The sequence below is a fragment of the Amycolatopsis suaedae genome (assembly GCF_004214935.1).
Taxonomy (GTDB): domain Bacteria; phylum Actinomycetota; class Actinomycetes; order Mycobacteriales; family Pseudonocardiaceae; genus Amycolatopsis; species Amycolatopsis suaedae.
On record NZ_SFCC01000002.1, the window covers coordinates 340,542 to 563,836 of the forward strand.

Consider the following 223,295-nt stretch of genomic DNA (forward strand, 5'->3'; position numbering starts at 1 on the left):
AAGAACGGCTTGGCCTGCTCGACCGGCAGCCGCTGGAGGAACGACGAATCCTCCATGATGTTGCCTGCCCCGGCGACCGCTCCCGGCGGAATGCCCGCGTCGGTGAACGCCTTGGCGATGTTGTCGCCCAGCGTGCTGAACAGGATCGAGAGGAACACCGCGACACCGGTGGTGCCACCGATCTGCCGGAAGAACGTCGCCGACGCCGTGGACACCCCCATGTCCCTGCGTGGACCCGCGTTCTGCACCGCGATCATCAGCGTCTGCATCGACAGACCGAGGCCGAAGCCGATGATGAACATGTACGTCAGCGGCTGCCACAACTCGGCGTCCCAGGCGATCCTGGCGAACAGCAGCGTGCCGACGGCCATCAGGCCGGTACCGATGATCGGGAAGATCTTGTACCGCCCGGTGCGGGAGGTGATCTGCCCGGAAATGATCGACGCGCTCATGATGCCGAGCATCAGCGGCAGGCTCAGCAGACCCGCCTCGGTCGGCGAGTAGCCCTGGACGATCTGCAGGTACTGCGGGACCAGCGTGATCGAACCGAACATCGCGATACCGACGATGAACCCGCCGAGGATGGCGACGCTGAACGTCGAGTTCCTGAACAGGCGCAGCGGCAGCAGCGCCTCGTCACCCATGACGTACTCGGCGAACAGGAACGCGATCAGGCCGACCGCACCGGTGGCGTAGCAGATCACGGCGTCGGTGGAGCCCCAGCCCCACTCGCGGCCCTGCTCGGCGACCAGCAGCAGCGGCACCAGGCCGAGCGTCAGGAAGCCGGCGCCGAACCAGTCGATGCGGTGGTCGTGCCGCTCGTGCGGGACGTTGAGCACCTTGGCGACGACGAACAGCGCGATGATGCCGATCGGGACGTTCACCAGGAACACCCAGCGCCAGCCCTCGAGCCCGGCGAACGAGTCCAGCCCGGCGAAGAAGCCGCCGAGGACCGGGCCGAGCACCGTCGAGATGCCGAACACCGCCAGGAAGTAACCCTGGTACTTCGCCCGCCGTCGCGGCGGGACGATGTCCCCGACGATCGTCATGGCCAGCGACATCAGACCGCCCGCACCGAGACCCTGCACCGCGCGGAACGCCGCGAGCTGGTACATCGAGTTGGCGAACGACGACGCGGCCGAACCGATCAGGAACAGCACGATGGCGACGATGTAGAACGGCTTGCGCCCGTAGATGTCGGACAGCTTGCCGTAGATCGGCGTCACGATCGTCGAGGTGATCAGGTACGCCGTGGTGATCCACGCCTGCATCGACAACCCGTGCAGGTCGTCGGCGATGGTGCGGATCGAGGTACCGACGATCGTCTGGTCCAGTGCGGCCAGGAACATCCCCGTCATCAGTCCGATGAGGATGGTCACGATCTGCCGGTGGGAGAGGCCGTCCGCCTCCGTTTCCTTGACTTCTGTTGCTGCGTGGGTCATGCGTTGTCCCCCTTTGCCCGGGCGGTGGCTGCGCCGAGCTGTGGATTCAAGTGCTCGATGCCGTCGTTGAGGCGTCCGAGCAGGGTGTTCAGGGTCTTGCGGTCGGCGTCGTCCCAGTCCCCGATCATCTGGGCGAGCCACCGGTTTCGTTGCTTCCGGTTCTCCTCGAAGATCCGGTACCCCTCCTGGGTCGGCTGGAGCAGGCAGGCCCGTCCGTCGCCAGGGTCAGCCGTTCGCTCCACCAGGCCGTGCGACACGAGTGCGCTGATCTGCCTGCTGATCGTCGAGATCTCCAGGTGCATGGTCTCGGCGAGCTGGCTGGTGCGCTGCGGGCCGTCGTGCACCAGGTTGAACAGCAGGGCGTACGCGGCGTGCTCGATGCCGTCGGTGCTCTGCTTCGCCACCTGGCTCTTGACCTTGTGCATGAGGCGCATGAACCGGACCATCTGGCGGCCCAGTTCCTCGACGTCGTCGGAAGGAGTCATCGGAGTCTTCTTAGTTGGTAGATGCAACTAGTTGTTCTCCACAAGCATGCTCCTGAGGGCATGCGGATGACAAATCCATTTCCGGTGATCTACGTCATGCCTCGTTGACGAGGTGGGGAAAAGTCCGATATTGGCGCTTTGTGTCAGCCCTTCAGGCGACGCAGCACCTCGTCGAAGTCCAGGTCCGCGGCGGGCTCGGTGCGACCGTCGTCGATGGCGGCCCGCAGGTACAGGCCGTCGCCGACCAGTGTGATCAACTCGGCCGTCAGTGGGTCGGTGACGGACTCCGCGATCAGGGCGTGCCAGTCCTCGGTGCACTCGCGCAGGGTGGCCGAGACCTTGGGCTCGATCGACGACATGCGGATGACCGCGAGCAGGGTGCGGAATGCGGGGTTGTCCGGTTTCGCGTCGGAGATCGACGTCCGCAGGTAGTACCGCACCGGCCCGTCCGGCGCCTTCCTGGCGAGTTCGACGTCCTCGGCGTGCAGCGTGCGTACGCGCTCCAGCAGCCCGTCGAGCAGGGCGTCCTTGGAGCCGAAGTGGTACAGCAGGCCGCCCTTCGACACCTCGGCTCTCGCCGCGACCGCCTCCAGCGTCACGGCGACTGGGCCGTGTTCGATCAGGATCTCCCGGTACGCGTCGAGGATCTGCTCGCGAGCTGAAGGGCGGGGCATGCCTTGACTGTACCGTCTGGACGGTTTACATTCAAACTGTACCGTCCAGACTGTTGAGAAAGGGACACCCATGCCTCGGGCAAGCCGTCGTGACTGGGTCGCGCTCGGCGTACTCGTCCTCCCCGTGCTGCTGATCAGCGTCGACATGACCGTCCTCGGGTTCGCGCTGCCGTACCTCAGCGAGGACCTCGCGCCCACCGGCGCGCAGCAGCTGTGGATCGTCGACATCTACTCGTTCGTACTCGCCGGCCTGCTCGTGCTGATGGGCTCGCTCGGAGACCGCATCGGCAGGCGCAAGCTGCTGCTGGCCGGCGCGTTCGCGTTCGGTGCGGCGTCCGTCCTCGCGGCGTTCGCCGACAGCGCCGAACTGCTGATCGTCGCCCGCGCGCTGCTCGGACTGGGTGGCGCGACGCTGATGCCGTCGACGCTGTCCCTGCTGCGATCCATCTTCACCGACGCGGACCAGCGGCGCGTCGCCATCGGCGTGTGGAGCGCGGGCTTCTCCGGCGGTATGGCACTCGGCCCGGTCATCGGCGGCTGGCTGCTCGAGCACTTCCACTGGGGCTCGGTGTTCCTGATCAACGTCCCGGTGATGGTGCTGCTGCTCGTGCTCGGCCCGATACTGCTGCCCGAGGCAGCCGACCCGAACCCCGGCCGCTTCGACCCGCTGTCGGCCGTCCTGTCGCTGGCGACCACGCTTCCGGTCGTCTACGGCATCAAGACCATGGCCAAGGAGGGCATCGAACCCACCGGCGTCGCCGCGGTGCTGGCTGGCCTCGCGTTCGGCGCCTGGTTCGTCCGCAGGCAGACCGTGCTGGCCGATCCGATGATCGACCTCTCGCTGTTCCGGCGGCGTGCGTTCGGCGCCTCGGTGCTGACCAACCTGCTGTCGGTGCTGGCGTTCACCGGCCTGATGTTGCTGACCCCGCAGTACCTGCAGCTCGTGCTCGGCCTGCGGCCGTTCGAGGCGGCGCTGTGGATGCTGCCGGCGACCGCGGCGGGTGTCCTCGGCGCGGTGGCCGCGGCCCAGGCGCCGAGGTGGTTCGCGCCGCCGAAGGTGATCTGCACGGGTCTGCTGCTGGCCGCCGCCGGGCTGCTGGCGTTGCTCGGCACCGGTGTCGTGGGCGGACTTCCGGTCCTGGTCGCCTCGTTCGTCCTGATGGGCGCCGGGGTGTCGCTGGCCGACACGCTGACCAACGACCTGATCATCTCGACCGCGCCGCCGGAGCGCGCGGGGGCCGCGTCGGCCATTTCGGAGACGGCGTTCGAACTGGGCGGCGCCATGGGCGTCGCGGTGATCGGCACCGTGGCCGGCACGGTGTACAGCGCGGGACTTCCCGAGCAGGCCGACCCGGTCGCGCGGGAAACGCTCGGCGGCGCCGTGGCCGTCGCGCAGACCCTACCCGCGGAGCAGGGCGCGGCACTGCTGGACGCCGCGAGGACCGCGTTCGTCGACGGCATGCACATCGCCGCGGCGGTGGGTGCCGCGCTGCTGGTCTACGCCGGTACGCAGGCGGCGATCCTCCTGCGGAACTCAGCCCGCGCCAAGGCAGAGGAACGGGCGGCGTAACGGGTCGGCCGCGGTGGCCTCGGCAAGGGCCACCGCGGGCGCCGTGCCCGCCGCCAGCCTGCGGTGCAGGTCGGTCATCGCCTCGGCCGCCGCCTGGTCGCCGACCCTGGCGATCGCACCGATGACCGACCGTGACCCGCGGGCCAGCAACGTCCCGGCGAAGCCCAGTGCCTCCTCGCCGGGACGGATGTGGCTCATCGCCAGCGAGCAGGCCGCCAGCACGACCCGTTCCGGCGGGTGTCCCAGCCGCGTGGTCTCGTGGGCGAACAGCGGGCCGTCCACCAGTTCCAGCCGGGAGAACAGGGCGTTGGCGGGCTCGTGAGCCCCGTGTGCCACCAGATGTGCCAGCCCCGCACCGTCCACAGCGGACAGTACGGCCGCGCTCGTCGCCTTCGGGCCGTCGACCAGCTCGGCGCCCGGGTACACCGACCGCAGGTGTGAGACCTCACCGAGCGACCCGGGCACCCCGGGCCCGCCGACCAGGACGACCGGCCCGCTGCCGACCGCACCGGGACGTCCCGACGCGCTCACCCACGCCGTTCCCGACGGTGCCACCGAAATCGGGCGGCCACGCAGCGACGGCAGCGCCGCCCACGGCAACGCGTACAGCGAGCCGAGCGGGACGATCACCAGCTCCCGGTCGCCGATCTCGGCGGCGAGCGGTGCGATCAGCAGCCGGTCCAGCCGCTGCGCCCGGGTCCGCGCCGACGCCGACACCGCGTCCGCCAGCGGAGCGGGCAGGTGATCCGGTGCCAGCGCGTCCAGGTCGGCGTGCAGCTGCTTGGCGGTTTCCATGACCTCCGCCAGGGCACCCAGCCGGTGCAGGGTGAACCGCCCGTCGGTGACGACGACCGCCGCGAGCTTGTCGCCGTGTGCCGCCAGGCTGACCAGTGCGCGGCCGTTCAGTTCCGCGGCCACCTCGTCCGGCCCGGAAACCGGGCGCGGCCTTCCCCACGGGCTGGTGTACCAGCCCAGCCTGCTGGCCTCGCGCTGCAGCCAGGCGTAGCGCGACTCCAGCCCGCCGACCGGCTTGCCCTCCAGCCTGCGTTGCTGCGCCGTGCGCTGGACGTGCCGCATCTCGGCGATGTGCCGCGCCAGCACGGGATCCTCGATCGCCGGCAGTGGCTCGTAGCGGTAGACCTGCGCGCGGGTGCGTTCCTGCCAGGCCAGCACGCGCCGGGCACCGGCCTGCCCGCGGGCGCCGTCGAGCACCAGCCGGACGGCCAGGCTGCCCAGCGCCCTGCCGTGCACCGCCGTGCCGCACACCAGGTCCAGCCCGCCCATCTTGTCCCTCGCCCAGCCGAGTTCGCTGAGCCCGGCGCGGGCCTGCGCGAGTGCCGCGCGGGTCCGCCCGGTCGCGACGGCGAGTTCGGCGCGGCACAGGTGCAGCAGCATCCGGTGGTCGATCGGCGTGGTCCGGCGTGGCCGGGGAACCTCGGCCAGCAGCTCGGCCGCCGCCTGGTGGGCGCCCCGCCGCAGGTACAGCCGCACCGCCAGCAGCCGGGCGACCGCGGCCTCGTCCCGCAAGCCGAGGTCGCTCAGCCGGTCGCCGAGGTGCCGCAGGCCGGCGGGCAGGTGCGAGCCGCGCCGCGGCCGGGTCTCGTCGAGGGCGTCCGCGCGCATCCGGGTCAGCGCCGCGATCTCGGCCCAGCGGGTGTTGCCGCGCCGGAGGAACCGGCGGCGGGCGTTGTCGGCCAGCCGCCGGGCCAGCGCGAAGTCCTCTTCCAGGATCGCCGCACCGGACCTGGCGACCTCGGCTTCGGCCCGTTCCTGGACGACGCCGTTGCGCCGTAACTCGGGCAGTGCCTCGTCGAGCAGCTTCGCGGCCTCCTCGCCGAGCCCCGCGGTCAGCAGCGCCTTGGCCTGGTCGATGCGGACCAGCGGCAGCGAGCCGGGGCCGGCGGACTCGAAGATCCGTGCGGCCTCCTCGTAGTGGTGCAGGGCGCCGGGAACGTCGCCGACCAGCTGGGCGCGGTCGCCCAGGTTGTGCCGGACCTTCGCCTCCAGCCGGGCGTGACCATGTTCGATCGTCAGCTCAAGACTGCGTTTGAGATCGAAGAGAGCTGCCTCCGGATTGCTCATCTGCAGGTGAACGTAGGCCCGGTTCATCAGGTTGAGTGGAACCGCTACGCCGTGTGCCTTGTTGGACAACCGGGGCAGGTTGCTGTCGAACAGCCGGAGGGCTTCGTCGAACCGGCCACCGGTTCGGAACAGCATGATGGCACGCTGGAGATTGACGATCGGCTCGAGCGTGCGTCGGGTTTCCGCGACGCTGATCCGGCTCACCGAGGACTCGGCCTCGTGTAGTCGGCCCAGGCCGGCGGCCAGCGAGGTCGTCTCGGTCTCCGCGGAGGCCAGGCTGATCAGGATCCGGGAGCGCAGCTCCAATGAGCGGTCGTCGACCTGGTCGACGGAATCCAGCCGTTTCAGCGCACGTTGGAAGAGCCGGGCAGCTTCAGCCGGGCCGTGATTCGCCGCGGCGGCACGGGCTCGCTGGTCGAGTCCGGCGGCGGCGTCGACGGCGCGGCTGAAGGGGTCGGGCACACGCCCAATAGGAGCACACCCAGGGGCCCTCCGGTCAACCGCATGTGCTCAGAGAACGACCGTCGGTGTGACGATCGTCCGCCGGGCATCGTCCGATCCAATGTGGACAACGATCTGCGTGGTCCCCGCCGGGACGTCCTCCAGCACGAACCGGCCGCCGTCGTCGGCCGTGGTCCCCACCGAGCCGTGGTCGGCGACCCTGACCTCCACCCGATGTGGTCCGGCCGGTACCAGCCAGCCGTCGATCCGGTGCTGTCTGCCGATCTTCGTCAGGTTGACCATCACGGTCAGGTCGCTGACGGTGAAGGTGATGGTGCCCTGATCCACGGTGCTGCGCACCCCGGTCAGGGCGTCGGCCCGCTCCCACCGCGCCACCTCCACATCGAGGTCGTCCAGCGCCAGTGCGAACTGCACCCGGTCCACCAGGCCGGGTGGTGGTGCGTCGATCCGGTCCATATAGCGTCCGACGCCGGCCAGCAGGGCGGCGTCGTCGAGGAACCCCGAGTTGTCGGTCATTGTCAGCTGCCCCCTTCAGCGGCAAGCAAGTCGCGCAAGGTGTTCAGGCAGCGTCCCCTGGTGGGACCGATGCTCCCGCGGGGCATCCGCAGGGCCTCGGCCACCAGTTGGTACTCGGCCCTCCCGGCGAGCACGGTAAGTCGGATCAGCTCCTGGCACTTGTCCGTGAGCTGTGCGAAAGCGGTCCAGATCCGGCGGTCCCGGTCCGCTTTCACGGCGGCGGCCTCGGGCGTCGGCAGGCTGCTCGGCACCGTCTCGGCAAGCTCGTCGCTGAGCGGCAGCGGCTGCGTCCTGCGCCCGTGTGGACGGGCGGCTTCGCGCCGCGTGGTGGTGATCAGCCAGCCCGCCAGCGCGCGTGGTTCGCGCAACTGGTCGAGGTGCCGGAACAACGACAGCCAGACCGTCTGCACGACGTCCTCGGCCGTGTGCTGGTCCAGCCGGTAGCTGCGGGCGACGTGCCACACCAGCGGCAACAGCTCGGCGACCAGCCGGTTGAGCGCCCTGCGGTCACCGGCCTGGGCCGCTCGCAGGCAGGCGGCGTGCAGCTCGGCACCCTCCAAGCCCTCCCAGGCGGGGACCTTGGTCGTCGTTCGGGCGTCGGTCACCGTGTTGACCCCCCATCGGGTGGCTCGATCTCCTCAAGTCGGCGCAGGAAGTATCTCCGGCTTGGCAGCCTGTGCGAACCGCATGGTCTGTGCTGGGGACATATGTCACTTACTTGGCGTAGTCGCGGACGGTGGTCAACACGAAGCTGAGTGACCGGCGCGGCTCGCCCTCCCACGGCCGCGCCAGGTCGGCTTCGAGGAGATGCCGGCCGGCGCCCGTGATCTCGAGCGCCAGCCGGCGTACTCCACCCATTCCAGGAGGCCCCGCCCCCGAAGCCTCCCGACCCCCTTGCGGGTGGTCCTCCTCGGCAGAGAAGGGAGCGATGTGCTCGTCAGCGACCAGCCGGACCCCCTCTGGCAACCGCCAGCGCCACCGGTACCCGGTCGTCGGCGTCTCCGGGAGCCGCAGCTCCACGGTGTCCCCGACACGCAGTTCCGTCGCCGCCCCTGCGTCGGACTGCGCTAGCTGAACGAACACGTCGTCCCTCCTCTGCCTGGCGGCGGATTCCGGCGGCCCCCTCGGCTGCCGGACTCCGCCCTACCCAGGGCTCAGACGACCAGCTGGTCGATCTGCCCCTGAGAGTCCTCGTGGTAATCCACCGGGAGCCGGTGGTTCTTGGCGATGGCCGCGAGCATCGTCAGATGGCTGTGCCCCGAGTCGGAGGCCGGCGACAGCCGCTTCCAGCCGGCGCCCTGCACGTACACCCACACGCCGGGAGCGGCGTTGTACGAGTACAGGTGTGTGATCGCCCGGTTACGAACCCAGCCGTCCGGGTTCTGCGGGACCGGAGCGACCTGGACCGGCGGGCTGTTCGGCTCCCAGTTGCCGGTGGGAATTGGCGCCGGACCCGGTGCGGGCGGGCTGTTGGGCTCCCAGTTGCCCATCGGGGCCAGGGCTGGGCGACCTCCGGTGCCATTGGGCTCCCAGTTGCCTGTCGGCCCCACTGGCCGGCCGCCGTTGGGCTCCCAGTTGCCGTCCGGGTCCGGCGGGGTCGGCGGCGGAGTCGTCGGGTCCTCCACCGTCTCGACGGCTTCCTCGCGCTTCGTGTTCTCCACGGTCATGCTCTTCTCCCCTCGCAGGTCATCCAGCGACCTGGATCATGCTGAGCTCGCCGTTGTCGATGAACGCGGCGACCGGCTGGCCGTGGGCCCGCGCGTAGGTCAGCAGGGCAAGCTTGTTGGTCGTGCTGAGTGGGCCGCCGGACAAACGTGTCCACCCCAGGTTTTCCAGGTAGGCCCAGCCGTTGGCGTCGTGTGCGGAGGCGAACAGTCGCAGCGCCCGCTGCGCGGGCAGCCACGCCCGGAGGTTGACGCCCGTACAGCCGAGGGTCGTCGGCCGCGGGTCGGGGTAGTCCTCGATGTACGCCTCGCCGTACCCGATCCGGAAGAAGCCCTGCTCCCCCCAGTCGTCCCCCCAGGAGTTCTTGGCGATCCAGCATCGGGCGAAGTCGTCCCAGCCGACCAGCGCGACGCAGTGGCCGCCGCTGGATTCCTCGGTGGTCCGCCGGTAGACGCCGCCCGTGTAGTGGAACAGGTCGTTGTAGACCACCAGGCAGGTGGTCACCGGGCCGTAGCCGTAGATGTGGTGCTTGATCGCGGCCGGGTTCCCGGTCAGGTTGACGATGTCCTCGACCTTCGCCAGCCGGTTGGGCCAGTCCGGGTTGAGGGTGCCGGAGCCGTCCTCTGTGTACGGGTAGTAGTCCTCGAAGGTGACCCCGGTGGACATGCTGTCGTCGAACAGCTCGTCCGGCCACGAACCGGTCTGGTTCGTGTACCCGCGAGCCGCGCCGTGTCCGAAGAACAGGTGCGCCTCGGACAGGTCCAGGCTCATTCCTGGGACGCCCCGCGTGTAGGCCGCGGTTCCCTCCATCGCGGCCACGGTGCCGAAGGCACTGCACGAGCCGGACTCGCCCTGGTCGCGGGCGGGCGAGACGAAGCTGCGGCCACGCACGTCGCGCAGGTCGAACCGGACCGGCAGGCTGCCGGTCGGCGCCCGCTGCGCGATGACCTGCTCGCCTGCCGCCCGCAGTGCCCTGGCGGACATCTCGCGGGCTTGCTCGGCGCGCTTGGCCACCTCGGACGCGGTCGGGGAGGGCACGCCCAGCCGGAGGACACGCGACTCCTGGTTCATCACGCTCAGCCGGGTCTGGCCGGCGTGCCAGGGGTCACCCATTGCGCTCAGTGAGTCACGGACCGCCGCGATCTCGGCCACACACGGGTGCTCCTCGGTCATGCTCGCCTCCCTCCGCGAACTCGTTGTTGCCCCATATGACGCAGCGAGAGGCTCCGTGGATACACCTTGAGTGAAACTTTTTTGACGAGTTTCCGGACGGTTACCGTTGGGGAATGAACGACAGCGTGGTCGCCCGACTCGTGCAGGAGCTCGGCAAGGACGCCGTGCTCACCGATCCCGACGTCACAGCCGCCTACTCGCGCGACATGATGCCGCTCGCGCCGTACGGCAGTCCGGTGGCGGTGGTGCTGCCCACCGACGTCGCCGGAGTGCAGGCCACCGTCCGCGCGTGTGCCGACGCGGGCGTCCCGATCGTTCCGAGAGGTGCGGGCAGCGGCCTGTCCGGCGCGGCCAACGCGGTCGACGGCTGTGTGGTGCTGGTACTCACCAAACTGGACCGGATTGTCGAGATCGACGCGGGCAACCGGATCGCCGTCGTCCAGCCGGGCGTGGTGAACCTGGACTTCCGTAACGCCGTGGAGAAGGACGGCCTGTTCTATCCACCGGACCCGTCGAGCTACGACTGGTGCACGATCGGCGGCAACCTGTCCACCAACGCGGGCGGGCTGTGCTGCGTCAAGTACGGCGTCACCACGGATTCGGTGCTGGGACTGGAAGTCGTGCTGGCCGATGGCTCGGTCCTGCGGACCGGTCGGCGCACGGTGAAGGGGGTGGCCGGGTACGACCTGGCGAAGCTGTTTGTCGGCAGCGAGGGCACGCTCGGCGTGATCACCGAGGCCACGGTGGCGCTCAAGCCGTTGCCGCAGGCGCCCGCGACGCTGGTGGCGGGATTCCCCGCCACCGCCGCGGCCGGCGACGCCGTCGCCAGGGTCGTGCGGGAGGGCCTGGTGCCGTCGCTGCTGGAGATCATGGACTCGACGTCGATCAAGGCGGCGGAAAACCACCTGAAGACCGACCTCGGCACGGGCTCGAACTGTCAGGCGCTGCTGCTGGCGCAGTCCGACACCGGCGGCGAGGCGGCCCGCCGCGAACTGGCCGTGCTGGAGCAGATCTGCACCGACTCCGGCGCCGACATGGTCTACGCCACCGACGACCTTGCCGAGGGCCGGATGCTGCTGCAGGCACGGCGGGTCGTGCTGACCGCGCTGGAGCACTACGGCGTGTGGCTCACCGACGACGTGTGTGTGCCCCGGACGCGGATCGCCGAGCTGATCTCGGGCTGCCAGCAGATCGGTGAGGACGTCGGGCTGCGCATCGCGGTCGTCGGGCACGCCGGCGACGGCAACATGCATCCGACGATCGTCTACTCGCCCGACTCGGAGGACGAGTTCGCCAGGGCGCGGGTGGCGTTCGACCGGATCCTGGAGGTCGGGCTGTCGCTCGGCGGCACGGTCACCGGCGAGCACGGCGTCGGCAAGATCAAGCGGGAGTGGCTGGAACGCGAGATCGGCCCGGTCGGCATGCGGGTGCACCGGGAGATCAAGCGGGCGCTCGACCCCGGCAACCTGTTCAACCCCGGTTCGATGTTCTCGCTGTGAGACTCGTCCGCACCGAGGGGCCTTGGGGCAGCTGGGAAATCGCCTACGGCGAGCCGCACTCGTCGCTGCGGCCCCACGTGGCGCGCTACGTCGGGTACGTGGAGCGGTCCGGCCCGGGGCGGCGGCACGAGGTGCCGGGGACGGTGTTCCCGCTCATCGTGAACCTGGGCGAGCCGCTCCGGATGATGGCCGGGGTGTTCCCCGACGGGTTCGTCGCCGGCCTGTACGACACTCCGGCACTCGTCGACTCGGGCGGCGAGCAGACCGGGATCCAGGTGAACCTGGGTCCGCTGGGCGCGCAGCTGCTGCTGGGGTTCCCGCCGGGTGAACTGGCACGTACGGCGGTGGGCTGGCCGGACCTGTTCGGCGGCGACGTCGTCGACCGGATGCGGGACACGGCGTCCTGGGCCGAGCGGTTCACGCTGCTGGACGACTTCCTGCGGCGCCGCTTCGCGCGGGCGCCTGCCGTGCCGCCGGGTCTGGCCTACGCCTGGCGGCGGCTCGCCGGAACCGGTGGCGTGCTGGGTGTCGGCACGCTGGCGGCCGAGGTCGGCTGCAGCAGGCAGCACCTGAACCGGCGGTTCGGCCGGTATCTCGGACTGCCGCCGAAGACCGTCGGCAAGATCCTGCGGTTCCAGCGGGTGCTCGGTGAGCTGGGCGGGTCGGCGAGCCTGGCCGAGCTGGCCGTCGCCAACGGCTACGCCGACCAGGCGCACCTGACCAGGGACTTCCGCACGCTGGCCGGTGTCACGCCCGCCGAGTACCGCAGGCAGCGGCAGACCGATCTGTCCATCGAGTGGTGACATTCGTTCAAGCCGTGGCGCCGCGCCGGGCCTACCTTGATCGGCATGACCGTTCCGAGCCTGAACCCGTTCCTGATCTGTGCCGACGTCGAGGCCAGCCTCGATTTCGTGGTGTCGGCGTTCGGCCTGCGCCGTGGCGAGATCGACGGTGGCCACGGCACCGCGTACCTCGGCGACTTCGTGGTCTACCTGGCCCCCGCTCAGGAAGGGCTGGTGCCCGCGCGGACGTTGCCTGCCAGCCATTCGCTGCTGCTGGCCTACGTCGAGGACGTCGACGCGGTCTTCGCCCGCGCCCGGCAGGCCGGCGCCGAGGTCGCCTACGAGCCCACCGACATGCCCTACGGGCAGCGCGAGTGCGGCCTGCGTGACCTGGACGGCAACCTCTGGAGCTTCGCCACCCCGACCCGCTGACCCGCTGCCGAACGCTCCCAATGTGGCATTGGGGTACTTGAAGTTCCCCAATGCCACATTGCGGAACTTTGCTGGGTCTCTTTCGTGGTGGCGGTTGGGTCTGCTGGGTCGGATGTGACTGGTGAGGCTGCGACCGCGGGATGTCCCTGGCAAGCACGCCGTGAAGGGGGCCCTCACGGCATCAGACGCCGTGAAGGCCCCCTTCACGGCAAAGTCCAGGGTGCGGCGGGGCCAGGTGGGTGGTTCCGAGCGCGGAACTCGCGGTCCGGAATGCAGAACTCGCGTGCGCGAGCGCAGAACTCATTATGTGGACCGGGTTCTCACGTGGTGCCGGTCGCCCGCGTGGACGGCCCGTTCGCGCGAGTCCTCCGTTCCCGACCCGCGAGTTGCACGTTCGGTCAGCCGTCGACGCGGGGGATGCGCTGGGTGACCTCGGCCGGGTCCTCCACCGGGCCCTCGGCCGCGGCGCGCTTCTTCTCCCTGCGCGACTTCAGGTACTCGAACACGATGGGCAGCACCGAGACCAGCACGATCAGGATGAAGATCGCGTCGACGTTGTTCTTGATGAACGGGATGTTGCCCAGCAGCGAGCCGAGAACGATCAGCCCGGCGGCCCACAGGATGCCGCCCAGGACCGTGTAGGTGAAGTACTTCTTCGGCGACATCTTGCCCGCGCCGGCGATCCAGGTGATGAACGTCCGCACGAACGGTACGAACCGGGCCAGCACGACCGCCTTCGGCCCGTGCTTCTCCAGGAACGCGTGGGTGTTCTCGACGTATTCGGGCTTGAAGAACTTCGAGTCCGGCTTGAACAGCTTCGGCCCGACCTTCCAGCCGATGCCGTAGCCGAGGACGTTGCCGATGATCGCGGCGAGCGTCGCCAGCACGCAGACCAGCCACAGCGGCGCGTCGATCTGACCGCCCGCGATGAACAGCCCCGCCGTGAACAGCAGCGAGTCGCCGGGCAGGACAGGGAAGATGCTGCTCTCCGCGAACAGGATCAGGCACAGGATGGCGACGACCGTCGGCGTCAACCCGGACAGCAGGACTTCCGGGTTGAGCCAGTCGGGCATCAGGCTCATCTTTTCCGTGGTCTGCGCGAGAATCACGCGCTCAACGGTACAGGGTGACCCTGCGCACACTCTCAGAGCAGAGTCAGCAGCCCGACGACCGTGCCCGAGGCCAGCCCGAGCAGGACCGCGAGCAACAGCACCCAGTGCGCGGGCAACGGCCGGGCCGGAGTGATTTGCCTGGTCGTCGCGCCCGGCTGGGCGTCGGCACGCACCGTCGGCGGCTCGGTCTCCTCCAGCTGGGCGCGGGCCCGCTCCAGCGAGTCCGCGCCCGTTCCCGACAGCAGTCCGTAACCGACCGGTGGCGGGGCGGAAGGTTGCTCACCCGGCGGCGCGCTGCGGGCCTGGGCACGCAGCGCCTCGGCGAGCAGCCGTTCCGGGTCCTCCGCCTGGTTCACGACGTCGAGCGTAGCCGCCCGACACCCTCGACCCACTCACCGTGCCGCAGCACGCGAACCGGCCGCAGGTCGTCGTCCAGCACGACGAGGTCCGCCGCGAGCCCCGGCCGCAGCGCACCGGTCCGGTCGTCGATGCCCAGCAGCTGAGCGGGCCTGGTCGCGGTGGCGTGCACGGCGTCGGCGACGCTCAGCTTCGCCCCGTGCACCAGGTTGCGGAACGCCGCGTCCATGGTCAGCGTGCTGCCTGCCAGCGATCCGTTGCCTGCCAGCGTCGCCACCCCGTCGGTGACGTCGACGTCCAGCTTGCCCAGCCGGTAGCTGCCGTCAGCCGCGTCGGTGGCCGACATGGCGTCGGTGATCAGCACGGTCCGCCCGGTACCGGCGTGCCGGGCAGCCAGCCGGAGCACGGTCGGGTGGACGTGCACAAGGTCGCAGATCAGCTCGACGGTGATCCGCTCGTCGTCGAGCAGCGCCCCGATCGGCCCGGGCTCCCGGTGGTGCAGCGGCCGCATGCCGTTGAACAGGTGCGTCGCGACGCTCGCGCCGGCGTCGACGGCAGGCAGGATCTGCTCCTCGACGCCGTCGGTGTGCCCGATCGCCGCGATCACGCCGCTCTCCACGAGCTGACGCACCGCCTCGACGCCGCCGTGCAGCTCGGGCGCGAGGGTCACCATCCGGACGTGGCCGTGCCCCGCGGACAGCAGCTTGTCGACGACCGCCGTCTCCGGCTCGCGCAACGCGGCCGGGTCGTGCGCTCCGCAGCGGGCCTTCGAGATGAACGGCCCCTCCAGGTGGATGCCCGCGATCAGGCCGTCCTGCGCGAGCTCGGTCAGCGCCGCCATCTGCTCGACCAGCGTGTGCACCGGATCGGACACCAGGCTGGCCAGCATCGTCGTAGTCCCGTGCCGCCGATGCGCGGCCACCGCCCGCGCGAGGTCCTCGGGGTCGGTCCCGGAGAAGGAGCCACCGCCACCACCGTGACAGTGGGTGTCGATGAAGCCGGGCACGATCAGTGCCCCCGCCACATCGACCCGCTGGCCGTCCGGCGGATCGCCGGTACCGATCTCGCTGATCAGACCACCCGACACGGCAAGCCAGTCACCGCTCTGGCCGGCCAGTCTGCCGCCGGTGATCACGAAGTCCATCGCACCCGTCACCAGTCCAGCATATTGGTCTAAACCAGATTGCGGGTCACGGCCCGCGAACCTTCCTTCTACCGGCGGGCCAAGCTGGGCTAGTTGGGTGCCTGCATGACCCGCTGTAGTGCCTCCAGGGCCCTGCTCGCCGTCGACTTCACGGTGCCCTTGGAAATGCCGGCGGCCTCCGAGATCTCCGCCTCGGACAGGCCGCCGTAGTACCGCAGCACCAGCACCTCGCGCTGCCGGGGCGGCAGTTTGCCCAGTGCGTTCACGACGGCCTGGTGCTCGGTGGACAGCATCGCCAGGCTCTCCGCGGACCGCGCGTTGACCGCGTGCGGCGGGACGTACTCGCGGGCCGTCTTGCGCCGCCTCAGCACGCTGCGTGACCCGTTGACGACCGCCGTGCGCAGGTACCCGACGGCCGCGGCCGCGTCCCGCAGCCGTCCCCAGTTGCGGTGCAGGCCGGTGAACGCCTCCTGGACGACGTCCTCCGCCGTGGCGGGCTCGTCGACGAGCAGGATGGCCAGCCGGACCAGCCGCATCCGGTGGGTGCGATACAGGTCCTCCAGGGTCAGCGGCCCCTGCGGGCCCTGCGGTGCGACGGCCGGCGCCGGTCCGTCCATGGTGCGGAGGTGTCCGAGCGTGCGCTCGACGCTGCGCTCCGCGCTGGCCTCCTGCATCGGTGTCCGTCCGTCCTGTCCTGTTTGCACGGTGTATCCCGCGGGTGAGCTCACGTGACGAGTCACGTCGCTCAAGCCTAACGGGTTGGCTGCCCGGGAGGCAGTGCTCATATTGTGGGAGTCTCCGCTCACCCACTGGACCGTAAGGAAGCCCATGGCCTGGTTTCTAGTAGAAATCCGCTACGACCAAGACCGCTACGGCGCGGTCCGTCCGCGGCACCGCGAGTTCCTCACCGGGCTGGCGGAGCAGGGCGTCGTCGCGGTCGCCGGCCCGCTCGGCGACGGCTCCGGCGGCATCACCCTGTACCAGGCCGAGGACCGCGAGGCCCTGCAGGCGATCATCGACCGCGACCCGTACTTCGTCGAGGGGGCCGTGGCCGATCACACCGTCCGGGAGTTCCAGCCGCTGATCGGCGCCTGGGTGCCCGGTCAGTAGGTGCCGGCCAGCTTGGCGTGATCCCAGCTGACGATCTTCGTCGGTGTGAACACCAGCCCCACCCGCTTGGCGGCCTGCGCCCGGAGGAAGCCGTCCACCTCCGGGCCGGTCGCGCCGCCGGTGAGGTCGTACCGGGCCGACATCGCCGAGCCGATCTCGAAGACCCGCTCGGTGTCGGTGACGATCTCGACGTCGGCCTCGAACGACACGCCGCGCAGCTCCTCGTAGGCATGCCCGGACTCGATCTGCACGGTGGCCTGCGGCAGCCGCCTGAGGTTGGCGACCTTCTGCGATTTGCCGTAGGTCCAGGTGGCGACGCCGTCGCCGTGTGGAACGTAGAACAGCGGTGCCAGGTGCGGCCTGCCGTTCGGGCTCATGGTTGCCACGCTGATCACCCGCTGCTCGTCGAGGTAGGCCCGCACCTCGTCGGGGGTCATCCGGATCTGTGCTCGTCGGGACATCGTCACCTCGTCGCTGCCCGGCCACCGTGGCCGGTTACGGACGACTCCTTGGCTCCGCGCCGCTCGATGTCGGCCAGTGCGGCGCGGTCGGCGTCGGGCACCCGGGACCGGGCGCCGAACTCGATTATCCGGGGTAGCACCGTCCGGATGTTCTTGAGCGCGCCGACCCAGCGCGGCACGTGGATGACCCGCGCCCGGCGCAGGACGCCCGCCTCGATCTGGTCGAGCGCCGTCTTCAGCGGGTAGGTCTTGCCGATCAGGCCGGGCATGCCTGCCCGCAGCTTGCCGAAGACCGGGTGCGCGTCGGCGCTGGACACCAGGTCGGTGCGGATCCACGTGGGGTGGGCGACGCCGACGGTGACGCCGAGGTGGGCGACCTCGGGACGCATGCTGTTGACGAACGCCTCGACGCCTGCCTTCGCGGCGGCGTAGTTGGCCATGCCGGGGGCGTGCGCGATGGCGGCCAGCGAGGAGATGGCGAGCAGGTAGCCCCGGCTCTCGATGACATGCGGCAGCGTGACCCGGAACGTGCGCCAGACGCCGAGCAGATCGACCTCGATGACCTTCTCGAAGGCCGCCGGGTCGACCGAGCGGACGAAGCCCGTCGTGGCGATCCCGGCGTTGGCGATCACGATGTCGATCCGGCCGAAGAGCTCGATGACCTCGGCCGTCGCGCGTTCGAGGTCGGCCCAGCTGGTGACGTCGACCTCCCAGGACCGCGCGGCGTCGCCGATCCCCTCGGCCACCTTGCGCTGTTCCTCGGCTTCCAGGCCGAGCAGGGCCACCTCCGCGCCTCTGGCGGCGAACCGCTCGGCGAGCCCGGCACCGATTCCGCGAGCCGCGCCTGTGATCAGCACCACTTTGCCGTTGAGGTCCTTCGGAGTGGCCACGTTGCCTCCCTTGCTCGGCTGACCAGCACGGTACCTCAACCTACTGCGAGTAGGCTACTGTCGAGTAGCTCACGGTGCGGGGAATGAATCCGTCGCCGGGCGCCGTTGACCGGGCCATGACCGTTGATGTGGGCAGGTTCGGAATCTGGCGGCGTTCGTGGGACGTGACCACCGAGGAGGTCGCGCTGGTCGAGGAACTGGGCTTCGGCGCCCTCTGGATCGGCGGTTCGCCCCCTGCTGACCTCGAACTCGCCGAACGGCTGCTGGGCGCGACCGGCTCGCTCGTGGTGGCCACCGGCATCGTGAACATGTGGGCCAGTGATCCGACGGAGCTGGCGCGGTCCTATCACCGCATCGCCGCCCGGTATCCCGGCCGGTTCCTGCTCGGCGTCGGCATCGGGCACCGGGAGCACACCCAGGAGTACCGCTCGCCGTACGACACCATCGTGTCCTATTTGGACACACTGGATGCCGAGGGTGTCCCGAGGGAGCATGTGGTGCTGGCCGCGCTCGGCCCGAAGGTGCTGAAGCTGTCCGCCGAGCGGACCGCGGGCGCGCACCCGTACCTCACCACCCCGGAACACACCCGCAGGGCCAGGGAGATCCTCGGCGACGGCGTGCTGCTCGCGCCCGAGCACAAGGTCCTGCTGGAGACCGACCCGGCGCGGGCGAGGGAGATCGGCCGTCCCGCGGTGCGGGATCCGTACCTGTCGCTGAGCAACTACGTCAGCAACCTCAAGCGGCTCGGCTACACCGACGCCGACGTCTCCGACGGCGGATCCGACCGGCTGGTCGACGCGCTCGCGCTGCACGGTGACGCCGCCCAGATTGCCGCCGGCCTGCGGGAGCACCTCGACGCCGGTGCGGACCACGTGGCGGTGCAGGTACTGGGTGACCGGCCGCTGGAGGACTACCGGACGCTCGCGGGTGAGCTAGTGCACTGAACGTGCGGTTTTGCGTGGGCGATGGGCTCGTAAGATGCCGCTTGAACGGCGACCAAGCCCCCTAGGAGGACTTACGATGCCCATCGCCACCCCCGAGGTCTACGCGGAGATGCTGGACCGGGCCAAGGCGAACGAGTTCGCTTACCCCGCCATCAACGTGACTTCCTCGGAAACCCTGAACGCGGCCATCCGGGGCTTTGCCGAGGCGGAGAGCGACGGGATCATCCAGTTCTCCACCGGCGGGTCGGAGTTCGCCTCGGGCCAGAAGGTCAAGGACATGGTGACCGGCGCGACGGCGCTGGCCGAGTTCGCGCACGTCGTGGCCGCCAAGTACCCGGTCAACGTCGCGCTGCACACCGACCACTGCCCCAAGGACAAGCTGGACGGCTTCGTCCGCCCGCTGATCGACATCTCCACTGAGCGGGTCAAGCGCGGTGAGAACCCGCTGTTCCAGTCGCACATGTGGGACGGCTCGGCCATCGACCTGGACGAGAACCTGGAGATCGCCGCGGAGCTGCTGCCGAAGGCCGCCGCCGCGAAGATCATCCTGGAGGTCGAGATCGGCGTCGTCGGCGGCGAGGAGGACGGCGTCGCGCACGACATCAACGACAAGCTGTACACCGCCGAGGGCGACTTCGTGAAGACGATCGAGGTGCTCGGCTCGGGCGACAAGGGCCGCTACTTGCTCGCCGCGACGTTCGGCAACGTGCACGGCGTGTACAAGCCGGGCAACGTGAAGCTGCGCCCGGACGTGCTCAAGCGTGGCCAGCAGGTCGCCGCCGAGAAGCTCGGCCTGCCCGAGGGCTCCAAGCCGTTCGAGCTGGTGTTCCACGGTGGTTCCGGCTCGCTGCTGGAGGAGATCCACGAGTCGCTGTCCTACGGCGTGGTGAAGATGAACGTCGACACCGACACCCAGTACGCGTTCTCGCGGCCGATCGCCGACCACTTCTTCAAGAACTACGACGGCGTCCTGAAGATCGACGGCGAGGTCGGCAACAAGAAGGTCTACGACCCGCGTAGCTACCTCAAGGTCGCCGAGGGCGCGATGGCCGCCCGCGTCGTCGAGGCCGCCCAGAACCTGAAGTCGGCAGGCCAGAAGCTCTGACCCGTCGCTCCCGGGCTGGGATGCGGGGCCGGATGCCGAGTGTCGTGTTCGGGAACGCGAATGACGTGTTCAGGAACGTGAAACTCGTGCTCCGGCCCGTTAGGGCCGCGCGAGCGGCCCGTTCGGCCAGACGAGGACGGGGCCTGGGGCGCCCGATCTGGACCCGGCGTGCCAGGCAGTGGGACCAGTGGGCGGGAACGTGCGACTCGTGGGTCCGGAACGGTCGACTCGCGGGTCGGGAACGGAGGACTCGCGCGACCGGACCGGTCGCGCGAGTGATCGGCACCAGGTGAGAACCGGCGTCCACATGGTGAGTTCTGCGCTCACGCACGCGAGTTCTGCTTTCCGGAACGCGAGTTCTACGTTCCGGTACTTGCCGGGGCATGAGGCGCCGTGAGGGCCCCCTTCACGGCATCACCTCGGCCCTCAGCCGCAGGACTTTGCCGGGTCTGACGCTGACCCGTCAGACCACCGCGTCGGGCAGATGATGCGGCTGGGGGCGGCGGGAGTTCCACCAACGGGCCAGTGGCCCGCCCGCCGCCCACAGCAGCGCCACCCCGGCCAGCACGACCGGCACGGTCCAGTAGGCGATCGGCGGCGCCGACGCGGTGTGCGCGTCGGGCAGCAGCCAGTCGCTGAACTGCGCCTGCGTCCACAGCGCGCCGTAGCCGAACGCGGTGACCAGCAGCCCGCCCACGCCGGCCGTCAGCAGCGCGTGGCTCCGCCCGATCCGGAACGCCAGGTCCACCGCCAGCCCGACGAACAGCAGATAGAACGGCACCGTCGAGGTCGGGAACTCCGCGGCCAGCAGCAGCGGCCAGATCACGCCCCGGTAGCCGACGTACAGCGTGGCCACCACGGTCGCCGCCCACGCCTTGCCGATGGTGTGCCTGGCCAGCGCCAGAATCAGCGCCATCACGCCGATGCCCCACACCGGGTACACCCACTCGGCGATCGGCAGCGTGAAGTTCAGTACCGCCACCCGGTCCACCGGCCTGCCGATCTGCTCGGCGGCGAAGGACAGCAGCTCGTGCTCGGCCTCCGGCGTGCCGCGCTCCCAGGACAGCAGCCCGAGCACGCCGTACTCCTGCTGGCCGTTGGGGAAGAACGTGTTCTCCAGGAAGAACGCCCACAGCCCGGTCAGCACCAGCGCCCGCGTCCGGCCCGGCGTCGAGAACTTCAGCCAGCCGTCGATGACGCCGAGCAGCATGATGCCGGTGCCGATGTAGAGCATCATGTGCGACGGGCTCCACGCGGTGAGGTCGAGCCCGTTGATCCGGTGGTTGATGACGTCCAGCGGCGCGGCGATCAGGAACACCACGGTGCCGGTCTGCATCAGCCGGAGCGACCGCTTGTCGCAGCCGAGTCCGGTGTAGCTGTGGATCGAGACCAGCACCATGATGATCACCGTGCCGACGGTGTTGATCAGGTGCGGCGGCGCCAGGTCGTCCCGCAGCCACTGGAAGTGCCACGACATGTCCCACGACGAGCCGATCAGCTTGAACAGGAACGCCGTCAGCCACATGCCGTAGGCGAAGTTCAGCGCCCACGGCGCGGTCGGCTGTCCGGGTGCGCCACGTTTCCAGTACAGCTGGAAGAACAGCTTCGTCTTCGCGATCGGGCTGCGCGGGACGACGTCGGGATCTGCGGCTACTGCCTTGGTCACCCGTCCATCATCGCCCTTCGGTGTGACACCCAGTAGGTCAGGTGGCCCGAAACATCCGAAAACCCGGGTTCACCCGTAGGGGTGGCGGGTTTGCGTGGCCGCCGGGCCCACGGGCATGGTGTCGGGCGATGATGCCCAAACGACTCGTTGCCGCAGTGCTCGTCGCCGTCCTCGTCCTGGGTGCGGGCGGCGTCGTCACCAGCCTTTTCCTGTAAGTGCAGAATGGCGGCATGACTTCCGCCAACCTGCTCGGACCCGACCCCACCCGCCTCCCCGAGCGCGCCGCCGCGCAGGCCGCGCTGGACGCGGGCACCGACCCGGCCGAGGTGGCCGCCGAGCACCCCGACTTCAGCGAGGCGTGGGCCGCGCTCGGTGAGAACGCGCTGGCCGACGGCCAGGTGGTGGCTGCCTACGCCTACGCCCGCACCGGCTACCACCGCGGCCTGGACCAGCTGCGCCGCGCCGGCTGGAAGGGGCACGGCCCGGTGCCCTGGGACCACCGGCCGAACCAGGGCTTCCTGCGTGCGCTGGCGGTGCTCGCGAAGGCAGCCGAGCGGATCGGGGAGACCGAGGAGTACGAGCGCTGCTCGACGTTCCTCACCGACTCCGACCCGGCGGCTGCTCATCTGCTGGAAAAGTAGGTTCCGGTAGGACGGTGGTCAGCGCGCCGTCCACGGTGATGGTCTCGCCGGAGACGAACCTGGCCCGCTCGCTGAGCAGGAAGGCGATCACGTCGGCGATGTCCTGTGGCTGGGCCAGCTCGCCGAGCGGGTAGGTGCCGGCGAGGGCGTTCCTGACGTCCTCGTCGCGCCAGCGGTGCGCGTTGCGGGGCACCGCGACGAACCCCGGCCGGACCATGTTGCACCGGAGCCCGCGTGGGCCCAGCTCGACCGCGGCGGCCCGGCCGAGTGCCTCCAGCGCGGCCTTGGCCATGGCGTACGGCGCCTGCCCGGCCCAGGCGTAGCCCGCGTGGATCGAACTGACCAGCACCGCGGCACACGGCCGTCCGCCCGCGCGGGCGAGCAGTCGCTGGAGCGGCGCCAACGCGGACACGGCGCCGATCTCCAGCACCCTGCGCAGGGCGTCCGGCGTCTGCTCCGACAGCCCGGCACGGTGCTCGGCGAGCAGGCAGTGCACGAGCCCGGTCACCGGGACGTCCAGTGCTTCGAACGCGGCGTCGCAGACCGCGGGGTCGGTGGCGTCGCCGCGGATCCACGGCACGGCGGCCAGGCCCGGCGGCGGCTCAGCGAGGTCCACGACCGCGACCTGCCGCCCCTGTTCCAGCAGCTCCACCACGACGGCCGAGCCGATGCCGCCCGCTCCGCCGAGCACGACCACACCACTCACGAGCCGACCCTTTCCCAGACCGCCGAGGGCGCCAGCCCGATCCCGCACGGCTCGGAAACGACCGAGCCACGGCGGTCACCGGACTCGCCGAACATGACCTCCAGCGTGCCCGCTCCCAGAGCGGAGAGCACGTGTGTACTGGTCGCGGTCGCCACCGGGCCGGTCGGGTTGTGCAACGACACCGCGGCGCCGAGGTCGTACAGGCGCCTGGTCAGTTCCAGGGTGCGCCGGGCGCCACCAGCGTGTTTGACGTCGGGCAGCACCACGTCCAGTGCGCCGGCGACGACCGCGGGACGTGCCTCGGCGAGGTCGGCGATCAGTTCACCACCCGCCAGCGAGCACTCGGCCGCGCGCTTGATCGCCAGCAGGTCGTCGATCGCGTCGATCGGGGCGACGTCCTCCAGCCAGGCCAGCTCGAGCGCACGGAGCTTCGGCGCGATCCGCAGCAGTTCGTCCCGCCGCAGGACCTGGTGCACGTCGACCATGACGCCCGTGTCGGGCCCCACCGCCGTCCGGACGGCCTCCACCCGGGCCAGCCCCTCCTCGGCCCGGTGACGGCCGTCGAGGCCGTCGAACGGCGCCAGCTTCACCGCGGTGTAGCCCGCGGCGACCGCGGCCTTCGCCTTGACGGCGAACCCGTCCGGGGTCCGCTCGGTGGTGCCCCGGTTGATGTTGGCGTACGCCGGAACGTCCGCCTCGGTGCCGCCGAGCCACCGCGCCAGCGGCAGGCCGGCTCGCCGGGCGGTCAGGTCCTCCCACGCGGCGATCAGACCGCTGGCGACGGTGCGGGACGCCAGGTCGCCACCGGCGGCCATCGCCCACTGCCAGGCTTCGTCAGGGCCCGGGACGCGGCGCAGCAGCGCGGCGGCCGTGCCGGCGTCGCAGGCGTCGGAGCACTCGCCGTAGCCGGTGAACCCGTCCTCGGCGACCTCGATGATCAGCCATTCGGACCGCTGGTTGAGCCGGAGCCGGTGCAGCACCGGGGTCATGCCGCGACCCCGGTGGCGAGGAAACCACGCACGACCAGTCCCGCTGCCGCCATGACCAGCGAGTCGGGACCCGACCTCGGCCGGACCAGCGCCTCCGGCGGGACCGCCTCGGCACGATCGCGGACCGCGTCGAGCCAGTGGTCCGACGGCGCGCCGCTGCCGCCGAGGAGGATCAGGCCTGCCCCGGTCAGGTCGTGCAGGGTGTCGGCCAGCAGGGCGACCTGGGTGCTGCGTGCCTCGAGCAGCCTCGTCGCTGCCGGGTCGGCGTCGTCCGCCAGGCGCAGCAGGTCCGGCAGGGATGTCACCGTGAGCCCGGCGGACCGGGCCGCGGCGAGCAGCGCCCGGTCCGTCCCGCACTCGCCGAAACGCGCGTGACCGCCGGTCAGCCCGGGCACCAGGATGCGCCCGACGGTCCCCTGGACGATGGTGTCCGAGGCCGTCGCGACGAACCCCATCTCGGCGACGTTGCCGACGAACAGGTACAGCACGCTGTGCTCGGCCGGCGCCGCCCCGAAGGTCAGTTCGGCGCCTAGGTGAGCACGCACGTTGCTGTCCACCACGACGTCCAGGCCGGTCCCCGCGCGGAGCGGCGTGGCGACGTCGACGCCGGTCCAGCCGAGGGCGTCGTGGCGCACGACCCGTCCCGCCGCCCGATCCACCTCGCCGCCGGTGATCACGCCGACGCCGAGTACCGGACCGGGCGCCGACGCGGCCGTCGTGGCGGCCAGTTCGGCGGCCCGGCGCAGGGTGGCGGCCGCGTCCGAGGGATCGCGTTCCTCGGCGTACCGCTCGACACAGCGGCCGGCCAGGTCGGTCAGCCCGACGGTGGTGCGTTCGAGGCCGAGGTGCACGCCGACCGCGTGCCTGCTCGACGGGTTCAGCTCCACCGGCACCCTGGGGCGGCCGATCCGGCCGGGCTGCTCGGTGAGCTCGCGGACGATGCCCGCGGTCAGCAGCGGCTCGATGATCCGGCCGACGCTGCCGTGGTTGAGTGCGAGTGCCTTGGCGATGTCGCTCCGCGCCACCGGGCCCCGCCGCGCGAGCAACTGCAGCACGGCCGCTGTGTTGGCCTGCCGGGCCTGACGCGGCTGCGTCATGTCTTCACCGCCGTTCCGGACTCGACGCCGTTGACTTCCTCCAGTTCGACGCCGGTGGTGGCCAGCCACGGCGACGCCGCGACCAGCACCGCGCACACCACGAACGCACCGGCGTACCACGCTACGACCTGGATCCCGTACTGCTGCGCCAGCATGGGGGCCAGGAACACGTTGAGCGCGATGGCCAGCCGGGTCACGCACTGGGCGATGCCGGACCCCAGCCCGCGCAGCGCCGTCGGGAACGCCTCGCTGCTCCACACCCAGCTCAGCACGCCCGGACCGAACCAGGTCAGCGTGGCGTACAACGCCCAGAAGATCACCAGGCCGGTACCGGAACGCTCGCCGAAGAAGGCGATGCCGAGCCCGGCGACGAACACGCCGAGACAGGTCCACACGCCGAGCCAGCGGCGGTTCACCCGGTCGATGACCTGCGCGCCCACCCACACCGCGATGATCCCCAGCACGAAGCCGAGCAGGGAGAAGTACAGCGTGTTGGACACGCCGATGCCGGTGCTGCTGACGATCAGCGGGCCGGAGACCGTCGCCACCGCCCCGCCGAAGGCCTGGATCGCGAAGAACGCCGTCACGGTCGCCAGCCGCCGCCACGCACCACCGGCCAGCAGAGCCCGGTAGCTCCGCTTCTCGACGACGGTGTGCCTCGGCGGTTCCAGCCCGAGCGCGTCGTGGACCCGCTGTGCCTCCTCCACCCGGCCGTGTGCACGCAGCCAGCGCGGCGACTCCGGCAGGAACTGCCTGGCCACCAGCACCGCGGCCGCGGGGATGGCGGCGATGCCGAACAGCCACCGCCAGGTCTCGTCACCGAACAACGGATCGAGGGCCAGCGCGAGCAGTACCGACACGATGGCGCCACCGAGCCACATCAGGTTGGGCAGGCTCCCGGCGACGCGGCCGCGGCGGGCCGTCGGGGCGATCTCGGTGAGGAACGCGTGCGACGTCGGGATGTCCATGCCCACCGCGACGCCGAGCACGAACCTGGCGGCCACCAGCTGCCAGACCTCCTGCACGAACGCCGCGGCGATGGAGGCCACCACGAAGAACGCCAGGTTGATCATGAAGATCAGCCGGCGACCGAACCGGTCGGACAGATCACCGAAGACCAGCAGGCCGACCGCGGTACCCACGAACGCGGCGGCGGTGACCAGGCCCACCTCGGTGACGGAGAGATCGAAGTACGGCCGGAGGAACAGCATCGCGGCCCCGATGACCAGCAGGTCGTAGCCGTCGATGAACTCCCCGAAGGCGACCAGCCTGCCGGTCCAGTTACGGACGAACCGCGCCCGTCCCGGGGAGATCGGGGTGGACTTCGCTACGGCGGACACCATTGGGAACCCCCTTATGTGCGACGCGCACAAAACTACACCCGATTGGGTCCCGAACGCCAGAAGGGCCGCCTCCCCGAGGGGAAGCGGCCCTGTGTTGCCTGGGGCTAGAAGCGTCCGCAGTTGTTCGGGGCCGGCAGCCCGGCGAACCGGCCCTCCAGCCAGGCGAACGCCTCGGGATAGGCGCGGATGGCCCCGCCGACGTGGCTGGGCACCAACGAGGCGCTGAACTGCACCTTGGTTCCCGCGTCGCACCAGTCGACCGCGGCCTCGCGGCCCTGGGCGAACGGCACGATGTCGTCGAGCCTGCTGTGCACGACCAGCACCGGCGCGCCGGGCTCGCGGTCGCCGATGCGCTGCTCCGCGACGCGGCTGCGGTACGGCTCCTCGTCGAGGTACGCGGTCAGCGGCCTGCCGTCCTTGGTGAGGTCGACGGAGCGGGTGAACGCGTGCGCGGCGATGGCGTCCACCGTGCACTGGTTCTTGACCTGTTCGAACAGCCGCTTGCCGCGCTCGTTGAGCACGCTCGGGATGTCCAGCTCCGGGTACGCCTCGTTCAGGCTCACCAGCGCGAAGCCGAGGAAGCCCGCGGCGTAGTGGCCGTCGAGCACCTTGGCGACCTCGGCGAGGTCGGCGGGAATGGCGCCGGCGTAGGCGCCCTTGAGGTCGAGTTCCGGCGCGTAGCTGGGCTGCAGTTCGGCGGCGGACGCCGAGGCGGCGCCGCCCTGCGAGTAGCCGGCGATGCCGACCGGGCCGTCGTCCGGCAGGCCGGCCTCGGGCAGACGCTGGGCCGCCCGGATGGCGTCGAGGACGGCGTGGCCCTGCGACTCGCGGTTGACGTAGGTGTGCACGCCCGGCGTGCCGAGGCCCTCGTAGTCGGTGATCACGACGGCGAAGCCACGCAGGAGCAGGCCGGAGAGGAACGGGCCCTCGTATTCGAGGCCCGCGGCCATCGCGCGGCTCGGGGCGCAGTGGTCGCCGACGCCCTGGGTACCCGCCGCGTAGGAGATCAGCGGACGCTCGCCCTTGCCGATCCACGGGGTGTTCGGGGTCAGTACGGTTCCGGTCACCGCGATCGGCTTGCCGTGCGTGTCGGTGCTGCGGTACATGATCCGCTGCACCTTCGCCGGTGCGCGAAGCAGTTTGGCCGGGTCGAGGAAGAAGTCCGCGGGCTCGTGCCGGATGACGTCGCCGTTGCGACCGGGCGGCAGCGGGGAGGGCGGATCGTAGAAGGAGGTGTCAGCGGAGGCCGGCGTGCCGGCCGTCAGCAGGGCGGTGGCGGCGGCAACGACGAAACCGACGACGAGACCGCGACGAGTGGACCGGCTCATCCTGTCTCTCCATTGAGTCGAGGATTTTCCGACGGAAGTGTCGGAAAGTATGTTGAAGTGAGGTGAACCCGGTGTCAAGCCGCGGACGTCCCCGGAAGCTGCCGGTGGACGAGCAACGCGCGCTGGTGCTGCGAGCGGCCCGTTCGGTCTTCGCGGCCAGCGGTCTCGCCGCGGGCACCATCGAGCAGGTCGCGCGGGCGGCGGGGGTCACCAGGCAGGCGGTGTACGAGCTCTACGCGGACAAGGCGCGGTTGTTCGCGGCGGCGGTCGCCGACGCCGAGCGGATGGCATTCGCCGAGGTCGGTGAGCGGGCCCGGGACGCGTCGGAGCCCCGACTGCGGGTGTGGGCACGCGGCAACTACGCGGCGATGTTCGACTTCGTCGCCGAGCACCCCGACGTCATGCCGCTGCTGCAGCAGGCCGAGCGGGCGGGCGACCCGGCGCTGACCCGGCTACGCGAACGGCTGGCCGTCGTCTACGCCGAGGCCAGCCGCAAGCGCTGGGCCGCGCAGGGTGTGCGGTCGGGCCGGGCCGACCGGGCGCTGGTCACGATGTACTTCGCGATGACCGAGGCGCTGGTGAACATGACCTGGGACGGCGACCCGCCCGACCGCGAGGCGCTCGTCGACCTGCTGACCGAGTTCACCGTCGGCGGCGTGCTGCGGCTGCAGGGCCAGGCGCCCGAGGTCATCGAGCGCCTGCGCTGAGGTCCAAGGCACGTGAAGGCCACCTTCACCACGTGAGACGTAATGGCCCCGGCAGAGTCGGGAGTCGTGGGCGATTGCCGTGAGGGCGCCCTTCACGGCATCAGACGCCACCACATCCGCCCTCACCCCGGCACACCCGCCTCCAACACCACAACCACCCCACCAGCCACCACGAACGAGACAACCCGCCAAGCACCAAAGCACGTGAAGGCCACCATCACCACGTCACACGTAATGAAGGTGGCCTTCACGAGCTTGACCCCAGGCGCGACGGGAGAACCCGGTCCACATCGTGAGTTCTGCGCTCACGCACGCGAGTTCTGCACTCCGGTGGCCTTCACGTGCTTGGCGCGGGAGTGGAACGAACCCTCAGCAGCGGCCCAGCATGTCGGTCAGGGCACCCTTCTCCGGCTCGCTCACCGTCAGCTGCCACTTGTGCTTGACCGCGATCCACATGCGCGCGTAGGTGCACCAGTAGCCGACCACCGGCGGCTTCCACTGGTCCGGCGACTTGTCGCCCTTCTCCTGGTTGACGTTGTCGGTGACCGCGATCAGCTGCGGGTCGGACAGGTCGTTGGCGAACTGCTCACGTTTGTCGGTGGTCCAGCCGGACGCACCGGTCCGCCAGGCGGCGGCCAGCGGCACCACGTGGTCGATGTCCACATCGGACGCCTGGCTCCAGGTCGCGTCGTCGTACGGGCTGAACCACTTGCCGGACGTCGCCGCGCAGTCCGGCCCGGTCTGCACGCCCTCGCCGTCGCGCTTGAGGACGACCTCGCGGGTGTTGCAGCTGTTGCCCTGGTCGCTCCAGTGCGGGAACTTGTCCCGGTCGTAGCCGTCCGACGAGCCGTCCGGCTTGACGGTCAGCGCGCCCAGCTGGGTGCGGGCCGTCGCGGCGTCCGGGATGTTCGGCGGTTCGGCGACCGCAGCCGGAGCGGCGCTGACGGTCGCGCAGGCCACCAGGGTGACCGATACGCCGAGAGTGGCAAGGGAACGACGGGCGAGCCGGGCAGGGGACACGGTGTTACCTCCGGTTCGGCGACAACGGTCAGTACAACAGTTGGTTACTTTCTGACTGTGACTGACACGGGTGACGAGAGCAACACCTGTGGGTGAACGATTGTGTCAGGCCAGACCACGAACGAGGCGGAGATCCTCGGTGTGTCGGTACCACGTCCAGCGTTTCATCGGCCGCGGATGCCGCACGCCGTCGTACTCCGGCACCGCCGGGATGCAGCCGAGCTGGAACGCTCGCCCGCTGAACGTCACCGGACGGCGGAACACCAGCCCCCTGGTCACCCGCACCACCAGCCCCGCTCCGCCGTCGGGATCCGGCGTCACCTCGACCGTGCGGGCCGCACCGCGCAGCGCGACGTCGTCGTCGCAGTAGCCGACCCCGCGCACCGGCCCGATCCGGCCGGACCCCACCAGCACACCGCCCGCGTCGTCGCGGATGAGCGGCACCGGGTCGACGTCGCCCCGCACGGCCAGGGCCAGCGCCCGCACCGGGTCCACCGGCAGCCGCCACAGCTCGGCGACCGCCGAGTCCGGGTCGGTGGTCACGTAGCCGACGGTCGTGCCGGTCAGCCGCTCCTTGCGCAGCAGCCGCAGCACGACGGCGGCCAGATCGGCGTCGGTGCCGACCACGACGAGGTGATCGGCCTCGGGCAGCAGCGGGTCGACGTCGGCCTTGCCCGGACGGCTCCCGACCCGCTCGACCCGCAGGTCGACGCCGGGAAGTTCGGGCGTGTCCGGCCCACAGAGCAGCACCAGTCCCCGCACGCCGAAGCCCTCCGTTACGCTCATGCACCGGCATTTACCGAGGCCAACTTATCCAGCCCGCCGAATACCTGGAGTGTCACATGCCGGCCATTGTGCTGATCGGTGCCCAGTGGGGAGACGAGGGCAAGGGCAAGGCCACCGACCTGCTCGGCGACCGCGTCCAGTGGGTCGTCCGCTACCAGGGCGGCAACAACGCCGGTCACACGGTGGTGCTGCCGGACGGCCAGGACTTCGCCCTGCACCTCATCCCCTCCGGCATTCTCACGCCCGGGGTCACCAACGTCATCGGCAACGGCGTGGTGGTAGACCCGGGCGTGCTGCTCGACGAGCTGGCCGGGCTGGAGGAGCGCGGCGTGGACACCTCGCGGCTGCTGCTGTCCGCCGACGCGCACCTGATCATGCCGTACCACGTGGCCATCGACAAAGTCACCGAGCGCTACCTCGGGGCCAAGAAGATCGGCACCACCGGCCGCGGCATCGGCCCGTGTTACCAGGACAAGATCGCCAGGGTCGGCGTGCGCGTGCAGGACCTGCTGGACGAGAAGATCCTGCGGCAGAAGGTCGAGGCCGCGCTGGAGGTCAAGAACCAGATCCTGGTCAAGGTCTACAACCGCAAGGGGCTCGATCCCGAGCAGGTCGCCGACGAGGTGCTGGCCGCTGGCGAGAAGTTCGCCCACCGCATCGCCGACACCCGCCTGGAGCTGAACAAGGCGCTGGAGCGCGGCGAGACCGTGCTGCTGGAGGGCTCGCAGGGAACCCTGCTCGACGTCGACCACGGCACCTACCCGTTCGTGACGTCGTCCAACCCGACCTCCGGCGGCGCCAGCGCCGGGTCCGGCATCGGGCCCGGCCGGATCACCACCGTGCTGGGGATCCTCAAGGCGTACACCACGCGGGTCGGCTCCGGGCCGTTCCCGACCGAGCTGCACGACGAGTCCGGCGAGAACCTGCGCAAGGCAGGCGGCGAGTTCGGCGTGACCACCGGCCGTTCCCGGCGCACCGGCTGGTTCGACGCCGTGATCGCCCGCTACGCAGTGCGCGTCAACGGCATCACCGACTACTTCCTGACCAAGCTGGACGTGCTGTCCGGACTGGAGAAGGTGCCGGTGTGCGTGGCCTACGACGTCGACGGCGTGCGCACCGAGGACATGCCGATGACGCAGACCGACGTCCACCACGCCGTTCCGGTGTACGAGGAGATGCCGGGCTGGTGGGAGGACATCTCCGAGTGCCGCACGTTCGAGGACCTGCCCGCCAACGCGCGCGCCTACGTCGAGCGGCTGGAGGAGCTGTCCGGCGCCCGCATGTCGGCGATCGGCGTCGGCCCCGGCCGCGAGCAGACCATCGTGCGGCACCGGTTCCTGTAGCGGCGCCGCACGATGGTCGCGCGCTACCCGAGGGCTTCCAGCGCGGTGTCGGGGTGGTCGCTGAACAGGCCATCCACCCCGGCATCGAGGTAGGCCCGGTACTCGGCGAAGGCGTCGCCCCACGCCGCCGGGTCGGCCGACGACCGCAGGTTCGCGGGCAGGAAGCTGTTCTCGTTGCGGAAGGTGTAGGGCACCACCGGCAGCCGGGCGGCGTGCGCGTCACGCACCAGTGACGTCGGCTGGGCCAGGTTGCCCGCCGCGTCCCGAGGGATGACCTGCGCCTTCTCCGGGCCCAGGTAGTCGGCGTAGCGGGCGATCTCCCGCAGTCCCGCCGGCGTGACCAGGTCGGCGTAGGTACGCGGGTCACCGGACTCGACGAAGTCCGCCGGAGCGCCCTGCGCCGACGTCAGCTGCACCAGCCGTACCCGCAGCTGCCGGTTCAGCTCCTTGAGGTTGCCCACCTCGAACGACTGCACGATCACCGGCGCGTTCGGCCGGTTCAGGCCGTTGCGCCGGATCAGCTCGACGAGCTTCGGCTCGGTCGGGTTGCCGATCTTGCGGAAGTACGTGGAGTGCTTGATCTCCGGGTAGGTGCCCAGTTCCCTGCGCAGCTCGCGGCCGAGCCGCTTGGTCAGGTCCAGCACCTCCTGGTAGGTCGGGACCTGGAAGCGCCCGTTGTAGATCGTGTTGTTCGGCCGCAGCTGCGGGATCCGCTCGGTGGCCCGCAGAGTCTTCAGCTCGGCGAGCGTGAAGTCCTCGGTGAACCAGCCGGTGTACGACGTGCCGTCGATCGTCTTCGTCGTCTTGCGCCCGGCGAACTCGGGGCGGGAGGCGACGTCGGTGGTGCCGCTGATCTCGTTCTCGTGCCGGGCGACCAGCTGGCCGTCCTTGGTCGGCACCAGGTCGACGTCGACCCAGTCGACGCCCTGCCGGTAGGCCAGCTCGTAGGACGCGAGCGTGTGCTCGGGACGGTAGCCCGGCGAGCCCCGGTGGCCGACGATCACCGGACCATCATGACCCCTGCCGATGGTGGGTTGCACCGAGGCCGGTTCGGCACTCGCCGAGCCGACGCTGAGCACACCGAGCAACGTGAGCCCGGACAGGGCGATTACACCCAGCCGCTTTCGCATGTTGACCGCCTTAGCTGATGGACCTGGGAAAACGTGGCAACGAGTTCGAACACTGAACGGCCCGCACGTCCGTCCGGCGACGCTGGCGCCACAGAACGGCTACATACGGGTAAACGCCCGATAGATCAAACCTTTTCGTGTGACCGTCGACACCGTAACGTGCATTCAGCACATCGGGTGACAACGCGGAGTGACGATGACGGTGCGGGAGTCGGACGCGCAGGCGGCCGAGATCGCCGCGTCGCACGACGAGGAACGCCCGGCCCGGCGACTGCCCCGCCGTCCCGAGCTGATCGTCTACCTCGCCGCGCTCGCCGTCGCGTTGTTCGTGCTCAAGCAGGTGTTCTGGCCGCTGGCCAAGGGCAACCACTTCTACCTGGTCATCTTCCTCGGCTGCACGCTGCCGCTGGTGTTCGTCTGCTACCGCCCGCGGGCCGGGGCGAGCGACAGCCCGGGCTGGCTGGACTGGGTGCTGGCCGCCTGCTCGCTGCTGGTCGGGTTGTACCCGGTGCTCGGCGGGTTCGACAGCTTCCTCGACCGGCAGGGCTCGCTGTCCACAATGGACGTCGTGGCGGGCGCGCTGCTGCTCCTGCTGGTGCTGGAGGCCACCCGCCGCACCACCGGCTGGGTGCTCCCGATCGTCTGCCTGATGTTCCTCGCCTTCGCCTACTACGGCGGTTTCCTGCCGCAGGACTGGGGAATCGCGCACGCGGGCATCGACTTCGACCAGATCGTCAACGCGCTCTACAACGACGCCAGCGGCTTCTACGGCACCCCGCTCGACGTCGCCGCCAGCTACATCGTGTTGTTCACCATCTACGGCGCGGTGCTGAACGCGTCGGGTGCGGGCACGTTCTTCGTCGACTTCTCGTTCGCCCTGTTCCGCCGCTCCCGCACCGCGCCGGGCCGCACGACGGTGCTGTCCGGGTTCCTGCTCGGCACGGTCTCCGGCTCGGGGACCGCGACGGCGGTCAGCCTCGGCTCGATCACCTGGCCGATCCTGCGTAAGGCCGGTTATCCCAGGGAGAACGCGGGCGGGCTGCTCGCCGCGTCCGGCATCGGCGCGATCCTGTCGCCGCCGACGCTGGGTGCCGCCGCCTTCATCATCGCCGAGTACCTGCAGACCGAGTACCTGACCGTGCTGGTCTGGGCCATCGTGCCGACGTTGCTCTACTACCTCGGCATCGTGTTCGCCGTCGAGGCCGACGCCCGCCGGTTCGGCGCCACCGCCGTCGAACTGACCACCGGCAGCGCCGGGAAACTGCTGCTGCGCGGCGGTTACCACTTCCTGTCGCTGGCGATCATCGTCGTCTTCCTCGCGCTGGACATCCCGCCGTTCGCCGCCGTCGTCTACGCCACCGCCGTGGCCGCCTTGTTCGCGCTGGTGGCCCGGTGGCGTGCCGGTGATGTGCGGGGCTGGGGCCGCGCGATGCTGGACGCGTTGTCGCTCGGCGTCCGCGGCGCGCTGCCGGTGATCGCGGTGTGCGCGGCCGCCGGGGTCATCACCTCGGTCATCACCAAGACCGGACTCGGCCAGGAACTGGCGAACGCGCTGGTCGCCGCCGCGCGGGCGATCACCGACAACGGCACCGCGGTGCTGATCCTGACCGTCGTGTTCTCCGCGGTCGCGGTCGGCGTGCTCGGACTGGCAGTGCCGGTGACCGCATCGTTCATCATCGCCTGGGTGGTGCTCGGCCCCGCGCTGGCCGACCTCGGCGTCGACGACGCCGAGCGGGCGATGTTCATCTTCTACTACGCCGTGCTGTCCGAGGTGACGCCGCCGACCGCGCTCGCGGCCGTCGCCGCCGCGGCCATCACCGGCGGGTCGGTGATCAGAACCATGTGGCAGGCGTGGAAATACACCCTGCCCGCGTTCCTGGTGCCGATAGCCTTCGTGCTGACCGACAACGGCGCGGCCCTGCTGCTGCGGTCCGATCCGCTGACCGTGCTGTGGGTGCTCGCCGCGTCGGCGCTTGCCGTCGCCGCACTGGCCGTCACCACCGGTGGCTGGCTGGGCGGGCCGGTGCGCTGGCCGGTGCGGGTGGTGGCCGCGCTGGCGGCCGTCTGCCTGCTCTACCTGGAACCGGTCGTCGTGGTGGTCGGGGCCGGGTTGTGCCTGATCGCCGGGGTCCTGCAGTTGCTGTTCCGGTCGAAACCCGCCTGACAAGGAGATCCTCATGCGCTCGAAGGTGTTGCTCGCCGGCGCGCTGGTGGCCGTCCTGACCGCGTCCGCCTGCGGTGGGAAGCAGACGCAGGACCCGCCCGCCCAGGGCGGTCCCGCGGCCTGCGAGGCGTCCGACGGCCGGATCACCATCGCCACCGGCAACACCGGCGGCGTGTACTACGTGCTCGGCGGTGGCCTGGCGCAGGTGATCAGCGCCAACTCCAAGCTGAAGGCGACGGCTGCCGAGACCGGCGCGTCGGTGCAGAACATCGAGCAGCTGGTCGCCGGTGCCTACGACATCGCGTTCACGCTCGCCGACACGGCGTCCGACGCGGTCGGCGGCAAGGAGGCGTTCAACGGCAAGCCGCAGAAGATCCAGGCCCTCGCGCGGATCTACTCGAACGCGACGCAGGTCGTGGTGCGGGCCGACTCGGGGATCAACAGCGTCGCCGACATGCGGGGCAAGCGGATCTCGACGGGGTCGCCGAAGTCGGGCACCGAGGTGATCGCCAACCGCATCCTGGCCGGCGCCGGGCTCAAGCCGGACACCGACGTCCAGGCACAGCGGCTGGCGCTGGGCAAGACCGTCGAGGGCATGAAGGCCGGCACGCTGGACGGGCTGTTCTGGTCGGGTGGCCTGCCGACGCCGGAGATCACCGACCTGACCACGTCCATGGGCGGTGCGGTGAAGTTCATCGACGTGACCCCGCAGCTCGGCGCGCTCAAGCAGATCAGCCCGGTGTACGAGTCGGGCGCGATCCCGGCCGCGACGTACAAGCTGCCAGCCGACGTCCCGACGGTGATGGTGCCGAACATGCTGGTGGTGCGGGAGGACTTCCCCGCCAACAACGCGTGCGCGATCTCGAAGCTGCTGTTCGACCGCAAGGCCGACCTCGAACAGGTGCACCCGGCCGCGAAGCTGATCACCAAGGACCACGCCGCGCACACCCTCCCGGTGCCCCTGCACCCCGGCGCGGAACAGGGCTTGGGCATGCAGGCACACTGAGGTCTCTGCCCTCGCTTCGCTCGGGCGCGGTCGGGCCCCCTCAGTCGGCGTCTTCCCTCCTCGCCGTCGCTCGCTGCGCGAGCTTGGGGCTCGTCAGTCCAGACGCCGACGGGCCCGACCGGTGCCTGGGTCGGCGCGTCCCCTTATCCTTGTCGACGTGCGTGTCCTGGTAGTCGGGTCCGGTGCCCGCGAACATGCCCTGGTCCTGGCCGTCTCGCAGGACCCGGCGGTGACCGCCCTGGCCTGTGCCCCCGGCAACGCCGGCATCGCCGCGCTGGCCGAGCAGCTGGCCCTCGACGTCGCCGACCCCGCCGCTGTGGCCGAGCTGGCCACCACCTGGCGGGCCGACCTGGTGGTCGTCGGTCCCGAGGTCCCGCTGGTCGCCGGGGCCGCCGACGCTGTTCGCAAGGCAGGCATCCCGTGCTTCGGCCCGTCGGCCGCGGCCGCCCGGATCGAGGGGTCCAAGGCGTTCGCCAAGGACGTCATGCTCAAGGCGAACGTGCCGACCGCGCAGAGCGAGATCGTCGACAACCCGGCACGCCTCGACGCGGCACTCGCCCGCTTCGGCCCCACCTGGGTGGTGAAGGACGACGGCCTGGCCGCGGGCAAGGGCGTCGTGGTCACCACGGACGTGGAGAAGGCGCGCGCACACGCGATGACCCTGCTCGACGGCGGTCACCCGGTGCTGCTGGAGTCGTTCCTCGACGGGCCGGAGATGTCGTTGTTCTGCCTGGTCGACGGCCGCACGGTACGGCCGCTGCTGCCCGCGCAGGACTTCAAGCGCGTCGGCGACGGCGACGCCGGCCCGAACACCGGCGGCATGGGTGCCTACTCCCCGCTGCCGTGGCTGCCCGCCGACCTGGTCGACGAGGTGATCCGGACGATCGTGCAGCCCGTCGTCGACGAGCTGGCCGACCGCGACACCCCGTTCAACGGCCTGCTCTACGCCGGTCTCGCGCTGACCTCGGCCGGTCCGCAGGTCATCGAGTTCAACTGCCGCTTCGGCGACCCGGAGACCCAGGCCGTGCTCGCGCTGCTGCACACGCCGCTGGCCGGCCTGCTGCTGGCGACGGCCACCGGCCGTCTCGGCGAGCAGCCGCCGCTGGAGTGGGAGGACGGCGCCGCGGTCACCGTGGTCATCGCCGCCGACGGCTACCCCGGTGTGCCCCGCGCTGGCGACGTCATCACCGGCGCGGAGTCCGACGGCGTGCTGCACGGTGGCACCCGCAGGCGGGACGACGGCGCGCTGGTCGCCCACGGCGGCAGGGTGCTGTCGGTGGTCGGGGTCGGCAAGGACCTCGCCGCCGCCCGGCAGGAGGCCTACGCCAAGGTCGACAAGGTGCACCTGGCCGGGTCGCACCACCGCACGGACATCGCGCTGAAAGCCGTTCGCGGAGAAGTCGCGGTCTGACGGAACCGGCGGGTGCCGGGCTGCGTCCAACTACAGGTCGCCGTTACACGCACATTGGTAGCCTGCTACCGACCGTAGGGTGGGGTGCGCAGATGTCAGACAACGAGAACCTGGTCACGAACGCCTTCTACACGAAGCCGGCAGGCGGATCCGGGCTGCCGACGACCGTGCCCGGCATACCCGGGGCAGCCGATCTGCAGATCGAGCCGGACAAGGTCGGCGCGGTCGCCAAGGTGATCGTCGACCAGGCCGACGCTCTGGAGGAGCGGCTCAGCCAGAAACTGGCCGAGCTGCGCATCGACGCCCCGTCGGCCGACGTCGTCAGCACCAAGGCCGTCGAGGCCTGGAACGACGTGATCACCGTCGGCGAGGGCTCCTACGAGAAGCGGGTGCGTGCCTACGTGCAGAACCTGCGCACGCTGGCCGACCAGATCCGCGCCGCGGCGCGGACCTACCGTGCCGACGACGACGCCACCGCCGAAAGCCTCGGGGAGCGGCGTGTCTTTCCGGTCTAGCGCCGCGGGCGCGGGACTGGTGCTGCTCGCGCTGGCAGGGTGCGGATCCGACCCGGCGCCGCAGCAGCAGCCGCAGACCCCAGCGAGCCCGCCTGCCCCGTCGCCGGCCGCGCAGCGTCCGAGGGACCTGCCGATCGCGGGCGTCGACCCGTGCTCGCTGTTCACCCAGCAGCAGCTCGACGAGCTGAAGGTGACCCGCAAGCCCAAGCAGCTGGAGGCCGACGACCAGCGGGACGGGCCCACCTGCTCGCTGGGCGTTTCGGTCGGGCAGCCGCACTACACCTACTACGTGGAGCTGATCGCCGACGCCGACCTGCAGGACTGGGTGTCCGGCAGGCACGCGGAGAACAGCATGACCAGCGAGCCGGCCGATGTCGCGGGCTACCCGGCGCTGACCCGGTTCGCGCGCGGCGAGTCGCCGAGCGACTGCGAGACGATGGTCGGGGTGGCGCAGGGGCAGACCCTGCGCTCGCAGATGTACCCGGTGACCCAGGGTGTGTTCGACCAGAAGCAACTGTGTGACATGGCCAAGCAGGCCGCGACGGCGGCCGTGCGGACGCTCGAGGCGAAGGGGTGAGCGTGGTGGACATTCCGGCCATGGTGGAGAGGCTGCGCACCCACCGGTTCGACGGCTACACCAACGAGATGCTGGCGACCGAGATCCAGGCGTTCCGTACCGGGCGCGGCTCGGACAGCGTCGGTGACGCCGTCGAGGCGCTGCGAGCGGTGGCCAAGGAGCTGTCCAACACCGACCGGACGCTGCGGGAGGAACTGGCCAAGCTCGGCGTCGACTGGACCAGTGGCGCAGGCACCCGGGCGGGAGCCGTGCTCACCGAGCACGCCGGGTTCTCCGACGCCGCCAACGACCGGGTCAACCGCTCGGCCGGGCTGCTGTTCGCGCAGGGCGAGGCGTTCACCCGGACCCTGCACAAGCTGCCCGACGCGCAGCAGCTGCTCGCCGGCTCGGGTGAGCTGACGCTCGGCGACGAGATCATGAGCCTGATCGGGTACGAGACCGACCACGTCAAGGCGGTCAAGGCCTCCCGGGAGGCGCGGCAGCAGGCGATCGGCGCGCTCAACGAGTACGCCCAGGAAAGCGGTCAGCACCTGTCCGAGTCGCAGTCGATCGACCAGCCGGACATGATGCGGATGGTCGGCGACAGCGAGTCGTCGACCCAGGCCGCCGGTGCCGCGGTCAAGGTCGACCCGGTTCCGGACGTACCCGTCACCGGTGGCAAGGGCACGGTTCCGGCGTCCGTCCCGGCCGGTCCGGTCGGCGGCTACGACCCGCCGACTCCGCCGATGGGCTTCCCCCGCCCGGGCACCGGCGCAGGTGTTCCGGACACCACCACACCCAGCGGCACGGCCCCGCCGTCGTCCTCGCCACCGCCCGCGGCTCCGCCGCCGCAGACCGGTGTCGTCGGGCCGGTGCCCGGAACCCGGCCGTCCGACCCGCCCGCGGCACGTCCCTCGCCCGCTCCGTCACCCGGCACCACCGGGCCCGGCGGTCTCGTGGTTCCGCCGACCGGCGCCGGGACCGGGCCGGGCGGGCAGTCCGGCCAGCCCGCGCGGCCGGGAACGCCGGGGTTCGTTCCCGGCAAGACCGGGGTCACTCCCGGGGTCCCGGCGCCGGGAGGCACGTCCGGCGCGCCGTTCGGGAAGATCCCGGCCACGGGTGGCGACGCCGGCTTCGGCAAAGTCGCCGGTGGTGGCGGTGCCGACGGCCTGCTCGGCAAGCAGGGCGGTGACGAGGCCCTCGGCAAGGGCCGGGTGATGGGTGCCGGGCCGCAGGCCCCCGCGAGTGGTCCGGTTTCCGGCGCGGGCTTCACGAACGTGCCCCGTCCGGCCGGTGGGGTCGGCGACTTCGCGGCAGGCGCGGCCGCGCTGGGTGCGGGCGGTGTGGCCGGTGCGGTCAGCGGTGACGACGAGCGGCGTGGCCGCGGCGTCGGGCGCAGCGCGCCGGGTGCCGGACGGCCCGGTGCGGGGCGGGTGCCCATCGGCGACCTGCCGGAGGAGGAACTGCGCGCACTGCGCAATGCGGACAAGCTCGGCGACCGGGAGGGCCGCCGCGGCGCCAACTACCTGGAGAAGGCCGCACCGCAGGACGGCGACGAGGACGCCGACCACGTGCGCCGGTACGGCATCGACGACCAGGACCTGTTCTCCGACCAGCGGATGGTGTCACCGGACGTGATCGGCGACCACGGCGGCGAGCAGCGCTGACGTGGGCGCGCCGAACGACAGCATCGTGCTGTCCACTTTGGAGTTTGACATGCTGTGGGAGGCCGAACGGCTACCCCTGCGGCACGTCGCATTGGACGTCCCGACGCCCGGCATCACCCACGCCGAGCGGGAGCAGCTGATCGAGCAGGCGTGGACGTCGCTGGCCCGTCGCGGGCTCGCCCGCGGCAGGCAGGCGTCCGGTGAGCTGATCGACATGCTCAACCTGTTCGCGCACCCGAAGGTCAGCATCGACGTGTGGGTGTGGACGGACCGGGAGATCCGCGGCCTCGCGGTGAGCACCGGCAGCCAGGCGCTGCTGGGGGTGGTCGACGGCGACGAGGTGTGGCTCATCCCCGCCCGGGACGCCGCGCTGCCGGAGGCGGCGGTGTCGGTGACCGGGGAGCTGGCGCCCGGCGTCGGCCGGTCGGTGAGCCTGCCGCACGACGTGCTCGTCGAGGCCGATGCCGAGGCACGCGGCGACGCGAAGGCCCTGGTGACCTGCCTGGAGGACCGTGGCGTCGTGCTCTGGCAGGCGCAGGAGCTGGCCGGGATGCTGCTCGGGCAGACCGCACGCGGGCAGTTCGGCGTCGAGCGCACCGGCCGGGACGGCCAGACGCACCGGGCCCGGCGGGTGGTCGCGTTCCACGACACCGACGCGGGCCGGTATCTGTTCCAGCTGGCCACCAACACCGACGGCAGGGACTGGGCGACCATCGCCCCCGCCGACAACGCCCTGCTGGCGCAGCGGATCTGGGAGCTGCTGGAGGAGGTCTAGTGTCCCCGCACCGGACTTCCGGTGCAGGACACTAAACCTTCGGAAGCTTCGGCAGCACGGCTTTCGCCAGCGTGCTGACCTGTTCACAGCTGCGTTCGCGGGAGCCCGCGGCGTAGGACACGGTGATGTTCTCCGTGCGGTACTCGCTGACCTTGCGGTGCACGATCGTGAGCACACAGAGGCCCTTCGCCCCACCATCCTTGTTCCGGTACACCGGCACCGGGACGCCAATGTCGAACGGCTCGAGATCCTGGTCGGTCGCCGGGTCGTTCCCGCGCTCGTAGGCAAGGGCCAGCGTCTGTGACGTCTCCCACTCGCACCGGTAGAGACCGTTCCGCTCGACCTCGGTCACGATGCCGACGACCGGTTCGACGGCCGCCTTGTCGAGCACGGCACACGGATCGGTGGCCGCCAGCGACGCCGGATCGGGCTGCCGGGCCGCCTGGCCGTTGCGTAGCCGGGTCAGCACCTTGGCGAGTAGTGTCCTGGCGACGTCGCACCGTCCCTCGGCGTTGTCGGCGTTGCGGACGAGGACCGCGAGGTCGGGGGCGGTGGGCAGCTGGATCAAGGCTTCGCAGGCGGAGCCAGCCTCCTCATCGAGTCGCACGGGCATACCCTCGATCGGCTCCGGCGCGGGAATCAGACCGCGCGGCGTGAACTTGGCGGCCAGCCGCACCTCGACACGTCGGTCGTTCTCGGTCTCGTACTCGCAGTGGTTCAGGTAGAAGACCTGATCAGCCCTCGCTGCGAATTCGCCCAGCCCGGAGACCCTCTCGGGTAACGCGGCGCAAGGATCAGCGGTGCGCAGCCGGTCGGGCCGGAGCACGTCGGCCGCGGATGCGTTCGGCGGAGGCTCCGGCGGCTCGCTGTACCAGTTGACTGTCGCGACGACGGTGATCGTGGCCGCGGCGAGCAGGAGTGCGGCGACCACGGCTCCGACCGCGAGTGCGGCGCGGGACTTCTTCTTCGGTGGCGTCGGTGGTGGCAGCGGCATGGCCAGTGCCGCGTGTACCTGCGCCTGCTGGTCGGCGATGAGCCTGCCGACGGCGGGCGGCCACCGGACGGGGCCGGGCGCGTTGTGGCCGAGGAAGTCGATGATCTGCGTCGGAGTTGGCCGGTGGGCGGGGTGCTTGGCCAGGCACGGCTCGATCAGTTGCCGCAGCTCCGGTGGTACGGCGGCGAGGTCGGGCTGGGTGTGCACCAGGTTGTACAGCGTCTGCGGGGTCGACTCGCCGAGGAACAGACTCTGCCCGGTCGCCGCCAGCACCAGCAGCACGCCGAGGCTGAACACGTCGCTGGCCGGAGTGAGCGGCCTGCTTTCGGCCTGCTCGGGCGACATGAACGCGGGTGAGCCGATGACCGCGCCGGTGCTGGTCAGCTCCGAGCCGCCCTCGGTGGCGCGGGCGATCCCGAAGTCGATCACGCGAGCACCGTCGACGGTGAGGATGACGTTGCTGGGTTTGAGGTCGCGGTGGATCAGCCCGGCCCGGTGGATGTCCGCCAATGCCGCCGCCAGTCCGGCCGCCAGGTGACGGATGGTCGGTACCGGCAGCGGGCCGGTGGCGTCGACGGCTTCCCGCAGGCTCGGGCCGGTGACGAACACCGAGGCCAGCCACGGTGTCGCGGCCTCGGGGTCGGCGTCGAGGACGGCGGCGGTGTAGGCGCCGGAGACGCGGCGGGAGGCGTCGACCTCCTGCCGGAACCGCGAGCGGAACCCGGAGTCGGCCGCGAACTCGGCGTGCACCTGCTTGACCGCGACCAGCCGTCCGTCCGGTGCCAGCCCGAGCAGGACCCGGCCCATGCCGCCCTCGCCGAGTGCGGCGACCAGGCGGTACGGGCCCGCCTGGCGGGGTTCGGTCGGGGACAGCGGCTTCATGGCTTGGGAAGTTTCGGGATGATCGTCGCGGCGAGGTCGCGCAGATTCTGGCAGATGGTCTGTGGCGGCACGCCCGTCCCAGCGCCGTCGTAGCTGAGCGCCACGATCTCGACCCACGAGTCGTCGAACGGGCGGTGTGCCCACGCGAGCCGGCAGCCACCGTTGCCCGGACTGACCTCGTCGACCTGCTGGTACGCGGTGATCCCGGCGACCTGGACAGGCTGGGACTCGTCCTCTCTGCCTGGGTCGATCCCCGTGTCGAGGCTTACCGACAATGGTCCGGCGAACTGCCACTTGCATTCGTGGAGCTTGTTCGGGCCGGAGGTCGTCGCCGTGCCGAACAGGCGGGCCGTGGTCGCCGGGTCGGGAAGCGCGCACGGGTCGGTCGTCTGGAGAGTGCCCTGCGGCAGGTGGCCTGCCGCGCTGCCACTGCGGATGACCCGGATGGCCTCGGCAAGCATGGACCGCGCGGTCTTGCAAGCGGCCTCCGGTTTGCGGTGTTCGAAACCGACCGTGGCCGAGATACCCAGACTGGGGACATCGACAGTCGGCGTCATCGCCTGGCAGGTCTTGTTCCCGTCGACGCCGCGCATGATGAGCGGCCTGCCCTCCACCTGTTCCGGCGGCCCCGGCGAGTCATTGCTCACCTGCTGATAGCCAAGACCGAGGTCGACGGTTATGCCGTCGGGAAGTTCCAGGCCGCACCTGGCGAACCGGCTGGTGGGCTTGGCCTTGAGCTGTCCTCCGGGCTCGACGTGACGGCCGTCTAGCACCTTGCACGGGTCGGTGCGGCGCAGGTTCGGCGTGGCCAGCGGGTCCGGGTTGGGCTGTGTGGTGCTGGTGGGCGGCGGCGGTGCCGCGATGGTGGTGTTCGGCGTGGTGGCCTCGTCGCCGCTGAGCGTCAGCCCGACGATAGTGGCGGCAGCGGCCACGACGACCGTTCCAGCCGCCACGGCCATCAGCGGTCCTGTGCGGCGGCGCCGGGGCTTGAGCGCGGCGGCGACCGCGGCCCGCTGGTCGGCGACCGCGGCGTGGACGGCGGGTGGCCACGGTCGTGCGGTCGGCGGAATCTGGCCGAGGTGGGCCAGGATCTGCTCGGGCGTGGGGCGCCGGGCGGGGTCCTTGGCCAGGCAGGCCGCGGCCAGGTCGGCGAAGGGAACCATTCGCAGGTCGGGCTGCTGGTGGACGATGTTGTACAGCGTCTGCGGGGTGGAGGCGCCGGCGAACGGGCTGTGCCCGGTAGCGGCCATGACCAGCAGTGAGCCGAGGCTGAAGACGTCGCTGGCCGGCGTGAGCTGCCTGCCCTCGGCCTGCTCGGGCGACATGAACCCGGGCGAGCCGATGACGCTGCCGGTATGGGTGAGTTCGGACGCCCCCACCGCGGCACGGGCGATGCCGAAGTCGATCACGCGCGGTCCGTCGTCGGTGAGAATGACGTTGCCCGGCTTGAGATCGCGGTGGATCAGGCCCGCCCGGTGAATCTCGATGAGTGCCGACGCGAGCCCGGCGGCCAGGTAGCGGATGGACTCCGGCGGCAGCGGAACGGCGTCCCCCAGCGTCGGCCCGTTGACGAACACCGAGGCCAGCCAGGGTGCCGGAGCCTCGGGGTCGGCGTCGAGGACGGCGGCCGTGTAGGCGCCGGCCACTCGCCGCGAGGCGTCGACCTCGCGCCGGAAGCGGGACCGGAACGTCGGGTCCTGCGCCAGGTCGGGCCGGATCTGCTTCACCGCCGCCAGGCGTCCGTCCGGCGACAGCCCCAGCAGCACGCGCCCCATGCCGCCCTCGCCCAGGATGGCCACGACGCGGTACCGGCCGATGTGGACGGGCGCCAGCGGTTTCACCCGGCTAGGTTACAAAGCCCGGAGAGCTGTCACTGTCGTGCCTTCCTCTGCGCGAAAGGCCCCCGGCGCGACGCGTCAACCCATAAAGTGTGACGTGGGAACCGCCAGGTCGACGGGTGCGTCTGACCGGCGGAAGCGAGAAGGCTTGAAGGGGATGAGCTGCCGTGCCTGTGTACGACCCCGAGTCGATGGGAATCGTCGCCGGTCAGGTCGAGCGCCTGAAGGACGAGTTCGACAAGACCAAGGGCAAGGTCAAGGGCGTCGAGGGGGAGAGCCCGTTCGGGGAGATCGAGGGCGCCGAGGACGCCCCGAACGGCGTCAGCACCTTCCACAACAACATGAACGCCGAGTTCGACGCCGGCGCACGCATCATGACCGAACTGGGGACCGCGCTACGCAAGGCGGCGGGGCTGATCGCTGAGACCGAGCAGGTCCACAAGGACAACCTGAAGGTGAACGGGCAGGGGATATGAGCCTGGGAATGCCGCCCAACTGGCCTGACGTCGAGGGCAAGGCCAAGCAGGTCGAGAAGGTCAAGCCGACCGAGATCCAGGCGGTGGCCGACCAGTTCAACACCGCGTCGAGGGACGCAGGCGATCACACCCAGGCGCTGACCAACGCCACCAACGCCCTGAACTCCGGGGTGTGGGACGGACCGGCCGCGGAGGGCTTCTTCAACTATGTCCGCGAGGTCAGCAAGGCGGGCACCAAGGTCAAGGACAAGCTGGACGAGGCCGCCAGAGAGCTGACCGCGCTCCAGGAGAAGCTCACCACCCTCAAGCGTGAGATCGAGTCCACCCAGGCCGATGCGAAGGCGGAGATCGAGGGCAGGAACAAGACGGCCGAGGCGGAAGCCGCGACGGCCAGGGCCGCTGCCGAAGCCCACCAGAAGGATCCGAGCAAGCCCCCGCCCGCGAAGGACGCCGCCACCATCGAGGCGGAGGCCATTCAGGCGAACACCAAGACGGCTACCGCGGCCTCCGAGAAGATGAAAGGCCTGCTCGACCAGGCCAACACCGCTATCGCCCAGGCACAGAAGCTGATGAAGACCGAGATCGAGGGCGGCTACTCGAAGGTGCCCCCGATCGGCAGCGGCGGTTCCGCGCCCAGCCGTAACGGCGGCATCAACAGCGGCAGCGGCTACTCCGGTTCCGGCGGGGGCGGCGGCAGCTCCGGCGGTGGTGGCGGTCTCGGGCCGAGCGGTGGCCCGCCGAGCAGCGGCCCGCCGCCTGGCAACGTCGACCAGTGGATCCGCGAGGCCATCAAGATCCTGCAGGCCAACGGCGTCCCGGTCACCGAGGACAACATCGACGAGATCTGGACGATCATCGAGAAGGAGTCCGGCGGCAACCCGCACGCCATCAACAACTGGGACTCCAACGCCGCGAAGGGCACGCCGTCCAAGGGCCTGATGCAGTGCATCGACCCGACGTTCCAGGCACACAAGCTGCCCGGCCACGACGACATCTACAACCCGGTGGACAACATCATCGCCGGTGTCCGGTACACGTTCGACCGCTACGGCGGCTTCGAGGGCCACCCCGGCCTGAAGTCGATGGCGGGCGGCGGCGGTTACCAGGGCTACTGACGCACCCGGCGCCGCCGCTACGGGGTCCTCTCATTTGCCGTGAAGGGGGCCCTCACGGCATCAGACGCCGTGAGGGCCCCCTTCACGGCACAGGCGGCGCGGGTGGCTTGTCTCGTTCGTGGTGGCCGGTGGGGCTGCTGAGCCCGCTGTGACCGTTGTGCTCACAGAGGTCGCTACACCCGGGCCGGGAAGCTCATGAAGGCCACCTTCATCCCGTCAGACGACACAAACTCGGCCTTCACGCCAACCCATACCCCACACCCGCAGCCAACGGCACCATGCTTGCGCGGCTCGCAACCAAAGGGCCCCTCGCAACAGCGCCGCAGCCGCGCGGTCTCCGGAACGTACGACTCGCACCGACCGCTGAAGCTACCGGACCACCTGCACGGCGTCGCCGTTGCTCAGCGTCGAGAAGTACTTCGCGGACGCGGCCGGGGACAGGTGGATGCAGCCGTGCGACTGCTGCGACAGGCTGCCGGTGTGGAAGGCGATGCCCGGGATGAAGAACACCGAGTTCGGCATCGGGGCGTCGAACTGCCTGCTGTGGTAGTTCTTCACCTTCGAGATCACCCGGAACGTCCCGACCGGCGTCGCGTGCCCCTTCTTGCCCGCCGTGATCTTCACCGGCCCGTAGACGACCTTGCCGTTCTCGATCAGCCACGACTTCTTCGCCGAAAGGTCCACGCAGGCACCCGACGTGATCGAGCAGGGCACCCCGGGCGCGGGCGCGGGCTTGGGCTTCTCCTTCTTCGCGACCGGCTTCGGCGTGGCCGAACTGGTCGGCGGTGCGGGCGAGGACGAGGGCGACTCGGCGACCGGAGCCGGATCAGCCGGGGCGACCGGCGCCACCGGAGCAGGCACCGCCGACCCACCGGCAGGCGTGCTCTGTCCACAGGCCGCCAGCACGGCCGCCGCGGCGATCCCCGTCACCGCCACCAAGAGCTTGCGCATCCCCAACCCCCAAGTCGTTCTTGATCCCCTCAACCGTCAAGACGCCGCTGGGCCGAATCCGTTGCACCACTCAGGTCACGAGTGGATGACAGCGTCCCAGGAGTGCGCTGAACGACCCCGCCCTGCTGCGCGGCGCCCAGGCGACGCCTCGCTGCGTTGTCGGATCGCCCGAGTACGGTCCAGTACGAGGGCGATCCTCCGCCTTGCGAGGCGGCGCCTGGATCACCGCTCGCGACGAGCGGGGTCGTTCAGCACACTCCTAGGCTGACAGCCATGTTCGGACCCTCCAGCAGGGCGGACGTGCCGCCCTTCCACGTGATGGACGTCCTGTCCGCGGCACAGGCCCGGCAGCGCAGCCACGGCGACATGCTGTCGCTGGCCGCGGGCCAGCCCAGCGCCGGAGCACCCCGGCCGGTGGTCGAGGCGGCCGAGCGCGCGCTTCGTGCCGGCGACCTCGGCTACACCGTCCAGCTCGGCATCCCCGAGCTGCGGGAGGCCGTCGCGGCGCACTATGACCGCTGGTACGACCTGCCGGTGAGCCCGGACGACGTCATCGTCACCACCGGGTCGTCGGGCGGGTTCATGCTGTCCTTCCTCGCCGCCTTCGACCGCGGTGACCGGGTGGCGATGGCGCGTCCCGGCTACCCGGCCTACCGCAACCTGCTCTCGGTGCTCGGCTGCGAGGTCGTCGAGTTCGCCACCGACGAGCGCACCCGCTTCCAGCCGACCACCGACCTGCTCGACGAACTCGGCCCGATCAAGGGCCTGGTCCTGGCCAGCCCGAGCAACCCGACCGGCACCGTGCTCCCACCCGGCGAGTTGGCCGCCATCGCGGGCTGGTGCGCCTCGCACGGCGTCCAGCTGATCAGCGACGAGATCTACCACGGCATCACCTACGAGGCCGAAGCCTCCTGCGCCTGGCAGACCAGCACCGAGGCGATCGTGCTCGGCTCGTTCTCCAAGTACTTCGCGATGACCGGCTGGCGGCTCGGCTGGATGCTGGTGCCGCGACGGCTGCACCGCGCGGTCGACGTGCTCACCGGCAACCTGACGATCTGCCCGCCCGCGCTCGCCCAGCGCGCCGCCGTCGCGGCGTTCACCCCCGAATCCTACGCCGAGCTGGACGGCCACGTGGCGCACTACCGCACCAACCGCGACCTGCTGCTGGACGGCCTGCGCGGCATCGGCCTGGACCGGACGGCACCGGTCGACGGGGCGTTCTACGCCTACACCGACGTCTCCACGCACACCACCGACAGCCTGTCCTGGTGCCAGCGCCTGCTCGCCGACACCGGGCTGGCCATCACCCCGGGGATCGACTTCGATCCTGTCGACGGTGGCCGGTTCGTCCGGCTGTCGTTCGCCGGGGCGACGGCCGACCTCACCGAAGCCGTCACGAGGCTGGGAGCCTACCTCGGGGGAACCCGGGGATAACCCTGAAACTCGACGTCGACGCGGGTGTTCCCACCGCGGGCATGGCAGCCTCGGAGGTGGGACTCACACACCTGCGGAGGATGCCATGTTCTGGAAGATCGTCGGAGCGCTCATCGCCATCTGGCTGGCGTTCACCGTGCTCGGCTTCGTGTTCGAAGGCCTCTTCTGGCTGGCGGTCATCGGCGGCGTCCTGTTCGTCGGCACCGCCGCGTACGGCGCGATCAAGGGCCGCAAGGACCCGAAGCGCCTGCCCTAGTTCTTCCGCGCCACGCCACCGAGCGTCGCGAAGTTCAACGGCTTCAGCGGGGTGTACCTCGGCCCGTCCGGCCACCATTCGTGCAGGTAGGTCAGGCCGGGCGGGACCAGCTCCAGCCCGTCGAAGAAGCCTTCGATCTGCTCGCGTGCGCGTGGCGTGACGCCGATCGCCGTGTCGCGGAACGTCCTGGTGACCGCACGCACCGCGTCCCTGGTCTCGCCGCTGTCCTCGGGCTCGAGCAGGTGCGTGAGCGCGACGTACGACCCCGGGGCCAGTTTGTCGACATAGTTGCGCAGCACCGCCCTGGCCTGGTCGTAGTCGGGCAGGTGGTGCAGCACCCCGCTGACGATCAGCCCGACGGGCTGGCCCAGGTCGAGGTGCTTGGCGATGACCGGGTCGGACAGCGTCTCCTCGGGCCGGGTCAGGTCGCTTCCCGCCACGTGCGTGTAGTCGTTGTCCAGCAGCAGCGCCCTGGAGTGCGCCTGCACCACCGGGTCGTTGTCCACGTAGACGACCCGCGCGTCCCGGTTGGTCTTCTGCGCGACCTCGTGGGTGTTCTGCGCGGTCGGCAGGCCGGAGCCGAGGTCGATGAACTGCAGAATCCCGATCTTGTCGGCGAGGTACCGGACGGTGCGCAGCATCCAGTGCCGGTTCTCCCCGGCGACGGTCTTCGCCTCCGGAACGACCCTGACCAGCCGTTCCACCAGGTCACGTTCGGTCTGGTAGTGGTCGCTGCCGTCCAGGAGGGCGTCGTAGATGCGGGCGAGGTTCGGCCTGTCGTTGGTCACGGTTTGCGCGCCACCCCTCCCAGCGTGATGAAGTTGAGTTTCTCCAGCGGGGTCGTCCGAGGCCCGTCCGGCCACCATTCGTGCAGGAACGACAAGCCCGGTTCGACCAGCTCCAGGCCTTCGAAGAAGGAGCCGATCTCCTCCCGGGTGCGGTACACCGTGTCCAGCCCGGTACCGCTGAATCGCTGCTCCAGGCTGCGGGCGACCTCACTCCACTCGCTGCCGTCGGCCGCGTCGAACTGGTGGGCCAGCACCAGGTAGGACCCGGGTGCCATGGCCTCGGTGTAGGCGTGCACGACCTTGCGTGCCATCGCCAGGTCGGGAATGTGGTGGATGACCGCGCACATAATCAGCCCGATCGGCCGGTCCAGGTCGAGGTGCTTGGCGATCACCGGATCGCTCAGCGTCTCCTCCACCTGGGTGAGGTCGGCGCCGGCGATGTGCGTGAAGTCGTTCTCCACCAGCAGGGCCCTGGCGTGTGCCTGCACCACCGGGTCGTGGTCGACGTAGACGACCGTGGCCTCGGCGTTGTTCTTCTGCGCCACCTGGTGGGTGTTCTGCGCCGTCGGCAGGCCGGAGCCCAGGTCGAGGAACTGGTCGATGCCGACCCGGTCGGCCAGGAACCGCACCGTCCTGATCAGCCACTGCCGAGCCTCGAGCGCCATGGCGGGCGCCTCCGGCACGAACTCCATTATCTGCCGCAACACCGCCCGGTCGACCTCGTAGTGGTCGTGTCCACCCAGCAGCGCGTCGAACACCCGCGCGATGCTCGGCTGATCGAAGTCGATCTGAACCGGCGCGCGGTCGTCGCTTGCGGAGGTGGTCATCGACACCCCAGACGGGCCAACGGGCGACACGGACGGTGCTCAGTTTATGACATGGCGCACAGCGTGAGTATGCGGTTCACCGACGCGCCCTAATCCAGGACCTCATGAGCCGTGGCGACACCCAGCCAGCGGTGTGCCCGCAACCCCGCCACTCGCGCTCCGTCCACATTGGACTGGCGGTCGTCGAAGAACAGGCAGTCGCCGGGTTCGGCGCCCAGTCGTTCGACCAGCAGTTCGAAGATCTGCCGGTCCGGCTTCGCCATGCCGAGGTCCCCGGAGAACAGCAGGTGACGGAAATGCCTGGTCCAGGGCTGCTTCTCGACCCAGCGGCCGAACGAGGACGAGGCGTTGGACAGCAGCGCCAGCGCGGCACCGGCCTCGTCGAGTGCCTCCAGCAGTTCGATGACCGCGGGATCGGTCCGGCCCCATCCCTCGACGTCGATCTCGGCCAGTTCCTCGGCGAACCGGGCGTCGACCGCGACGCCCAGCTGGTCACCGACGGCCTGCCAGTACTCCAGGTCGGTGGTGCCCCGGTCGTAGTCGTCCCGGTGTGCCCAGTACGCCTGCTCGAACCCGCCGAGCGGAACGCCGAGCCGGTTCGCCAGGTCGGGCAGCGCGGTCGTCCGCTGCACGATGACCTCGCCGTAGTCGAAAACCACCCAGTGCACGCATACTCCCTAGTTGTCGGAGATCCGCAGCAGAGTCTCGTCGATGTCGGCTGTCGTGGTGTCCCGGTGAGTGACGAAGCGCACCCTGCCGCCCATCGGCCCGGCGAGCACGCCCAGCGTCCGCAGCCTGGCCAGGGTCAGCTCCATGTCGGCGACCTCGGCGAGGACGATGTTCGTCTGCGGTGGAACGACGGTCCAGCCCAGCTCGGCGAGGCCGTCGGCGAGGCGGCGCGCGTTGACGTGGTCGGTGTCCAGCTCGTCGATCCGGTCCAGCCCGGCCAGCCCGGCCGCGGCCAGCACACCGGCCTGCCGCATGCCGCCGCCCAGCATCTGCCGCACCCGCCTGCCCTCCTCGACGAACTCGGCCGTGCCCGCGACCACCGAGCCCGCCGGCGCGCCGAGCCCCTTGGACAGGCACGCGGACACGGTGTCCGCACCGACCGTCAGCGCACCGGGTGGCAGATCCAGCGCGACCGCCGCGTTCCACAGCCGGGCGCCGTCGAGGTGCACCTTGAGCCCGGCCTCCCGCGCGGTGGCGACCAGCCGGGCGTGCTCGTGTGGTGGCGTGACCGCGCCGCCCGCCGCGTTGTGCGTGTTCTCCAGGCAGAGCAGCGTGGTGTGCAGCTGGTAGTACGCGGCGCCACGGGCGCCGATCGCGGCGGCCAGCGTGCCCGGTGTCGGACGGCCGGGGCCCGCGTCGTGGGGCAGCGCGTGCGGCATCCCGCCGGCCAGCCAGGCCGCCGAGCCCAGCTCGTTGGCCAGCACGTGGGCACCCTCCGTGGCGAGAAATCGGTCGCCGCGGCGGAGGTGGACGGTCAGCGCGACCAGGTTCGCCATCGTCCCGGTCGGCACCCAGAGTGCCGCGGGAGCGCTGAGCAGTTCGGCCGCCCGTTCCTCCAGTGCTCTGACCGTCGGGTCGGCGTCGAGGACGTTGTCGCCGACTTCCGCTGCCGCCATCGCCGCACGCATGCGGTCGTCGGGGAGGGTGACGGTGTCGGATCGCAGATCGATCGTTGCGTTCGCACTGAAGGTCACGGTTGGATCACATCACACCGTTAGTAAAGCGTTCAACGGCGAGCGCTCGAGTAGATCCATCGGCCGGACCATGCAACCGTGGAGAGGTTGCGGTCCGTCTTCCCCCACGAACAACCCAACGAGCGGAGAGCCAACCGCGTGAACCAGCGCGACGAGGAGGAGTTCGCGGAGTACTTCGCGGCCAAGCGCGACTTCGCGCGCCGGACCGCGTACCTGCTCTGTGGCGACTGGCACCGGGCCGACGACCTGGCTCAGACGGCGTTCGTCGCGTTGCACCGGCGCTGGCGCAAGATCAGGGACCGGGCGGCGACCGACGCCTACCTGCGCAAGACGCTGGTCCGCGCGGCCATCGACGAGTCCCGGCGGCCGTGGCGGCGGGAGCGGCAGGTCGAGGAACTGCCCGAGGCGCCGGCAGGCGAGCGGGTCGACGACCGGGTGGCCACCCGGCAGGACCTGCTGGACGGCCTGCGCAGGGTGCCGCCGAGGCAGCGTGCGGTGCTGGTGCTCCGGTACTTCGAGGGGTTGGACGTCAGCGGAGTCGCCAAGGCACTCGGCTGCAGCGAAGGGACCGTGAAGAGCCAGACCGCGCGTGGGTTGGCGAACCTGCGCGACGAGCTGGGCGAGGAGGTGGACACACATGGATGACCGCGAACTGGAGACGCTGTTCCGGACGGCGCCCGGTGACGCCCCCGCGCCCACGTTCACCCTCGACGACGTGACCGCCCGGTCGCGCAGGCAGACCGCGCGCCGCCGGTCGACGATCATCGCCGCCTGCGGCTTCGTCGTGGTGGTCGGGCTCGGTGCCGGTGTGCTCGGCCTGGCCGGATCGACCGAGCAGACGGCCAGTGCCCCGGGGATGGCGCAGCAGGAGCAACCCAACGGGGTACCCGCGCGTCCACCTGAAGACCGCGTACCCATGGAAATGGAAAGTGTCCCTCCCCAGTCGCCCATGCAGGGGGGCACTGGGACAGGGGATAACGGCCCTCGGGCCGACAGCACCTTCGGGTGCGACAAGGTGGACCGGGAGCTCGCCACCGCCCTCGCTGGCGAGCTCCCGGCCACCGGATCGACCGAGGCGTCACCCGGTCGTGTGTGTACGACGGGCGCCCGTTCCGCCGGGTTCCCGGTCGCCGGCGGGTTCGTCTCGGCCACCGTCTTCCCGCCCGGTACGACCGTCCAGCTACCGCCGCTGACCAACGGGGCGCTTCCGGTCGAGACGTTCGGCGCCTCGGGCAGGCGGATCCTGGTGTTGAGCGAGCCCGCGCCCGGTTCGTCCGTTCCGCCGGTGGCCGAACGGGACGCCCAGCGGATCGCCGATACGCTGGCCGCACGTTTCTGATCGGCCCCTACCTGGCAAAATGAGCTGAATGACCGCAGCCGCGAGTACCCCGAAGGGCGAGCGCAGGCGCGCCGAGCTGGTCGAGGCGGCGGCCGCGTTGCTCGCCGAGAGCGGGTTCGACGCCATCCGGCACCGGGCGGTCGCCGAGCGGGCCGGGTTACCGCTGGCGTCCACGACGTACTACTTCGGTTCCCTCGAAGAGCTGGTCACCGCGGCCGTCGAACGGCACTCCCGGCGCGAACTCGCCAACGGCAGGGCCTGCCTGGAGCGGATGGAGCCCGGTGCGCGGGACGTCACCGCGCTGGTGGACCTGGTGCTGGAGCTGCTGCTCGGTCCCGTCCAGGACGACCACGAGGCCGACGCGGAGGCGGTGCTGCTGCGGTACGAGCGGCTGGTCGCCACCGGCAGGCGGACCTACCTGCGCCCGCTGATGCGGACCCTGTCGGCCGAGCTGAACCAGCTGCTCACGGAGATCTTCGCCCGTGCGGGGGCGCCGAAGGAGCCGGCCGAGCTGGAGCGGCTGGTCGCGCTGGTCGACGGCGCGGTGGTGAACGCCCTGATCGCCGTCGACCCGAACCCCCGCGCCGCCGCCGTCCGGATGCTCACGACGGCGCTGTCGTGAGGCCATTTACGCTGGCACCGTGAGTAAGCCGCGCATTCCCAACGTTCTCGCCGGTCGCTACGCCTCGGCCGAGCTGGTGGCGCTCTGGTCGCCCGAGTACAAGGTCCGGCTGGAGCGCGAGCTCTGGCTGGCGGTGCTGCGGGCGCAGCGCGAGCTGGGCGTCGACGTTCCCGACGGCGTCATCGAGGACTACGAGCGGGTGCTCGACCAGGTGAACCTCGACTCGATCGCCGCACGCGAGCGCGTCACCCGGCACGACGTGAAGGCGCGGATCGAGGAGTTCAACGCCCTCGCCGGTCACGAGCACGTCCACAAGGGAATGACCTCGCGCGACCTCACCGAGAACGTCGAGCAGTTGCAGTGCCGGCGTTCGCTGGAGCTGGTGCGCGGCCGTGCCGCGGCGGTGCTGAGCAGGCTGGCCGCGCTCGCCGTCGAGCACTCCGACCTGGTCATGGCAGGCCGGTCGCACAACGTCGCCGCGCAGGCGACCACGCTCGGCAAGCGGTTCGCCACCGCGGCCGACGAGCTGCTCGTCGCGTTCGAGCGGCTGGAGCAGCTCATCGCGCGTTACCCGCTGCGGGGCATCAAGGGTCCGGTCGGCACCGCGCAGGACATGCTCGACCTCCTCGGCGACCAGTCCACTGTGGACCGTTTGGAGGACAGGGTTGCCGAGCACCTCGGGTTCGACCGCAGGTTCACCAGCGTCGGCCAGGTGTATCCGCGCTCGCTGGACTTCGACGTCCTGTCCACCGTGGTCCAGCTCGCGGCGGCGCCGTCCAGCCTGGCCAAGACGATCCGGCTGATGGCCGGGCACGAGCTGGTGACCGAGGGCTTCAAGCCGGGCCAGGTCGGCTCGTCGGCCATGCCGCACAAGATGAACACGCGTTCCTGCGAGCGGGTCAACGGCCTCGCCGTGGTGCTGCGTGGCTACCTGTCGATGGTCGGCGAGCTGGCCGGTGACCAGTGGAACGAGGGCGATGTGTCCGACTCGGTGGTGCGCCGGGTCGCGTTGCCGGACGCGTTCTTCGCGCTGGACGGCCTGTTCGAGACGTTTCTCACGGTGCTCGACGAGTTCGGCGCCTACCCGGCGGTCGTCGGCCGGGAGCTGGCGCGTTACCTGCCGTTCCTGGCCACCACCAAGGTGCTGATGGCCGCGGTGCGCGCGGGCGTCGGCAGGGAGACCGCGCACGAGGCGATCAAGGAGAACGCCGTCGCCGTCGCGCTGGCGATGCGCGAGGAGGGCAGCGGGGAGAACGACCTGGTCGCGCGGCTCGCCGCAGACGACCGGTTGCCGCTGGACGCGGGCGACCTGGACAAGCTGCTGGCCGACCCGCTGTCGTTCGCCGGGCTCGCACCGGCGCAGGTGGAGACCGTCGCGCGGCGGGTGGCCGACGTCCTCTCCCGCTACCCCGAAGCGGCGGCGTACGTACCGCAGCCAATCCTCTAGCGGCGGCGCGGCCGAGCGTCAAAGCACGTGAAGGCCACCTTCATTACATGAGACGTCAGGGCCTCGGCGAAGTCGTGGGCAGCGACGGCCTGGGCCGTCGGCAGGGGCGCCATGGTTGCGTCTTGCGCAAGTATGGTGCCGTTGGTGGCAGCAAGGTGCCGGGGGTGTTGTCTCGTTCGTGGTGGCTGGTGGCTGGTGGTGTGGGTGTGCTGGCTGGTGCCGGTGTGGCAGGTGTGCCCGCGTAGCGGGTTCGCGTCGGGTACGTGAAGGTGGCCTTCACGAGCCGCAGCCGATCCTCTAGTGACCAAGCCCACCACGGGCTTTTCACACTCTGGGACGAGGTTCGCCGGGCGGGCGTGATCCCTACTGTGGGCGCGAATCCCCGCGCCCACAGGCGCCCGAACCCTGGAATGACTGATGCGATCCATGCTGTCCCGAATACTGGCGGTCGCCGTCGCGAGTGCCGCCGTGCTCGCCGGCTGCGGCAGCGGCGAAGCCGCAGGCGGCACGCTGCGGGTGGGTACCCTCACCGACGCACCGCCGTCGATCTACCTGGAGAACGGCAACTACACCGGCTACGACAACGAACTGCTGCGCGAGATCGCCCGCCGGGAGGGCTTCCAGGTCGAGTTCGTCGGTACCGAGTTCGCCGGCCTGCTGGCCAATGTGGCCAACCACACGTTCGACATCGGCAGCTCGACGATCTCCACCACCGACGAGCGCAAGAAGACCGTGGCGTTCAGTAACGGCTACAGCACCGGCTTCACGACGATCGTCACCAGGAAGGGCGCGGGGCTGACCCAGGTCGGGCAGTTCGCCGGCAAGCGGATCGGCGCCGTGCAGGGTTCGGTGCAGGACGAGTTCGCGACGAAGAAGGTGCCCGGCGCGCAGGTCGTGCGGTTCCCCGACTACAACGCCGGTTTCGCCCAGCTGCGGAACGGGACGCTGGACGGCTGGGTGGTGCCCAAGGACATCGGGCACCGCTACCTGGAGCAGAACCCGAACGAACCGCTGGAGTTCGGATACACCGTCGAGACGAAGGACACGCCGTCGGCGTTCGCCGTGCGCAAGGGCAACACCGAGCTGCTGGACAAGCTCAACCGCGGCCTGGCCGCAGCCATCGCCGACGGCACGGTGAAGCGGCTGCACGCCCAGTTCTTCAAGAACGAACCGCTGCCTGCCGAGCTGGAGCCGGGCGGTCCCGGCCTGCCCGTCACCAACCCCGCGAGCTGAGTGAGGACGACCATGCGCAAGACAATCATCACCGTGCTCGCCGCCGCGCTGGCACTCGCCGGATGCGGCGGGGGCGACAGCGACACCCTGCGGGTCGGCACGCTCGGCGACGCGCCGCCGAACATCTACGTCGAGAACGGCAACTACACCGGGTTCGACAACGAGCTGCTCAAGGCCATCGCCGCCAAGCAGAACCTGAAGGTCGAGTTCTCCGCCACCGAGTTCTCCTCGCTGCTGGGGCAGGTCGCCAACGGGCAGTTCGACATCGGCAGCTCGGCCATCGCGCAGACCGACGAGCGGAAGAAGAACGTGGACTTCTCCGCGCCGTACAACTTCGAGGTCATGAGCATCCAGACGAAGGAAGGCTCGCCGGTCACCGACGAGGCTTCCCTTGCGGGCAAGCGGATCGCGGTGATCCAGGGCACGGTCGGCGACCGCTGGCTCACCACGACGGTGCCTGCCGCGCAGGCCGTCCGGTTCCCGGACTACGCCGCCGCACTCGGTGCGCTGAAGTCCGGTTCGGTCGAGGGCTACATTCTCGATCTGACCATCGCCGAGAAGAACGTCGCCGCCAACCCGGACGTCAAGCTGAAGGTCACCAAGTCGTTCACCACCGACGTCCCGCACGGGTTCGCCGTGCGCAAGGGCAACGGCGAGCTGCTCGGCAAGCTCAACGCCGGGCTGGAGCAGGTGATCGCCGACGGCACCTGGGCGCGGCTGCACCAGCAGTTCCTGCCGAGCGCCCCGGTCGACCCGCGGTTCCAGGGGAAGTCCTAAGTGGACATCTTTCTGGACACGTTCCTCAACTGGGACTACATCCTCCAGGTCCTCCCGGACCTGTTCGGAACCGGCCTGCTGAACACCCTGATCATCGCGGTCTCGTCGTCGGTGCTCGGCACGCTGCTGGGCATGGTGCTGGCCGTCATGGGCCTGTCCGAGCGTCGCTGGCTGCGCTGGCCCGCCCGGGTGTACACCGACATCTTCCGCGGGCTGCCGGCGATCCTGACCATCCTGGTGGTCGGACAGGGACTCGGCGTGCTGGCGCGGGATATCGTCGGCACCAACCCGTACCCGCTCGGCATCCTGGCGCTCAGCCTGATCGCCGCGGCCTACATCGGTGAGATCTTCCGGTCCGGCATCCAGAGTGTCGACAAAGGACAGTTCGAGGCCAGCCGTGCGCTCGGGATGAGTCACGGCAAGGCGATGCTGCTGGTCGTCATCCCGCAGGGCGTGCGCCGGGTGCTGCCCGCGCTGGTGAACCAGTTCATCGCGCTGGTCAAGGACTCCGCGCTGGTCTACTTCCTCGGGTTGCTCGTGTCGCAGCGGGATCTGTTCCGGATCGGGCAGGACCTGGCCGCCAACACCGGCAACCTGTCCCCGCTGGTCGCCGCGGGCCTGTTCTACCTGGCGATCACCGTGCCGCTGACGCACCTGGTCAACCACATCGACCGGCGGCTGCGGGACGGCAAGAAGGAACTGGACCTGGTCGCCAGCGGAAAGGTCACGGCATGACGGCGGCGAGCGTCGAACTACGCGGCGTCTCGGTGTCCTTCGGGACGCTGGAGGTGCTGCGTGGCGTCGACCTGAAGGTCGAACGGGGCAGGACGACGTGTGTGATCGGGCCGTCCGGCTCGGGCAAGTCCACGCTGCTGCGGGTGGTGAACCGGCTGCAGGAACCGGACTCCGGTGACCTGCTGCTGGACGGCGAGAGCGTCGTCCGCGCCGACCCTGACGCCCTGCGGCAGCGGATCGGCATGGTGTTCCAGCACTTCAACCTTTTCCCGCACCGGACGGTGCTGGACAACATCACCCTGCCGCTGCGCAGCGTGAAGCGGCTGACCAAGCCGCAGGCCGAGGAGATCGCCAGGACGAGGCTGGCCGAGGTCGGGCTCGCGGACAAGGCGCCCTACCGGCCCAGCGCGTTGTCCGGAGGGCAGCAGCAGCGGGTGGCCATCGCCAGGGCGCTGGCCATGGACCCCGAGGTGATGCTGTTCGACGAGGCCACCAGCGCGCTCGACCCGGAGCTGGTCAAGGGCGTGCTGGAGCTGATGGCCGGACTCGCCGAACGGGGCCTGACGCTGCTGGTCGTCACGCACGAGATGGGGTTCGCCCGCCAGGTGGCCGACCGCGTCGCGTTCATGGATCACGGCCGGATCGTCGAGGAGGGCACGCCGGCGGCCGTGTTCGACGACCCGGCGAGTCCCCGGCTCCAGAAGTTCCTTTCCCAGGTTCTCTAGGCTGGGCGGCGTGGCACGTATCGCATCGCTGTTCTACTACCCGGTCAAGGGCTGCGCGGGCACCCCGGTGACCAGCGCGGAGGTCACCCCGGCCGGGCTGCGGCACGACCGCACGTTCATGGCCGTCGGCGCCGACGGGTCGTTCCGCAGCCAGCGCCGCTACCCGGTGATGGCCACGATCCGGCCGCGGATCCTCGACGACGGCGCGCGGCTGGAGCTGGCCGCACCCGGCGTCGAGACACTGGTGCTGGACGTGCGCCGGGACGGGCCACGCCACGAGGGCAGCACGTTCACCTGGCAGGGCAAGGGCGTGCACCAGGGGCCGGAGGCCGCCGACTGGGTGTCGACCGTGCTGGGTGAGCCGTCGGTGCTGGTCGGCGTGGCCCCGGACCACGAGCGGGTGACCGCCGGGCTGACGCCGGGAACGGCGGTGTTCGCCGACGCGCACGCGCTGCTGGTCACCTCGGAGTCGTCGCTGGACGCGTTGAACGAGCGGATCGCGTCCGCGGGCGGTGAGCCGGTGCCGATGGCCCGGTTCCGGCCGAACATCGTGGTGTCCGGCTGGGCCGAGCCACACACCGAGGACCGGGTGCGCGCGATGTCGGCCGGCAGCGTCGGCATCGGGTACGCGAAGGACGCCGTGCGCTGCGTGGTCATCACGATCGACCAGGAGACCGGTGAGAAGCGCGGCCCCGAGCCGACCCGGACGCTTGCCGGGTACCGGCGTTCGCCGGACGGCGGTGTCACGTTCGGCATGAAGGGCGCCGTGACCCGGCCGGGGACGCTGTCGGTCGGCGACGAGATCACGGTGGCTGACTGGGCCTGAGCCGGGCCAGGAAGCCGTCGTCCGCCCGCCAGGCCCGGTCGCCGGCCGCGACCGTGCCGTCCCGGCCGGCGGTCACCTGCTCCAGGGGCACCGTGTCGATGCGTGGGTGCTGCCCGGTTTCCAGGTCGACGATCCACAGGACTTCGTCGTCGAGACCGAGAACGGTCCGCGGCTCGTTCGACAGGGTGGCGACCTGGATCTCCGGGATGATCTCGCTCCAGTGCCGGACGAGGTCGTCGCCGGACAGCGTTTCCGGCACCGGGGTGACCGTCCATTCCGGGCCCGGCGCGCCGGGCGCGGTCAGCAGTTCGACGAGGCACCGGTCGTAGAACTCCATCTCGCGTTCGGTGATCGGGGCGACGCCCGAGGCGGCCGCGAACACCATCCGGGCCGCCGCGCCGGGGCGCCACGGGTGGTAGGTGAACGTCCATTCCTCGTCGCCGATGGTCCGGCTGCGGCTGCAGCGGGGCAGGGCGAGCAGGCTGTCCCGGATCGGGGCCACCACCCTCGCCTTGGCCAGGTCGTCGACGACCGTGCTCACGAGTTCGTCGCCGTTCCAGCCTGCGAGGTCCAGGCACGCCGCGTCGGCGCCGACGGACGCGATCGTGGGGAACTCCCACCGCCGCAGGCCGCCGTCGTGGTCCAGGTAGACCGCGCGGTGGGTGACGTAGACCATGGCGCGGTCGCGGCCGACGTCGTAGGCGACGATGCGGTCACCGCGTGCCAGCAGGTGGCGGATGCGCCGTTCAGCGAGCCGGGTGATCAGTCCCATGCCCGGAACGTACCGTGATCAACCGGGTGCTGCCGACGTTCAGCGCCTCCGCCGCCGAGCCGCCGTTGACGGCCACGGCGAGGTAACCGGCCGAGTCGGTGAGCAGCACGGCTTCGCCGGGCTCGACGTCGGCGAACGTCCGCCCGGTCCGCGCCCGCAGGCTGACGGGTCCACAGTGGACGGTGACGGCGCCGCGGAGTTCCGTCGCGCGGGCGGCGAGCTGGACGTTGCCGAAGCCGTCGACGGTGCGGATCTCGGCCTCCAGCAGGCCGGGCTCCTCGTGGACGTGTGGCGGTGGCAGCTCGACGGGGTCGTCGATCCTGGGCCCGGCCGGAGCCTCGCCGAGGGCGAGCCGGGCGGCGGCCGGGGCGAAGACGTCCCGCCCGTGGAAGGTCGCCGACGCGGCACGGCTGGTGTCCAGTTCGTGGACCGCCAGGACGCCGCCGAGCTGTTCTGCTGCGGGCAGCAGCAGGCCGTTGTCCGGCCCGACGAGCAGGCCGTCACGTGCGGTGACGACGATCCCGCGCCGCGTCGTGCCGACGCCCGGGTCGACGACGGCGAGGTGGACCGACGGCGGCAGGTGGGCGACGGTTTGCGCGAGCACCGCGGCCCCGTGCCGCACCTGCTGTGCAGGGACCTGGTGGCTGACGTCGATGACCCGCACCGCCGGCGCGATGCGCGCGATCACCCCGTGACAGGCCGCGACGAACCCGTCCCCCAGCCCGTAGTCGGTGGTGAACGAAACCCACTCGTACGCCATGCGGGTCAGTCTTCCAGGATCTGGGAAGCGCTGGATCGGGGTGTTGACGTCTGCGACGATCGAGATCGTGGTGACGCGCTTGCACATCGTCGACAGGGTCGCGCTGGTCCAGCGCAGGCATGTCGACCTGCTGCGCGTCAATTCCGCGCTCTGCCGCACGTTCTGAGCTGACGCCGCCCGGCGGCGAGGCATCTCCCGGCTCGACTCCCCTTTCGATCCAGGCCGCCCACGCGGCCCTACCGAAGCCGAGGTCTCATGCGGTTCCTCATCCTGTTCGGACTGGCCGGGTTCCTGGCCCAACTCGTGGACGGCACGCTCGGGATGGCGTTCGGGGTCACCTCGACGACCACGCTGCTGGCCATCGGAACCACCCCGGCCGTGGCGTCGGCGGCGGTGCACCTCGCCGAGGTCGGCACCGCGCTGGCCTCCGGCGTCGCCCACTGGCGGTTCCGCAACATCGACTGGCGCACGGTCGGCATTCTCGCGCTGCCCGGCGCGGTCGGCGCCGTGCTCGGGGCGTACGTCCTGACCTCGCTGTCCACCGAGAGCGCGGCCGTCTGGATCACCACGATCCTGCTGATTCTCGGCCTCTACGTGCTGATCCGCTTCGCCTTCCTCCGCCTCGGCAAGCTGATCTCCGGCAAACGCCCCGGCGCGAAGTTCCTCGGTCCGCTCGGCCTGATCGCCGGGTTCGTCGACGCGACGGGCGGGGGCGGCTGGGGGCCGGTCGCCACCACGACGCTGCTGTCGTCGGGCAGGCTGGAGCCGCGCAAGGTCGTCGGCTCGGTCGACACCTCGGAGTTCATCGTCGCGCTGGCCGCGAGCGTCGGCTTCCTGTTCGCGTTGTCGGAGCAGGACAACCTCAACTACACGGTCGTGCTCGGCCTGATGATCGGCGGCATCATCGCCGCACCGCTGGCCGCCTGGCTGGTCCGCCGCATCCCGGCCCGCCTGCTCGGCGCACTGGCCGGCGGGCTCATCGTGTTCACCAACGCCAGGACGCTGCTCAAGGAGCTGGACGCGGCCGACGCCGTCTACACCGTTACCTACGCGGTCATCGTCGTGCTCTGGGCCATCGGCGTGTACGCGGCCGTCCGGGCCGTCCGCGAGGAGAAGCGGCTGGAGAAGCCCGAGCCGGAGCCGGTCGCCTCCTGAGTTTCCTCGGGCATCCACCCCGATGTCGACTCGCCGTCACCACGGTCGTGCTCACTGTAGGGGTGGATGCCCGTCTGCTGGTCTCGCTGTCCGGGGTGCGTGCCCGGACCCTGCACCTGTGTGCCGACCTCGCGGCCGAACTGGACCACCGGTCGGTCCCGTTGTCCATCCTGTTCACCCCGCCGTCGGACGACGAGGATCCGGCCGTCGCGGCCTGGCTGCGGCAGCGGTCCCGGGCCGGTGACGGGATCCTGCTGCACGGCTACGACCACAGCGTCCCGCCGAGTTCCCGCGCCGTGACGCTGGGCCGCCGCGCGGAGTTCGCCGACCTGCCCGCACACGAGGCCAGGCTCAGGCTCATCGCCGCGACGGCCGCACTCGACCGCGCCGGCCTGCACGCCGAGGGCTTCGCCCCACCGCGCTGGCTGGCCTCCCGCGGAACGCTCGCCGCCCTACGGGAGCGCGGGTTCCTGTTCTGTGCCGACACGAGCAGCGTGCGGGACCTGCGGACCGGCGTGGTGCGCCGCGCCAGGGTGCAGGGCTTCGGCAGCCAGCGGCAGCGCACCGAGACGCTGCGGTGCTTCGCGCTGGTGCTGTGGGCGGCGCGGGCCGCCCGCCGGGGTGGGCTGGTCCGGCTCGGCGTCGACGCCGGTGACCTGACCAGGCCCGGCCGCAGGCAGGCGTTCCTCGACGCGGTGGACCAGGCGCTGGAGCAGGGCGCCACCGGGTCGACCTACGCTCAGACGCTCACCGGCTCGCCGGACGGCAGCGGCCTGACCTCGGTGCCGTCCGGGGCGAGGTTGGTGAACAACCCGTAGTGCATGGCCGGGTTGGCCAGCACCGCCTCGTGGATCGGCACGGCCACCCTCGGCTTGACCGTCCGCATGAACTCGACGGCCTCGCTCGCCTTCAGCCACGGCGCGCCGGTGGGCAGGCCGAGCACGTCGACCTCCTCGTCCGGCACGAAGAACGCGTCGCCGGGGTGGTAGAACGCGCCGTTGTCGACGAGGTAGCCGACGTTCGGGATGGTCGGTATGTCGACGTGGATGGTCGCGTGCTGACCGCCGACGGCGGTGAGCGTCGTCGAACCGAAGGTCAGCCGGGTGCCGGGTTCGGCGGTCCGGGACGCCAGGCCGAGCTTCTCCACCAGCTCGGCAGAACCCGGGTCGGTGATCAGCTGGGCGTTCGGGTTGGCCGACAGCAGGCCGGGCAGCCGCTCGGAGTCGACGTGGTCGAAGTGCTGGTGGGTGATGACGACGGCGTCCAGGTCGCGCACGTTCTCGAAGCCGGTGGAGAAGGCGCCAGGATCGAACAGGACGCGGGCGTCGGCCGTCTCGGCCAGCACGCAAGCGTGTCCAAAGTGGACGAGTTTCATCGAATCATCCCCTTCTGGAAACCACCCTACGGGCGGACGAGAAGGTCGCCAACCCGAGTGCGCCGGTACCGCACCTCACGGCCGTGCCTGCTGGTCTCCAGCAGCCCGGCGTCCCGCAGCGCGGTGAGGTGTTCGGACACCGTGCCACGAGAAAGGCCCAGCCGCGTGGCGAGCGCTGCGGTGCCCGCCGGCTCGCCGAGCAGGCACAGTAGCGACGCCTTGGTGCGGCCGACGACCGCCGCCAGGCTGTCCGGTGCCGCCGGTTCGGCCGACCACAGTGAGGCGACTCCGCGTGCCGGGTACACCAGCGTCGGCTGCCACGGCGGCACCATGATCACGCCGGCCGTCGGCCAGGCGAACACGCTGGGCAGCAACAGCAGGCCACGCTCGTCGAGTGCCAGCCTGCTGCGGGTCGCGCTGCGGACCGTCACGACGTCGTTCACCAGCCTGATGTTCGGGTGCAGGCCGGCGAGCGCCAGCGCGACGCCGCCCTCGCCGAGCCGCCGCGACCGGTGGTCGACGTCGGCCAGCAGCACGTCCCGCAGCCGGGGCCAGTGCGGCGCGATCAGCTCGTGCCACGCCAGCTCCATCTGGTCGGCCAGCAGGTCGCGGGCCGTCGCCGGATCGCCGGGCAGGCCGCTCAGGTCGGCGTCCACCATGGACAGCTCCAGCGCGACCTGCTCCGGCGGCGTGCCACGTAACTCGGCCAGCTGATCGTCGACGGTGGTGCGCCGGTCGCGTGGCGGCGGGCTGAGGAACTCGGTGACGTAACGTCCGGCGCCCAGCACCGCGAACAGCTCGGCCACCGGCAGCGCGCGGGCCCGCTCGGCCGACTCCCGCAGCCAGGGCAGGCTGGACGGATGGCGCCTGCGGCCGAGCACCGTCCGGATGGCGCCGAGTGCCTCCTCCAGCGGCGAGATGGCGAGCCGCACCCGCCCCGCGGCGGCAGGCGTCAGCACCAGCTCGATCACGACCGCTCCAGGATTCGGGTATTTCCGAATCAGTATCCGCGTCCGGCGGCGCGACGAACACTCGGCGGCATGACTTCACCCATGTACTGGCGTTGGTCGGCCGCGGCCCAGTTCGCCCGGCTTCCTGCCGGGATGGCGCCGCTGGCCTACACGATCCAGGCCACCGCCACCACGGGTTCGTACCGGCTGGGCGGCGTGCTGATGGCGGTGTTCGTCGCCGCGGAGATCGCCGGTGCCGTCCCGGTCGGCAGGCTGCTCGACCGCATCGGGCCGAGCCGGGGCCTGGTCGCACTGCTGGTCTGCGCCGCCACCGGGATGGCCGGCCTGGCGACGGCCGCGGCACTCGACGCCCCGCCCGCGTGGCTGCTGGCGTTCGTGCTGGTGCCCGGCGTGATCACCGGCGGACTGTCCGGCGGCCTGCGTAGCCTGCTCGTGCTCACCGTCGAGCCGGACCGGCTGCCCAGGGCCATCGCACTGGACACGACGATCGTGGAGGCGGTGCTGATCGCCGGACCGACGCTCGTCGCCCTCGCGGCCACCGCCGGCCCGTTCGTGCCGCTGATCGTCATGACCGGGTCCTACCTGGTGTCGGCACTGCTGGTGCCGCGCCTGCGGGGGCTGCCCGAGACTGCCGGTGAACAGCCGAAGTTGCCGCTACGTGCCGCACTGGGCTGGCTGGCCTGCGTGTTCTCCGTCGGTCACCTGCTGTCGACGCTGGAGGTGGCGACCCTGCCGCTGGCGCGGCGGGTCGGTGGCGGGGAGGGCGTCGCGGCGTTGCTGGTGGTCGTGCTGTCCGGCGCGAGCATCGTCGGCGGTCTGCTGTACGCCTGGCGTGGTGAATCCCTGCGGGCCGGGGCGGCCGTCCGGGCGCGGGTGCTGCTCGCCGGGTTCGTGGCCGGCGCGCTGGCCGTGTCGCTGTGGCCGGGCTGGCCGGGACTGCTGTCCGGCCTGGCGCTGGTCGGGCTGTGCACGGGGCCGCTGGTGACCGTCGCCGTCGTCGAACTGCAGGCAATACTGCCGCCCCGGCGGCGGTCGGAGGGCTTCTCGGTGTCGTTCGTGGTGCAGGCGAGTGGCTTCGGCCTCGGTTCGCTCACCGTGGGTGTCCTGCCGCTGTGGCTGGCCCCGCTGCTCGGCGGAGCCAGTGCGCTGGTCACCTGTGGGATGCTGGGGGTGAGGTCCCGCCAGACTGTTGGCAGCGCGCCAGCAGCCTCGTAGCCTGGGACGGAGCCGACCCTGGGAGCCGTCGATGACCGCAGTTGAGGAACACGCCCCCGCCGTCGAAACCTTCGACTCGCGTAACCCGGCGACCGACGAGGTCGTCGGAACCCATCCCGTGCACACCGCCGAGGACGTCCGCGCCGCCGTCGAGCGGGCCCGCGAGGCCGCGGGCTGGTGGGCCGGGCTCGGATTCGACGGCCGCGCCGAACGGCTACGCCAGTGGAAGGGCGTGCTCACCCGCCGCCTCCCGCAGCTGTGCTCGCTGGTGCGCGAGGAGACCGGTAAGCCGCTCGGCGACGCTCAGCTGGAAGCCGTACTGGCCATCGAGCACGTGGCGTGGGCCGCGAAGAACGCGCGCAAGGTGCTCGGCGGCAAGCGCCGCTCGCCGGGCATGCTGCTGTCCAACCACACCGCCACCGTCGAGTACCAGCCGCTCGGCGTCGTCGGCGTGATCGGCCCGTGGAACTACCCGGTGTACACCCCGCTCGGCTCGATCACCTACGCACTGGCCGCCGGCAACGCCGTCGTGTTCAAGCCCAGCGAGTACACGCCGGGCGTCGGCAAGTGGCTGGTCGACATGTTCAACGAGGTCGTGCCCGAAGCCCCGGTGCTGCAGCTGGTCACCGGCTACGGCGCGACCGGCGCGGCACTGGTGACCTCCGGCGTCGACAAGATCGCCTTCACCGGCTCGACGGCCACCGGCAAGAAGATCATGGCCGCCGCGGCCGAGACGCTGACGCCGGTGGTGATCGAGGCAGGCGGCAAGGACCCGCTGCTCGTCGACGCCGACGCCGACCTGGAAGCCGCCGCCGAGGCCACCGTGTGGGGCGCGTTCTCCAACTCCGGTCAGACCTGCGTCGGCGTCGAGCGGGTGTACGTGCACGAGCGCGTCTACGACGAGTTCCTGGAGAAGGTCGTCACCAAGGCCCGCGAGGTACGGCCCGGCTTCGACCAGGACGCCAACTACGGCCCGATGACCATGCCCGCGCAGCTCGACGTGGTTCGCAGGCACATCGCCGATGCCCTGTCCCGGGGCGGCAGGGCCCTGCTCGGCGGAGCCGACGCGGTCGGCGACCGCTACGTGCAGCCGACCGTGCTCGTCGACGTCCCGGAGGACTCGGAAGCGGTCCGCGAGGAGACGTTCGGCCCGACGGTGACCGTGGCCCGGGTGCGGGACATGGACGAGGCCGTCGAGAAGGCCAACGCCACGAACTACGGCCTCGCCGCCACCGTGTTCGCCAAGGCACGCGGGATGGAGCTGGCGCGGCGGCTGCGGTCGGGCATGGCCTCGGTGAACGCGCCGCTGTCGTTCGCCGGTATCGCGTCACTGCCGTTCGGCGGCGTCGGCGACTCCGGCTTCGGCCGCATCCACGGCCCGGAGGGCCTGCGGGAGTTCGCCAGGTCGAAGGCCATCGCGCGACAGCGGTTCACCGCGCCGATCAACCTGACCACGTTCGCCCGCACGCCGAAGACCGACGCACTGGTGGCGAAGCTGATCACCGTCCTGCACGGGAAGCGGTGATCAGGTCCGCGGCCTTCTCCGCGAGCATGATCGTCGGCGCGTTGGTGTTGCCGCGTGGGACCACCGGCATCACCGACGCGTCGACCACCCGCAGGCCCTCGACGCCGTGCACCCGCAGCTCGGTGTCGACGACGGCCAGCTCGTCGGTGCCCATCGCGCACGTGCCCACCGGGTGGTACAGCGTCTGCGTCCACCGGCGGGTGTGCTCGGCGAGCGCGTCGTCGTCCAGGTCGAGCCGTTCCGGCAGGAACGGCCGGTCGAGGAAGCGGGCGAGCGGCCCGGTCGACCCGATCTCCATCAGCACCCGCAGCCCGGCCAGCATCGCCTCGAAGTCGGCAGGCTCGGCGTAGTAGGCGGGGTCCAGTTCCGGGCGCCACAGCGGGTGACCGGAGCGCAGCCGCAGGCGGCCCCGGCTGTGCACCTCGACCAGCGTCGCCGCCGAGGTGAACCCGTTCACCGTCGGCTCCCGCAGGCCGTTGTCGTAGAACAGCGTCGGCGCCACGTGGAACTGCATGTTGGGCGCGGGCAGGCCGTCCAGCGTCGACATGAACCCGCCTGCCTCACCGACGTTGGACGTCAGCGGCCCGCGCTGGGTGGCCTTGTACTTCAGCAGGCCGAACAACGTGCCGAACTCGACCAGGTCGGTGGTGTCCCTGGTCGTCCAGATGACCGGTGCGGCGGGGTGGTCGTGCAGGTTCTCGCCGACGCCCGGCAGCGCCACGGCCACGTCGATGCCGTGTTCACGCAGATGCTCGGCCGGCCCGATGCCGGACAGCATCAGCAGCTGCGGTGAGTTGATCGCGCCACCGGCCAGGATCACCTCGGCGTCGGCCCGCACCTCGCGGGCGACGCCGCGGTCCAGGTAGGACACGCCGACCGCGCGCGTTCCGGCCAGCGTCACGCCGGTGACCTGCGCGTGCGTGCGCACGGTGAGGTTGGGCCGGGACAAAGCGGGCCGCAGGTACGCGTCGGCCGTCGACCAGCGGCGGCCCCGGTGGCAGGTGACCTGGTACAGCCCGGCGCCCTCCTGGGAGGCGCCGTTGAAGTCGTCGGTCGGCTTGAGACCCCAGGTGACGGCGGAGTCCACCCACGCCTGGGACAGCTCGTGGGTGAACCGGCGGTCCTCCACGTGCAGCGGACCGGACGTGCCGTGCAGCGGCCCGCCGAGCCGGGTGTTGCGCTCGGCCCGGATGAAGTACGGCAGCACGTCGTCGTAGCCCCAGCCCTCGGCGCCGAACGAGTCGCGCCAGCCGTCGTAGTCGGCGCGGTTACCGCGGATGTAGATCATCGCGTTGATCGACGAGCAGCCGCCCAGCACCTTCCCCCGCGGCCAGTACGCCGGCCTGCCGAGGTGTTTCTGCTCGACGGTCTCGTAGTTCCAGTCGTAGCCGGTCTTGAACAGCGAGGAGAACGTCACCGGGATGTGGATCTCGTCGGCGTCGTCCTCGCCGCCCGCCTCCAGCAGCAGCACCTTGGCCGAGGAGTCCTCGGTGAGCCGCGCGGCCAGCACGCACCCCGCGCTGCCGGCTCCGACGATGACGTAGTCGAAGGACTCCACGGTGCCTCCTCGGGTCGGCGTCAGGCCCGATGATGCTCGCCGGGGCCGGTTCACGCACCCGTTGTCCCCCGGTTGCCAGATGTTGACCACGCAGGGTGGTTGCCGATCGTCCGGTTCGGGTAATCGTGGGTCAGCGCGCAACCGATGTCGGGTTCGTTACGTCCCGACATACAAGTGACCGTGCCCGTACTGCCCCACGGGCGCGGGTCATGAGGTCAGCCGGCTTTCGCGCCGCCGGTTGTCCAGCTCGTAGGGGCGGGTGGCTCGTCGGGGGGTCACCCGCCCCCGAGTGCGCCCTGCTCGGTTAGGCTCTGGTCGTACCGCCGACCGCATCCCTGGAGCGACCAGCCGTGGCCCGTGTCGTAGTCGACGTCATGCCCAAGCCCGAGATCCTCGACCCGCAGGGTCAGGCGGTGGCGGGCGCCCTTCCCCGCCTGGGATTCCAGGGGGTGACCGACGTCCGTCAGGGCAAGCACTTCGAGCTCGAGGTGGACGATTCGGTCGACGACGAGACCCTGGCGAAGATCGCCGAGGGCTTCCTGGCCAACCCGGTCATCGAGAACTGGACCGTCCGGCGGGTGGACTCGTGAGGGTCGGGGTCATCACCTTCCCCGGGACGCTCGACGACGTCGACGCGGCCCGCGCGGTGACCTACGCCGGTGGCGAGGCCGTCTCGCTCTGGCACGCCGACGCCGACCTGCGTGGCGTTGACGCCGTGGTCGTGCCCGGCGGGTTCTCCTACGGCGACTACCTGCGCTGTGGCGCGATCGCCCGGTTCGCCCCGGTGATGACGTCGGTCGTCGAGGCGGCCGGCAAGGGCATGCCGGTGCTGGGCATCTGCAACGGCTTCCAGATCCTGTGCGAGGCCGGCCTGCTGCCCGGCGCCCTGGTGCGCAACGCGAAGCTGCACTTCGTCTGCCGTGACCAGTGGCTGCGGGTGGAGAACAACACCACCGCGTGGACCACCCGCTACGACGCCGGCGCCGAGATCCTGGTGCCGCTGAAGTCGGGCGAGGGCGGCTACGTCGCCGATCAGTCCACTGTGGACGAGCTGGAGGGCGAGGGCCGGGTGGTGTTCCGCTACGTCGGCACGAACCCGAACGGCTCACGCAACGACATCGCGGGCATCACCAGCGCCAACGGCCGCGTGGTCGGCCTGATGCCGCACCCCGAGCACGCCATCGACGCCCTGACCGGCCCGTCCGACGACGGCCTCGGCCTGTTCTACTCGCTTCTGGACGCGGTCGTCTCGGCCTGAAGCACGTGAAGGCCACCTTCATTACGTCTCACGTCAGGGTCCCGGCAGAGTCCGGTGGCGGTCAGGCGAGGTGGCTGGTCTCGAGCGTGGAACTCGTGTACCGGAACGTAGAACTCGCGTGCCGGAATGCAGAACTCGCGTGCGTGAGCGCAGAACTCACCAGGTGGATCGGGGTTCTCACCTGGTGCCGGTCGCTCGCGTGACCGGGCCGTTCGCGCGAGTCCTCCGTTCCCGCCCCGCGAGTCGTCCGTTCCGGACCCGCGAGTTGCACGTTCCCGCCCTCCTGGTCCCACTGCCCGGCACGCTGGTTCCAGAAGGTGAGACACACGAACGAGACCCCACACTCGCAGCCAACGGCACCATCCTGGCGAATCTCGCAACCAAGGTGCCCTTCGCAGCAGCGCCGCGGCCGCGGTCACCGGACTTTGCCGGGACCCTGACGTCTCACGTAGTGAAGGTGGCCTTCACGTGCCGTGAACCTCAGCCCGCCGCCACCCGGACGAGCCTCGCGTAGGGGCCGTCGGCCTCGAGCAGCTCGGCGTGGCTGCCCAGCTCGGTGATCCGCCCGTCCTCCACCACCGCGACCCGGTCGGCCGCGGCCGCCGTGTGCAGGCGGTGCGCGATGGCGATCACCGTCCGGCCGGCCAGCACGCTGTTCAGCGACCGCTCCAGCTCCCGAGCCGAGCTGGTGTCCAGCAGCGACGTCGCCTCGTCCAGCACCAGCGTGTGCGGGTCGGCCAGCACCACCCTGGCCAGCGCCAGCTGCTGGGCCAGCGCCGCGGGCACCGGCTCACCGCCCGCGCCGACCCGCGTGTCCAGCCCGTCCGGCAGGCCCTCGGCCCACTCGCGCGCGCCCGCGGACTCCAGCGCCGACAGCAGCTGCTCGTCGGACCACTCGCCGGCAGGCAGCTCCAGGTTCTCCCGCAGCGTCCCGGCGAACACGTGGTGCTCCTGGGTGAGCAGCAGCACCTCGCCACGCAGCAGGTCGTCCGGCAGCGTCGACACCTCGACGTCGCCGATCTTCACCGAACCCGACGTCGGCGCCGCGATACCGGCCAGCAGCCTGCCCAGCGTCGACTTGCCCGCGCCGGACGGCCCGACGATCGCCAGCCGCTGGCCTTGCGGGATCCGCAGGTCGACGCCGTGCAGCACCTCGCGCCCTTCGGTGTAGGCGAAGCGCACGCCGGACAGCACGATGTCCTGCCCCTCCGGCGCCGTGCCGGTCCGCGACGGCGCCACCGCCAGCCGGACACCGAGGATCCGGCGCAGCGCGGTACCGGACACCTGCAGGTCCTCCAGCCACCACAGCAGCTCGTCCATCGGCGAGGCCAGCGCGGCCGCGTACAGCACCATGACGGTGACCGTGCCCAGTTCGACCCAGCCCGCGGAGTACGCCCAGGCGCCGATCAGCAGCATCGCGGCGACCGGCAGCGCCTGGGAGAAGTCCAGCCACGGCGCCCACTTCGTGTGCAGGCTCCGCAGCGAACGCTCACCCTCGATGGCCCCGACCAGCGCGGTCTCGCCCGCCCGCACCCTGCGTTCCCGCAGGCCGAGCGCCTCCGCCGTGCGCGCGCCCTCGGCCGTCTCGTGCATTCCGGTGTGGACCTGCGCCCACGCGTCCAGCATCCGCTCGATCGTGGACGGCACCCGCTTCAGGAACCACCGCGTCGGGAAGTACAGCACCGGGAACGAGACCAGCAGGCCCAGCGCCAGCAACGGCGACGTGATGATCATGGCCGCGATCGTCAGCACGGTGGTGATGGCCGCGATGGTGATCTCCGGGACCGCGTTGCGCAGCGCGAAGTCCACCTTGTCGACGTCGGCCGTCGCACGGCTGAGCAGGTCACCCGTCCCGGCCGATTCGACCGTGCCGAGCGGCAGCCGCAGCGACCGCGCGACGAAGTCCTCCCGGGTCTGCGCCAGGACCTTCTCGCCGAGGTAACCGGCCTGCACCCGGGCGGTGCGCTTCAGCAGTGCCTGCACCACCAGCACGCCGACGAAGGCCAGCGCCAGCACGTCGATCGTGGTGACGGTGATCCCGGAGGTGACCGAGTCGACCAGGTAACCCAGGATCTGCGGCCCGATCAGCCCCGCGATGGTCGCCAGCCCGAACAGGCCGATGACCAGCGCGAACTCCCGCCGGTTCGCCCGGACCGTGTCCCGGAACCAGGAGCGTGCCTGCGTCGGCGCGGCCAGCGGCAGTGCCGTTCTCATCGAATCACCCGTTCGTCGGCAACGTTCATCCACAGTGGACTCTGTGTGAAGACCACCGTCGTCTTTCCCCTGCGCAGCTCGGCGACCCGCTGCGCGATCCGGGCCTCGGTGTGCGCATCGACGGCCGACGTCGGCTGGTCGAGCAGCAACACGTCGGCGTCCGTCGCCAGCGCGCGAGCCAGGTTCAGCCGCTGCCGCTGGCCGCCGGAGACCTCGCGGCCGCGCTCGCCGATCGACTCGTCCAGCCCTCCGGGCAGCGCCGCCACGATGTCGTCGGCGTCGGCTGCCGTCAGCGCGGTCCGCACGTCGACGCCGGTGGGCCGGTCCGGCGCGACCTGCTCGCCCAGCACGCCGGAGAACCAGATGTCCTGGTTGTGTGCGTGGACGATCCGCTCGCGCAACTCGGCCAGCGCGACCCGGTCGGCGGCGATACCGGCCACCCGGACCTGCTGACCCGGCTCCGGGTCGGCGAACCGGGACAGCCGGGAGGCCAGCGCCTCGGCGTCGGCGCCCGCGTCGACCACGGTCAGCTTGCCGGCCACCGCGGTGAACCCGGTCGTGGTGTCGTGCAGCTCCAGCGGGCCGTCCGGCAGCTTGACCGGCTCGGCGGGCTCGGGCAGCAGCGGCCGCAGCCGCAGCAGGCCGCACGCCTTCTTCGCCGCCACCATGGCGGACGCGAACTGACCCGTCGCCTCGGTGGTGGTGCTCACCGGGATCACCAGGAACGCCGACGCACCGTAGAAGGTCACCAGCTCGCCGACGCTGATCGTGCCCGCGATCGCCAGCCGCGCGCCCAGCCAGGTGATCACCACGGTCACCAGTCCTGGCAGCAGCACCTCGGCGCCGACCAGCCACGACTCGCTGCGGGCCACCTCGACACCACGGCCGCGGACCTGCTGGCTGGCCGCCCGGAACCGGCTCAGGAACCGGTCCTCGCCGCCCACCCCGCGCAGGATGCGCAGGCCGGACACGATGTCCGCGCCCTGGCCGTTGACCTCGGTCAGGCTCTCCCGCTGCGACTCCTTGCGGCGCTGCAGCGGCCCGATCAGCGGTCCCATGCCCAGCACGGCCAGCGGTACGCCGACCATGGCGACCGCGCCGAGCAGCGGCGACACCGACAGCAGGAGCACGCCGAGGGTGAGGAACGCCACGGCGGCCCCGATCACCCTGCCGAACACCTCGAAGGCGTTGCCGACGGCGTTGTCGTCCGACGAGGAGATGGCCATCACGTTGCCGGTGCTGGTCTGCGACCGCAGCGACGCGCCGAGCCGCGCGACGTGGGTACCGACCGTGCGCTGGGTCGCCGACGCGCCGTGCATCCACATCCCGACCCCGAGCATCATCAGCGCGGCCGCGCCCAGCGCCTGCACCACACCGAGCCCGACGATGAGGCCGACCTGGCCGAACAACGCCGAGGAGTCCCCGCCGCCGACACCGATCTCGATCGCCTGCCCGATGACGAGCGGCACGAGCGCACCCGGCAGCAACCACAGTGCGCCGACGACGGCGGAGGAGGTCGCGAGCCACGGACGCGCCCGGAGCATCGCCAGCAGGAGACGGATGGGCGTCAAACGTGCCGGCAACCGGATCTGCGGTGCCGGATAAGGGCGTTTGGACACGTTGAGCAACGGTACGGTCGTGCCAGTCAACCTGGCCAATCAATTTCGCGACCCGCCGTTTAGGCTGTTCGCGTGGCGATCGACACCGCTCTCGACACCGTTGACCATGCTGCTTCCACCCCCGAGGTGACGCAGCCCTACGCCGAACTCGGCCTCGCCGAGGACGAGTACGCCCGCATCCGGGACATCCTCGGTCGCCGGCCGACCGACGCCGAGCTGGCCATGTACTCGGTGATGTGGAGCGAGCACTGCTCGTACAAGTCGTCCAAGGTCCACCTGAAGTACTTCGGTGAGACCACCACCGAGCAGATGCGTTCGAAGATGCTGGCCGGCATCGGGGAGAACGCCGGCGTGGTCGACATCGGCGACGGCTGGGCGGTCACCTTCAAGGTGGAGAGCCACAACCACCCGTCCTATGTGGAGCCCTACCAGGGCGCCGCGACCGGCGTCGGCGGCATCGTCCGGGACATTCTCGCCATGGGCGCGCGGCCACTGGCCGTCGCCGACCCGCTGCGCTTCGGGCCCGCCGACGCGCCGGACACCCGCCGCGTGCTGCCCGGCGTGGTCGCCGGTATCGCCGGTTACGGCAACTGCCTCGGCCTGCCCAACATCGGCGGCGAGGTCGTCTTCGACGCCAGCTACGCGGGCAACCCGCTGGTCAACGCGCTCTGCGTGGGCGCGATGCGAGTCGAGGACCTGCACCTGGCACACGCCTCCGGGACCGGTAACAAGATCATCCTCTTCGGTGCCCGCACCGGACTCGACGGCATCGGCGGCGTGTCCGTGCTGGCCAGCGACAGCTTCTCCGCCGACACCGGCCGCAAGAAGCTGCCCAGCGTCCAGGTCGGCGACCCGTTCACCGAGAAGGTGCTCATCGAGTGCTGCCTCGAGCTGTTCGCCAGGAAGCTGGTGGTCGGCATCCAGGACCTCGGCGGCGCCGGACTGTCCTGCGCGACGTCCGAGCTGGCCGCGGCCGGTGACGGCGGCATGCACGTCGTGCTCGACCGGGTGCCGCTGCGCGCGGAGGGCATGACCCCGGCCGAGGTGCTGTCCAGCGAGTCGCAGGAACGCATGTGCGCGGTCGTAGCACCGTCCGATGTGGACGCCTTCATGGCGGTCTGCGAGAAGTGGGACGTGACCGCGACCGAGATCGGCGAGGTCACCGACGGCGACCGGCTGGTCGTCACCTGGCACGGCGAGACGGTCGTCGACGTGCCGCCGCGCACGGTCGCCCACCAGGGCCCGGTCTACCACCGCCCGTATGCCCGCCCCGCCGCGCAGGACGGCGTCCAGGCCGACACGACGGCCAAACTGCCACGGCCGAAGACCGCCGACGAGCTGCGGGACGCGGTGCTGCGGGTCGTCTCCTCGCCGAACCAGGCGTCCAAGGAGTGGGTGACCAGCCAGTACGACCGGTACGTCCGCGGCAACACCGTGCTCGCGCAGCCGGCCAACTCCGGCGTCATCCGCGTCGACGAGAACACCGGCCGCGGTGTGGCGGTGTCCACCGACTGCAACAGCCGGTTCGTCTACCTCGACCCGTACGCCGGTACCCAGCTCGCGCTGGCCGAGTCCTATCGCAACGTGGCCACCAGCGGTGCGACGCCGGTCGCGGTCACCAACTGCCTCAACTTCGGCGCGCCGACCGACCCCGGCGTGATGTGGCAGTTCGAGCGCGCGGTGCACGGCCTCGCCGACGGCTGCGCGGAGCTCGGCATCCCGGTCACCGGCGGCAACGTCAGCTTCTTCAACCAGACGGGTGACACCGCGATCCTGCCGACGCCGGTCGTCGGCGTGCTCGGCGTGCTCGACGACGTCCGCCGCCGCATCCCGACCGGCATCGGCGCGGAGGCGGGCGAGACGCTGATCCTGCTCGGTGAGACCCACGACGAGCTGGACGGCTCGGCATGGGCCGAGGTCCTGCACTCCCACCTCGGCGGCCTGCCGCCGAAGGTGGACCTGGCCAGGGAGAAGCTGCTGGCCGACGTGCTGGTCGCCGGGTCGAGGGACGGCCTGATCTCCGCCGCGCACGACCTGTCCGGCGGCGGGCTGGCGCAGACGCTGGTCGAGACCGTCCTCATCGGACAGTGCGGTGCGCGGGTGGTGCTCGACGACGGGCAGGACCCGTTCGTCCAGCTGTTCTCCGAGTCGGCCGGCCGGGTGCTGGTCGCCGTGCCGAGGACCGAGGAGCTGCGGTTCACCGAGCTGTGCTCGGCTCGCGGGCTGCCCTGGCGCAAGACCGGCGTCGTGGACCCGGAGAGCCAGGCACTGGAGATCCAGGACGTGGCCACGTTCCCCTTGGACGACCTCCGCACCGCCTGGGAGTCCACCCTCCCCGCCCTGTTCGATTAACCGCGTTCGATCACGAAGCCGCCGTCGCGTTCCTCCTCGAGGGTCCAGCCCTCGGGGAGCTGAACGTCCTTGCCCGTGCCCACCCTGGTGTCGCCGAAGCGCACCTCGGAGGGTTCACCGGCGACCCGCAGGTCGGCGTGGTGGCGGAAGGTCGCGTTACGCAGGTCGAGTGCGGCTTCGAACCGGGCGTCGCGCAGGCTCATGGTCGCCTGAAAGGTCGCGCTGAACGCCACGTCGCCGCCGAACGTCACCCGCTCCAGATCGGCGGCCTGCTTCAGCGTCGTCCCGCTGAACCACGCCCTGCCGTCGACGCGGGCGCCCGCCATCTCCAGCGGGCCCTGCAGCGTGGCTCGGGTAAGCCAGCACGAACCCGTGATGTGTGCCGATTCCAGGATGGTGCTCCGGCCGAGCGTGGCTTCCCGCAGGGTCAGCTCGCCGATCCGTTTGCCGGACAGGTCGAACCGGCTCAGCGCGGCTCCGGTGAGGTCGAGGTCGTAGGACTCGGTGGCGTCGCGGTCGGGCAGTAACCCGGTGAGCACCTGCTGGGCGTTGAGCCGCACCACCCTCTCCGACGGGGCACCGTCTTCGAGGTCGAACGGCCTGCGCAGGTACGAACAGACGATGTCCAGCACCGTCTGGGTGTACTCGGGGCGCCCCCTCGCCAGGCCGGCCAGTGCGTGCATCGCGCCGACCCTGACCTGCTCGGCTTCGTGCCCCAGCAGCTCGATGGACTTGGCGAACCGTTCGTCGGCCACCCGTTCCAGATCGCGCTCGGCCCGGAAGCTCTCCAGCTCGTGCCGTCCCCGCTCGATCTCCTGCCGGGCCTCCTCGACCTTGCGGCGACGGTCGTTGAGCCACAACGCGTACAGCGCCACCACCGACGCCCCGGCCAGCCCGCCGGTGCGCACGGCGTCCGCCGTGGTCGACTTCGGGTCGGTGAGCACCCAGACGCTGACCCCGACCACGACGGCGATCGCCAGCAGGATGGTGCCGGCGAGCGGCGTGACCCTCTTCTTCTGCCTGACAACGGACACGGCCGGCACCCTATCGGGTACCGGCCGTGTCAGCTGGCGTTATCAGAAGGTGTAGATACCGAAGATGCTGATGCACCAGCCCTTGTCGTCGAAGTTCTCGATGCCGAGCAGGCCGTTGGTGACCGTCTCGCCGCCGATGGTGCCGGACAGCTTGCCACTGACGTAGCTGTTGCCGGGGTTCTCCGGGGTGAACTGGATGTTCGGCTTCTTGGGCAGGTACTCGTCGATGCGGCCCTCGATCTCGTTCTTCTCGGCCGCGCAGGCCATCGCCTTCGCGCCGGCGGCGTCACCGGCGTTGACCTTGGCGAGGAAGTCGTTGATCACGGGCTGCGCGGCGGCGATGCCCTTGCCGCTGCCGGTGCCGCCGGGCGCGCTGGTCGGCGCCGAGCTGCGCGGGCTGCTCTTCGGGGAGCTGCGCGGGCTGCTCGCCGGGCCACCCTCGTCGAGGCCGCCGAGCTTGGCGTCCTTCCAGCACCAGTTCCCGCCGCTGTTGGCGAGGGTGCCCTCGACGGTGATCGGCTTGCTGCCGCCCCGGGTGGTGGTCACGTCGACGTTGGCGACGGCCTCGTTCTCACCGCGCTTCTGCACGGCACCGTTCAGCTTGGCGCTCGCCACGCCGTCGATGTCCTTGAGGTTCTTCACCGCCGGGCTGGCGTCCGCGCACTTCACGGCGTTCAGCTTGTTGATGTCCTTGGCGTTGAGCGCCTCGACGATGCTGTTGGCCGTCGCCTCGGGGCCGCCGCCGCTGCCGCTCTCGTCGCTGAGGAAGAAGCCCGGCTTCCAGAAGCCGAGGATGGCCACGACGCCGAGGATGATCACGACACCACCCGCGGTCAGACCGACCCACAGGCCGGTCTTGCTCTTCTTCGGCGGTCCCCCGTCCCCACCGGGGTAGGCGCCGTACTGGGAGTACGCACCGCTCTGGTCGTACCCCTGCTGGCCCCACTGCTGTTGTTGCCCGTACTGCTGGGTCTGGTCGTAGCCCTGCTGGCCCCACTGCTGCTGGCCGTACTGCTGGGTCTGGTCGTAACCCTGCTGCCCCGGCTGCTGGAAACCACCGGACTGCGGGTACCCGCCCTGCTGCCCGTACGGATCCGGCTGCCCCGGCTGCGGTGGGTAGGTCATGTCGAAGCCCTCCGTCACTCACTTACGTGGCACTTGCCCGTCAGCGGCAAAAGCTCTCCAGAGCTTCTCCATGCCAGCGCATACTTCGTGGCTGCGACGCACGGACTGGGGTTGGGGTTCCCCCATTCTGGCGCCTGCTGCCCCTGGGAGGCATTCTGCCTGGTAAGCCCCAGGACTCCTACAGGGGTACCGGGTCGAATCCTCACGTGTTCGGGTGATCTCGGAGGGTGGTGCCGGGGCACCCCCGCGTGGAGGCGCCCCGGCAGTGCCGCGTTACAGCCGATCAGCCGTTGTTCGCCAGGACCACGAGGCGGTCGTAGGCGCCGTTGAACCGGTTGAAGTCGATCGGCGAGGAGGTGTACTGCCAGAAGGTGTAGAAGCCCCAGCCGGGAGGCAGCGGGCCGACGGTCGAGTTGTACCGGGCGATCCACAGCGGCACGGTGCCGCCGAAGTTCTGCCCGCCCACGCAGGTGTTCCACCAGTTGGTGGTGGTGTAGATGGTCGGCCAGCGGCCGGTCCTGGCGTGGTAGCGGTCGTGGAACGCCCTGATCCAGTTGCCCATCGCGGTCTTGGACAGGCCGTAGCAGGTCGCGCCGTACGGGTTGTACTCGATGTCCAGCGCACCCGGCAGCGTCTTGCCGTCCCGCGACCAGCCGCCGCCGTTGTTGACGAAGTAGTCGGCCTGTGCGGCACCGGAGGAACGGTCCGGCAGCGCGAAGTGGTACGCGCCGCGGATCATGCCGATGTTGTACGAGCCGTTGTACTGCTGGGCGAAGTACGGGTTGCGGTAGCCGGTGCCCTCGGTGGCCTTGACGTAGGCGAAGCGCTTGCCCTGGCCCCACCAGTGGGCCCAGTTGACGTTGCCCTGGTGGCCGCTGACGTCGATGCCCTCGACGCTGGCGAGCACCTGGTTGCCGTTGGCGTCCCTGGCCGGCTCGCGCCGGGCCTGCTCGATCGTCTCCGGGGTGGAGTGGTCACCCTCGACCCGCTTGATCTGCGAGCCCATCGGGTGGTCGTAACGTTTGACGTATTCGTCGACGGGTAATCCGTCTGTGGCGGGATTGGCGGTTGCCGTGGTCGCCGTGCTGAGCAGGAGCACGCCGGACATGACAACGATGACGGCGCCGAACGGGCGTCGCCAGCCTCTTCTCATGCTGGACATGACTTTCCCTTCACGTTGCCCTCGCGGACGGACGGCTTACTGCAGGTAGCCGTCCGAGCGTTGATTGTTATCGACAAACCGCCATTTGTCACGAAATTGCGTGAAGGAACTTGCACGCGTGGGTGATTCACGGGTGCCTGGGGTGACCAGCGAAGATCATCCGCGGGCGAGTGTCGCCAGCCTGTCCGGCGCGCCGTTGAAGTAGTTCTGGTCGCCGGGAAGATCACCTTTGTCCGCCCACTGCCAGACGGTGTGGGTCGACCACCCGGCAGGCAGCGGTCCGATCTCCGGCGCGTACCGCGCGATCCACAGCGGGTTGACCGAGCCGAACGCCTTGCTGCTGCCGGTGCACCGGTTCCACCAGCTTGTCGACGTGTAGATCACCGGGGCGCGGCCGGTCCGCCTGGCGTAGGTGTCGGAGAAGTCCTTGATCCACGCGGTCATTCCCGCCGGGTCGAGGCCGTAGCAGGTTTCGCCGTACGGGTTGTACTCCACGTCCAGCGCACCCGGCAGCGTCTTGCCGTCGGCCGACCAGCCACCGCCGTTGTCGACGAAGTAGTCGGCCTGCGGCCCGCCGGGGCCGACGTCGGGCCGGGCGAAGTGGTACGCCCCGCGGATCAGCCCGGCGCCGTGGGAACCGTTGTACTGCTGGCTGAACTGCGGATTGCGGAAACCGGTCCCCTCGGTTGCCTTGACGAAGACGAACTTGGCGCCCTTCGCCGCCGACGCCGGCCAGTCGACCGCGCCCTGGTGGCCGCTGACGTCGTGGCCCAGTGTCCTGTCCGCCAGGAGCGGCGGAATCCCTTGTGAGCCCTCGATCCTGGCGATCTGCGAGCCCGCGTGGTTTTCCGGGGCGAGCGAGTAGTCGGCACCGGCGGGAGTGGCGACCACACCGCTCACCGTCGTCGTGGCGACCAGTGCTAGCAACGAGTTCCACATAGAACGCACTGCGTCACCATGCCCGTTGTGGGCGACGCGCGCTAACCGAGTGTCACCCGAAAGTGGATCACCGTTGCTCGTCGGCGAGGGCCTTGATCAGGTGTTCCGCCGGGACGATGGCCGTCACGACGTCGTGCGGGTTGATGGCCACCGGGTGCCCGCCCAGCAGTTCGACCATGTCGCGGCCCAGCACGGCGCGGGCGTGCGGCCATTCCTTCGGGACCATGCTCTTGGCCGTGTAGGCCGGAACCAGCACGCGGCCGTCGGTGTTGTGGAAGCCGATCACCGTGCGCTGCACTGGGGAAAGCGCGTAGACGAACAGCGTCGAGTCGAGGATGACCTTCGGCAGGTCCTCCGCCGGCCGGTGCTCTGTGCGAACCAGCTGCAGCAGCCGCTCCAGCTCGCTGGTCGGCTCGGGGAACCCGAGCGCCTTCGGCGACGGGCGGTACCGGTCGTTGGGGTGGAAGTCCTCGACCACCTCGCCGCGGGTGTTCACCGGGTAGGCGCCGACCACGGCCCACGACGGAACCGGGCCGTTGGGGTCGAATGCCTCGTCGATGACGTACAGCCAGCTGTCGGGATTCCGCCTGGCGTTCGCGCGCATCTCCTCGGTGATCCTGGGTTTGCGCACCCCAGCCGGGCCGGATACCAGCCGGTCTGCCTCGTCCCGCTGCGCCATGAAGTCTTCCCTCGGTTCCCGCTGTAGCAGTAGTGCCACTCTACTGTGGACGCATGCCCGCTTCGCGTTCGGTCGACCCCGCTGAGTTACGCGCCGCAGTGCAGGCGGTTTCCGCCTGGCTGGACGGTGCGGCACCCGATCCGGCGCGGCCGGAACTGGCCGCCGCCGTGCGGCTGAGCCTGCGCACGATGGCGAACGACGCCCCCGGGCGCAGCGTCGAGGTACGGGTGCCGCCGTTCGCCGCGGTGCAGTGCGTGGAAGGCCCCCGGCACACCAGGGGCACGCCGCCGAACGTCGTCGAGACCGACCCACGCACCTGGCTCGAACTGGCCACCGGGCGGCTCGCGTGGGCGGAAGCGGTGGAGGCGGGAAGGGTCAGCGCGTCGGGTACCCGCGCCGACCTTTCCCGCCTCCTGCCGGTGGTTCGCGTCTAGGGCTTGCGGCCGACGCCGCCGGCGATGCAGTGCTGGACCTGGTTCAGCGGCTTGAGCCGGGGGCCGTCCGGCCACCAGTCGGCGCAGATCACCAGGCCCGGCTCGACGAGCTCGACGCCCGGCAGCAGCTCCAGCAGTTCGGCGTGGGTGCGGAAGCTGCCCGAGCCCATCGGGCTGTGCACGAAGACCTCTTCCATCTTCCTGGCGACGGCGCTGTGCTCGTTCTCCGGGTCGAGGAAGTGGCTCATGCCGACGTAGGAGCCGGACGGCAGCGCGGCCACGTACTCACGCATGATCGCGGCCGGGTCCTCCTTCGGGCCCACGTAGTGGTGCAGCGTGCCCATCTGGAGCAGGGCGATCGGCTGCGTGAAGTCGAGGTGCTGCCTGATCTGCTCGTTGTTGAGGATCTCCTGCGGCTTGAAGATGTCGGCGGAGACGAAGTGCGTGTTCTCGTTCTCCTCCAGCAGCGCGCGCCCGTGCGCGAGGACGACCGGGTCGTTGTCGACGTAGACGACCTTCGCCTCCGGCGTGATGCGCTGCACGACCTGGTGGGTGTTCTCCGCGGTCGGCAGGCCGGAGCCGAGGTCGAGGTACTGCATGACCCCGGACTGGCTGGCGAGGAAGCGGCAGGCGCGGATCAGGAACCCGCGGTTCTCGGTGGCCAGGTCCTGGGCCTCGGGCGCCTTCTTCTGGACGCTCCGGAAGACCTCGCGGTCGATCTCGTAGTTGTCCTTGCCGTTGAGGAACGCGTCATACACCCTGGCGATGCTGGCGCGGGTGGGGTCGACCCCAACCGGCACGCGCTCGGACTCGGTTGTGGCACCGCTGGGCATCGAAACCTCCATGTGAGCTGGGACCTGTTGTGATGTGGAGCACGACCCACGTAGCGTAAGGGCACGCGCTCAGCGCGTAAATGCGGGCGTTGCTTGACCGGAACCTCGGTTTCCGTACGCTGGGTGGTCGGTCGGTTATTTCCGGTATGGGGAAGAAGCGGGAGCAGCGGTGCCTGGGTTGGACGGGATCGGCATGGCCGACGAGCCCGCTCACGAGCCTGCCGGTAACAAGCCGACAGCCCGGCGAATGGTGCTCGGCACCCAGCTGCGCAGGCTCCGCGAGCGGGCCAACGTCACCCGTGCCGAGGCCGGTTACAACATCCGCGGCTCGGAGTCGAAGATCAGCCGCATGGAGCTGGGCCGGGTCGGCTTCAAGGAGCGCGACGTCGTCGACCTGCTGTCCATGTACGGCGTCAACGACCCGGAGGAACGCGAGCGCTTCGTCGAGCTGGTCCGCGAGTCCAACCAGCCCGGCTGGTGGCGGCCGTACAACGACCTCATCCCGAGCTGGTTCGACGACTTCGTCGGCCTGGAAGAGGCCGCCGTCCGTATCCAGACCTACGAGCCGCACTTCGTCCCGGGTCTGCTCCAGACCGAGGACTACGCGCGGGCGATCATCAGCCACGGCAAGCCGGAGACCGCGGGCGACGAGGACGAACGCCGCGTCGCGCTGCGGATGCGCAGGCAGAAGCTGCTGACCGGCCCGGACGCGCCGCGGCTATGGGTGGTCATCGACGAGTCGGTGCTCTACCGGCCGATCGGTGGTCCGCAGGTGCTGCGCGACCAGCTCGAGAAGCTGGTCGAGGTCACCAAGCAGGCCAGGATCACCGTGCAGGTCGTGCCGTACGAGCTGAGCGGCTACGCCGCCGAGGGCGCGTTCACGCTGCTGCGGTTCTTCGAGCCCGAGCTGCCGAACGTCGTGTTCATCGAGCACCTGGCGGGCGGCATGTACCTGGAGAAGCCGGCCGACATCGAGAAGTACAGCCGGGCGCTGGACCGCCTGGCGGTCGACGCCGAGACGCCCGACCGCAGCCGAGCGCGTCTCCAGAAGCGCATCGCCGAGCTGTAAGCCCGCGGGGCGTGAGCGAGGGAGCTTTACTAGCGAAGAAGGGTAGTAAAGCTCCCTTGCTGCCTTACGGGTGTGGCTGGTGGGGCTGCCGTGGCGTGTGATGCCAGTGGGGCACCTGGGATCGCGTGAAGGCCGAGTTCCTGTCGCCAGACGTGATGAAGGTGGCCTTCACGAACCCATCACGCGGGCGCACCTGTCACACCGGCACCAGCCAGCCACCACGAACGAGACAACGCCCCCCGCACCTCGTCGCCAGCAACGGCACCGTACTTGCGCGAGACGCAACCACAGCGCCCTTGCCGACGGCCCCCAGGCCGTCGCTGCCCACGACTTTGCCGGGCAGACGTGGTGAAGGTGGCCTTCACGTGCCTCGACGCCTAGGTGAGCGGGCCCCCGACCTTCGTACTCACCCGCGTTACAGGTTTTCTTGACGTTCACTCAGACGAGCTACAAATGCGGCCCGTAACCGAAAAACGTAGCCCTCGGTAATCGTCGCTGGTGATCACCTTGCGTCCGTTGACTCCATTGGGACGAGAAGGTCAACATGGCGCTTACTCTGGGGAAAGTTCGGAAATTCTTCCCTGCACGTGCATTCTCACGACCGTCTTCGCGTGCTAACGTTGAGCACACGCGAATGCACGTGCAGATGCATCCCCCAGGTTCAAAGTCGGGAAGGGTGGGGATCACCATGGAGCAGATCTCGAACGGTATGTCGGCAGACCTGCTGACTGACGTCCAGTGGCGCAAGAGCCGGTACAGCGGGGCGGTGGGCAACTGTGTCGAAGTAGCCCAGCTTCCGACCGGTGAGATCGCGATGCGTAACTCCAGGTTCCCCTCCGGGCCGGCGCTCGTCTACACGCGTGAGGAGATTGCCGCGTTCCTCGCGGGAGCCAAGGACGGAGAGTTCGACAATGTTCTCCACTGAGGCCGCTCCGGCCCCAGCGCTCAACGAGACGGAAGACGCCCTGCGTCGCCTGATCGACCGTGGCTACCAGTTCGTCCACCCGCGCAACGCGGAGGGCGACATCGTGGCCGTCGTCGGGATCAGGGCCCACAACGGTGTGATCGACATGGTCCGCCTGCACGCGGAGGACGACGTCCTCGCCACGCGGATGCCGGGTGACGAGAAGGACATCATGGCCCCGGTCAACACCCTGTGGCAGGTGCATGGCGCGGTGCGGCAGGTGATCGACGAGTTGCTGGGCCTGCCGGACGTCCAGGAGACCGCCGGCGAGGGCAACGGCTGCTGGGTACCCGGCCGCCCCGGCGTGTCGAAGTGGCTTCCGGCCTCGGCCTGAAAAGCCTGAAGCAGGGGGGCAGGCCCCGCGTGGGAAGTGGTCAGAGCCACCCCGTGCGGGGCCTGTTTCCTGTTCACGGCGTCTACACTAGACACGCCTGATCCCTCTCCCCTGGGAGCTCCCCGGTGCTATCCGACCAGTCGACCACTGGCCACGAACCCGATCCAGAACCCCGTGAGGAATGTGGCGTCTTCGGCGTCTGGGCGCCCGGCGAGGAGGTCGCCAAGCTGGCCTACTACGGGCTGTACGCGTTGCAGCACCGTGGGCAGGAAGCGGCGGGCATCTCGGTCTCCGACGGCAGCCAGATCGTCGTGTTCAAGGACCTCGGCCTGGTCAGCCAGGTGTTCGACGAGCAGGTGCTGTCCTCACTGCAGGGCCACATCGCCGTCGGGCACTGCCGGTATTCCACCACCGGCTCGACCATCTGGGAGAACGCCCAGCCGATCTTCCGCACCACCGCGACCGGCAGCGGCCTGTCGTTCGCGCACAACGGCAACCTGGTCAACACCGCGGAGCTGCGGGAACGCACCACCGCGGCCGGGCTGAAGCCGCACGCCGGGCTGACCGGTTCGTCCAGCGACTCCGACCTGATGTGCGGCCTGCTCGCCGCGGCCGCTGCCGACAAGGGCATCGAGGCCGCCGCCCTGGAGCTGCTGCCGACGCTGCGGGGCGCGTTCTGCCTCACCTTCGCCGACGAGTCGACGCTGTACGCCGCCCGCGACCCGCACGGCGTCCGCCCGCTGGTGCTGGGCAGGCTGGAGCGGGGCTGGGTGGTCGCCAGCGAGACCGCCGCGCTGGACATCGTCGGCGCGTCGTTCGTGCGCGAGGTCGAGCCCGGCGAGCTGCTGGCCATCGACGCCGAGGGGCTGCGGTCCTCGCGGTTCGCCACGCCCGAGCCCAAGGGCTGCATCTTCGAGTACGTCTACCTCGCCCGGCCGGACACGACGATCGCCGGCCGCAGCGTGCACGCCACCCGGGTGGAGATCGGCCGCAGGCTGGCGAAGGAGTTCCCGGCCGACGCCGACCTGGTCATCCCGGTCCCGGAGTCCGGCACGCCCGCCGCCATCGGCTACGCGCAGGAGTCCGGCCTGCCCTACGGCCAGGGCCTGGTCAAGAACGGCTACGTCGGCCGGACGTTCATCCAGCCGTCGCAGACCATCCGCCAGCTCGGCATCCGGCTGAAGCTGAACCCGCTGCGCGACGTCATCCGCGGCAAGCGGCTGGTGGTGGTCGACGACTCGATCGTGCGTGGCAACACCCAGCGGGCGCTGATCCGGATGCTGCGCGAGGCGGGTGCGCTGGAGGTGCACGTCCGGATCGCGTCGCCGCCGGTGCGGTGGCCGTGTTTCTACGGCATCGACTTCGCCTCGCGGGCCGAACTGATCGCCAACGGGGTCGACGCCGACGGCGTCCGCCGCTCGATCGGGGCCGACACCCTCGGCTACGTGTCGCTGGACGGCCTGGTCGCCGCCTCCGAGCAGCCGAAGACCCGCCTGTGCACCGCGTGCTTCAGCGGCGAGTACCCCATCCCGCTGCCGGACGACGCCCTGATCGGCAAGCACCTCCTCGAAGGACTCGACGCCGCCGACGGCCCCGCGCTGCCTGTCAGCCCAGCCGGGTACGGTGCCGAGGACGCCGTCCGGCGTCCCTAGCCTTGAGTTCCAGGATGGAGTCCGCTTCGTGAGCGAGTCCACGGGCGCTACGTATGCCGCAGCCGGTGTCAGCATCGCCGCAGGTGACGAGGCCGTCGAGCTGCTCAAGCCACACGCCGAGAAGGCCACCCGGCCCGAAGTGCTCGGGGGTGTCGGCGGGTTCGCCGGACTGTTCTCGCTGAAGCTCGACCGCTGGACCGAGCCGGTGCTGGCGTCGTCGACCGACGGCGTGGGCACGAAGATCGCCGTGGCCCAGGCGCTGGACAAGCACGACACGGTCGGCATCGACCTGGTCGCGATGATCGTCGACGACCTGGTGGTCACCGGCGCCGAGCCGTTGTTCGTGCAGGACTACATCGCCGTCGGCAAGGTGCAGCCACGCAAGATCGAGGCGCTGGTCAGTGGCATCGCCGAGGGCTGTGTGCAGGCAGGCTGCGCGTTGCTGGGCGGGGAGACCGCCGAGCACCCCGGTCTGATGGGTGAGCACGACTACGACCTGTCCGGCACCGGCGTCGGCGTCGTCGAGGCGTCGGCCGTGCTGGGGCCGGAGCGGGTCCGGCCGGGCGACGTGGTGATCGCCATGGGCTCGTCGGGGCTGCACTCGAACGGGTTCTCCCTGGCCAGGCACGTGCTGCTGGAGATCGCCAAGATGCCGCTGGACGGGCAGGTCGAGGAGTTCGGCCGCACGCTCGGCGAGGAGCTGCTGGAGCCGACCCGCATCTACGCGAAGGACTGCCTCGCGCTGATCGCCGAGGCCGAGGTCCGCACGTTCGCCCACATCACCGGTGGTGGCCTGGAGGCGAACCTGGCCCGGGTCATGCCGCGGGGCCTCGTCGCCCACCTCGACCGGGGCAGCTGGAACCCGGCGCCGGTGTTCGCCATGCTCGCGCAGCGCGGCAGGGTGGAGCGGGCCGAGATGGAGAAGACGTTCAACATGGGCGTCGGCATGGTCGCGGTCGTCTCACCGGAGGACGTCGACCGCACGCTGGCCGTGCTGACCGCGCGGCACGTGCCCGCCTGGGTCCTCGGCGACGTCCGCCCGGCCGAGGACCCGGACGGCCCCCGCACCGTGCTGTCGGGTAACCACCAGCGTTTCTAGTGCGAGTCACCCGCCGGCTGGAGATCCCGGAGCGGGAGCTGACCGAGCGGTTCTCCCGGTCGTCCGGTCCTGGTGGACAGGGCGTCAACACGACGGACTCGCGGGTCGAGCTGTCGTTCGACGTCGCCCGGTCTCCCTCGGTGCCGGACGACCTGCGCTCCCGGCTGCTGGCCCGGCTCGCCGGCAGGCTCGTCGACGGCGTGCTGACCATCGCCGCGAGCGAGCACCGGGCACAGCTGGCGAACCGGGAGGCCGCCCGTGCCCGGATGGCCGCCCTGTTGCGGGAGGCCGCGGCCCCGCCACCACCCAAGCGGCGTCCGACCAAGCCCACCCGGGGTTCGAAGGAACGCAGGCTCGCCGCGAAGAAGCGCCGGGGCGACGTCAAACGCGACCGCCGGCGGCGGGATGACGACTGACGTACAGGTCCGGTGGCAGCCGGGGCAGCGGGATGGGCACGGTGACGGGAGCCGGATCCACTCGCGGCGGCCGCGGCCAGAACGCGCGCGACGCCAGCGCGCCGACCGCGGCGCCGAGCGTGTTCAGCAGCACGTCGTCGGTCGACGTCACGCGGCCGGCGTGCAGCAGGAACTGCACGGATTCCACGGCTACCGAGCAGCAGAACGCCAGCGCGGTCATCCGCGTCGCCGAGCGCAGCAGGCGAATCCGCAGTGGCAGCAACACGCCGAGCGGTACGAGCATCAGCAGGTTGCCGAACACCTGCCAGCTGAATCCGCCGCCTGCCAGGGCGATCTCGATGTCGGTGCCCGGCCGCAGGTGCAGCTTGGTGCTGTGTGAAGTCCGCACCGGCATGAACACCAGCACCAGGATGAGCCCGCTCACCAGGACGATCATGGTGTCGGCGCCGGCCGTCAGCACCGAGCCCCGCCGCCGGGCGAGTAACCACCACGCGGCGGCGGCGAACGGCAGCGCGACCGCGGTTACCGGGATCAGCAAAGAAAAATCTCGCAGCAGTGCACCCACGCGTCCCCCTTCCCGAACGCGATCCCAAGATCACCTTTGCACCGTGTCCGATTCTCGGCACGCCGAACGACCCGCTCGAACAGGTGATCTTGAAGGGTGCTGCGGGTCGAAGCCGGAAGTTCAACTACGCCAGTGATATTGGCGTTCCGGCCGCCCTGTGCTGCCGTATCGCAGGCGGACGTCGGCACGTCCGGTTTCGGCGAAGTGTTCGAGGTAGCGGCGTGCGCTGGGCCGGGAAAGTGCGGTCACCTGGGCACATTCGCTCGCGGATAACCCGTCCGGGTGATCACGCAGGGCCTGCTCGACGAGTTCGGCCGTCGGTTGCGCGAGTCCCTTCGGCAGGGTGCTCGCGGTACGTGGCCGCGCGCCGAACACGTCGTCGACGTCCTCCTGCCCTGCTGACGCCAGCCGGCGCAGTTTTTCCTGCAGGGTGGCGAAATGCAGGAGCTGGTCACGCAGTGCCGCGTAGGAGAACGGCTTGATCAGGTAGTGCAGCACCCCGCCACGCATGGCGCCCCGGACGGTCTCGACGTCCTTCGCCGCGGTGATCACGATGACGTCGGTATCCACAGTGGACGGATCGGAGCGCAGCTCACGCAGGACGGAAAGGCCGTCCTGGTCGGGCAGGTAGATGTCCAGCAGCACCAGGTCCGGCCGTAGATCGCGGACCGCACGCACCGCGTCGGCACCGGTGTGGGCGACCCCGACGACGCTGAACCCGTCGGTCCGCTCGACGTATCCACTGTGGACCTTGGCGACCATGAAGTCGTCGTCCACCACCAGCACACGAATCATCGGGCCACCACCTCCGCCGACAACGGCAGCACGGCGGTGAACACCGCACCCAGCGCGTTGTGCACTTCGACCGAACCGCCCCGCCTGCGGCAGATCTGCCTGGTCAGCGCCAGGCCGAGGCCGCGCTGGCCGCCGTGTTCGGCCGCTTTCGTGGTGAACCCGTGTGCGAACACCTCGGTGGCGATCTCCGGCGCCACGCCCGGCCCGGAGTCCCGCACCACGACGCTGACCTGCGTCGTGTCCTGCTGGATCTCCACCTCGACCCAGTCGCCGGAGGTCGTCGACCCGTGCAGCGCGTCCAGCGCGTTGTCCACCAGGTTGCCCACCACGGTCACCAGGTCGGCGGACAGCCGCTCGTCGACCGGTTCGAGACGGCTGGTGTCGGCCAGCCGCAGGCCGACGCCCTGCTCGGCGGCGAGGCTGGCCTTGGCGATCAGCAGCGCGGCGACGGCGGTGTCGGCGATCCGGTCGGTCACCTGGTCGTGCCATTCGTCCTGGGTGCGGTTGACCAGGTCGACGTAGTTGCGGACCTCGTCGTACTCACCCAGCTCGATCAGGCCGGCGATGGTGTGCAGCCGGTTGGTGAACTCGTGTGCCTGCGCCCGCAGGGTGTCGGTCGCCCGCGAGCTGGCGGCCAGTTCCTCCCGCAACGCGGCCAGCTCGGTGCGGTCACGCAGCGTCGCCACCGCACCGAGCTGGCGGCCGTCCCAGGAGATCGGCAGCCGGTTGATCGCCAGCACCCGGCCGGCCCGGAGCACGATCTGGTCCATGCCGCTGGACCGTCCGGTGAGGACGTCCCGCAGCCGCTCGTTGATCTCCAGCTCGTCCACCTCGACGCCGACGCAGTCCTCCGGCAGTGCCAGCAGCTCTCTGGCCTGGTCGTTGACCAGGGTGACCCGGTGCTGCTGGTCCATCGCCAGCACGCCCTCCTTGATGCCGTGCAGCAGTGCCTCCCGGTGCTCGACCAGGCCGCTGATCTGCCTCGGCTCCATCCCCAGCGTCTGCCGCTTGACCCGCCAGGCCAGCAGCAGTGATCCGGCCAGGCCCAGCACGGTGGCGATGCCCAGCAACGCCAAGGCGTTGCCGGGTGAATCGGCGATTCCCTCGAAGAAGCCCGGCGTGGCCTTGCCTGCCGAGACGATGCCCAGCAGGCGGCCGAACCGGTCGGTCACCGGGACCTGCGCCACCAGGGATCCGTCCAGCTCGCCGACCCAGGCGCGGCCGGTGAGCACCCGCTCGTCACCCAGCCGTAGCTGGGTGCGGATCTCGGTCGGGTTCGGCGAGGTCAGCACCCGGCGGCTGGGGTCGGCGATGACGACGAAGTCGGCGCCGGACAGGCTGCGCGCGCCCTCGGCGAACACCGGCAGCGGGTCCCGGCGGATGGGGTCCTCCAGGCTCACCCGGACGCCGTCGGTCGCCGCGACGTTCTCCGCCACCGACAGCATGCGCCTGCCCTCGGTGTCGGTGAACACCTCGTCGGACTGCACGACGGAGAAACCGGCGACGCAGGCGAGCAGGGCGAACACGATCACCAGCTGCCAGCCCAGCAGCCGGCGCGCGAGCGATCCCTTGACACCCATGCGGGTCACTATCGCACTTTCCCGCGTTTTCGCACGTGACCGTAATGAGCACAAGTACCGATACGCCCGCAAGCGAGACAGCCGGGCGAGGCGGAGGCACCATGTCTGCTCGACCGGGTCTGTATCGCGGGTCACAACGAGGTGAGCAATGAAGAACCCCAAAGCCTGGCTGGCGGTGCTCGGCGCCGCGCTGCTGGTGCTGCTGGTACCGCCGCTGGTGTCCACCGGCAGCGACGAGTCCGGCACGCAGATCCGGAACTTCCGGGTCATGGTGCCCAACGCGCCGGGCGGCGGCTACGACGTGACCGCTCGCAACGCCGTCAAGGCCATCGAGGACGCCGGGCTGAACGGCACCACCGAGGTGTTCAACCTGCCCGGTGCGGGCGGAACGGTCGGGCTCGGCAGGCTGGTCGGTGAGCGTGGCAACGGCAAGCTGGCCATGTCGATGGGCCTTGGCGTCGTCGGCGCGGTCTATACGAACAAGGCGCCGTTCTCGCTGACCGAGACGACGCCGATCGCCAAGCTGACCGAGGAGTCGGACATCGTGGTGGTCGGCAAGGACTCGCCGTACCGCACGATTGGCCAGCTCATCGAGGCGTGGAAGGCCAACCCGGCGGGCGTGCAGGTCGGCGGCGGCTCGCAGCCGGGCGGCCCGGACCACCTGGCGCCGATGCTGATGGCCAAGGCCGTCGGGCTGGCGCCGAAGTCGGTCAACTACATCCCCTACGACGGCGGCGGCGAGCTGATGGGCTCGGTGCTGGGCGGCAAGGTCGGCTTCGGGGTGTCCGGCATCGGTGAGACGCGTGACCAGATCGCCGCCGGTGAGCTGCGTGCGCTCGCGGTGACCGGACCGCAACGGGTGCCGGGCATCGACGCGCCGACGCTGCGTGAGTCCGGTGTGGACGTCGAGTTCACCAACTGGCGCGGAATCGTCGCGCCGCCGTCGCTCGGGCCCAACGACAGGCAGAAGCTGGTCTCGATGTTCAGCAGGCTGCAGGACACTCCGCAGTGGAAGGACGCCTTGCAGCGTAACGGCTGGACACCGGCGTTCCTGGCCGGCGACGACTTCGGCGCGTTCCTGAAGGCGGAGAACGAGCGGGTGGCGACGGTGCTGAAGGAGCTGGGGCTGGCATGACGTCTACTGTGGACAACCCTGTGGAAGAACCGTCCGGCCTGGGGAAAACCCGGTCCTGGCGGGACTACTCCGAGCTGGGGATCTGCCTGCTGCTGCTCGCGGTCGGAGTGCTCGTGCTCACCGACACGCTGACCATGTCGGCCGACTTCACCCAGCGCGGGCCGGTCGGCCCGAAGACCGTGCCGATCATCGTCGGCGCCGGGCTGATCGTGGTGTCCCTGCTGCTGGCCAGGGATGTGCTGCGGGGCGGCAGGGGCGAGGCCGAGGCCGGTGAGGACGTCGACCTGTCCGCGCCGACCGACTGGCGCACGGTGCTGATGCTGTCCGGCGCGTTCCTGGTGAACGCGGCGCTCATCGATACCGTCGGTTTCCCGATCTCCTCCACGATCATGTTCTGGGGTTCGGCCTACGCACTGGGCAGCCGCAACCACGTGCGGGATCCGCTGATCGCCGCCGTGGTGTCGGTGGTGACCTGGCTGGTGTTCAACGAGCTGCTCGGAGTTCCGCTGCCCGGCGGCCCGCTGATGGGAGCGTTCTGATGGATGCGATCAACAACCTCATCGACGGGTTCGGTACGGCGCTGACCCCGCAGCACCTGCTGTTCGCCGCCATTGGCGTCATCCTCGGCACCGCGATCGGCGTGCTGCCCGGTATCGGCCCGGCCATGGCGGTCGCGTTGCTGCTGCCGGTCACCTACGGCCTGGACCCGACGGCGGCGTTCATCATGTTCGCCGGTATCTACTACGGCGGCATGTTCGGCGGGTCGACCACGTCGATCCTGTTGAACACGCCCGGTGAGAGCGCGGCGGTGGTCGCCGCGATCGACGGAAATCCCATGGCCCGCAAGGGAAGGGGATCGCAGGCACTGGCCGCCGCCGCGATCGGGCACTTCGTCGGCGGCATCCTCGGCACGATCGCGCTGGTGCTGCTGGCGCCGACGGTCGCGTCGCTGGCCGTGGGCATCGGCGCGCCGGACTTCTTCGCCCTCATGGTGCTCGCGTTCATCGCGGTCACCTCGGTGCTGGGCCGGTCCCGCATCCGCGGGTTCGCCTCGTTGCTGATCGGGTTGACGATCGGCCTGGTCGGCCTGGACGAGATGACCGGGCAGTCGCGGCTCACGTTCGGCTCGCTGCACCTCGCCGACGGCATCGACATCGTGATCGTCGCGGTCGGCCTGTTCGCCGTCGGCGAGTCGCTGTGGGTGGCCGCGCACCTGCGCGGCCGGCCGGCGGAGGCCATTCCGGTCGGCAGGCCGTGGCTGTCCAAAGCGGACATCCGGCGGACGTGGAAGCCGTGGCTGCGCGGTCCGTTCATCGGCTTCCCGATGGGTGCGATCCCGGCGGGTGGCGCGGAGATCCCGACGTTCCTGTCCTACGTCACCGAGAAGCGGCTGTCCAAGAACCACGACGAGTTCGGCAAGGGCGCCATCGAGGGTGTCGCCGGGCCGGAGTCGACGTCGAGCGCGTCAGCAGCCGGAACGCTGGTGTCGATGCTGACGCTCGGCCTGCCGACGACCGCCGTCGCCGCGGTGATGCTGGCGGCGTTCCAGCAGTACGGCATCCAGCCGGGACCGCTGCTGTTCGAGCGGGAGTCCGAGCTGGTGTGGGCGCTGATCGCCAGCCTGTTCGTCGGTCTGGTGCTGTTGCTGGTGGTCAACCTGCCGCTGGCGCCGGTGTGGGCCAAGCTGCTGCGGATTCCGCGGCCGTACCTGTACGCGGGCATCCTGTTCTTCGCCAGCGTCGGTGCCTACGCCGTCGGTGGCGAGGTGGTGGACCTGCTGCTGTTGTTCGTGATCGGCCTGATCGGGTTCGCCATGCGCCGGTACGGCCTTCCGGTGCTGCCGGCGATCATCGGCGTGATCCTGGGGCCGAGTGCCGAGCAACAGCTGCGCCGCGCGTTGCAGCTGTCCGACGGCGACCCGGCAGGCCTGGTGAACTCGCCGATGGCGATCGTGATCTACGTGATCATCGCGGTGCTGCTGGCGTGGCCGTTGCTGCGCAAGCTGCGTAAGCCACGGGACCGTCAGCCGGTGGGCACCAGGTAGAGCCGGTCGTCGGCGAGCATCGGAGCGGAGATGGGCCACGATGCCAGGGCGTTCGACGGTGGTGTGCCGCCGAGTTGCCGCACCAGCTGGAAGTCGAGGTGGCGCGGCCGGACGCCCTGGTCGAAGAAGGCGAAGTTGACGTTGAGCACCCCGCGGGCGATCCGGGAGGCGCCGGCCTGGCGTTCGGCCAGTGCCTCCCGGAACAACCCGCGATCGGAGAAGACGTCGGTCACCGGGCAGTCGCAGGCGTACGCGAGCGCGCCGATCTCGCCGTGGCTGCCGACCGGCCGTCCGCCGGTCAACTGCCGGACCTGCTCGCCGATGTCCAGGTACTGGGCGCTGCTGGTGTAGTTCGTGGTGATCGGCGCGTACCGCCTCGGCAGTTCCGGAACGGCGTAGCTGACGGCGCTCGCGGCGACCAGACCGACGCAGGCGAGCTGGAACGGTCCGGGAAGGCGCGCCGCGAGTGCACAGCAGAACACGGTGGCCGCGACGATGGTCGGACCGTAGTACCAGTGGTACGGCGGCACGGTCAGCCCGACGTACACCACGAAGTAGGCGATCCCGCCAGCCGCGAGTGCCGCGAACGGCAGCGGGGCGCGGTCGCGCCGGAGTATCCACAATGGACACAACAGGACGGCGAGTGCGACCGGAGCCAGCGAGAGGGCGGTCGCGGCGGGGAACGCCTCCCAGTACATCAGCAGGCCGTTGCCGAACGTCCATTCGTTCCACGCCCGTTTGGCGCCCTGCAATGTCTTGATGACCAGCGTGTCCGGGACCAGGCCGCCCAGCGTCACCCAGCTGAACAGGAACCAGGGCCCGGTGACCAGCGCCGCGCCGAGCACGCTGCGCCCGGCATCGGCCCAGAACCGTTTGCGGGCAACGAAGATCACCGCGACGAACACCAGCAGGTCCAGCCGTACCAGCGCCACCGCCCCCGCGACGCAGCCGAACGCCAATGGCCGGCGTTCGCCAGCTAGTACGAGCAGCCAGGCCAGACCGGTCGCGCCGAGCGCGACCTCCAGGCCGATCGACGAGATCAGCAGCGGATTGACCAGCAACGCGGCGACCGTCAGCCCGGCGAACCAGCCGGGCAGCCCGGTCCGGTCACCGATCCGGCGCAGCGCCAGGTACATGCCGACCTGGCACAGCACGAACAGGATTCCGGCCGCGACGACGGCGTCGCGGACGAGGAACGTCAGCGCGCCGAGGGCGAGGACGTTCAGTGGCGACGTGGCCGTGTTGGACACCGAGTCGGCGACGAGTCCCCAGTGGCCGTGCAGCGCGAGGTTTCGCGCGTACGACAAGGTGATGTAGGTGTCGTCGACGAGGTGACCGCTGGCGAACACGAACACGGCGGCCGACATGACCGCCACGATCGCCGGGCCGGTCGCGACCCGTACCGGCTTGCGGACAGCGAGCTGCATGCGTAACCCCCAGATGGTTCTCATCTGGTAGTTGCCCGCATGGGGCTCGGCTGTTGCGTCAGGCGGTGAGGCGCTGTGCTTTGTCGATGATCCGCTGCAGGTGCAGCCCGCGGCGGACGTCGCAGGTGTGCTCGCGCACGCCGCTGTCGATCATCGCGGCGAAGTCGTCCAGCAGGGCCGTATAGCACTCGTTGGACGTGCCCGGCCGCTTGCCGAGGACGCGGTAACCGTTCTGGCCGTACACCGCGACCTCGAACACGGTCGGGATGATCGGCAGCTTCATCGACAGTGTCGCGGTGCTGGTGACGCCCCCGGCGTGCTGGAACGTCAGGTGCCACAGGTCGTTGTCCGCCCGGTGTGCCGACAGCACGTCGGTGATCTCGCCGAGGGCGGCGTCGAGCAGGTCGAACGCGTGCGGGCCGACGTCGACCAGCGCGCCCGACTCGTGCCGCCAGGCCGAGCCGCCGTAGGCCTCGCCGAGCAGCGCGCCGGACAGCCAGCGGCCGGCGCCGCCGACCCAGCCACCGGTCTCCGCGACGCCGTCCAGCCACTCCTGGGTCTCTGGCGCGTAGCGCAGGGTCAGCATCACCAGCGCGGCGACGCCCGCGTCGCCGATGGCGGCGGCGAGCCGTTCGGCGGTCGCGAGGTCGCCGGCGATGGGCTTCTCCAGGATGAGGTGCTTGCCCGCCTCGGCGGCGGTGATCGCCAGGCCGGCCTGTACCGCGGGCGGTACGGCGAACGCGACGGCGTCCACCTGGTCGAGCAGCTCGTCGAAGCTGCCCGAGACCGAGGCGCCGCGGGCTTCCGCGAGCTCGGTGGCGGCTTCGGTGCGTCGCGCCCACACGGTCGTCAACTTCGTGGCGGGATGCTCGAACAGCCCCGGGGCGTGCACGATGCGTGCCCACGGTCCGGCGCCGACCAGTCCCACTCGCAACTGCGCATCCACGCCCGTCACCCTAGTGACCCTGGTCGCAGTGGGCTCACTTGCGCCAAACGCTCTCTACCGGCAGTGCTGCCGCCTGGGTTAACGTCGGTTGGCTCTACAACCGAACACTCACCTCACCCGCGGGGGAAGCCGGTGCGAATCCGGCGCTGACCCGCAACCGTGACCAGCTCGCCTGGAAGTCGGAATGCCCGCCGTGAGGTCGTCGACCCCCCACTGTCGAGGTATGCGGACCGGGGTCACCCGGCCGCGGCCGGGGCCGGTCCGTGTGCCCCGGAAAGGCACCGGAGATGTCCAGACTGACCGGCCTGCTGGCCGCCGCGGGTCTGTTGTTGCTGGTAGGCGCGGTTCCCGCGGCTGCCGACACCCCCAACCGTCACCAGGCCGCCGGCGTCGCGGCCGGCAAATGGCTGGTCACCAAGCTCGTCGACGACCGCTACCCGGGCTTTGCCGGGCCGGACTGGGGACTCACGATTGATGCCCTCATGGCCTTGAAGGCGACGAGGGCCGACGACGCCGCTGCCGCCGCCATCGCTGACGCCATCCACGCCGACGGCGCCGGCTACTACACCTACAAGTCTGGGGATCTGCAGGCGTGGACCGCCGGCGCCACCGCGAAGACACTCGTCGCGGCGGTGACGGCCGGACGCGACCACACCACGTTCACCGGTCGTGACATGCGCCAGGCGACCCTCGACCTGGTCGCGAAGGACGGTCCGTATGTCGGTCAGGTCCAGAGCAAGAACAAGAACGGCAAGCCCGGCCCGACCACCGACGCGAACACCTTCGACCAGGCACTTGCCGTCATCGGCCTGGCGCGTACCGGCGGAGTACCGAAGCCGGTGGTCGACTACCTGGTCAAGCAGCAGTGCCCGGCAGGTGGCTTCCGGCTCGGCGGCTTCGACGAGGGTAAGGAGTCCTGCATCAGCGACACGGCCATCGACAACGACGCCACCGCAATGGCGGTGCTCGCGCTGCAAGAGGCAGGCGCGACCGAAGCCGCCGAGAAGGGCGTGCGGAACCTGCTGGATCAGCAAGCGGCCGACGGCTCGCTCAAGGGCAAGGCGCCCGAGGTCCCGAACACCAACTCGACCGGGCTGGCCGGTCTCGCCCTCACACTGGCGGGCAAGACTGCCGAGGGTGACCGGGCCGCGGACTGGGTTCTCGGCAACCAGCTGGTCGCCGCCAATGCCGGGCCTCTGAGCGGTGAGCTGGGCGCCATCGGCTGGAACCAGGAAGGCATCGAGAACGGCAAGGCCGGTGCCGAGAACGGAAAGCTGACCATTGGCGTGGACCAGTTCATCCGGGCCGGTTCTCAGGCCGTGCTCGCCCTGGCGAAGGTTCCGCTGGGCAAGGAAGGCTCGCTCCCGCCGTCCGGGGAGCCGGAAACGACGCCGCCCACCACCACGACGACCGTCACCTCAACCGTGCCTCCGGTGGCGGCCGCGGGCGCGGGCGGCCAGGGCAGCGCGCCGAACGGCCCGCTCGCCAACACCGGCGTCCCGACCCTGCCGGCCGTGCTCGTCGGCACCGGCCTGATCGGCGCCGGGATCGCCCTGACCTACCTGGCCCGCCGGAGGGAAACGTCATGAGAGCCGCCCGACTGCTCGCCGCCACCGCACTGGTGCTGGCGAGCACGGCCGGGACAGCGTCGGCCGTCGACCACAGCAAGGGCTCACCCGGATACTGCCCCGACGCCAACGGCGTGACCGTGGTGATCGACTTCCAGGACCTCGGCGGGGACGTGCTGATCCGCTGCGCACCTGGCCCGCAGGGCAGCGGGCTGGCCGCGCTGCAGAACTCCGGTATCCAGGTCGCCGGTGTCGACCGCTGGGGCCTGGCGTTCATCTGCCGCATCGAGGGCAAGCCGGGACCGGACACCGAGGCGTGCATCGACACGCCCCCGCCGAGCGCCTACTGGTCCTACTGGCACGCCCCCAACGGCGGCAACTGGACCTACAGCTCGCTCGGCGTGATGAACCGCAAGCCGCCGACCGGCAGCTTCGAGGGCTGGTCGTTCTCCAGGAACCGCGCTGCCGGCTCCAACCCGACGCCGCGGGTGGCACCGGTACGGCCGGGCCAGCCGGTCGGACCCGCGCCCTCGCCGGGCGAGCAGAACGGCGCCATCCCCGGCCGCGACGGGGTTCCGAAGGCGGCGCCGCCACCCGCGGCCCCGAAGACCACGGCGCCGAGCACCCCGGCGTCGACGACCACCACACCACCGGCGTCGTCGACGACCAGCACGCCACCGCCACCGCCCCCGCCCGCCGAGCCGCTGGTCGGCGGGGTCGCCCCGGGCGGTGTCGCGTGGACCGGCGGGCAGGACGCGCAGCCGGTCGGCGAGTCCGGCTTCCCGTGGGGTGCGGTGCTCGGCGGGGCGGCGGTGCTGGTCATCGGCGGCGCGGCAGGGTTCACGGCGTGGCGTCGCAGGCGTGCTGGCTAGGACACTGCACCCGGCGGCCTGGTGGGTGTGGGCGCTCGGCCTGGCCGTCGCGGCCAGCCGCACCACCAACCCGTTCCTGCTGGGCCTGATCATCGCCGTCGCGGCCTACGTCGTGACCAGCCGTCGCGGCGACGCGCCGTGGGCGCTGGCGTTCCGGCTGTACGTCTGGCTCGGCGTGTTCATCGTGGTCATGCGGGTGCTGTTCCGGATCCTCGTCGGCGGCCTCGACGGCGGGCACGTCCTGTTCGAGCTGCCGGAGATCCCGCTGCCCGACATCGCGGCCGGCATCACCCTGCTCGGCCCGACGAGCGCGGAGGAACTGCTCGGCGGGTTCTACGACGGGCTGCGGCTGGCGACCATGGTGATCTGCATCGGCGCGGCTAACGCACTGGCCAACCCGAAGCGGATGCTGAAGGCCGTCCCCGGCGCGCTGTACGAGGTCGGCACCGCGGTGACCGTCGCGTTGTCCGTCGCGCCGCAGCTGGTGGAGAGCGTGCAGCGGGTGCGAAAGGCCCGCCGGCTGCGGGCAGGGAGGAGAAAGGGCATGCGTGCGCTGCGCGGCATCGTCATCCCCGTGCTGTCCGACGCCATGGACCGTTCGCTGTTGCTGGCCGCCGCCATGGACTCCCGCGGCTACGGCAGGCGCAACTACCTGCCGCTACGGCTGCGGGTGCTGATCGGGGTGTGTGTGCTGGCCGGGCTGGTCGGCGTGTGTGTCGGGGTGTACGGCGTGCTGGACGGCACGTCGACGGTGCTGGGGGTGCCGATGCTGCTGGCCGGAATGGCCGTCGCCGGGATCGGGTTCGTGCTGGGCGGACGTCGCGTGCGGCGCAGTGTGTACCGGCCCGACCCGTGGCGCTGGCCGGAGACGGCGGTGGTCTGCTCGGGCGCCGGCGCGGCGGCCCTGCTGATGCTGACCAGCGGCATCGACCCGGGCAACCTCTATCCGTCGCTCAGCCCGCTGGGCTGGCCGGAGCTGTCGCCGGTACACGGCGCGTCGCTGCTGGTGGGGCTCCTCCCGGCGTGGCTGGCGCCACGTCCGCTACCGGTTACGGAGGCCGTCGCGTGATCGAGTTCGACCGGGTCACCATCAGCTACTACGGTGCCACCAGACCGGTTCTGTCCACTGTGGACCTGATGGTGGACGAGGGTGAGCTGTGCCTGGTGGCAGGCCGTACCGGTGTCGGCAAGTCGACATTTCTCGGCGCCATCAACGGCCTGGTGCCGCACTTCACCGGCGGGCACCTCCGGGGCAGCGTCCGGGTGGCCGGGCAGTCGACCGCGGACCAGCCGCCGAGGGAGTTCGCCGAGCTGGTCGGCGTCGTCGGGCAGGATCCGCTGGCCGGGTTCGTCACCGACACCGTCGAGGAGGAACTCGCCTACGGCATGGAGCAGCTGGCCGTGCCGCCGGACGTCATGCGCAAGCGGGTCGAGGAGACGCTCGACCTGCTCGGCATCGCCGAGCTGCGACGCCGTCCGTTGCGCACCCTGTCCGGCGGGCAGCAGCAGCGGGTGGCGATCGGGTCGGTGCTCACCGCGCATCCGCGGGTGCTGGTGCTGGACGAGCCGACGTCGGCACTCGACCCGACGGCCGCCGAGGACGTCCTGGCCGCCATCACCCGGCTCGTGCACGACCTGGGCACCACGGTCGTCGTCGCCGAACACCGCATGGAACGGGTCGCGCAGTACGCCGACCGGCTGCTGTACCTGCCCGGCGACGGCAGCGTCCGGTCCGGGCCGCCCGCCGAGGTGCTGGCCACGGCCGACGTCGCACCGCCGCTGGTCGAGCTGGGCAGGCTGGCCGGCTGGTCACCGCTGCCGCTGTCGGTACGCGACGCCCGCAGGCTGGCGGCGCCGCTGCGGGACCGGCTCGCCGACCGCGTGCCCGCCGCCCCGGCCGCGGGGGAACGGCGGACCGCTCTGGAGGGCAAGGGCGTCGTCGTCCGGTACGGCGAGCTGGTCGCGGTTCGCGGCGTGGACCTCACGCTGGGCCGTGGCGAGGTCGTCGCGTTGATGGGCCGCAACGGGTCGGGCAAGTCGTCGCTGCTGTGGGCGTTGCAGGGCAGCGGGCGCCGGGACGGCGGCAGCGTCGACGTCGGCGGCGAGGATCCGGGCAAACTGCCGGAGCGGGCACGCGCGCTGGTCGGCCTGGTCCCGCAGACCCCCGGTGACCTGCTGTACCTGGAGACGGTCGCCGCCGAGTGCGGGCAGGCCGACGTCGAGTCCGGCGCCGAGCCCGGCACCTGCCGCAAGCTGCTGGACCGGCTGGCGCCGGGAATCGCGGACGACGGCCACCCGCGCGACCTGTCCGAGGGACAGCGGCTCGCGCTGGTGCTGGCCGTCCAGCTCACCGCGGCACCGCCGGTGCTGCTGCTCGACGAGCCCACCCGGGGCCTGGACTATCACGCCAAACGGCACCTGACGACGATCCTGGCCGAGCTGGCCGCAGAGGGGCACGCCGTCGTGCTGGCGACGCACGACGTCGAGTTCGTCGCCCGCACCGTCGGACGCGTGGTCGTCATGGCCGAGGGCGAAGTGGTCGCGGACGGGCCGACCGCGCAGGTCGTCGTGTCCTCACCGGCGTTCGCGCCGCAGGTGGCGAAGGTCCTGGCGCCGCAGGAGTGGCTCACCGTCGACCAGGTTGCCGAGGCACTGAATGACTGACTTCCTGGAGCGGCCCTCGGTCGTCCGCATCACGCCCCGCACGGCCGCGGTGCTGGCGGTCGCCGTGGTGCTCGGGCTGGCCATGTTCACCTGGCCGCTGTTCGCCGCGCCCGCGCCGGACCCGCAGGCCCACTCGGTGGACGCGCCGTTCATCTTCCTGGCGACGCTGCCGGTGCTGATCGTCATCGTGCTGGCCGAGATCTCCAGCGGCGGCATCGACTCGAAGGCGCTGGCCATGCTCGGCGTGCTCGCCGCGGTCAACGCCGGGCTGCGCCCGCTGGGCGCGGGCACCGGCGGGATCGAGACCGTCTTCTTCCTGCTGATCCTCGCCGGGCGGGTGTTCGGACCGGGCTTCGGTTTCGTGCTCGGCTCGACGTCGCTGTTCGCGTCCGCGCTGCTCACCGCGGGTGTCGGACCGTGGCTGCCGTTCCAGATGCTGTCGTCGTCGATGCTCGGCCTCGGCGCGGGCCTGCTGCCGCGCCGGGTGCGCGGCAGGGCCGAGATCGCCATGCTGGCGGCGTACGGCGTGGTCTGCGCCTACGTGTTCGGGCTGCTGATGAACATGTGGTTCTGGCCGTTCCTCGCCGGGACGTCGATGGACCCGAACCTGGCCGGCCTGGCGTTCGTGCCCGGCGCACCGGTGCTGGAGAACCTGCACAGGTTCCTGGTCTTCTCGGTGCTGACCTCGACGTTCGGCTGGGACACCGGGCGCGCGGTCACCAACGCCGTGGCGATCGTGCTGATCGGCCCGGCCATCCTGGCGGTGCTGCGCAGGGCGTCCCGGAAGGCCGCCTTCACGGCCCCGGTGACCTTTCAGTAGCTGTAGAAGCCCCTGCCGGACTTCTTGCCGAGCAGGCCGGCGTCGACCATGCGCAGCAGCAGCGGCGGCGAGGAGTACAGCGGCTCCTTGAACTCGGTGTACATCGAGTCCGCGATGGCCTTGACGGTGTCCAGCCCGATCAGGTCGGACAGCTTCAGCGGCCCCATCGGGTGCGCGGTGCCCAGCTCCATGCCGCGGTCGATGTCCTCCGCGGAGGCGAAGCCGGACTCGAACATCCGGATGGCCGAGAGCAGGTAGGGCACCAGCAGCGAGTTGACGATGAACCCGGCGCGGTCCTGCGAGCGGACGACCGTCTTGCCCAGCGCGTTGGTGGCGTGCTCGTCGGCGCGCCGGATGGTGTCCTCACCGGTCAGCAGCGACGGCACCAGCTCGACCAGCGGCAGCACCGGGACGGGGTTGAAGAAGTGGATCCCGACGACCTGCTGGGGCCGGTCGGTGGCCATGCCCAGCTTCATGATCGGGATGGACGACGTGTTCGACGCGAAGATGGCGTCCTCACGTTCGACGACCTTGTCCAGCTCGCGGAAGACGTCGACCTTGGCCTGCTCCTGCTCCAGGATGGCCTCGATGACCAGGTCACGATCGGCGAAGGCGCCCAGGTCGGTGGTGAACGTCAGCCGGCCCATGGCCGCCTCGGCGTCCTCGGCGGTCAGCTTGCCGCTGCGGGTACCGCGGTCCAGGGACTTCTGAATGCGGGCCTTGCCCGCGTCCAGCGCCGGCTGGTTGACCTCGGTCACCACGACGTCCAGCCCGGCCCTGGCGTGGACCTCGGCGATGCCGGAGCCCATCAGACCCGCGCCGACCACGCCGACCCGCTGCACCTGCTGCGTCACCGATCCTCCTTCACGACCGCCGCGCAGCACGCGCGACACGAGGGTGGGTGACGGGATCGCTCCCGGTCGCCCACCCTCGTGTCACGACGTGTGTCAGCGGCGGTACTCGTCGTACCTGTCGTCGTACGGGTCGTCGTCGTACGACTTACCGTCCTCGTGCTTGTCAGAGGAATTACCCGACAGCTCGCGCTGCAAAGCATCGAAGTCGGTCTCGTGGGAGCTGTACTTGAGCTCCCGCGCCACCTTCGTCTGCTTAGCCTTCGCTCGGCCGCGCCCCATGGCTCGACCCCCTCGCACAGGGGCGGGGCGGCCGGGGGAATCGGCGGCCCCGCTCGTCTCGACAACTGTTTCCTGGCACTACCGTACCGTGTCGATGGGGTCTGATGCGACGCGGCATGGTGTGCGGGATACGACAGTGTTGGTGAAGTCGCCCGGCCGATGGTGAGGTCTCGCGCGTCACGTGCCACGATTCGGGGGTGCTCCGACCGTTCGTGGCCTATCTGAGGGTGTACGAACCCCTGTCCGCGTTCGGTGATCCGCCGGATCCCCAGCTCCAGCGTGCCGTCGAGGCGCGGAAGCTGACCAGGGCCGGCGTGGGCGAGCGTGAGCAGCACATGTGGCTCAGATCACAGCTGGCTGCTCCGGCCCGGCTGCTGCCTGCCGAGCTGGCCGACGGCAGGGCCGCTCCGAGCACGCGGACCGACGTGCTGGTGCTGGACCCATCCGACGTCCCCGGCGAGGTCGGCCCCGGGCCGCTGGTGTGCCCGCTGGAGCTGCGAGCCCGGTCCGCGGCCGCGCTGGTCAACTTCCTGACCGAGGCGCACCCCGCGTTGCGGACGTCCGTGCTGTCCGACGCGGGGGCCTCGGCGGAGGCGGTCCGGGCCCGGACGTCGTCGGCCCTGGGCGGCATGGACGGCCCGGCCGTCCACGTCCTGTCGACGACCTGGACGGTCCCGTTGCCGTGGTTCGCGCTCATCGACCCGGACTCCCGCAGGCTGGAGCTGGGCAGCGGCAGGCACGACCCGCGGCGCGAGCTGTCCTGGCGGGCGTCGATGGCCGACGCACGCAGGCGGGCCACCGAGGCACGGGAGCTCGTCGAGCGGACCATCGGCGAGTCCGGCCCCAGCCGCATCCTCGCCGAGACCAACCGCTGGCTGGACCAGTTCGACCCGAACTCGGCCGTCGAGCTGGACTACGGCGGGCTGGTGCAGCTGATCGCCGACCCGATCCTGGAGTCGGACACGTCGGCGCACGAGGTGCACCGCATCCTCGACGCGCTGCGGGCCGGTGACGGCGAGGAGCTGGCCGAACTGTTCACCGACCTGCGTGAGTACTGGGGTGAGCTGGCCGCGCGCGAGCGGTTCAACTGACGCCCGTGCCCGGCAACGCCCTAATGCACGTGAAGGCCACCTTCATTACGTGAGACGTGGTGAAGGTGGCCTTCACGTGCTTGTGCCTGACGCGGGATGGTCTCGTTCGTGGTGGCAGCTGGGGCGGGTGTGGGGCTCGGTGCTGATGTGACCGGTGAGCAGGGAGTGGCTGGCGTTCCGGGTCGTGAATGCGCCCCTTCCACGGCGGTGCCCGCGTCCGCACCGCCAACGAGACCACCACCCCACCCGGACTTTGCCGGGGCCCTGACGTCTCACGTGGTGAAGGTGGCCTTCACGTGCTTGTGCCTGACGCGGGAGCCTCAGCTCAGCGGGGCGAAGACCGAGGGCAGGACGCGCAGCACGCCCACCGGGCGGCCACCGCCGAAGACGTCGCCGTAGCCGTCACCCATCCCGGTGAGCACGGACGCGGCCGCCGGGTTCGACGGGAACGCGCCCAGCGCCCGCAGGGCGGCCACCAGCAGCGGATTGCGGGCCCGCTGCCCGCCGTCGTCCACCTTCAGCGCCACCGCCGTGCCGTCGGGCAGGGCGATGGCGTGCACGCCCTCGGCGCCGCCCTTGGCCAGCAACCCGGGCACGGACAGCATCAGCATCGTGTCCTCCCGCCCGGACCCGCCGACCAGCCACGGGTGCGCCCGCATGGCGTCGGCCACCCGGCGCTCGTCACCGCCGGGCGCGGTCACCAGCCGGGAGAACGCCCTGGCCAGCCCGGTCAGCGAGAACGCCATCAGCGCCGCACCGCAGCCGTCGACCCCGGTGGCCGCGATCGGCTCACCGGCCAGGTCGCTGATGGTGTCCGCGATGACGCGTTGCAGCTCGTGCTTCTCGTCCTGGTAGCCCTCGACCTGCCAGCCCCTGGTCACGCAGGTGCTGATCATCGCCGCGTGCTTGCCGGAGCAGTTCATCATCGACCGCCGCTTGCCGCCGGCGCGCACGGCGTCGATCCGGCTGGCCTCGTGCAGCGGGTAGTCGGCGGGGCAGGCCAGCGCCGACTCGTCCAGGCCATGCCGGGCCAGCATGTCCAGGCACCGCTGGACCTGCGCCGGCTCGCCGTTGTGCGATCCGCTGGCGAACGCCAGGTCGGCGTCGTCGACCTCCAGCCCGGCCCGCAGCATCCCCAGCGCCTGCAGTGGCTTGTTCGACGAGCGCGGGTAGACCGGCCGGTCCACATCGCCGACCGCCAGCCGCACCGAACCGTCGGGAGCCAGCACCACGAGGGCACCGTGGTGCACGCTCTCCACGAACCCGGACCGGACGACCTCGACCAGGGCTGGGTTCACCGGTTGTCCCCCTCGTTGCGTGAACGTTCGTTGGCGAGCAGCTCGTCGACCGACGCGCTGCCCTCGGCGTAGCGCGAGGCGATCTCGGCGTTGATGGCGTCGACGACGCCCTGCACCTCGCGCCGCCGCGTCGACACCGCGGCCTCGGCCTCGGCGTAGGTCTCCAGCGCCGCGGTCAGCTTGTCGTCGGGCAGGCCCACCACGTCGGTCAGGTCGGCGTCGCCGACCAGCGCCTCGGCCTGCCGCCGGTACTCACCCGCCCGGGACGGCTCGAGCTGCTGGTGCCTGCCGGAACCGGCCGCCGGGCCGATCGCGTTGTCGGCGAGGATCGCTGCCAGCCGGTCGACGACGCTGCTCTGCTCGCCGCCCGCCCGCCGCTCCTGCTCAGCCCGGACGATGTCGATCCGCGCGTGCAGCAGCCTGCGCAGGTAGGACAGGTCGGTCTCCTCCTGCGCGGCCTCGTTCCGCCGCTCACGCAGGGTGTTCAACGCCAGCTCGTCCAGCCCGCGCACGTATCCGGCGTCGAGGACACGGTCGATCCGACGGCGTCCACCTGGTCGGACTTCAATCACTTCGCCACCCGTGTTTCAGCACTGCCCCCGCGCCACCTTAGCCGGACTGGGCATGTGATCAGCCCCGCAGTCGCGCGGCGGCCTCCCTGCCGGGTGCGGCCCGCTCCTCGGGGACCGAGTCCGGGTCGACGACCGCCTGCACCACGCGGTCCTCCACACCGGTCAGCACTTCCGCGCCGCCCTGGACGGTCCGCTTCACCAGCGCGAGCGCGATCGGTCCCAGCTCGTGGTGCTGGACGACGCTGCCGACCCGGCCGACGGTCCGCTCACCAAGCAGCACCGGGTCACCCGTCTCGGGGGTGATCTCCGGGGAACCGTCGAGGTGCAGCAGCACCATCTGCCGAGGTGGACGGCCCACGTTGTGCACCTTCGCCACCGTCTCCTGCCCCCGGTAGCAGCCCTTGGCGACGTGCGCGGCCGAGCCGACCCAGTTCACCTCGTGCGGGATCGCGCGGTCGTCGGTGTCGACACCCAGCCGCGGTCGCAGCGACTCGACGCGCAGCGCGTCGAACGTCCAGGTCCCGGCGGGCCGGGCACCCGCGTCGGTGATGCGCTGCCACCAGCCGGTGAGGTCGGCCCTCGGCACCGCGAGGTCCACACTGGACTTCCCGGGCCACGGCATCCGCCGCGCGAAACCACCCGGCAGTGGGGTGACGGCGTACGGTTCGCGGGCCAGTTCGATGCCGAGCTTGGCCAGCACACCGTCGACCTCGGGGCCGAGCAGGCTCAGCACGGCGATGTCCGCCGTGCGGTCCACGATGTCCACTTTGGACCAGAACTTCATGGCCTCGAGGTAGTCCCGCAGCGTCTGCTTGCCGCCCGACGGCAGCGCGCTGGTGGCGACCGGCTCGGGGTCGGTGTCCAGGTAGACCGTGCCCTCGGTGTGCGCGACGACCATGTGCGTGTCGATGCGGCCGTGCGAGTCGAGCACCAGCGCCTCGGTGCCGGTGCCCTCGGCCAGCTCGGTGACGTGCTGGGAGATGACCAGGTGCAGCCAGGACAGCCGTTCCTCGCCGGAGACGGCCAGCACCTCGCGGTGCGACCGGTCCACCACGACGGCGGACCGCGTCGCGGCCCGCCCCTCGGCGAACGGGTCACCCCAGTGCCAGGCGACGCCCGCGTCCGGATGTCCATCCGGGGTAGCGATCGAACGCGGAAGGTCCAACAGTGGCGACTGGTAGGTCATAACCCAATGGTAGGCGCGTACGGTGAGCGCATGCCCGTGCTCGCGTTGATCACCGAAACCGGGGTGGAGCTCGCCGACCCCGACACGCCCCACGTCAAGGTCACCGACCTCGGCCTCATGCGGGGCGACGGCATCTTCGAGACCGTTCTGGTCGTCGACCGCAAGCCGAGGGAGCTGGGGCCGCACCTGGCCCGGCTGGCCCGCTCGGCCCGGATGATGGACCTCCCCGAGCCCGACCGTGCCACCTGGGAGCAGGCGACGGCCACCGTCGTCGACAACTGGACCGGCTCGCCGGAAATGGCGCTCAAGCTGGTCTACACCCGTGGCCCGGAGGGCGATCCGGACGAGCGCACGACCGGGTTCGCACTGGGTCTGGACATCGCGGCGCCGGTCATCCGCGCCCGCACGGAGGGTGTCTCGGTGATCACCCTGGACCGCGGCATCGACCCCGGCCTTGCCCAGCGCGCTCCGTGGCTGCTGCTCGGCGCGAAGTCGCTGTCCTACGGCATCAACATGGCCGCCCTGCGGGAGGCTGCCCGCCGGGGCGCGTCCGACGTGGTGTTCACCGCCACCGACGGTTCGGTCCTGGAGGGTCCGACGTCCAACGTCGTCGTCGCCAAGGGGCGGACGCTGTACACCACGCCGCCGCACATCGGGATCCTGCCCGGCACCACGCAGGCGGCCGTGTTCCGTGCCGCGGAGAAGGCGGGCTGGACCACCAAGGTGGAACCGCTCACCGTAGCCGACCTGCGCGAGGCCGACGGGCTGTTCCTGTCGTCCTCGGTCCGCAAGCTGACCAAGGTGCACACCCTGGACGGCGAGGCGCTGCCGGACTCGACCGCACTGCACGCCGAGCTGACGGCGGCCTACGAGGCCGAGTACTGACTGATCCGGACCACCCACGGTTCGGTGTTCTCCGCGCGGTAGGCGGCGATCTTGTGGTGACCGTCGACGATGGTCGTCTCCAGGATCACCGCCACCGGCTTGTGCCCGGTGCGGATGGCCGCGCGGTAGTACGCGACCCTGGCCTCGTCGGCGGGCGGCCACGGCTCGGTCGGCACCAGGTCGAGGAACTCGGCGAGCCGCTGTGGCTCGGAGATCGTGTAGTCGCCGTCGGAGAGCAGGTCGAGAACCGGGCGCAGCGTCTCGCGTAGCGGACGGCGTAGCTGGCCCGTCGCCAGCGCGATACGTAGCCCCTGCGACAGCTCGGGGCGGCCGTCGATCGGGTTCGTTCCGAGAGTTCCCGTGCCTCCGGTGACGGTGACCTTCTCCATGCCTAGCCTGACGACCGGAAGCGCAGGGTGGTTCCGGGGCGCGCCTGTGCGAGTGCCGAGAGTGACCCAGGTCGCACCACGGCGACGACCGGGTAGCCGCCGGTGGTCGGATGGTCGGCGAGGAACACCACCGGCAGGCCGTTGGGCGGTACCTGGATCGCGCCGGTCAGGATGCCCTCGCTCGGCAGTTCCGTCCCCGCCCGCTCGGCGACGCGGTCCAGCGGGGTGCCGTCGAGCCGCAGGCCGATCCGGTTGGACTCGGCGGTCACCGTCCACGCCGCGCTCAGCCCGGTGACGTCGAACCAGTCGTCCCGGGGGCCCAGGGTCACCGGCACGGTCAGCTCGTCCGGTGGAGCGGGCGGCGCCAGGGTGTCCGCGCCTGCCGGGATGCCGGTGGCCTGGCCGAGCGGGAGGACGTCGCCGTCGCGCAGCGGAGGCGGGCCGATCTCGGAGAGGACGTCGCGGGAGCGGCTGCCCAGCTCCGGTTCGACAATGATGCCGCCGGACACGGCGAGGTAGCAGCGCAGGCCACGGGACGGCGTTCCGATGGCCAGTTCCTGGCCCGGCCGCAGGTGGATGGGGACGTGTGAGCCGCGGCCGCGGCCGTCGACGGTCACCGCGACCGGCGCGCCGGTGACCGCCGCCGTGCACGAGGTGGCCGCTCGCACGACCAGGCCGCCGAACGTCGCCTCGATACCGGCGGCGTGCTCGGGGTTGCCTGCGAGCCGGTTGGCCAGCCGCAGGGCGGCCTGGTCCAGCGCACCCGACGGTGGAACGCCGAGGTGCGCGTGACCGGGCCGGCCGAGGTCCTGGACGAGTGCGGACGGCCCGGTCGTGACGACCTCCAGCGTCCTCATGACGCTTTCCTGAACCGCACGCGGTCGCCCGGGGTGAGCAAGGCGGGACGGTCGGCCTTCGGGTCGAACAACACGGTGTCGGTGTGCCCGAGCAGTCGCCAGCCACCGGGCGAGGACCGCGGGTAGATTCCCGCGAACTCGCCCGCGACGGCGACCGACCCGGCCGGCACCCGTGTCCTCGGACTGTCCAATCTGGACTGCCGAAGCGGTTCCGGCAGCCCGGTGAGGTAGCCGAAGCCCGGCGCGAAACCGGTGAAGGCCACGGTGTACTCGGCGCCGGTGTGCAGTTCGACGACCTCGTCGACGCCGATGCCGGCCGTGCGGGCGACCAGTTCGAGGTCCTCGCCGTCGTAGTGGACGTCGATCTCGATCTCGCTCGGCTCGCCCGCCGGCGGGTGGTCCAGGTCGGCCGACTCGGCCAGCTCACGCAGCTCGCCGAGTGCCGCCGAGCCGGGCCGGACGGCGAGCAGGACGGTGCGGGCGCCGGGAACCAGCTCCACGACGTCGGGATGGTGTGCGTCGGCCAGAACCGCGCGCAGGGCACCGGCTTCGGCCAGCGAACCGCACTCGACGAGCGCGCCGTGTTCGCCGTAGCGCAGCCAGCGCACGGCTAACCGGCGACGCGTCGCAGGTAAGCGGAGACGTGGGGCTGCATCGGCTGCCCCATCATGGCGCGTTCCTCGACGTAGCCGAGGTCGCCGTTGTTGACCAGGCCGTAGAGCCGCTGCGCGCCGTTGACGTCCTTGGCCGTCGCGGTGCGGATGACGGCGTCGGTGCCCAGCTCCCACGACGTGGCGTTGCGGGGCTTGCCGTAGAACAGCTCCAGGATGCCGCTGGAGTGGGTCAGCAGCAGCTCGATGGTGTCGTCGGCCTGCGGCCGCCACCAGCCGACCTCGCGGGCGGCCGGGCGGATGACGTTGCCGTCGTCGTCGAGCAGCCACGAGCGGGCCTCGTGGTACAGGAACGGGCGGCCATCGTGCGCGATCGTGAGCTGCTGGGCGAACCGGCGCGGCCCGTCGATCGTGGGGTAGCTGATCTCGCCCTCCCCACGCCACACGCCGACCAGCGGCAGCAACGCCAGGCAGGCGTCGTTGAGGTTGGGGCCCTCGCGCAGGTTGGCGGTGTCGTCCGGGATGGGCAGATCGCCGAACGACGGCAGGTTGCGCCCGCGTGTGCTCTCCGCGCGCTCGGCCGCGGCCTCGATCGCCTCGTCCCCGCTCGACGCCATGGTCAGCGCTTGTCCGAGTACAGGCGGTAGACGACGTACCCGGCGAACCACACGGTGGCGACGGCGACCAGCACCATCAGGGTCGTGAAGAAAATATGCACGTCGGCAGGATAGCGCCGGTGCGCTCACCGGGCCGGGCGCAGGGTGGCGGCGGTGAGCGTGGTCACCCGAGCCCCAAAGCACGTGAAGGCCACCTTCATTACGTCTCACGTAATGAAGGTGGCCTTCACGTGCTTCGAGCCGTTGCCGACTCAGGTCGTCAGCCGACGGAGACGGCCAGGCGGTGCAGGCCGGGGCCCTCGGCGGTCACCGAGGCCTCGCCGTTGCCGCTGCGGTGCAGCGCGCGAACGGTCCATTCGCCGGGGGCGGCGTAGAAGCGGAAGTCGCCCTCCGGGGAGGAGACCACCTCGCCGGTGAAGTCGCCGCTGCCGTCCAGCAGCCGGACGAACGCGCCACCGACCGGGCCGGACGCGCCGGTCACCGTCCCGGCGAGCACGACCTGCCCGTTCGTGTCGAAGTCCGCAGGCGTCGCCTCCTGGGCCGGGGCGCCGCAGCCGTCATCAGTCTTGGTCGCCATCACTTCGCTCCCGTCTCGACCGGCACGCCGACCAGCGAGCCGTATTCCGTCCACGAACCGTCGTAGTTCTTCACGTCCGGCAGCCCGAGCAGCTCGTGCAGCGCGAACCAGGCGATCGAGGACCGCTCACCGATCCGGCAGTACGCGATGGTCGGCTTGGACTCGTCCAGCCCGGCCTCGGCGTACAACTCCTTGATCTCCTGCTCGGACTTGAACGTCCCGTCCTCGTTGGCGACCTTGGCCCACGGCACGTTCAGCGCACCGGGAATGTGGCCGGGAACCTGGGCGACCTCCTGCGGCAGGTGGGCGGGTGCCAGCAGCTTGCCCGAGTACTCGTCGGGAGAACGCACGTCGATGTAGTTCTTCTGCCCGATCGACTGAACGACCTCGTCACGGAACGCGCGAATCGACACGTCGGGCTCAGCGGCCTTGTACTCGGTCGGCTCACGCTTGACCTCGTCACTGGACAGCTCGCGGCCGTCCAGCTCCCACTTCTTGCGGCCGCCGTCGAGCAGCTGCACGTTCTGGTGGCCGTACAGCTTGAAGTACCAGTAGGCGTAGGCGGCGAACCAGTTGTTGTTGCCGCCGTAGAGGATCACCCGGTCCTCGTTGGAGATTCCCTTCTCCGACAGCAGCTTCTCGAAGCCTTCCTTGTCGACGAAGTCGCGGCGGACCGGGTCCTGCAGGTCCTTGCGCCAGTCGAGCTTGACCGCGCCCCGGATGTGGCCGCCGTCGTACGCGGTGGTGTCCTCGTCCACCTCGGCGAAGACCACACCTGGCGTGTCGAGGTTCTCTTCTGCCCACTGGACGGTGACCAGTGCGTCTTCACGGCTCATGGAGCGGCACTCACTTTCTCTGGTTACGGGCTTTGCTTACTGGGCTGGGTTGCTCTGGCTGGGGGCGAACCTGCGCAGCAGCAGGTACACCTCGCAGCCGAGGCAGAAGTTGAACGCGGCGTTGAGGAACGCGGCGAACAGGGCGAACGCCGTGGCGACGACACCGAGCACGGTCAGCTCGGTGGCGTAGCCGATCGTGCCGACCAGTGCGAACACGAACCCGACGGCCTGAGCGAAACGCAGCGGCGCGGCGTCCTCGCGCTCGCTCGTCGGCTTCAGGCGCGGCGCCACGAGCAGGCGGTAGAGCACCGAGTACGGCGCGGGCTTGAGACCGACGAACGCCCCGATGGCGAACACCACGGTCTGCGCCGCCAGCAACGGCCAGAAGCCGGTGATCAGGACGACGGCCAGCACGACCGTGGTCAGGATGGCGGCGAACCGGGGTCCGCGGGGGTCGACGGGAGGTCCTGCCGACATGTCACCTCCAAGGGATGGGGTCGGCATCTGCTCGGGTACTGACGGCGCGCGAATACACCAGGAGAAACGGGGATTTGGTGTCCGCTGTTCAGCGAGCGATTGAAGGGCGACACAGCATGCTGCGCACGCGGCACAGGTCAACTGTGCGGCGTTGCGTCAGCAAGGTGACCGGCAGCCTCTCCATGGGCGTCACAGTACCGATCCTCCCTCAGAGTGGGAACCGTGCTCACCCAGTGGGACGCTTCTCAAAATGCGGGCGCAACGCGTCCAGCAGCTCCTCCGCGCGGGGTACGCCGCCGACGCGGAGCAGCTCGGTGCCGTCGGAGGCGAGCGCCAGCGTGGTCGGCGTGCGCAGCACGCCGAGCTGCTGGGCGACCTCCGGCTGGTTGGTGACGTCGAGGTCGACGTGCCGCAGGCCGTCGGTGCGGTCAGCCAGGTGGGACAGCAGCGCGCGGGTGTGCCTGCAGGGGGCGCAGAACGTCGTCGACAGCTGGACCAGCGTCACCGGGGTGTCCGGGTCCAGCTGCCGGGCGATCGGCTCGGGAAGGGTGGCGGACGGCCTGGCAGTGCGGATCCGGCCGTTGCGCCAGCGCAGCGCGGCACCGGCGGCCAGGCCCAGCACGAGCGTGCCGAGCACCACCCACAGTCCGACCATCTGTCCCTACGCTCCTCCGGACGATCCCGCCATGTCGCCGAACTTGACGTTGTCCGCGGTCCCGCCCACGGTCACGGCACCGGTCTTGACCTGCACCGACGTCGGCGTGACCTTGAACGGAAGGTCACCGGTGTCGATGGTGGCCTTGAAGTTCGGCAGCAGCGCGTTGCGTACAGCAGAGGGAACGGAAACGGTGCCCTCGTCATTCCCGAGTTCCATGCGCTCCGGCGCGATCTGGATCGACGTGCCGCTCACCTTGATGATGGCGTAGCAGATCACCTCGGTCTGGCTGCCTGCCACGTCGGCCTTGACGGACATGCGGATGCCGGCCGAGCTGCCGGTCGTCGCGTCGTCGTCGCGGGGCTTGGTGTCGGCTGGCTCGTCGCTGCCCTTGCCGTTCTTGACGTAGTCCTCGCTGGCCGGCTCGATCTTCAGGTCCTTGAACTTGTTCAGCGGCGGGACCTTGGCGATGTCGCTGGCCTTGATGGTGGCCTTGCCCTCCAGCTTGCCGATGGTGACCGACTTGACGTTGCCGCCGATCAGGTCCGAGAGCGGGGCGTTCACCTGGCGCAGCTCGGCGCTCAGCTCGACGTCCTTGAGCGTGCCGACGGCCACGCCTGCCGCCTGCATGCTGATGTGGTCGTACTCGCCGCCGATGGCCTGGGTGAGGAACGGGAAGCCGTGCACGGTGACGGCCGGGTCCTCGGCCAGCTTCAGCTGTTCCCGCGCCTTCTGCGACACCGTGCTCTCGGCGAACGCGGCCGCGCCGAAGTCGATCCCGACCAGCACCCCGATCAGGATCACCAGGGTGATGATCCACTTGCGGGCGCGGCGCCCGCCGCGGCCGGTGTCCTCGTACCCGTAGTGGTACTCGTCCTGGCGAACCGGGCTGTTCACAGTGTGCGTCCGATCTGTCGGTCGGGGTCGGCTGAACGGGGGCTCGGGTGTGACCCCGGTAGCAGAGCTGGGGTGTTTCCGGTGTTCACCCGCTATTCTCACTCAGCACCGACCGAAGTCACTTCGCGGCGACCACAGGACAGGGCGGTGCGGCCGATGAGCCTCGACCTTCTCGTACTCACCCCCGAGCCCAGTGCGGCCACCGTACTGCCCGCGCTCGATCTGCTTCCACACACCGTACGCGTGCGGCCCCCGGAGGTCACCGCGCTGCTCGACGCGGGCCACCGCGACGTCATCCTGCTCGACGCGCGCACCGACCTGGCCTCGGCGAAGAGCCTGTGCCGCCTGCTGAAGGGCGCCGGTGAGGACGACGGTGTGACTCCGGTCATCGCCGTCGTCGGCGAGGGTGGCCTGGTGGCCGTCAGCGCCGAGTGGCGGACCGACGACATCCTGCTGCCCACCGCCGGGCCCGCCGAGGTCGACGCCCGGCTGCGGCTGGCGACGACCCGGGACGGCGCCGCCTCCCAGGTGGACGCCGAGCTGCGGGTCGGCGACCTGGTCATCGACGAGGCGACCTACACCGCCCGGCTGCGCAAGCGCACGCTCGAACTGACGTACAAGGAGTTCGAGCTGCTCAAGTACCTCGCCCAGCACGCCGGCCGGGTGTTCACCAGGGCCCAGCTGCTGCAGGAGGTCTGGGGTTACGACTTCTTCGGCGGCACCCGCACGGTCGACGTGCACGTCCGGCGGCTGCGCGCGAAGCTCGGTCCCGAGCACGAGCAGATGATCGGCACCGTGCGTAACGTCGGCTACAAGTTCGAGCGGCCGGTGAAGAACTCCCCGTCGCAGCCTGTCCTGCGGGACTCGGTGGATCTGCGTCGTTGATGGAGCTGCGCTGGGCCGACGAGGCCGAAGCCGAGCGTGTTGGCGCCCTCCTGGCCGGCGTGCGGGAGGTGGACGGCCGTCCCGAGGAGACCGGGTTCTCCGGTGACCGGCACCTCTACGCCGAAGACGGCGGTGAGCTGGTCGGTTACGCCAACCTGGACACCGCCGGCGACTCGTTCGGCCGCCAGGTCGCCGAGCTGGTGGTCCGGCCCGACCGCCGAGGGCAGGGCATCGGCACCGCGCTGACCGGCGAACTTCTTACCCGAGCGGACCGTTCGGTGCGCCTGTGGGCACACGGTGACCACCCGGCCGCGGCGGCGATCGCCGAACGGGCAGGCCTGAAGCGGGTGCGCGAGCTGCTGGTCATGCTGGCCGACGCCACCACAGCCGACTGGCCCGAACCCGCTCCTGCCGCCGGTATCGCCCTGCGTACGTTCGAGCCGGGCCGGGACGAGCAGGCCGTCGTGGACGTCAACGCGCGGGCGTTCGACTGGCACCCCGAGCAGGGCAGCCTGACCGTCGAGCAGCTGCGTGCGACCGAGACCGAGGACTGGTTCGACGCCAGCGGTTTCTTCCTCGCCGAGGACCGCGGGCGGGTCGTCGGCTTTCACTGGACGAAGGTCCACCCGCCGAACCCGCGCCGGTTCGGCGGCGAGCGGGTCGGCGAGGTGTACGTGGTCGGCGTCGACCCCGATGCGCAGGGTGGCGGGCTCGGCAAGGCACTCACCCTCGCCGGTGTGCGGTACCTGCGTGGCCTGGGGCTGGGCAAGGTGATCCTGTACGTCGAGGGCGACAACGCCCCCGCGGTGGCGGTGTACTCGAAGCTCGGCTTCGGTCGGCACGAGGTGGACGTCCAGTACGGCCGCTGACCCGGCCCCTGCGTGCGCGTGCTGTTAACCAACGGCGAGCGAGCGGTCACGGTAAGAAAATCCCCAGGTCACGGGCAGGACACAGCGGCCTTTCGGACGCGTTGCCCTGCTCACAATGGGTGACTTGTTCACCTTCTGTTCATCCGCAGAGGGTCGGCCGTCCACCGTGGCTGCCTACTGTCCGGTCTCGACAGCGGCGGCCGTACCGGGTCGCCCGGCTGATCCCGAACTCTCTTCTGCGGAGGAAATGCTGTGAAGATCAAGCGGTCGCGTGCCGTCGCCGGTGTCGTGGCGGGCGCCGCACTTGTCCTCAGTGCCTGCGGTACCGACCCCGCGGCACAGAACAACGCCCAGCAGCCCGCTGCCCCGGCGCCTTCCGGCACGACCAACGTGGAGTGCGGCGGCAAGAGCCCGCTGTCCGCCGAAGGGTCCTCGGCGCAGAAGGGCGCCATCGACATCTTCGCCCGTGAGTACGGCAGGAAGTGTTCCGGGCAGCAGATCAACTACAACCCCAGCGGTTCCGGTGCCGGTGTCAAGCAGTTCACCGCCGGCCAGGTGGACTTCGGCGGCTCGGACTCGCCGCTGAAGGACGGCGCGGAGACCGAGGACGCCAAGAAGCGCTGCGCCGGCTCCGAGGCCTGGAACCTGCCGCTGGTGGTCGGCCCGGTCGCCATCGCCTACAACGTGGCCGGCGTCGACAAGCTGGCCCTCAACCCTGAGGTGACCGCCAAGATCTTCAGCGGCGCCATCACCAAGTGGAACGACCCGGCCATCAAGGCCGTCAAGGGCAACGAGGCCGTCAACCTGCCGGACAAGCCGATCCAGGTGGTCTTCCGCTCCGACGAGTCCGGCACCACGGACAACTTCCAGAAGTACCTGACCGCCGCGTCCAAGGGCGCGTGGACCAAGGGTGACGGCAAGCAGTTCAAGGGCGGTGTCGGCGTCGGCGCCGAGAAGTCCAACGGTGTCGTCGAGTCGGCCAAGGCCACCGACGGTTCCATCACCTACGTCGAGTCGGCCTTCGCCAAGGACGGCGTGAAGCCCGCGCTGCTGGACAGCGGTTCCGGCCCGGTCGAGCTGACCGCGCAGAACGTCGCCACGACGCTGGACTCGGCGAAGTTCAAGAAGGAGGGCACCAACGACCTCGCCCTCGACCTGGACGCCATCTACGCCAGCAACACCCCGGGTGCCTACCCGCTGCTGCTGGTGACCTACGAGATCGTCTGCTCGAAGTACTCCGACCCGGCCGTCGCCAAGGCGGTCAAGGCGTTCCTGAGCGTGGCCGCGACCGACGGTCAGGCCCCGCTGTCGGAGAAGGGCTACGTGCCGATCTCGCAGGGCCTGCAGACGAAGGTTCTGGCCGCGGTCAACGCCATCGCCTGACCTTGCGAGCCGGACAACACGAGGGTAGAGACAGGCCTGGCGAAAAACGCCGATGAACGAGCCAACCTCGACGCGGACGCCCACCGGGGACACCGGTGGGCGTCCGCCGTCCGCATTTGACCCGGAGGGTCCGATTTCGGAGCAACCACCGGCACCGGAGACGTCGTCCGGGCCGAACCCCAGCGGCAAGGGAAATCTCGGCACCGGCAAGGCCTCGCGCGCCGGTGACAAGATCTTCCGCAACCTCACCACTGGTGCCGGCATCTTCGTGGTGGCGCTGATCGGCCTGATCGGGCTGTTCCTGCTGATCCAGGCGATCCCGGCGCTGCAGGCGAACAAGGGCAGCTTCTTCGGGACCGAGTGGAACACCACCGACCCGGCGGACCTGCACTTCGGCATCACGGACATGCTGCTGGTCACGGTGACCGTGTCCCTGGTGGCGCTGGTGATCGCGATGCCGATCTCGCTGGGCATCGCGTTGTTCCTCACCCAGTACGCTCCCGCCCGGCTCGCCCGGCCGTTCGCCTACATCATCGACCTGCTGGCCGCGGTGCCGTCGATCATCTTCGGTCTGTGGGGCCTGCTGTTCCTCGCGCCGGAACTGGAGCCGATCGCGCAGTGGATCAATTCCACCTTCGGCTGGATCCCGATCTTCGGTGAGGGCAACATCGCGCCGAACATCCGCGGCACGATCTTCACCGCGGGCGTGGTGCTGGCGGTGATGCTGCTGCCGATCATCACCTCGCTGACCCGCGAGGTCTTCCAGCGCACGCCCACCACGCAGATCGAGGGCGCGCTGGCGCTGGGCGCGACGCGGTGGGAGGTCATCCGGACCACCGTGCTGCCGTTCGGCAAGTCCGGCTACATCGGCGCCTCGATGCTCGGCCTCGGCCGGGCGCTCGGCGAAACCATCGCGCTGACGGTCATCCTCGGCATCCCGACCGTCCCGTTCGACTGGAGCATCTTCGACGGCGGTGCCACGTTCGCGTCGAAGATCGCGCTCGCCGCCGCCGAGTTCAACGACCCGACGTCGGCAGGCGCCTACATCGCGGCCGGCCTGGTGCTGTTCGTGCTGACGTTCCTGGTCAACTTCGTCGCGCGCGCCATCATCGGCGACAAGAAGGGGGACTAGGCGATGACCATGACCGACACCGAACGGCCGGCCATCACACCGGCCTTCCAGCACGTCAGCGCCGTCCGCAAGGCCAAGAACCTGACGGCGACCGTGCTCGTCTGGCTGTCGTTCCTGATCGCCGTGGTGCCCCTGGTGTGGGTGCTGTACACGGTGATCGAGGCGGGCATCACCCGCATCCCGTACACCAACTGGTGGAGCCAGGACTTCGGCGACGTGCTCTCCGACGAGGTCGGCGGCGGCGTACTGCACGGCATCATCGGCACCCTGCTGCAGGGGCTGCTGTGTGCGGTCATCGCCGTGCCGCTGGGCATCCTCGTCGCGATCTACCTGGTGGAGTACGGCCGGGGCACGAAGCTGGCCAGGGTCACCACGTTCATGGTCGACATCCTGTCCGGTGTTCCCTCGATCGTCGCCGCGCTGTTCATCTACGCGCTCTGGATCACGACGTTCGGCTTCCCGCGCAGCGGGTTCGCCGTGTCGCTGGCCCTGGTGCTGCTGATGGTCCCCGTGGTGGTGCGCTCCACCGAGGAGATGCTGCGGATCGTGCCGGACGACCTGCGTGAGGCCTCCTACGCGCTGGGCGTCCCGAAGTGGAAGACGATCATGAAGGTCGTCCTGCCTACGGCGCTGTCCGGCATCGTCAGCGGCGTGATGATGGCGCTGGCCAGGGTGATGGGCGAGACCGCGCCGCTGCTGGTGCTCGTCGGCTACTCCGGCTACGTGAACTGGAACATGTTCAGCGGCGAGATGGCCGCCCTTCCGCTGGTGATGAACAACGAGCGGGTGTCCAACCCGATCGGCGAGGGCACCGTCGGTTTCGACCGCATCTGGGGTGCCGCGCTGACGCTGGTGCTCATCATCGCCCTGATCAACCTCGCGGCCACGGTCATCGCCAAGCTGGTCGCCCCCAAGACGAAGTGAGTGTGTGATGGCGAAGCGAATCGACGTCAAGGACGTTGACATCTACTACGGCAAGTTCCACGCCGTGGACGGCGTGACGCTGTCAGTGCCGCCGCGCAGCGTCACCGCGTTCATCGGCCCGTCCGGCTGTGGCAAGTCGACGGTGCTGCGCACGCTGAACCGGATGCACGAGGTCATCCCGGGTGCGCGCGTCGAGGGTGACGTCCTGCTGGACGGCGAGAACATCTACGCCGCGGGCATCGACCCGGTGCAGGTGCGCCGCACGATCGGCATGGTGTTCCAGCGGCCCAACCCGTTCCCGACGATGTCCATCCGGGACAACGTGGTCGCCGGGCTCAAGCTGGCCGGCATCAAGAACAAGAAGCGGCTGGACGAGATCGCCGAGCGCGCGCTGCGTGGGGCGAACCTGTGGGCCGAGGTGAAGGACCGGCTGAACAAGCCGGGCGGTGGCCTGTCCGGTGGTCAGCAGCAGCGGCTCTGCATCGCGCGGGCGATCGCCGTGCAGCCCGACGTGCTGCTGATGGACGAGCCGTGCTCGGCGCTGGACCCGATCTCCACGCTGGCCATCGAGGACCTGATCGCCGAGCTGAAGAAGGAGTACACGATCGTCATCGTGACTCACAACATGCAGCAGGCGGCGCGGGTCTCGGACCAGACGGCGTTCTTCAACCTGGCGGGCGTCGGCCAGCCCGGCCGGCTGATCGAGCTGAACGACACGGAGAAGATCTTCTCCAACCCGGACCAGAAGGCGACGGAGGACTACATCTCCGGCCGCTTCGGTTAAGCCATGCCGTGAAGGGGGCCCTCACGGCATCAGACGCCGTGAGGGCCCCCTTCACGGCATCCGGGTCTCAGCCAGGCGAGGCGGCCTGGTCTCGAGCGCAGAACGCACGATGGGGACTCCGGTTGTCACATGGTGCCGGTCACCCGGCTGGTTCCACTGGCAGGCGCGCCGGTTCCGGGCCGCTGGTCTCGGCGGGCGTGGGCCGGAGCGTGGAACTCGCGTGTCCGAAGGTGGAGTTCGCGTGCACGAGCGTGGAGTTCAGCATGTGAGACACCCGCCGCACCGCCCGGACCCGCGAGTCCCACCGTTACGCACGCGAGTTCCACGCTCCGGCACGCGAACTCCACCGTCCCGCACGATGCCTCCCGCATCCGGGTCTTAATCGGTGGGACGCCGATAGCGGGATTGGTACGGTCGTACCTGTGGTGTGGGCTTACGTAGAGGGAGTGGGTGACCGGCCGCTGCCGCGGCCGGGCCTGATCGCGCTGGCCGGCCGGGCCATCGGGGCGATCCCGCCGCCGATGCAGGTGCTCGTCGGCATCGTCAGCGTGCAGCTGGGTGCCGCGTTCGCCAAGCAGCTGTTCGCCACCGTCGGCCCCGCGGGCACGGTGACGCTGCGGCTGTTCTTCGCCGCCGTGGTGCTGATGCTGATCTGGCGCCCGGCCATCCGCATGGGCCGTGACGCGATCCCGGTCGTGCTGGGCTACGGCCTGGTGCTCGCGGCCATGAACATCTTCTTCTACCAGGCCATCGCCCGGATCCCGCTCGGCATCGCGGTCACCATCGAGTTCCTCGGCCCGCTCGCGGTCGCGCTCGCCGGGTCCCGGCGCTGGCGCGACGTCCTGTGGGCGCTGCTGGCCGGCGCCGGCGTGGTGCTGCTGGCCGAGGGACGCGGCGACGTCTCCCTGCTCGGCATGGCGTTCGCACTCGCCGCCGGCGCCTGCTGGGCCGCCTACATCCTGCTCGGCGCCGCACTGGGCAGCCGGACCAGCGAGGGCAACGGCCTCGCCCTCGCCATGACGATCGGCGCCATGGCGGCTATGCCGTTCGGCATCGTCGAGACCGGCACCGGGCTGCTGGAGCCGTGGGTGCTGATGATCGGTCTCGCGGTCGCCCTGCTGTCCTCGGTCATCCCGTACTCGCTGGAACTCGAGGCCCTGCGCAAGATCCCGCCGAGGGTGTTCGGCGTGCTGATGAGCCTCGAGCCCGCGGTCGCGGCACTGGCCGGACTGATCGTGCTCGGCGAGCTGCTGGCGCCGCTGCAGTGGCTTGCCGTGTGCTGCGTGGTCGCCGCGTCCGTCGGCGCTACCAGGACGGCGAGACCAGAGGTGTAGAGGCGGCGCGAAGCGTCACCGTTGAGGGCGGTGGCGGGGCTGCGGAGGCGTAAAGGTTCCGAACCGGTCCTCCAGTATCCGCGCGGCCGCCAGGCAGGCGTCCTCGCGGTACCAAGGGCCGATCACCTGCACACCGAGCGGCTGCCCGTCGACGACGGCGGTCGGCACGGCGACGGCCGGCACCCCGAGGCAGGTGGTGGCGGTGCACAGCCGCATTCCGAACATGACGCGCAGGGCGTCCTCCGGCTCGGCGTCGAACGGCCGCTCGGTGGTGACCGGGCCGAGGACCAGCGGGTAACGCTCGCCGAACGCGGCCCAGTCCCGCATGGCGCCGAACCGGGTCGCGGTCGCCGCGAGGTAGCCGGCCAGGTCCGTCGGAGGCTGCTGGGTCATCGACACCTCCATGTTCCGGGCGGACTCCTCGGTGAGCAGGCCCCGGATGTCCGGCCAGCGCTGCCCGAACTCGGCGGTGATCAACGTGCCGTACGACGTCAGCGCATCGGCGAGAGCCGGCGGTTCCGCCTCCTCGACCTGGTAGCCCGCGTCGGCGAGGGCGTCCGCGGCCCTGCCGATCTCGGCACGCACCTGCGGGTGCACGCCGAGTCCGGCCGGGTCGGCGCAGACCGCGACCCGCTTCGGCAGCTCCGGTCCCCGGTGTGGCACCGGCACCGTCCTCGGGTCGGCGGCGTCGGCTCCGGCGAGAACGCCGAACGCGAGTTCCAGGTCCTCGACGGTCCTGGCGATCGGACCGTCGACCGGGAACAGCTGCGATGCCAGGGTCGGGTCGCTGCCGCCGATGCGGTGATCCATCGCGAACCGGCCGTAGCTGGGCTTCAACGCGGCGACGCCGCAGTACATGGCGGGCAGGCGCACCGAACCGCCGGAGTCGTTGCCCAGCCCGATGGCGGCCATCCCGGACGCGACCGCCGCACCGTCGCCACCGCTGGTCCCGCCCGGCGTGCGGATGGCGCCCCACGGATTGCGGGTCTCGCCGAACAGCTGGCTCACCGTGATGTTTCCGCCGATCGTGAGGTCGGGCATGTTGGTGTGCCCGAGCGCGATCGCGCCGGCTGCCCGCAGCCGTCGCACCGGTGGTGCGTCGGCCCCGGCGACGGCGTCCGCGAAGTGCGGCACCCCGTGTGTCGTCGGGTGACCGGCCACGTCGATGTTTTCCTTGACCGTGAACGGGACACCCGCCAGCGGACCGACCGGTTCCCCAGCCCGGATCCGCTCGTCGACGCGGTCCGCCTGTTCCCGTGCCTCGTCGAATCTCACCGTGACCGCGTTGACGGCCGGATTGACGTCGTCGACACGCGCCAGGTGCGCGTCGAGGGCTTCCCGCGCGGACAGTTCGCCGCTACGCACCGCCGCCGCGATCTCGGCGGCACCGAGGCTCCAGATCTCACTCACGGCCGCCAATATACAGACCTGTATCCAAATACAAACCTGTATATTCGGCCCATGGCCAGACTGAGTCGTGCCGAGAGCCGGGCACGCACGCGGGAACGGCTGCTCACCGCCGCCGCCGAGCTGTTCACCGAGCGCGGGGTGAACGGGACGTCGGTCGAGCAGATCGCGGAACGGGCCGGGTTCAGCCGCGGCGCCTTCTACGGCAACTTCGCGGACAAGCAGGAACTCGTGCGAGAGTTGCTGCTCGAACGCACGCGGGCCGAGGAGTCCGAGGTACGGGCGATGGGCGCGTCCTTCGCCGCGGCGTCGGAGGAACTGCGCGCGTGGAACCGCGAGCGAGCCGAGCACCTGCCGCAGTGGCTGGCGCTACGCCTCGAGCTGGTCCTGCACGCCCTGCGGGAACCGGACAGCAGGCCACTGGCCGCCGAACGGGACAGGCGCGCACAGGCCGCGATCGCCGACGGGGTCAGGGCGAACACACCGGGCGCCGACGCGGACTTCCTCGCCCTGCTCATCCACGCGCTGGAGGACGGCCTGCTGATCCAGCACCTGCTCGACCCGGAACGGGTTCCCGCCGACGTCGTGGTCGACGCGGTGTCCTACCTGCTCGGGACGGCCCGAGGTTAGAGGTCCTCGCTGGTGCCGTAGCCCGGCATCTTGCCGGTCACGACGAACACCATCCTGCGGGCCACGGACACCGCGTGGTCGGCGAAGCGCTCGTAGAACCGGCCGAGCAGCGTGACGTCGACCGCCGCGGCCACGCCGTGCGGCCACTCGCGGTTCATCAGCACCGTGAACAGGTGCCGGTGGATGTCGTCGACCTGGTCGTCGTCGGTCTCCAGCTCACGGGCCGCCTCGACGTCCTTGGTCTTGATGATCTGCTCGGTCTTGCGGGCCAGCCGTACCGCGACCGTGCCCATCTCGGCGAAGTAGGCCCGGACGGCCTCCGGCAGGACGGCCTCGGGGTGCCGGCGCCGCGCGGCCTTCGCCACGTGCAGCGCCAGGTCGCCCATCCGCTCCAGGCTCTCCGCGGCGTGGATGGCCGCCAGCACGGTCCGCAGGTCCGTCGCCACGGGCGCCTGCAGGGCGAGCAGCGCGTACGCCTTCTCCTCGCAGTCGGCACGCGCGTCGTCGACCTTCGCGTCGTTGCTGATGACCTGCTCGGCCAGACCGAGGTCGGCTTCCAGCAGCGCCTTGGTCGCCTGCTCCATGGCATCGGCGACCTGGACCGACATGGCGGCAAGCCGGTCGGCCAGCTGTTCGAGTTCGACGTGGTAAGCCTCGCGCATGGCGTCACTCTACGGGGCAACCGATCCAGCCGACGAATCCTCGGGTGAACCCCGCGTGAACCTGGCCTAACGAGTTACTTCCCCGGCTGGGCCTGGGCATTCGGTGTGGGCGGCGGCGCGGGCGCCTTCTCGTCCGGCAGCGGGACGTTCTCGATCAACGCCTCGAACAACGCCTTCGCCGGCTTCTCCAGCATTTCCTCGTTACCCCGCGAGTTGGACTCGCCGACCGTCGGGATGGTCAGGAACTTCACCTTGTTCGGGTCCAGGCCCTGCATGGACTGGGCCAGCGTGAGCAGCTGGTCGACGCCGATGTTGTCGCCGAACGTCGCACCGGCGAACGCGGTGACCAGGCCGGACAGCTTGCCGGTGTCCAGCAGCACCTCGCGGGACATGGTCTTCTTCAGCAGCGCGCCGATCACCTGCTGCTGCCGCTTGATACGCCCGTAGTCCGACGTCGGGTCGCCCTTGACCTTGCGCACGCGTACGTAGTTCAGCGCCTGGTCGCCGCTGACGACGATGTCGCCCGCCGTCGGGATGACGGTACCCAGCTCCTCGTCGATGATCGGCTTGTCCACGTGGATCGGCACGCCGCCGACGACGTCGATCATGCCCTTGAAGCCGTGGAAGTCGATGCCGACGAAGTGGTTGATCTTCATCCCGGTCAGCTGCTGCACGAGCTTGGTCGTGCACGCCGGGCCGCCGATGGCGAACGCCTCGTTCAGCTTCGCCCTCGGCTTCGCCGGAACGGTCTCGCCGGTGTACTGGCCGGTCTTGGAGTCCCAGCGCTGGCACTCGGGCCGGGTGACCTCCAGGTCACGGGGGAAGCCCACGACCACGGCACGCTTCCGGTCGGCGGGCACGTGGGCGATCATCAGCGAGTCCGACCGCGCACCCCCGACGGCCTCCGCCGTGCCGACGCCTTCCTCGGCCTCCGCGCCAGCGCGGGTGTCCGAACCGGCGATCAGGAAGTTCTCGTCACCGTTCTGCCCCGCGGCGTTCTTGATGTCCGCCGAGTTCTCGTCCAGCGCGGCGATCTCGTTGAACTTGCTGTTGAACCAGGTCTTGGTGCCCCACAGGCCCCCGGTGGCGAGGAACACCAGGCAGGCAAGCGCCGCGGCGGTGATCCGGGCGATGCGCGCGGTCCGGTCCTGATGCCGCTGCTTCTTCTCCTGCAGCCGGGTCAGCTCGGGCTTGGCGGGCTCCTCCGGCTCCGGTTCCTCGGACGGAGAGGTCACCACCCGCTGCAGGCGCGTGCGGGTCTGCTCGATGAGCTTCACCGGACCCGCGGTGAGCCGTTCCCTGCGCTGCCGCTTGCGTTCCTCCTCGCGCTCCAGCTCGTCGTGCGCGGCGGAGAACCGGGCAAGGGTGTTGTCGATCTTGCGGCGGACCCGCGTGGCGTCGTCGACCGGCTCCATCTGGTCGGTCATCGTCAGCCGGTCCTCCGCCGACCGCTGCGGCCGGGCCGGACGGCGTTGCGGCGGCCGTTGCGGACCGCCGGGCGCCGCGACGGGTGGCGTCACGGTGGTCCTGCCCTCGACCGGACGGCGAGGCGGGGGCGGCTGCCTGCGTGGCGGGCGCGCGGGTGGCTGGTCGGCGGCGTCGATCGAGCCGACGTGCTGACGCAGCCGCGTCGGCGGGTCGACCGGCGGCGGCTTCGGCTGCGGCCCGGACGGCTGCTGCGGCTTCGGCTTGGCGGCGGCAGGCGGCGGGGTCGCGCGCCGCGGCTGCGGCGGCTTGGGCGGCTGCGCCGGATTCGGCGCGGCACGGCGGGCCGGGGGCTTGCTGGTTCGCGGAGCCGGCGGGGGGTTGACGGCAGCCGGGCGACGCGGGGATTCGGGGGGAGGGCCGGCTGCCTGCCGTCTCGGCTGGCGGGCCGGCGGGACCTGCCGGGTCGGTGGCTCGTCCACCTGGGGCCGGGGATGCGCGCCGGTGTGCTTGGCGACCACGTCGGAAACGCTGATGCCGCCGTAGGTGTCCATCGAGCGGCGACGTTTTCGGGGACCGGTGCCTGAGCCGCGGGGTTCGTCTGGCACTCGGTCTCCTTCCTACATTCGTGGCGCTTCTAACTCGGACGCAGCCGAGCTCCCCGTGGTTGCCCCCCGATGCATGTGTCCTGGCTTTCCATCGTCGGCGCCAGGGCTCCCGTTATCGTACGGATACCCGGCGTGGGTGACGACACCATCCCGTGACATTTTTACGCAGGGTGGGATTTTCCACGTGGCTGCGGGCCGTTCGGGCGACCGTCGTTCACCGACTGTGCAACAAGGTCGCTCAATGACTACCGGTTGTGAAACGCACGGTGTCCCCGTCGGCGTAAGCGACGGTGTTGCGGCCCGCGCCCTTGGCGGCGTAGAGCAGGCCGTCGGCCCGGCTCAGCGGGTCGGTTCCGGGCAGTGCGACGCCCACGCTGACCGTGACCCGCGAGTGCGCGGCGACCCGCCTGCGGGCCAGCTCGGCGGTCCGCACGGCGTCAATGGCACCGGGCAGGACCAGGGCGAACTCCTCGCCGCCGTAACGTGCGCAGAACCCGCCAGCAGGCAGCCCGGCGGCGAGCAGGCCGGCGACGTCGCGCAGCACCCGGTCCCCGGTGAGGTGGCCGAACGTGTCGTTGACGTGCTTGAAGTGGTCGAGGTCGACGAGCGCGACCGCGAAGTCGTCGGCGGCGTCGAGGAGCCAGACGTCCAGGTGGCGGCGGTTGTAGATACCGGTCAGCGGATCGAGTGCCAGAGCCGAGCGCAGGTGCTGGTACGCGCGGCGCCAGTCGCCGCGCGCGGCGAACCGGTTCGCGAGTGACTCGTGCAGCCGGCTCACGTTCTGTGACACTTTTCGCCACCTCCGTCACCGTTTGTCGTCGTCCGGTTTCGGTGGTGGCTTGAGCGTCAAAGCGAAAATCCCTCAAGTGGTCGACGTACGCGGAGCGGCCTCCCGTTCGGCTGCCTCGGCCTCGGCGAGATCGCGGGCGGCCAGCTCCTCGTCGGTGGGACCGCCGTGCAGCAGCCGGGCGACCTCGCCGCGCAGCCGGACGAACTCGGCCGACTCGCGGGTGGTGATCTGGTCCCGCTCGGCGGGCAGGTCCACCGTCAGCTCGGCGACGATGGAGGCCGGGGACTTCGATAGCACCAGCACCCGGTCGCCGAGGTAGACGCTCTCGTCGATGTCGTGCGTCACCAGCAGCACCGTACTGCCGCGTTCCCGCTGGACACGGCGGAGCAGGTCCTCCAGTTCGAACCGGGTCTGCGCGTCGACCGACGCGAACGGTTCGTCCATCAGCAGCAGTGCAGGCCTGCTGGCCAGGGCGCGGGCGATCGAGACGCGTTGCTGCATCCCGCCGGAGAGCTGCCACGGGTACTTCGACCCGACGCCCTCCAGGCCGACCCAGCCCAGCGCCTCGGCCGCCCGCTCCCTGCGTTCGGCCTTGGCGACGCCGCGGCCGCGCAGCGGGAACTCGACGTTGGCGCGGACCGACAGCCACGGAAACAGCGAGCGGCTGTAGTCCTGGAACACCACGGCCAGGTCCTCGGGCACGCCGCTGACCAGGTCGCCGTGCAGCCGCACGGTCCCGGCGGTCGGGCTGAGCAGCCCGGCGACGCAACGCAGCAGCGTCGACTTGCCGCAGCCGGACGGGCCGACGATGCACGCCAGCTCCCTGGCCGGGACGGCGAAGTCGAGTTCGGCCAGTGCGGTGTGGCTGCCGTAGTCGTGCCGCAGGCCTGCCACTTCCAGCATCGTCGGCATGTCAGGCTCCCACTCTTTCGCGTCCAGGTTGCCAGCCGAGCACGCGTTCCTCCACCGCGAGCAGGAGCCGGTTCAGCGCGTAGCCGAGCACGCCGAGCAGGACGATGCCAGCCCACATGCGTGGGAACTCGTAGAGCCGCTGGTCGTTGATGAGCTGGTAGCCGATGCCGTTGGTGGCGCCGATCAGCTCGGAGATGACCATCAGCACCAGCGCGAGCGACAGGCTGACGCGCAGCCCGGCGAAGATCTTCGGCAGCGCGGCAGGCAGCACGACCATGCCGATCCACAGCGCCCTCGGCGTGCGGAACGACCGGGCGGTGTCGGTCTTCACCGGGTCGACCGACCGCACGCCGTCGATGGTGTTGAGCAGGATCGGCCACAGCGCGCTGAACACGATGGCCGCGAGCTGCTCGGTGGCATTGATGCCGAAGATCACCAGGAAGAACGGGATCAGCATGATCGGCGGCACCGACCGCAGGAACGCGAACACCGGGCCGAGGTAGTCGGCGCCGTAGCGGGAGCGGCCCACCGCCGTGCCGACGGCGACGCCGATCAACGCGGCCAGCAGCCAGCCGGCCAGCAGCCTGCCGAGGCTGGGCAGCACGTCGTCGAAGACCATGTCGGACAGGCCGAGCTGGTGTGCCGGTCCACCCAGCCACATGTCCCCCGCGGCACCGAGGATCGCCGTCGGCGGCGGGAAGTAGACCGAGCCGGCGAGCCGGGTGGCCACCTCCCACACCACGACGGCGACGGCGAACACGGCCCAGGACTTGGCCAGTCCGCGGAGCTTCGTCATGTCGCCTCCGCCCAGCCGAACGCCCTGCGGCGCAGGCGCTGCATGCCCTCGTCGATGAGGTAGCCGATCAGCCCGGCCAGCATGGTCGCGGCGAGCACGAGGTCCTGCCTGCCGCCGGTGCTCGCGGCTTCGAGGGTGAACGTGCCCAGCCCGATGGTGCCGCCAGCCAGGTACTCGACGCTGATCACCACGATCAGCGTCACCGCACTGGACATCCGCACGCCGGTGAGGATGAACGGCGCCGCGTGCGGCAGCGCGACCGCGTACATCGTCCGGACCCGGCCCAGGCCCATGGCGCGGGCGGTGTCGATCAGCAGCGGGTCGATCTCGTCGAGCGCGTAGACGGTGTTGAACATGATCGGCCACAGCGCGGCGTACACCGCGAGCGAGATCTTCGCCTCCGGGCCCGCGCCGACCAGGACGATCACCAGCGGGATCAGCGCGACCGACGGGATCGGCCGCAGGAATTCGATGATCGTCCTGGTGGCGATCCGCACCGACGGGATGCTGCCCAGCAGCAGCCCGGCCGGTACCGCGATCGCGGTCGCGATGACCATGCCGATGGCCCACGCCAGCATGGTCGCCACGACCGCCCGCACGAAACCGTCGTCGCCGAACAGTTCCACCAGCCGGGGCAGAACCGTCGACGGCGGCGGCAGGTAGTACTCGGGGAACAGCCCGACCAGCGAGCCCAGTTCCCACAGGCCCAGCACCCCGAGGATGCCGAGCAGCCCCCGAACGGCGATCTTCAACTCAGGCGCTCGGGCTCGGCATCAACATCGGCGCCACGTCCAGCCGCTGCGGGGTCACGCCGAACTCGTGCATCAGGTCGGCCACCCGCTGGATGCGGACGGCGTCCAGGCTGCGCGGGTACTCGGCGATCGTCACCAGCGGCGCGGTGTCGGCGGGGATCTTGACGTACTTGGTCAGGATCGGTTCCAGCACGGCCCGGTCCTGCACGTCGGCGACGCCCTTGGCGAGGCCGCGCTGGAACGCCGCGACGGTCTTGGGGTTGGCGTTGGTGAACTTGCTGACCGCGCCCCAGCCGGACATCGGCAGGTCCGCCGTCGGGCCGGAGCAGGCGTCGAGGATCGGCACGGCGCTGATGGTCTTGGCGGTGTTGGTGACGAACGGTTCGACGGCGACGGCCGCGTCGATGTCACCGCGGTCCATCGCCGGGCCCATTTCCGGAAGGCCCATCTGCACCCACTGGATGGTGTTGATGTCCACGCCGTGGGTCTTGAGCACCGACATCACGCTGAGGTCGGAGATGGAGCCGCGGCTGGTGACGGCGATCTTCTTGCCGGCGGCCTGCTCCGGCTTCTTGAACGCCGACTTCGGCGAGGACACCAGCATCATGTGCCCCGGCCGGGCGGCGTAGGCGTCGGCGACGACCTTCATCTCGGCGACGCCCTTGGCCTGCGCCCCGAGGACGCCGGGGTAGCTGGTGAACGCGATGTCGAGGTCGCCGCCGACGACGCCCTGGACGGCGGCCGGGCCGCTCTGCACGACCACGGCCTCGACTTCGACGCCCTGCTCCTTGAAGTAGCCCTTGTCGATGGCCTGGTACAGCGGGGCGACGTCCACCACCGGCAGCACGCCGACACGGATCTTCGGTTTCTCGACCGCGCCATCGCCCTGGGCCGGTGCGGGGTCGGACTCGCCGCCCAGCAGGCCGCAGCCGCCGAGGGTGCCGAGGAGAGCGATCGACGTGAGGACGGAACCGACGGTGGTTCGCATGGTTCTGGACAAGACCAACTCCAGGTCGTGGAAATGCTGGGCGCAGGGATCATTTCAGTGATCGCACACCGGGTGAACAGGTCCGAACGGACGCATTACCCTCTGTTAACTTGTAGTCCCTGACTAGGCCAAACGAGTGGGCGCGATACGGTTCGATCGTGCGAACTGTGCGGGACGTGTCCAGAGAGTTGTTGCGCCAGCTCGGATTGACCACAATTTTCGGCAATCCGGGTACCACCGAGATTCCGTTCCTGATCGACTGGCCGAGCGACTTCCGCTACGTACTCGGCCTGCAGGAGTCGGCGGTCGTCGCGATGGCCGACGGCTATGCGCAGGCCACCCGTCGACCCGTACTGGTGAACCTGCACTCGGCCGGGGGTGTCGGCCACGGCCTCGGGCACGTGTTCACCGCCTACCGCAACCGCACGCCGATGATCGTGCTGGCCGGTCAGCAGGTGCGTTCCCTGCTGCCGGACGACCCGTTCCTCGGCGCGCTGGACGCGGCGAGCTTCCCCCGGCCGTACGTCAAGTGGTCGATCGAGCCCGCGCGGGCGCAGGACGTCCCGGCCGCGTTGTCGCGGGCGTTCCACATGGCGACCCAGGCACCGCACGGCCCGGTGTTCGTCTCGGTTCCGGCCGACGACTGGGACGCGCCGGGCGAGCCGTTCCCGGCCCGGCCGGCGATGGGTGGCCTCGCGCCGGACCCCGACGCGCTGGCCGGGCTGGTCGCCGCGCTGACGGCGAGTTCGGCGCCCGCGCTGGTCGTCGGCGCCGGGGTGGACGGTGACGGTGCCGTGCCCGAGGTCGTCGAGCTGGCACGGCGGCTGAAGGCCGGGGTCTGGGCGGCGCCGATGTCGTCGCGCTGCTCGTTCCCCGAGGACGATCCGCTGTTCCAGGGCTTCCTGAACCCCGAGCGCGGCGCGGTGGCCCGTTCGCTGGCGGGGCACGACGTGGTGGTCGTCGTCGGGGCGCCCGCGTTCACCTACCACGTCTACCGCGGCGAGCCGGACGTTGAGCTGCCTCCGCTGTACGTGCTGAGCGACGACGAGCAGGTGCTGGCGCGGATGCCGCGGGGAACCGGCGTCCGGGCGACGGCGAAGCTGGTGCTGCGGCAGTTGCTGGACGCCGTGTCCCCGGCCGACCGGCAGCCGCCCGCACCTCGTGCGACGCCGCCTCGTCCGGCGGCGGCGACGCCGGTGTCGGCCGCGTACGTGTTCGCCACGCTGGCGGAGTTGCTGCCGTCCGACGCGCTGGTGGTCGAGGAGACGCCGAGCCATCGGCTGGCGATGCAGGCCCACCTGCCGATCACCGCCACCGACACGGGTTTCCTGACGATCGCCAGCGGCACGCTCGGCTACGGCCTGCCCGCCGCCGTCGGCGCGGCGCTGGGCCGCCCGGACCGCAAGGTGGTGGCCGTGCTCGGTGACGGGTCGAGCATGTACGGCATCCAGGCACTGTGGACGGCGGCGCGGGAACACCTGCCGGTGACGTTCGTGGTGCTGGACAACACGCAGTACGCGGCGGTGCGGATCCTCGGCGGTGAGGACAAGCTGCCCGGTGTCGAGCTGGGCGGGCTGGACTTCACCGCGCTGGCCACCGGCATGGGCTGTGCGGCGAGGCGGGCCGAGTCGCCGGAGGAGCTGACCGCCGCCCTGACCGCGGCGCTGGCCGACGACCGCCCCACGGTCGTCCACGTGACGGTCGACCCGGACCCGCAGAAGTTGTACTGACCCGCGTTCCCGGCCACGGCCCGAAGCACGTGAAGGCCACCTTCATTACGTCTCACGTGGTGAAGGTGGCCTTCACGTGCCTTGCGCGGGAGTCAGGCCTTCGCGCGGGAGCCGTGGCCGGTTTCGTCGAAGCCGATGACCGGCAACGTCTCCAGGCCGAGGGTGCTGGCGCCGATCAGCTTGCGGGCGGCCAGGTTGCCCATCGGCATGAACGTGCCGGCCTGGGCGTCACGCCACATCCGCTCGAACGGCAGCCTGCGTGTGTAGGACATTCCGCCGATGACGTCGACCAGCCGCTGCATGACCTTCACCGCGTTGTTGCTGGCGACGTATTTGACCACCGCGGACCGGGCGATGCCCTCCTGCACCCCCAGCTCGAACAGCCGCCTGCTGGTGACCTCCTCGGCATGCCGCTGCATCAGCGCCCGCGCGCTCTCGACCAGGATCGTGCACTCGCCGATGACGTCCTGCACGACCGGGTCGATCGGCTTGCCCCGCTTGGTCAGCTGCCCGACCGCCCACTCCAGCGCACCGGCGGCGATGCCGGTGTAGGTGGCGGAGAACGCCGGCATCGCCCACGCCCACACCGTTTCCAGCACCCGTGCGTCGAGATGCTTGACCGGTAGCGAGTGGACCACCGCGTCGTCGGGCACGAAGACCTCGGCCAGCTCGATGTCGTTGCTCTGGGTGCCCCGCATGCCCAGCGTGTCCCAGGTCTGGTGCAGCGTGACGCCCGGCTGGTCCAGCGCGATCTGGCAGAGCAGCAGCCGCGGCCCGCCCTCGGCGTCCTCGTGCCGGGCCGTCGTCGAGCAGTGCGTGGCCACCGCGGAGTTGGTGGCGAAGCTCTTGCGCCCGGTGAGGGTGAACCCGCCGGGGACCTTCGTCGCCTTCGTGAGCGCGTCGGTCAGGTCGTTGCGCATGCCGATCTCGCTGGTGATCGACGCCCACACCAGCGTTCCGTCGGTGGCCCGGCGCAGCAGGCTCTCCAGCCGGGGGTTGCGGGTCTGCCGCCACACGTTGCCCCACTGGCCCAGCGGCGACAGGTGCATGGTGAACGCCAGCGCCGTCGCGCCGTCCCCCATGGCCAGCCGCTCCAGAACCGGCAGGAGGTCCGGCAACTCGGCGCCGCCACCGCCAAGCTCGGCGGGCACCGACAGCTTCAGGAACCCGGCTTCACGCAGGTCGTCGTAGTTCTCGTGCGGGAACGTGTTGTCCCGGTCGTGCTGTTCGGCCCGTTCGGCGAACCGGTCGGCGAGCAGCGCCGCCCTGTCGACGAACTCCCGCTGCCGTTCGGTCAGGCACTTCATCACAGCTTTTCCTTCGACCGGGGCTCGGCCAGCCGCTCGGCCGCCTCCGCCTCGGCCAGGTCACGGGCGGCCAGCTCCTCGTCGCTGAGCCCGCCGTGCAGCAGCCGCGCCACCTCGCCCCGCAGCTTGACGAACTCGGCCGACTCCCGCGTGGTGATCTGGTCCCGGTCGGCAGGCAGGTCGACGGCCAGGTCGGCGACGATCGACGCGGGCGACTTCGACAGCACCAGCACCCGGTCGCCGAGGTAGACGCTCTCGTCGATGTCGTGCGTCACCAGCAGCACCGTGCTGCCCTGCTCACGCTGGACCCGCCGCAGTAGGTCCTCCAGCTCGAACCGGGTCTGCGCGTCGACCGACGCGAACGGCTCGTCCATCAGCAGCAGCGCCGGCCTGCTGGCCAGCGCGCGGGCGATCGACACCCGCTGCTGCATCCCGCCGGACAGCTGCCAGGGAAACTTCGACCCGACGCCGTCCAGGCCGACCGCCGCCAGCGCCTCGGCCGCGCGTTCCCGCCGGTCCGCCTTGCTCATATCCCGCCAGCGGAGCGGGAACTCGACGTTGGACCGCACCGACAGCCACGGAAACAGCGAGCGGCTGTAGTCCTGGAACACCACGGCCAGGTCCTCCGGCACACCGGTCACCCGGTCGCCGTGCAGGCTGACCTGCCCGCCGGTCGGCTTGAGCAGTCCGGCGATGCAGCGCAGCAGCGTCGACTTCCCGCAGCCGGACGGCCCGACGATGCACGCCAGCTGCCCGGACTCGACGGTGAAGTTCAGGTCCTTCGCCACGACGTGCTCGCCGTAACTGTGGTTGAGGCCGTTGACCTCCAGCATGGTCGACATTCGTCACACTCCAGCCGTGGCTTGTTGGGTGTTGCGGGCAGGCTGCCAGCGCAGGACGCGCTTCTCGACACGCAGCAGCAGCGCGTTCAGGCCGTAGCCGAGCACGCCGAGCAGGGCGATCCACGCCCACATGTTGGGGAACTCGAACTGACGCTGGGCGAAGATCAGCTGGTAGCCGACGCCGTTGATCGCGCCGACCAGTTCGGAGACCACCATCAGGATCAGCGCGATGGACAACGCGAGCCGCAGGCCGGCGAAGATCTTCGGCAGTGCCGCGGGCAGCACGACCATCCCGATCCAGTAGTGCCGGGGTGTCCGGAACGACCGCGCGGTCTCCTGCTGCAGGCTGCCGACCGAGCGCACCCCGTCGACGGTGTTGAGCACGATCGGCCACAACGCGCCGAACACGATGGTGACCACCTGCATGGTCGTGGTGGCGCCGAACAGCACCAGGAACACCGGGATCAGCGTCGGCGGCGGCACGCTGCGGAAGAACGCGAACAGCGCCCCGACGTAGTCCATGCCGGTGGCGGACCGGCCGAGCGCGGTGCCCAGCGCGACGCCGACGATCACCGCCAGCGCCCAGCCACCGAGCACCCTGGCCAGACTGGGCAGGATGTCACCGTAGACGGTGTCGGTGAGGAACAGCTGGCTCGCCGGCCCGGTGAACCACAGCTCCGCCGCCGTGGCGACGATCTCGGTCGGCGGCGGGAAGTACACGCTCTGCGCGAGCCGCGTGGCGATCTCCCAGAGCACGACGATCACGGCGAACAGCAGCCAGCGGCTGGCGAAGCCGCGCAGGAAGCGCACGGTGGCGGTGTTGGTCCGGTCGCTCATGCTCGCACCGCCCCCGAGGTCGCGGCGTTCCACCGGAACCAGCGGTTGCCGAGCCGTTCCATGCCGTCGTTGATGACGAACCCGATGATCCCGGCGACGACCGTGCCGGCCAGCACGAGGTCGATGCGGCCGCCGCCGCTGCTCGCCTCCAGGATGAAGTTGCCGATGCCCCGGCTGGCGCCGGCCAGGTACTCGGTGCTGACCACGAGGATCAGCGCGATGGTCGCGGACAGCCGGATGCCGGTGTAGACGAACGGCGCCGCGTGCGGGAGCGCGACCGACGTCAGCTGCCGCACCCGGCTGGTGCCGTAGGCGCGAGCGGTCTCCAGCAGCAGCGGGTCGATCTCGTCCAGCGCGTAGATGGTGTTGTAGAGGATGGGCCACACCGCCGCGTAGACGGCCAGCGTGATCTTGGCTTCCGGGCCGCCGCCGATCACCAGCAGCACCAGCGGGATCAGCGCGACCGACGGGATGGGCCGGAGGAACTCGACGATGGATCGGGTGGCCACCCGGATGGCAGGCACGCTGCCGAGCAGCAGTCCGGCCGGGACGGCGACGGCCACCGAGATCAGCAGGGCGATGGCCCAGGCCAGTACCGAGGCGATGACGTCCCGCAGGAACGCCTGGTCGCCGAGCAGCTCGACCATCCGGACCAGCACGATGCTGGGCGGGGGAAGGAACTGCGCGGGCACCAGCCCGGTCCGGGCCGCCGCCTCCCAGATGAGCAGGAAGACGGCGAGCCCGATCAGGTTGCGGAGCAGAATTTTCATGTAATCAGGCGGCGGGTGCCTTGGCGATCATCGTGTTGACGTCGATCTTGTTCGGGATGATGTTGAACTCCGCCAGGATGTCCGGCACCCGCTGCAGGCGCGAGGCGTCCATCGCCGACTGGAAGGTCAGCAGGTTGGTCACCGCGGCGGTGGCGGCGTCGACCTTGGCGAACTCCACCAGCAGCGGCTCGATCTTGCTGCGGTCGGCGGCCTCGTTGGTCGCCTTCTGCATCACCCGCTGGAACGCGGCCAGCGTCTTGGGGTTCTCGTTGGTGAACTTGCCCAGCGCGCCGTAGCCGGCGGTGGGGAAGTCCTGCGTGGGCCCGGTGGCCGTGTCGAAGATGGGCACCGCGCCGACCGAGCGGGCGGCCTGGGTGATGAACGGCTCGGTGAGGAAGCCGGCGTCGGCGTCACCGCGCTGCAGGGCCGCGCCGATCTCCGGGAACGGGAACTCCCGCCACTGGATGCCCGAGTAGTCGACACCGTTGGTCTTCATCACGGACTTGATCAGCGTGTCGGTGATGGTGTTGATGCCGGTGATGGCGACCCGCTTGCCGGCCATGTCCTTGACACTCTTGACCGGCGAGTTCGGCATCGCGACGACCATGGTGCTGTTCGGGCCGGCCGACGAGGCGTCGGCGACCAGCTTGACGTCGGCCGCGCCCTTGCTCTTGGCGATGAAGAACGGCGTGTAGCTGCCGTAGGCGATGTCGACCTCGCCGTTGAGCATCTTGGTGACCGAAGCCTGCCCGCTGGGGGCGGTCACGGTCTCGACCTCGAGGCCCTCCTGCTTGAAGTAGCCGTTCTTCATGGCGAGGTGGAACGGGGCGACGTCGATGGTCGGCATGATCGAGATCTTGATCTTGGCCTTCTCCAGCCCGCCGCTGGACGGCGCGGCGGAGTCGTCGCTCCCACCGAGAAGGCCGCAGCTCGCGGTCACGGTCAGCAGGCTGACCGACGCGGCGACCGCGCCCAGCCTTCCTAGACGACGACGGATCGGCCGGTCGGTGCTGTGTCGAGGCAAGGTCAGCTCCTGTGTGGAATGCGACGTTGAGATTTGAGGGGCCTTGTGAGGCCGATCGGGGTACTTTTGCCGTCGGGCAACCACTGTAAGACCCGTTACTTTAAGTAACCCCAGGTGGTCGATATCCCTCTGACGTGCACTTATTACCGCTCGTTGGAGCAGTCGTCAATGGGTGTTGATCTACCGTCTGTCCAAGTTTTCGGTGAATCACAGGGTGGTAATCCGCAGGTGTAGCCCGTTGGTGGAAGATTGATCGGCGATGGAGGGTTACATCTTGGTAGCTCCTTCGCTACCTTCTGCTCGATCAGTGTGGGGCGTTGCCGCCTGGACGGGTTGATGCTGTGCGTGAACCGGCGGGCAGACGCCACGGAGAGTGAGTGGTCGCTCGCCGCGGTGTGCAGCGTCCGGGGATGTCGAGCGGTTCGGAAGAAGTGATGGTGGGAGAGCGGTGTCGAGTACGTCGACCGCGGCAGTGAACAGTACGCCGGACGGCGGGCAGCCCACGCCGCCGAGCGCCCCTTCGACATCCCGGCTGAGCCTGCGCAACTGGAAGCTGCGCTCGAAGCTCGCCGCGGTGTTGATCATCCCCGCGCTCACCGCGCTCGCGCTCGGTGGTCTGCGGGCGGTGAACGAGTTCAGCCTCGCCGGTGAGTTCAACGACACGGTGACACAGGTGGACCTGGCCACCAAGGTCACCGGGGTGGTCCACGATCTGCAGAACGAGCGGACGCTCGCCGTCGCGGCGATCGCCTCGCCGAACAACGCGGACCGTGCGGCGCTGAACGCCCAGATCGACCGCGTCGACCGGGCCGTCAACGACCTGCGTCAGGCCGTCGAGAACTTCGACACCGACGACCCCGGCATCCGCGACCGCATCCAGCGCGGTGTCCAGCGGCTCAACGCACTGGACCCGCTGCGGGCGGCCGCGAACGACCCGACGTTCCCCGACCTGTCGGCCTACAACACCTACACGTCGGTGATCGGCTCGCTCGGCCAGCTCGGCCGCGAGGTCAACGCGACGGTGACCGACCGCGACCTGCTCCGCGAGGGCACGGCGATCCTGGCGGTCAGCCAGGCCAAGGAGTTCCTCTCCAGGGAGAACGCCGCGCTGCAGATCGCCGCCGGCCGCAACCAGTTCCCCGGTGACCTGCTCGAACAGCTCCGCGCGGCGCAGGCCAGTTTCCGCGCCGCCGTCACCGACTTCAACGCCGACGCCAGCCCGAGCGAGCGCCAGCTGTTCTCGGCGACGTTCAGCGGCGCCGAGGTGGACGACCGCGAGCGCATCAAGGCCAGCACGCTGGTCCGGGCCGACGTCGGCGGACCGCTCGACGTGCCGATCGACCGGCTGACCACGGACAGCCGGGTCACCGAGCAGAAGCTGCGGGACGTCGAGCTCGGCCTGTTCGGCGGGATGCGCGCACACGCGACCGACCTCGCCGCGCAGGCGACCACCGCGGCGTGGCTGTTCACCGGCGGTGTGCTGCTCGCCGTGCTCGCCGCGCTGGTCCTGATGGCGGTTGTCGCCAGGGCGCTCACCAAGCCGCTGCGCACGCTGCGGTCCAGCGCGCTCGAGGTCGCCTACGCCCGCCTGCCCCAGACGGTCGCCCGCATCCTGGAGGACCCGGACCCGATGGAGGCGACGAAGAACGCCGTCGCCCCGGTGCCGGTGCTCACCCGCGAGGAGATCGGCGAGGTGGCGCGCTCGTTCGACGCCGTGCACGAGCAGGCCGTCCGCCTCGCCGCCGAGCAGGCGCTGCTGCGGGAGAACGTCAACGGCATGTTCGTCAACCTGTCGCGGCGGTCGCAGCGGCTGGTGGAGCGCCAGCTGGGTGTGATCGACCGGCTGGAGGCCGACGAGCAGGATCCGGACCATCTGGCGAGCCTGTTCGAGCTGGACCACCTGGCGACCCGGTTGCGCCGCAACGGCGAGAGCCTGCTGGTGCTGTCCGGCGCGGGCCTGGCCAAGTCGGTGCCCAAGCCGGTCCCCGCCGCCGAGCTGATCGGCGCGGCCGTCTCGGAGATCGAGCAGTACGCCAGGGTCGAGGTCGGCGTGGTGCCCGAGGTCGCGGTGCAGGGCCGTGCCGTGCACGACCTGGTGCACCTGCTGGCCGAGCTGCTGGACAACGCCACCTACTTCTCCGAGCCGGAGACGAAGGTCAGCGTCCGGGCCGTGGTCACCAGGCGCAAGTCGCTGGCCATCCAGATCACCGACCGCGGCGTCGGGATGCAGGAAGAGGAGATCCAGGAGGCCAACGAGCGGCTGGCCAACCCGCCCGCGTTCGACGTGTCCGTGACCCGCCGGATGGGTCTGTACGTGGTCGCGCGGCTGGCCCAGCGGCACCGCATCGAGGTCCGCCTGCGGGAGAACGACGAGATCGAGGGTGGCGTGATCGCCCGCATCGTCGTGCCGACCGAGCTGCTGGTGGCCACCCAGCCGATCGACCCGCGCACGATCTCGTCGATCGACCGCACCGGTGGGACGAGCCCGTCATGGCCTTCGCAGCCTTCCCAGCCGTCGCAGCCTTCACAGCCCTCCCAGCCGCCGATCGTGTCGCCCATGCAGTCGTTGCCCACGGTCGGGCAGATGCAGCCGCCGCAGCAGCCACCGGCACCGCCGTCGCAGCCCGCTGCCCCGCCGGTGCCTGCGGGCTCACCGTCCGGCAGCAACGGTCTTGCCTTGCTCGACGAACCGATCCGGCTGGACGACCTGGTGGCGGGTACGTCCGGCGCCGCCTACCTGAGCGCCCCGGCCGGCGCGCCGGCGCCGAGCTACCCGGCGACCGCTCCGGACCCGTCGGAGATCCCGCTGCCCAAGCGTCAGCCGGGCATGGCCATGCCCGGCGGGGCGGCCTCGCCACCGGCGACCGCGGCCGAGTCGTTCGGCACGGTGGAGAGCACCCAGCCTGCCACCGACTACCTGCCCGTCGAGCCGCAGCCGCAGCCCGCGCCAGCGGAGTCCGACGACCAGCCGGTCGCCGACGACGCGCCGACCCGGCGGTTGCCGATCTACCAGTCGGTGATGTCCCGCTGGTTCAGCGAGGAGGCGGGCGAGCCGGAAGCCGGTGGTCCCGACGCGGAACCGCCCGCCGAGCCGGCTGAGTCCGCGGAACCCGCCGAGACCGCCGAGGTCACGCAGGTCACCGAGCCGGTGGAACAGCCTGCTGCTCCGGCGCCGGTCAGCGAGTGGACCAGCTCGGCCGACGCGGGCTGGAGCGCCGTGCGCACGCTGCTCGACCCGGCGCGGGAGCAGGTCGTCACCGAGGCGGGCCTGCCGAAGCGGGTGCCCAACGAGCACCTCGTGCCCGGGTCGGTGAGTGGGCCGCCCGAGCGCGACGCGTTCGTCGACACGTCCGTCGGGCTGCCCGGCCCGAGCGCGATCTCCCGGTCGGCCGAGGCCGCCAGGGAGAGAATGGCCAGCTTCCAGCGCGGTTACCGAACCGGCCGACATGCGCTGGAGGATCCAGGCAAGGGTGAACAAGCAGAACAAGGCACGAAGGAGTGGCAGTGACACGGGCGGGAGTGGGGCCCAACCACGGCCCAGGGAATGACCCCAGGCATCCGGTGACCGCATCGCAGAAGGTGGACACCAACAACTTCGCCTGGTTGATCACCGACTTCGTGCAGCGGGTGCCGGGTGCGGCGCACGCGGTGGTCGTGTCCGCGGACGGACTGCTGCTGGCGTCGTCCCGCGGGCTGCCGAAGGACCGGGCCGACCAGCTGGCGGCGGTGGCCTCCGGGCTCACCAGCCTCGCCAGGGGCGCGGCACAGATCTTCGAGGGCGGCACGGTCGCGCAGACCGTCGTCGAGATGGCCAACGGCTTCATGTTCCTGATGTCGATCAGCGACGGGTCGTGCCTGGCGGTGCTCGGCGCCCCGAGCAGCGACATCGGCCTGGTCGTCTACGAGATGACGTTGCTGGTCGACCGGGTCGGCCGGCAGATGACGCCGAAGCAGCGCGCGCAGGCGCAGGCCAGTCTCGGCGGTCCACAGGCCGTGCCGAACTGACGATCGGAGACAGCGGTGTCCTTCCGGAAGATCGAGCACCCCGGCGGCGGGCCGACGATGTCGGCCAAGATCGTCGTCGCCGGTGGGTTCGGCGTGGGCAAGACGACCATGGTCGGATCGGTCTCCGAGATCGACCCGCTGACCACCGAGGCCTCGATGACCGAGGCGAGCAGAACGGTCGACGACATCTCCGCCACGCCGGACAAGACCACCACCACGGTGGCGATGGACTTCGGCAGGATCACGCTGGACTCCGACGTGGTGCTGTACCTGTTCGGCACGCCGGGGCAGCACCGTTTCTGGTTCATGTGGGACGACCTGGCGCTGGGCGCGATCGGCGCGGTCGTGCTGGTGGACACCCGCCGGCTCGCCGACGCGTTCCCGTCCATCGACTTCTTCGAGAACCGCAAGCTGCCCTACGTCGTGGCGATCAACTGCTTCGACCGGCTGCTGCATCACCAGATCGAGGACGTCCGGCACGCGCTGACGATCTCGCCGGGCGTGCCGGTGGTGGCCTGCGACGCGCGGGACCGCGAGTCGTCCAAGCAGGTCCTGATCGCCGTCGTGCAGCACGCCATCCGTAAGGAGACCGCGCTCCAAGCAGGTTGACCTGCGAAAACGCGACTCGCGAAAATTTCTGGAGGTTTTTTCGCGAGGTGTGTCGATTGGCGCCGCGCCGGTTCGACGCAGGGGTGAGAGCAAGAGAACAGCACCCCCGGCGGATCGGAGCAGTCCCATGTCGCACCCCCTCGGCCCCCTCGCCGACAACCTCACCGCCTACGCCATCTACGCCACTGCCCAGACCGAGATGCGGCACGCGATGTCGCTGATCGAGTCCGGCCAGTACGAGGTCGCCGCTGACGAGATCAGCTCGGCTGCCCGGGCCGCCGAGGTGCTGGCGCAGATCACCGCCCCGGTCGACTCCGACCGCAGTCAACGGTGGCTGCGGGTCGTCGCCGCCCGCAGACGGTTCGCGGGCCTGGCCCGTGCCCGCGCCACCCAGCCGTCCCTGCCTGCCGCTGCCTGAACTTTCGAGAGGAAAACGATCATGACCACGATCACCCGCGAGACCGCCGCCCGGACCACCTCCACCAACACCACCACCGACCGTCTGCGTGGCTACGGCATCGCCGCCGCCCGGGTCGCCTTCTCCGTGTTGTTCCTGATGCACGGCCTGCAGGGCTTCGGATTCTTCGGCGGCATCGACGGCGCCGGTGCCGCGGTCGAGTTCGGCAGCTGGCCCGGCTGGTTCGCCACCGTGATCGAGACCGTCGGCCCGCTGCTGGTCGCCGCCGGCCTGTTCACCAGGACCGCCGCGGTCATCTGCTCCGGCGCGATGGCCTACGCCTACTTCGTCGTGCACCAGCCGATGGGCCTGCTGCCGATGCAGAACATGGGTGAGCAGGCGGCCCTGTACGCCTGGGTGTTCCTGCTGATCGCCGTCGTCGGCCCCGGCGCCTGCGCCCTGGACAACCTGCGCAAGCGCCGTTGACCGTCAAAGCACGTGAAGGCCACCTTTATTACGTGTCACGTCACGGCCCCGGCGAAGTCGGTGTGGGTGGCTTATCGCGTGTACCCCAATGTGGCATTGGGGGAGTTCGCCGGTCGTGGGGTTGTCTCGTTCGTGGCGACCGGTGAGGCTGCCGAGCCTGCTGTGACCACTGAGGCTACCGGGGCCGTGACACCCGGGGCCGCGAAGCTCGTGAAGGTCACCTTCATCACGTGAGACGACAGGAACTCGGCCTTCATGCGGACCTACAGGTCCCAGCTGTCCCAGGCGTCACAACCGCATCACCGGTCACCCGCCACCTCACGACACGAGAACCGGGTCCACGTCGTGAGTTCCGCCCTCCGGCCCGCCTGCCCGACGCCAGCGCCGACTTTGCCGAGACCCTGACGTTTCACGTAGTGAAGGTGGCCTTCACGTGCTTTGGGGCTCAGCCGCCCGAGTGCATGTCCTCGGCCTCGGGCACGCAGTCGTCGTCGGGGTCGTTCAGCCAGCCGTGCGGGAGGGTGACCTTCCCCGGGGAGCCCTGGCGGCCCCTCGGCCCCTCCGCGTCGGCGGGGAACGGGGCGTCGGCGTCGAGGAGGGCGATCAGCTCGTCCAGCTCGTCCAGTGACGACACCATGGCGAACCGGCGGCGCAGCTCGGAGCCGACCGGGAAGCCCATCAGGTACCAGGCCATGTGTTTGCGCAGGTCACGCAGGGCCTTGCGGGCGCCGTCGTGCTTGATCAGCAGCTCCGCGTGCCTGCGCAGCACCCGGCCGACCTCGCCCAGCTTCGGCCCCGGCGGCACCGGCCTGCCCGCGAAGGCCGCCTCCAGCTCGCCGAACAGCCACGGCCTGCCGAGGCAGCCGCGTCCGACCACGACGCCGTCGCAGCCGGTCTCGGCCATCATCCGCAGCGCGTCGTCGGCGGCGAAGATGTCGCCGTTGCCCAGCACCGGGATGCCGGTGACGGCCTCCTTGAGCCGGGCGATGGCCGACCAGTCGGCCTTGCCGGAGTAGCGCTGCGCCGCGGTCCGGGCGTGCAGCGACACCGCCGCGGCACCCTCGGCCTCGGCGATGCGGCCGGCGTCGAGGTAGGTGTGGTGGTCGTCGTCGATGCCGATGCGGAACTTCACCGTGAACGGCACCCCGGCCTCGGCCGCGGCAGAGGCGGACTCGCGGACGATGTCGGCGAACAGCCGCCGCTTGAACGGCAGCGCCGCGCCCCCGCCCTTGCGGGTCACCTTGGCGACGGGGCAGCCGAAGTTGGAGTCGATGTGGTCGGCCAGGCCCTCGCCGACGATGATCTTGACCGCTTCCCGCATGGTCTTCGGGTCGACGCCGTAGAGCTGCATGGACCTGGGCTTCTCGTTGGGCCCGAAGGTCATCATGTGCATGGTGCCCGGATGCCGCTCGACGACGGCGCGTGCGGTGATCATCTCGCAGACGTAGATGCCCGCGCCGTACTCCTGGCAGAGCCGGCGGAAGGCGACGTTCGTGATCCCGGCCATCGGGGCCAGCACGACCGGAGGGTCGACCTCGTACGGGCCGATCCTCAGTGCGGGCTTGCTCAGGGTCGCGGTCACGTCCTCCATTGTCGCCTGTGGTGTCCGCCACGCGGTCCGGGGTGGCCTCGGAATTCGAACCGAGGCTGTACCAGGAGGAAGTTCGGTAGGCTTCGCCAGCCAGCCGACCCCGGAGAACCCGAGAGATGACCGACCCGACCGACCTGGCCACGATGCCCGGCGTGATTCCCTACGTCGACAACCACGAGGGCCCGCGCCGACTGCTCACCGTCGAAATTCCTCCCGTCTCGGGCAATGCGGTGCGGTACTACGTGCCCATGGCGAGCATCGACGGGAGGCAGTACGTGGTTTCCTGGGGTGCGGTCTCGTTCGAGATCCCCGCTGACCGGAACGTGCACGTCAGCGTGCACCTGCAGACCAACCACGCGACCGGATACACATCGACTCCGTTCGCGTCGATCGTGCTGGTCCCACACCCCGGCCCGCTGCGGCTGGTCACCCGCCTGACCAATTCCGAAGGCACACTCACGCCGGTCGGCTGAACACCGGTATGCCATGCCGTTCGGGCGATGACTCAGGTCGCCCGGGCCGGGGGCGTCGTCACCTCGGTCACCCGGTTGCCCCGGAACACGATCTGGATGTCGCGGTCGCCGGGCTTGCCGAGGTAGAGCCAGTACGCGTCGCGCGGCACACGCCCGAACCCGGCGACCGAACCGCCGGCGCGGCGCGTCTCGCGCAGGTAGGACCGGGTGCTGGTCTTGGCGCTCGGCGGACCCAGCAGCCGCTTGACCTGCCGCTTGGTCATTCCCACGGTGATGGTGCCCATGACCGGACGGTACGGCTTCCGGCGGGGACCGGTCCCCCGACGGCAGGTTGCGGCCACGGCCGGTCCCGGCGTCGTTTCCCGTGTCAACGTCGGATCATGCTCGCCAGGACCGCCGTCGCCGCGCTCGCCGCCGTGCTCGCCCTCGCCGGATGTGGCAGCGCCGCACCGGCGGCCGCGCCCCCGCCACCACCTCCGCCGCCCAGCGCACCCCCACCGCCGCCTCCGCCGCCGAGCCCGACCACGACGACCCCTACCGCGCCGCCCAAGCCCGCCGACGGGACCAACCTCCGTGCCTGCACCGACGGCGCGTGCGAGGTCGAGATCAAGGAAGGCGACGTGATCAGGTTCGGCAAGCAGGTCAAGGCGACCCCTCGGATCGACGCGCTGACGATCCTGCGGGTCTCCGCCGACGGCGTCATGGTGAGCATGTCCGGCGGGATGATCGGCACCTTCAACGGTTCGGTCACCATGAACAACGCCGTCAACATGGAGATGCTGCACGTCGCCGACGGAAGCGCGGTCGTCAGGATTTCGCGGGTGAGCTGACCCGGGCGCGGCGGCGGGCACGGTTGCCACGCTGCAGCCACCACTCGACCACCAGCAGCGGGATCACCCAGCCCAGCCACGCGCTCAGCCCGGCGATCGCGTGCCCGAGCGCGACCGGGCTGCCCTGGAACGTCGTGTCCAGCTGGGGACCGAGCACGGCTTCGGCCACCGGCGCCCAGACCCGGTTGGTGATCGTCGACGCGGTGAGCGTGAAGCTGCGGATCATCCACTTGCGATGGTCGCCGAACCGCCGCTGCCGGGCTGTCCGGTAGCCGGCGATCGTCGTGCCCAGCCACACGACCGACAGCAGCACGTGGCTGGCCGCGGCGACCGGGCCGAACGGGGTCATGAACCCGACCGTCAACGCGGCCAGGCCGGCCGGAAGCACACCGGCGAACACGTAGATCCTGCCCGCCCACCGGTGCGCCACCTGGTGGCGTTGCCGGAACCAGGGCCAGACCTGCAGAAACCCGGTGACCATGGCGACGGTGCCGAAACCGATGTGCACCAGCAGGATCGGGTAGTGCCCGGCGAAGCTCTGCGGCACCAGCGACCGTGCCGGGTCGAAGCCGACGTAGTTCGGCAGCGTGTAGGCCAGGAACGCGACGATGACCGCGCCCAGCGGCAGTACCCACGGTCGTCGCCACCACGGCGTGCTCCGGGCCGCAACCGGCCGTTCCACGGTCGCTGTGCTCATGTCCCCTCCAGTCACGTTCCCGTTGTCCGGAAACAAAACTAGGGATTTCCGGGCACCGTCCCCATGGTGTGGACCGGCGAACCCGCGGTGGGGACAACCCCCGTGGCTCAGAGTTCGAGGATGCTGCCGGGGGTGAGCGGGATGTGGTGCAACAGCAGGCGGCTGCGGACCTCTCGCACGCCGTGCTCGCGTTTGAGCACCGCCAGTACGCCCTCGAACTCCTCGGTCCCCGTGCAGGCCACCCTGATCTGGTAGTCGTACTCCCCGGTGACCCGGAACGCCTCGATCACCTGCGGGATACCGGCGAGCCCGCGGTGGAACTCGTCGTTGTCGGTGCCCTCCCGCAGCCGCAGGTCACTGATCAGGTGCAGCGGCCTGCCGATCGCGGTGTGGTCCAGCGTCGCGTGGTAGCCGCGGATGACACCGGACGCGTGCAGCTTCCGCACCCGGTCCGCGGTCGTGTTGGCCGACAGCCGCACCGCGCGGGCCAGCTCCTGGTAGGTGAGCCTGCCGTCCTCCAGCAGCAACGCCACGAGCTGCCGATCAATGGCGTCCATTCGTGAAAACCTCGCTTCGAATCGACGAATACCGAGATTATCACGGCTTAACCGCACAGTAATCCGAGATTTCCGAGACAAAATAGGCCCGAGACTTGGCAGGGTCGAGACATGTGGAGGTACTACTCAAGGCACTGCTGGCCCCGGTACTCGTCCTGCTCGTCTCACTCGCCCAGCGCCGCTGGGGCGACCGGCTGGGTGGCAGGCTCACCGCGCTGCCGCTGACGTCCGGCCCGTTCGTGCTCGTACTCGCCCTGACCGACGGCGCCGACGCCGGCCGGGAAGCCGTGCACGGCGTCCTGCTCGGCATGCCGGCGATCGTGGTGTTCTGTGCCGGTTACACGGCACTCGCTCCTCGGCTGCCGGGCTGGGCGGCGCTCGCCATCGCCGTGTCGGCGACGGCCGCGACCTGCGCCGCGACGGCCCTGCTCGCGCCGCCGTTGTGGTTGTCGCTGACGGCCGTCGCGGCGGCCGTGCTCTACCGGAAGCGTCCCGCGCCGACCGCCGCCGAGAGCCCGCCGGGCTGGGAGCTGCCCTGCCGGGTCACGACCAGTGCGCTGCTCGTCCTCGTGCTCGGGCTGGTGTCCACAGTGGTCAGTCCGGGGGTGGCGGGCGTGCTGGCGACGTTCCCGGTGCTGGCCTGCGTGATGACCGCGGGGACCCGGCTGTCCGGGCGGCGGGCCGCGTCGGTCGAGCTGACCCGCGGGCTGCTCGCCGGTACGCCGCCCACCGCGGCCCTCTTCGTTGTGACCCTGGCCGCGATGACGATCTAGAAGTTCACCGTCAGGCACGCCAGCCGGGAACCCGCGGTTCCGGCGTGGCCGGGGTCGGTGTGCGTGTGGTGCTCGTGGATGACAACGGACCCGGCGCGGCGCTCACCGAATCGCCAGTCCACAGTGGACTTCGCAACGGCGGAGCCGAGCCGGTTCGTGGTGAAGTCGAGCCAGACCTCGTTGCGCGGGTTGGCGTAGGCGGGATCGACCGACGGCTGCTTCGGGTCGACCCGGTGCTGGAAGTGCGGGCCTGCCGCGTCGCCGGTGGCACCACACGGCTTGGTGTGCACGTGGGCGCCGTACTCGCGGTCGGGCCGCAGGCCGTGGACGATCAGCTTCGTCCGCAGGCCGGTTGCCTGGCTGGACACGGCCAGCACCGACGCCCGCGACCCGACGGGCACCAGGTCCGGCTTGTACGTCGTGGCGACGGCACCCGGCCGGTAGGTGTCGAAACGGCCACTCGCACCGACGAAGCGGGACGGCTCGGCCGCCTGCGCGGTTCCGGCGGTCAGGAGCAGGGTGGCGGCGGTCAGCATGAGGAGACGGCGCATACGCCACTCCCTATCGCGATCACCCTGCCGGACGCCAGGGCATGTAGCCCGATCGAGTGAATTGGTTCTATAAACGTCGTACAATCACGGGGTGAACCAGACTCCGGCCGACCGCACCTGGCTCGTGGCGATCGCCGCCGCCCTGTGGGGGACCGACGGCCTGCTCCGCCTCCCGCTCGCCAACGCGCTGCCGTCCGCGACCGTGGTGTTCTGGGAGCACCTGATCGTGGTCGTCGTGCTGATCCCGTTCATCCCGAGGGCCCTGCGGGCGCTGTGGCGGTGCAGCGCGCGGGAACGGCTGGCGGTGCTGGTCATCGGCGCCGGCTCGTCGGCGCTGGCGACCGCGTTGTTCACCGCCGCCTTCCGCGCCGGCGGCCCGATCACGCCGCTGGTGCTGCAGAAGCTGCAGCCGGTGTTCGTCGTGCTGGCCGCGTTCGTGGTGCTCAGGGAACGGATCCGGCCCGCCTACCTCGCCTTCGCCGTCCCGGCGGTCGTGGGTGCCTGGCTGCTGGCCTTCGCCGACCCGTTCGACATCCAGCTGACCGTGCTCGGCGCGGCACTGCTGGCGGTCGGCGCCGCGGCGCTGTGGGCCGCGGGCACGGTGCTCGGCAGGCTGGTGTCGAAGACGATCGCGCCCCGCGAGGTCACCGTGCTGCGGTTCACCGTCGGCCTGCCCGTCTCGGCGGTGATCGTCGCCGTGCAGGGCGTTTCGTTCCTCCCCGGATGGGGTAATGCTGGTGGGCTAGTGCTGCTTGCCTTCGTCCCCGGGCTGCTCGCGCTGAGCCTGTACTACCTGGGCCTGCGTGCCACCCCCGCGGCCAGGGCGACGCTGGCGGAGCTGGCGTTCCCGGTCACGGCCGCGTTGATCGGGGTGTCGTTCCTCGGCGCCCAGCTGACGCTCACCCAGTGGCTCGGGTTGGTCGTCGTGATCGCCTCGGTCACGGCGCTGGGCTGGCACGAGAAGGTGCGGCGCAAGCCGGTGGTCCACGAACTGGAGGCGGTGTGAGCACTACCCCTGGAACGAGATCGGCCGGGGAGGAGACCGAGAACGAGCGCCTCACCCGCAACGTCAACGAGCTGCTCGGCGAGCTGCGGGTCGCGCAGGCCGGTGTGCAGATCCTGTTCGGGTTCCTGCTCACCGTGGTCTTCACCGATCACTTCCGCGCCGCCAGCGGCTTCGAGAAGGGCCTGCACCTGGTCGCCGTGCTGCTCGCGGTGACCTCGACCGCGCTGCTCACCGCACCCGCAGCCTGGCACCGGGTCCTGTTTCGCGGCGGCAGACGCGACGACATCCTGCGGGTCGGCAACCGCTCGGTGATCTTCGGACTCGCCTGCCTCGGCGCCGCCGTGACCGCCACCGTCTCGCTGATCGGGAAGGTCGTCTACGGCCCGATCGCGATGGCCATCCTCGGCGGCGCCACGGCGGTGATGTTCGGCGTCGTCTGGTTCCTCGTCCCGCACCGCCTGGAAGACCGCTAACGCGGCAGGTTCAGCGACAGCACCTTCGCGCTCTGCTCACCCCGCGGGGTCCGGTAGGTGATGGTGTCGCCCTTCGACTTGCCGATCAGTGCCCGGCCCAGCGGGCTGTCCGCGGTCAGCGCGGTGACGTCGTCCTCGGTCGTCTCGTCGGCGAAGGCCACCACCCGCATGGTCTCCTCCTCGCCGTCGGAGAACCGCAGCTTCACCGTGGTCCCGTCGGGCAGCTGGCCCTCCCTGCGGGCCGCCGCCTCCGGCGACTCGCCGTGGGTGAGCATGTCGGTGATCTCCCTGATGCGGCGGTCGATCCACGCCGTGGTCTCCGCCCGCTCCAGCAGCCCGGCCTGGTCCGCGCTGTCCCCGACCGGGTCCTCCTCACGCAGGTTCAGCGCCTGGCTACTGCGTTGTTCCCGGAGCCGGGCGAGCTCGTCCTCCAGCCGCTCCCGGGCGGCAGGGCTCAAGTTGCTCGCGGCCATCTGGTCCTCCCGGAAATCGCGGCTGAGACGGATTTCCCATTGTCCAGCCCGAGCGGGTTCCCGACCACTCAAACGTCATCGGAAGTGATCAGACAGTCCTTGACCACCGAGAGCACCGGGCCGCCCGGGTCGGTCAGCTCGGCGAGCCTGCCCGGGTCGGTGAGCAGCCCGGCCAGCGCGAGGTCGACGAAGCTCGCCGCCACGGTCTCGACCGGATCCGGCCCGGCCGGGTCGAACCACGTCCACGCCCAGTGCGCCGAGCCGAACAGGAACAGGCTGCGCAGCCGGGTGTCGCCCGGCCGCAGCTCGCCACTCTCGATGCCGGCGTCGAGCACCGACCGCACCAGGTCCAGGTACTCGGCCCGCAGCCGCGCGCCCTCCGCCATCGACACGTGCTGGGCCAGCCGTGCGATCTCCCGCTGGAACGCGACGGTCGCCTCGCGGTCGTGCACCTGGTACAGCACGAACGCGAACAGCAGCGCGGCCAGCCGGTTCGACGGTCTGGACAGCCGCCGCAGCACGGCACGGGCCTCGTTCAGCCTGCGGCGCATGTAGGACTCGTGCAGCGCCGCGAGCAGGCGGTCCTTCGTGCCGTAGTGATGCACGATGGTGCCCTTGGAGATGCCCAGTTCCTGTGCCAGGTCACCGAAGTTCGTGCCGTCGTAGCCACGTTCGGCGACGCTGCGGGTGAAGGCCGCCAGGATTGCCGGCGACTTGCCGGCCGTTCTGCTCCTGCCCATGCGGGGACGGTAGTCCTGTTTGGTCACATCTTGGCGGCGGCCTTCTTGATCGCTTCCCTGATACGGAAATAGGTTCCGCAGCGGCAGACGTTCTCGATCGCGTCGATCTCCGCGTCGGTCGGGTTCGGGTTGCGTTTCAACAGCGCGACGGTCGCCATGATCTGGCCGGGCTGGCAGTAGCCGCACTGCGCGACGTCCATCTCCAGCCAGGCTTCCTGCACCGGGTGCAGGTCGTCGCCGTCGGCGAGGCCCTCGATGGTGGTGACCTCCCGGCCCGCCGCCTCGGCGACCGGCACGACGCACGGGTTGACCGCCTTGCCGTCCAGGTGGCTGGTGCACGCCTTGCAGACGTTGATGCCGCAGCCGTACTTCGGACCGGTGACGCCGAGCTTGTCGCGCAACGCCCACAGCAGCGGCAGATCTGCCGGTGCGTCGACGGAGACCGTCTTCCCGTTGAGGGTGAAGGTGTACTGGGGCATGGGGTTCCTCTCAGCGCGGGAACGGCTCGAAGTCGACGTCGAAGTTGATCGGGAAGCGGCGTGGCTTGGTGCCGGTCGCCCGTGCGTAGGCGTTGGCGATGGCCCCCACCGCGGCCGGGACACCCAGCTCACCGGCTCCGCCGGGTTCGCCGTTCGCGGGCAGCACGAAGACCTGCACCTTCGGCGGCGCGTCCTTCTGCCGCGCGTAGTGGAACTGCGAGTAGCTGCCCTCCAGCGGCAGCCCCTTGTCCAGGTGCAGCCCCGCGCGCAGCGTGGTGGCGATGGCGTCGGTCAGCCCGCCGAGCATCTGCGCCTCCAGGCCACGCGGGTTGATCGGCCTGCCGACGTCGACCGCGATCGTCGCCCTGGTCACCCTCGGTTTCTTCGGGTCGCGGGCGTCGATCTCGACCAGGCACGCGGTCCGGGACTTGTACTCCTCGTGGAAACCGATGCCCTGCGCGAACCCCTTCGGCATCGCCTTGCCCCACTGACCGGCGGTGGCGACCTTGTCCAGCACGGCCCGCTGCTTGTCGTTCTTCAGGCTGGCCCTGCGGAACTGGTACGGGTCCTTGCCCAGTTTGGCCGCGATCTCGTCGACCATGATCTCCTCGGCGCCGCGGGCGGTGGCCGAGTAGACCGAGCGCCAGCTCGCGGTGTTCAGCGGCAGCGCGACCTCGTTGAGCAGGTTGGTCACCACGCCGAAGTTGTAGGGCGTCTTGACCGTGGTGAGGAAGACCGTCTGCGCGAAGCTGAGGTTGCCGCCGACCGGCAGCGACGCGGCGGTGGCGGTGAGGATCTCGCCGAGGCCGTGCCGCAGGTCGGTCTCGACGCTGGCCACCCTGTGCTCGTAGGTGAGCACGTTGCCCAGCGCGAACGTCGCCCGGATCTTGTGGTGGGTGGCACCGCGAGCGCGGCCGTGCCGCATGTCGTCGATGCGGGTCCACATCAGCTTGACCGGCCTGCCCGCGGCCTTGGACACGTGCGCGGCCTCGAGCGCGCCGTCGAAGAACAGCCTGCGGCCGAACGAGCCGCCACCCTGCACGACGTGCACGGTGACCTTGTTCTCCGGCAGGCCGATCTCCCGCGCGATCGTCTGCTTGGCCACGATCGGCGACTTCAGCGACGACCAGATCTCCGCACGGTCCGCTCGCACGTCGGCGATGGCGGAGTTGGTCTCCAGCGGCGCGTGGCTGACGAACGCGAAGTCGAACTCGGCGTCGACGTGCTGCGTCAGCAGCGGCGGCACGACGAACGGCAGTGCTGCCGCCCGGAGCTTCTCCCGGACGTCGTCGTCGGACAGGTTCGCGTTCGGTCCCGGGTTCCAGGTGACCTTCAGCTTGTCCTTGGCGGCGATGGCCTGGCCGAACGTCTCCGCGATCACCGCGACCCCGGTCGGCACCTTCACGACGTCGACCACGCCCGGCATCGCGCGGGCGGCCGAGTCGTCGACGCTGCGGACGGTGCCGCGGATCGTCGGCGGATGCCGGACGACGGCTGGCAACGCGCCGGGAACGACGTCGAGGTCGAGGGTGTACCGCTGCTTGCCGGTGACCATGGCACGGGCGTCGATCCGGTTGACCGGCGTGCCGACCAGTTCGTGCTCGGACTCCTTCTTCGGCGTCACCGCCACGGCCGAGCGGCTGACCTTGGCGGCGGCGACGGTCAGCTCGCCGAACCGGGCACGCTGACCGCCCGGCGCGAGCACGGCACCGTCCCTTATGGACAGTCGGCCGGCCGGGGCGTCGAAGCGCTCGGCGGCGGCGGTGAGCAGCCGGGCCCGTGCGGCGGCCGCGGCCGAGCGCACCGGGCCGTAGACCGAGCGGATCGTGTTGGAGCCGCCGGTGAGCTGGTTGAACAGCAGTTCCGAGCGGGCGTCGGACAGCGGCACCTCGACGCGGTCCAGCGGGATCGAAAGCTCCTCGGCGACCAGCATCGCCACCGCGGTGGTGATGCCCTGGCCGACTTCGGCGCGCGGCAGGTACAGGCGCACGCGGTCGTCCTCGCTGACCTCCAGGACCAGCATGTTCGCCGTCGGCGTGCCGGCGAGAATCAGAATGTCGCCGAGGTCGACGATGTCGGCGGGCCCGGGCAGGCTCGGCACCTGCGCGCCCGCGGGGGCGTCGGCGCCGAGGTTGGTGGCGATCGTCAGGGTGGGCGCGGCGACCAGGAACGTCAGGAAGCTGCGGCGAGCGATTCCGCCGCCGGCTTCGGGTTGGGCGGGTTCGGTGGTGGGGCTGGCCATGCGGAAACCCTCGCAATGTGGTGGGGACAGCACGTCAGTGGGCTGTTACCCGCGTCACGCTAACCCTGACCGGGCGTACGGTCCAGATGCCGGTATTACCCCATTCAGGTGCATCTCGACTGGTCTGTTCGCTAAAAAATATCATGGTATTATTCAGGCATGGTTCGCACCGCTGACGCCGAAACCCGTCGCATGCAGGTGGCCGACGCCCTGTTGCGGGTGGTGGCCCGGGACGGCCTGGCCGGGGCCAAGCTGGTGAACGTCGCCGACGAGGCGGGGGTGTCGGTCGGCCTCGTGCAGAGCTACTTCCGGTCGAAGACCGACCTGCTCCGGTTCGCGGTCGAGGCACTGCTCGACCGGACCGAGCGGCGGGTGGACGACGTGCGGTCGGTCCGCCCGCTGCGGGAGGCGCTCCGTCAGCTCGCGGAGTTGCTGCTGCCGCTGGACGACGATCGCCGCGACGAGGCCGCGGTGTGGCTGGCGTTTCTCCCGGTCACCCTGACCGATCCGGAAATGGCCGCGATGCACCGCGCCGCCATCGACCGTCAGCTGGCCGGTGTCGACCGGGCGTTCGCGGCCTCGCGGACGCTCGGCGAACTGACCCGGAAGGTCGATCCGGCGCTGGAGGCGATGGCGCTGACCGCGTTTCTCGACGGCCTGTCCAACTACATGGTGACCATGCCGCACGTGTTCGACGCCGAGTCCGCGCGACGGATGCTGCGGACGTATCTCGACCGGATTTTCGAGGGGGACGAATGACCAAGGCTCCGGAGACGTTCCAGGAGCAGTTGACCGCCGCGTGGAACCACATCGGGCGGGTGCCCGGCGTGGTCCTGACGACGGTCCCGGTGGTCACCTTCGTGGTGGTCAACGCGCTGACCGGCATGTGGCCGGCGATCTTCGCCTCGGTCGGGGCGGCGGTGGCCGTCGGCGTCGTGCAGCTGCTGCGCGGGCAGAAGCTGACCGCGGCGTTCGCCGGCCTCGGCGGGGTGCTCGTCTCGTCGATGGTCGCCGTGCTCGTCGGTGCCGCGAAGGGCTACTACCTGTGGGGCATCTACATCACGCTGACCATCGGGTCGGCGTTGCTGCTGTCGGTGCTGGTGCGGTGGCCGCTGATCGGGCTGGCCTGGTCGGGACTCAACGGCCAGGGCACGTCGTGGCGCCGCGACCGCCGCTCGCGCCACTACTACGACGCGGCCACCCTGTTCTGGTCGGCACTGTGCTTCACCCGGTTCTCGGTGGAGAACTGGCTCTACGACGCCGACCAGGTCGACGCACTGGGCGTCACCAGGCTGCTGATGGGCTGGCCGCTGACGTTCGTCGCGGTGCTGGTCAGCTTCTGGGCGATCCGCAAGGTCGAACAACGCCGCCGGACGCTCGCGCGCTGATTCCGTCAGCCGCGCGGCGGGACGGGGACGCCGAAGTGCTGCGCGATCTGGTCGAGCATGGCGTGGGCACCGTGCAGGCTCACCGAGCCGACCCACACGCCGTCCTCGACCTCGGTTCGCTTGCCCTTCAACGTGCCCCACAGCGGGTTGGCCTGGAACTGCGCCTTGACGTCGACGCCCTGCTCGTCCGGGTCGGTCCAGGTGGACACGAAGATCTGGTCGGCGTCGACCTTCCCGATGTCCTCCTGGCTGAGGTTCACCGAGATCTTGTCGGGCAGGTCGGGCTGGCCCTGCGGGCGGGTCAGGCCGGCGTCGGCGAGCACGATTCCGGGGAACGAGTTGCTGGTGTACAGCCGCAGCGTCGGCTCGCCCTCGACGAACCGCACCAGCGACGCCGTCGCCGGCCTGCCCAGCTTCGCCTTGACCGCCTCGCCGACGGCCCGCGCCCGCTCCGCGTAGGCGGCCAGCCTCCGCTCGGCCAGCTCCTCCTTGCCAAGGGCCCTGCCCAGCAGCCGGAGGTTGTCCTTCCAGGTCGCGCCGGTCGTCTCGCTGAAGACCGTCGGCGCGACGCCGGTCAGCTCGTTGTACAGCTTCTCGTGCCGCACCTTGGCCGAGATGATCAGATCCGGCGCGATGTCGTGCAGCTGCTCGACGTTCGGCGTCTCCAGCGCGCCGATGGGCTTGGCGGCGGCGCCGAACCGCTTGGCGTCCTCGCCGAGGTAGGGCGGCAGCGCGTCGCCGTAGGCGGAGAACTTCGTGAACGCCACGACCTCGGTCTCCAGCGCCATCGCGGCGCCGACGTAGGTCGCGTCGAGCGCGGCGACCTTCTTCGGCTGCGCCTCGATGGTCGTCCTGCCCATGGCGTGATCGACGGTCCTCGGGAACCCCGCACCACCCGCGGCAGGCTCGGCAGGCGCTGGTTCACCGCCACCGCACCCCGCGAGCAGCAGAGCCGCGGCCACGACACACGCCTGGTACCTCATGCGGGTCTCCCGAGTTCTTAGGCTTGGCTAGGCTAACGCAGCTTAACCGTGGGACAGGGGACGAGTCGTGGAGCATCGGGGACGCTGGCTGGGCCTGTCCTGCGTGGCACTGCTGGCCGTCCTCGTCGCGAGCGTCGCGCTCGGCGCGCGGGCCATCCCGCTCGACGTCGTGTGGCAGGCGATCACGGCGCCCACCGGCAGCGAGACCGACATCGTGATCCGCTCGCTACGCGTGCCCCGCACGGTCCTGGGGCTGCTGGTCGGCCTCGCCCTCGGCGCGGCGGGCGCGCTCATGCAGGGACACACCCGCAACCCGCTCGCCGACCCCGGCCTGCTCGGCGTCAACCAGGGCGCGGCCTTCGCCGTCGTCCTCGCGGTCGTGACGCTGGACGTGCACAACCTGTACGCCTACGTCTGGTTCGGTTTCGCCGGGGCACTCGTCGCCAGCGTCGTCGTGTTCACGCTCGGCTCGGTGGGTGGCCGCGGCTCGACGCCCGTCACGCTCGCGCTGGCCGGTGCGGCGGTGTCGGCGCTGCTGCACGGGCTGGTGGCGACGATGGTGCTCGCCGACCGGCAGGGCATGGAGACCTACCGCTTCTGGCATGTCGGGTCCATCGCCGGGCGCGACTACACCACCGCGACGCAGATCCTGCCGTTCCTGCTGGTGGGCCTGGTCCTCGCGGTGGCGAACGCGCCGGGCATGAACACGCTCGCGCTCGGCACCGACGTCGCCACCGCACTGGGCCAGCGGGTGCGCTGGACCCGCGCGGTCGGCGTTCTGGCGATCACGCTGCTGACCGGCGCGGCTGTCGCCGCGTGCGGGCCGATCGCGTTCCTCGGCCTGGTCGTTCCGCACGTCGCCAGGGCCGTCACCGGCCCGGACTACCGCTGGCTGGTGCCGTTCTCCGCGGTGCTCGGCGCGGTCCTGCTGCTGTCCGCCGACGTGCTGGGCCGGGTGGTGAGCGGTGACACCTTCGAGGTCGGCATCCTGCTGGCCCTGATCGGCGCGCCCGCGTTCATCGTCCTGGTCCGGCGGAAGGGCATGGTGCGCCTGTGAAGACGTCGCTGCCGGGCCGCAGGGTCCTCGCCGCCGGACCGTTCGCGTGGACGTTCCGCCCGAGAGTCATCGTCGTGGTGGTCGTCGCGCTGGCGCTGCTGGTACTCGTCGCGTCGCTCAACATCACGCTCGGGACGTCCCGCATCGGGCTCGGCGACGTACTGCGCACGCTGGTGGGCGGCGGTACCCGGCGCGAGGCGGCGATCGTGTTCGACCTGCGCATGCCCCGCACCCTGACCGGCATCCTGGTCGGTGCGGCGTTCGGCCTGTCCGGCGCGTTGTTCCAGACCATCGCCCGTAACCCGCTGGCCAGCCCAGACGTCCTCGGCATCACCTGGGGCGCGGGTGTCGGCGCGGTCGCGGTGATCACGCTGTCCGGCAACTACGGCCAGATCAGCGGCCTGGCCGGGGCGCTCGGCGTGCCGCTGGCCGGGCTGATCGGCGGGCTGCTCGCCGGGATCGCGCTGTACGTCCTGTCCTGGCGCCGCGGTCTCGACGGCTACCGCATGGTGCTGATCGGCATCGGCATCTCGGCGGTCGGCTACAACGTCACCTACTGGCTGCTGACCGTCGGCGATGTCGACGACGCCGCCCGCGCGACGACCTGGCTCGTCGGCAACCTCGGTGACGTCGGCTGGGAGGCCGTCGGGCCGGTGCTGCTGGCACTGGCCGTGCTCGTGCCGATCACGCTGGTGTGCGGACGGACCGTCGGCGGACTCCAGTTCGGCGACGAGACCTCTCGCGGCCTCGGCATCCGGGTGGACGCCGCCCGTGGTGGCTTGCTGCTGCTGGCCGCCGGGCTGGCCGCCGTCGCCACCGCCGCGTCCGGTCCGATCGCGTTCGTCGCGCTGGCGACGCCACAGATCGCCTTGCGGCTGACCAGGTCCGCCCAGCCGCCGCTGTTTGGCTCGCTGGTGCTGGGCGCCCTGCTCACCGTGACGGCCGACCTGCTGGTCCGCGTCCTGCCCGGCGCGGCCGATCTGCCGGTCGGCGTACTGACCGCCGTGCTCGGCGCGCCGTACCTGATCTTCCTGTTCGTCCGCACGCGCCGGGAGGCCACCGCATGAGACTCGAAGCCAGGGCGCTGCGCCTCGGCTACGGCGACCGGACCGTGGTCGACGGCCTCGATCTGGAGGTCCTGACCGGGCAGGTCACCGCCATCATCGGCCCGAACGGTTGCGGCAAATCGACCCTGCTGCGTGGGCTGGGCAGGCTGCTCGCGCCGAAGGACGGCGCGGTGCTGCTGGACGGCAAGCGCATCGACCGGATGCCGACGCGGGAGGTGGCGAAGAGCGTCGGCCTGCTGCCGCAGGCACCGGTCGCGCCGGAGGGACTGACCGTCGCCGACCTGGTCAGCCGCGGCAGGCACCCGCACCAGGCGTGGTACCGGCAGTGGACCTCGTCCGACGAGGACGCCGTCACCGCCGCACTGCGGATGACCGGCATGGAGCCGTTCGCCGAACGGGCCGTCGATCAGCTCTCTGGCGGCCAGCGGCAACGGGCGTGGATCTCGATGACGCTCGCCCAGGACACCGGCCTGCTGCTGCTCGACGAGCCGATCACCTACCTCGACCTGGCTCACCAGATCGACGTGCTCGACCTGGTCTACCGGCTGCACGCCGAACGCGGCACCACGGTGGTGATGGTGCTGCACGACCTCAACCTCGCCGCCCGCTACGCGCAGGTGCTGGTCGCCATGCGGGACGGGAAGGTCGTCGCCGAGGGGGCGCCCGCCGACGTGCTCACCGAGAGCCTGCTCGACGAGGTGTTCGGGCTGAACGCGAGGGTGCTCGACGATCCCGTCTCCGGTACGCCCCTTGTGGTTCCGGTGAGTGCGCACCTGGCGCCGGGCGAGTAGGCCCGGCGCCAGGTTTCGCTCACTGCTTGCGGCGGTACAGGAACGCCGTCAGCGAACCGAACACGACGGTCAGCACCGCGCACCACAGCAGGACCAGCCCGATCTGGCCGGCCGTGGCCGTCCCGTGGACCAGGCCGCGTACGGCCGTCGCGGCGTGGCTGACCGGGTTGACCTCCACGATGGCCCGCATCCAGCCGGGCATGGTGGCAGGCGGGGCGAAGATGTTGCTGATGAACGTCATCGGGAACAGCACCATCATGCTCGTGCCGCTCACCGACTCCGGCGTGCGGACCACCAGCGCGACCGCGGTGAAGATCCAGCCGACGCTGAACGCGAACAGCAGCAGCACCAGCCCGGCCAGCAGGATCCCGGTCAGCCCGGCACCGGCCCGGAACCCGAGCACCATGCCGAACCCGACGAGGATCGCCATCGTGATCACGAACCGGGTGACGTCCCCGGCGAGCGCGCCGACCAGTGCCGACGGCTGCCAGATCGGCAGCGTCCGGAACCGGTCGAAGATGCCCTTGGTGACGTCGTGGTTGAGCGACGCTCCGGTGTAGACACTCATCAGGATGATGTTCTGCACCAGGATTCCCGGCAGCAGGAACTGCAGGTAGTCGCCGGTCGATCCGGCGATGGCCCCGCCGAACAGGAAGTTGAACATGATCAGGCCGATGATCGGCATGAACAGCACGTCCAGCAGCTGCTCGGGAGCGTGCCTGAAAGAGATCATCGCCCGCCAGGCGAACGTCCCGACCGAGGACAGCACGCTGGGCCGCGGCGGGCGTTCCCGCTCGGTGAGCACCCGCTGCAGTGCCGCTTTCGAGGTGGTGGCTGGGGTTTCGATCACGGTGGTCATCAGGCGGCTTCCTCCGATTCGGTCGCGGTGTGTCCGGTCAGGGCGAGGAAAACCTCGTCGAGGCTGGGCTGTGCGAGGGAGAAGGCGGCGACGGAGATGCCGGCGCCGGTGAGGACGGCCAGTGCGTTCGCGGCCCGCTCGTCGTCGTGGGCCGACGCCGAGAGGGCCACCGGGTCGGACTCGGGGCGGACGGTCGTGTCGAGTGCCCGGGACAGCACGGTGATCGCCTCGTCCCTGCGCCCGGCGTCCCGTAGCCGGACGTGCAGGACGCTGGCGCCGACCGAGGACTTCAGCTCGCCGACCGTGCCCTCGGCGATGACCTTGCCGGTCTCGATCACGGCGATCCGGTCGGCCAGCTGGTCGGCCTCCTCCAGGTACTGGGTGGTGAGCAGGACCGTCGTCCCGGTGCCGATCACCGCCCGCACGATCTCCCAGACCTGGTTGCGGCTGCGGGGATCCAGGCCGGTGGTCGGTTCGTCGAGGAACAGCAGGTCCGGTGTCACCACGATGCTCGCCGCGGTGTCCAGCCGCCGGTACATCCCGCCGGAGTAGGTCTTGGCCTGCCTGTGGGCGGCCTCGGTGAGCTCGAACGCCTCGAGCAGGTCGTCGGCCCGCCGTTTGGCGGCCGCGCGGGAGTAACCGAGCAGCCTGCCCAGCATGACCAGGTTCTCGAACCCGGTCATGCCCTGGTCGACGGCCGCGAACTGGCCGGTCAGCCCGATGCGGCTGCGGACCGCGTCCGCCTCGGTGCGGATGTCGTGGCCGAACACCGTCGCCGTGCCGGCGTCCGGCTTGAGCAGGGTGGCGAGCATGCGGATGGTGGTCGTCTTGCCGGCCCCGTTCGGGCCGAGGACGCCGTAGACGACGCCCTGCGGGACGGTCAGGTCGACGCCGTCGACCGCTCGTTTCTTGCCGAAGTTCTTCACCAGTCCCGAAGCTGAGATGGCATGGGTGTACTGCTTGTCCAATGTGGACACATTCGCTCCCGGAGAAGGCATGGGTCTAGCGCGGAAGGCACTCGGTTTGAGGCCGGGATTTCCGGCCGGATTCGAAGATACCCCCCGATTCCGGAATCGCAAAATATGCGAATCACGATTCGCGTTTCGCTGACCTGCGGTTATGTGGCCATGTATCCGTACGGTGACGGCAAGGCGGCGAATCGTGCCATGCCATAACAACCCGCCTGATCGAAGCGAGTTGTGTGGCATGAGAAGAGTGCTGATCGCCCTTGCCGCCGGCGTGCTGTTGTCCGCGTGTGGAATGTCGGGCCAGGACCCCGGGGCACCGGCAACGAGAACGGTGATCTCGCAGGTCACTGTCACCCAGTCGCCGACGTCGGTGACGACTTCACCGACGACCACCACGTCGGCGCCGGTCGTGACGGAGTTGCTGGATCCGCCTGATCCGCCGCCTGCTCCGACTCCGAAGAAGAAGGCCACGACGCCCAAGGAGGAACCGGCGAGCGTCTACTACAAGAACTGCACCGAGGCGCGGAAGGCCGGTGCGGCACCGGTGTACCGGGGCGACCCCGGCTACGCCCCGCACCTGGACCGCGACGACGACGGCGTCGGCTGCGAGTGACGGATCGCCTCAGAACTCGACGGACACTGTGTCAACGTCGCGGAAGGGCGCCATCGACGCGGCCTCCCGCTCGAGCGCCTCCCGGGTGCGGCGGGGCAGATCGGCCGCCGTCTCGACGCGGACGGTCAGCCGCCTGCCCTGCTTGCGTGGCCGCCACACACCGGCGAACTCGCCCCGGTCCAGCACTACGCCGGGGTTGCCGGAGAACCGCCACACCCGCTGGTGCCACGCCTTGTCCGGCACTACCGTCGCCTTGTCCTTCGTGGCCAGGTACGGGTCGTAGGGCGGGAGCAGCCGGACGCCGTCCGGCTCCGGTGGATCACGCAGCAGGTCGGCGTCGACGGCCCAGCAGCGGCGGCCCGCGTAGTCGACCTCGGTCAACTCGCCGGCCACCAGGGCCCACGACCGTTCGGCGAACGCGGGTGACGCACCGGTCCACCACGCGAACGCGCCCGGGCCCGCCGGACCGTGACAGCGCAGGAACCGCCTGACCAGCTCGGCGCGGGCGTCGTCGTTGTGCGGCAACGGTTTTCCCAGCCACTCCCGGGTGGAGGTGAACCGGGCCGGTGAGGTCTCCGGGACGAAACACACGGTCGCGGACAGACCGGCGACGTAGAGCGCGAAGCGCACGAGGCTCTCGCCGTGGGTGTTGGACCGCAGGCCGTCCGGGGAGTCCCACACCTTCTTCGGCGAGATCTCCGGGCGGACCAGCTTCGCCAGCCGTTGCCCCAGCTCGTCCTTGGTCGGCGTGCCGTCGAGTGCGTCCGGCAACGCGTCGAGGGTGAGCCGGACGGCGGTGCTCGCGTCGAGCCCGAACTTCGTCAGGTGGTCACGCGCGCCCTGGATGAACCGCGCACACGACTCCTCGTCGTCGGGCCGCAGGCCCGCGGTGAACACGGCGGCGTCGGTGGTCGGCACCACGTGCGGCGCGCCACGCAGGCTCCACACCTGGATCAGGTCCTTGCTGTCGAGCAGCGCGGCCGAGACGTCCCCGGGCGTGAGCCCGTCCAGTCGCGTGTGGAGGGTCAGTGCCGCCGAGCCCGGCGGCGTGTGCTGCACGCCCGCCCGGCCTGCCGCGGCGAGCAACTCCCCGGCGGGTGCCCGGCGGTGCAGTCCGTGCGCCGCCAGCCGAGCTCGTACGACCTGTCTCCGATCGACCCGCACCCCCTCACGTTAGGCGGCGAAGAACGTCTTCGCCTGGGTCATCACCTCGGTGTCGGCCTCGACGCGGCCCGGCCTGCTGCCGATGCCGACCAGCATGCCACCCCAGCGCATGTGCAGGTAGGAGGCCGTCTGCCGGAGCACGCCGACCAGCGGGTCGGCCATCTTCCTCGGCTCGGCGAGCACCGAGACGCCCCACAACGTCTTGCCTGCCATGTGGCGCTTGAAGTCGATGTCGTCGCGCTCCATCCAGGCGGTCCAGTGATCCAGGTACAGCTTGGTCGTCGCGGACACGCTGTACCAGTAGACCGGCGACGCGATCACCAGGTCGGTCGCCGACAGTGTCGCGTCCAGCAGGACCTTCGCGTTGCCCTCGGGTTCGGGGTAGTCGAGGCCGGCGTGCCGGATGTCGGCGAACGGCGGCAGCGGCAGGTCGTCGAGGTGCAGCCATTCCTGGCGCACGTCGTTCGGTAGCTGCAGTGCGGCCTCCCTGGCCAGTTTCTCGGTGTTGCCGTCCCGCCGGGCGCTGCCCAGTACGAACAGGAACTTCCGCTCGCTCATCGTGTGCTCCTCTCGTTCAGGCGACGATTAAGTGCATGTACATGCAGATAATGCGTGTGCAGGTATGCTGTGTCAAGTGAGCACCGAGACGGTGGCCTGGAAGCGCCTGCTGGCGTTGCACAACCGGGTCGAACACGAGCTGGCCAGGGTCGTGCGCCGGCATGGTCTCGGGCTGACCGAGTTCAGGGCGCTCGACGCACTGGTCAACTCCGCGAGCGGCAGCTTGCGCATCCAGGAACTCGCCGGGGCGATCGGGCTCGACCAGAGTTCGGTCAGCAGGCTGGTAGCGCGGCTGGAGCGCGACGAGTTGAGCGAGCGGGACATCTGCGAGGACGACCGGCGCGGCGTCTACACCGCGATCACCGAGCACGGCCGGTCTCGCCACGCCGAAGCCGAGCCGGACTACGCCGCGGCGCTGAAGCGCGCGCTGGACGAGGTCCACGGCGACCCGGAGCTGACCCCGATAGTCACCGCGCTGCGTGGCTGACCCGCGGACGTTGCCGTGAAGGGGGCCCTCACGGCATCAGACGCTGTGAGGGCCCCCTTCACGGCATGGGCCCTAGCCGACGTCGCGCCTGCGGAACGCCGCGAGTCCTGCGACCAGCGCGACGGCGGCGATCGCCGACAGCCACAGCAGCGGCGGCGCGGTGACGTCACCGCCGGGCACCTTGGGGATGTGCGAGAACGGCGAGATGTTCAGGAACGCCTCGCTCAGCCCCAGGATCGGGCCGAACAACGTGAGCAGCACGCACCCGATCGCCACCGCCCAGGCGAGGATCGTGTACTTCGGCAGCACGCCGAACAGCACCATGGCGACCCCGATGACCACCCAGATCGCAGGCAGCTGGACCAGCGTGCCGCCGAAGACGTCGGCGACGGTGCCCCAGAGGTCCCCCACGCGCAAGCCGTGCCCGGCACCCATGGCGAACCCGGCGACCGCCGTCACGAACACCGGGCCGAGCAACGCGAACGTCAGGTGGCTGAGCGTCCAGCGCAGCCTGCTCACCCGGGTGGCCAGCAGCGGCTCGGCACGCACCGCGGTCTCCTCGGACCGCATGCGCAGCACGGCCTGCACGCCGTAGATCGCGGTCACCATGCCGAACATGCCGGTCATCGTGGCCAGGAACGCGTCGATGATGCCGCTGGAGCCGCCGAGCTTCTCGAACATCTGCCTGGTCTGCTCGCTGGCGCCGACGATCCCGCCGATTCCGTTGGCGATCGACCCGAACGTCGCGCCGACGACCGCCATGCCGACCGTCCAGCCGATCAGCGCCCCGCGGTGCAGGCGCCAGGCGAGTGCGAGCGGGCTGCTCAGGCTGCTGGCGGCCGCCGAAGGGCCCGGTCGCGGCGGCAGGATGCCGGTGCCGAGATCACGGCGGGGCAGCAGGGAGTACGCGACGGCGGCGAGCACGAGCGTCAGCACGACCGGCAGTGCCAGTACCCACCAGCGTTCACCGGCGTACGGCCGGATCTGCTGGGCCCAGCCGACCGGCGAGAGCCAGGACAGCCAGGTCACGTCGGTCGTCGAGTCGCCGACCGCCCGCAGCAGGAACGCCGCGCCCAGCACGGTCGCGCCGATTCCGTTGGCGGTACGCGAGTACTCGGCGACCTGGACGGCGACGGCGGCGACCGCGGTGAACACCAGGCCCGCTGCCGCTGTCGACAGGCCGAACGCCCACGAACCCGCCGCGGGCAGGCCCGTGCCGACGAGCGAACCCGCCTGCGCGAAGCCGACGATCAGGCTGGTCCCGCCGCTGACGACGATCGCGGCGGTCAGTGCCGCGTACCGGCCGAGCACGCCCGCGCTGAGCAGTTCCAGCCGTCCGGTGTCCTCCTCGGCCCTGGTATGCCTGGTGACGGTGAACACCGCCATCAGCCCGATGAACACGGCCAGGAAGCTGCCCATGCGCCAGGCGGTGAAGCCGCCGGCCGTGGACAGGTCGAACGCCGGGCCGTAGACGACGGCGACCGACGGGTTCGCCCCGAGCGTCGCCGACAGCATCTCCCGCTCGGCGGGGTTGGGGTAGAGCTGGTCGTAGGCGCCCGCGCTGCCCGCCGGCGTGAAGCTGAGCAGCAGGATCCACAACGGCAGGATGACGCGGTCCCTGCGCAGGGCGAGCCGGACCAGCTGCCAGGTGCCGGTCAGGTTGCCCGTCCGCTGCGCGGCGTGGTGCGCGGGGCGGTCGAGCGTCGCGGTCATTTCGCCGCCGCCTCGGTGTAGTGGCGGAGGAACAGCTCCTCCAGCGTCGGCGGCTGGCTGGTCAGGCTGCGCACGCCGACCTGGGTCAGCTGCCGCAGCGCCTCGTCCAGCGAGTGGGTCTCGACGTCGAACCGGACCCGGTTGCCGTCGATGCGCAGGTCGTGGATGTCCCGCAGGCCGGACAGGCCGTTGGGTGCCCCGGCCAGCTCCGCGGTGATCGACGTGCGGGTGAGGTGCCGCAGGTCGGCCAGCGTCCCGGTCTCGACCGTGCGCCCGTTGCGGATGATGCTCACCCGGTCGCACAGCGCCTCGACCTCGGCGAGGATGTGACTGGACAGCAGCACGGTGCGGCCCTGCTCGCGTTCTTCCTGGATGGCGTACTGGAACGTGGCCTCCATGAGCGGGTCGAGGCCGGAGGTCGGCTCGTCCAGGATCAGCAGGTCCACATTGGACGCGAGTGCCGCGACGATGGCGACCTTCTGCCGGTTGCCCTTGGAGTAGGTGCGCCCCTTCTTCTTGGGGTCCAGCTCGAAGCGCTCGATGAGTTCCTTGCGGCGGCGCTGGTCCAGCCCGCCACGCAGCCGGCCGAGCAGGTCGATGACCTCGCCGCCGGAGAGATTCGGCCACAGGTTGACGTCGCCGGGTACGTAGGCCAGCCGCCGGTGCAGGCTCGCCGCGTCCTTCCACGGGTCGCCGCCGAGCAGGCGGACGGCGCCGGAGTCGGCACGCAGGAGTCCGAGCAGAACGCGGACGGTGGTCGACTTGCCCGCGCCGTTGGGCCCCAGAAACCCGTGTACTTCGCCGGTGGCGACGTTGAGGTCAAGGCCGTCGAGGGCCTTGGTCCGGCCGAACGATTTGTGCAGGCCGGAGATGGCGATGGCGTTGTCCATGGCCTCAAGCTACGCTCAATTTACAAAGTTGTGAAGTTAAGAAAATGTATGGATGGGGTGACCCTCGCCGCCCCGCCCGGAGAGGATGATCGTCATGTCGAGCAGGCCACAGTCCCAGCGTGATCCAGCCGCCGCGCGGAAGTTCGTGGAGGACTTCGCGCTGATCCTCCACCAGGCCGGTATGCAGCGCATGCCGTCCCGTGTGCTCAGCGCGTTGCTGGTCAGCGAGACCGGCAGCATGACGGCGGGTGACATCGCCGAGTCCCTTCAGATCAGCCCGGCAGCCGTGTCCGGCGCCGTGCGCTACCTCGCCCAGGTTGGTCTCGTGCGGCGCACCCGTGAGCCGGGTGAGCGCCGGGACCACTACGTGATCGGTGACGATTCCTGGTACGAGGTGCTCAGCCACAAGGACCGCGTGTACCGGCACCTCGCGGAGGTGCTGGAGCGGGGCGCGGCCTCGGTCGGCGAGGACAGCGAGGCGGGCAGGCGGCTGGCCGAGACCCGCGAGTTCTTCGCCTATCTCGGCAAGGAGATCCCCATGCTCATCGACCGCTGGCGCGAGATGCGCGCGCAGGAGCGATGACCAGCGGCGCGACGAGCGTTCCCGCCAGCGTCTCCAGTTCCGCCCTGCGCGGCGTCGTTCCCCCGAAGGCGATGAGGAAGCCCTGCTGGAAGCAGGCACCGAGCAGCAGCGACGCGATCGCCCTCGGCTCGTCGCCCGCCCGCAGCCTGCCCAGCCGCTGTTCGGTGCTCAGGTAACGCGCCAGTACGTCGATCACGTGGCTGGGATCGCGGCCCAGTTCGCCGAGCCTGGTCCGGTGCGCGTCGAGTAGTTCCCGGGAGGAGAACACCGACGCGGCCATCGGGAAGGTGTCGGCGTAGAACTCCATGGCGGCCACCGCGACCCTGGTCAGGTTGGCCCGCAACGTCGCCCCGGTGGGGTTGTCGACGAGTTCGACCAGCGTCGTGAGCAGGCCGGGCGACTGCTCGGCCAGCACGGTGGTGAAGATCTCCGTCTTGTCGCGGAAGTGCTTGTACAGCGCCGCTTCGGAGTAGCCGGCCGCGCGGGCGATCTCCTTGGTGGTCGCGCGGGCGAAACCCTGCTCGCGCAGGACCCGCGCGGCGGCCTCGACGATCTTCGCCCTGGTGTCCATCGGCTCTCCCGCTTGACGGGTGGGTGAGTGCTTACCCACTATAGTTGGTGAGTGTTCACTAACCGAGGAGGCGGACGATGCGGGTGACGGTCTTCGGCGCGACCGGTGGGGTCGGCGTCCAGGTCGTGCGGCAGGCACTCGACGCGGGGCACGACGTCACGGCCGTCGTCCGCGACCCGGCGCGGCTGGACGCCGGCCCGCACGACCGCCTCGAGGTGCTGACCGCCGACGTCATGGACCCGGCCGCGATCGAACCGGCGGTGGCCGGCCGGGACGCCGTGTTCTGCTCGCTGGGGCCACGGGGGAGCGGGCCGACGACGGTGGTCACCGACGGCGTGCGGTCCATCGTCACCGCCATGCGGGCGGCAGGCACCCGGCGGCTGCTGGTGGTGACCGCGAGCGGGTTCCACACCGAGGGCGACGGGGTGCTGGTCCGGGGCGTGCTCAAGCCGCTCGTCGGCAGGATGCTGCGGCACCAGTTCGCTGACATGGCGCGGGCCGAGCGGGTCGTGGAGGACAGCGGGCTGGACTGGACCATCGTCTGCCCGCCGCGGCTGCGGGACAAGCCGTACACCGGCCGCGTGCGCAGCCGGGTCGGCGCCAACGTCCGCGGCGGGTTCAGCATCCGCCGCCCCGACGTCGCCGCCTACCTCCTGCGCGCGGCCGCGGACACGTCCCTGGTCGGCAAGCCCGTCTTCATCGCCGCCGCCTGACGGCCGTCACGAGGTCCGGAGGGCCTCCAGTGCGGCGCGCAACGGGCCGTCGGGGGGCACCGGACGGCGGGTCGAGCGGTTGACGAAGACGTGCACGAAGTGCCCCTCCGCCACCGGGTCCCCCTCGGGCGCGGAGTCCGCCGACCGGTAGATGCCGATCTCGTACCGCACGCTGGACCGGCCGAGATGGCCCACCCGCAGCCCCACGGCGAGCACGTCCGGGAACGCGACCGACCCGTGGTAGTTGCAGTGTGACTCCACACACAACCCGATGACCTCGCCGTGCTCGATGTCCAGCTCGCCACGCTCGATCAGCCAGCGGTTGATCACCGTGTCCATCAGCGAGTAGTGGACGACGTTGTTGACGTGCCCGTACACGTCGTTGTCCTTCCACCGGGTCGGCATCAGCTCCCAGTGCGGGTAAAGCGAAGCGGTCACGGAGAACACCGTAGGCCCGGACAGGGCCGAAAGCCCTATGCCGCACGTGCCCGGAGCTGTCATGCTGCTACGGCGGGAAATGACCGTACACGTGTACGATATTTCGCGCGATGGGGGACGGGAAGGGTGACGCCACATGGGCTCGACCGTCGCGCGGCAGGTCGTACGGATCTTGGCCGATGCGAGGGTCAGGCGCGCCTACGCCGTCCCCGGTGAGTCCTTTCTCGACCTCTTCGACGCCCTGCACACCGAACCCCGGATGACCGTGGTGTCCACTCGGCACGAGGCCGGCGCGGCGTTCATGGCCGAGGCGGACGCGAAACTACGCGGAACGCCCGCGCTCGCACTCGCCGGGCGTGGCCCGGGGGCGTCGAACCTGGCCATCGGTGTCCACACGGCACACCAGGACGAGACGCCGATGATCGTGCTGCTCGGGCAGGTCGCGTCCGCCAACCTCGGATCGGACGCGCTGCAGGAGGTCGACCTCGCGGCGATGTACCAGCCGCTGGCGAAGTGGACCCGGCAGGCGAGTTCGGCCGACGAGGTGCCCGGGCTGGTCCTGGAGGCCCTGCGGGTGGCGACGACCGGCCGCAAGGGACCCGCCGTCCTCGCCGTGCCGAGTGACTTCTGGACGGCCAGGGTGGACAGTCCCAAGCCGGAGCCGGAACGCGAGGTGCGCCCCGGCGGGGTCCGCAGGCTGGCCGCGGAGATCGGCAAGCTGGTCGACGACTCCCGCTATCCGGCCGTGATCGCGGGTGGCGGCGTGCGCGAAGCGCGTTCGGCGCTGATCGAGGTCGCCGAGCATCTCGGATTCGCGGTGTACAACGCCTTCAGCCGCCAGGACGCTTTTCCCGAAGATCATTCGCATTACGCCGGGCATCTCGGGCCCGGCGTCTCCGACGATCAGCTGATCGCGTTGCAGCAGGCGGATCTCGTGCTGGCGCTGGGTACCCGCCTCGACGAGGTGACCACCCGCAACTACCGGTTCCCCGCCGCCACCCAGCCGCTGGTCATGGTCGGCGGTGTCCGGCCGGGACCACGCAGGCGCGGCCTGACCTTCCACGTGGACGCCGACATCGGCGAGTTCCTCACCGAGCTGCGGGTTGCCGCCTCCCCGCGCAAGCGCAACCTGGTCGTGGCCAGCCAGGCCGTCCGCGACTTCATGACCCCGCCGCCCCGAGGGCGCTCCGGTCCCGTTCACCCCGCCGACGTCGTACGGACGCTGCGGGAACTGGCGCCGGACGACACCATCGTCGCCAACGACGCGGGCAACTTCGCCGCGTTCGTGCACCGCTACTGGTGCTTCACCCGGCCCCGCACGCAACTCGGGCCGTGCAACGGCGCGATGGGCTACGCCGTTCCCGCCGCGCTGGCGGCGAAACTCGCCGAACCGCAGCGGACGGTCGTCGCCATGGTCGGCGACGGCGGCGCGCTGATGACCGGCCAGGAAGTGGAAACCGCGGTCCGCCACCGCGCGCCGATCGTCGTGGTCGTGTTCCAGAACGGCCTGTACGGCGCCATCGCCATGCATCAGGCCCGGGTGCACGGCAGGCTGTCGTCGGTGGCGGTCGGCACGATCGACTTCGCCTCGTGGGCCCGCGGGCTCGGCGCCGCCGGCTACACCGTCAACGACCTGGAGGAGCTGGAACCGGCCCTGGCCAGCGCGCTGGTCCGGCAGCGGCCGTGCGTGATCGACGTCCGCACCGACCCGGACGTCCTCAGCCCGGACACCCGGCTGAGCCAGATGCTGCGGCCGGCCGACCCCGACGGGTGACGGGCGACATTTTCGCTGGCTTCCACCCGTGATCGGTGATTCACTGTGCGCGGTCCCTTCGGACCCGGGGCGCCGGACGGCGTCCCGTTGTTTTGCGTATGGAGATAGTTGATGACCCAGGGAACAGTGAAGTGGTTCAACTCCGAGAAGGGGTTCGGCTTCATCACTCCTGACAACGGAGGCGGCGACGTCTTCGTGCACTATTCGGAGATCAAGGGCGCCGGCTTCAAGAGCCTTGAGGAGAACGCCCGCGTGGAGTTCGAGATCGCACAGGGACAGAAGGGGCCGCAGGCCACCGCCGTTTCCGTGATCTAGCGGGCACGCAGACTTTTTCCCTGAACGGGGCCGCCACCGGCGGCCCCGTTTTCAGTTTCCGGGGCGCGCCGACACAGGCTGCTTCTCTGACGGCGGGTATCTCCGATACGTTCTCCCCCGTGTTGTTACGGGGTGGGAGGATCGATCGATGACGAGCACCGTGCAGCGGCCACCGGCTCCGGCCGCGCCCGCTCCGGCGCCGCCGGAGGAGCGCACCGGTCTCGCCGGGCTGCTCGGCCTGCCGGCCGCGGCCGTGCGCGCGATCGTGCGATCGGCCGCGACCACGCCGGGCAGGCTGTCCGTCATCGCCGTCGGGCTGGTGCTGTTGTCGCTGCTCACCGGCATCGTCGGGGCGTTCGCCTTCCAGGACCGCAAGGACATCATCGGTGGGCTGACCGACCACCGGGAACCGCTGGCGGCGGCCGCGCAGCAGGTCTACCGGTCGCTGTCCGACGCCGACGCGACGGCCGCGAGCGCGTTCCTCTCCACCGGCACCGAGCCTCCCGCGCTGCGGGAACGCTACGAGGTCGACATCGCGCAGGCGGGTGCCGCGCTGGCCAAGGCGGCAGCCGACTCCGGCGGTGTCGCCGAGGCGGCGGCGCAGGTCGACATGCTCAACCAGCAGGTTCCGGTCTACACCGGCCTGGTCGAGACCGCCCGGGCCAACAACCGGCTCGGCTACCCCGCGGGTGCCTCCTACCTGCGCGAGGCGTCGGAACTGATGCGGGCGAAAATCCTGCCCGCCGCGCACGAGCTGTACCGCATCGACACCGAGCGGCTGCTGGCCGAGCAGGACGAGGCCACCGACATCCCGTGGCTGACCGGGGTGCTCGTGCTCGCCCTGATCGCCGCGCTCGTCGCCACCCAGCTCTACCTGAAGCGCCGCACGAACCGGGTGCTCAACATCGGCCTGGTCGTGGCGACCGCGGCCGTCGTACTGGCGTTGCTGTGGGGAGCGGTGGCGGTCGTCGTGCAGAGCATCGGGGTCAGCGCCGGTGGCGACTCCGGGACCAGGCGGGTCGACCTCGCCGTCAAGGCCAGGATCGCCGCGCTGCAGGCCCGCGCCGACGAGACGCTGACCCTGGTCGCCCGCGGCGACGGCGGCAAGTACGAGGCCGAGTTCAAGGAGCTGGCCGTCCAGCTGAGCGGGCAGGACGGCAACGGCGGCTACCTCGGCGAGCTGCGCAGCGTCGCCGCCGAGTACGGCGCTACCACCGAGGTGGACTCGGCCATCGCCAACGCCAAGGCCTGGCTGGCCGCCCACGCCAAGCTGCGGGAGAACGACGACAACGGCGCCTACGACGAGGCGGTCACGCTGGCCATCGACGAGAAGGCCGAGGGCAGCGCGGCAGCCGCGTTCTTCCGGCTGGACAACGACCTGGTGACGGCCATCAACGGGGGGCGGCAGGCGTTCCTCGACGAGACGTCGGCCGCTGACGGCGCGCTGACCGCGCTGGCCCCCGGCTTCGCGGTGCTCTGTGTGATCGCCGCGGCCGGTGCGACGATGGGGATCAGGGAACGCCTGATGGAGTACCGGTGATGACTGTGCGGTGGAAACGAGTTGCCGTGCTCGGCCTGGTCGCCGGGCTGCTGACGGCATGCGGCAGCGCGGGCAAGCCGGTGGACCCGGCACCGGTGGAGCGGGTCGAACGGCCGCTGCCAGCCGGGGTGGTCGTCGGCGACCGGCCGCCGCCCGCCGCCGCCGGCACCGACTGCAACGCCACGGCCAGCCTCGCGCCGCAGGGCACCGGGGTCACCCCGGGGTCGACGATGAACGCCATCCGCCAGCGCGGAAAGCTGATCGTCGGCGTGGACCAGACCACCTACCTGTTCGGCTTCCGCAACCCGACGTCGGGCCAGCTGGAGGGCTTCGACATCGACATCGCCAACGAGATCGCCAAGGCGATCTTCGGGACGGCCGACGGCAAGGTGCAGTACATGGCCATCCCGTCGTCGCGGCGGGAGCAGGTGCTGGAGAACAAGCTCGCGGACGTCGTCGTGCGGACCTACAGCATCACCTGCGAACGGCTGAAGAAGGTCGCGTTCTCCACCGAGTACTACACCGCGGGGCAGCGGGTCCTCGCGCCGAAGGTCGCCGGGGTGAAGTCGCTGGCCGACCTGAAGGACAAGAAGGTCTGCGCCACCAAGACGTCGACCTCGCTGCGCAAGCTCGCGTCCGACCCCGCCGGGGTGGTGCCGGTGTCGGTGGAGAACTGGTCGGACTGCCTGCTGTTGTTGCAGCAGGGGCAGGTGGACGCCGTGTCGACCGACGACACCATCCTGGCCGGCATGGCGGCGCAGGACCCGACGACGGAGGTCGTCGGCGAGCGGTTCACCGTCGAGTCCTACGGCGTGGGTGTGCCGAAGGAGAACGAGGACATGGTGCGGTTCGTCAACGCCGTCCTCGAACAGGTCCGCGGCTCGGCCTGGCAGACCAGCTACAACAAGTGGATCGCGCCGCACCTCGGTCCCGGCACGCCACCGGCGCCGAAGTACAAGTAGGGGGCTTTCGCAAGTGACGGATCAGCCACGGCGTCCTCGGCACGCCGCGCCCGACCCCGACGACGAGCCGCAGGCGGGTTCGCTCGCGGAGGACCCAGGCACAGGGTGGCGGCAGTCGCTCGACCGGCTCACCGGGTCGCAGGCGTCCCCGCCCCCGCCGTCCGCGCCGCGCCGGGCCGGGCAGCGCCAGCCTGCCACGGAGCAGCCGACCGTGCAGAACCTGCAGCCGGTCCAGCGTCCGTCCGCCGAGCCGCAGCTGACCAGCGTCCTGGCGGCACCCGCGCCGGCCACCCAGAGCATCACGCCACCGCCGCCCCGGCCGGAACCGAGCAGCCCGATGGCGCTGCCCGATCCGGGTACGGAGAGCGTGCTGCCGCCCAGCACCAGCTCCGGAACCGGCCCCGGCACCGGGCGGGGAACCGGGACCGGAACGGGGTCGCAGACCGGTTCCGGCGCGTTCCCCGGTACCTCGCGGCGGACGTCGTCGCGGACCTCGCGGCGGGGCAGGCTCGGTGCGGGCCTGGTCGAGGTGCCGCCGGTGCCCTACCGCGACCCGGCGTCGGCGGTGCTGACCGACCCGGTGGTGTCGGAGGAGAAGCGGTTCTGCGGCAACTGCAGTGCGAAGGTGGGCCGCGGCAGCAACGGGCAGCCGGGGTCGCCGGAGGGCGTGTGCCCCAAGTGCGGGCAGCGGTTCTCGTTCAAGCCCAAGCTGCGTCCGCACGAGATCGTCGGCGGGCAGTACGAGGTGCTCGGTGCGCTCGCCTACGGCGGGCTGGGCTGGATCTACCTGGCGCAGGACCACAACGTCAGCGACCGCTGGGTCGTCCTCAAAGGACTGATCGACACCGGGGACACCACCGCGCTGGCCGCGGCGGTCAACGAGACGCGGTTCCTCGCCGAGGTCGAGCACCCGAACATCGTCAAGATCTACAACTTCGTGCAGCACCCGGACTCGGCGACCGGGACGTCCATCGGCTACATCGTGATGGAGTACGTCGGCGGGCAGTCGCTGCGTCAGCTGGCGCTGGCCCACCACCGGGAGAGCGGGCGGCCGGAGCCGCTGCCGATCGGTCAGGTCATCGCCTACGGGTTGGAGATCCTGCCCGCGCTGGGGTACCTGCACAACCAGGGCATGCTCTACTGCGACCTCAAGCCGGACAACGTCATCCAGACCCACGAGCAGCTCAAGCTGATCGACCTGGGTGCCGTGCGGCGGATGGACGACTACGAGAGCCCGCTGTTCTTCACCACCGGCTACAGCGCGCCGGAGCTGGCCACGCACGGTGCGACGGTCGCGTCGGACCTGTACACGGTCGGGCGCACGCTGGCCGTGCTGAGCTTCGAGTTCACCGGCTACACGACCACGTACAAGACGTCGCTGCCCGGTGCCGACCAGGTGCCGCTGTTCGCGCTCTTCGGGTCGTATCACCGGTTCCTCAAGCGGGCCACGCACACCGACCCGGACCGCCGGTTCCTGTCCGCGGAGGACATGGCCGACCAGCTCACCGGTGTGCTCCGCGAGATCATGGCGATGGGCACCGGCAAGCCGCGGCCCGGTGCGTCCACTGTGTACGGACCGGAGATGCGGACCTTCGGTGTCGACATGGTGGTGCCCGAGCCGGGTGCCAGCGTGCCGCTGCCGCCGCCGGACGAGGTCGTGACCGGCCTGCCGATCCCGCAGGTCGACACCGACGACCCGGCGGCGGGTGTGCTGGCGTCGATCACGGCGGCGGAGCCGAGGGAGGCCATCGAGGCCCTGACCAACGCGCCGCACAACTCGATCGAGGTCCGGCTGCGGATCGTCCGGGCCAGGATCGAACTCGGCGAGCTGGCCGAGGCGAACCGGCAGCTGCAGGCCGCCCAGTACCTGGCGGTGAAGAACGGCTTCCCGCACGACTGGCGGATCGACTGGTACCGAGGGCTGATCGAGCTGGCTGGCGGGCGGCCGAAGGTCGCGCAGGTGGCGTTCGAGGCCGTCTACGACGACCTGCCCGGTGAGATCGCGCCGAAGCTGGCGCTGGCGGTGAGTGCCGAGTGGGTCGGCGACTACTTCGCGGCGTCACGCATGTACGAGCTGGTCTGGCGAACGGACCACTCGTACGTCAGTGCGGCGTTCGGGCTGGCCCGCGTCTACCTCGCCCAGGGCGCCAGGGGCGGTGCGATCGAGGTACTGGAGTCGGTGTCGCCGTCGTCGACGCACTTCGTCGCGGCCCAGGTGGCGGCCATCAAGATCAAGACCCGGGTGAGCGGGCCGAAGGAGGGCGTCTCCGAGCGGGACCTGGTCGAGGCCGGGGCACGGCTGGAGCGGCTGAACCTGGACGCCGAGCGGCGAACGGCGCTGTCGGCGGAGGTGCTGGAGGCCGCGCACCAGTGGGTCCGCTCCGGGCGGAACCAGCCGACGCAGGGGCTGAGCGTGCTGGGCTGCGCCCTGCACGAGCGGGATCTGCGCTTCGGGCTGGAGCGGTGCTACCGCTCCCTGGCCCGCCTGGCCTCCACCGCGGCCGACCGCATTTCCCTGGTCGACAAGGCGAACGCCATCCGCCCCCGGACCCTCACCTAGCGGCGGGGCTCGGCGACGGCCAAAGCACGTGAAGGCCACCTCCGGCGCGGCAGCCTCACCAGTCACATCCGGCCCAGCAGACGCAGCCGTCACCACGAAAGAGACCCAGCAACGTCCCCCAATGTGGCATTGGGGAACTTGAACTCCCCCAATGCCACATTGGGGGCACACAACACCCGGACTTTGCCGGGACCTTGACATCTCACGTGGTGAAGGTGGCCTTCACGTGCTTTGCGGCACCGGCATCGCCTCAGGGGTTGATGTCCCACTTGCGGTTGTTCGCGATCGCGGTGGCGGTGAGCTTCTCGATGGCGTCCGGGTCGCCGTGGGTGCTGAAGTGCTCGAAGGCGACCTTCACGAACAGCGCCCGCGCGCTCACGGCGACCGGGCCGTCCTCCGCGTCGAGGTGACCGTCGGCGCTCGCGTAGATCTTCCGGCCCGCGATGCCGTCCAGCCGCGCCACGATGTACAGCGTCGAGCCGACCGGCACCGGCCTGCGGAAGTCGGTCTCCAGCTTCCCGGTGACGGCCGGTACCCGCAGCAGGTTGCCGACGACCATGCCAAGCGCCTCGTCGAACGCGCAGGCCAGCAGACCGCCGTGGGCGAGCCCCGGCGCGCCCTGGTGTGCCTCGCTGACGTGGAACCGCGACCGCACGGTCGGACCCTCGTCGACCGACGTGCGCATCCGCAGCCCGGACTCGGCCTGGTCACCGCAGGCGAAGCAATGGTCGTAGTGCGTCGGGAGGTCGGTCCCCGCACCCGGCGCGTCCGGGTGCGGGGTCGCGGGCTCGGTCGGCACGGGCGGCCACACGGGCTTCGTCATGCCCGACACGCTAGATCACACAGCTTCGGTCTTTCCATTGCCGTGCGGGTCGGTCGAGCTGGCGACCCCACGCATCGACAGCCCACGCGTCTCCGGCAGGACCAGGATCGGCACCAGCGCGATCGCCGCCGCGCCCATCAGGTAGAACGCGGGCCAGAGCGTGTTGCCGGTGGCGTCCACCAGCGAGCCGACGATGTACGGCGCGGTGCCGGCGAACGCCGCGGTGGAGAAGTTGTAGCCGATGGAGAACGCGCCGTAGCGCACCTGGGTCGGGAACATCGCGGGCAGCGTCGACGCCACGACCGCCAGGAACAGCACCAGGCAGCCGCCGATCAGCAGCAGCCCGCCGCCGAGCATCACCGCGTCGACACCGGTTTCGGTCTTGCTGTTCTCCATCAGCGTGAACGCCGGGATGGCCAGCACCAGGTACCCGATACAGCAGCCGAGCAACATCGGTTTTCGCCCGATCTTGTCCGACAGCGCACCGATCGGCACGATCACCGCCAGCATCGCCAGGATCACGCCCATGACGATGAGCAGCGGCGTGTGCCCCTTCAGGCCGAGGACGTCCTTGAGGTAGGTCTCGATGTAGCCGAACATCATCCAGTCGCCCACGTTGAGCAGGATGACCAGGCCCACCAGGTGCAGGATCGACTTCCAGTGCTGGGTCAGCAGCAGCTTCAGCGGCGACTTCGCCACCTGCTTCTGCTTCTCGATCTCCCGGAACACCGGGGTGTCCTCAAGCTTGTTCCGCAGGTAGAGACCGACGAGGCCGAGCGGGCCGGCGATCAGGAACGGCAGCCGCCAGCCCCACTCCCGCATGTTCTCGTCGCCGAGCAGGATGGTGAACAGGGTGACGAACCCGGCGCCCATGAAGAAGCCGACGAGCGTGCCGAACTCCAGCCAGCTGCCCAGGAAACCGCGTTTGCGGTCCGGCGCGTACTCGGCGATGAACGTCGCCGCGCCACCGTACTCGCCGCCTGCCGAGAAGCCCTGCAACGCGCGGAGCAACACCACCAGCACCGCGGCCGCCGGGCCGATCGTCTCCCAGGACGGCAGCAGGCCGATCACGAACGTCGACCCGGACATCAGGATGACCGTCAGCGCGAGCACCCGCTGCCTGCCGAGCTTGTCACCGAGCGGACCGAGGATGACGCTGCCGAACGGGCGGATGACGAACGTGACCGCCAGCAACGCGAACGTCGCCAGCGCGCCCTCGGACGTGCTCGACGCGTTGAAGAAGACCTGCCCGAGGATCGCCGGCATGAAGCCGAAGACACCGAAGTCGTACCACTCGATGCAGTTACCCATCGCCGAGCCGGCGACGGCCTTGCGCACGTCTCTGGGGCTCGCCTCGACCGGTTCGCTGCTTCCCCCGGATTGAACCGCCTGATCGGTCATGACGTTGTCGACCTCCGCTTGCCCCACAAACCAAACGCCCTCGAAGACCCCTCGACCGTAGGGGTTTCTTGACGGTTGTCCAGTCGGGTGATCCACATCGGAGTGTTCTGGGAGGCCGTTTGCGCAGGTGACGAGCCGTGTCGGAAATTTTCCGGAAAGATGCCGCCGATGTCGTCCTGTGACCGTTCCGTTTCTCTTCGTGCATCGTTCACCCGGATGGGGTTCGGTATCACCCCATGGGACTGAACCGGAGAGATCTTCTGCGAGGCGCCGCCGCGGCGGGCGCGCTCGGCGTGGCGTGGCCGTTGAGCAGCAGGCTGACCGTGGCGCAGGCCGAGGAGGCCGCGCATCAGCTCGGGGTGCGCTGGGACGACGGCCCGTTCACCCTCGGTGTCGCCTCGGGTGACCCGGTCGCCGACGGCGTCGTGCTGTGGACGCGGCTGGCGCCCCAGCCGCTCGCGGAGGAGCAGCCGCTGCCGGACACCGTCCAGGTCGACTGGACCGTCGCGGCCGACCGGGACTTCCGCCGAGTCGTCAGCAGCGGCAGCGTTGCCGCCACGGCGGCCCGCGGGCACAGTGTCCACGTGCCACTGCGCGGCCTGGAGCCGGGCCTGCGGTACTACTACCGGTTCACCGCCCTCGGCCGGACCAGCCGTACCGGCCGGACCCGCACCGCGCCGGACGGCCGGGTCACCAGGGTCAGGTTCGCCTCGGCCAACTGCCAGGCGTTCCACGACGGGTTCTACGCGGCACACCGCGGCATCGCCCGGGAGGACCTCGACTTCGTCGTCCACCTCGGCGACTACGTCTACGAGCACGGCAAGGTCGGCGGCAACCCGGTGCGCGACCACGAGGGTCCCGAGGTGACGACGCTGCCCGCCTACCGCAGGCGGCACGCGTTGTACAAGGGCGACCCGTCGCTGCGGGAGGCGCACGCCGCGCACCCGTGGTTCCTGACCTGGGACGACCACGAGGTGGTCAACGACTACAGCGGCACCTCGCCGTCGCTGCGGGCCCGGCGCGACGCCGCGTACCAGGCGTGGGTGGAGCACATGCCGGTCGACGCCCCGAACCCGCTCACCCCGCCGGTCTACAAGCAGCGGCGGTGGGGCAACCTGCTCGATCTATCCATTTTGGACCTCCGGCAGTTCCGTTCGGCGCAGAACCTGCCGGACGGCACCATTCTCGGCGCGGAGCAGAAGGCGTGGCTCAAGCAGCGGGTCGACCAGGCAGGCGACGCCTGGCACTGCTGGGTCAACTCGATCATGCTCAGCCAGCTGGCCAGGAAAGGCGGCGGCTACTACTTCACCGACCAGTGGGACGGTTTCCTCGCCGAGCGCAAGGAGGTGCTGTCCCACGTGCACGAGGCGGGCATGCGGGACCTCGTGGTGATCACCGGTGACTGGCACTCGGCCTTCGTCGACGACATCCGGCCCGACTTCGACAACCCGGACAGCCCGGTCATCGGCACCGAGTTCACCGCCCACTCGGTGGCCTCGGGGGCGTACTCGCCGGAGTGGAACGCCACGAACGGGCCGGTCATGGGCGCGGCCAACCCGCACCTCAAGTACTTCGAGGGCAACCGCTATGGCTACGACGTCTACGAGGTCAACCCCCGCAGGTGGAGCACGCACATGCGGGTGATCGGCGACCGCAGGGACCCACGGTCGCCGGTGAGCACCCTGACCACCTTCCACGTGGACCGGGGCAGGGCCGGGTCGTGGGAGGACAGGGCCACCGCGGACTCCCCTGCCCAGTACCGCAGGAGGACGTGAGTACACTGGGCGACGGACCCCCGCGGCGTCCATCCTGTGAACCTCCCCAGGGCCGGAAGGCAGCAAGGATAAGCAGGCTCTGACGGGTGCGGGGGTCCCCTCATGTGTGGGTGCTCGCGTGTCGGGGCGTGCCGGTACGCTCGCCGCGTGGCATTAGCGCTGTACCGCAAGTACCGTCCGGCGACGTTCGCCGAAGTGGTCGGGCAGGAGCACGTCACCGAACCGCTGCGCACCGCGCTGGCGGCCGGCCGGATCAACCACGCCTACCTGTTCTCCGGGCCGCGTGGCTGCGGGAAGACGTCCAGCGCACGCATCATGGCCCGCTCGCTCAACTGCGCGCAGGGGCCGACGCCCGACCCGTGCGGCACCTGTGACTCGTGTCGCGCGCTGGCGCCGGAGGGGCCGGGCAGCGTCGACGTCACCGAGCTCGACGCGGCCAGCCACGGCGGTGTCGACGACGCCCGTGAGCTGCGCGACCGCGCGTTCTACGCGCCTGCCGAGTCGCGCTACCGGGTGTTCATCATCGACGAGGCGCACATGGTCACCACGCAGGGTTTCAACGCCCTGCTGAAGATCGTCGAGGAACCGCCAGAGCACCTGATCTTCATCTTCGCCACGACCGAGCCGGACAAGGTGCTGCCCACCATCCGCTCGCGTACGCACCACTACCCGTTCCGGCTGATCCCGCCGAGCGCGATGCGTGAGCTGCTGGAGCGCAACGTCGCCGCGGAGGGGGTGCCGGTCGAGCCCGCGGTGTATCCGCTGGTCATCCGCGCGGGTGGCGGGTCGGCGCGGGACACCCAGTCGGTGCTGGACCAGCTGCTGGCCGGTGCCGGTCCGCAGGGTGTCACCTACGACCGGGCCGTCGCGCTGCTCGGCGTCACCGACGTCGCCCTGATCGACGACATGGTCGACGGGCTGTCCGCCGACGACGCCACGGCCGTCTTCGGCACCGTCGACAAGCTCGCCGAGGCCGGGCACGACCCGCGCCGGTTCGCCACCGACCTGCTGGACCGCCTGCGGGACCTGGTGCTGCTGCGGTCGGTTCCCGACGCGGCGACCCGCGGGCTGGTGTCGGCTCCGGAGGAGGAGCTGAGCCGCATGGTCGCCCAGGCCGAGCGGATCGGCGCCGCCACCCTGTCCCGGTACGCCGAGATCGTCCACAATGGACTGCTGGAGATGCGGGGGGCCACGGCCCCCCGGCTGCTGCTCGAACTGCTGTGTGCCCGGATGCTGCTGCCGTCGGTCGCCGACGACGAGGCGTCGGTGCTGCAGCGGATGGAACGGCTGGAACGACGGCTGACCGCCGGTGGGCCCGCTCCCGCGGCTCCGGCCGAGCAGGCCGCGGCTCCGGAGCGCACCTTCCAGCGGCCGTCCCAGCGGCAGGCGGACGCCCCGGCTCCGGCCGCGCCGCCGGAGCCGAAGCCCGCGGCAGCGCCGCCGCCCAAGGCACCCCAGCCGGAGCCGAAGCCCGAGCCTGAGCCCGAGCCGGTCGAGCCGGCCCCCGAGCCCGCACCGAGCGGCGCGCTGGACGCCGCCGCCATCCGGCGGGTGTGGCCCGAGCTGCTGGCCGCGATCCGCAAGCAGCCGGGTGGGCGCAGCACCGAGGCCATGCTCACCCAGGCGACGGTGCAGTCGGTCGACGGTTCCGAGGTCGTGCTCGCCCACACCGCCGAGCCGCTGGCCAGGCGCCTTTCCGACAAACACAACACCGACAAGATCGCCAGCGCACTGCACGAGGTGCTCGGCGGTCAGTGGCGAGTCAGCTGTGTGCACGGCAACGCCGCGGTGAAGGCCCAGCCGGCGCCGCGGCAGCAGCAGGCCAGCCAGCAGGCGCCGGAGCGCCGGTCGTTCCAGCGCCCGTCCGGTGGGCAGCAGCAGGCGCCGCCGAAGCCGCCCGAGCGCCCGGCACTGCCGGAGCCGGATATTCCGCTGCCGCCCGAGCCGGAGCCCGAGGAGGACGAGGCCGAGTACGTCGCCGCCGCGGCGCAGCCGGCCACCGCCCCGCCCCCGGACCTGCCACCGCCGCCTCCGGCGGCCCCCGTCGTCGACGACGAGGAGGCCAGGGCACACAAGCTGCTCTCCGACCAGCTCGGCGCCCGCCCGCTCGACTGACCCGAGGTCAGCCCAGGTAACGCAGGATGCCCGCGGAGATGGCCTCGGCGTAGGCACGCTGGCCCTGCTCACTGGCCATCCGCGCGGCCTCGGTGGCGTTACGCATGTTGCCGCACTCCACCAGCGCCGCCGGCCGCTCGGACAGGTTCAGCCCGGCCAGGTCGTCGCGGGGTGCCAGACCGTCCTGGCCCAGGTAGTCCGACACCGCGAACCCGTGCCCGCGCAGGTCGTCGCGCAGCGCCGTGGCCAGCCGGGTCGACGGCTCGCCCTGGGCGGCGTTCAGCGGCGGTGCCGAGTAGGCGACGTGGAACCCGTGCGCGCCGGGCTTGGTGGATCCGTCGGCGTGGATGGACACCACCGCCGCGGCCCCGGCACGGTTGCCCGCGGCGGCGCGCTCGTCGACACACGGGCCGACGCCGTCGTCGTCCTGCCTGGTCATGAGCACCTTCACGCCCTTCTCGGCGAGGATGCGCGCGGTCCGGTTGGCCACCGCCCAGGTGAAGGCGTGCTCGGGAAAGCCCGCGTCGGTGGCGGTCCCGGTGGTGTTGCAGGGCTTGGTCCGGCCCCGGCCGGCGGGCACCTTGCGGTTGATGACGGCCGGGTTGGCGCTGTTGCCGCCGTTGTGACCGGGATCGAGCACGACGACCGGCGCGGGCTTGGGCGCGGGGGTGCTCGGAGACGTGGAAGGAGCAGACGGAGCGGGCGGCGGCGGCGGAGGCGGCGGTGCGGGAGCGGGCGGCGGGGCCGTCCCGCACGCGGTGAGCAACAGGGCCAGCAACACGGACACACACGTACGCACGGGCCTACGTTGCCACACGGCTACGCTGGAGCCAGGCAGTTACGCGAGTCAACGGATCGGACTTCGAATCATGGTGCAACCCGGCGGCGGCTTCGACATGCAGCAGATCCTGCAGCAGGCGCAGAAGATGCAGGAACAGCTGGTCAACGCCCAGGACGAGCTGGCCAAGGCCGAGGTGACCGGCACGGCGGGCGGTGGCCTGGTGACCGCGACCGTCACCGGCGGCATGGAGCTGAAGGGCCTGCAGATCGACCCGAAGGTGGTCGACCCCGAGGACACCGAGACGCTCGCCGACCTGATCGTCGCCGCCGTGCGCGACGCCACGGCCAGCGCGCAGAAGCTCACCGAGGAGAAGCTGGGCCCGCTGGCCGGCGGCGGCATGCCGGACCTCGGTGGCCTGGGCCTCCCCGGTCTCCCGGGGCAGTGAAGGCACTGAGGCACTGAGTTGTACGAAGGCGTAGTCCAGGACCTCATCGACGAGCTGGGCAGGCTGCCCGGCGTCGGCCCCAAGAGCGCCCAGCGCATCGCCTTCCACCTTCTCGCGGCCGATCCCGCCGACGTGGGACGGCTGCAGGAGGTGCTGGGCAAGGTCAAGGAGGGCGTGCAGTTCTGCGAGGTCTGCGGGAACGTGTCCGAGCAGGTCAACTGCCGCATCTGCCGGGACGAACGGCGTGACAAGGCGCAGATCTGCGTGGTCGAGGAGCCCAAGGACGTACTGGCGGTCGAGCGCACCCGGGAGTTCAAGGGCCGCTACCACGTGCTCGGCGGCGCGCTGGACCCGTTGTCCGGCATCGGTCCCGACCAGCTTCGCATCCGCGAGCTGCTGGGCCGGATCGGCGGCGAGGAGGTCACCGAGGTCATCATCGCCACCGACCCGAACACCGAGGGCGAGGCGACAGCGACCTACCTGGTGCGCATGCTGCGGGACTTCCCCGGCCTCACGGTGACGCGGCTGGCGTCCGGGCTGCCGATGGGCGGTGACCTGGAGTTCGCCGACGAACTCACCCTGGGCCGTGCGCTGTCCGGTCGCCGTGCGCTCTGAGCACCTGGCCGACGCCGTGCTCGCCGGGCCGCCACGGCTGGGGGACGTCCGGGTGCTGGCCATCGACGGGCCGTCCGGCGCGGGCAAGTCCTGCCTCGCGGCCGAGGTGACCGAGGTGCTGCGGGCCCGTGGCGTGCGCACCGCGCTGGTCAGCACGGACGACTTCGCCACCTGGGACGACCCGGTGGCCTGGTGGCCACGGCTGGCCGACGGCGTCCTCACCCCGCTGGCGAAAGGGCTACCCGGTCGCTACCGCCGTACCGAGTGGGCCGGTGGCACGCCGCGTCCTGGTCTGTTCGTGGACGTCGACGTGCCCGAGGTGCTGGTCCTGGAGGGCGTGTCGGCCGGCCGGACGTCGGTCCGCCCGGTGCTGACCTACCTGCACTGGATCGCCGGGCCGGACGCACCGCAGCGGCTGGAACGCGCCGTCGCGCGGGACGGCGAGGACTCCCGCGCGCACCTGTCCGCATGGCAGGAATTCGAACGCGGGTGGTTCGCCGTGGACGGCACCGCGGCGGCAGCCGACAACGCAGGGTGATCGCGCGAAAGGACCAGTGGTACTGGTCCGAGAGCAGCAAAGTGGGCTGAAATCGCCACTTTCCGTCGTTGTTCGCGGACTGTACGAGGTCAGGTCCCCATGCACGTAGCGCGATCGTAACCTCGCGTGCTTAAGTGAGCGCCCGATAACCGACTAGTGTCGGCCACCACAACGCACCGCCCGGCCGGGTGAGGCTCCGGGCGGTCCTGTCGAACATGTCCCAAGGGGTGCCAACATGCTCCACACACGGGTGGCTCGAACGCGCCGCGTGGCCCTGATCGGGCTCGCCGGCGCGCTCGCGCTCTCAGTGACCGCCTGCGCCGAGTCCCAGCGCGACGCGGGCAGCGGCAACACGGGCACGTTCATCTTCGGAGCCGCGGGCAACCCGAAGATGTTCGACCCGATCTTCAACGACGAAGGCGAGACGTTCCGGATCGTACGGCAGATGTACGACACCCTGATCCAGAACAAGCCTGGCACCGCCGAGCTGGAGCCGTCCCTCGCCGAGAAGTGGGAGCCCAGCAACGAGGGCAAGACCTGGACGTTCAGCCTGCGTAAGGGCGTCACGTTCCACGACGGCACCCCGTTCAACGCCGCGGCCGTCTGCTTCAACTTCGATCGCTGGTTCAACATGAAGGGCAAGGCCGCCCAGAGCCAGATGATCTACTACGGCGACGTCTTCGAGGGCTTCGCCAAGAACGAGGGCGACGCCACCGGCGAGCCGGTGTACAAGGACTGCCAGGCCAAGGACGAGCACACCGCCGTGCTGAACCTGAACAAGGCCAAGGGCGCCTTCCCCGCCGCGTTCACGCTGCCGTCGCTTTCGATGTCCAGCCCCGAGGCGCTGAAGAAGTACAACGCCGACCAGGTCACGCAGACCGGTGACTCGTTCGCCTACAACGACTACGCGAACCTGCACCCGACCGGCACCGGCCCGTTCAAGTTCGAGGGCTGGGACCAGGGCAAGGGCGAGGTCACGCTGGTCCGCAACGAGGGCCACTGGACCAAGCCGAAGCTCGAGAAGATCATCTTCAAGGTCATCAAGGACGAGAACGGCCGCAAGCAGGCGCTGGCGTCCGGTGACATCCAGGGCTTCGACTACCCGGCACCCGCCGACTACCAGCTGCTGCGCGGCCAGGGTCAGAACGTGCTGATCCGGCCGTCGTTCAACATCCTCTACCTGGGCATCAACCAGAAGGGGAACCCGAAGCTGCAGGACGTGAAGGTCCGCCAGGCGCTGGCCTACGGCATCAACCGTGAGCAGTTCGTCCGCAGCAAGCTGGCCGAGGGCTCCGAGGTGGCGACCCAGTTCGTGCCGAAGGCGATCTCCGGCTACAACGACCAGCTCCAGGCGATCCCGTACGACCCGGAGCGCGCCAAGCAGCTGCTGCGTGAGGCCGGCGCCGAGGGCCTGACGCTGAAGTTCTACTACCCGACCGAGATCACCCGGCCGTACATGCCCAACCCGGCCGACACGTTCACCGCGATCTCCGAGGACCTGAAGGCCATCGGCATCAAGATCGAGCCGATCGCCAAGCCGTGGAACGGTGGCTACAAGGACGACGTCCAGAAGCACGGCAAGCAGGACCTGCACCTGCTCGGCTGGACCGGTGACTACAACGACGCCGGCAACTTCGTGGGCACGTTCTTCGGCAGGGAGAAGCCGGAGTTCGGCTTCAACAACCCCGAGCTGTTCAACGCGCTGTCCCAGGCCGACGGCACCGTCGACAAGGCGGCGCAGAAGACGGCTTACCAGCAGGTCAACAAGCAGATCATGGACTACCTGCCCGCCATTCCGATCGCCTACCCGACCCCGGCACTGGTCGTGGGTCCGAAGGTGCAGGGCATGGTCGCCAGTCCGCTGACCGACGAGCGGTTCTTCTCGGTGAGCATGGGATAACTCTGGAACGGATAGCCGACCGAGGGCGGGACGCCACGAGCGTCCCGCCCTTCGGCCCGCCACCCAGGGCTACTGAAGAGAAAGTCACATGCTCCGATTCATAGTGCGTCGGCTGCTGCAGGCGATTCCGACGCTGATAATCCTGTCCATCCTCGTGTTCGCCTGGCTGCGTTCGCTTCCCGGCGGTCCCGCCGGGGCCATGCTGGGCGACAAGGCCACTCCGGAGAGGGTCGCCGAGCTCAACGCGCTGATGGGGCTCGACCAGCCGATCTTCATCCAGTACTTCAAGTTCCTCGGCCGGGTTCTCACCGGCGACTTCGGCAACTCGCTGATCTCCACGCAGCCGGTGCTGTCCGAGATCGGCTACGCGTTGCCGGCCACCATCGAGCTGTCGGTGGCGGCACTGATCCTCGCCGTCGGGTTCGGTATCCCGCTCGGCTACGTCGCGGCCCGGTTCCGCGGCGGCTTCCTCGACAACGCGACGATCATGACCACCCTGGTCGGCGTCGCGGTTCCGGTGTTCTTCCTCGGTTACCTGCTCCAGTTCGTGTTCTCGCAGAAGCTGGGCATCTTCCCGGTCGGCGGTCGCCAGGACACGCTGATCGGCGCCACCGACGTCACCGGGTTCGCCGTGCTCGACGGCATCCTCACGCAGGAATGGGACGCGTCCTGGGACGCGCTGGTCCACCTCGCGCTGCCCGCGGCGGCGCTGGCGACCATCCCGTTCGCGGTGATCGTCCGCATCACCAGGGCCTCCGTGCTCGACGTGATGAACGAGGACTTCATCCGCACCGCCCAGTCGAAGGGTCTCGGTGCACCGGTCATCCGCAGGCGGCACGTGCTGCGTAACGCGTTGCTGCCGGTGGCCACCACCGTCGGCCTGCAGACCGGTCTGCTGCTCGGCGGTGCCGTGCTGACCGAGCGGGTGTTCAACATCAACGGCCTGGGTTCGCTGCTGGCCGAGGGCATCGAGCGCAGGGACTACCCGCGGCTGCAGGCGCTGATCCTGCTCGGCGCGGTCGTCTACGTGCTGGTGAACATGCTGGTGGACATCTCCTACGGCATCATCGACCCGAGGGTGCGTGCGCGATGACCAACCTGCTCACCCGCAAGAAGGACAAGGTCGACGAGCTCGCTGCCTCGGCCGGGCACAGCCTCGCCCAGCAGGCGATCCGCCGGATGGCCCGCAGCCCGGTGGCGATCGTCGGCGCGGTGATCACCGGCCTGTTCCTGCTGCTGGCGATCTTCGCGCCGCTGCTGGCGCCGAAGGACCCGTACGAGCGTTACCTGCAGGGCGAGGTCGTGCTGGGCAGCGGGATCATCCCCGGCCCGCGGGACGGTTTCCCGCTCGGCGTCGACGACTTCGGCAGGGACCTGCTGTCCCGGCTGCTCGTCGGTGCCCAGCAGACGCTGCTGGTCGGTGTCATGGCGACGCTGATCGGCCTGGCCATCGGCATGGTGATCGGCGGTCTGGCCGGTGCGTTCGGCGGCTGGGTCGACACGGTGCTGATGCGCCTGGTCGACGTCATGCTGTCGATCCCCAGCCTGCTGCTGGCGATCTCGGTCGCGGCGCTGGCCGCCAAGCCGAACCAGTGGACGGTCATCATCGCGGTCGCGATGGTCAGCGTCCCGATCTTCGCCCGGCTGCTGCGTGGAACCATGCTCGCGCAACGGGGCAGCGACCACGTGCTCGCGGCGACATCGCTCGGCGTCAAGCGGCACACGATCGTGCTGCGGCACATGCTGCCCAACTCGCTCGGCCCGGTGATCGTGCAGGCGACGCTGACCCTGGCGACGTCGATCATCGAGGCGGCCGCGCTGTCGTTCCTCGGCCTCGGCGACCCGGACCCCAGCCGCGCGGAATGGGGTCTGATGCTGGGCAAGGCCGCCAAGCAGTTCCTGGACATCCGTCCGGAGCTGGCGTTCTACCCGGCCATCGCGATCATCATCGTCGCGCTGGGCTTCACCCTGCTCGGTGAGTCCATGCGGGAAGCTCTCGACCCCAAGAACCGGAGGTGAACTGACATGGCTCTGCTCGAGGTACGCGACCTGAAGGTCGTGTTCCAGCGCAAGGGAGAGCGGCCGTTCACCGCGGTGGACGGCATGAGCTTCGACGTCGAGCCCGGCCAGACGGTCGGGCTGGTCGGCGAGTCCGGCTGCGGCAAGTCGGTGACCTCGCTGGCGATCATGCGGCTGCTCGCCAAGCGGGGCAACAAGGTCACCGGCTCGGTGAAGTTCGAGGGGACCGAGCTGCTGTCCCTTTCGGACAGCCAGATGCGCGACCGCAGGGGCCGCGACCTCGGCATGGTCTTCCAGGACCCGCTGTCGTCGCTGAACCCGGTCATCCCGATCGGCCTGCAGGTCACCGAGGTGCTGGAACGGCACCGCGGCATGGCCCGAAAGAAGGCCATGGTCGACGCGGCCGAGCTGCTGGACAAGGTCGGCATCCCGGACCCGAACCGGCGGCTGTCGGAGTACCCGCACCAGCTGTCCGGCGGGATGCGTCAGCGCGCGCTGATCGCCATCGCGCTGGCCTGCCGGCCGCGGCTGCTCATCGCCGACGAGCCGACGACGGCACTGGACGTCACCATCCAGGCGCAGATCCTGGCGCTGCTGCAGGAACTGGTGCGCGACACCGACACCGCGCTGATCATGATCACCCACGACCTGGGTGTGGTGGCCGGCCTGTGCGACGAGGTCAACGTGCTCTACGGCGGCCGGATCGTGGAGCGGGCGCAGCGGCACGCGTTGTTCGCCGAGCCGCGGCACCCGTATACCCACGGCCTGCTGGCCTCGATCCCGCGGCTGGACGCCGGGCGCGGGGAGAAGCTGGTGCCGATCAGGGGATCGGTCGCCGACAACATCCCGTGGGACTCGGGGTGCGCGTTCGCGCCCCGCTGCCCCAACAAGATCGACACCTGCGTCTCGGTGACCCCGAGCCTGGAGGAGGACCGCGGCGGGCTGCTGCGCTGCCACAACCCGGTGCTGCCGGCAGCTGCCACGGCCGGGGAGGGAGCGCGATGAGCGACGAGGTTCTGGTCGAGATCTCCGATCTCAAGGTCCACTTCCCGATCAAGCACGGTGTCGTGTTCGACCGCACGATCGGGCATGTGTACGCGGTCGACGGCGTCGACCTGACCATTCACAAGGGCGAGACCTACGGCCTGGTCGGCGAGTCCGGCTGCGGCAAGTCGACGCTGGGCCGGGCCATGCTGCGGCTGACCGAGCCCACGTCCGGCTCGGTCGTCTTCGACGGCACCGACGTCGCCAAGCTCAAGGGCGAGACCCTGCGCAAGGCACGCCGCCGCATGCAGATGATCTTCCAGGATCCACTGTCCAGTTTGGACCCGCGGCAGTCGGTGGAGTCCATCCTGGTCGAGGGCATGCGGGCACACGGCCTGGACAAGGACAAGGAGTCGACCGCCAAGCGGCTGCGTGAGCTGCTCGCGGCCGTCGGTCTCCCGGAGAGTTCGCTGCGCAAGTACCCGCACGAGTTCTCCGGCGGGCAGCGGCAGCGCATCGGCATCGCGCGGGCGCTGGCCGTCGAGCCGGACCTGATCGTGGCCGACGAGCCGGTGTCGGCGCTGGACGTGTCGGTGCAGGCGCAGGTGGTCAACCTGCTGGAGGAACTGCAGGACAACCTGGGCCTGACCTACCTGGTGATCGCGCACGACCTCGCGGTGGTGCGGCACATCTCCGACCGCATCGGCGTGATGTACCTGGGTTCGCTGGTGGAGGAGGCCGACTCGGACGCGCTGTACGAGCAGCCGCTGCACCCGTACACCAAGGCGCTGCTGTCGGCGATCCCGGTACCGGACCCGGTCGTCGAGGACAGCCGGGAGCAGATCCTGCTCGCCGGCGACCTGCCGTCGCCAGCCAACCCGCCGAACGGTTGCCGGTTCCACACCCGGTGCCCGTGGAAGCAGGAGACCCGCTGCGACACCGAACGTCCGGCGTTGCGGGAGGTCGAGGGCGCCGCGCCGGGGCAGCGCGTCGCCTGCCACTGGGCGGAGGACATCCGCGACGGCAAGATCAAGCCGCACGAGGTGAAGCCGGAGCTGGTCGAGACCGGTGCGCTGAACCCGGACGTCCCGCACGTCGCCTCGGTCGTGGAGGCCATGGAGAGTTAGCTCCGAAGCGCATGAAGGCCACCTTCATCCCGTCTCGCGGTATGAAGGTGGCCTTCATGCGCTTTCGGCGAGAAGTACGGCGGGAAAGCTGGCAAACTAGCTAGTCATGCAGGTCACGGTGTTGGGGTCCAGCGGTCGTACCGGCATCCACCTCGTCCGGCTGCTGTGCCGGCACGGCCACCGCGTGCGGGCCGGTGTCCGCAGCCGCGGCCGCGGCACCGAGGTCGTCCGTCTCGGCGCCGAACCCGTCGTCGCCGACCTCGCGTCGGACCCGGCCGTGCTGGTCGACACGTTCCTCGGCTCGGACGTGGTCATCAACGTCGCCGGGGCTGCCGACCCCGACCCGGCCGCGGTGAACATGGTCGATCGCGACGGCGCGATCGCCGCCGTCCACGCTGCCGAGCGGGCCGGCGTGGCCCGCTACCTCCAGCTGTCGGCGCAGTTCGCCGACTCACCGGACCAGGGCGACCGGCTGGTCCGGTCGATCCTGCTGGCCAAGCAGGTCTCCGACGACGCGCTGCGCAAGTCGAGCCTGATCTGGACCATCATCCGGCCCGGCACCCTCACCGACGAGCACCCGACCGGACGCGTGAAGCTGTCCGGTCACCTCGAGCCGGGGCGGGTCTCCCGCAGCGACGTCGCCGCCGTGCTGGTGGCGGCACTGGACGAGCCGTTGACCGAGAACCGCGGCTTCGACGTGATCTCCGGCGACGTGCCCATCCCCACCGCGCTGGCGACGGCGGGCTGACGGCGGGCGTACGACCCCAGCAGCACGCCGGCGACCACGACGACACCGGCGCCGATCTCGATCCAGGTCGGCCGCTCACCCAGCACGACGAACGCCGTCGACATGCCGACGACCGGCACCAGCAGCGAGAACGGCGCCACCACCCCGGCCGGGTAGCGCCGCATGAGCGCCGTCCACAGCCCGGTGCCGAGCAGGGTGGCGGCCAGCGCGATGTAGGCGAGCCCGCCGAGCGCGATCAGGCCCTCCGTGCTGCCGACGGTCGCCAGCGACCGGCCGATCTCGCCGGTGTCCTCCACCGCGAGCGACAGCGCGAACGACGGCACCGGCGGCACGACCGACATCCACAGCATGAGGTGGATCGGGTTGACGTCGCCGCCGTGCGGGTTGTCCGGCCCGAGTGCCTTGCGGGAAGCGAGGTTGCCGAAGGCCCAGCTCAGCGCACCGAGCAGGACCAGGACGGCGGGCAGCAGCGCGGCGTTCTCCGCCCGCTGCCAGGCGATCACCGCCATCCCGGCGACGGCCACCACGATGCCGGCGAGCTGCCGCCTGCTGACCCGCTCACGCAGCAGCGCCGCGCCGAGCAGGACCGTGAACGGTGCCGAGGCCTGCAGCATCAGCGAAGCGAGCCCGGTCGGCATGCCCACGTCCATGCCGATGAACAGGAACACGAACTGCAGCGTGCCGAAGCCGAGGCCGTAGCCGAGGAGCCAGATCGGGCGGGCCTTCGGCCACGGCACGAACAGCAACGTCGGGACGGCCAGCACCAGCCAGCGCAGGCCGGTGGCCAGCAGCGGCGGGAAGTGGCTGATCGTCGCGTGGATCGCCAGGAAGTTGCAGCCCCAGAGGACGGCGACGAACACGGCGATGAGGCGATCACGGGGGGACATACCCCCACGGTGCCTCTGGACAACTGTGAAGGTCCAGCGAGAAAATCTGCAACGATCGTGAAGCAGTGCTTCAGAATTGTTTGAGCAGGCTCCGGGCGCGGAAGTACGCGATGCCGGTCAGGACGTACACGGTGACCAGCATCAACGTGTACAGCACCGTCCCGAGGTGGGGATAGTCGACCATGAGCACGAAGCAGGCGAACCCGCTGAAGGCGATGCTCGCCAGCCACCAGCCCAGCAGCATCCGCCGCAACTGCCCGGTCTGCGTCGTCTCGACCCAGTCCGCCTTCGCCGTCGACCGCAGCCCGAGCAGGCACACGCCGGACAGCAGCAGGACCAGCACGGAGCCGCCCGCCGGCACCATCCACAGCACGGCGCTGATTTCCTGGCCCGCCGGCAGGCGCAGGCCCCAGACCGGAACGGCCACGCCGATCAGGAACGCGGCGGTCAGCAGGCCCCAGCCCCAGGTGGCAGCCATCGCGCGGATCCGCGCGACCAGGCGCGGATCGACCCGGACGTAGTGCGGGCGGTGCACGACGATGACCACGGGTGGATTGTCGCAGATCAGGAGGCACGCGGAGTGGATATCGGCAGGTTGCGCACCCTTCGGGAGTTCGCCGACCGGGGCAGCGTGACGGCGGCCGCCCAGGCGCTGCACTGCTCGCCGTCGGCGGTGTCCCAGCAGATCCGGGCGTTGCAGGCGGAGGTCGGGCTGCCGCTCACCGAGCCCGCCGGCCGCGGCCTGCGCCTCACCGACGCCGGCAGGGCACTGGTGGCCAGGGCCGACGAGGTGCTGGCCGCGCTGGACCGCGCCGAGTCCGAACTGGACACCTACCGCAGCACGCCCCGCGGCGTGGTGCGGCTGGCCGTCTTCCCCTCGGCGGGGCTGCTGCTCCTGCCCGGCCTGCTGCACCGGGTCGCCGCGTTCGACGACCTGCGGATCGAGGTGCGGGACGTCGACATGGTCCCGGACGACACCTCGCGCCTGGTCGCCGACTTCGACATCGTGGTCACCCACCGCGACGAGCACGCCGAACCGTTCGACACCGCCCGGCTGGACGTGGTGCCGCTGCTGCGCGAGCCCATCGACGTCGTGCTCCCGCAGGGCCACCGGCTGGCGCGGTCGCGCAGTGTCGGACTCGCGGAACTGGCCGGGGAACGCTGGATCGGCGTCGACGTCGGCTTCCCCGTCGACGACGTGCTGCGCTCGGCCGCCGTCCGCAGCGGGGTGCGGCCGGAGGTGGTGCAGCGGATCAACGACTTCCGCATCATCGAGGCGCTGGTCGCCGCCGGGCACGGCGTCGCGTTGCTGCCGCGCTACGCCACCGACACGCGGCGGGGCCGCAAGCTGTCACTGCGCCCGCTGGCCGGGATCCGGGCGGCGCGGCTGGTCGAGGTCGTCCTGCGCAAGGGGGCGCGGCAGCGGCCCGCGGTCGCGGCCGTACTCGGCGCGCTCCAGGACGAGGTGGCGGAGATCACCGGCGCGAACCATGCCATGAACTGACAGGGTTCGCGCCGATCGTGGACGTCGATACCGACGACACGAACGGAGTACGGATGAGCGGGAAACTGCGGGGCAGGGTGGCACTCGTCGCGGGCGGCACACGGGGAGCGAGCCGGGCGATCGCGGTGGAGCTTGGCCGCGCGGGGGCGACCGTCTACGTCACCGGCCGGACCACGCGGGAGCACCGGTCCGAGGTGAACCGGCCGGAGACCATCGAGGAGACCGTCGAGCTGATCGAGGCCGCGGGCGGCACCGGCACGGCGATCCGCGTCGACCACCTGGACAGCGACCAGGTGGCGGCGCTGGCGAAGCGGATCGACGCGGAGCAGGGCAGGCTGGACATCCTGGTCAACGGCCTGTGGGGCGGCGACTACCAGCTCGAGTGGGGCAAGCCGCTGTGGGAGCACGACCTGGGCAAGACCCTGCGGCTACTCGAACTGGGCGTCAACTCGCACCTGATCACCAGCCACCACATGCTGGCGCTGATGATCCGCGAGAAGGGCGGGCTCGTGGTGGACCTGACCGACGGGACGACGGAGTTCAACCTGAAGTTCCGCAAGCAGACGTCGCTGCCGTACTACCTGGCGAAGGCGTCGGGACACCTGCTGGCGATCGGGCAGGCCTCGGAGCTGGAGCCGTACGGCTGCACGGCGGTGGCGTTCACGCCGGGCTGGCTGCGGTCGGAGGCGATGCTGGACCACTACGGCGTCACCGAGGCGACCTGGCGGGACGCGCTGAAGGAGGTGCCGCACTTCTGCATCTCGGAGACGCCGACGTTCAGCGGCAGGGCGATCGCGGCACTGGCGGCCGACCCGGACCGGGCGCGCTGGACGGGGCAGACACTGAGCAGCGGACAGCTGGCGAAGGTGTACGAGTTCGACGACCTCGACGGCAGCAGGCCGGACGCGTGGCGTTACATCGAGGAGGTCGAGCAGGCGGGCAAGCCCGCCGACGCCACCGGTTACCGGTGACAGGTTCCTGCCGGGCGGGCTCCGGCCTGTCCGGCAGCGGCCACACTGCTTGCGTGGACACGAAACCGAGCCGCGTCACCGTGGTGCTGGCATCGCTGGCGTCGATGTTGGTCGGCGCCTACTTCCTGCTGTTCGGCGTTCTTCGCGAGATCGGCATGCTGGAGCGGGCCGCCGACGTGACGATCGTGGTCGTCGTGTTGATCGCCCACAGCCTCTGTGTGGTGTTCTCGATCGCCGGTGGGATCACGTTGGCGCGGGGCAGGCCGACGGGAATCGGCAACGTGACCACCGGCGGTGCCATCGCGGTGCTGTCGCTGGTCGTGTCGGCCCTGTACTGGCCGAACTGGAGCGTGGGCTCGGTGCTGGGCATGGCCCTGGTGATCGGCCTGCCGGCGGCGGCGGTCGTGCTGGCCTGGGCGCCGTCAACCCGTCGCTATGTCGACTGGGCAGAGTCATCTGCCCTCTCTTCGTTCGGGCGTGGTCGGGCCCCCTGAGTCGGCGTCTTCCCTCCTCGCCGTCGCTTGCTGCGCAAGCTTTGGGCTCGTCAGTCCAGACGCCGACGGGCCCGACCGTTCCGGCTGGCCATTCGTTCGCCGACCTCGGCGAGGGCGGCCCGCAGGTGCTCCGGTTCGAGCACCTCGACGCCGTCGCCGAGGGAGGTCAGCTGGGCCAGCGCGATGTCCTCGCGTTCCAGCGCCAGGTCCGCTTCGGCCCACCCGTCGGCGTCCGGCTCGCCCAGCCGCAGCAGCGAGTCGGCGATGTCCTCCGGGCCGATGATCCGGCGTAGGTGCCGCACCGCGGCCGCGCTCAACCTGGCGGTGACCCGGGTGGGCAGCGGCAGCCGTTCGAAGTCGGCCGACGAGGCCCGCCACCAGCCGGCGAGGTTGAAACCGGGTGGCCGCTCGAACCGTTCGTCGGTCGCGGTCGCCGACACGATCCGGGACACCCGGTAGGTGCGCGGGCTGCCGTCGACCCCGGCGACGAGGTACCAGACACCGGCCTTGAGGACGAGCCCGAGCGGCTCCAGCAGGCGTCGCGCGACGCCGTCGCGGCGCTGGTAGCCGATCTCCAGCCGGCGCGACTCCCACACGGCCTGGGCTACCGTCGCCAGCTCGGCGGGTTCGTCCTCGCCCCGGAACCAGCCCGAGGCGTCCAGGTGGAACCGGCCCGCGACGTGTTCGGCCTGCTCGCGCAGGCCCTCGGGCATGCTGGCCGACACCTTGGCGTGCGCGGCCGACACGGCGGTGCCCAGGCCCAGCGCGGCCAGCGCGTCGGGTACGCCGAGCGCGAAGATGGCGACGGCCTCCCGCGAGGTGAGGCCGCCAAGCCGCGCCTTCCAGCCGTCGACCAGCCGCACCCCACCGTGCCGGCCGGGCTCCGTCCACAGTGGAACGCCAGCCTCCCGCAGGGCGGCGAGGTCGCGGTGCATCGTCCGTTCCGAGACGCCCAGCGCCTCGGCCAGCTCGGGCACCGTCGCCGCTCGCCTGCCCTGCAGGGTGAACAGCAGCGCTACCAGCCTCTCCGCTCGCACACCGGCGAAACTACCGGTGCGAGCGGTTCACCGCCGACACGACGGCCCGCAGCGAGGCGGTCACGATCGACGGGTCGACGCCGACGCCCCAGAACACCCGGTCGTCGATGGCGCACTCGATGTAGGAGGCCGCCTTCGCGTCGTCGCCGGGCGAGAGGGTGTGCTCGCTGTAGTCCAGCAGCCGCAGGTCGAAGCCGACCCCGGCCAGCGCGTCGAAGAACGCCGCGATCGGGCCGTTGCCGCGTCCGGTGACGTCGTGGTCGTCGCCGTCCACCCGGATCGACGCCGCGATCTCGTACTCGCCGCCGCCGTTGTCGGTGACGTGCTGCCGGATCAGCTCCAGCGGCACCCTCGGCTCCAGGTACTCCGCGGAGAACGCGTTCCACATCGTGGCCGGGTCGACCTCGCCGCCCTCGGTGTCGGTGTGCCGCTGGATGACCTTGGAGAACTCGATCTGCAGCCGTCGCGGCAGGTCCAGCTGGTGCTCGCTCTTCATGATGTAGGCGACGCCGCCCTTGCCGGACTGCGAGTTGACCCGGATGACCGCCTCGTAGCTGCGGCCGACGTCCTTCGGGTCGATCGGCAGGTACGGGACCTCCCACGGGTGGTCGTCGACGGGGACGCCCGCCTTCTCCGCCTCGCGGGCCAGTGCGTCCAGGCCCTTGTTGATGGCGTCCTGGTGGCTGCCGGAGAACGCGGTGAACACCAGGTCGCCGCCCCACGGGCTGCGCTCCGGGACCGGCAGCTGGTTGCAGTACTCGACGGTCCGCTTGATCTCGTCCATGTCGGAGAAGTCGATCTGCGGGTCGACGCCCTGGCTGTACAGGTTCATGCCCAGCGCGACCAGGTCGACGTTGCCGGTGCGCTCGCCGTTGCCGAACAGGCAGCCCTCGATGCGGTCGGCCCCGGCCTGGAAGCCCAGCTCGGCCGCCGCGATGCCGGTGCCGCGGTCGTTGTGCGGGTGCAGCGAGAGGATCACGCCGTCCCGACGTTCCAGGTTGCGGTTCATCCACTCGATCGAGTCGGCGTAGATGTTCGGCGTCGCCATCTCGACGGTCGCCGGCAGGTTCAGGATGACCGGCCGGGCGGGCGTCGGCTGCCAGATGTCGGTGACGGCGTTGCAGACCTCGGCCGCGTAGGACAGCTCGGTGCCGGTGTAGGACTCGGGCGAGTACTGGAAACGGAAGTCGGTGTCGGAGTACTTCGCGGCGTACTCGACCACCAGGTCGGCCGCCTGCAGGGCGATCTTCTTGATGCCCTCGCGCTCCTCGCGGAACACGACGCGACGCTGCAGGATCGACGTCGAGTTGTAGATGTGGACGATGGCCCTGGGCGCGCCCTCCAGTGCCTGGAAGGTCCGTTCGATCAGCTCGGGCCGGCATTGCGTCAGCACCTGGATGTGCACATCATCCGGAATGGCACCGTCGGTGATGATCTCGCGGACGAAGTCGAAGTCGGTCTGGCTCGCCGCCGGGAAGCCGACCTCGATCTCCTTGTAGCCCATGCGGACCAGCAGGTCGAAGAACTTGCGCTTGCGCGCCGGCGACATCGGGTCGATCAGTGCCTGGTTGCCGTCCCGCAGGTCGACGGCACACCACAGCGGTGCCCGTTCGATGCGGCGGTCCGGCCAGGTGCGGTCGTCCAGACGGATGTCCTCGACCAGTTCGAACCACGGCCGGTAGCGGTGTACCGGCATCGAGGTGCCGCGCTGGGAGTTCCAGCTGGGCTGGTCATCCGGAGCGGGCCGGGACGGCTTCCGGATGCGGCTGGGGGGTACGGATGAGGTGGTCATTTCTCCTGCTGGGGTGGTCGGCTGGCGACCGGCGCTGGATGCACCAGAAAGCCCCGCGACGGGGGGCCGGTCGGATCAGGCCCCGTCGCGGCAGCGAAGCAGGAGAGCGCGTGCCACGTCGTCAGCTTAACCACGGACCGCCGCCGGGCACAAAACCCGGCGGAGTTACTCGGGCGTAGCCTCGGCGTGGCGGGCGTGTCAGACTGCGTGTATGGGCAACCACTCCGAGGAACGGGACGCCGAGGACCCGGCCCAGACCCAGGCGTTGCCGCGGGACGAGGCCCGCCCGCGCCGGGACTGGCGTGCGACCCGCCTGCGGGTGGCCGGTGTCGTCGCCAACGTCGTGCGCTGGATCGGCCTGGTGTTCGCGGCGGTCCTCGTGTTGCACGTCATCTTCGTGGTCGGCGGCGCGAACTCCGCCAACAGCATCGTGCGGTTCATCCGGAGCTGGGCGGAGACGCTGTCGCTCGGCTTCACCGACCTGTTCGTCATCCAGGACGACGCGAAGCTGCAGGTGCTGGTCAACTACGGCATCGCGGCCCTGTTCTGGCTGATCGTCTCGGCCATCGTGGCGAAGGTGATCCGCCGCCTCGGCGGCAGTTCCTACTGACTTTCAGCCCGCCGTGTCGCTGCCGCATAGTGAGGTCTGTCACTTACGGGATGAGAAGCTCCGGGCCGAGGACCGTGCGAAAGACCGCCTCGAGTCGTTTGGCGCCGAGGGGATTGCGACGGGTTAGCCGCAGCTCATGCCCGTCGTGAGTCCTGAGCACGACCTCCATTGTCCAGGCACGCCGGATGATCTGAGCTTGTGCGACCGAGGTCGCCTTCAACACCGGCTCGGTAAAACCGCGAATCGCCAGATTCCGGCGCAAGTCGGCGACAGTGCGGTGACGCAAACGCGGGCCGGTGAGGCCGAAGATCATTGGTCTCATCTCGTGGTGTGTCCACGGCCAGGAGTCCTGCCCCTGACGTCCCGCCAACCAGGAGATTCTCAGCAGTACACCCTGTACGGCTACTCCGACAACCACGACGCCCAGTCCAGTCGTAGGTGCTTCAGGCAGGCCGAGTTCCGTCCATAGAACGCTGAGCGCGATCATTGTCCCGAGAATTAGCAGACTCCCACCCAGCAACTGCTGCCGATACCACACGTAGGGATCGGGCAGCAGGCCGAAGCCGTCCGCGAGTTCATGTACAACGATATACCGGTGTTCGCGCGTGCGAACCCACGCAACTTTTCGCAGCGTCCGTCTACTCACCCCGTCGTCAACACCTCTTCGACCAGTGCCATGACATGCTTACATGCGGAGTCATCTATTCCGGTGAAGTCGGCACTCAGTGTGGTGCCGTCCACGTCGAAGAGCGCAGTGCAGGTTGTGGGGAGCTTCGCCAGAGTCACCGATCGGCCTGCCAATATCCGATCCTCGGCTGTCCCGCCATTGATCTTGCGCCAATCATCGACCGTTCCCTGCCGATTGGCGACTATAAGAGCTCTGGCTTCTGCGCTATGCCCTTCGGTATGCCACACACAATTGGGGCCGCCGGGAGCATCATCGCGTTGCTTCGCCTGGGCTCTCGGGAATACTCTGCGTACCGCTTCAGGCACAGGGGCTGCGCACGATTTATGTATCAAGTCCACTGCACGAGGTGCGGCCGAGTGTCCGGTTGAGTCCGACAGTGGCTTATCGCCGGGCGTTTCGTTCCCGCCGCATGCGCCCAAGCCAATAAATGTGACGCAGATCAGGATCGATGAAAATACATGGGTCTTCATTATGGCCCGTCTTGTGTCCAATTGATTTCGTCGAAGTCCTCTATGTCTTCATCGCCGCGCCTTGTTCGCGAGGTCTTGGCCGGGTTCGGCGTGTCGGCTGACATCTGATTCAACTCACGCGCGACTCTTTCGATTTCGCTCTGTGCGGCTTTGATCAAATCAGAGCGCTGCTCTTCTGTCATCGCGTCGTAGCGGCGAGTGAATTCCGTAACTGCCGACATTGCTGCGGGTGCGTCGTCCAGCACCTTGCCCGCTTCGCGGGTCGATATTTGACCCTTGGCGTACTGTTCCAGAGTACTCCTGATCTGGGGATCGTCGATCTTGGAAGCAGCTGAAAGGAGTGTTCGGCGCTCGTGCTCTGTGCGCGCGAGCTTCATTTGGTCGGCTTCGGCGTCATCCACTTGAACTCCCTTCAGTTTCCGACTGGTGATTTGTACGGCGCGGCGGGTATCTCCCGCCCGCCGTTCTTGATTTCGAAAGAGTTGTTACCGTTCACGTCCAGCATTCCTTGAAACCCGTTCAGAAGGTCTTTCAGGCGCATTGTTGCTGACAAGATCTCATAACCACTCTTGGCGGCTTCGACCAAGCGATATGCGGCATTCGCTGCAGTGACAATATTTAGTCCTGGGACTGTCGAGGTTCCGCCGGCAGCCATGGCGGCCAAGGCTGCCTGGATAAGCTTGTCGGCCCAGGCTCCTACCTCGCCAGACAAGAAAATGAAGATGTTGTAGGAGCCTTCTGCTAGTTCTTTGAATTGGTCTGAAAGGTGTCGGTTGACGTCGCATTCTCCGCTTAGGCCTGTCGTCAAGCTGCCGAGGTATTCGTAGGCTAAGGCTGCAGCGTTGCCTCGCCAATCTTCTTGGCCGCGACGTATGTAATCCTCGATGTTCAATTTGACATCGAGGTACGCCCATGCTGCATTGTTAAATATGTCCGCACTCCGTCGGATTTCCCGCCAGTCGCCGAGTAATCCGTTGAACATTGTCTCGAATGGGTCCTCACCCAACGCCCACTTGACAAACTCTCGCAGGCCGGCGGTCACGCTGAGAAGATCGGCTTCAAGAGCTGGTTTCCAAGACATCTCCTCGTCGTAGGAGGGAGGTTCGACAAGGCGTCCACGTGCATCCGATAGATCGGTGTATGGGGCGTTGGGAGGCGGGACAGCTCCCCCGCCGATGGGTAATGGAACCGTGTACTTCCCCGCTGGCAAGGTGGAGTCAACGTGCTCAGCGTGCGCGGATTCTGTTTCAGAGTAATAGTTCTGCGCGGTTGTTAGATTGTCGCCAGTCTGACTGCAACATGTCTGTGCGGCAACCGCACGATTCATGTTTCGAAATTTGACGTTCTCGACGTGGGGTTTAATGTTTCCGAGCAATCCTGTGAAAGCGCCCGAATTTATCTTATAGAAGTGATTCGACAAAGCGTACATGGATTCTGCTTGACGTTCCATTCCGCTTGCCATGCTGCGTAACGCTTCAATATTGACATGGAAACCTGACACTGACGCCCTCCCCGATTACACGTGGTCACGACCTGTGTCAGAACGTAGCTGGCGCTGCGATAACTAGCAAGCTTCGACACCGGCAGTTGACGGGCAATCGGTCCGCGGGGGTCCTCTTGCAGGTCCTCGCTTGGCCAGAATGCAGTCAGCGTGAACCGAAGCAAGCGGGCCCCATTGCCGTGAGGCGATGAGTCGATGGGCCCGGGTGTTCGCTACGCGACTGTCGTTCAGTGCTATCGCATGGTGGACACGATCGGTGACTGTTGGTTACAACGTGGACACGCCTGGTTGGCAGGCTTGACATGTGGGAGGCATGTGATGAGTGCATCAGGGGCGAACGTGGAGGGTCCGGTGGTGCGGGTTTTCGCAACCAGCGCGGGCCGTCCGTCCCTGGAATGAACTACCAGGTGGATCGGGATCTCAAGAAGCTAGGTGCGGAGCAGGCGAAGGCAGATTTCGCGTCGGCTGGCGCGGCCTAACAGTTCGGCCCGGAGGCGATCGACGGCCTGATCCGAACGCTGGATGACATCCGGCAGAGCCCGTTGCGTGAGACGCAACTTCTCGCGCCGTCCTTTGGGCTGGATGACTCCATCGGGGGATGAAGTAGCGAGCCAAACTACGTCAATGACGCGAATCGGCCGGGTGTATGGTGCGGCCGGCAACTACAGGCGATAACCGCGATATTGCAACCACCGGAGGCATCTCGAACCTGGTTGAACTGCGCCGCCGGATAACCACCAATCGGAGCCAAAGGCCGGAAAACTCAAGCTACCCCCCCCGGAGAATGGGACTCGTAGACAGTGCTGAGCCCCTTGATCACGTTGTTAGCGTTCTGGGGTCAGCGACGCGCGGCAATAATTTGTTGGGGCCAGTCTGAGTCCCCGGAATTCGCATTAGGGTGATCCCTGCGGGCTGGCAGTGAGGCCGCCGAATTTATCGTTGGGTAATTGAAAGGGGGACAATGGCGGCCGGGTGCGGCGGACTGGGGATCTGCGGGCAGATTACCTGCCATTCCGGCCGTCATCCGGTGCCGTGGGCGTTGTTCATGCGCCTATCACATGGTAGAACAAGTGCGACTGTCTGTGTTGGCATGAACACACATTGTTGGCGGTCGGACAACGTGCGGGGAGGCATGTGATGAGTGCGCCGGGGGTCGAGCGCCCGGAGGGGCCGGTGGTGCGGGTTCCGCACAACCAGCATGGGCCGTTCGTGCCTGGGGTGAACTACCAGGTGGATCAGGATTTCAAGAAGCTGGGTGCGGAGCAGGCGAAGGCGGATTTCGCGTCGGCGGGCTCGGGTTGGCAGTTCGACCCGGAGGCGATCGACGGCCTGATCCGCAAGCTGGAGGACATCCGGCAGGGCCCACTGCGCGAGGGGGAGAGACGGGCGCCCCGGCTGATTGGGATTACACCGCCGGGTGACGAGATCGCGAGTCAGAACTACGTAGCGGACGCGAATCGTTCGGGTGCGTCGTATGCCCGGCAACTCCAGGCGAATGTCGAGTTCCTGGAGGCGTACGTCGAGACGTTGGTTGCGATCAAGAACGCCTACCAGGCACAGGACGAAGCCGCGCTGGCGGCACTCAGAGGAAAGGCTGCCGATGCGTAGAGGCGCCGTGGCCGCGGTGGGTGGTGTGCTGTTAGTGGTGACGGCGTGTGGTGGTGGGCAGCCGAAGGCGGCGCCGCTTCCACCTCAGCCGCCTGCGGAGACGCTGCCTGCGTATGGCGCTCCGAAAGTGGAGCATCCACTCGATGTCGGACCTGTAGAGAAGGTGCCATGCGAGGTGCTTACTCCGGAGCAGGTGGAGTCGCTGAGTGGCTCCTTGCGAAAACCGCCGTCCACCGAGGAACACGGGGCGGCTGGCCTGGCTTGTGTGTGGGTCTTCGAGCAATCGGGCTCTATCACAGTGGGTCCGAACATGAATAACGTCGTTAAGGGATTGAGCACCATATATGAGGCACGTGAACGGGGGCAATTGGAGGTGTTCCGGCCGCTGGAGCCGATCCGCGGTTACCCGGCCGTGCATTTTGCTCAGGTGAAGCCGGCTGAGGGTAGCTGCGATATCGCCATCGGGATCAGTGATGATCGCCAGTATCTCGTCGGGACCAGCCTGAGCGCGCGGAATCCGCACCGGAGTGATCCGTGTGGATTGGCTGTCAGAGCCGGAGAAATGATCGTGGAACACCTGAAGGGGAGACAGTGATGTCCGGGTACAGCGGGGCTGAGATCTACAGACGCATGAACGCCATGCCGACGACAACGGAGAAGTTGGACGCAGCCCAGGTGGCATCTCATGAACTCGAGGTCATGCACCAGAACGTCGCCACCGCACTCGGGGAGGGGCAGCGGGCACTGAGCGAGTTCTGGAAGGGCGGCGGCGCACAGAGTGCCTCGGCCGGGCTGAACCCGCTGGTGCAGGCCAACCACACCGCCGCCCAGAACATGCAGCAGGCCCGCCAGTCCATGTTCGAGCAGAACCAGGTGTTCCACGAGCGCCGCGGCAGCCTGTCCGCCATCTCCTCCGAGCGCCCCGATGACAGCGGCCTCGACGACATGATCTCCATCGGCGCCAGCGACGACGAGGTCGCCGCCGCGCAGTGGGACACCGACAACCGCAACAACATGGCCCAGTACGAGGCGTACTTCAACGCCACCGAGGCCAACCGTCCCAAGCTCGCCCCGGACTACGGCCCGGTAGCCGCGACGCCGACCGCGGCACCGCCGGACGCCCATGGGCCCGGCTCGAAGGTGGACGGCGGACGCCTTGACGGGTTCGACGCACCCTCCGGCCGCGGCGGCAACGACGACACCCACGCGGCCGGGTTCACCGACCCCGGCGGCGGCCGCCCGCAGACCCCGCCACCAGCGGCGCCTCCCCCACCGCAGGCTCCACCGCCGCCCGTTGCCGGCCCGCCGCAAGGGCCGTTGCCAGGCACCGGCCCGTCGAACGCCCAGCCGAAGCCAGGACCGCGCCCGCAGACGCCCCGGCCAGGGCCGATGCCACCCGGCGGCGGGCTCGCCCAAGGCCCCAGGCCGGGCGGCTTCGGACCGCGTCCGGGCGGGACCGCCGGGTTCGGCCCGGGCGGGTCCCGGGGGCCCGGATTCGGCCCCGGAGGAGGTGCTCCCCGCGGACCCGGCGGCTTCGGCCCGACCGGCAGCGTCCCCAGCCAGCCGGGCGCCGGCCGGCTGACCGGCGGCGGCCTGCCGGGCGAGGCCGTCCGCGGGGGACCTGCCGCCGCCCAGGCTGGCGGCCGCGGCACACCCGGCATGTCCGGCATGGCACCCGGTGCGGCGGGTGCGGGCCGGGGACAAGGCGCGGAGGACGAGGAACACCAGCGCAAGACCGTCTTCGTGCCCGACGATCCGGAGGGCCTGTTCGGCGGCCTCCCCGACGGCGAACGCCCGACACCCCCGACGATCGGCGCCTAGTGATGCGCGACGAGATCACACTCAGCCTGACCACGTACAAGCACCTGCTGGACCGGCTCAACCTCGGCGAGCCGCATCCGACGCTGGTCGGCGGCGAGCGCTGGTATCCGCCGGACGAGCGGGCCGGGCTGCGCGCGGCCGCCGACGCCGAGCTGGACCGGCTCGGCCTGCTGCGTGGTGGACGGCTGGACGACGGGTTCCTGGAGACCCTGCACCTGCTCCAGCGTCCGTCCGTCGAGTACTACACCTGGGCGAAGTTTGCCGACGGCCACACCGCGACGGTGCGCACGGCAGGCAACGGGTGCACGGCCGTCGTCGCCGTCGCCAACCAGCACACCCTGCACCTGAGCCCGTCGCAGCCGGACACGCTGGCAGCCGACCTGGTCGAGCGGCTCCCCGAAGCGCCGCCCGCGGCCGGGCTCAGCTCGACGTCGTGCTCCGAGGCCGACTACGAGGCGCTGCTCGCCGGCGCCTCGGTTCCACCGGGGAGCAGCGCGACCAGCGCCAAGTACATCCTGCGCTGGATGCGACTGCCCCGGCAGCACGGCGGCAGGCTGTACGCGGCCGTCCGCGGTGCGGCAGGACGCAGGCGCACGATGAAACCGCCGTTCTGGATCGACGTCGAGGCCGGGCGCTTCCTGCTCAGCCTCGACGCCACCGGCTGGCTGAGCATCGCCGCGGCAGGCACGCGGGAAGTCGCCGCGCGCCTTGAGGCGCTGGCGGCGGGCCTACACGGCCGGTGAACCCCAGCGGTCGGTGAACGCGAACTCCGCCAGCGGGATACGGCTGCGCGGCGCCCGCTCCCGCTCGATCCGCCAGTCCTCGCCGAGCACCTCGGGGTCGGCCAGCGTGCCGACGGCGATCGCCACCAGGGGTTCGGCGTCGTCGGGCAGTTCGAACTCGCGGCGCACCGCGAGCGGGTCGAACCCGGCCATCTGGTGGACGACCAGCCCTTCCGCGACGGCCTGCAGGGCCAGGTTCTGGCTGGCCAGCCCCAGCCCGTACTCGGCGTAGGGCACGTCGCCCTTCTCGTTGCGGGTCACCGCGACGCCGATGAGCAACGCCCCGGCCCGGTGCGCCCACGCCTTGTTGCCGTCGTTGAGCGTGCCGAGGATGCGGTCGAAGCTGGCCTCGCCACGGCGGCCGACGAGGTAGCGGGCCGGCTGGGTGTTGCCGTACGAGGCCGCCCACCTGGCCGCTTCCAGTAGCGCGACCAGCTGCTCGGGCCGCACCTCGGCGGTCTCGTCCAGGGCTCGCGGACTCCACCGCTGCGCCATCAGTGGGTGGATCGGTGTCTGGGTCTCGGCACGCTTGCTCACCCCCCGACGCTAACTCCTGGGAAGTGGCCGGGGCCACACAGGACGGACGACGCGAAACGCCCGCCCGGTAGAGTCCTGGTCAAGTGGGACGCGGAGGCTCCCCGAACGGGGCGAGCCGGCCCGCTGTCGGCGAGGAGGTTCGGGCGTGGCGCTCGTGGTCCAGAAATACGGTGGTTCCTCACTGGAGAGCGCTGACCGGATCAAGCGCGTGGCCGAGCGGATCGTCGCCACCAAGAAGGCCGGCAACGACGTCGTGGTGGTCTGCTCGGCCATGGGAGACACCACCGACGAGCTGCTCGACCTCGCTCAGCAGGTCAACCCGGTGCCCCCGGAACGCGAGATGGACATGCTGCTCACCGCGGGCGAGCGCATCTCGAACGCGCTGGTGGCGATGGCGATCTCCGCGCAGGGTGCGCAGGCCTGGTCGTTCACCGGCTCGCAGGCCGGTGTCGTGACGACGTCGGTGCATGGCAACGCGCGCATCATCGACGTCACGCCGAGCCGGGTCACCGAAGCACTCGAGCAGGGTTACGTGGCGCTGGTCGCCGGCTTCCAGGGTGTCTCGCAGGACACCAAGGACATCACCACCCTCGGCCGCGGCGGGTCGGACACCACGGCCGTCGCCCTGGCGGCGGCACTCGGCGCCGACGCCTGCGAGATCTATTCCGATGTGGACGGTGTCTACACGGCGGACCCGCGCATCGTCCCGGACGCGCGCAAGCTCGACACCGTCCCGTACGAGGAGATGCTGGAGCTGGCCGCGAGCGGGTCGAAGATCTTGCACCTGCGGTCGGTCGAGTACGCCCGCCGCTACGGCGTGCCCATCCGGGTCCGTTCTTCCTACAGCGACAAGCCGGGCACGACGGTGGCCGGATCTATCGAGGAGATCCCCGTGGAACAAGCGTTGATCACCGGTGTGGCCCACGACCGCTCCGAGGCCAAGATCACCGTCACCGGCGTGCCGGACCACGCCGGCGCCGCCGCCCGCATCTTCCGGGTGGTCGCCGACGCGGAGATCGACATCGACATGGTGCTGCAGAACATCTCCAGCACCACCTCCGGCCGCACCGACATCACGTTCACGCTGTCGAAGGCCAACGGCCCGAAGGCCGTCAGCGAGCTGGAGAAGATCAAGGCCGAGCTGGACTTCGCCGCCGTGCTCTACGACGACCACGTCGGCAAGGTCTCGCTGGTCGGCGCCGGCATGCGCTCGCACCCGGGCGTCACGGCGACGTTCTGCGAGGCGCTGGCCAAGGTGGGCGTGAACATCGAGATCATCAACACCTCGGAGATCCGGATCTCCGTTCTCATCCGGGACGCGCAGCTCGACGACGCGGTGCGCGCGATTCACGATGCATTCGAACTCGGCGGTGACGAAGAAGCCGTCGTCTACGCGGGAAGTGGTCGGTAGCAGTGGCTCCTGTACTTGCGCTCGTTGGTGCGACCGGCGCGGTCGGCACCGTCATGATCGACATCATCAACGCGCGGGAATCCGTGCCGTGGGGTGAGATCCGGCTGATCGCGTCGGCTCGCTCGGCCGGCAAGAAGATCACCGTGCGCGGCGAGGAGCTCACCGTCGTGGCCCTGTCGCCGGAGGCGTTCGACGGCGTCGACATCGCCATGTTCGACGTCCCCGACGAGATCTCCGCCGAGTGGGCGCCGATCGCAGCCGAGCGTGGCGCGGTCGCCGTCGACAACTCCGGCGCGTTCCGGATGGACGACGACGTGCCGCTGGTCGTGCCCGAGGTCAACGCGGACAAGGTCGCCGAACGTCCGCGCGGGATCATCTCGAACCCGAACTGCACGACGCTGTCGATGATGGCGGCGCTCGGCGCGCTGCACCACGAGTTCGGCCTGCGTGAGCTGGTCGTCGCGTCGTACCAGGCCGTTTCCGGCGCCGGCAAGGAAGGCGTCGACCAGCTCTACGCCGAGCTGTCCGCGGTGGCCGGCAAGGAGGTCGGCGTCCGGGCCGGTGACGTCCGCGACGCCATCACCGCGGCCGGAGTGTCCATCGAGGACTCTCCGTTCCCCGCCCCGCTCGCGCTGAACGTGGTGCCCTCGGCCGGTTCGTACAAGGGCGACGGCTGGTACTCCGAGGAGCTGAAGGTCCGCAACGAGTCCCGCAAGATCCTCGGCATCCCGGACCTGAAGGTGTCCGCCACCTGTGTGCGTGTCCCGGTGGTCACCACGCACTCGCTGGCCGTGCACGCCACGTTCGAGCGGGAGGTCACCGTCGAAGAGGCGCACAAGGTGTTCGCCGCGCAGCCGTCGCTGGTGCTGCAGGACGACCCGGCCAACGGCGTGTTCCCGACGCCGGCCGACGTCGTCGGCGAGGAGCCGACCTACGTGGGCAGGGTCCGCCAGGCGCTGGACTTCCCGAACACGCTGGACTTCTTCGTCTGCGGCGACAACCTGCGCAAGGGCGCGGCACTCAACACCTACGAGATCGCCGAGAAACTCGCCCCGGAGTTCTCCTAACGGGAAGGGCGGCGCGCCTTCTTGCACGCGTCCCACCGCGTGGTGAGGAACTTCAGCCGGGCGTCCGTGGAGTAGCTCCACGCCCAGCTGTCGGCGCGCCGCCCGAGCAGGCGGAACTGCTCGACGGCCTCGTCGTGCCTGCCCGCTCCGGTCAGACCGAGGGCGGCGATGCTGCGGTCGTGGTGCTCGTGGATGCTGCCCGCGCCGGCACCGGCCAGCCAGTCAAGCAGGTTGTCCAGTGCGAGACGTGCCCTGCGGGACCGCCAGATCGGCTTCTCCTCGCGGATGACGTACTCGTAGCAGGCCTGCACGGGCAGGCTCGACAGCGACGGGTCCTTGGCGGCGGACGCCTCGGCGAAGTCGAACATCCGCTCGTGGGTGCCCGCCCACTTGTCACACCAGTACTGCAGCGCCTGGTCGTGGCCGTACCGGTGCAGCGGCGCCCTGGCGAGCAACCCGGCCCAGATGCGGCGGAACCGGTCGTGGCTCATCTGCTGGCCGCGGGCGAGGGTGACCATGGTCCACCACGGCGTCGGGTCGTCCGGTGCGGCGTCGATCGCCTGGGTGGTCGCCTCCTCCGCGGCGTCCAGCGTGCGGAAGAACCCCGCGAACTGCTCGGCCGACGTCTGGCGGGCCAGCCGCGCGCCACGCAGCTTCCAGGCCAGGGTCACCAGCATCCTGGCGTGGACGGTCGCCGCGTGCGGATCGCCGGGCCGGGCGGCGCGCCAGGTCTCCAGCCAGTCGACGTCGACCGCCACGTCCGCCAGCGTCTCGACGTCGACGGCCCGGCGTTCCCAGTCGGCGCCGTGCCCGGCGAGCAGGGCGGCGGCAGGTTCCCACTGGCTCTTTCGCGCGGCGGCGACGACTTCGGCCAGCCGGGGATCGCGCGGCGGCACGTCGGCGGTGATGTCGTCGTCCGGCGGAAGGCCCCAGCGGGCCGGGTCGACCGGCTTCATCGCCAGGCGCAGCGCGTCCTCGTCGGTCATGGTGTCGCTGAACTCGGCCGCGGAGATCCCGCGTCTGCGGGCCTCACGCGACATGCGGTACAGGATCCGGATGTCACGAGGAGTGAACACGACCATGATTCGTCGCGGGAGGCGAAAGCGTTACGGGAGGAAAATCGGTGGTGTGAGCGCCGGTCGTCACGCGATCGTGTGAGTCCGACAACGAGATGGGGAGGAATCATGCACACCGCGGTGGACGGCGCCCGGGTACCGATCCGGATGTGGGCAGACCCGCAGTCCGTCGAGGACCAGGCGATGCGTCAGCTGCACAACGTGGCCAACCTGCCCTGGGTGCACGGCGTCGCCGTGATGCCCGACGTCCACTACGGAAAGGGCGCGACGGTCGGCAGCGTCATCGCCATGCGCGACGCGGTGTCGCCCGCCGCGGTCGGTGTCGACATCGGCTGCGGGATGAGCGCGGTGCGGACGTCGCTGACCGCGTCGGACCTGCCCGACGACCTCGGCAAGCTGCGCAAGCGGATCGAGTCGGCCGTGCCGGTCGGCTTCGGCCTGCACCGCACGCCGGTGAACCCGGCGAAGGTGCACGGGGTCGGCGGCTGGGACGCGTTCTGGAAGGCGTTCGGCGATCTGCACGAGGGTGTCCAGGACCTGCACGACCGGGCGGCCCGGCAGATCGGCAGCCTCGGCGGTGGCAACCACTTCATCGAGGTGTGCCTCGAACAGGGCGGGCCGGACGAGGGCCGGGTGTGGCTGATGCTGCACTCCGGGTCGCGCAACATCGGCAAGGAGCTGGCCGAGCGGCACATGGCCGTCGCCCGCAAGCTGCCGCACAACGCCGACCTGCCCGACCGCGACCTCGCCGTGTTCGTGGCCGGCACGCCGGAAATGCAGGCGTACCGCCGGGATCTGTTCTGGGCGCAGGACTACGCGGCCCGCAACCGGGCGACCATGGTCGCGCTGGTCAAGCAGGCCGTGAAGGACACGGTGCCCGGCGTGACCTTCGACGACGTGATCAGCTGCCACCATAACTACGTTGCCGAGGAGACCTACGACGGCGTGGACCTGCTGGTGACCCGCAAGGGCGCGATCCGGGCGGGTTCGGGCGATCTGGGGATCATCCCGGGCAGCATGGGCACCGGCTCGTACATCGTGCGGGGGCTGGGTAACGACGCGTCGTTCCAGTCCGCATCGCACGGTGCGGGACGGCGGATGTCGCGGAACAGGGCCAAGAAGATGTTCACCGCGGACGACCTCGCCGCGCAGACCGCGGGCGTCGAGTGCCGGAAGGACTCGGGCGTGGTCGACGAGATCCCGGCCGCGTACAAGGACATCGACTCGGTCATCGCCGCGCAGACCGACCTGGTCGAGGTGGTCGCGCACCTCAAGCAGGTCATCTGCGTGAAGGGCTGAGCTGAACGGGGGAATCGGCTTCCTCCCCGGTGCTCCGGGCCTCGATCATCGAGGTTCGGTCAGCATCGGGGAGGTTGCTGAATGACGGATGACCAGCCCAGGAATCCTGACGGCACATACGCCTCGAAGGGAAAGCTCTTCGTCGCCGCTGCCGCGGTGGGTGGCGTCGTGGCGGCAGGCGGTGGCGGCGTCGCGGTCACCTCGGGCACGGCGGGCAGTTCCGCCGGGTCGTCGATCGGGCAGAGCGTGCGCGCCAAGGCCAACACCAGCAAGAAGCACGCCCGCAAGGGCAATGCCGAGGCGGCCTGGCGTCAGCTCGGCATGCGGTCGCTGCGGCGGCAGGTCAGGCAGGCCGCGAACTGCGCACTCAACTCCTACGGCGAGGTGCGGCAGTTCTTCCTCCGGACGCCGTGCCGGTCGCTGAAGCGGCAGTTGCTGGTGGTCGGCGACGGTGCGGGCAACAGCATCACCGTTGCGGTCGCGTGGGTCCGGATGCGCGACGCCGCCGCGGCGGGTCGGCTCCGGTCACTGGCCGACCGGGACGGCACCGGCAATGTCGCCGCTCTCGGTCAGGTGGACGCCGGGCCGTTCACCGGCGAGTACTACGACTCCGACCGCCGCGGCACGACCACCGTCATCGCCGAAGCGGCACCCGCCGGCGGCCGCCCGGACGGTGACGCGATGCAGGTGGCCGCCGAAGTCGCGGTGAACCTGCCGCCGTGACGGCGGTTTTCGCTAGGCTGGTGCCGGAAATGTCTGGGATCAGGTTGGGGACCATGAAGAAACTCGGTGTTGCGCTCGGCGTTGTCCTGTTCGGTGTGGTTCTCGCCGGCTGTGACCAGGTCAACGAGGCGGTGAACACGGCGAACAAGGTGTCGGACAAGGTGACGGCCTGCTCCGAGGCGGTGGGGCTGGCGAGCTTCGACCCCAACCAGGAGGCGGAACAGCTCCAGGCCGACGCCAAGCAGAAGGCGCAGCGCCTGTCCGAGCTGGGCACCCAGGTCAACGACCAGGGTCTGCAGCAGACGCTGAACGACATGGCAGCCAGCTACACGCAACTGGCGGAGCAGAAGCTGGACCAGGTCACCAACGTCAGCGAATGGGTCAACAAGGCGACGGAGAACCTGAACAGGCTGCGTCAGGCCTGCCTCTAGACGGTCGTCGGCTGCCGGGCGCCCTGCCGCGTGAGCAGCAGGGCGACGGCGGCGACCGCGACGCCGACGCCACCGGAGGCGACGAAGCCCCAGCCCGCCGCGCTGTGGTCGATCACGAACCCCGCCGCGGGGCTGCCCAGCGCCAGCCCCAGCCGCACGGCGGAGTCCTGCATGCCCATCGCCTCGCCGCGAACCCGCACCGGCGTCATCGCCACGACCGACTCCGACGTCGCGGCCAGCGTCGGCGCGCAGAGCAGGTTCATCGGGATCAACGCGAGCGCCAGCACCCACCACGGGTCGGTGAACAGCCCGACCGGCACCAGCAGCGCCGCCATCAGGGCCATCAGCCACAGCTGTGGAAGCGACCGCCGGACCGCGCCGTGCACCAGCCCGCCGAGAGCCGAGGCCGCGCAGATGACCACGAACAGGATCCCGGCCCAGTCGACGGCGCCCGTCTCGCGCAGCGCGGCGAGCATGGACAGTTCCATCCCCATGAGCGTGAAGCCGGCACCGGCCGCGATCAGCAGGGTCGCCACGATCTTGCCGGTCAGCCAGGTCCTGGTGGCCGGCCGCGGCCCGGTGACCACCTCGTGCTCGGTCCGGATCGGCGGGTTGACCCAGCACAGCAGCCCGGCCGACACGAGGAAGCACACCCCGATCCCGGTCAACGCCACGGTGCCGGAAATCTGCGTGCTGACCAGGATGCCGACGGCGGGCCCGACCATGAACGACGTCTCGACGACGATGGTGTCCAGCGAGTACGCCGTGCGCCGCAGGTCGGTGGGCACCAGCGCGGCCAGCACCTGACGGGCGATTGAGCCGATCGGGATGGCGAGGGCACCGGCAGGCAGGGCGACGACGAGCAGCACCAGATACGGCAGGTGCGGCGTGCTCATCCAGAACAGTCCGGACGCCAGCCCGCAGCCCGCGACCACCGGCCGCAGCCCGTGCCGGTCGATGAGCCTGCCGAGCACCGGCGCGCCCACCGCGCTGCCGATCGTGGTCGCGGTGCCGACCAGGCCTGCGGCGCCGTAGCCGCGGCCGAGGTCGGTGACGATGTGCAGGGTCAGCGTGATGCCCATGGCCGTCACCGGCAGCCGGGTGAGGAAGTTCAGCAACATCGACGTCGGAACACCGGAGATACCGAGTAGTCGACCGTACGCCCGCACGCCGCGATGAGACCGCAGAGTGGCACGGCCGTGCAACCCGTTTTCGGGCCCGTCATCCCCGTGGTGATTGCGACATACGTGGGGGACACCTGCTCGTACGGTCTAGCCGACACGCTTGCACCACGGGGTGATGGGGGAAACTGATCACCGAATGCGCCCGATCGGGTTGCCGCTTTGCACGACCGAGTGTCCCTGTCACGGATCGTGAAATCGCCTCTCGGTGTTCATGATCGGCTGAGCGAGACGCAATAGTCCGGGGTTAATCAATTGCGGGGATGTTTTTAAGGAATGAACTCAGCTCGTAAGGGTTGAAAAGAACCCCGTCCCGGTGGCCGGGTGGTGGTTCCCCCACACGGCGAGTACTCATAACGCCGACAGGTCTTTGAGGCCGGGAGGTAGAAATGAAACGCAAGTTCGTGCGAACGATTGCCATGCTGGCCATCGGAAGCCTGCTGACGGTCGGTGGATCCGGCATGGCGGCGGCGAGCGTGCTCGACAACGGCAAGGGCGCCACCAGCTCCCAGGCCGCGGGAGCGCGGCTGCTGGAGCTGCGTGACGAGCTCACCAAGGTCGCCTACGCGGGCGACGCGGTGGCGGCCCGCAGCGTGCTGGAACGGCTCGATCCCGAACTGGCCACGGCCGCGGCGGGCGAGAAGTACACCATTCAGGCCGCTGAGCAGGAGAAAGCCGGCGTGGCCAGGGAGTACAACTCGGAGATCTCCCGAGTACTGGACGACCCGTCGGTCGTCCCGACGCAGCTGCCCCCGCTGCCGCTGCCGCCCATCCCGGACCTTCCGGGGCCGCTGAAGATCGTCAGCGACCTGCTGAAGGCGTTGCTGGGCGCGGTCACCGGAATTCTGGCGGGGCTGCTCGGTGCGGTCCCGGTGCCGCCACTGCCGGTGCCGCCACTGCCCGCACCGTAGAAGTCCATCGGTAAATAACAGGGGGGACCGGAATCCGGCGCGACTACCGCGCCGGGTTCCGGTTTTCGCTATTCGCGGGAAATCAGCTCAATCCCACCCGCAACGCACCGGCGGCCTCGGCGGTGGCCTCGCGGAAACGCCTGCCGACGCCGAGGAAGTTGATATAGCCGTGAATGAGGTCCTCCTGCCGGCTCAGCGCGACCGGCACGCCGGCCTCGGTGAGCTTCGCCGCGTACGCCTCACCCTCGTCCCGCAGCGGGTCGAAACCGGCGGTGGCGATGTAGGCGGGCGGCAGACCGGTGTGATCGTCGGCCAGCAGCGGTGACATGCGGACGTCGGTGCGGTCCACGCCCGGCGGCGCATAGTGGTTGGCGAACCAGTCCATGTGCTCGTCGGTGAGGAAGAACCCGTCGCCGAAGATCTCCCGGGACCGGCGGCGCGCGCTGAGGTCGACCGCCGGGTAGAACAGCAGCTGGAACGCGGGCGCCGGGCCGTCCCCCCGGCTGGTGAGCAACGCCGTGACGGCGGCGAGATTGCCGCCGGCACTGTCGCCGCCGACGGCGATGCGATCCGGGTCGGCACCGAGGTCGGCCGCCTTGGCGTGCGCGTAGTTGAAGGCGTCGACGGCGTCGTCGGCCGCCGAGGGGAACGGATGCTCGGGTGCCAGCCGGTACTCCACCGACAGCACCCGCACGCCCGCGTGCTGCGCCAGGAAGCGGGCCGCGCCGTCGTGGCTGGCCCTGGTGCCGATGACCCAGCCGCCGCCGTGGAAGAAGACCAGCAGCCCGGACGGCGCGGGCAGGCCGGCCGGCGTGTAGAGGGTGGCGTCCAGGTTGCCGCCGGTGCCGGGAATGACCACCTCGCGGGTCTGCATCGGCAGCGGCGGGCCGCTGACCAGGTGCCGGGCGCCGTCCAGCCGGATCCGTGACTTCTCGACGGATTCGTGCACGAGGCTCGAACCGGTCAGTTGCTGCAGGCGCAGCAGGAGCTGGGCGTCGAGCGCGAGGTCCTGGCCGTCGAGCCGGATCTGGCGCCCCGCGACGGCTCGTCGCAACGGCCTGGGCAGGGCGTAGACCAGCTGCGCCGCCGCGGCCTGTGCGCGGATGAGTGGAGCCGGCATCGTTGCCTCCTTAGCGACGTACTCCTGAGTAGGAGGCTACTCGCCAGTAGCTTGTGGCGCACCTCTCGCGTCCAAACCGTGGCCCTCTACTTAACTGGAGGGGATAGCCTCGGGGCGTGAGTTCACAGGTGCGTGCGGTCAAGGTCCTCGGTATCGGCGGCTCCCTGCGGAGCGGCTCGCAGTCCGAACGGGCACTTCGCATCGCGCTGGCCGGCGCGGAAGAGGCCGGCGCCACCACGTCGGTCATCACCGCGGAGGGGCTGGAACTGCCGTTCTACGACGTCATGACACCCGAACGGTCCGATCGCGCACTGGCCCTCATCGAGGCCATCCGCACGGCGGACGGGCTGATCGTGGTGTCCCCCGGCTACCATGGCGCGCTGTCCGGGCTGGTCAAGAACGCCCTCGACTACGTCGAGGACCTGCGTGGCGACGTCCGTCCCTACCTGGACGGACGCGCGGTCGGCCTGGTGTCGGTCGCGTTCGGCTGGCAGGCGGCGGTGAGCACGCTCGGCCAGCTGCGCACGATCGCGCACGCTCTGCGGGGCTGGCCGACGCCGCTGGGTGGCGCGGTCAATTCCGCGGAGGTCAAGTTCGACGAGGACGGCAGCATTTCCGGCGACGAGTCCGGCAAGGTCGACCGCACGCTGCGCCTGGTCGGCGCCCAGGTGACGCAGTTCGCACTCGCCCGCCGCTGATCAAGGGATTCACCGGAGCCTTCCCCGGGTATTCCTTCGGGTGACACCCGCCATTCGGCGGCACGGTTGTCGTGCCCTGCGACGTTGTGCGGAATGGGTGGCGAGACGGCCCCCGAACATCGACAGGAAGGCGAACACATGGTGCAGCCGGTGTACACCGCGGTGGCTACGGCTCGTGGCGACGGGCGCAACGGCGAGGTCACCTCGTCCGACGGCGTCATCGACGAGAGCCTGACCGTTCCCAAGGAGATGGGTGGGCCCGGCGGCGAGCACACCAACCCCGAGCAGCTGTTCGCGGCCGGGTACGCCGCGTGTTTCCACGGCGCGCTCCGGCTGGTCGCCAAGCAGGCCAATGCCGACGTCGACAAGTCGACCGTCGAGGCCCAGGTCGGTATCGGCAAGAACGACAGGGGCGGCTTCGAGCTGGTCGTCACCCTGACCGCCAACCTGCCGGGCCTGGAGCAGGGCAAGGCGGACGAACTGGTCGCGCAGGCGCACCAGGTGTGCCCGTACTCCAACGCCACCCGCGGCAACATCGAGGTGACGGTCCGCGCCACCACGTGAGAAGCGAAGAGAGGATCGAAGAATGGCCAACTCGCCGATCACCAGTCCACTGAGTGAGAGCGACAAGGAGGTCACCGGCAACGTTCTGCAGGCCACCCTGGTCGACCTCGTCGACCTCTCGCTCATCGCGAAGCAGGCCCACTGGAACGTCGTCGGCAAGAACTTCCGCAGCGTCCACCTCCAGCTCGACGAGCTGGTGGACGTGGCGAGGACCTACACCGACAGCGTCGCCGAACGGGCCAACGCCATCGGGGTCTCGCCGAACGGCAAGGCGAAGACCGTCGTCGAGAGCTCCGGTCTGCCCGACTACCCCGACAACTGGCAGTCCGACGAGGCGACCATCAGCGCGATCGTCGACATCCTCGCCGAGCTGATCCAGCGGCTGCGGGCCCGGATCGACGAAACCGACAAGAGCGACCTGGTCACCCAGGATCTGCTGATCGAGATCACGAACAAGCTGGAAGAGGCCCACTGGATGTGGCAGGCGCAGCGCGCCTGACGCCTTCGAAGGGCCCGGCCGCCCGGCCGGGCCCTTCGGTCACTCCATCCCGAGCGCGCGGCGGGCGAAACCGACCTCGATGGCCGTCTGCTTGATGGTCTCGGCGATCACCAGAGAGCCGTGGCCCGCGTCGTAGCGATAGAACTCGTACGGCGCGTCCCGGCGGCGCAGCCGGTCCAGGTAGTTCTCGATCTGCCGGATCGGGCAGCGCGGGTCGTTGTCGCCTGCCAGCACGAGCACGGGGGCGGCGACCGCCTCGACGTAGGTGATCGGCGAGCACTCGTCGTACACGGCGGGCACGTCCTCCGGCGAGCCACCGAACAGCGCCCTGTCGAACGAGCGCAGCTGCTCCATTTCGTCCTCGTACGCGGCGACGTAGTCGGCCACCGGCACGGCCGCGACCCCGGCCGCCCAGCGGGTCGGCTGTGTGCCGAGCGCGAGCAGCGTCAGGTAGCCGCCCCAGGAGCCGCCGTTGACGACACACCGCTTCGGGTCAGCCAGCCCGCTGCCGACGGCCCAGTCGTGCACCGCGGCGACGTCCTCCAGCTCGGTCAGGCCGGGCCTGCCCTCGATGGCGTCCCGCCAGGCCGAGCCGTATCCCGTCGATCCGCGGTAGTTGACCTCAACGACGGCGAAACCGGCGTCCAGCCAGGTGGCGCGGTAGGCCGAGAACCGGTCCTCGTCGGCTGAATGCGGGCCACCGTGGAGGTTGAACACGGTCGGCAGCGGCCCGTCCGGTGCGTCGACGGGCCGGGAGATCAGGGCGTGGATGCGTCCGCCTGCTCCCTCGACGAACGCGTCACCGATCGCCGCGGAGCCCGGTGCCCGGTCGCCCGGCGGGGACAGCAGGATGCGGTCGTCGCCGTCGGGGGTCCGCGCGCGGATCGACGACGGCTCGGCGCCGCTGGACCACGAGTACTCGACCGTCCCGTCCGGCCGGACGGAGGCGTTGCCGATGCTGCCTGCCGGGTTGTCCAGCGCGGTCAGCTCGCCGGTGGCGAGGTCGTAGCGGTGCAGCGAGCTGCGGCCCTGGTGGAAGTGGACGACCAGCAGCGCGTCTGCGGCCGGGTACCAGTCGGCGACGACCTCACCGGGCAGGTCGAGCGGCAACTCGGTCTCGGTGTCGGTCGCGGTGTCCCAGACGAGCAGCTCCTCGCGGCCACGGCGTTCGTGCAGCACGAGCAGCCGCTGGTCGCCCGCGACCGGCGAGAACGACAGCGGTGTGAGGCCCTTGCCCTGCCCGTCCCACTTGTCGGCGACGGTCCCGAATCCCGCCGTGGTGAGCACGCGGACGGCGGGGTGGCGGGAGTCACCGTGTTCGGAGTGCGAGATCGCCAGCAGCGTCTCGTCCCTGGACAGTGCGGCGACGGACGCGTCGTCGGCGTTCTCGTAGAAGCACTCGGTGCCCTCGGCGGTGACGGCGTAGAGCCTGCTGCCCTCGTCGGTGGAGACGCCGGCCGCGGTGAGCCGCTCGCCGATCTCCAGCCCGGCCGGGTAGCCGTCGGGCACCTCATTGAGCGCGGGAACGGCGTCGGTGTGGTCGCCGGTGAACGGCTGGCGCCGCCACGAGCCGAACTCGTCGCCGTCGGTGTCGTTGAACCACCAGACCCACTTGCCGTCGGGCGAGAGCGTGGCGTGCAGTGTGCCGTTGGGCCGGTCGGTCACGCGGCGGTGCTCGCCGGTGCGGCGGTCCCAGGTGTAGACCTCCCAGACGCCACTGGCGTTGGAGACGTACACGCAGGCGTCGGGTGCGTCCAGTGGCCAGCCGGGCAGGCTCATGCGTGCCGCGTGGAAGCGGGCTTGCCACCGGTTCTCCGCCTCGGCGTCGGCGAAGAGGCGTTCGGGCACCTGCGCGGGGGTGTACGGCTCAGTGGTCACCCCCCGATCCTGCCAGCGGAGGGGTACCGATCGGGGGACGGGGCCGTACTGTGTGCGGAGTGCGGGACGGTTTGGGGTCGACGGCGGCGGCGCGCGCCGAGTTCGCGGCACGGTTGCTGCGCCCGGGGATGCGGGTGCTGGACGTCGGTTGTGGCGCCGGGGTCATCAGCCGCATGCTCGCCACCTCGGTTCCGGACGTCCGTGTCGTCGGCGTGGACGAGGTGAACCGGCTCGGGTCCGCACGGTCCATTGTGGACTTCGTCGGCGGTTCGGTGTACGCCCTGCCGCTGGCGGACGGGGCCGTGGACCTCGCGTTCGCGCACGGTCTGTTCGATCACCTGCGGGACCCGGCGGCGGCGCTGGCCGAACTGCACAGGGTTGTCCGGCCCGGCGGCAGGCTTGCTCTGTCCACTTCGGACTGGAGCCGGGCGAAGCTGCGGCCGAGGACGGCCAACGTCGACGCTGCCCTGCGGGGCTACTACCTGCTGCGCCGCAGACAGGGAGCGGACCCGTTCGCCGGAAAGCGGCTGGCTGATCTGGTGACCGCGGCGGGCTTCGCCGAGGTGCGTTCCCATGCCCGCTTCCGCGGTGACGTGGCCTACCGCGACCTGGCCAGGCAGGTGGAGGCAGCCCTCGCGGCCGCATTGGACACCCCGAGCCGCGACCACCAGCAGCTCACCAGCGCGGCCAGAAGCGCCTGGGTCTGGTCCCGAGCAGGCGACGGCGAGTTCAACCAATGCTGGGTAGAACTAACAGCAACCCGCTAATCGCGAACTCGGGGGTCCTGAACGGTCAACTCGCGGGTGCGCAATGGTGGACTCGCGGGGAACGAGCGGTGGACTCGCGCAACCGGGCTGGTCAACACCAGAAGCAACCCACAGCACAAAGGCGAGGAGCGAGACGGGGGTCCAGGGGGCTTGCCCCCTGGCGGGGGTCTGGGGGTTCGACCCCCAGAAGACGCCGGAAGGGGGCGCGGTTCGCGCTCTCCGCGAACACACGCCCCCTGTCAACTTCCGTCGGGGTGGCGGGATTTGAACCCACGACCTCCTCGACCCGAACGAGGCACGCTACCAAGCTGCGCCACACCCCGAGGTCCTGCTTAACGGGCCGTGGAGAAGTCTAGCGGACGTCCGATCGGGCTTTGCGGCGGGCCAGCCTCTGTGCGTTCGGGCTGGCCGTGTCCCTCGGGACCAGCGTGAGCAGGCTGGCTTCCGGCGGGCAGGCGAACCGCACCGGCGCGTAGGGCGAGGTGCCCAGGCCGGCCGAGACGTTGAGCCACATGTTGGCGCCCCAGCGGGAGACCCCGCGGGCACGGGAGCGGTCGAGGTCGCAGTTGGTGACCAGCGCGCCGTATCCCGGCAGCCGGAGCTGGCCGCCGTGGGTGTGCCCGGCGAGGACGAGGTCGTAGCCGTCGGCGGCGAAGGGGTCGAGCACCCGGGGCTCCGGGGAGTGGGTGACGCCCAGCCGTAGTGCGGCGGAACGGTCGGCCCGGCCTGCGATGTCGTTGTAGCGGTCGCGGTGCAGGTGCGGGTCGTCGACGCCGGCGGTGAAGACCTCCTGGCCGGCGACCTTCACGGTACGGCGCACGTGGGTCAGGTCCTGCCAGCCGTGCTCGACCAGTGCGGCCCGCAGGTCGCGCCAGGGCAGGTGGACGCCGTGGATGCGCTTCTTGCGGCCCTTGGGCATGAGGTAGCGAGCCGGGTTCTTCGGCTTGGGGCCGTAGTAGTCGTTGCTGCCGAAGACGAACACGCCCGGCCGGTCGAGCAGCTTGCCGAGCGCGCGCAGGACCGCGGGTACGGCCTGGCGGTGGGCGAGGTTGTCGCCGGTGTTGACGACCAGGTCCGGGTTCAGCTCGTCGAGTGCGGCGACCCAGCGTTGCTTGGACTCCTGGCCCGGAAGCATGTGCAGGTCGGAGATGTGCAGGATGGTGATTGGTCTGGACCCCGGGGTGAGCACCGGGATCTCCGCGGTGCGCAGCGTCCAGTGCCGTCGTTCGATCGCTGACGCATAACCCAGGGTCGCGGCCCCCAGGGCGACAGCCCCCACTGCCAGGTGCTTGACCTTCGGTCGCACCGGGCCCCTATCACCGTGCGTGTTCACAGTGTCCACTATACGTGCTCGGATTCCACGCCCCCAGGTGATACTCCATTCCGGTGACGGGTACCGGCTCAGCGGCGGCCGACGCGGTCGTAACGCGGGTCGAGCGGGGGCAGCGGCAGCTCCGGTTGTCCCTCCAGGATCTTGCTGACGGCACCGAACCACGTACGGGCGGGCGTCTTGCCACCGAACATGTCGCCGTTGGTGCCGCGGGCGGCGACGACGTTGCCGGGGCCCCGGTCGTACAGCCCGCCGTTGGGCGAGTCCGGCCGGAACACCATGGCGGCGCCTGCCAGCTGCGGGGTGGCGCCGACGAACGCGGCCGAGCCGTTGTTCTGGGTGGTACCGGTCTTGCCGATCATCGGGCGGGTCCAGCGAGCCGCGGCGGCGGCCGCGTGCGAGGTGCCGCCGGGCATGTCGTCCTTGCTCATGCCGACGGCGAGCGAGTTGGCCAGCCCTTCGTCGACGACCTGCTCGCAGGCGGGCTCCTTGTACGGCACGGGCTTGCCGTCCCGGTCGGTGATCGACGCGATCGGGGTGGGCGGGCACCACACGCCGCCGCTCATGATCGTGGCGGCGACGTTGGCCATCTCCAGTCCGCTGACCGGGCTCACGCCGAGGGTGAACGAACCCTTGCCCGGCGAGTTGTCGCTGGGGCCGTACCAGGCGGTCTGGCTGGTACGGAACTGCGCGTTCTCGTTGTCCGGGTCGACCGGGCCGCCGGTGGCGGCGTTGCCCGCCATCGAGTTACGCAGGCCGAGCTTGCTGGCCATCTCGACGACCGGGCCCATGCCGGCCTGCTCCTCGAGGATCACGAACGCGGTGTTCGGCGAGGTGGCCAGTGCGGTCTGCAGCGACATCGCCCCGCTGCCGCCCTCGGTGGCGTTGCTCACGCAGTAGGTGCGGGTGTAGCGGTCCTTCGGCGGACATTGGTCACCACCGCCGGTGAAGACCTGGGAGATGTGGAAGTTCGGCACCTGGATGGTGCTGTTGATCCCGGCAACTCCCTGCTTCAGCGCGGCGGCCGCGGTGAAGATCTTGAAGCTCGACCCGGCGCCGGTGACGTTGGTCACGCCGGACGGCAGCGGGTAGGTGGTCTGCCCCCGGTCCTTGTCCAGGCCGTAGTCCCGGTTGGCTGCCAGCGCGACGACCTCGTGCCGTTCCTTGCCCGGCTTCACCAGCGACAGGGTGTTGGCGACGTTGGGCTGGTTCTTCTTCACCTGGGCCTCGGCCGACTTCTTGGCCTCGTCGTTGGCCCGCTGGTCCATTGTGGTCTTGATGGTGTAGCCGCCGGTGAACAGCTCGTCCTCGGACATGCCGTGCTGGAGCAGGTAGTCGACGACGTACTGGCAGAAGAACCCGTTCTCCGGGCCGGCGCCGACGCAGTTGGAGGCGGGCTTGTCCGGCGCCTTCTCGACCACGCCGAGCGGTTCGGTCTTGAGCCGCTCCGCGTCGGCCGGGGCCAGCTTCTTGTTGTCCACCATGCGGTCGATCACGAGATTGCGCCGGTGCATGGCGTTGTCCGGCTTGCGCCACGGGTCGTACATGATCGGGTTGTTGACCATCCCGGCCAGCAGGGCGGCCTGCGGGACGGTCAGCTTGTCCGGCGTGGTGTTGAAGTAGGCCTTCGCCGCCGCGCCGACGCCGTAGATCTGGTGCGAGAACTCGACGACGTTGAGGTAGCCGGCGAGGATCTGGTCCTTCGGCATCTTCGTCTCGAGCTGGATGGCGATGCGGGCTTCCTTGAGCTTGCGCGCGATCGTCTGCTCCTGGGCCTTCTCCTGGCCCAGCGGGTTCTCCCGGTTGACGACGTTGATGAGGTAGTTCTTGACGTACTGCTGGGTCAGCGTGGACGCACCCTGCGTGTCGCCGCCGGTCTGGTTGGAGATGGCGGCGCGGATGGTGCCCTTCCAGTCGACGCCCTTGTGGTCGTAGAACCGCCGGTCCTCGGTGGAGATCAGCGCCCATTTCATGGCGTCGTTGATCTGGTTGGCGGCGGTGGGGATGCGGTACTGCTTGTACAGCGTGGCGATGACGTTGCCAGCCGAGTCGGTCACGTTCGTGACCAGCGGCGGCGGGTCGGTGGCGAGCTCGGACGACATGCTGTCGACCGTCTCGCTCGCCTGGTTGGATGCCACACCGGCGGCGCCGACGACCGGGAACAGCACCCCGGCGACCAGCACGCCCGCGAGCAGGCAGAGGCTGAGCAGCTTGAGCAGACCTTCTGTCTTGCGCACGACCCTCAGGCTACCCGCGCGGTGTGGGGTCCCGGTGACCACGGCCGGGTGTCCCGAACGTGTGCAGAGGTAACGGAAGACAACTCGGAACTTGGCGAATGGAACCGGGGAGCAATACAGTCCGTCAACATCTCACGTAAACAAGCCAACGGATGGGTGAGTCGGAGCCTCGGCTCGTTGATCCATTCGGCCGCAGCGGTGCGGGGACGCACTGGCTGTTGACCGCGTG

Annotated in this window: 227 protein-coding genes, 1 tRNA gene, 1 other RNA gene, 1 pseudogene and 1 riboswitch (1 of these 231 only partly in view); of the genes and pseudogenes, 118 read left to right on the forward strand and 112 right to left on the reverse strand. The window is 70.2% G+C overall.

The features are described from left to right. The 3 genes from EWH70_RS04840 to EWH70_RS04850 all read right to left on the reverse strand — a co-directional run. Positions 1-1,442: the 5' portion of an MFS transporter gene (locus tag EWH70_RS04840; protein WP_130474004.1), read on the reverse strand. It extends 1,051 nt beyond the left edge of the window; the window shows 1,442 of its 2,493 coding nt (coding positions 1-1,442); its start codon is at positions 1,440-1,442; the stop codon falls past the left edge of the window. Next, positions 1,439-1,927: a MarR family winged helix-turn-helix transcriptional regulator gene (locus tag EWH70_RS04845; protein ID WP_130474005.1), complete on the reverse strand. Its 489-nt coding sequence runs from the start codon at positions 1,925-1,927 to the stop codon at positions 1,439-1,441. The genes EWH70_RS04840 and EWH70_RS04845 overlap by 4 nt, the downstream gene beginning before the upstream one ends. A 143-nt stretch (positions 1,928-2,070) precedes the next feature. Continuing rightward, the gene (locus EWH70_RS04850; protein ID WP_130474006.1) at positions 2,071-2,601 is read right to left on the reverse strand and encodes a TetR/AcrR family transcriptional regulator; all 531 of its coding nucleotides are present in this window, start codon (positions 2,599-2,601) and stop codon (positions 2,071-2,073) included. 70 nt (positions 2,602-2,671) lie between these two features. Here EWH70_RS04850 and EWH70_RS04855 point away from each other — a divergent pair, with 70 nt between their 5' ends. After that, a complete protein-coding gene (locus EWH70_RS04855) occupies positions 2,672-4,171 on the forward strand; it encodes an MFS transporter (protein WP_130474007.1) in 1,500 nt (499 codons plus the stop codon). Here the strand turns inward: EWH70_RS04855 and EWH70_RS04860 are convergent. The 6 genes from EWH70_RS04860 to EWH70_RS04885 all read right to left on the reverse strand — a co-directional run bounded on the left by EWH70_RS04860 (position 4,136) and on the right by EWH70_RS04885 (position 10,069). Further along, positions 4,136-6,715 carry a CHAT domain-containing protein gene (locus EWH70_RS04860; protein ID WP_130474008.1) on the reverse strand — a complete coding sequence of 860 codons (2,580 nt, stop codon included), beginning with the start codon at positions 6,713-6,715 and terminating at the stop codon, positions 4,136-4,138. The two genes, EWH70_RS04855 and EWH70_RS04860, sit on opposite strands and share 36 nt — an antisense overlap. Before the next feature lie 48 nt (positions 6,716-6,763). Beyond that, the gene (locus tag EWH70_RS04865) at positions 6,764-7,231 is read right to left on the reverse strand and encodes a carboxypeptidase regulatory-like domain-containing protein (protein WP_130474009.1); all 468 of its coding nucleotides are present in this window, start codon (positions 7,229-7,231) and stop codon (positions 6,764-6,766) included. A gap of 2 nt (positions 7,232-7,233) precedes the next feature. Then, positions 7,234-7,836 (reverse strand): RNA polymerase sigma factor, encoded by a 603-nt coding sequence (locus tag EWH70_RS04870; protein WP_130474010.1) that lies wholly within the window; start codon positions 7,834-7,836, stop codon positions 7,234-7,236. Positions 7,837-7,945: 109 nt separating this feature from the next. After that, positions 7,946-8,314: a protease inhibitor I42 family protein gene (locus EWH70_RS04875; protein ID WP_130474011.1), complete on the reverse strand. Its 369-nt coding sequence runs from the start codon at positions 8,312-8,314 to the stop codon at positions 7,946-7,948. 71 nt (positions 8,315-8,385) lie between these two features. Then, entirely contained in the window at positions 8,386-8,898 is a 513-nt protein-coding gene (locus EWH70_RS04880) for a hypothetical protein (RefSeq protein ID WP_130474012.1), read from the reverse strand. A gap of 19 nt (positions 8,899-8,917) precedes the next feature. Continuing rightward, on the reverse strand, positions 8,918-10,069 hold the full coding sequence (locus EWH70_RS04885; RefSeq protein WP_130474013.1) for a C1 family peptidase: 1,152 nt from the start codon (positions 10,067-10,069) through the stop codon (positions 8,918-8,920). Positions 10,070-10,182: 113 nt separating this feature from the next. On the opposite strand from EWH70_RS04885, the gene EWH70_RS04890 reads away from it, so the two are divergent. The 3 genes from EWH70_RS04890 to EWH70_RS04900 are packed head-to-tail and all read left to right on the forward strand — an operon-like array spanning position 10,183 to position 12,782. Next, positions 10,183-11,568, forward strand: coding sequence for an FAD-binding oxidoreductase (locus EWH70_RS04890; protein ID WP_130474014.1), 1,386 nt, complete (start codon positions 10,183-10,185; stop codon positions 11,566-11,568). Continuing rightward, the gene (locus EWH70_RS04895) at positions 11,565-12,371 is read left to right on the forward strand and encodes an AraC family transcriptional regulator (RefSeq protein ID WP_130474015.1); all 807 of its coding nucleotides are present in this window, start codon (positions 11,565-11,567) and stop codon (positions 12,369-12,371) included. The genes EWH70_RS04890 and EWH70_RS04895 overlap by 4 nt, the downstream gene beginning before the upstream one ends. 45 nt (positions 12,372-12,416) lie before the next feature. Then, positions 12,417-12,782: a VOC family protein gene (locus EWH70_RS04900; RefSeq protein WP_130474016.1), complete on the forward strand. Its 366-nt coding sequence runs from the start codon at positions 12,417-12,419 to the stop codon at positions 12,780-12,782. A gap of 398 nt (positions 12,783-13,180) precedes the next feature. Here the strand turns inward: EWH70_RS04900 and EWH70_RS04905 are convergent, their stop codons facing one another. From EWH70_RS04905 to EWH70_RS04920, 4 genes are all read right to left on the reverse strand, one after another. Then, positions 13,181-13,891, reverse strand: a complete 711-nt coding sequence (locus EWH70_RS04905) for a DedA family protein (protein ID WP_130474017.1) — start codon at positions 13,889-13,891, stop codon at positions 13,181-13,183. A 35-nt stretch (positions 13,892-13,926) separates the two neighbouring features. Then, positions 13,927-14,250, reverse strand: a complete 324-nt coding sequence (locus EWH70_RS04910; RefSeq protein WP_130474018.1) for a hypothetical protein — start codon at positions 14,248-14,250, stop codon at positions 13,927-13,929. After that, entirely contained in the window at positions 14,247-15,386 is a 1,140-nt protein-coding gene (gene nagA, locus EWH70_RS04915) for an N-acetylglucosamine-6-phosphate deacetylase (protein ID WP_420809035.1), read from the reverse strand. The genes EWH70_RS04910 and nagA overlap by 4 nt, the downstream gene beginning before the upstream one ends. Positions 15,387-15,484: 98 nt before the next feature. Continuing rightward, positions 15,485-16,069: a SigE family RNA polymerase sigma factor gene (locus tag EWH70_RS04920; protein WP_130474019.1), complete on the reverse strand. Its 585-nt coding sequence runs from the start codon at positions 16,067-16,069 to the stop codon at positions 15,485-15,487. A 154-nt stretch (positions 16,070-16,223) separates the two neighbouring features. Between EWH70_RS04920 and EWH70_RS04925 the strand changes: the two genes are divergently transcribed. Beyond that, on the forward strand, positions 16,224-16,505 hold the full coding sequence (locus EWH70_RS04925) for a YciI family protein (protein ID WP_130474020.1): 282 nt from the start codon (positions 16,224-16,226) through the stop codon (positions 16,503-16,505). Here the strand turns inward: EWH70_RS04925 and EWH70_RS04930 are convergent. Together EWH70_RS04930 and EWH70_RS04935 are read right to left on the reverse strand one after the other, a co-directional pair. Next, complete coding sequence (locus EWH70_RS04930) at positions 16,499-16,966, reverse strand: pyridoxamine 5'-phosphate oxidase family protein (RefSeq protein ID WP_130474021.1); 468 nt, start codon at positions 16,964-16,966, stop codon at positions 16,499-16,501. The genes EWH70_RS04925 and EWH70_RS04930 overlap by 7 nt on opposite strands. A 2-nt stretch (positions 16,967-16,968) precedes the next feature. Beyond that, positions 16,969-17,856 (reverse strand): SDR family oxidoreductase, encoded by an 888-nt coding sequence (locus tag EWH70_RS04935; RefSeq protein ID WP_130474022.1) that lies wholly within the window; start codon positions 17,854-17,856, stop codon positions 16,969-16,971. 116 nt (positions 17,857-17,972) lie between these two features. On the opposite strand from EWH70_RS04935, the gene EWH70_RS04940 reads away from it, so the two are divergent. Then, the gene (locus tag EWH70_RS04940; protein WP_130474023.1) at positions 17,973-18,800 is read left to right on the forward strand and encodes an LLM class F420-dependent oxidoreductase; all 828 of its coding nucleotides are present in this window, start codon (positions 17,973-17,975) and stop codon (positions 18,798-18,800) included. 76 nt (positions 18,801-18,876) lie between these two features. Continuing rightward, positions 18,877-19,905: a class II fructose-bisphosphate aldolase gene (fbaA, locus tag EWH70_RS04945; protein ID WP_130474024.1), complete on the forward strand. Its 1,029-nt coding sequence runs from the start codon at positions 18,877-18,879 to the stop codon at positions 19,903-19,905. Positions 19,906-20,368: 463 nt separating this feature from the next. On the opposite strand, the gene EWH70_RS04950 is transcribed toward fbaA, so the two are convergent. Beyond that, on the reverse strand, positions 20,369-21,571 hold the full coding sequence (locus EWH70_RS04950; protein ID WP_130474025.1) for a hypothetical protein: 1,203 nt from the start codon (positions 21,569-21,571) through the stop codon (positions 20,369-20,371). Between the two features lie 230 nt (positions 21,572-21,801). On the opposite strand from EWH70_RS04950, the gene EWH70_RS04955 reads away from it, so the two are divergent. Continuing rightward, entirely contained in the window at positions 21,802-22,212 is a 411-nt protein-coding gene (locus tag EWH70_RS04955) for a DUF3151 domain-containing protein (protein WP_130474026.1), read from the forward strand. Here the strand turns inward: EWH70_RS04955 and EWH70_RS04960 are convergent. The 5 genes from EWH70_RS04960 to EWH70_RS04980 all read right to left on the reverse strand — a co-directional run bounded on the left by EWH70_RS04960 (position 22,169) and on the right by EWH70_RS04980 (position 27,675). Next, complete coding sequence (locus tag EWH70_RS04960; protein ID WP_130474027.1) at positions 22,169-22,918, reverse strand: SDR family NAD(P)-dependent oxidoreductase; 750 nt, start codon at positions 22,916-22,918, stop codon at positions 22,169-22,171. The two genes, EWH70_RS04955 and EWH70_RS04960, sit on opposite strands and share 44 nt — an antisense overlap. After that, positions 22,915-23,907 (reverse strand): enolase C-terminal domain-like protein, encoded by a 993-nt coding sequence (locus EWH70_RS04965; RefSeq protein ID WP_130474028.1) that lies wholly within the window; start codon positions 23,905-23,907, stop codon positions 22,915-22,917. The genes EWH70_RS04960 and EWH70_RS04965 overlap by 4 nt, the downstream gene beginning before the upstream one ends. Further along, positions 23,904-25,004, reverse strand: coding sequence for an ROK family transcriptional regulator (locus EWH70_RS04970; RefSeq protein WP_130474029.1), 1,101 nt, complete (start codon positions 25,002-25,004; stop codon positions 23,904-23,906). Before EWH70_RS04970 ends, EWH70_RS04965 begins: the two co-directional genes overlap by 4 nt. Continuing rightward, positions 25,001-26,347: an MFS transporter gene (locus tag EWH70_RS04975; protein WP_240686798.1), complete on the reverse strand. Its 1,347-nt coding sequence runs from the start codon at positions 26,345-26,347 to the stop codon at positions 25,001-25,003. Before EWH70_RS04975 ends, EWH70_RS04970 begins: the two co-directional genes overlap by 4 nt. Before the next feature lie 104 nt (positions 26,348-26,451). Beyond that, positions 26,452-27,675: a lipase family protein gene (locus EWH70_RS04980; RefSeq protein WP_130474030.1), complete on the reverse strand. Its 1,224-nt coding sequence runs from the start codon at positions 27,673-27,675 to the stop codon at positions 26,452-26,454. Between the two features lie 104 nt (positions 27,676-27,779). Between EWH70_RS04980 and EWH70_RS04985 the strand changes: the two genes are divergently transcribed. Then, entirely contained in the window at positions 27,780-28,382 is a 603-nt protein-coding gene (locus EWH70_RS04985) for a TetR/AcrR family transcriptional regulator (RefSeq protein WP_240686799.1), read from the forward strand. A gap of 369 nt (positions 28,383-28,751) precedes the next feature. On the opposite strand, the gene EWH70_RS04990 is transcribed toward EWH70_RS04985, so the two are convergent. Together EWH70_RS04990 and EWH70_RS04995 are read right to left on the reverse strand one after the other, a co-directional pair. Beyond that, positions 28,752-29,345, reverse strand: coding sequence for an HNH endonuclease family protein (locus EWH70_RS04990; protein WP_130474250.1), 594 nt, complete (start codon positions 29,343-29,345; stop codon positions 28,752-28,754). Between the two features lie 162 nt (positions 29,346-29,507). Continuing rightward, on the reverse strand, positions 29,508-30,188 hold the full coding sequence (locus EWH70_RS04995) for a hypothetical protein (RefSeq protein ID WP_240686800.1): 681 nt from the start codon (positions 30,186-30,188) through the stop codon (positions 29,508-29,510). A gap of 56 nt (positions 30,189-30,244) precedes the next feature. Between EWH70_RS04995 and EWH70_RS05000 the strand changes: the two genes are divergently transcribed. Beyond that, on the forward strand, positions 30,245-31,531 hold the full coding sequence (locus EWH70_RS05000) for an adenylosuccinate synthase (RefSeq protein ID WP_130474032.1): 1,287 nt from the start codon (positions 30,245-30,247) through the stop codon (positions 31,529-31,531). Between the two features lie 23 nt (positions 31,532-31,554). Here EWH70_RS05000 and EWH70_RS05005 read toward each other — a convergent pair whose 3' ends face one another. Next, positions 31,555-32,661, reverse strand: coding sequence for a glycerophosphodiester phosphodiesterase (locus EWH70_RS05005; protein ID WP_130474033.1), 1,107 nt, complete (start codon positions 32,659-32,661; stop codon positions 31,555-31,557). A gap of 196 nt (positions 32,662-32,857) precedes the next feature. On the opposite strand from EWH70_RS05005, the gene EWH70_RS05010 reads away from it, so the two are divergent. From EWH70_RS05010 to EWH70_RS05040, 7 genes are all read left to right on the forward strand, one after another. Further along, complete coding sequence (locus tag EWH70_RS05010; RefSeq protein WP_130474034.1) at positions 32,858-34,825, forward strand: TRAP transporter permease; 1,968 nt, start codon at positions 32,858-32,860, stop codon at positions 34,823-34,825. A 13-nt stretch (positions 34,826-34,838) separates the two neighbouring features. Next, positions 34,839-35,831: a TAXI family TRAP transporter solute-binding subunit gene (locus EWH70_RS05015; protein WP_130474035.1), complete on the forward strand. Its 993-nt coding sequence runs from the start codon at positions 34,839-34,841 to the stop codon at positions 35,829-35,831. A gap of 157 nt (positions 35,832-35,988) precedes the next feature. Next, complete coding sequence (gene purD / locus EWH70_RS05020) at positions 35,989-37,242, forward strand: phosphoribosylamine--glycine ligase (RefSeq protein ID WP_130474036.1); 1,254 nt, start codon at positions 35,989-35,991, stop codon at positions 37,240-37,242. Positions 37,243-37,334: 92 nt separating this feature from the next. After that, entirely contained in the window at positions 37,335-37,757 is a 423-nt protein-coding gene (locus EWH70_RS05025; RefSeq protein ID WP_130474037.1) for a hypothetical protein, read from the forward strand. Then, a complete protein-coding gene (locus EWH70_RS05030) occupies positions 37,741-38,334 on the forward strand; it encodes a DUF3558 domain-containing protein (protein ID WP_240686801.1) in 594 nt (197 codons plus the stop codon). Before EWH70_RS05025 ends, EWH70_RS05030 begins: the two co-directional genes overlap by 17 nt. A gap of 2 nt (positions 38,335-38,336) precedes the next feature. Further along, positions 38,337-39,980 (forward strand): PPE domain-containing protein, encoded by a 1,644-nt coding sequence (locus tag EWH70_RS05035; RefSeq protein WP_240686802.1) that lies wholly within the window; start codon positions 38,337-38,339, stop codon positions 39,978-39,980. 1 nt (position 39,981) lies between these two features. Further along, a complete protein-coding gene (locus tag EWH70_RS05040) occupies positions 39,982-40,755 on the forward strand; it encodes an ESX secretion-associated protein EspG (RefSeq protein ID WP_276320530.1) in 774 nt (257 codons plus the stop codon). Positions 40,756-40,786: 31 nt separating this feature from the next. Here EWH70_RS05040 and EWH70_RS05045 read toward each other — a convergent pair whose 3' ends face one another. Together EWH70_RS05045 and EWH70_RS05050 are read right to left on the reverse strand one after the other, a co-directional pair. After that, on the reverse strand, positions 40,787-42,631 hold the full coding sequence (locus EWH70_RS05045; protein WP_165436150.1) for a serine/threonine-protein kinase: 1,845 nt from the start codon (positions 42,629-42,631) through the stop codon (positions 40,787-40,789). Next, positions 42,628-44,472: a serine/threonine-protein kinase gene (locus EWH70_RS05050; protein WP_130474040.1), complete on the reverse strand. Its 1,845-nt coding sequence runs from the start codon at positions 44,470-44,472 to the stop codon at positions 42,628-42,630. The genes EWH70_RS05045 and EWH70_RS05050 overlap by 4 nt, the downstream gene beginning before the upstream one ends. Before the next feature lie 164 nt (positions 44,473-44,636). On the opposite strand from EWH70_RS05050, the gene EWH70_RS05055 reads away from it, so the two are divergent. Together EWH70_RS05055 and EWH70_RS05060 are read left to right on the forward strand one after the other, a co-directional pair. Beyond that, positions 44,637-44,945, forward strand: a complete 309-nt coding sequence (locus tag EWH70_RS05055) for a hypothetical protein (RefSeq protein ID WP_130474041.1) — start codon at positions 44,637-44,639, stop codon at positions 44,943-44,945. Further along, positions 44,942-46,060: a transglycosylase SLT domain-containing protein gene (locus tag EWH70_RS05060; protein WP_130474042.1), complete on the forward strand. Its 1,119-nt coding sequence runs from the start codon at positions 44,942-44,944 to the stop codon at positions 46,058-46,060. The genes EWH70_RS05055 and EWH70_RS05060 overlap by 4 nt, the downstream gene beginning before the upstream one ends. 369 nt (positions 46,061-46,429) lie before the next feature. On the opposite strand, the gene EWH70_RS05065 is transcribed toward EWH70_RS05060, so the two are convergent. Then, positions 46,430-47,011 carry a L,D-transpeptidase gene (locus tag EWH70_RS05065; RefSeq protein ID WP_130474043.1) on the reverse strand — a complete coding sequence of 194 codons (582 nt, stop codon included), beginning with the start codon at positions 47,009-47,011 and terminating at the stop codon, positions 46,430-46,432. 273 nt (positions 47,012-47,284) lie between these two features. Here EWH70_RS05065 and EWH70_RS05070 point away from each other — a divergent pair, with 273 nt between their 5' ends. Continuing rightward, positions 47,285-48,445, forward strand: coding sequence for a pyridoxal phosphate-dependent aminotransferase (locus EWH70_RS05070; protein WP_130474044.1), 1,161 nt, complete (start codon positions 47,285-47,287; stop codon positions 48,443-48,445). An 85-nt stretch (positions 48,446-48,530) separates the two neighbouring features. Next, entirely contained in the window at positions 48,531-48,701 is a 171-nt protein-coding gene (locus EWH70_RS35390; RefSeq protein WP_165436151.1) for a hypothetical protein, read from the forward strand. Here the strand turns inward: EWH70_RS35390 and EWH70_RS05075 are convergent. From EWH70_RS05075 to EWH70_RS05090, 4 genes are all read right to left on the reverse strand, one after another. Beyond that, complete coding sequence (locus EWH70_RS05075) at positions 48,698-49,489, reverse strand: SAM-dependent methyltransferase (RefSeq protein WP_240686803.1); 792 nt, start codon at positions 49,487-49,489, stop codon at positions 48,698-48,700. The two genes, EWH70_RS35390 and EWH70_RS05075, sit on opposite strands and share 4 nt — an antisense overlap. Continuing rightward, on the reverse strand, positions 49,486-50,316 hold the full coding sequence (locus EWH70_RS05080; RefSeq protein WP_130474046.1) for an SAM-dependent methyltransferase: 831 nt from the start codon (positions 50,314-50,316) through the stop codon (positions 49,486-49,488). Before EWH70_RS05080 ends, EWH70_RS05075 begins: the two co-directional genes overlap by 4 nt. Before the next feature lie 89 nt (positions 50,317-50,405). Next, positions 50,406-50,984, reverse strand: coding sequence for an HAD family hydrolase (locus tag EWH70_RS05085; protein WP_130474047.1), 579 nt, complete (start codon positions 50,982-50,984; stop codon positions 50,406-50,408). A 9-nt stretch (positions 50,985-50,993) separates the two neighbouring features. Continuing rightward, a complete protein-coding gene (locus EWH70_RS05090) occupies positions 50,994-52,019 on the reverse strand; it encodes a threonine aldolase family protein (protein WP_130474048.1) in 1,026 nt (341 codons plus the stop codon). Between the two features lie 138 nt (positions 52,020-52,157). Here EWH70_RS05090 and EWH70_RS05095 point away from each other — a divergent pair, with 138 nt between their 5' ends. The 9 genes from EWH70_RS05095 (at position 52,158) to EWH70_RS05135 (ending at position 59,723) form a co-directional block, all read left to right on the forward strand. Then, positions 52,158-52,664, forward strand: coding sequence for a SigE family RNA polymerase sigma factor (locus tag EWH70_RS05095; protein ID WP_130474049.1), 507 nt, complete (start codon positions 52,158-52,160; stop codon positions 52,662-52,664). Beyond that, a complete protein-coding gene (locus tag EWH70_RS05100) occupies positions 52,657-53,358 on the forward strand; it encodes a hypothetical protein (RefSeq protein ID WP_130474050.1) in 702 nt (233 codons plus the stop codon). Before EWH70_RS05095 ends, EWH70_RS05100 begins: the two co-directional genes overlap by 8 nt. 28 nt (positions 53,359-53,386) lie before the next feature. After that, positions 53,387-53,980, forward strand: coding sequence for a TetR/AcrR family transcriptional regulator (locus EWH70_RS05105; RefSeq protein WP_130474051.1), 594 nt, complete (start codon positions 53,387-53,389; stop codon positions 53,978-53,980). A 19-nt stretch (positions 53,981-53,999) separates the two neighbouring features. Further along, positions 54,000-55,427 (forward strand): adenylosuccinate lyase, encoded by a 1,428-nt coding sequence (purB, locus tag EWH70_RS05110; RefSeq protein ID WP_130474052.1) that lies wholly within the window; start codon positions 54,000-54,002, stop codon positions 55,425-55,427. A 417-nt stretch (positions 55,428-55,844) separates the two neighbouring features. Continuing rightward, entirely contained in the window at positions 55,845-56,660 is an 816-nt protein-coding gene (locus EWH70_RS05115) for a substrate-binding periplasmic protein (protein WP_130474053.1), read from the forward strand. Positions 56,661-56,672: 12 nt separating this feature from the next. Next, complete coding sequence (locus tag EWH70_RS05120) at positions 56,673-57,437, forward strand: ABC transporter substrate-binding protein (protein WP_130474054.1); 765 nt, start codon at positions 56,673-56,675, stop codon at positions 57,435-57,437. Next, positions 57,438-58,172 (forward strand): amino acid ABC transporter permease, encoded by a 735-nt coding sequence (locus EWH70_RS05125; protein WP_130474055.1) that lies wholly within the window; start codon positions 57,438-57,440, stop codon positions 58,170-58,172. Next, entirely contained in the window at positions 58,169-58,897 is a 729-nt protein-coding gene (locus tag EWH70_RS05130) for an amino acid ABC transporter ATP-binding protein (RefSeq protein WP_130474056.1), read from the forward strand. The genes EWH70_RS05125 and EWH70_RS05130 overlap by 4 nt, the downstream gene beginning before the upstream one ends. Positions 58,898-58,907: 10 nt before the next feature. Further along, a complete protein-coding gene (locus EWH70_RS05135) occupies positions 58,908-59,723 on the forward strand; it encodes an MOSC domain-containing protein (protein WP_205669029.1) in 816 nt (271 codons plus the stop codon). On the opposite strand, the gene EWH70_RS05140 is transcribed toward EWH70_RS05135, so the two are convergent. Together EWH70_RS05140 and EWH70_RS05145 are read right to left on the reverse strand one after the other, a co-directional pair. Further along, positions 59,701-60,495 (reverse strand): hypothetical protein, encoded by a 795-nt coding sequence (locus EWH70_RS05140; protein ID WP_130474057.1) that lies wholly within the window; start codon positions 60,493-60,495, stop codon positions 59,701-59,703. The genes EWH70_RS05135 and EWH70_RS05140 overlap by 23 nt on opposite strands. Then, a complete protein-coding gene (locus EWH70_RS05145; protein ID WP_130474058.1) occupies positions 60,470-61,255 on the reverse strand; it encodes an SAM hydrolase/SAM-dependent halogenase family protein in 786 nt (261 codons plus the stop codon). Before EWH70_RS05145 ends, EWH70_RS05140 begins: the two co-directional genes overlap by 26 nt. Positions 61,256-61,322: 67 nt before the next feature. On the opposite strand from EWH70_RS05145, the gene EWH70_RS36585 reads away from it, so the two are divergent. From EWH70_RS36585 to EWH70_RS05155, 3 genes are all read left to right on the forward strand, one after another. Then, a complete protein-coding gene (locus EWH70_RS36585; RefSeq protein WP_338078560.1) occupies positions 61,323-61,421 on the forward strand; it encodes a putative leader peptide in 99 nt (32 codons plus the stop codon). 89 nt (positions 61,422-61,510) lie between these two features. Next, positions 61,511-62,410 (forward strand): sulfite exporter TauE/SafE family protein, encoded by a 900-nt coding sequence (locus EWH70_RS05150; protein ID WP_130474059.1) that lies wholly within the window; start codon positions 61,511-61,513, stop codon positions 62,408-62,410. Between the two features lie 62 nt (positions 62,411-62,472). Continuing rightward, complete coding sequence (locus EWH70_RS05155) at positions 62,473-63,228, forward strand: DUF2334 domain-containing protein (protein ID WP_240686804.1); 756 nt, start codon at positions 62,473-62,475, stop codon at positions 63,226-63,228. Here the strand turns inward: EWH70_RS05155 and EWH70_RS05160 are convergent. Next, positions 63,150-63,785, reverse strand: coding sequence for an MBL fold metallo-hydrolase (locus tag EWH70_RS05160; RefSeq protein ID WP_130474060.1), 636 nt, complete (start codon positions 63,783-63,785; stop codon positions 63,150-63,152). The two genes, EWH70_RS05155 and EWH70_RS05160, sit on opposite strands and share 79 nt — an antisense overlap. A 26-nt stretch (positions 63,786-63,811) precedes the next feature. After that, complete coding sequence (locus EWH70_RS05165) at positions 63,812-64,756, reverse strand: ArsR/SmtB family transcription factor (RefSeq protein WP_130474061.1); 945 nt, start codon at positions 64,754-64,756, stop codon at positions 63,812-63,814. 69 nt (positions 64,757-64,825) lie between these two features. Here EWH70_RS05165 and EWH70_RS05170 point away from each other — a divergent pair, with 69 nt between their 5' ends. Both EWH70_RS05170 and EWH70_RS05175 read left to right on the forward strand, forming a co-directional pair. Further along, a complete protein-coding gene (locus EWH70_RS05170; RefSeq protein WP_240686805.1) occupies positions 64,826-65,971 on the forward strand; it encodes an MFS transporter in 1,146 nt (381 codons plus the stop codon). 31 nt (positions 65,972-66,002) lie between these two features. After that, the gene (locus EWH70_RS05175) at positions 66,003-67,496 is read left to right on the forward strand and encodes an aldehyde dehydrogenase family protein (RefSeq protein ID WP_130474062.1); all 1,494 of its coding nucleotides are present in this window, start codon (positions 66,003-66,005) and stop codon (positions 67,494-67,496) included. Here the strand turns inward: EWH70_RS05175 and EWH70_RS05180 are convergent. Further along, complete coding sequence (locus tag EWH70_RS05180) at positions 67,471-69,054, reverse strand: GMC family oxidoreductase (protein ID WP_130474063.1); 1,584 nt, start codon at positions 69,052-69,054, stop codon at positions 67,471-67,473. The two genes, EWH70_RS05175 and EWH70_RS05180, sit on opposite strands and share 26 nt — an antisense overlap. 350 nt (positions 69,055-69,404) lie before the next feature. On the opposite strand from EWH70_RS05180, the gene purS reads away from it, so the two are divergent. Beyond that, on the forward strand, positions 69,405-69,644 hold the full coding sequence (gene purS / locus EWH70_RS05185) for a phosphoribosylformylglycinamidine synthase subunit PurS (protein WP_130474064.1): 240 nt from the start codon (positions 69,405-69,407) through the stop codon (positions 69,642-69,644). Beyond that, positions 69,641-70,312 (forward strand): phosphoribosylformylglycinamidine synthase subunit PurQ, encoded by a 672-nt coding sequence (gene purQ, locus EWH70_RS05190; RefSeq protein WP_130474065.1) that lies wholly within the window; start codon positions 69,641-69,643, stop codon positions 70,310-70,312. The genes purS and purQ overlap by 4 nt, the downstream gene beginning before the upstream one ends. A 480-nt stretch (positions 70,313-70,792) precedes the next feature. On the opposite strand, the gene EWH70_RS05195 is transcribed toward purQ, so the two are convergent. Further along, complete coding sequence (locus EWH70_RS05195) at positions 70,793-72,526, reverse strand: ABC transporter ATP-binding protein (protein ID WP_130474066.1); 1,734 nt, start codon at positions 72,524-72,526, stop codon at positions 70,793-70,795. Next, positions 72,523-74,070 (reverse strand): ABC transporter transmembrane domain-containing protein, encoded by a 1,548-nt coding sequence (locus EWH70_RS05200; RefSeq protein WP_130474067.1) that lies wholly within the window; start codon positions 74,068-74,070, stop codon positions 72,523-72,525. The genes EWH70_RS05195 and EWH70_RS05200 overlap by 4 nt, the downstream gene beginning before the upstream one ends. Positions 74,071-74,223: 153 nt before the next feature. On the opposite strand from EWH70_RS05200, the gene purL reads away from it, so the two are divergent. Then, positions 74,224-76,497 (forward strand): phosphoribosylformylglycinamidine synthase subunit PurL, encoded by a 2,274-nt coding sequence (gene purL / locus EWH70_RS05205; RefSeq protein ID WP_130474257.1) that lies wholly within the window; start codon positions 74,224-74,226, stop codon positions 76,495-76,497. Here purL and EWH70_RS05210 read toward each other — a convergent pair. The 5 genes from EWH70_RS05210 to EWH70_RS05230 form a co-directional block, all read right to left on the reverse strand. Next, positions 76,494-77,531 (reverse strand): pentapeptide repeat-containing protein, encoded by a 1,038-nt coding sequence (locus tag EWH70_RS05210; protein WP_130474068.1) that lies wholly within the window; start codon positions 77,529-77,531, stop codon positions 76,494-76,496. The genes purL and EWH70_RS05210 overlap by 4 nt on opposite strands. Positions 77,532-77,573: 42 nt before the next feature. Further along, positions 77,574-78,656, reverse strand: a complete 1,083-nt coding sequence (locus EWH70_RS35765; protein WP_205669030.1) for a hypothetical protein — start codon at positions 78,654-78,656, stop codon at positions 77,574-77,576. A gap of 283 nt (positions 78,657-78,939) precedes the next feature. Then, positions 78,940-79,818 carry a lysozyme gene (locus EWH70_RS05220; protein ID WP_130474069.1) on the reverse strand — a complete coding sequence of 293 codons (879 nt, stop codon included), beginning with the start codon at positions 79,816-79,818 and terminating at the stop codon, positions 78,940-78,942. Between the two features lie 156 nt (positions 79,819-79,974). Further along, positions 79,975-80,757: a lysozyme gene (locus EWH70_RS05225; RefSeq protein ID WP_130474258.1), complete on the reverse strand. Its 783-nt coding sequence runs from the start codon at positions 80,755-80,757 to the stop codon at positions 79,975-79,977. 67 nt (positions 80,758-80,824) lie between these two features. Continuing rightward, positions 80,825-81,436 carry a type VII secretion system-associated protein gene (locus EWH70_RS05230; RefSeq protein WP_130474070.1) on the reverse strand — a complete coding sequence of 204 codons (612 nt, stop codon included), beginning with the start codon at positions 81,434-81,436 and terminating at the stop codon, positions 80,825-80,827. Positions 81,437-81,489: 53 nt separating this feature from the next. Between EWH70_RS05230 and EWH70_RS05235 the strand changes: the two genes are divergently transcribed. Next, positions 81,490-81,870 carry a sterol carrier family protein gene (locus EWH70_RS05235; protein ID WP_130474071.1) on the forward strand — a complete coding sequence of 127 codons (381 nt, stop codon included), beginning with the start codon at positions 81,490-81,492 and terminating at the stop codon, positions 81,868-81,870. On the opposite strand, the gene EWH70_RS05240 is transcribed toward EWH70_RS05235, so the two are convergent. Then, complete coding sequence (locus tag EWH70_RS05240) at positions 81,867-82,703, reverse strand: SAM-dependent methyltransferase (RefSeq protein ID WP_130474072.1); 837 nt, start codon at positions 82,701-82,703, stop codon at positions 81,867-81,869. The genes EWH70_RS05235 and EWH70_RS05240 overlap by 4 nt on opposite strands. A 193-nt stretch (positions 82,704-82,896) precedes the next feature. On the opposite strand from EWH70_RS05240, the gene EWH70_RS05245 reads away from it, so the two are divergent. From EWH70_RS05245 to arfB, 6 genes are all read left to right on the forward strand, one after another. Next, on the forward strand, positions 82,897-83,772 hold the full coding sequence (locus EWH70_RS05245; RefSeq protein ID WP_130474259.1) for a helix-turn-helix domain-containing protein: 876 nt from the start codon (positions 82,897-82,899) through the stop codon (positions 83,770-83,772). 688 nt (positions 83,773-84,460) lie between these two features. Continuing rightward, on the forward strand, positions 84,461-84,697 hold the full coding sequence (locus tag EWH70_RS05250) for a DUF397 domain-containing protein (protein WP_130474073.1): 237 nt from the start codon (positions 84,461-84,463) through the stop codon (positions 84,695-84,697). After that, complete coding sequence (locus tag EWH70_RS05255; RefSeq protein WP_130474074.1) at positions 84,684-85,070, forward strand: hypothetical protein; 387 nt, start codon at positions 84,684-84,686, stop codon at positions 85,068-85,070. Before EWH70_RS05250 ends, EWH70_RS05255 begins: the two co-directional genes overlap by 14 nt. A 125-nt stretch (positions 85,071-85,195) precedes the next feature. After that, the gene (purF, locus tag EWH70_RS05260) at positions 85,196-86,722 is read left to right on the forward strand and encodes an amidophosphoribosyltransferase (protein ID WP_130474075.1); all 1,527 of its coding nucleotides are present in this window, start codon (positions 85,196-85,198) and stop codon (positions 86,720-86,722) included. A 28-nt stretch (positions 86,723-86,750) separates the two neighbouring features. Then, positions 86,751-87,821 (forward strand): phosphoribosylformylglycinamidine cyclo-ligase, encoded by a 1,071-nt coding sequence (gene purM, locus EWH70_RS05265; protein WP_130474076.1) that lies wholly within the window; start codon positions 86,751-86,753, stop codon positions 87,819-87,821. Then, the gene (gene arfB, locus EWH70_RS05270) at positions 87,821-88,237 is read left to right on the forward strand and encodes an alternative ribosome rescue aminoacyl-tRNA hydrolase ArfB (RefSeq protein WP_130474077.1); all 417 of its coding nucleotides are present in this window, start codon (positions 87,821-87,823) and stop codon (positions 88,235-88,237) included. Before purM ends, arfB begins: the two co-directional genes overlap by 1 nt. Here the strand turns inward: arfB and EWH70_RS05275 are convergent. The 3 genes from EWH70_RS05275 to EWH70_RS05285 all read right to left on the reverse strand — a co-directional run bounded on the left by EWH70_RS05275 (position 88,203) and on the right by EWH70_RS05285 (position 91,177). After that, positions 88,203-88,802 carry a VanZ family protein gene (locus EWH70_RS05275; RefSeq protein WP_130474078.1) on the reverse strand — a complete coding sequence of 200 codons (600 nt, stop codon included), beginning with the start codon at positions 88,800-88,802 and terminating at the stop codon, positions 88,203-88,205. The two genes, arfB and EWH70_RS05275, sit on opposite strands and share 35 nt — an antisense overlap. A 120-nt stretch (positions 88,803-88,922) precedes the next feature. After that, positions 88,923-89,597, reverse strand: coding sequence for a response regulator (locus EWH70_RS05280; protein ID WP_130474079.1), 675 nt, complete (start codon positions 89,595-89,597; stop codon positions 88,923-88,925). Then, positions 89,594-91,177, reverse strand: a complete 1,584-nt coding sequence (locus tag EWH70_RS05285; protein WP_130474080.1) for a sensor histidine kinase — start codon at positions 91,175-91,177, stop codon at positions 89,594-89,596. Before EWH70_RS05285 ends, EWH70_RS05280 begins: the two co-directional genes overlap by 4 nt. A 148-nt stretch (positions 91,178-91,325) precedes the next feature. Between EWH70_RS05285 and EWH70_RS05290 the strand changes: the two genes are divergently transcribed. From EWH70_RS05290 to EWH70_RS05300, 3 genes are read left to right on the forward strand one after another with little or no spacing between them, the layout of a single operon-like run. Continuing rightward, positions 91,326-92,312 (forward strand): Bug family tripartite tricarboxylate transporter substrate binding protein, encoded by a 987-nt coding sequence (locus EWH70_RS05290; RefSeq protein WP_130474081.1) that lies wholly within the window; start codon positions 91,326-91,328, stop codon positions 92,310-92,312. Continuing rightward, positions 92,309-92,851, forward strand: a complete 543-nt coding sequence (locus EWH70_RS05295) for a tripartite tricarboxylate transporter TctB family protein (protein WP_130474082.1) — start codon at positions 92,309-92,311, stop codon at positions 92,849-92,851. The genes EWH70_RS05290 and EWH70_RS05295 overlap by 4 nt, the downstream gene beginning before the upstream one ends. Next, positions 92,851-94,356 carry a tripartite tricarboxylate transporter permease gene (locus EWH70_RS05300; RefSeq protein ID WP_130474083.1) on the forward strand — a complete coding sequence of 502 codons (1,506 nt, stop codon included), beginning with the start codon at positions 92,851-92,853 and terminating at the stop codon, positions 94,354-94,356. Before EWH70_RS05295 ends, EWH70_RS05300 begins: the two co-directional genes overlap by 1 nt. Here EWH70_RS05300 and EWH70_RS05305 read toward each other — a convergent pair. Beyond that, positions 94,335-95,807 carry a hypothetical protein gene (locus tag EWH70_RS05305; RefSeq protein WP_240686807.1) on the reverse strand — a complete coding sequence of 491 codons (1,473 nt, stop codon included), beginning with the start codon at positions 95,805-95,807 and terminating at the stop codon, positions 94,335-94,337. The genes EWH70_RS05300 and EWH70_RS05305 overlap by 22 nt on opposite strands. Positions 95,808-95,841: 34 nt before the next feature. After that, the gene (locus tag EWH70_RS05310) at positions 95,842-96,729 is read right to left on the reverse strand and encodes a Gfo/Idh/MocA family protein (protein ID WP_130474084.1); all 888 of its coding nucleotides are present in this window, start codon (positions 96,727-96,729) and stop codon (positions 95,842-95,844) included. 64 nt (positions 96,730-96,793) lie between these two features. Then, positions 96,794-96,939: riboswitch (cobalamin riboswitch) on the forward strand. Positions 96,940-97,058: 119 nt separating this feature from the next. Between EWH70_RS05310 and EWH70_RS05315 the strand changes: the two genes are divergently transcribed. From EWH70_RS05315 to EWH70_RS05335, 5 genes are read left to right on the forward strand one after another with little or no spacing between them, the layout of a single operon-like run. Next, entirely contained in the window at positions 97,059-98,318 is a 1,260-nt protein-coding gene (locus EWH70_RS05315) for a prenyltransferase/squalene oxidase repeat-containing protein (protein ID WP_130474085.1), read from the forward strand. After that, entirely contained in the window at positions 98,315-99,169 is an 855-nt protein-coding gene (locus EWH70_RS05320; protein ID WP_130474086.1) for a hypothetical protein, read from the forward strand. Before EWH70_RS05315 ends, EWH70_RS05320 begins: the two co-directional genes overlap by 4 nt. Next, on the forward strand, positions 99,159-100,238 hold the full coding sequence (locus tag EWH70_RS05325) for an energy-coupling factor transporter transmembrane component T family protein (RefSeq protein ID WP_130474087.1): 1,080 nt from the start codon (positions 99,159-99,161) through the stop codon (positions 100,236-100,238). The genes EWH70_RS05320 and EWH70_RS05325 overlap by 11 nt, the downstream gene beginning before the upstream one ends. Then, the gene (locus EWH70_RS05330) at positions 100,235-101,833 is read left to right on the forward strand and encodes an ABC transporter ATP-binding protein (RefSeq protein WP_130474088.1); all 1,599 of its coding nucleotides are present in this window, start codon (positions 100,235-100,237) and stop codon (positions 101,831-101,833) included. The genes EWH70_RS05325 and EWH70_RS05330 overlap by 4 nt, the downstream gene beginning before the upstream one ends. Then, entirely contained in the window at positions 101,826-102,653 is an 828-nt protein-coding gene (locus tag EWH70_RS05335; RefSeq protein ID WP_130474089.1) for an ECF transporter S component, read from the forward strand. The genes EWH70_RS05330 and EWH70_RS05335 overlap by 8 nt, the downstream gene beginning before the upstream one ends. Here EWH70_RS05335 and EWH70_RS05340 read toward each other — a convergent pair. Further along, complete coding sequence (locus tag EWH70_RS05340) at positions 102,647-103,507, reverse strand: 3-hydroxybutyryl-CoA dehydrogenase (RefSeq protein ID WP_130474090.1); 861 nt, start codon at positions 103,505-103,507, stop codon at positions 102,647-102,649. The genes EWH70_RS05335 and EWH70_RS05340 overlap by 7 nt on opposite strands. Before the next feature lie 93 nt (positions 103,508-103,600). Further along, complete coding sequence (locus EWH70_RS05345) at positions 103,601-103,786, reverse strand: DUF3073 domain-containing protein (RefSeq protein WP_130474091.1); 186 nt, start codon at positions 103,784-103,786, stop codon at positions 103,601-103,603. A 197-nt stretch (positions 103,787-103,983) separates the two neighbouring features. On the opposite strand from EWH70_RS05345, the gene EWH70_RS05350 reads away from it, so the two are divergent. After that, a complete protein-coding gene (locus tag EWH70_RS05350) occupies positions 103,984-104,877 on the forward strand; it encodes a DUF8083 family protein (protein WP_130474092.1) in 894 nt (297 codons plus the stop codon). A 320-nt stretch (positions 104,878-105,197) separates the two neighbouring features. Here EWH70_RS05350 and EWH70_RS05355 read toward each other — a convergent pair whose 3' ends face one another. From EWH70_RS05355 to ygfZ, 3 genes are read right to left on the reverse strand one after another with little or no spacing between them, the layout of a single operon-like run. After that, complete coding sequence (locus EWH70_RS05355; protein ID WP_130474093.1) at positions 105,198-106,175, reverse strand: asparaginase; 978 nt, start codon at positions 106,173-106,175, stop codon at positions 105,198-105,200. Further along, positions 106,172-106,747, reverse strand: coding sequence for an RsiG family protein (locus EWH70_RS05360; protein ID WP_130474094.1), 576 nt, complete (start codon positions 106,745-106,747; stop codon positions 106,172-106,174). The genes EWH70_RS05355 and EWH70_RS05360 overlap by 4 nt, the downstream gene beginning before the upstream one ends. Positions 106,748-106,805: 58 nt before the next feature. After that, positions 106,806-107,933: a CAF17-like 4Fe-4S cluster assembly/insertion protein YgfZ gene (ygfZ, locus tag EWH70_RS05365; RefSeq protein ID WP_130474095.1), complete on the reverse strand. Its 1,128-nt coding sequence runs from the start codon at positions 107,931-107,933 to the stop codon at positions 106,806-106,808. 30 nt (positions 107,934-107,963) lie between these two features. On the opposite strand from ygfZ, the gene EWH70_RS05370 reads away from it, so the two are divergent. Next, positions 107,964-108,818, forward strand: coding sequence for an aminodeoxychorismate lyase (locus tag EWH70_RS05370; RefSeq protein ID WP_130474096.1), 855 nt, complete (start codon positions 107,964-107,966; stop codon positions 108,816-108,818). Here EWH70_RS05370 and EWH70_RS05375 read toward each other — a convergent pair. The 9 genes from EWH70_RS05375 to EWH70_RS05415 all read right to left on the reverse strand — a co-directional run bounded on the left by EWH70_RS05375 (position 108,800) and on the right by EWH70_RS05415 (position 114,734). Continuing rightward, positions 108,800-109,207 (reverse strand): hypothetical protein, encoded by a 408-nt coding sequence (locus tag EWH70_RS05375; protein ID WP_130474097.1) that lies wholly within the window; start codon positions 109,205-109,207, stop codon positions 108,800-108,802. The two genes, EWH70_RS05370 and EWH70_RS05375, sit on opposite strands and share 19 nt — an antisense overlap. A gap of 2 nt (positions 109,208-109,209) precedes the next feature. Continuing rightward, positions 109,210-110,064: a 5-oxoprolinase subunit C family protein gene (locus EWH70_RS05380; protein WP_130474098.1), complete on the reverse strand. Its 855-nt coding sequence runs from the start codon at positions 110,062-110,064 to the stop codon at positions 109,210-109,212. Further along, entirely contained in the window at positions 110,061-110,672 is a 612-nt protein-coding gene (locus EWH70_RS05385) for a 5-oxoprolinase subunit B family protein (protein WP_130474099.1), read from the reverse strand. Before EWH70_RS05385 ends, EWH70_RS05380 begins: the two co-directional genes overlap by 4 nt. Before the next feature lie 2 nt (positions 110,673-110,674). Beyond that, a complete protein-coding gene (locus EWH70_RS05390) occupies positions 110,675-111,292 on the reverse strand; it encodes a heme-binding beta-barrel domain-containing protein (RefSeq protein WP_130474100.1) in 618 nt (205 codons plus the stop codon). 259 nt (positions 111,293-111,551) lie between these two features. Continuing rightward, positions 111,552-111,869, reverse strand: a complete 318-nt coding sequence (locus EWH70_RS05395; protein ID WP_165436152.1) for a DUF1416 domain-containing protein — start codon at positions 111,867-111,869, stop codon at positions 111,552-111,554. Further along, positions 111,869-112,705 (reverse strand): sulfurtransferase, encoded by an 837-nt coding sequence (locus EWH70_RS05400; protein WP_130474102.1) that lies wholly within the window; start codon positions 112,703-112,705, stop codon positions 111,869-111,871. Before EWH70_RS05400 ends, EWH70_RS05395 begins: the two co-directional genes overlap by 1 nt. A gap of 36 nt (positions 112,706-112,741) precedes the next feature. After that, positions 112,742-113,182: a DUF4395 domain-containing protein gene (locus EWH70_RS05405; RefSeq protein WP_130474103.1), complete on the reverse strand. Its 441-nt coding sequence runs from the start codon at positions 113,180-113,182 to the stop codon at positions 112,742-112,744. 226 nt (positions 113,183-113,408) lie between these two features. Next, positions 113,409-113,837 (reverse strand): TlpA family protein disulfide reductase, encoded by a 429-nt coding sequence (locus tag EWH70_RS05410; RefSeq protein WP_130474104.1) that lies wholly within the window; start codon positions 113,835-113,837, stop codon positions 113,409-113,411. A gap of 6 nt (positions 113,838-113,843) precedes the next feature. Then, positions 113,844-114,734, reverse strand: a complete 891-nt coding sequence (locus EWH70_RS05415) for an LmeA family phospholipid-binding protein (protein WP_165436153.1) — start codon at positions 114,732-114,734, stop codon at positions 113,844-113,846. A 156-nt stretch (positions 114,735-114,890) separates the two neighbouring features. Between EWH70_RS05415 and EWH70_RS05420 the strand changes: the two genes are divergently transcribed. From EWH70_RS05420 to EWH70_RS05450, 7 genes are all read left to right on the forward strand, one after another. Beyond that, the gene (locus EWH70_RS05420) at positions 114,891-115,619 is read left to right on the forward strand and encodes a winged helix-turn-helix transcriptional regulator (protein WP_165436154.1); all 729 of its coding nucleotides are present in this window, start codon (positions 114,891-114,893) and stop codon (positions 115,617-115,619) included. Beyond that, on the forward strand, positions 115,619-116,488 hold the full coding sequence (mshD, locus tag EWH70_RS05425) for a mycothiol synthase (RefSeq protein WP_130474106.1): 870 nt from the start codon (positions 115,619-115,621) through the stop codon (positions 116,486-116,488). The genes EWH70_RS05420 and mshD overlap by 1 nt, the downstream gene beginning before the upstream one ends. 252 nt (positions 116,489-116,740) lie before the next feature. After that, a complete protein-coding gene (gene pstS, locus EWH70_RS05430) occupies positions 116,741-117,871 on the forward strand; it encodes a phosphate ABC transporter substrate-binding protein PstS (RefSeq protein WP_130474107.1) in 1,131 nt (376 codons plus the stop codon). Positions 117,872-117,923: 52 nt separating this feature from the next. Further along, positions 117,924-119,003, forward strand: a complete 1,080-nt coding sequence (pstC, locus tag EWH70_RS05435; protein WP_130474108.1) for a phosphate ABC transporter permease subunit PstC — start codon at positions 117,924-117,926, stop codon at positions 119,001-119,003. Positions 119,004-119,006: 3 nt separating this feature from the next. Continuing rightward, on the forward strand, positions 119,007-119,927 hold the full coding sequence (gene pstA / locus EWH70_RS05440; protein WP_130474109.1) for a phosphate ABC transporter permease PstA: 921 nt from the start codon (positions 119,007-119,009) through the stop codon (positions 119,925-119,927). A gap of 7 nt (positions 119,928-119,934) precedes the next feature. After that, complete coding sequence (pstB, locus tag EWH70_RS05445) at positions 119,935-120,711, forward strand: phosphate ABC transporter ATP-binding protein PstB (RefSeq protein ID WP_130474110.1); 777 nt, start codon at positions 119,935-119,937, stop codon at positions 120,709-120,711. A gap of 446 nt (positions 120,712-121,157) precedes the next feature. Further along, entirely contained in the window at positions 121,158-122,045 is an 888-nt protein-coding gene (locus tag EWH70_RS05450; protein WP_240686808.1) for an EamA family transporter, read from the forward strand. A gap of 15 nt (positions 122,046-122,060) precedes the next feature. Here the strand turns inward: EWH70_RS05450 and EWH70_RS05455 are convergent, their stop codons facing one another. Then, complete coding sequence (locus tag EWH70_RS05455) at positions 122,061-123,455, reverse strand: amidase (protein WP_130474112.1); 1,395 nt, start codon at positions 123,453-123,455, stop codon at positions 122,061-122,063. A gap of 51 nt (positions 123,456-123,506) precedes the next feature. Between EWH70_RS05455 and EWH70_RS05460 the strand changes: the two genes are divergently transcribed. Beyond that, on the forward strand, positions 123,507-124,082 hold the full coding sequence (locus tag EWH70_RS05460) for a TetR/AcrR family transcriptional regulator (RefSeq protein ID WP_130474113.1): 576 nt from the start codon (positions 123,507-123,509) through the stop codon (positions 124,080-124,082). Here EWH70_RS05460 and phoU read toward each other — a convergent pair. The 7 genes from phoU to EWH70_RS05495 form a co-directional block, all read right to left on the reverse strand. Continuing rightward, entirely contained in the window at positions 124,079-124,744 is a 666-nt protein-coding gene (phoU, locus tag EWH70_RS05465) for a phosphate signaling complex protein PhoU (protein ID WP_130474114.1), read from the reverse strand. The two genes, EWH70_RS05460 and phoU, sit on opposite strands and share 4 nt — an antisense overlap. Positions 124,745-124,818: 74 nt before the next feature. Then, positions 124,819-126,777, reverse strand: a complete 1,959-nt coding sequence (locus EWH70_RS05470) for an LCP family protein (protein ID WP_338078561.1) — start codon at positions 126,775-126,777, stop codon at positions 124,819-124,821. A gap of 238 nt (positions 126,778-127,015) precedes the next feature. Continuing rightward, positions 127,016-127,567, reverse strand: a complete 552-nt coding sequence (locus tag EWH70_RS05475) for a GGDEF domain-containing protein (RefSeq protein WP_130474115.1) — start codon at positions 127,565-127,567, stop codon at positions 127,016-127,018. A gap of 72 nt (positions 127,568-127,639) precedes the next feature. Continuing rightward, entirely contained in the window at positions 127,640-128,479 is an 840-nt protein-coding gene (locus EWH70_RS05480; RefSeq protein WP_130474116.1) for an ABC transporter ATP-binding protein, read from the reverse strand. A 1-nt stretch (position 128,480) separates the two neighbouring features. Further along, the gene (locus EWH70_RS05485) at positions 128,481-129,275 is read right to left on the reverse strand and encodes an ABC transporter permease (RefSeq protein WP_130474117.1); all 795 of its coding nucleotides are present in this window, start codon (positions 129,273-129,275) and stop codon (positions 128,481-128,483) included. Further along, positions 129,272-130,027 carry an ABC transporter permease gene (locus tag EWH70_RS05490; protein WP_130474118.1) on the reverse strand — a complete coding sequence of 252 codons (756 nt, stop codon included), beginning with the start codon at positions 130,025-130,027 and terminating at the stop codon, positions 129,272-129,274. Before EWH70_RS05490 ends, EWH70_RS05485 begins: the two co-directional genes overlap by 4 nt. A gap of 1 nt (position 130,028) precedes the next feature. Then, positions 130,029-131,015 carry an ABC transporter substrate-binding protein gene (locus tag EWH70_RS05495; RefSeq protein ID WP_130474119.1) on the reverse strand — a complete coding sequence of 329 codons (987 nt, stop codon included), beginning with the start codon at positions 131,013-131,015 and terminating at the stop codon, positions 130,029-130,031. Between the two features lie 158 nt (positions 131,016-131,173). Between EWH70_RS05495 and mdlC the strand changes: the two genes are divergently transcribed. Continuing rightward, positions 131,174-132,745 carry a benzoylformate decarboxylase gene (mdlC, locus tag EWH70_RS05500; RefSeq protein WP_130474120.1) on the forward strand — a complete coding sequence of 524 codons (1,572 nt, stop codon included), beginning with the start codon at positions 131,174-131,176 and terminating at the stop codon, positions 132,743-132,745. 92 nt (positions 132,746-132,837) lie between these two features. Here the strand turns inward: mdlC and EWH70_RS05505 are convergent, their stop codons facing one another. The 5 genes from EWH70_RS05505 to EWH70_RS05525 are packed head-to-tail and all read right to left on the reverse strand — an operon-like array spanning position 132,838 to position 137,450. Continuing rightward, the gene (locus EWH70_RS05505) at positions 132,838-134,052 is read right to left on the reverse strand and encodes an acyl-CoA dehydrogenase family protein (RefSeq protein ID WP_130474121.1); all 1,215 of its coding nucleotides are present in this window, start codon (positions 134,050-134,052) and stop codon (positions 132,838-132,840) included. Then, the gene (locus tag EWH70_RS05510) at positions 134,052-134,894 is read right to left on the reverse strand and encodes an ABC transporter ATP-binding protein (RefSeq protein WP_130474122.1); all 843 of its coding nucleotides are present in this window, start codon (positions 134,892-134,894) and stop codon (positions 134,052-134,054) included. Before EWH70_RS05510 ends, EWH70_RS05505 begins: the two co-directional genes overlap by 1 nt. Before the next feature lie 3 nt (positions 134,895-134,897). Continuing rightward, positions 134,898-135,731, reverse strand: coding sequence for an ABC transporter permease (locus EWH70_RS05515; protein WP_130474123.1), 834 nt, complete (start codon positions 135,729-135,731; stop codon positions 134,898-134,900). Then, a complete protein-coding gene (locus EWH70_RS05520; RefSeq protein WP_130474124.1) occupies positions 135,728-136,501 on the reverse strand; it encodes an ABC transporter permease in 774 nt (257 codons plus the stop codon). Before EWH70_RS05520 ends, EWH70_RS05515 begins: the two co-directional genes overlap by 4 nt. A 4-nt stretch (positions 136,502-136,505) precedes the next feature. Further along, complete coding sequence (locus EWH70_RS05525) at positions 136,506-137,450, reverse strand: ABC transporter substrate-binding protein (protein ID WP_240686828.1); 945 nt, start codon at positions 137,448-137,450, stop codon at positions 136,506-136,508. 523 nt (positions 137,451-137,973) lie between these two features. Between EWH70_RS05525 and EWH70_RS05530 the strand changes: the two genes are divergently transcribed. The 5 genes from EWH70_RS05530 (at position 137,974) to EWH70_RS05550 (ending at position 143,022) form a co-directional block, all read left to right on the forward strand. Further along, positions 137,974-141,033, forward strand: coding sequence for a sensor histidine kinase (locus tag EWH70_RS05530; RefSeq protein WP_240686809.1), 3,060 nt, complete (start codon positions 137,974-137,976; stop codon positions 141,031-141,033). Positions 141,034-141,086: 53 nt separating this feature from the next. Next, positions 141,087-141,530, forward strand: a complete 444-nt coding sequence (locus tag EWH70_RS05535) for a roadblock/LC7 domain-containing protein (protein ID WP_130474126.1) — start codon at positions 141,087-141,089, stop codon at positions 141,528-141,530. Positions 141,531-141,587: 57 nt separating this feature from the next. Further along, positions 141,588-142,139, forward strand: a complete 552-nt coding sequence (locus EWH70_RS05540; RefSeq protein ID WP_130474264.1) for a GTP-binding protein — start codon at positions 141,588-141,590, stop codon at positions 142,137-142,139. 127 nt (positions 142,140-142,266) lie between these two features. Further along, positions 142,267-142,557, forward strand: a complete 291-nt coding sequence (locus EWH70_RS05545) for a hypothetical protein (protein WP_130474127.1) — start codon at positions 142,267-142,269, stop codon at positions 142,555-142,557. Positions 142,558-142,578: 21 nt separating this feature from the next. After that, entirely contained in the window at positions 142,579-143,022 is a 444-nt protein-coding gene (locus EWH70_RS05550) for a DoxX family protein (protein ID WP_130474128.1), read from the forward strand. Positions 143,023-143,467: 445 nt separating this feature from the next. Here the strand turns inward: EWH70_RS05550 and dusB are convergent, their stop codons facing one another. After that, positions 143,468-144,613 carry a tRNA dihydrouridine synthase DusB gene (dusB, locus tag EWH70_RS05555; protein ID WP_130474129.1) on the reverse strand — a complete coding sequence of 382 codons (1,146 nt, stop codon included), beginning with the start codon at positions 144,611-144,613 and terminating at the stop codon, positions 143,468-143,470. 116 nt (positions 144,614-144,729) lie between these two features. On the opposite strand from dusB, the gene EWH70_RS05560 reads away from it, so the two are divergent. After that, positions 144,730-145,086, forward strand: coding sequence for a hypothetical protein (locus tag EWH70_RS05560; protein ID WP_130474130.1), 357 nt, complete (start codon positions 144,730-144,732; stop codon positions 145,084-145,086). Between the two features lie 32 nt (positions 145,087-145,118). Here EWH70_RS05560 and EWH70_RS05565 read toward each other — a convergent pair whose 3' ends face one another. After that, positions 145,119-145,370 carry an outer membrane protein assembly factor BamE gene (locus tag EWH70_RS05565; protein ID WP_130474131.1) on the reverse strand — a complete coding sequence of 84 codons (252 nt, stop codon included), beginning with the start codon at positions 145,368-145,370 and terminating at the stop codon, positions 145,119-145,121. A 96-nt stretch (positions 145,371-145,466) separates the two neighbouring features. On the opposite strand from EWH70_RS05565, the gene EWH70_RS35770 reads away from it, so the two are divergent. Beyond that, the gene (locus EWH70_RS35770; protein ID WP_205669032.1) at positions 145,467-145,916 is read left to right on the forward strand and encodes a hypothetical protein; all 450 of its coding nucleotides are present in this window, start codon (positions 145,467-145,469) and stop codon (positions 145,914-145,916) included. On the opposite strand, the gene EWH70_RS05575 is transcribed toward EWH70_RS35770, so the two are convergent. Both EWH70_RS05575 and EWH70_RS05580 read right to left on the reverse strand, forming a co-directional pair. Then, a complete protein-coding gene (locus EWH70_RS05575; protein ID WP_130474132.1) occupies positions 145,894-146,613 on the reverse strand; it encodes a DUF2306 domain-containing protein in 720 nt (239 codons plus the stop codon). The two genes, EWH70_RS35770 and EWH70_RS05575, sit on opposite strands and share 23 nt — an antisense overlap. A gap of 107 nt (positions 146,614-146,720) precedes the next feature. Next, on the reverse strand, positions 146,721-147,170 hold the full coding sequence (locus EWH70_RS05580; protein WP_130474133.1) for an Lrp/AsnC family transcriptional regulator: 450 nt from the start codon (positions 147,168-147,170) through the stop codon (positions 146,721-146,723). 113 nt (positions 147,171-147,283) lie between these two features. Between EWH70_RS05580 and EWH70_RS05585 the strand changes: the two genes are divergently transcribed. Next, positions 147,284-147,943, forward strand: coding sequence for a hypothetical protein (locus EWH70_RS05585; RefSeq protein WP_130474134.1), 660 nt, complete (start codon positions 147,284-147,286; stop codon positions 147,941-147,943). On the opposite strand, the gene EWH70_RS05590 is transcribed toward EWH70_RS05585, so the two are convergent. After that, entirely contained in the window at positions 147,940-148,494 is a 555-nt protein-coding gene (locus EWH70_RS05590; RefSeq protein ID WP_130474135.1) for a superoxide dismutase family protein, read from the reverse strand. The two genes, EWH70_RS05585 and EWH70_RS05590, sit on opposite strands and share 4 nt — an antisense overlap. Positions 148,495-148,585: 91 nt before the next feature. On the opposite strand from EWH70_RS05590, the gene EWH70_RS05595 reads away from it, so the two are divergent. Further along, a complete protein-coding gene (locus EWH70_RS05595) occupies positions 148,586-149,500 on the forward strand; it encodes a DMT family transporter (protein WP_130474136.1) in 915 nt (304 codons plus the stop codon). After that, positions 149,497-149,973 (forward strand): DUF6328 family protein, encoded by a 477-nt coding sequence (locus tag EWH70_RS05600; protein WP_130474137.1) that lies wholly within the window; start codon positions 149,497-149,499, stop codon positions 149,971-149,973. The genes EWH70_RS05595 and EWH70_RS05600 overlap by 4 nt, the downstream gene beginning before the upstream one ends. On the opposite strand, the gene EWH70_RS05605 is transcribed toward EWH70_RS05600, so the two are convergent. The 4 genes from EWH70_RS05605 to EWH70_RS05620 form a co-directional block, all read right to left on the reverse strand. After that, positions 149,970-150,446 (reverse strand): GreA/GreB family elongation factor, encoded by a 477-nt coding sequence (locus tag EWH70_RS05605; RefSeq protein ID WP_130474138.1) that lies wholly within the window; start codon positions 150,444-150,446, stop codon positions 149,970-149,972. The genes EWH70_RS05600 and EWH70_RS05605 overlap by 4 nt on opposite strands. Positions 150,447-150,514: 68 nt before the next feature. Next, entirely contained in the window at positions 150,515-151,186 is a 672-nt protein-coding gene (locus EWH70_RS05610; protein ID WP_130474139.1) for a TetR/AcrR family transcriptional regulator, read from the reverse strand. Positions 151,187-151,209: 23 nt separating this feature from the next. Further along, the gene (locus EWH70_RS05615) at positions 151,210-151,665 is read right to left on the reverse strand and encodes a (2Fe-2S)-binding protein (RefSeq protein WP_130474140.1); all 456 of its coding nucleotides are present in this window, start codon (positions 151,663-151,665) and stop codon (positions 151,210-151,212) included. Between the two features lie 10 nt (positions 151,666-151,675). Then, on the reverse strand, positions 151,676-153,907 hold the full coding sequence (locus EWH70_RS05620) for a xanthine dehydrogenase family protein molybdopterin-binding subunit (RefSeq protein ID WP_130474141.1): 2,232 nt from the start codon (positions 153,905-153,907) through the stop codon (positions 151,676-151,678). A gap of 159 nt (positions 153,908-154,066) precedes the next feature. Between EWH70_RS05620 and EWH70_RS05625 the strand changes: the two genes are divergently transcribed. Together EWH70_RS05625 and EWH70_RS05630 are read left to right on the forward strand one after the other, a co-directional pair. Further along, entirely contained in the window at positions 154,067-154,666 is a 600-nt protein-coding gene (locus EWH70_RS05625; protein ID WP_130474142.1) for a TetR/AcrR family transcriptional regulator, read from the forward strand. Further along, a complete protein-coding gene (locus EWH70_RS05630; RefSeq protein ID WP_130474143.1) occupies positions 154,663-155,295 on the forward strand; it encodes a DUF3159 domain-containing protein in 633 nt (210 codons plus the stop codon). The genes EWH70_RS05625 and EWH70_RS05630 overlap by 4 nt, the downstream gene beginning before the upstream one ends. Positions 155,296-155,300: 5 nt before the next feature. Here the strand turns inward: EWH70_RS05630 and EWH70_RS05635 are convergent, their stop codons facing one another. After that, positions 155,301-156,278, reverse strand: coding sequence for an ABC transporter substrate-binding protein (locus EWH70_RS05635; protein ID WP_205669033.1), 978 nt, complete (start codon positions 156,276-156,278; stop codon positions 155,301-155,303). 67 nt (positions 156,279-156,345) lie between these two features. On the opposite strand from EWH70_RS05635, the gene EWH70_RS05640 reads away from it, so the two are divergent. Genes EWH70_RS05640 through EWH70_RS05650 form a run of 3 tightly spaced genes read left to right on the forward strand, consistent with a single transcriptional unit; the run spans position 156,346 to position 159,193 of the window. After that, the gene (locus EWH70_RS05640) at positions 156,346-157,335 is read left to right on the forward strand and encodes a FecCD family ABC transporter permease (protein ID WP_130474144.1); all 990 of its coding nucleotides are present in this window, start codon (positions 156,346-156,348) and stop codon (positions 157,333-157,335) included. Next, positions 157,332-158,402: a FecCD family ABC transporter permease gene (locus EWH70_RS05645; protein WP_240686810.1), complete on the forward strand. Its 1,071-nt coding sequence runs from the start codon at positions 157,332-157,334 to the stop codon at positions 158,400-158,402. Before EWH70_RS05640 ends, EWH70_RS05645 begins: the two co-directional genes overlap by 4 nt. Beyond that, on the forward strand, positions 158,399-159,193 hold the full coding sequence (locus EWH70_RS05650; RefSeq protein WP_130474145.1) for an ABC transporter ATP-binding protein: 795 nt from the start codon (positions 158,399-158,401) through the stop codon (positions 159,191-159,193). Before EWH70_RS05645 ends, EWH70_RS05650 begins: the two co-directional genes overlap by 4 nt. 19 nt (positions 159,194-159,212) lie before the next feature. On the opposite strand, the gene EWH70_RS05655 is transcribed toward EWH70_RS05650, so the two are convergent. Then, positions 159,213-160,052 carry an ABC transporter permease gene (locus EWH70_RS05655; RefSeq protein ID WP_130474146.1) on the reverse strand — a complete coding sequence of 280 codons (840 nt, stop codon included), beginning with the start codon at positions 160,050-160,052 and terminating at the stop codon, positions 159,213-159,215. Then, entirely contained in the window at positions 160,052-161,050 is a 999-nt protein-coding gene (locus EWH70_RS05660; RefSeq protein ID WP_130474147.1) for an ATP-binding cassette domain-containing protein, read from the reverse strand. Before EWH70_RS05660 ends, EWH70_RS05655 begins: the two co-directional genes overlap by 1 nt. A 208-nt stretch (positions 161,051-161,258) precedes the next feature. Here EWH70_RS05660 and EWH70_RS35775 point away from each other — a divergent pair, with 208 nt between their 5' ends. Beyond that, complete coding sequence (locus EWH70_RS35775) at positions 161,259-161,633, forward strand: excalibur calcium-binding domain-containing protein (RefSeq protein WP_240686811.1); 375 nt, start codon at positions 161,259-161,261, stop codon at positions 161,631-161,633. Between the two features lie 9 nt (positions 161,634-161,642). Here the strand turns inward: EWH70_RS35775 and EWH70_RS05670 are convergent, their stop codons facing one another. Next, complete coding sequence (locus EWH70_RS05670) at positions 161,643-162,797, reverse strand: winged helix DNA-binding domain-containing protein (protein ID WP_130474148.1); 1,155 nt, start codon at positions 162,795-162,797, stop codon at positions 161,643-161,645. Between the two features lie 9 nt (positions 162,798-162,806). Beyond that, positions 162,807-163,355 (reverse strand): flavodoxin family protein, encoded by a 549-nt coding sequence (locus EWH70_RS05675; RefSeq protein WP_130474149.1) that lies wholly within the window; start codon positions 163,353-163,355, stop codon positions 162,807-162,809. A 76-nt stretch (positions 163,356-163,431) separates the two neighbouring features. On the opposite strand from EWH70_RS05675, the gene EWH70_RS05680 reads away from it, so the two are divergent. Continuing rightward, complete coding sequence (locus tag EWH70_RS05680; RefSeq protein ID WP_165436155.1) at positions 163,432-163,842, forward strand: MarR family winged helix-turn-helix transcriptional regulator; 411 nt, start codon at positions 163,432-163,434, stop codon at positions 163,840-163,842. Between the two features lie 72 nt (positions 163,843-163,914). Here the strand turns inward: EWH70_RS05680 and EWH70_RS05685 are convergent, their stop codons facing one another. Beyond that, on the reverse strand, positions 163,915-165,555 hold the full coding sequence (locus EWH70_RS05685) for an ABC transporter permease (RefSeq protein WP_130474151.1): 1,641 nt from the start codon (positions 165,553-165,555) through the stop codon (positions 163,915-163,917). After that, positions 165,552-166,445 (reverse strand): ABC transporter ATP-binding protein, encoded by an 894-nt coding sequence (locus EWH70_RS05690; protein WP_130474152.1) that lies wholly within the window; start codon positions 166,443-166,445, stop codon positions 165,552-165,554. Before EWH70_RS05690 ends, EWH70_RS05685 begins: the two co-directional genes overlap by 4 nt. Positions 166,446-166,539: 94 nt before the next feature. Here EWH70_RS05690 and EWH70_RS05695 point away from each other — a divergent pair, with 94 nt between their 5' ends. Then, positions 166,540-167,028, forward strand: a complete 489-nt coding sequence (locus EWH70_RS05695; RefSeq protein WP_130474153.1) for a GbsR/MarR family transcriptional regulator — start codon at positions 166,540-166,542, stop codon at positions 167,026-167,028. On the opposite strand, the gene EWH70_RS05700 is transcribed toward EWH70_RS05695, so the two are convergent. Next, positions 166,988-167,599: a TetR/AcrR family transcriptional regulator gene (locus tag EWH70_RS05700; protein WP_130474154.1), complete on the reverse strand. Its 612-nt coding sequence runs from the start codon at positions 167,597-167,599 to the stop codon at positions 166,988-166,990. The genes EWH70_RS05695 and EWH70_RS05700 overlap by 41 nt on opposite strands. 77 nt (positions 167,600-167,676) lie before the next feature. Here EWH70_RS05700 and EWH70_RS05705 point away from each other — a divergent pair, with 77 nt between their 5' ends. After that, positions 167,677-168,312 carry an NAD(P)-dependent oxidoreductase gene (locus EWH70_RS05705; RefSeq protein WP_130474155.1) on the forward strand — a complete coding sequence of 212 codons (636 nt, stop codon included), beginning with the start codon at positions 167,677-167,679 and terminating at the stop codon, positions 168,310-168,312. A gap of 6 nt (positions 168,313-168,318) precedes the next feature. On the opposite strand, the gene EWH70_RS05710 is transcribed toward EWH70_RS05705, so the two are convergent. Further along, positions 168,319-168,717 carry an acyl-CoA thioesterase gene (locus tag EWH70_RS05710; protein WP_240686830.1) on the reverse strand — a complete coding sequence of 133 codons (399 nt, stop codon included), beginning with the start codon at positions 168,715-168,717 and terminating at the stop codon, positions 168,319-168,321. A 169-nt stretch (positions 168,718-168,886) separates the two neighbouring features. Here EWH70_RS05710 and EWH70_RS05715 point away from each other — a divergent pair, with 169 nt between their 5' ends. The 5 genes from EWH70_RS05715 to EWH70_RS05735 all read left to right on the forward strand — a co-directional run bounded on the left by EWH70_RS05715 (position 168,887) and on the right by EWH70_RS05735 (position 175,901). Continuing rightward, the gene (locus tag EWH70_RS05715) at positions 168,887-170,524 is read left to right on the forward strand and encodes a thiamine pyrophosphate-dependent enzyme (RefSeq protein WP_130474157.1); all 1,638 of its coding nucleotides are present in this window, start codon (positions 168,887-168,889) and stop codon (positions 170,522-170,524) included. Between the two features lie 111 nt (positions 170,525-170,635). Continuing rightward, positions 170,636-170,839: a cold-shock protein gene (locus EWH70_RS05720; RefSeq protein ID WP_130474158.1), complete on the forward strand. Its 204-nt coding sequence runs from the start codon at positions 170,636-170,638 to the stop codon at positions 170,837-170,839. Positions 170,840-170,987: 148 nt separating this feature from the next. Beyond that, complete coding sequence (locus EWH70_RS05725) at positions 170,988-172,379, forward strand: hypothetical protein (RefSeq protein WP_130474159.1); 1,392 nt, start codon at positions 170,988-170,990, stop codon at positions 172,377-172,379. Beyond that, on the forward strand, positions 172,379-173,341 hold the full coding sequence (locus EWH70_RS05730) for a glutamate ABC transporter substrate-binding protein (RefSeq protein ID WP_130474267.1): 963 nt from the start codon (positions 172,379-172,381) through the stop codon (positions 173,339-173,341). The genes EWH70_RS05725 and EWH70_RS05730 overlap by 1 nt, the downstream gene beginning before the upstream one ends. Positions 173,342-173,354: 13 nt before the next feature. Further along, on the forward strand, positions 173,355-175,901 hold the full coding sequence (locus EWH70_RS05735; protein WP_130474160.1) for a serine/threonine-protein kinase: 2,547 nt from the start codon (positions 173,355-173,357) through the stop codon (positions 175,899-175,901). A gap of 250 nt (positions 175,902-176,151) precedes the next feature. Here the strand turns inward: EWH70_RS05735 and EWH70_RS05740 are convergent, their stop codons facing one another. Together EWH70_RS05740 and EWH70_RS05745 are read right to left on the reverse strand one after the other, a co-directional pair. Next, complete coding sequence (locus tag EWH70_RS05740) at positions 176,152-176,724, reverse strand: PaaI family thioesterase (RefSeq protein WP_205669035.1); 573 nt, start codon at positions 176,722-176,724, stop codon at positions 176,152-176,154. 15 nt (positions 176,725-176,739) lie between these two features. Beyond that, positions 176,740-178,125 carry an MFS transporter gene (locus EWH70_RS05745; protein WP_130474161.1) on the reverse strand — a complete coding sequence of 462 codons (1,386 nt, stop codon included), beginning with the start codon at positions 178,123-178,125 and terminating at the stop codon, positions 176,740-176,742. A gap of 236 nt (positions 178,126-178,361) precedes the next feature. Here EWH70_RS05745 and EWH70_RS05750 point away from each other — a divergent pair, with 236 nt between their 5' ends. The 3 genes from EWH70_RS05750 (at position 178,362) to EWH70_RS05760 (ending at position 182,015) form a co-directional block, all read left to right on the forward strand. Continuing rightward, positions 178,362-179,900 (forward strand): alkaline phosphatase D family protein, encoded by a 1,539-nt coding sequence (locus EWH70_RS05750; protein ID WP_130474162.1) that lies wholly within the window; start codon positions 178,362-178,364, stop codon positions 179,898-179,900. 11 nt (positions 179,901-179,911) lie between these two features. After that, positions 179,912-180,004, forward strand: an RNA gene (gene ffs, locus EWH70_RS05755) — signal recognition particle sRNA small type. A gap of 43 nt (positions 180,005-180,047) precedes the next feature. Then, positions 180,048-182,015: a DNA polymerase III subunit gamma and tau gene (locus tag EWH70_RS05760; protein ID WP_130474163.1), complete on the forward strand. Its 1,968-nt coding sequence runs from the start codon at positions 180,048-180,050 to the stop codon at positions 182,013-182,015. 7 nt (positions 182,016-182,022) lie between these two features. Here EWH70_RS05760 and EWH70_RS05765 read toward each other — a convergent pair whose 3' ends face one another. After that, positions 182,023-182,814 carry an N-acetylmuramoyl-L-alanine amidase gene (locus tag EWH70_RS05765; protein ID WP_240686812.1) on the reverse strand — a complete coding sequence of 264 codons (792 nt, stop codon included), beginning with the start codon at positions 182,812-182,814 and terminating at the stop codon, positions 182,023-182,025. A 70-nt stretch (positions 182,815-182,884) separates the two neighbouring features. Between EWH70_RS05765 and EWH70_RS05770 the strand changes: the two genes are divergently transcribed. The 9 genes and pseudogenes from EWH70_RS05770 to EWH70_RS05810 all read left to right on the forward strand — a co-directional run. Beyond that, complete coding sequence (locus tag EWH70_RS05770) at positions 182,885-183,241, forward strand: YbaB/EbfC family nucleoid-associated protein (RefSeq protein ID WP_130474164.1); 357 nt, start codon at positions 182,885-182,887, stop codon at positions 183,239-183,241. A gap of 18 nt (positions 183,242-183,259) precedes the next feature. Further along, positions 183,260-183,856 carry a recombination mediator RecR gene (gene recR / locus EWH70_RS05775; RefSeq protein WP_130474165.1) on the forward strand — a complete coding sequence of 199 codons (597 nt, stop codon included), beginning with the start codon at positions 183,260-183,262 and terminating at the stop codon, positions 183,854-183,856. Next, positions 183,846-184,394, forward strand: a complete 549-nt coding sequence (locus EWH70_RS05780; protein WP_240686813.1) for a uridine kinase family protein — start codon at positions 183,846-183,848, stop codon at positions 184,392-184,394. The genes recR and EWH70_RS05780 overlap by 11 nt, the downstream gene beginning before the upstream one ends. A 235-nt stretch (positions 184,395-184,629) precedes the next feature. Beyond that, on the forward strand, positions 184,630-186,294 hold the full coding sequence (locus EWH70_RS05785; protein ID WP_130474166.1) for an ABC transporter substrate-binding protein: 1,665 nt from the start codon (positions 184,630-184,632) through the stop codon (positions 186,292-186,294). Between the two features lie 88 nt (positions 186,295-186,382). Then, positions 186,383-187,387, forward strand: a complete 1,005-nt coding sequence (locus EWH70_RS05790; protein WP_130474167.1) for an ABC transporter permease — start codon at positions 186,383-186,385, stop codon at positions 187,385-187,387. Then, complete coding sequence (locus EWH70_RS05795) at positions 187,384-188,313, forward strand: ABC transporter permease (protein ID WP_130474168.1); 930 nt, start codon at positions 187,384-187,386, stop codon at positions 188,311-188,313. The genes EWH70_RS05790 and EWH70_RS05795 overlap by 4 nt, the downstream gene beginning before the upstream one ends. Positions 188,314-188,319: 6 nt before the next feature. Beyond that, entirely contained in the window at positions 188,320-189,318 is a 999-nt protein-coding gene (locus EWH70_RS05800; protein WP_130474169.1) for an ABC transporter ATP-binding protein, read from the forward strand. Then, a complete protein-coding gene (locus EWH70_RS05805) occupies positions 189,315-190,424 on the forward strand; it encodes an ABC transporter ATP-binding protein (protein ID WP_130474170.1) in 1,110 nt (369 codons plus the stop codon). Before EWH70_RS05800 ends, EWH70_RS05805 begins: the two co-directional genes overlap by 4 nt. Positions 190,425-190,530: 106 nt before the next feature. After that, positions 190,531-191,037 (forward strand): annotated as a pseudogene (locus EWH70_RS05810) (NAD(P)H-binding protein); the annotation flags it as partial. Here EWH70_RS05810 and EWH70_RS05815 read toward each other — a convergent pair. Together EWH70_RS05815 and EWH70_RS05820 are read right to left on the reverse strand one after the other, a co-directional pair. Beyond that, positions 191,028-192,059, reverse strand: a complete 1,032-nt coding sequence (locus tag EWH70_RS05815; protein WP_240686814.1) for an EamA family transporter — start codon at positions 192,057-192,059, stop codon at positions 191,028-191,030. The pseudogene EWH70_RS05810 and the gene EWH70_RS05815 sit on opposite strands and share 10 nt — an antisense overlap. A 70-nt stretch (positions 192,060-192,129) precedes the next feature. After that, a complete protein-coding gene (locus EWH70_RS05820) occupies positions 192,130-192,606 on the reverse strand; it encodes a hypothetical protein (RefSeq protein ID WP_130474172.1) in 477 nt (158 codons plus the stop codon). A 33-nt stretch (positions 192,607-192,639) separates the two neighbouring features. Between EWH70_RS05820 and EWH70_RS05825 the strand changes: the two genes are divergently transcribed. The 3 genes from EWH70_RS05825 to EWH70_RS05835 are packed head-to-tail and all read left to right on the forward strand — an operon-like array spanning position 192,640 to position 195,028. Then, entirely contained in the window at positions 192,640-193,563 is a 924-nt protein-coding gene (locus EWH70_RS05825) for a LysR family transcriptional regulator (protein WP_130474173.1), read from the forward strand. 53 nt (positions 193,564-193,616) lie between these two features. Further along, entirely contained in the window at positions 193,617-194,534 is a 918-nt protein-coding gene (locus tag EWH70_RS05830) for an SDR family oxidoreductase (RefSeq protein WP_130474174.1), read from the forward strand. A gap of 53 nt (positions 194,535-194,587) precedes the next feature. Then, the gene (locus EWH70_RS05835; RefSeq protein WP_130474175.1) at positions 194,588-195,028 is read left to right on the forward strand and encodes a hypothetical protein; all 441 of its coding nucleotides are present in this window, start codon (positions 194,588-194,590) and stop codon (positions 195,026-195,028) included. 50 nt (positions 195,029-195,078) lie between these two features. Here EWH70_RS05835 and EWH70_RS05840 read toward each other — a convergent pair whose 3' ends face one another. Together EWH70_RS05840 and leuA are read right to left on the reverse strand one after the other, a co-directional pair. Beyond that, positions 195,079-196,065 (reverse strand): helix-turn-helix transcriptional regulator, encoded by a 987-nt coding sequence (locus EWH70_RS05840; protein WP_130474176.1) that lies wholly within the window; start codon positions 196,063-196,065, stop codon positions 195,079-195,081. A 10-nt stretch (positions 196,066-196,075) separates the two neighbouring features. Beyond that, positions 196,076-197,857, reverse strand: a complete 1,782-nt coding sequence (leuA, locus tag EWH70_RS05845) for a 2-isopropylmalate synthase (protein ID WP_130474177.1) — start codon at positions 197,855-197,857, stop codon at positions 196,076-196,078. A gap of 211 nt (positions 197,858-198,068) precedes the next feature. Here leuA and EWH70_RS05850 point away from each other — a divergent pair, with 211 nt between their 5' ends. Next, positions 198,069-198,467 (forward strand): hypothetical protein, encoded by a 399-nt coding sequence (locus EWH70_RS05850; RefSeq protein WP_240686815.1) that lies wholly within the window; start codon positions 198,069-198,071, stop codon positions 198,465-198,467. Positions 198,468-198,510: 43 nt separating this feature from the next. Here EWH70_RS05850 and EWH70_RS35395 read toward each other — a convergent pair whose 3' ends face one another. From EWH70_RS35395 to EWH70_RS05865, 3 genes are all read right to left on the reverse strand, one after another. Beyond that, a complete protein-coding gene (locus tag EWH70_RS35395) occupies positions 198,511-198,780 on the reverse strand; it encodes a hypothetical protein (RefSeq protein ID WP_165436156.1) in 270 nt (89 codons plus the stop codon). Between the two features lie 844 nt (positions 198,781-199,624). Then, a complete protein-coding gene (locus tag EWH70_RS05860) occupies positions 199,625-200,026 on the reverse strand; it encodes a hypothetical protein (RefSeq protein ID WP_130474179.1) in 402 nt (133 codons plus the stop codon). An 11-nt stretch (positions 200,027-200,037) separates the two neighbouring features. Further along, positions 200,038-201,126, reverse strand: coding sequence for a hypothetical protein (locus EWH70_RS05865; RefSeq protein WP_130474180.1), 1,089 nt, complete (start codon positions 201,124-201,126; stop codon positions 200,038-200,040). A 1,137-nt stretch (positions 201,127-202,263) separates the two neighbouring features. On the opposite strand from EWH70_RS05865, the gene EWH70_RS05870 reads away from it, so the two are divergent. From EWH70_RS05870 to EWH70_RS05885, 4 genes are all read left to right on the forward strand, one after another. Beyond that, positions 202,264-202,734, forward strand: coding sequence for a PE domain-containing protein (locus tag EWH70_RS05870; protein WP_130474181.1), 471 nt, complete (start codon positions 202,264-202,266; stop codon positions 202,732-202,734). 7 nt (positions 202,735-202,741) lie between these two features. After that, entirely contained in the window at positions 202,742-203,329 is a 588-nt protein-coding gene (locus tag EWH70_RS05875; RefSeq protein ID WP_165436157.1) for a DUF3558 domain-containing protein, read from the forward strand. Positions 203,330-203,433: 104 nt separating this feature from the next. After that, positions 203,434-204,555, forward strand: a complete 1,122-nt coding sequence (locus EWH70_RS05880; protein WP_130474183.1) for a hypothetical protein — start codon at positions 203,434-203,436, stop codon at positions 204,553-204,555. 2 nt (positions 204,556-204,557) lie between these two features. Continuing rightward, positions 204,558-205,298 carry an ESX secretion-associated protein EspG gene (locus EWH70_RS05885; RefSeq protein ID WP_130474184.1) on the forward strand — a complete coding sequence of 247 codons (741 nt, stop codon included), beginning with the start codon at positions 204,558-204,560 and terminating at the stop codon, positions 205,296-205,298. Here the strand turns inward: EWH70_RS05885 and EWH70_RS05890 are convergent. Then, the gene (locus tag EWH70_RS05890; protein WP_240686816.1) at positions 205,284-205,874 is read right to left on the reverse strand and encodes a nitroreductase family protein; all 591 of its coding nucleotides are present in this window, start codon (positions 205,872-205,874) and stop codon (positions 205,284-205,286) included. The two genes, EWH70_RS05885 and EWH70_RS05890, sit on opposite strands and share 15 nt — an antisense overlap. A gap of 145 nt (positions 205,875-206,019) precedes the next feature. Between EWH70_RS05890 and EWH70_RS05895 the strand changes: the two genes are divergently transcribed. Then, a complete protein-coding gene (locus EWH70_RS05895; protein ID WP_130474185.1) occupies positions 206,020-207,285 on the forward strand; it encodes an aspartate kinase in 1,266 nt (421 codons plus the stop codon). A gap of 2 nt (positions 207,286-207,287) precedes the next feature. Then, positions 207,288-208,352: an aspartate-semialdehyde dehydrogenase gene (locus EWH70_RS05900; protein WP_130474186.1), complete on the forward strand. Its 1,065-nt coding sequence runs from the start codon at positions 207,288-207,290 to the stop codon at positions 208,350-208,352. Here the strand turns inward: EWH70_RS05900 and EWH70_RS05905 are convergent. Then, positions 208,349-209,428: a DUF4034 domain-containing protein gene (locus EWH70_RS05905; RefSeq protein ID WP_130474187.1), complete on the reverse strand. Its 1,080-nt coding sequence runs from the start codon at positions 209,426-209,428 to the stop codon at positions 208,349-208,351. The two genes, EWH70_RS05900 and EWH70_RS05905, sit on opposite strands and share 4 nt — an antisense overlap. A gap of 108 nt (positions 209,429-209,536) precedes the next feature. Between EWH70_RS05905 and EWH70_RS05910 the strand changes: the two genes are divergently transcribed. The 3 genes from EWH70_RS05910 to EWH70_RS05920 all read left to right on the forward strand — a co-directional run bounded on the left by EWH70_RS05910 (position 209,537) and on the right by EWH70_RS05920 (position 211,881). After that, a complete protein-coding gene (locus EWH70_RS05910) occupies positions 209,537-210,727 on the forward strand; it encodes an RtcB family protein (protein ID WP_130474188.1) in 1,191 nt (396 codons plus the stop codon). 81 nt (positions 210,728-210,808) lie between these two features. Next, a complete protein-coding gene (locus EWH70_RS05915) occupies positions 210,809-211,450 on the forward strand; it encodes a hypothetical protein (RefSeq protein ID WP_130474189.1) in 642 nt (213 codons plus the stop codon). 53 nt (positions 211,451-211,503) lie between these two features. Then, on the forward strand, positions 211,504-211,881 hold the full coding sequence (locus EWH70_RS05920; protein WP_130474190.1) for a hypothetical protein: 378 nt from the start codon (positions 211,504-211,506) through the stop codon (positions 211,879-211,881). Here the strand turns inward: EWH70_RS05920 and EWH70_RS05925 are convergent. Further along, positions 211,878-213,002 (reverse strand): MFS transporter, encoded by a 1,125-nt coding sequence (locus tag EWH70_RS05925; protein ID WP_130474273.1) that lies wholly within the window; start codon positions 213,000-213,002, stop codon positions 211,878-211,880. The two genes, EWH70_RS05920 and EWH70_RS05925, sit on opposite strands and share 4 nt — an antisense overlap. A 449-nt stretch (positions 213,003-213,451) precedes the next feature. Here EWH70_RS05925 and EWH70_RS05930 point away from each other — a divergent pair, with 449 nt between their 5' ends. Beyond that, positions 213,452-213,973, forward strand: coding sequence for a hypothetical protein (locus tag EWH70_RS05930; protein ID WP_130474191.1), 522 nt, complete (start codon positions 213,452-213,454; stop codon positions 213,971-213,973). Positions 213,974-214,055: 82 nt separating this feature from the next. Here the strand turns inward: EWH70_RS05930 and EWH70_RS05935 are convergent, their stop codons facing one another. Continuing rightward, positions 214,056-215,093, reverse strand: coding sequence for an alpha/beta hydrolase (locus tag EWH70_RS05935; RefSeq protein ID WP_130474192.1), 1,038 nt, complete (start codon positions 215,091-215,093; stop codon positions 214,056-214,058). A gap of 116 nt (positions 215,094-215,209) precedes the next feature. Here EWH70_RS05935 and EWH70_RS05940 point away from each other — a divergent pair, with 116 nt between their 5' ends. The 3 genes from EWH70_RS05940 to EWH70_RS05950 all read left to right on the forward strand — a co-directional run bounded on the left by EWH70_RS05940 (position 215,210) and on the right by EWH70_RS05950 (position 216,854). Continuing rightward, the gene (locus EWH70_RS05940) at positions 215,210-215,791 is read left to right on the forward strand and encodes an NADPH-dependent FMN reductase (protein WP_240686817.1); all 582 of its coding nucleotides are present in this window, start codon (positions 215,210-215,212) and stop codon (positions 215,789-215,791) included. A gap of 138 nt (positions 215,792-215,929) precedes the next feature. Further along, positions 215,930-216,355, forward strand: coding sequence for an organic hydroperoxide resistance protein (locus EWH70_RS05945; RefSeq protein ID WP_165436159.1), 426 nt, complete (start codon positions 215,930-215,932; stop codon positions 216,353-216,355). A gap of 22 nt (positions 216,356-216,377) precedes the next feature. Further along, positions 216,378-216,854: a Dps family protein gene (locus tag EWH70_RS05950; RefSeq protein ID WP_130474193.1), complete on the forward strand. Its 477-nt coding sequence runs from the start codon at positions 216,378-216,380 to the stop codon at positions 216,852-216,854. 39 nt (positions 216,855-216,893) lie between these two features. On the opposite strand, the gene EWH70_RS05955 is transcribed toward EWH70_RS05950, so the two are convergent. Next, the gene (locus tag EWH70_RS05955; protein ID WP_130474194.1) at positions 216,894-218,732 is read right to left on the reverse strand and encodes a prolyl oligopeptidase family serine peptidase; all 1,839 of its coding nucleotides are present in this window, start codon (positions 218,730-218,732) and stop codon (positions 216,894-216,896) included. Positions 218,733-218,782: 50 nt separating this feature from the next. Between EWH70_RS05955 and EWH70_RS05960 the strand changes: the two genes are divergently transcribed. Beyond that, positions 218,783-219,499, forward strand: a complete 717-nt coding sequence (locus EWH70_RS05960; RefSeq protein WP_420809032.1) for a methyltransferase domain-containing protein — start codon at positions 218,783-218,785, stop codon at positions 219,497-219,499. 249 nt (positions 219,500-219,748) lie between these two features. On the opposite strand, the gene EWH70_RS05965 is transcribed toward EWH70_RS05960, so the two are convergent. The 3 genes from EWH70_RS05965 to EWH70_RS05975 all read right to left on the reverse strand — a co-directional run bounded on the left by EWH70_RS05965 (position 219,749) and on the right by EWH70_RS05975 (position 223,066). Then, a tRNA-Pro gene (locus tag EWH70_RS05965) sits at positions 219,749-219,822 on the reverse strand. A 29-nt stretch (positions 219,823-219,851) separates the two neighbouring features. Continuing rightward, positions 219,852-220,778: a metallophosphoesterase gene (locus tag EWH70_RS05970; protein ID WP_130474195.1), complete on the reverse strand. Its 927-nt coding sequence runs from the start codon at positions 220,776-220,778 to the stop codon at positions 219,852-219,854. A 122-nt stretch (positions 220,779-220,900) separates the two neighbouring features. Beyond that, on the reverse strand, positions 220,901-223,066 hold the full coding sequence (locus EWH70_RS05975) for a transglycosylase domain-containing protein (RefSeq protein ID WP_130474196.1): 2,166 nt from the start codon (positions 223,064-223,066) through the stop codon (positions 220,901-220,903). Between the last annotated feature and the right edge of the window lie 229 nt (positions 223,067-223,295).

Excerpts from the sequence above, each read along its gene's own strand:
- EWH70_RS05610 (WP_130474139.1), bottom strand. The coding sequence starts at position 151,186 with ATGGGCAGGAGCAGAACGGCCGGCAAGTCGCCGGCAATCCTGGCGGCC.
- EWH70_RS35765 (WP_205669030.1), bottom strand. The coding sequence starts at position 78,656 with ATGACCTACCCACCGCAGCCGGGGCAGCCGGATCCGTACGGGCAGCAG.
- EWH70_RS05745 (WP_130474161.1), bottom strand. The coding sequence starts at position 178,125 with ATGACCGATCAGGCGGTTCAATCCGGGGGAAGCAGCGAACCGGTCGAG.
- EWH70_RS05725 (WP_130474159.1), top strand. The coding sequence starts at position 170,988 with ATGACGAGCACCGTGCAGCGGCCACCGGCTCCGGCCGCGCCCGCTCCG.
- EWH70_RS05935 (WP_130474192.1), bottom strand. The coding sequence starts at position 215,093 with ATGCCGGCTCCACTCATCCGCGCACAGGCCGCGGCGGCGCAGCTGGTC.
- EWH70_RS04890 (WP_130474014.1), top strand. The coding sequence starts at position 10,183 with ATGAACGACAGCGTGGTCGCCCGACTCGTGCAGGAGCTCGGCAAGGAC.
- EWH70_RS05120 (WP_130474054.1), top strand. The coding sequence starts at position 56,673 with ATGCGCAAGACAATCATCACCGTGCTCGCCGCCGCGCTGGCACTCGCC.
- EWH70_RS05505 (WP_130474121.1), bottom strand. The coding sequence starts at position 134,052 with ATGAAGTGCCTGACCGAACGGCAGCGGGAGTTCGTCGACAGGGCGGCG.
- EWH70_RS05140 (WP_130474057.1), bottom strand. The coding sequence starts at position 60,495 with ATGGGACTGATCACCCGGCTCGCTGAACGGCGCATCCGCCACCTGCTG.
- EWH70_RS05540 (WP_130474264.1), top strand. The coding sequence starts at position 141,588 with ATGTCGGCCAAGATCGTCGTCGCCGGTGGGTTCGGCGTGGGCAAGACG.
- EWH70_RS05485 (WP_130474117.1), bottom strand. The coding sequence starts at position 129,275 with ATGACGAAGCTCCGCGGACTGGCCAAGTCCTGGGCCGTGTTCGCCGTC.
- fbaA (WP_130474024.1), top strand. The coding sequence starts at position 18,877 with ATGCCCATCGCCACCCCCGAGGTCTACGCGGAGATGCTGGACCGGGCC.
- EWH70_RS05060 (WP_130474042.1), top strand. The coding sequence starts at position 44,942 with ATGAGCCTGGGAATGCCGCCCAACTGGCCTGACGTCGAGGGCAAGGCC.
- EWH70_RS05195 (WP_130474066.1), bottom strand. The coding sequence starts at position 72,526 with ATGAGAACGGCACTGCCGCTGGCCGCGCCGACGCAGGCACGCTCCTGG.
- EWH70_RS05305 (WP_240686807.1), bottom strand. The coding sequence starts at position 95,807 with ATGAGAACCATCTGGGGGTTACGCATGCAGCTCGCTGTCCGCAAGCCG.
- EWH70_RS05345 (WP_130474091.1), bottom strand. The coding sequence starts at position 103,786 with ATGGGGCGCGGCCGAGCGAAGGCTAAGCAGACGAAGGTGGCGCGGGAG.
- EWH70_RS35770 (WP_205669032.1), top strand. The coding sequence starts at position 145,467 with ATGCTCGCCAGGACCGCCGTCGCCGCGCTCGCCGCCGTGCTCGCCCTC.
- EWH70_RS05945 (WP_165436159.1), top strand. The coding sequence starts at position 215,930 with ATGGTGCAGCCGGTGTACACCGCGGTGGCTACGGCTCGTGGCGACGGG.
- EWH70_RS05575 (WP_130474132.1), bottom strand. The coding sequence starts at position 146,613 with ATGAGCACAGCGACCGTGGAACGGCCGGTTGCGGCCCGGAGCACGCCG.
- EWH70_RS05620 (WP_130474141.1), bottom strand. The coding sequence starts at position 153,907 with ATGGCCAGCCCCACCACCGAACCCGCCCAACCCGAAGCCGGCGGCGGA.
- EWH70_RS04900 (WP_130474016.1), top strand. The coding sequence starts at position 12,417 with ATGACCGTTCCGAGCCTGAACCCGTTCCTGATCTGTGCCGACGTCGAG.
- EWH70_RS05615 (WP_130474140.1), bottom strand. The coding sequence starts at position 151,665 with ATGCCCCAGTACACCTTCACCCTCAACGGGAAGACGGTCTCCGTCGAC.
- EWH70_RS05245 (WP_130474259.1), top strand. The coding sequence starts at position 82,897 with ATGGCCGACGAGCCCGCTCACGAGCCTGCCGGTAACAAGCCGACAGCC.
- EWH70_RS05520 (WP_130474124.1), bottom strand. The coding sequence starts at position 136,501 with ATGAAAATTCTGCTCCGCAACCTGATCGGGCTCGCCGTCTTCCTGCTC.
- EWH70_RS05240 (WP_130474072.1), bottom strand. The coding sequence starts at position 82,703 with ATGCCCAGCGGTGCCACAACCGAGTCCGAGCGCGTGCCGGTTGGGGTC.
- EWH70_RS05150 (WP_130474059.1), top strand. The coding sequence starts at position 61,511 with ATGCGGTTCCTCATCCTGTTCGGACTGGCCGGGTTCCTGGCCCAACTC.
- EWH70_RS05235 (WP_130474071.1), top strand. The coding sequence starts at position 81,490 with ATGCCCGCTTCGCGTTCGGTCGACCCCGCTGAGTTACGCGCCGCAGTG.
- EWH70_RS05220 (WP_130474069.1), bottom strand. The coding sequence starts at position 79,818 with ATGTCCAGCATGAGAAGAGGCTGGCGACGCCCGTTCGGCGCCGTCATC.
- EWH70_RS04940 (WP_130474023.1), top strand. The coding sequence starts at position 17,973 with ATGACCGTTGATGTGGGCAGGTTCGGAATCTGGCGGCGTTCGTGGGAC.
- EWH70_RS05420 (WP_165436154.1), top strand. The coding sequence starts at position 114,891 with ATGAGCCTCGACCTTCTCGTACTCACCCCCGAGCCCAGTGCGGCCACC.
- pstC (WP_130474108.1), top strand. The coding sequence starts at position 117,924 with ATGAACGAGCCAACCTCGACGCGGACGCCCACCGGGGACACCGGTGGG.
- EWH70_RS05225 (WP_130474258.1), bottom strand. The coding sequence starts at position 80,757 with ATGTGGAACTCGTTGCTAGCACTGGTCGCCACGACGACGGTGAGCGGT.
- EWH70_RS04970 (WP_130474029.1), bottom strand. The coding sequence starts at position 25,004 with ATGACGCAGCCGCGTCAGGCCCGGCAGGCCAACACAGCGGCCGTGCTG.
- EWH70_RS05175 (WP_130474062.1), top strand. The coding sequence starts at position 66,003 with ATGACCGCAGTTGAGGAACACGCCCCCGCCGTCGAAACCTTCGACTCG.
- EWH70_RS05015 (WP_130474035.1), top strand. The coding sequence starts at position 34,839 with ATGCGCTCGAAGGTGTTGCTCGCCGGCGCGCTGGTGGCCGTCCTGACC.
- EWH70_RS05830 (WP_130474174.1), top strand. The coding sequence starts at position 193,617 with ATGAGCGGGAAACTGCGGGGCAGGGTGGCACTCGTCGCGGGCGGCACA.
- EWH70_RS04865 (WP_130474009.1), bottom strand. The coding sequence starts at position 7,231 with ATGACCGACAACTCGGGGTTCCTCGACGACGCCGCCCTGCTGGCCGGC.
- pstA (WP_130474109.1), top strand. The coding sequence starts at position 119,007 with ATGACCATGACCGACACCGAACGGCCGGCCATCACACCGGCCTTCCAG.
- EWH70_RS05695 (WP_130474153.1), top strand. The coding sequence starts at position 166,540 with ATGTCGAGCAGGCCACAGTCCCAGCGTGATCCAGCCGCCGCGCGGAAG.
- EWH70_RS05405 (WP_130474103.1), bottom strand. The coding sequence starts at position 113,182 with ATGTCGGCAGGACCTCCCGTCGACCCCCGCGGACCCCGGTTCGCCGCC.
- EWH70_RS05795 (WP_130474168.1), top strand. The coding sequence starts at position 187,384 with ATGACCAACCTGCTCACCCGCAAGAAGGACAAGGTCGACGAGCTCGCT.
- EWH70_RS05925 (WP_130474273.1), bottom strand. The coding sequence starts at position 213,002 with ATGTTGCTGAACTTCCTCACCCGGCTGCCGGTGACGGCCATGGGCATC.
- EWH70_RS05100 (WP_130474050.1), top strand. The coding sequence starts at position 52,657 with ATGGATGACCGCGAACTGGAGACGCTGTTCCGGACGGCGCCCGGTGAC.
- EWH70_RS05655 (WP_130474146.1), bottom strand. The coding sequence starts at position 160,052 with ATGACCACCGTGATCGAAACCCCAGCCACCACCTCGAAAGCGGCACTG.
- EWH70_RS35395 (WP_165436156.1), bottom strand. The coding sequence starts at position 198,780 with ATGATCTTCGGCCTCACCGGCCCGCGTTTGCGTCACCGCACTGTCGCC.
- EWH70_RS05025 (WP_130474037.1), top strand. The coding sequence starts at position 37,335 with ATGTCAGACAACGAGAACCTGGTCACGAACGCCTTCTACACGAAGCCG.
- EWH70_RS05065 (WP_130474043.1), bottom strand. The coding sequence starts at position 47,011 with ATGCGCAAGCTCTTGGTGGCGGTGACGGGGATCGCCGCGGCGGCCGTG.
- EWH70_RS04965 (WP_130474028.1), bottom strand. The coding sequence starts at position 23,907 with ATGACCCCGGTGCTGCACCGGCTCCGGCTCAACCAGCGGTCCGAATGG.
- phoU (WP_130474114.1), bottom strand. The coding sequence starts at position 124,744 with ATGCGCGAGGCTTACCACGTCGAACTCGAACAGCTGGCCGACCGGCTT.
- EWH70_RS04955 (WP_130474026.1), top strand. The coding sequence starts at position 21,802 with ATGACTTCCGCCAACCTGCTCGGACCCGACCCCACCCGCCTCCCCGAG.
- EWH70_RS05635 (WP_205669033.1), bottom strand. The coding sequence starts at position 156,278 with ATGAGGTACCAGGCGTGTGTCGTGGCCGCGGCTCTGCTGCTCGCGGGG.
- EWH70_RS05160 (WP_130474060.1), bottom strand. The coding sequence starts at position 63,785 with ATGAAACTCGTCCACTTTGGACACGCTTGCGTGCTGGCCGAGACGGCC.
- EWH70_RS04850 (WP_130474006.1), bottom strand. The coding sequence starts at position 2,601 with ATGCCCCGCCCTTCAGCTCGCGAGCAGATCCTCGACGCGTACCGGGAG.
- EWH70_RS05390 (WP_130474100.1), bottom strand. The coding sequence starts at position 111,292 with ATGGCGTCGAGCGGGGACGAGGCGATCGAGGCCGCGGCCGAGCGCGCG.
- EWH70_RS04920 (WP_130474019.1), bottom strand. The coding sequence starts at position 16,069 with ATGCAGGAGGCCAGCGCGGAGCGCAGCGTCGAGCGCACGCTCGGACAC.
- EWH70_RS05410 (WP_130474104.1), bottom strand. The coding sequence starts at position 113,837 with ATGGTCGGACTGTGGGTGGTGCTCGGCACGCTCGTGCTGGGCCTGGCC.
- leuA (WP_130474177.1), bottom strand. The coding sequence starts at position 197,857 with ATGACCACCTCATCCGTACCCCCCAGCCGCATCCGGAAGCCGTCCCGG.
- EWH70_RS05285 (WP_130474080.1), bottom strand. The coding sequence starts at position 91,177 with ATGGGTGTCAAGGGATCGCTCGCGCGCCGGCTGCTGGGCTGGCAGCTG.
- EWH70_RS05375 (WP_130474097.1), bottom strand. The coding sequence starts at position 109,207 with ATGGAGAAGGTCACCGTCACCGGAGGCACGGGAACTCTCGGAACGAAC.
- EWH70_RS05115 (WP_130474053.1), top strand. The coding sequence starts at position 55,845 with ATGCGATCCATGCTGTCCCGAATACTGGCGGTCGCCGTCGCGAGTGCC.
- EWH70_RS05230 (WP_130474070.1), bottom strand. The coding sequence starts at position 81,436 with ATGGCGCAGCGGGACGAGGCAGACCGGCTGGTATCCGGCCCGGCTGGG.
- EWH70_RS05800 (WP_130474169.1), top strand. The coding sequence starts at position 188,320 with ATGGCTCTGCTCGAGGTACGCGACCTGAAGGTCGTGTTCCAGCGCAAG.
- EWH70_RS05870 (WP_130474181.1), top strand. The coding sequence starts at position 202,264 with ATGAGTGCGCCGGGGGTCGAGCGCCCGGAGGGGCCGGTGGTGCGGGTT.
- EWH70_RS05950 (WP_130474193.1), top strand. The coding sequence starts at position 216,378 with ATGGCCAACTCGCCGATCACCAGTCCACTGAGTGAGAGCGACAAGGAG.
- EWH70_RS05545 (WP_130474127.1), top strand. The coding sequence starts at position 142,267 with ATGTCGCACCCCCTCGGCCCCCTCGCCGACAACCTCACCGCCTACGCC.
- EWH70_RS05145 (WP_130474058.1), bottom strand. The coding sequence starts at position 61,255 with ATGGCGTACGAGTGGGTTTCGTTCACCACCGACTACGGGCTGGGGGAC.
- EWH70_RS05170 (WP_240686805.1), top strand. The coding sequence starts at position 64,826 with ATGACTTCACCCATGTACTGGCGTTGGTCGGCCGCGGCCCAGTTCGCC.
- EWH70_RS04930 (WP_130474021.1), bottom strand. The coding sequence starts at position 16,966 with ATGTCCCGACGAGCACAGATCCGGATGACCCCCGACGAGGTGCGGGCC.
- EWH70_RS05850 (WP_240686815.1), top strand. The coding sequence starts at position 198,069 with ATGGGCAACCACTCCGAGGAACGGGACGCCGAGGACCCGGCCCAGACC.
- EWH70_RS05805 (WP_130474170.1), top strand. The coding sequence starts at position 189,315 with ATGAGCGACGAGGTTCTGGTCGAGATCTCCGATCTCAAGGTCCACTTC.
- EWH70_RS04980 (WP_130474030.1), bottom strand. The coding sequence starts at position 27,675 with ATGAGCCGGTCCACTCGTCGCGGTCTCGTCGTCGGTTTCGTCGTTGCC.
- EWH70_RS05380 (WP_130474098.1), bottom strand. The coding sequence starts at position 110,064 with ATGAGGACGCTGGAGGTCGTCACGACCGGGCCGTCCGCACTCGTCCAG.
- EWH70_RS04975 (WP_240686798.1), bottom strand. The coding sequence starts at position 26,347 with ATGGTGTCCGCCGTAGCGAAGTCCACCCCGATCTCCCCGGGACGGGCG.
- EWH70_RS04880 (WP_130474012.1), bottom strand. The coding sequence starts at position 8,898 with ATGACCGTGGAGAACACGAAGCGCGAGGAAGCCGTCGAGACGGTGGAG.
- EWH70_RS05650 (WP_130474145.1), top strand. The coding sequence starts at position 158,399 with ATGAGACTCGAAGCCAGGGCGCTGCGCCTCGGCTACGGCGACCGGACC.
- pstB (WP_130474110.1), top strand. The coding sequence starts at position 119,935 with ATGGCGAAGCGAATCGACGTCAAGGACGTTGACATCTACTACGGCAAG.
- EWH70_RS05915 (WP_130474189.1), top strand. The coding sequence starts at position 210,809 with ATGACGGATGACCAGCCCAGGAATCCTGACGGCACATACGCCTCGAAG.
- EWH70_RS04925 (WP_130474020.1), top strand. The coding sequence starts at position 16,224 with ATGGCCTGGTTTCTAGTAGAAATCCGCTACGACCAAGACCGCTACGGC.
- EWH70_RS35775 (WP_240686811.1), top strand. The coding sequence starts at position 161,259 with ATGAGAAGAGTGCTGATCGCCCTTGCCGCCGGCGTGCTGTTGTCCGCG.
- EWH70_RS05010 (WP_130474034.1), top strand. The coding sequence starts at position 32,858 with ATGACGGTGCGGGAGTCGGACGCGCAGGCGGCCGAGATCGCCGCGTCG.
- EWH70_RS05630 (WP_130474143.1), top strand. The coding sequence starts at position 154,663 with ATGACCAAGGCTCCGGAGACGTTCCAGGAGCAGTTGACCGCCGCGTGG.
- EWH70_RS05515 (WP_130474123.1), bottom strand. The coding sequence starts at position 135,731 with ATGAGCGACCGGACCAACACCGCCACCGTGCGCTTCCTGCGCGGCTTC.
- EWH70_RS05495 (WP_130474119.1), bottom strand. The coding sequence starts at position 131,015 with ATGCGAACCACCGTCGGTTCCGTCCTCACGTCGATCGCTCTCCTCGGC.
- EWH70_RS05700 (WP_130474154.1), bottom strand. The coding sequence starts at position 167,599 with ATGGACACCAGGGCGAAGATCGTCGAGGCCGCCGCGCGGGTCCTGCGC.
- EWH70_RS05705 (WP_130474155.1), top strand. The coding sequence starts at position 167,677 with ATGCGGGTGACGGTCTTCGGCGCGACCGGTGGGGTCGGCGTCCAGGTC.
- EWH70_RS05080 (WP_130474046.1), bottom strand. The coding sequence starts at position 50,316 with ATGACCACCTCCGCAAGCGACGACCGCGCGCCGGTTCAGATCGACTTC.
- EWH70_RS05255 (WP_130474074.1), top strand. The coding sequence starts at position 84,684 with ATGTTCTCCACTGAGGCCGCTCCGGCCCCAGCGCTCAACGAGACGGAA.
- EWH70_RS05715 (WP_130474157.1), top strand. The coding sequence starts at position 168,887 with ATGGGCTCGACCGTCGCGCGGCAGGTCGTACGGATCTTGGCCGATGCG.
- EWH70_RS05625 (WP_130474142.1), top strand. The coding sequence starts at position 154,067 with ATGGTTCGCACCGCTGACGCCGAAACCCGTCGCATGCAGGTGGCCGAC.
- EWH70_RS05740 (WP_205669035.1), bottom strand. The coding sequence starts at position 176,724 with ATGACGAAGCCCGTGTGGCCGCCCGTGCCGACCGAGCCCGCGACCCCG.
- EWH70_RS05395 (WP_165436152.1), bottom strand. The coding sequence starts at position 111,869 with ATGGCGACCAAGACTGATGACGGCTGCGGCGCCCCGGCCCAGGAGGCG.
- EWH70_RS04855 (WP_130474007.1), top strand. The coding sequence starts at position 2,672 with ATGCCTCGGGCAAGCCGTCGTGACTGGGTCGCGCTCGGCGTACTCGTC.
- EWH70_RS05930 (WP_130474191.1), top strand. The coding sequence starts at position 213,452 with ATGAAACGCAAGTTCGTGCGAACGATTGCCATGCTGGCCATCGGAAGC.
- EWH70_RS05720 (WP_130474158.1), top strand. The coding sequence starts at position 170,636 with ATGACCCAGGGAACAGTGAAGTGGTTCAACTCCGAGAAGGGGTTCGGC.
- EWH70_RS05005 (WP_130474033.1), bottom strand. The coding sequence starts at position 32,661 with ATGCGAAAGCGGCTGGGTGTAATCGCCCTGTCCGGGCTCACGTTGCTC.
- EWH70_RS05000 (WP_130474032.1), top strand. The coding sequence starts at position 30,245 with ATGCCGGCCATTGTGCTGATCGGTGCCCAGTGGGGAGACGAGGGCAAG.
- EWH70_RS04995 (WP_240686800.1), bottom strand. The coding sequence starts at position 30,188 with ATGAGCGTAACGGAGGGCTTCGGCGTGCGGGGACTGGTGCTGCTCTGT.
- EWH70_RS05790 (WP_130474167.1), top strand. The coding sequence starts at position 186,383 with ATGCTCCGATTCATAGTGCGTCGGCTGCTGCAGGCGATTCCGACGCTG.
- EWH70_RS05910 (WP_130474188.1), top strand. The coding sequence starts at position 209,537 with ATGCACACCGCGGTGGACGGCGCCCGGGTACCGATCCGGATGTGGGCA.
- EWH70_RS05370 (WP_130474096.1), top strand. The coding sequence starts at position 107,964 with ATGCCCGTGCTCGCGTTGATCACCGAAACCGGGGTGGAGCTCGCCGAC.
- EWH70_RS05550 (WP_130474128.1), top strand. The coding sequence starts at position 142,579 with ATGACCACGATCACCCGCGAGACCGCCGCCCGGACCACCTCCACCAAC.
- EWH70_RS05580 (WP_130474133.1), bottom strand. The coding sequence starts at position 147,170 with ATGGACGCCATTGATCGGCAGCTCGTGGCGTTGCTGCTGGAGGACGGC.
- EWH70_RS05685 (WP_130474151.1), bottom strand. The coding sequence starts at position 165,555 with ATGACCGCGACGCTCGACCGCCCCGCGCACCACGCCGCGCAGCGGACG.
- EWH70_RS05320 (WP_130474086.1), top strand. The coding sequence starts at position 98,315 with ATGAGAGCCGCCCGACTGCTCGCCGCCACCGCACTGGTGCTGGCGAGC.
- EWH70_RS05250 (WP_130474073.1), top strand. The coding sequence starts at position 84,461 with ATGGAGCAGATCTCGAACGGTATGTCGGCAGACCTGCTGACTGACGTC.
- mshD (WP_130474106.1), top strand. The coding sequence starts at position 115,619 with ATGGAGCTGCGCTGGGCCGACGAGGCCGAAGCCGAGCGTGTTGGCGCC.
- ygfZ (WP_130474095.1), bottom strand. The coding sequence starts at position 107,933 with ATGACCTACCAGTCGCCACTGTTGGACCTTCCGCGTTCGATCGCTACC.
- EWH70_RS05335 (WP_130474089.1), top strand. The coding sequence starts at position 101,826 with ATGACTGACTTCCTGGAGCGGCCCTCGGTCGTCCGCATCACGCCCCGC.
- EWH70_RS05560 (WP_130474130.1), top strand. The coding sequence starts at position 144,730 with ATGACCGACCCGACCGACCTGGCCACGATGCCCGGCGTGATTCCCTAC.
- EWH70_RS05070 (WP_130474044.1), top strand. The coding sequence starts at position 47,285 with ATGTTCGGACCCTCCAGCAGGGCGGACGTGCCGCCCTTCCACGTGATG.
- EWH70_RS05675 (WP_130474149.1), bottom strand. The coding sequence starts at position 163,355 with ATGAGCGAGCGGAAGTTCCTGTTCGTACTGGGCAGCGCCCGGCGGGAC.
- EWH70_RS05510 (WP_130474122.1), bottom strand. The coding sequence starts at position 134,894 with ATGTCGACCATGCTGGAGGTCAACGGCCTCAACCACAGTTACGGCGAG.
- EWH70_RS05400 (WP_130474102.1), bottom strand. The coding sequence starts at position 112,705 with ATGAGCCGTGAAGACGCACTGGTCACCGTCCAGTGGGCAGAAGAGAAC.
- EWH70_RS05295 (WP_130474082.1), top strand. The coding sequence starts at position 92,309 with ATGACGTCTACTGTGGACAACCCTGTGGAAGAACCGTCCGGCCTGGGG.
- EWH70_RS05590 (WP_130474135.1), bottom strand. The coding sequence starts at position 148,494 with ATGCGCCGTCTCCTCATGCTGACCGCCGCCACCCTGCTCCTGACCGCC.
- EWH70_RS04845 (WP_130474005.1), bottom strand. The coding sequence starts at position 1,927 with ATGACTCCTTCCGACGACGTCGAGGAACTGGGCCGCCAGATGGTCCGG.
- EWH70_RS05605 (WP_130474138.1), bottom strand. The coding sequence starts at position 150,446 with ATGGCCGCGAGCAACTTGAGCCCTGCCGCCCGGGAGCGGCTGGAGGAC.
- EWH70_RS05565 (WP_130474131.1), bottom strand. The coding sequence starts at position 145,370 with ATGGGCACCATCACCGTGGGAATGACCAAGCGGCAGGTCAAGCGGCTG.
- EWH70_RS04885 (WP_130474013.1), bottom strand. The coding sequence starts at position 10,069 with ATGACCGAGGAGCACCCGTGTGTGGCCGAGATCGCGGCGGTCCGTGAC.
- EWH70_RS05200 (WP_130474067.1), bottom strand. The coding sequence starts at position 74,070 with ATGCTCCGGGCGCGTCCGTGGCTCGCGACCTCCTCCGCCGTCGTCGGC.
- EWH70_RS05130 (WP_130474056.1), top strand. The coding sequence starts at position 58,169 with ATGACGGCGGCGAGCGTCGAACTACGCGGCGTCTCGGTGTCCTTCGGG.
- EWH70_RS05770 (WP_130474164.1), top strand. The coding sequence starts at position 182,885 with ATGGTGCAACCCGGCGGCGGCTTCGACATGCAGCAGATCCTGCAGCAG.
- EWH70_RS05880 (WP_130474183.1), top strand. The coding sequence starts at position 203,434 with ATGCACCAGAACGTCGCCACCGCACTCGGGGAGGGGCAGCGGGCACTG.
- EWH70_RS05460 (WP_130474113.1), top strand. The coding sequence starts at position 123,507 with ATGGCCAGACTGAGTCGTGCCGAGAGCCGGGCACGCACGCGGGAACGG.
- EWH70_RS05480 (WP_130474116.1), bottom strand. The coding sequence starts at position 128,479 with ATGCCGACGATGCTGGAAGTGGCAGGCCTGCGGCACGACTACGGCAGC.
- EWH70_RS05920 (WP_130474190.1), top strand. The coding sequence starts at position 211,504 with ATGAAGAAACTCGGTGTTGCGCTCGGCGTTGTCCTGTTCGGTGTGGTT.
- EWH70_RS05785 (WP_130474166.1), top strand. The coding sequence starts at position 184,630 with ATGCTCCACACACGGGTGGCTCGAACGCGCCGCGTGGCCCTGATCGGG.
- EWH70_RS05730 (WP_130474267.1), top strand. The coding sequence starts at position 172,379 with ATGACTGTGCGGTGGAAACGAGTTGCCGTGCTCGGCCTGGTCGCCGGG.
- EWH70_RS05750 (WP_130474162.1), top strand. The coding sequence starts at position 178,362 with ATGGGACTGAACCGGAGAGATCTTCTGCGAGGCGCCGCCGCGGCGGGC.
- dusB (WP_130474129.1), bottom strand. The coding sequence starts at position 144,613 with ATGGAGGACGTGACCGCGACCCTGAGCAAGCCCGCACTGAGGATCGGC.
- EWH70_RS05710 (WP_240686830.1), bottom strand. The coding sequence starts at position 168,717 with ATGCCGACCCGGTGGAAGGACAACGACGTGTACGGGCACGTCAACAAC.
- EWH70_RS05045 (WP_165436150.1), bottom strand. The coding sequence starts at position 42,631 with ATGAAGCCGCTGTCCCCGACCGAACCCCGCCAGGCGGGCCCGTACCGC.
- EWH70_RS05280 (WP_130474079.1), bottom strand. The coding sequence starts at position 89,597 with ATGATTCGTGTGCTGGTGGTGGACGACGACTTCATGGTCGCCAAGGTC.
- EWH70_RS05690 (WP_130474152.1), bottom strand. The coding sequence starts at position 166,445 with ATGGACAACGCCATCGCCATCTCCGGCCTGCACAAATCGTTCGGCCGG.
- EWH70_RS05815 (WP_240686814.1), bottom strand. The coding sequence starts at position 192,059 with ATGTCCCCCCGTGATCGCCTCATCGCCGTGTTCGTCGCCGTCCTCTGG.
- EWH70_RS05660 (WP_130474147.1), bottom strand. The coding sequence starts at position 161,050 with ATGCCTTCTCCGGGAGCGAATGTGTCCACATTGGACAAGCAGTACACC.
- EWH70_RS05105 (WP_130474051.1), top strand. The coding sequence starts at position 53,387 with ATGACCGCAGCCGCGAGTACCCCGAAGGGCGAGCGCAGGCGCGCCGAG.
- EWH70_RS35390 (WP_165436151.1), top strand. The coding sequence starts at position 48,531 with ATGTTCTGGAAGATCGTCGGAGCGCTCATCGCCATCTGGCTGGCGTTC.
- EWH70_RS05885 (WP_130474184.1), top strand. The coding sequence starts at position 204,558 with ATGCGCGACGAGATCACACTCAGCCTGACCACGTACAAGCACCTGCTG.
- EWH70_RS05290 (WP_130474081.1), top strand. The coding sequence starts at position 91,326 with ATGAAGAACCCCAAAGCCTGGCTGGCGGTGCTCGGCGCCGCGCTGCTG.
- EWH70_RS05300 (WP_130474083.1), top strand. The coding sequence starts at position 92,851 with ATGGATGCGATCAACAACCTCATCGACGGGTTCGGTACGGCGCTGACC.